This is a genomic window from Nocardia sp. NPDC055165 (assembly GCF_053606985.1).
Genome location: NZ_JBSGSS010000011.1, coordinates 1 through 230,686, shown reverse-complemented (window position 1 = coordinate 230,686; position 230,686 = coordinate 1). Strand labels below are relative to the sequence as shown.

Below are 230,686 nucleotides of genomic sequence, written 5' to 3'. Positions count from 1 at the left end.
AGTTCCTCGACCAGCTCGGCACGGCCCCCGACCTGGTGATCGTCCCGGTCGGCGGCGGCGGCTGCCTCGCCGGCATCGGCACCTACCTGCGCGAACGCGCACCGCACACCGGTCTGCTGGCCGTCGAACCCGCGGGCGCGGCCTCGCTGACCGCTGCACTGGTCGCCGGCGCACCGGTGACGCTGCCCGAGATCGACCCGTTCGTCGACGGCGCCGCCGTGCGCCGCATCGGCGAACTGCCCTACCGGGCGGCGGCGTCGTTCGGCGGCCGGATGGTCTCGCATGCCTCGCTGCCCCTGCTCACCACACCCGGATCCTCCACCGGGACAGCGGCTTTCCGGGTGATGCTGGTCGACGAGGGCGCTATCTGCACCGCGATGCTCGACCTCTACCAGAGCGAAGGCATCATCGCCGAGCCCGCGGGCGCGCTGGCCACCGCGGCCTTGGCCGAGATCGACATCGCGCCCGACAGCACGGTCGTGGTGCTGGTCTCGGGTGGCAACAACGATGTGTCGCGCTACGGCGAGATCATCGAGCGCTCACTGGTGCACCGCGGTCTCAAGCACTACTTCCTGGTCGACTTCCCGCAGGAGCCCGGTGCGCTGCGCCGCTTCCTCGACGATGTCCTCGGCCCCGACGACGACATCACCATGTTCGAGTACGTCAAGCGCAACAACCGGGATACCGGGGCCGCACTGGTCGGCATCGAGCTCGGTGCCACCGACAATCTGGCGTCGCTGATGCACCGTATCGAGGAGTCCCCGATCCAGGCCGAACGCCTGGAACCGGGCTCCCCCGCCTATCGCTACCTGACGTAGGTCCGCCGCGCGGCGGTCACGCCGCCGCGCGGTCCTCGCGGTGTCCGGACGTGCGACTCGCGCGCACGCTCGACACGACCAGCGGCAGTAGCCAGCCCATGGCGAGCTGGTCGTAGGGCAGCAGTATCTGGTCGAGACGGTTGTGGACGTAGGCCACCGAGAGGCCCGACTGCGGGTCGACCCAGCCGAACGAACCGCCGAGCCCGATATGGCCGAAGCCGTGCCGCGCGCCGGGGACGGGCAACGAGTGGTAGCCCAGGTGCCACATCATCGGCAGGTAGAACAGCGCGTGGTCGAGCCGGTAGCTCTGCACCCGGCGGATCGCGGCGTGCGTGCTCTGCTGCAGGTACGGCGTGCCGTCGACGGTGACGCCGTCGGCCAGCGCCGCGTACATCTTCGCCAGTCCGGCGGCCGTCGCGACACCGTTGCCCGCGGGCATCTCGGTGTTCAGGATCGTGGGGTCGTCACCGTCGAGAATGCCGTCGAGGCCGGGCACGAACAGGCAGCGAGCGGCTGCGCCGAGCGGTCCGGGCAGCCGGAATCCGACATTGGCGAGGAAACTGGCGCCGACGGGATGCGCGGCGAAGCTCAGGTGCGCGCCGGCCAGCCGGGCGTATTCGGTCGACGAGTCCGCGGCGGGGCGACCGAGGTGGATGCCGTCGATACCGAGCGGATCGGTGACCTCGGTGCGGATCAGCTCGCTCATACTCCGGCCGGTCACGCCCCTGGCCAGGCCCGCGAGCAGCCAGCCGTAGGTCAGGGCGTGATAGGTGGGGGTGCCGAGCATCCGGTCCGGGGTGGCCAGTGCCAGGCGGTCCTCCATCAGCTCGTGATCGAGGGCTTCCGCGGCGGTGTTGGCGACCGAGGACAGCGACGACAGCCCGGAGCGGTGGGTGAGCACGTCGGCGACGGTGATCGCACCCTTGCCGTGCGCGGCGAAACGCGGCCAGTATTCGGCGACCGGCGCCTGATAGTCGATCAGTCCGCGGTCGGCGAGCCGGTGGATGACGGTGGCGGTGACACCCTTGGTCGCGGAGAACACGATCGCGCCGGTCTCGGCGTTCCATGGTCGGTCACCCGCACTACCGGTCCAGAAATGGGCGAGTGGTTCACCGTGCCGATAGATCGCGAGCGCACCGCCCGCGTCGCGGCGATGGCCGATCAAGGTGGCGAAAGCGCGCACCAGCGGACCGAATCCGGCCGGGGCGTAACCCCCGACACCGGCCGGGAGGGCAGCGCTGTCCTGCCCGTAAGCGTCGTTGCTCATCATCCGACTATACGGCGTTATGCCTATTCGGCAACGCCACGTTTCGGAATGTGGCCGACCCGTAGCCCGGCGTCATCACTCGGTGACCACCGTGCCCGCGCCGTCACCTTCCTCGAGCACGGCGAAACTGTGACCCGAAATCAGTGTTCCCGCACCGCTTTCGGTGGCAGGCGACCAGGCCAGCAGCACCCGACCGTGCACCGGGATCACCACTTCGTCCTCGGCGAGGTTGCACACCACCGAGATTCGGCCACGACGCAGGACGAACCAACGCTGTGCTTCGTCATAGTCGGCCCACACCCGTTCCAGCCATGGATCGGCGAACTCGGGCCGCGACTTGCGCAGGGCGAGCAGGCCGCGATAGCAGGCGAGCAATCGGGCATGCGGTTCGCGACCGACCTCGGTCCAGTCGAGCTTGGAGCGGGTGAAGGTGTCCGGGTCCTGCGGGTCGGGCACCTCGTCGCTGGACCAGCCGTGCTCGGCGAATTCGGCGCGGCGCCCGGTGGCGGTGGCCGCGGCGATGACCGGGTCGGTGTGGGAGGTGAAGAACTGGAACGGGGTGCGCGCGCCCCACTCCTCCCCCATGAACAGCATCGGCGTACTCGCCGAGAGCAGCACCAGCGCCGCCTTCACCGCGAGTTGACCCGGGGTGAGGTAGGCGCTGGGGCGATCACCGGTCGCGCGATTGCCGATCTGATCGTGATTGCAGGTGTAGCCGAACAGCGCGCTGCCGGGGACGAGGTCGCGACGCAGCGGCGCGCCGTGGGTGCGGCCGCGGAAGCTGGAATAGGTCCCGGCGTGGAAGAAGCCGTGGGTGAGTGTCTGCGTGAGGCAGGCCAGTGAGCCGAAATCTGCGTAGTAGCCCTGTCTTTCGCCGGAGACCGCGGTGTGCACGGCGTGGTGCAGGTCGTCGTTCCACTGGCCGGTGAGCCCGTAGCCGCCTGCCGCGCGCGGGGTGATCAGGCGGGGGTCGTTGAGGTCGCTTTCCGCGATCAAGCTGAGCGGTCGGCCCAGATGTGCTGCCAGCGCAGTGGTTTCGACGACGAGCTCGTCGAGCAGGTGTGTGGCGGTGCGGTCGACCAGCGCATGGACGGCATCGATACGCAAGGCGTCGAGGTGGAATTCGCGCAGCCAGCGCAGGGCGTTGTCGATGATGTAGGCGCGGACCGCGTCGGAGCCGGGGCCGTCGAGGTTGAGGCTCTGACCCCAGGTGTTGCGGCCCGCGGTGAGGTAGGGGCCGAAGCGCGGCAGGTAGTTGCCGCACGGGCCGAGGTGGTTGTAGACCACGTCGAGGCAGACCGCGAGACCACGGGCGTGGCAGGCGTCGACGAAGCGTTGCAGGCCGTCGGGGCCGCCGTAGCTTTCCTGTACCGCGTACCACCCGACGCCGTCGTAGCCCCAGTTGTGGGTGCCGTCGAAGGCGTTCACCGGCATGAGTTCGACAGTGGTGACGCCCAGTGTCACGAGATGGTCGAGGTGCTCGATCGCCGCGTCGAAGGTTCCCGCGGGGGTGAAGGTGCCGATGTGGAGTTCGTAGAACACCGAGCCGGCCACCGGTCGGCCGGTCCAGTTCCGGTCGGTCCAGGCCGTCTGATCGAGATCGTGGACTGCGGAGGTTTCGTGCACGCCGTCGGGTTGGCGAGCCGAGCGCGGGTCGGGCAACACCGTCGGGTCGTCGTCGATCAAGAAGCCGTAACGGGCACCCTGACCTGCGTCGACGCGGACCGACCAATTGCCGCCACCGTTTCTGCGCATCGGGTGCTCGACCCCGTCCAGTTGCAGCCGCACCGCCCCCGCCTCCGGCGCCCACACCCGAAACTGCCTCATCGGCCCAGCATCGCATGCCCCGCGCCGGTGTGCTCGATCAACGATTCACCGCGCGTGCGCGGCGACCCCGACCGGTCCCGCGCCGACGCACAGCGACTGCCGCTCGTCGAGGGATCTGATCCGCAGGGTGTCGCCACCTCCGAGCAGCCGGACGTACACGGTGTTCAAGCCCGCGCGCACGTCGGCGATCGTCTCGGTCTCGCCCTCGAAGGACAGCGCGATCCGGCCGTCCCGTTCGGCGTTGTAGTTCACCTGGGCGGTCCAGTCGCGGATCTGCATGGGGCCGTCGAGGGGGAGGTTGGCGCCGGTGGTGCCGTGCACGCGGTACCCGCAGCGGGGTTCGGGACCCTCGACGATGGCACGGTTCCACCAGACCTGCGCGTCGACGACGGCGCCCTCATCGGTGATCATTCGCAGGCGCGGAGTCGAGAGGGCGAAGGTGGTGGGGGTCGCGATCGGGGCGAAGACACGGTCGGTCATGTTCTCGGGGAAGGCCAACGGGTTCAAGACATTCCATGGAACCTCTTGGGGCAGCAGCGGCGCGTCGGCGGCGCCGGGGAGCGCGGCTCGCACGCCGCTCACGTAGGTGCGGGCCGGGCTCGGTTCCCAGGACCTGGTGAAGGTGATCGTCGAGTACACACTGCTCGCGAGGAACACGATGATCGCCGAGATACCCACTGCCTGCCGAGCTCGGCCATCACGACCCACCACGACCGGAGCCGATCCGCTGACGGGGCGCGCACGTGCCGGATCGATGTCAGCCGGAATTCGCCGGTGTGCGGGCTCGTTCGATCCGAATGCAGAACTCGACCGGCGCCGGCGGGGTGCCAGCGTGATCAACGCGAGCGCGACGGTCGCGATGACGGCGAAATCGGCGAAGTAGCGCACCGATTGGAGGAGCAGACCCGCGGTACTCGGGCCGTCACGCAGCAGGACGACGGGCGCGATGGTCAGGACCGCGTATCCGGCGGCGCTCACCCAGATCGCGATGACCCGGCAGCGGGTACGAATCGTCCACGCCGCGAACAGGATCAGCGACAGCCAGCTCAGCGCGACCAGCAAGCTCGGCGAGTCCGCCCACGGGGTGGCGGGTTGCCAGCGTTCCCAGCGCCATGGACCGCCGAACAGCGCGGGTACCAACCCGTCGGACAGCGCGCGGCTCCACAGGGACCCGGGATGTTCGGGAGCCGAGAGCCCCCTCGGACGTTGGATGACGAGCAGAAAACACGCCGACCACGTCAGCAGCACCGCGCCGCCCGCCGTCCACAGCGCGCCCCCACGCCGAGCGGCCGCCTGTACGGATCCGCCCGTCACGTGCGCGGCCAGCACTGCCACCGCGAAAGCCACCGGCAGCACGACCACCGATTTCTCGAAGAACAGCAACGCCACCGCGAACACCGCGGCCCCCGACACCGCATATCGACGCCGCCCGGTTCGCACCAACAGCACCGCGTCCGCGCTCACCCACGCCAGTGCGATCTGCAACGGCAGCGCGTTCACCGCCGCCGACCACCAGGCGAACGCGGGCACCGTCAACGGGACGAACAGGTAGAACGCCAGGGGTCCGAGCAGGCGGGTGCGGACCCCGAGCAGCACGATCAACAGTCGCAGCACCGCCAGCGAAGCGAGCAGTTGCAACCCGGTCAGCACCACGACGGCGGCTGCCCAATTCAACGGCGCCACCTCGGTGACCAGCCAGGTCAGCACGAACGCCAACGGCATCACGTGCCCGTCATGACTGGTGAACAGCAATTCCGTCGAGAACACCGGCTGGCTGCTCACCCGGCCGATCAGCAGGAAATCGTCCCAGTAGAAGAATCCGGACGCGGCCACCCAGCCGCGCAGGACCAGCTGCGCCACGATCAGCGCCGCCGCGACGAGCAGCACCGTCCGCCCGGTGATCCGCCACGGCACCGGCCGCGACGGGTCACGGGAGTGCGGTGGCGAGTCGAGCAGCGGCACGGACGTCACGTCTCTCGACGCTAGCCCGTAGTTCGCGAGGCGGCCATCACGACCCACCACAGAGGAGTCACCGAGGGGCTGTGTCCGCGGACAGTCCAGTTTTGGACTGATCTGTTCAAAATGTGTTACGGTCGTCGGCATGGCCAGACCCAAAGAATTCGACGAGCACCGCGCCGTGGACGCCGCGATGCGGGCGTTCTGGTCCGCCGGTTACGAGGCAACCTCCACCCAGGACCTCTGCGCCGCGACAGGCCTGGGCCGCAGCAGCATCTACAACACTTTCACCAGCAAGCGCGATCTGTTCGATCGAGCTCTGCGCCACTACATGACCACCCAGAACGCCCCCCTCTTCGACATCCTCGACAGCGACGCACCGGCCAGGGAGCGGATCGCCGACATCCTGCGCCGGACCGCCGAGGCGCCCGAAACCGAACCGTCGGGCTGCCTCGTGGTGAACTCGATCGTCGAACTCGCCCCCCACGATGCCGCTGCGCGCGCGCTCCTGGATGCCGATGGCGAACGCCGTCTCGACGCACTCACGGCGACTGTCGAAAGTGGCCAGCGCGCAGGCGAATTCGCCGCCGATCGGGATGCACGCGCCATCGCCCAGTTCCTGACCGCCACCATCAGCGGCATGCGCGTCGCGGCGCGGGGCGGAGCGGATCACGCCACCCTGACCGCGATCGCCGAGACCGCGATGCACTGCCTCTGAGATCCACCTGCCCCCACCGTCTTTCATCATGGCTTGATTTTGAACTGATTGATCCAAAATAGTTCGACGTACGAGAGGTTGTCATGCCGACCGCTGTCTACATCCTGGGCCTGTCCATCTTCGCCCAGGGCACCTCCGAGCTGATGCTGGCCGGACTCCTCCCCGACCTGGCCGCCGACCTGGGAGTCTCCATTCCCCGTGCGGGACTGCTCATCTCGGCCTTCGCGCTCGGCATGCTGGTCGGCGCGCCACTGCTGGCCGTGGTGACGCTGCGCTGGCCACGCCGTGACGCACTGCTGGCCTTCCTCGCGATCTTCGTCGCGGCGCACGTCGTCGGCGCGCTGAGCGGCGACTACTCGGTGATCTTCGCGACCCGGGTGGTGAGCGCCTTCGTCTACGCGGGGTTCTGGGCGCTGGCGGCGGCGACCGCGGTGAGCCTGGTGGCCCCGCAGTTACGCGGACGAGCGATGAGCATCGTCGCGGGTGGACTCACCATCGCCACGATCATCGGGGTGCCCGCGGGCACCGTCATCGGCCAGCATCTGGGCTGGCGCGCGGCTTTCTGGGCGGTCGCCGGGCTGTCCGCACTGACGATGATCGGTGTGTTCACGAAGATTCCCGGCGGTCGACCCGCCAGGGTCGCGGACTTGCGGGGCGAATTGCGGGTGATGGCGAATGTGCGGCTGTGGGTGTCCTACGGCGCCACCGCGCTGTCGACGGGTTCGGCGTTCGTCACCTTCGCCTACCTCGGCGCGATGCTGGCCGACACCACCGGCATCTCGGCGGCGTGGGTCCCGGCGGTGCTGGGTCTGTACGGCGTCGGCGGGTTGATCGGTATCACGATCGGCGGTCGATTCGCCGACGCGCACCCGTTCCGCACGCTGTACGTGGGTGCCGCGGGGATGACGGTGATCGCGGCCGCGATCGCTGTCACCGCGCGCTTCCCCGCCCCGACGATCGTGCTCGTCTTGTTGCTCGGCGCTGTCGGTTTCGCTACGAACCCGGCCCTGAACACCCGCGTTTTCACGCTGGCCGACGGCGCCCCGACACTGGCCGCGGCGACCAACTACTCGGCGTTCAATGTCGGAATCACCGTCGGTCCATGGCTGGGCGGACTGGCCATCGGCGCGGGGCTCGGCTTCGCTTCGGTCGGCTGGATCGGCGCCGGACTCGGGCTGGCCATGCTCGCCACCGTCGGGCTGTCCCATCGGCTGGAACGTGAACCCCGCACGGCCGCTGGCACTTCCGAGCCGCGACTACCAGCGCTCACCCACCCGTAGACCATGAGACGTCGAAACCACCCGCGACAGATACGGGTGGTTTCGACGTCTCGGGCTCAGCCCAGGCAGCCCGGGCCGAGTAGCGCTTTCAGGTCCCCCATCAACGCGGAGGAGGGAGACACTCGCCAGGCGTCGTCGAGTTTGAGCATGGTGGTCTTCTCCCGGGCGCCGACATGACGGATGAAGACATCCGAGGTGCCCTGGTGCCGGGTGAGGACCTTCTTCAGCTCACCGAGCTTGTCGGGCGTGCACATCCGGGTCGTCATCACCACCGCCACCGGCTTGGCCACGCCGATGGCCGAGAGGTCGGGAACGACGAGGTCGTTGGCGATCAGGGAGATGCGGTCGTCACGCACCGAGACGCGGGCCTTCACCAGCACCACGGCGTCTTCGACCACATCCATGCCGTACACCGAGTACGACTGCGGGAAGAACAGCACCTCCACGCCACCGGTGAGGTCTTCCAATTGGGCCGAGGCCCAGGCCAACCCGTTCTTGTTGATCCGGCGGTTCACCGAGGCGAGGATGCCGCCGATGGTCACCTGCGCGCCGTCCTTGACGTCGCCTTCCAGGATCGCCGGGATGGGGGTGTCGACCTGCGCTGCCAGCACGTGCTCGACGCCGTTGAGCGGGTGGCCGGACACGTAGAGGCCCAGCATCTCCCGTTCGAGGGCGAGCTTGTGCTTGGTCTCCCATTCGTCCTCGGGGACTTTGACATTGAAGACCGACGCCATCGAGTCGTCGCCGTCGCCGAGGCCGCCGAACAGGTCGAACTGGCCGATCGCCTCGGCCTTCTTGGTCGACATCACCGCGTCGATCGCGTCGGAGTGGATCAGCAGCAAGCCCTTGCGCGGATGCCCGAGGGAGTCGAATCCGCCTGCCTTGATCAGGGATTCGGTGACCTTCTTGGAGCAGGCGATCGCGTCGATCTTGTTCAGGTAGTCGGAGAAGTCGGTGAACTTCGACTTCTCCTTGCGCGCGGTGATGATCGAGCCGACCACGTTGGTGCCGACGTTGCGGACCGCGCCGAGACCGAACCGGATATCGGTGCCGACGGAGGCGAAGTTCAGCTCCGATTCGTTGACATCGGGCGGCAGCACCGTGATACCCATCTTGCGGCAATCCGACAGGTAGATGGCGGCCTTGTCCTTGTCGTCACCGACGGAGGTGAGCAGACCGGCCATGTACTCGGCCGGGTAGTTGGCCTTGAGGTAGGCCGTCCAGAAGGAGACGAGGCCGTAGCCGGCGGCGTGCGATTTGTTGAACGCGTACCCGGCGAACGGGAGAATCGTGTCCCACAGCGCCTTGATGGCGGGCTCGGAGAAGTCGTTGGCCAGCATGCCGTCACGGAAGCCGGCGTAGGCCTCTTCCAGGACGGACAGCTTCTTCTTACCCATGGCGCGGCGCAGGATATCGGCTTGGCCGAGCGAGTACCCGGCTACCTTCTGCGCGATCTGCATGATCTGTTCCTGATAGACGATCAGGCCGAAGGTGTCGGCCAGGATCTCTTTCAGCGGCTCTTCGAGTTCGGGGTGGATCGGTTTGACTTCTTGCCGGTTGTTCTTGCGGTCGGCGTAGTCGTTGTGGGCGTTCATGCCCATCGGGCCGGGGCGGTACAGCGCGAGGACGGCGACGATATCGCCGAAGCCGGTGGGTTGCATGCGGCGCAGCAGGTCGCGCATGGCGCTGCCGTCGAGCTGGAACACGCCGAGGGTGTCGCCGCGGGCGAGCAGTTCGTAGGTGGCCGGGTCGTCGAGCGGCAGGTTGTCCATGTCGAGATCGATGCCGCGGTTGGCCTTGATGTTCTCCAGGGCGTCACCGATGACGGTGAGGTTGCGCAGGCCGAGGAAGTCCATCTTCAGCAGGCCGATGGCCTCGCACGACGGGTAGTCCCAGCCGGTGATGATCGCGCCGTCCTGGGCGCGCTTCCACACCGGGATCGCGTCGGTGAGCGGCTCCGAGGACATGATGACCGCGCAGGCGTGCACGCCCGCGTTGCGGATCAGGCCTTCCAGGCCTTTCGCGGTCTCGTAGATCTTGGCGATGTCGGGGTTGGAGCCGATCAGTTCGCGGACCTCGGCGGCTTCCTTGTACCGCTCATGGTCAGGATCGGTGATGCCGGAGACCGAAATGTCCTTGGCCATGATCGGCGGCGGCAACGCCTTGGAGATCTGGTCGGCGATGGCGAAACCGGGCTGGCCGAACAGGACTCGCGCGGAGTCCTTGATCGCGGCCTTGGTCTTGATGGTGCCGAAGGTGATCACCTGGGCCACGCGGTCGCTGCCCCACTTCTCGGTGGCGTAGCGGACCATCTCACCGCGGCGGCGATCATCGAAGTCGATATCGATATCGGGCATCGACACGCGCTCGGGATTGAGGAATCGCTCGAACAGCAGACCGTGCGGAATGGGATCGATATTGGTGATACCCATCGCGTAGGCGACCAGCGAACCGGCGGCCGAACCACGACCGGGACCGACCCGGATACCGACCTCGAGCGCGTGCTTGATCAGGTCACCGACGACGAGGAAGTAGGCCGGGAAACCCATCTCGCAGATGACTTTGAGTTCGAAGTCGGCACGGTCGAGGTATTCGCGCGAGGGACCGTCCGGGAAGCGGCGATCGAGACCGTCGAGGACTTCCTTGCGCAACCAGCTGGCCTGGTCGTGGCCTTCGGGCACCGGGAAGATCGGCATCCGGTCGCGGTGTGCCCAGACGTCGTCGTAGGACTGCACGCGCTCGCCGATGAGCTCGGTGTTGTCACACGCGCCGGGGACCTCGGCGTCCCAGATGGCACGCATCTCCGCGGCGGACTTGAGGTAGTAGCCGTCACCGTCGAACTTGAAGCGGGTCGGGTCCGAGAGCGTCTTGCCGGTCTGAATGCACAGCAGCGCTTCGTGGTTGACCGACTGGTCCTTGGTGACGTAGTGGCAGTCGTTGGTGGCGATCGGCGGGATGCCGAGCTGGTTGCTGATGTCGATCAGGCCCTCGCGGACCCGGCGCTCGATGGACAGACCGTGGTCCATCACCTCGAGGAAGAAGTTGTCGGCGCCGAAGATCTCCTGCCACTTCGCGGCGGCTTCGAGCGCTTCGCGGTCGTGGCCCAGACGCAGGCGGGTCTGCACTTCACCCGACGGGCAGCCGGTGGTCGCGATGATGCCCTCGGCGTGCTGGGCGATGATCTCCTCGTCCATGCGCGCCCACTTGCCGAGCTGGCCCTCGATCGAGGCGAGCGAGGACAGCTTGAACAGGTTGCGCAGGCCGGTCGCGTTCTCGGCGACCATCGTCATGTGGGTGTAGGCACCCGAGCCCGAGACGTCGTCGCCCTTCTGACCCGGATCGCCCCACTTCACCCGCTTGGTGTCGAAGCGCGAGCCCGGTGCGATGTAGGCCTCGATGCCGATGATCGGCTTGATGCCCGCCTTCTTGGCCGAGTTGTAGAACTCCGAGGCGCCGTACATGTTGCCGTGGTCGGTCATGCCGACCGCGGTCATGCCCAACCGATCCGCCTCCGCGAACAGCGGCGAGATCTTCGCCGCTCCATCGAGCATCGAGTACTCGGTGTGGTTGTGCAGGTGAACGAACGATCCGGACGGAGCCAAGACGGTCCTTCCTCCCATAGAGTCGGCGGGGGTTGGCCTTGGCATTCTATGCACGGGGGTCCGACAGATTCGGCACGCCACGAACCGCGCCTGGGCGAGGGGCGGCGTGTCGTGGTGAACGTCACCGACGGGCCCTCGATCTCGCGAAGAAGGCGGCCTGATCCGATTCCGGCGCCCACCCCGACATAATCGATCGGTGCACACCGATCGGCCGACTCGATGACCCCCTTCATCGTGGCCGCCGCGGCCCTCGCCCTGCTGGTCGTGGCGTTGCTGGTCTGGCGGCGAACCCAGCGGGTCGTCACCACACCCGCCCAGCGGGCCGTCCACCAAGCACTGCACACCGCGTCGCTGGCCGCCGTGCCGTTGCGGCGCGGGCTGACCGAGGAGTCCGCGAGTGAAGCGGCGCCACACCTGCGGGCGCTCGCCGGTGCCGAGGCGCTGGGTGTGGCCGATGCCGAGGGGACGCTGCTGGCGTGGGACGGTCCGCAGACCGGGATGTTCGCCTCGTTCGCCGAGGCGGCGCGCCGCGCCGTCGCCGATGAGCGGCCCGTGCTGGTCACCGGTGACGAGCACACGTTGATCGCGCAACCGTTGCCGATCGACACGGGGGCGGCGGTCGGTGCGCTCGGCATGGTGACGACCGGGAAGCCGGGGCCCGGCATGCTCGGGGCGGTCGCGGAGGTGGCGCGCTACGCGTGTGGACAGCTGGAACTCGCCGAGCTCGACGCGTCGAGGGCGCGGGTCGACCGGGCGGAATTGCGGGCGCTGCGAGCCCAGATCAGCCCGCATTTCATCTACAACGCGCTCAACACGATCGCCTCGTTCGTCCGCACCGACCCGGATCGGGCTCGCGAACTGATCCTCGAATTCGCCGACTTCACCCGCTATTCCTTCCGCGCCGCAGGCGAATTCACCGTGCTCGCCGACGAACTGCGCAACATCGAGCGATATCTGGCATTGGAACAGGCCCGCTTCGGCGACGCGCTCGACGTGCGGCTGCGCATCGCACCAGAAGTTCTCGGTGTCGTGCTGCCCTTCCTCGCCTTGCAGCCACTCGTCGAGAACGCGGTCCGGCACGGCCTCGCCGGCGGCGGCCGAGGCGGCCAGCTGAGCATCGTCGCCACCGACGCCGGCACCGACTGCCTGATCAGTGTCGAAGACGACGGCATCGGCATGGACCCGGACCTGTTGCGCTCCGGCGCACTCGACGCCGTCGACACCGGCTCCGGCCCCGCCCGCACCGGCGAGGCGGCCCACGTGGGCCTGGCCAACGTGGACGACCGCCTCCGCGCCGCTTTCGGCAACGACTACGGCCTGGTCGTGGAAACCGCACCCGGCGCAGGCACGAAAGTCAGCATGCGGGTCCCGAAGTTTCGCGCCGGTATTCGGGCCTGATCCCGGTCTCATGGCGGCGTTCGGCACCGCCGCCGACCCTGCCGGTTACGATGGATGGGTTGTGACTTGGAACACCGATGAACCCTCGACCGCTCTGCGGGTGCTCGCCGTCGATGATGAGAAACCGGCGCTGGACGAGCTCGTGTATCTGCTGAGCACGCAGGCGGGAGTCGGTGAGATCTATCGGGCCGGTGAAGCGACCGGGGCTTTGCGGTTGTTGCGGGCACATCCGATCGACGCGGTATTTCTCGATATCGATATGCCGGGGCTCACGGGGATGGAATTGGCGGGAATCCTGTCGGAATTCGCTGAGCCGCCCGCGGTGGTGTTCGTGACCGCACACGACGATCACGCGGTGGCAGCCTTCGATCTGGGGGCCGTGGATTACCTGTTGAAGCCCCTGCGAGGTGCTCGATTGGGTGAGGCGGTGCGACGGATCCTGGCGGGGCGTATTTCGGTGCCCGCGACGGTCGTGGCGCAGTCCGCGCATCCGAGCGAGGTGATTCCGGTGGAGCTCGGCGGGGTGACCACCTTGGTGAACCGGGCTGATGTGGCGTGGGTCGAAGCGGATGGGGATTACGCACGGTTGCACACCGGCAGCGGGTCGCATTTGGTGCGAATTCCGCTGTCGGCGCTGGAATCACGGTGGGAGGATGCCGGATTTCTGCGGGTGCATCGGTCCTATCTGGTGGCCTTGCGATTGGTGACCGGGCTGCGGAGCGCGGGCAACGCGACGGTGGTGTGTCTGCGGGCCGAAGGGGCGGCGGGCGCGGTGGAATTGCCGGTGAGTCGTCGCCAGGTGCGCGAACTCAAGCAGCGGCTGGTGCACGGACCTCGACAGAACTGGTCACAGCGGTGACGGGTCCGCAGCGACCGCCGCGGGAACGCGTGGTGCTGGCGCAGCGGCGGGGTGCGCGCCAGGTGCGCACGCGCACGGAGATGGTCGAGCAGACCGACCTCGGCACGGCGCTGATCGGCGGGCTGATCCGGGCGCAGCTGGGCCTGGCATTGCGCCTGGGACTGATGGTGGCGGTCGGGTTCGGCGCGCTGCCGGTGCTGTTGCGCGTCGACGCGATCGCCGAGGCGACAGTGGCCGGCATCCGGCTGCCCTGGCTGATTCTCGGCGTGCTCGCGTTCCCGGCGCTGTACGCGGTGGGGTGGTCGTATGTTCGCCTCGCCCAGCGCAACGAAGACGATTTCCTGGAACTGGCCGGGGACTGACACATGCCGTACGAGCTGTCGACAGCGCCGTATGGGCCTGACCGCGCCCGCGGATCGAAACCGGCACCGTCGGGCGGGCCGAGCTCATGAGCCCCGACAATCCGGCGCTCACGGTCGCCGCACTGCTGCTGGCGGCGCTTGCCACCGTCGGCATCGGGTTTTATGGAGTGCGCCTGTCTCGCACGACTTCGGATTTCCTGGTCGCGTCACGCACGGTGGGTTCGCGATGGAACGCCGCAGCGGTCTCCGGTGAATATCTTTCCGCCGCTTCCTTTCTCGGCGTCGCCGGACTGATCGCCAAATACGGTGCGGACGCCCTGTGGTATCCGGTGGGTTTCACCGCGGGCTATCTGGGCCTGCTGATGTTCGTGGCCGCCCCGCTGCGCCGATCCGGCGCGTACACCGTGCCGGACTTCGCCGAATTCCGGTTGGGATCTATTCGGTTGCGGCGCATGGCCGCCGGTCTCGTGGTGCTGGTCTGCGCGGTGTATCTGATTCCGCAGTTCCAAGGAGCCGGATTGACGCTGCACATTCTGCTCGGCGTACCCGCCTGGGTGGGGGCGGTCGCGGTGGGCGCGATCGTGTCGGCGAATGTGATCGGCGGCGGCATGCGGTCGGTGACCCTGGTGCAGGCATTCCAGTATTGGCTGAAATTGACCGCGGTGGCGGTACCCGCATTGGTGCTCGGAATGCATTTCCTCGCCGACGAACGACCGGTCGCCACCCCGGTGCCACCCACGGTCGACGAGCGCACCACCGTCGACATCTCGACCGATGTCGTCGTGCACCTCGACGTGTCGCAGCAGGTGACGATCACCGGAACACTCGACGGACACCCCACCGCGGGTCCGGTCGTGCTGACACCGGGCAACCACACCCTCGACGAAGGCACCGAACTGATCCTCGCGCCGGGCTCGGCCGTTCCGGTGGTGGCCGGCGCACCGGCCGACGGCGCCGGCTGGGTGGCGCCCGGCGGCGGATTCGGCGGGGAACACCCGCAGTACCAGGTGTTCTCGCTGATCGTGGCGACCTTCCTCGGCACCATGGGATTACCCCACGTGCTCGTCCGCTTCTACACCAATCGCGACGGCCCGTCCGCGCGCCGGACCGCGCTGACGGTGATCGGGCTGGTCGGCGTCTTCTACCTGTTCCCGATCTTGCTCGGCGTCTTCGCCCGCCTCTACGTGCCCCAACTGCTGATCACCGGCGCCTCCGACGCGGCCGTCGTGCTGCTGCCCGGTGCAGTGCTCGGTGGACTCGGTGGACAGCTGCTGGCCGCGCTGGCGGCGGCCGGGGCGATCGCGGCGTTCCTGTCCACCTCGTCGGGGCTGCTGGTCAGCTTGGCGGGGGTGCTCAGTACCGACGTGCTGCGCGGCCGGATCCGGGACTTCCGCCTCGCAGCCCTGGTCGCGGGCCTGGTCCCGCTGACGCTCGCGGTCACCGTGGCGTCCCTGGATCTGTCGCGCACTGTCGCCCTGGCCTTCTCGGTGGCCGCGTCGACGCTGTGCCCGCTGCTCGTGCTCGGCATCTGGTGGCGCGGACTCACCGCGACCGGCGCGGCCGCGGGCATGCTCACCGGCGGGGTCACCGCGGGCGGAGCGACCGTGCTGGCGGTGCTCGGTGGCGTCTCCCCCGACCTGGCGAACGGCTGGCCGGCCGCGATCGTCGACTATCCGGGCGCGGTCAGTGTTCCGCTGGCCTTCGCGGTGACCATCCTGGTGAGCCTCGCCACCACGGGTCAGGATCCCCGGGCGGTGGCGGGGGTGTTCCTGCGCATGCACGCCCCCGAACGGCTCGGGATGAGTGCCGATCGCGACCCCGAAACCGCCACTCATCGGTGATCTCGCACCGACCGTTCGTCGCACCACACCGACCGCTCACCGCACGGGCGGCCACCTTCACCGAGTGACCCACGCCACACCCTCATGCGCCCGCGTCCGGGGACCTACCGTCATCTCCACGCACGACCCCCTTCACGCTAGGACGACCGGCATGACCCAAACCGACACCGAGGCGCCAGATCCGCGCACGCCGAGTGCCGACGAATGGCTCGCGGTACAAGCGAGTCCGCAGTTCCAAGATCTGCGAAACCGGCTGCGCCGCTTCATCTTCCCGATGACCGCGCTGTTCCTGGTGTGGTACCTGAGTTATGTGCTGCTCGGCGCGTACGCGCACGACTTCATGGCCCAGAAGGTCTTCGGCAACATCAACGTGGGCCTGCTGCTCGGACTCGGGCAGTTCGTCTCCACGTTCCTCATCACCGGGCTCTACGTCCGTTTCGCCAACCGTGAACTGGATCCGCGCGCCGCGGCCATCCGCGAAGAACTCGAAGGGGGCCAGGCATCATGAGCGTCACCCTTGCCGCGTCTTCGACGGTGGGCAATCCCATCGCCAACATCGCCATTTTCCTGCTGTTCGTCGCGGTCACCATGGTGGTGGTGATCCGGGCCAGCCGCAACAACGCCAGTGCCGCCGACTATTTCACCGGCGGACGCGGCTTCTCCGGTCCGCAGAACGGCATCGCCATCGCCGGTGACTACCTGTCGGCTGCGAGCTTCCTCGGCATCGCGGGCGCGATCGCCGTCTACGGCTACGACGGGTTCCTGTATTCGATCGGGTTCCTCGTCGCCTGGCTCGTCGCGCTGCTGCTGGTGGCCGAAATGCTGCGCAACACCGGCAAATTCACCATGGCCGACGTCCTCAGCTTCCGGCTGAAGGAAGGCCCGGTGCGCACCGCGGCCGCGCTGACCACCCTCACGGTCTCGCTGTTCTATCTGCTCGCGCAGATGGCGGGCGCCGGCGGCCTGGTGGCGCTGCTGCTCGATATCTCCAGCCGCACCGGGCAATCCATCGTCATCGCGGCCGTCGGTGTGCTGATGATCGTGTATGTGCTGGTCGGTGGCATGAAGGGCACCACCTGGGTGCAGATCATCAAGGCGGTGCTGCTGATCGCGGGCGCCGCGCTGATGACGGTGATGGTGCTGGCGAAGTTCGGCTTCAACTTCTCCGACATCCTCGGTGCCGCACAGGAATCGGTGAGCGAGTCCACCAGCAAGGCGGTCGCCGCCCGCGACGTGCTCGCGCCCGGCGCGCAATACGGCGGCAGCGAGATGTCGAAGCTGAACTTCCTGTCGCTGGGCCTGGCCCTGGTACTCGGCACCGCGGGTCTGCCGCACGTGCTGATGCGCTTCTACACGGTCCCGACCGCGAAAGAGGCTCGGCGCTCGGTGGTGTGGGCGATCGGCCTGATCGGCGCCTTCTACCTGTTCACCCTGGTGCTCGGCTACGGCGCGGCGGCCATCGTGGGCCCGGACAAGATCCTCGCCGCGGCGGGTGGCCAGAACTCGGCGGCGCCGCTGCTGGCGTTCGAACTCGGCGGGGTGATCCTGCTCGGGGTGATCTCGGCGGTCGCGTTCGCGACGATCCTCGCGGTCGTGGCCGGTCTCACCATCACCGCGTCGGCCTCGTTCGCCCACGACATCTACGCCAGCGTGCTCAAGAAGGGCAACGTCGACGAGGTCAAGCAGGTACGGGTCTCGCGGATCACCGCGGTGGTGATCGGTGTCCTCGCGATCGGTCTCGGCATCCTCGCCAACGGCCAGAACATCGCGTTCCTGGTGGCGCTGGCGTTCGCGGTGGCGGCGGCGGCGAACCTGCCGACGATCCTGTACTCGCTGTTCTGGAAGCGCTTCAACACCACCGGTGCGCTGTGGTCGATGTACGGCGGCCTGATCTCGACCATCGTGCTCATCGTGTTCTCGCCCGCGGTGTCGGGCAACAAGACCGCGATGATCAAGGGCGCGGATTTCGACTGGTTCCCGCTGTCCAACCCGGGCATCGTGTCCATTCCGCTGGCCTTCGTGCTCGGCATCCTCGGCACCTACCTGGGTGGCCGCGGTGAGCAGGTCGACCAGGCCAAGGCCGCGGAGATGGAAGTCCGGTCCCTGACCGGCGTCGGTGCGGAGAAGGCGATCTCGCACTGACGCCAACCCTGCCCGTGCCGGTGGTTCGCCCCACCGGCACGGGTTGTACCCCCATGCTTTTCGAAGGAGAGATTCTTGTGACCAGTTACCCGCCCGCCCCGGAGTTCGTCGCGCAGGCCAATGCCGATGCCGCGCTGTACGAGCGGGCGCGCACCGACCGCGACGGTTTCTGGGCCGAGCAGGCCAACCGGCTGCACTGGCACAAGCCCTTCACCGAGGTACTCGACTGGACCGATGCGCCGGTCGCGCGCTGGTTCGGCGACGGCGAGCTCAACGTCGCCTACAACTGCCTCGACCGCCACGTCATCGACGGCCACGGCGACCAGGTCGCCATCCACTGGGAAGGCGAACCCGGCGACTCCCGCGCGATCACCTACGCGGAGTTGCTCGATGAGGTGTGCAGGGCCGCGAACACTTTCACCGCATTAGGACTCGAGGCGGGCGATCGCGTGGCGATCTACATGCCGATGGTGCCCGAGGCGATCGTGACGATGCTGGCGTGCGCACGGCTCGGTCTCACGCATTCGGTGGTGTTCGCCGGGTTCTCCCCCACGGCATTGCGCCAGCGGGTCGACGACGCTGAGGCCAGGTTGATCGTGACCACCGACGGGCAGTGGCGTCGCGGCAAGCCCGCCGCGCTGAAGTACGCCGTCGACGAGGCGCTGGGTTCGGATCCGTCGAGCGTCGAGCATGTGCTGGTGGTGCGCCGGGTCGGCCTCGACGTGCCGTGGACCGAGGTGCGCGATCTGTGGTGGGACGAAACCGTCGCTGTCGCTTCGCCTTCCCACGATGCACAGCCCTTTCCCGCCGAACACCCGCTGTTCATCCTCTACACCTCCGGCACCACCGGAAAACCCAAGGGCATCCTGCACACCACCGGCGGCTACCTCACCCAAACCGCCTACACCCACCACAACGTCTTCGACCACAAAGCGGGACAGGACATCTACTGGTGCACCGCCGACATCGGCTGGGTCACCGGGCACAGCTACATCGTCTACGGTCCCCTCGCCAACCGCGCGACGCAGATCGTGTACGAGGGCACTCCGAACTTCCCTGACGAGAATCGTCATTTCGAGATCATCGAGAAGTACGGCGTCACGATCTATTACACCGCCCCGACATTGATCCGCACGTTCATGAAGTGGGGCCGCGACATCGCCGACGCGCACGACCTGAGCACGCTGCGACTGCTGGGCTCCGTCGGCGAACCGATCAACCCCGAAGCCTGGCGCTGGTACCGGGAAGTCTTCGGCGCCAACGAGACTCCTATCGTCGACACCTGGTGGCAGACCGAGACCGGCGCCATCATGATCGCGCCGCTGCCCGGCGTCACCGACACCAAACCCGGCGCCGCGATGGGCCCGCTGCCGGGGATCTCCGCGAAAGTCGTCGACGACGAGGGCACACCGCTGGGTCCCGACGGGTCCGGTCTGCTCGTCCTGGATCAGCCGTGGCCGTCGATGCTGCGCGGCATCTGGAACGACATGGACCGCTACCGCGAAACCTATTGGCAGCGTTTCGCTTCCGAAGGCTGGTATTTCGCCGGGGACGGGGCCAAGCTCGATACCGACGGTGATCTGTGGATTCTGGGGCGCGTCGACGACGTGATGAATGTGTCCGGTCACCGCATCTCCACCGCCGAGGTGGAATCCGCGCTCGTCGGGCACCCGGCCGTCGCCGAGGCCGCGGTGGTCGGTGCGTCCGACGAGACCACCGGGCAGGGAATCGTCGCCTTCGTCATCCTCACCGGATCGGCGACCACGGCCGACGGGCTCGTGTCGGAGCTGAAGGCGGCGGTGTCGCTCGAGATCAGCCCGATCGCGCGGCCACGCGAAATCCACATCGTGCCGGAACTGCCCAAGACCCGCAGCGGCAAGATCATGCGCAGGCTGCTGCGTGATGTCGCCGAGGGACGCGAGCTCGGCGACACCTCGACACTGGTCGATCCGACGGTGTTCGAGTCGATCGCCACCGCGTGACGACAGGACAACAGCCCGCGCCACCGGTCGGTGGCGCGGGAAGCATCGGCCGGGCCCTGTCACCGTGGACCGGACCCGAACCTGCCGAAAGGACACAGCGTGAGCGCGCCGGATGGACGTAGTCCGCGCGGCACCGGGCATGCTGGGACGGTGGAGATACCTATGTTCCCGCTGGGAGCGGTGCTGCTACCCGGTGAGTCGTTGTCGTTGCAGATCTTCGAGCCGCGGTACGTAGCGCTGATCGAGGACTGCATGGACGGTCGGCGGGAGCCGGAATTCGGTGTCGTGCTGATCGCGCGCGGGCACGAAGTGGGCGGCGGTGAGGTACGCACGGAAGTGGGCACCGTCGCCCGGATCACCGAGGTCATCGAACTGCCCGGCTCGCGATACCGGCTGCGCTGCAAAGGAACCGACCGCATTCGCATCGAGAAATGGCTCGTCGACGCGCCGTATCCCCAGGCGGAAGCCGAGACCTGGCCGGACGACCCCGGCATCGACGACAGCGCGTTGCTGGCGGGTTTGCGGGAACGCGCGGATCGCCTGCACACCCTCACGGCCCAGTTCGCGCGACGCAACGGCATCCGCCGTCCGCCGCCGTCGGCCTCGCTGAACGATCTGTCCGATGATCCGACCACTCGCTCCTACGAGCTCGCGGCTCGCCTGCCGATCGGACCGACCGACCGTCAGTCGGCCCTGTCCGCCCCGAACGCGCACAGCCGGCTCGAGGCCCTGTCCACCTCCGTCGACGACGCGATCGCGATGATGGAGTTCCGGCTGCTGTGACGTCAGCCCGCCGGCGCGAGGGTGATCACGATCTTCGCGCGGGCGTGTTCGGTCTCCATGTACTCGATGGCGGCCGGCGTATCCGCCAGCGGATAGGTCCGGTCGATGGCCGGGCGGAGCAGGCCCGACTCGATCAGTTCGCGAAGCTCGGTCAGCGACTCCGGCGTCTGCTCCGCCAGCGGAGCACGGACGGCCGGTTTCACGAACGGTCGAGCCAGCTGACCGCGCGCGAGCAGGCCGACCGGGCCGAACCAGCTGCCGCCGTCGAAGTTGCCGCCACCGGACAGGACCAGCGTGCCGGTGGGTTCGACCAGGCGGAGCAGTTCCCGCAGCGTCCGCGTTCCGGCCAGGTCGAGGACAGTGTCGTAACGGCCGGTGACGGTGTCGCGGGTGTAGTCGACTACGTGTTCGGCGCCGAGTCTGCGCGCCGCCTCGACATTGCGGGTGCTGCACACCGCGCTGACTCGCGCACCCCGTGCTCGGGCGATCTGGACCGCGAAGGTGCCGACGCCACCGGACGCGCCGATGATCAGCACCCGCTCGCCCTCGCCGACGTGACGCAGGCAGGTCAGGGCGGTGTTGGCGGCCAACGGCACCGCCGCTGATTCCTCGAAACTCAGGTTCGCCGGTTTCCGATCGAGCAACCCCCGCGGCACCGCGACGTATTCCGCGAACGCACCGCTGACCGCCTCCCCGAAGACTTCGTCGCCTACCGCCAGCTCCGTGACACCGTCCCCCACCTCCTCGACCGTCCCCGCGAAATCACCGCCCGGCACCGGATTCGCCGGCCCCCGTCGGCCGAAGACCGACCGGTCCATCCACCGCGCGATCTTCGGATCTCCCCGCATCACATGCCAATCCCGCGCATTCACCGACGCGGCGCGAACCCGGACCAGCACCTCCCCCACCCCCGCCGACGGCCGCCCGATCTCCGCCGTCGCCAACATCGCCGATGACCCGTATACCTGCTGCACGATCGCCCTCACACCGAGAACGCTAGGCGCCCGACCTGCCCACCCGCATCAGGGAATTCCCCGATGTCTCCGGAGATTTCACGCCAGGTGCGGAATTGCCCGCGTGGCACCGAACGCTTCGAAATCTCGAGGAATCGGTCGAACCGCGAGGGGGTGTGGGCCGTTGACAGGGAAGGAGCCGGTGGGCATGGGGCCACGGACCGGCGGCCGCACCAACTGAAGCGGAGAACGACCGATGACCATCAACGATTTCTCGCTGAACCGCCGCACCGTCGTGGTGGGTGTCGGCGTCTTGGCCGCCGCGGCGACGATGACCGCGTGCAGTGCCGACGACAACACCGAGTCGGCGGCCGCCGCGTCACCCGAACCGGGGGCGCCGACGGGTGCGCTGACCAAAGCGGCGGATGTTCCGGTAGGCGGTGGGGTGATCGTCGGTGACACCGTCGTCACCCAGCCGACCGCGGGTAATTTCATCGGGCTGTCGTCGACCTGCACGCACGCTGGATGCAAGGTCGCCACGGTGGCCAGAGGCACGATCAACTGCCCCTGCCACGGCAGCCGATTCGAGCTCGACGGCGCGGTGCGCGGCGGTCCCGCGACCGAGCCGCTGCCCGCCAAACCTGTTCGCGTCGAGGGAGACTCGATCGTTCCCGCTTAGACGCGCGGCACGCCCGCACTGCGGTCTTCGCCGACGGTGCGGGCGTGCCGTTCAGCTCAGCCGGCGGCGTCCATCATTTCGGACATACGCCGTTCCATTTCTTCCGCCGAGACGTCTTCGATGTGGGTGGCCACGGTCCAGCGGTGTCCCCACGGGTCCTCGAAGGCGCCGCTGCGGTCGCCGTAGAACTGGTCGGTCATGGGAGTGATGGCGGTAGCGCCCGCGTCGAGGGCCGCACCGAAGGCAGCGTCGGCGTCGGCGACGTAGACCATCAGGTTCACCGGCGATCCGCCGACGGCCTTCGGGTCGTTGAAGCCGATCTCGGGGACCGGATCGCCCACCATCAGCACCGAATCGCCGACGAGCAGTTCACTGTGGACGATGGTGCCACCGGGGCCGTCCATTTTCATGCGCACAGTGGCGCCGAAGACCGCGGTGTAGAAGTCGATCGCGGCGGCCGCTCCCACGCACGCCAGGCCGGGACAGATCCGCGGATAACCTTCGGGAAAAGGGGAAACATCAGACATCGGATACCTCCGTGTCGAGAGTGATGCTCGGACGACCACCAGCGTATTCCCCTCGCCTGATCGGGAAAAGGGCCTCGCAGTTTCGGCCGTCCGATGAGATCAGGACTAGTAGAACTCGTTTTACTCCTGTAGAACTTGTCTCAGGTTTAGAACCTGTTTCAGTTTTGCTGCCGAAGTCGGAGGGCCGGGACGTGCGCTACGGGGTTGTCTTGTTCACCAGTGACCGGGGCATCGCGCCCGCCGATGCGGCCAAGGCCGCCGAGGACGCCGGATTCGACGCGTTCTACGTCCCCGAGCACACCCATATCCCGGTCGTGCGGGCCGCGGCCCATCCGCAGACCGGCGACTCCTCGCTACCCGACGACCGGTACCTGCGCACGCTCGACCCGTGGGTCGCGCTGGCCACCGCCGCCGCGGTCACCGAGCGGATCACCCTGTCGACAGCGGTCGCGCTGCCCGCCGAACACCACCCGATCACCCTCGCCAAGACCATCGCCTCGCTCGATCACCTGTCCGGTGGACGGGTGGAGCTGGGCGTCGGATTCGGCTGGAACACCGACGAACTCGCCCATCACGGCGTTCCGGCGAACAAGCGGCGCACGGTGTTGCGCGAGAACCTCGACGCGATGCGGGCGCTGTGGTCGCAGGAGGAAGCAGAATTCGCCGGCGACTTCGTGAAGTTCGGCCCGAGCTGGTCCTGGCCGAAGCCGGTACGCGCCGGGGTTCCGGTGTTGCTCGGAGCGGGCGGTACCGAGAAATCGTTCGGATGGCTGGCCGCCAACGCCGACGGTTGGATCACCACCCCGACCGAAGGTGACCTGGGCGCCAAAGTCGATCTCCTGCACCGGGTCTGGAAGGAAGCAGGCCGCGAGGGCACCCCGCGGGTGATCGCGCTGGCCGGTCGTCACAACGCCGAGCAGCTCGCGAGCTGGGCCGACCAAGGCGTCACCGAGGTGGTCTTCGGGCTGCCCGACAAGAGTGCCGACGAGGTCCGTGGCTACCTCGGCCATCTCGGCGGGAAACTCGCCGTATCGGCGTGAACCCGAGCCGGTCTCAGCCGCGGAGTTTGCGCACTTGCGCCGCGGTGAGATCGGCGAGTACACCGGGATCGACGACTTCCGGTGCCGTGACGACAACCTGAACCAGCGTGTTCCCCACTTGGACAAGCGATGTCGCCGACGTGAGGGTGAGCCCCTCACTCGTGGCGGTCAGGGTGAACGCCGAGCCCGCGTCGCCCGCGACCGGCTGCGCGAGCGCGCTGGTTCGATACTCGATCCGCACGCCCGCATCGTCGCCGGAGTAGCTGGTACAACGCCGAGGCTGCGCCTGGAGCGCGTCGAATGCCGGCACCAGCGCCGCGTCGGAGTAGCTGGCGGCGTCGATGTCGATGGTGGCGAAGCTGGGCCCCGCGAACTGCACCGACGCGGCGGCAGCCGACCCCGGCCACTGGTGCGCGATCGGTGAGAGCAGGCGCCCACAATCCGGCGGATCCGTCAGCGCCGCGGGCGGCACCGCGGGCTCGTCGGATTCACCGCGCGACGGTACGACCGCGAAATCACCGGGCAGATCGGTAGCGGCGAGCAGACCGGCCGACAACTGCGCCGCATCGCCGATCACGGCCCCGGTTCCCGGTGCGGCCGTGACGGCGGCGGAGAACGGACCCGATCCCGGCGTGTCCACCGTGTCGTCGGACCCACAGCCCGCAACGCCGACCAACCCGACACACGCTGAAACCACCGCGCCTACGCGCAGCGAATCCGCCCGCATCATTCCGTCCAGGAGACGCGGGTCGACTGTGTCTGCACCAGGGTGCTCACACTGCGCGCGTCTCGGTAGGTCTGCTGTCCACCGATCTCGATGGAACCCGAAACCGGCAGTGGCATACCGAGATCGATGGTGATCGAGCCGACGCCTTCCATGACGTAACCGTCGATGTCGAGCTCACCGGCGTCGTTGGGCAGCTCCCACACGTTGTCGGTGGGCGTCTGATTCACCTGGAGATCGATGGTGAGCCGGTCGCCCTCGCGGCTGGTGAGCGTGGCGGTGGTGATCTGGTCCAGGGTCACCCCGCCGGTGATCTGCTGGTGCACCGTCCATACCGCGCCGACGCCGACGGGCTGGTCCGGGAACGCGATCGACTGGTACACAGCCTGATAGAAGGCCTGTTCGAGCGCGGCCCGCGCGGTGTTCGGGGTGTCCGGCGAGGGCGCCATGCGCAGCTCGGTGATCGCACCGAAGTCGCTCATCCCCAAACCGGCGTGTGAACCGCCGGCAGAGGTGAACGCCTTGTTGAGCGCGGGGTCGGGCGTGGTGACCGCACCGACGGTGAGATCGACGCCGTCGGCGCCCGTGCGCGCGGTCATCGGGATGGTCAGCGCGGCAGGCGAGAAGTCGCGAGCGGGCTGATCGTTGACCTGCTGCTGGATCCGGTAGTCGGTGCGCAGCGTCACCTCCTGCGTGGTGCCCGCGGCATAGCGCGGCCGCAGCAGATCGCGCGGCTCCTCGCCGGGCGAGACCATCGTGGTGACCGCGGCCGAGATCGGCACGGTGACTTCCTTGCCGATACCGAGCGGCTCGGTGCCGTCGACCTCCGCGGCAGGGGCCGAGCGATCGGCGCAGCCGGCGCCGAAGGTCGCGAACCCGAGCACGAGCGCCACCAGTAACACCCCGGGGCGCGCGATGCGGGGTAAGCGAGATCTAGACAACACCGTCACAGCCATCAGGGTACGACCGCTTCCTGAGTAACACCTGGGACTCCTCGGCACCGCGGCGCGGGCCGGATCGCCACTAGGGAATGATGGACGCGTGAGTGAAGACCGGCCAACCGACAACGCTGCTGTCCCCGAGACCGGCGACGACTCAGCCACACCGTCGGCGGCTGCCGTGCCCGAGACGGCCGAGACGGCGAAACCCGCTGGTCGCCGTCGTTTGACGACGTTGCTGATCATCGCCGTCGTGCTGTTCGGGCTCGACCTGCTGACCAAGTGCCTCGCGGTCGCCTTCATCGACCCGGGCGAATCGGTGCCGATCATCGGCGATTTCGCGCGGTTCACCCTGGTCCGCAACCCGGGCGCGGCGTTCTCGATGGCGACCGGCATGACCTGGCTGCTCACGCTGATCGCCGCCGCGGTGGTGATCGGTGTGATCCGGATCGGACGCACCCTGCGATCGCTGTGGTGGGCCATCGGCCTCGGCATGGTCCTGGGTGGCGCGCTGGGCAACCTGGTCGACCGGCTCTTCCGATACCCAGGCCCGCTGCAGGGCCATGTGGTCGACTTCGTCGCCGTCGGCTGGTGGCCGGTCTTCAACGTCGCCGACTCGGCCATCGTGTGCGGGGCGATCCTGCTGGTCGCGCTCACCGTGTTCGGTTTCGAACCGGACGGCACCCGCAGCGGTCGCAAACACACCGAGGAGACCGCATGAGAGAAACCAGGACAATGCCCGTTCCCGACGGACTGGACGGGATGCGGGTGGACGCGGGACTCGCCCGCTTGCTCGGCCTCTCACGGACCGCGGTCGTGGCGCTCACCGAGGACGGCTCGGTGCAGATCGACGGCGTCGCCGCGGGCAAGTCCGACCGGCTGACCGCGGGCGCGTGGCTGGAAGTGATCTTCCCCGAACCCAAGCGCGAGCTCACGGTCGAGGCCACGCCGGTCGACGGGATGAACATTCTCTACGCCGACGACGACATCGTCGCCGTGGACAAGCCGATCGGGGTCGCCGCGCACTCCGGCGTCGGCTGGACCGGTCCGACCGTGGTCGGCGGCCTGGCGGCGATGGGTTACCGCATCTCCACCTCGGGCGCGCACGAACGCCAGGGCATCGTGCACCGGCTCGACGTGGGCACCTCCGGGGTGATGGTGGTGGCACAATCCGAACACGCTTACACGATGCTCAAGCGCGCCTTCAAGGAACGCACGGTCGACAAGCAATACCATGCACTCGTGCAGGGACACCCGGATCCGAGCAGCGGCACCATCGACGCGCCGATCGGGCGTGCGCGGGGCAATGCCTGGAAGTTCGCGGTGACCGGCGACGGCAGGCCCAGCGTCACCCACTACGACACCATCGAGGCGTTCCAGGCCGCCAGCCTGCTCGACGTCCACCTCGAGACCGGCCGCACGCACCAGATCCGGGTGCACTTCTCCGCGGTCCGCCACCCCTGCGCGGGTGACCTCACCTACGGCGCCGACCCGACGCTGGCCAAACGCCTCGGTCTGGAACGGCAGTGGTTGCACGCGCGTCAGCTCGGCTTCCACCATCCCGCCGACGGTCGCTGGCTGGAGATCACCAGCGAGTACCCCGACGATCTGGCGGGCGCCTTGGACGTACTACGCAATGCCTGACGACCCGCGGTCGTCCGAACCGGCGCCGGATACGGCGCCGGACGACCGCGGGAATTCATCGGCAGGGCAGGCGCCGCGGGACGGTGGCCCGGGTTCGACCGCCGAGGATCTCGGGAACATGCCCGCCGAATCGACTGCCGCCGAAGACGATTCAGCCGGCCGGCGGATGTCGCTGCGCAACTCGGTGATCTTCGGGATCGCGGCTGTCGGCGCGGCGATCCTGTTGGTGATCGCCTTCCGCGAGCCGCCGCCCGCGTCGGCGGTGGCCACCGATCGACTGGGGCCCGCGCCCGGCGAGCAGGTCGAGCACTACCTGGTCGACGCGAAGGCTTCCCTCGACGGTGCCGATACCGACCAGCACTGGGCGCTGGTGTCGTTCACCGAATACGTCGCACCCCAACAGCTTCCGGCCACGGTCGACGGCTTGCGGATCTCCGGGGTGATCCAGCACGTGCCGGTCGACCGGGTGCAGACACCGGTGATCACCGTCGCGACGCCGGGCGGTGACGAACCCGCGGTGAAGTCCGGCGAGGCAGCGGCGGGGCTGGTCGCGGCCCAGCAGTTCCGCGACGAGCGCAGCGCCGCGATCGCGCACGTCACCGAGAGCCGCCTGCGTGCGGGCTGCGCGTGCACGGCGGGCCTCGTGGTGCGCGGCACCCTGCCCCAATTACGTGACCTGGCAACACAACCCGGCGTCAGAGCAGTGCAGGCGTTGCCGGCCGACGCTGTCGCGGGACGGTTCGCGGTAAGTCCCCTACTTCCCGGCAGCAGCGACACCGTCGCACCGAGCCCCGACGACGGCCCGGTTCCCACCGAGTAGGTCCGTGCCGCTCGATCGCGCCGAGCCGCTGCGTCTACGGCCGATCATTGCCGCGGCGCGTCTCGGCCATCACCCACAGCTCGCGGGCCCGGTCGACATCTCCGGCCTGGTCATAAGCGGCTGCCATCAATTCCAGCGCATCGACGTCGAGCCGATCGATCTGCCCGATGAGGTCGGCGAACAGATCATCCAATTCGTCGGGGGTCACCGGGTGGTCCCGAGACGGTGCGACAGCGGCAGCAATACCTCCATAACCGGCAAAGGTACTCCAACACCGAATGTTCGTCGGGCACAAGGGTTCTCGAAACCACCCGACCCGCGTCAGCGGCCGGTCACGCCCCCTGCGCGCCCACCGGGGGAAAGAGCTTGCCCGCGCCGCCCGAGCGCCGCGCCTGCACCCACCATGCCAGCTCGACCAGCACGATGCCGATCACACCGCAGACCACCGCCGCCAGCGTCAGGCGCGGGTTGGACGGGTCGAGTTTGAAGAACTCGCGGGTGAACGGGATCGTGAACAGCGCGACATAGGCCAGCACGGCCACCGCGATCAGCACCACCTTCCACCACACATACGGCCGCGCGACCAGCACGAGCACCCACACCGCGATCATGATCAGCGTGATCAACGCGGTGGTGCCCGCCTGCACCTTCTGCGTTTCCGTGGCTTCCGGTCCGGCGTAGGCGATGAGGTAGGCCACGAACGTCGCCACGCCGATCACCACGCCCGAGGGCACGGCCAGACGCATCACCCGGCCGACGAAGCCGGTGCGGGCGCGCTCGTTGTTGGGCGCGAGCGAGAGCACGAACGCGGGGATGCCGATGGTGAACCAGGCCGCGATGGTGACGTGGCGCGGCAGGAACGGATACCCGATGGGGTCGTAGCCGAAGATCTGCGAGCCGACACCGGCCAGCCCGACGAGGAAGGCCAGCAGCACCGAGTACACGGTCTTGGTGAGGAACAGGTTCGAGACGCGTTCGATATTGCCGATCACCCGGCGCCCCTCCCCCACCACGTAGGGCAGGGTCGCGAACTTGTTGTCCAGCAACACGATCTGCGCCACCGCGCGGGTGGCCGGGCTACCGGCGCCCATCGCGACACCGATATCGGCGTCCTTGAGCGCCAGCACGTCGTTGACGCCGTCGCCGGTCATGGCGACGGTGTGCCCGCGCGATTGCAGCGCACCGACCATGGCGCGCTTCTGATCGGGACGCACCCGGCCGAAGGTGGTTTCGTGATCGAGCACGTCGGCGAGCGCGGCCGGATCGTCGGGCAGGGTGCGCGCGTCGACGGCGTGGTCACCGCCGGGCAGGTCGAGCGAGGAGGCGACCGCGCCGACCGATACGGCGTTGTCGCCGGAGATCACCTTGATCGAGACCTGCTGACTCGCGAAGTATTCCAGCGTCGCCTTGGCATCGGGCCGCACCTTCTGTTCGAGCACCACCAGCGCGGCGGGCTCGACCCGGCCTGGCGCGTCCTCGGCGTCGACCGCACGGTCGCTGCGTGCCAGCAGCAGCACGCGCAGCCCCGACGAGCCCAGTTGCTCGGCGTGGGCGGCGTCCTCGGAGTCGGGGTCGAGCAGCACGTCGGCGGCGCCGAGCAGCCAATCACCGTGGTCGCCATAGGAGATACCGCTCCACTTCTTGGCCGAGGAGAACGGCGCGACGGCGGTCTGCGACCAGCCGGGCGAGTCGGGCAGCGCTTCGGCGATGGCCTGGACGCTGGCATTGGGGCGCGGATCGTCGCTCGCCAGCGCGGCCAGCGCGGCCTTCACCTGTGCCTCGTCGAACGCGCCGAGCGGTTCGACCTGCGCCAGGCGCATACCGTTCTCGGTGAGCGTGCCGGTCTTGTCGGCGCACACTACGTCGACCCTGGCCAGGCCCTCGATCGCGGGCAATTCCTGCACCAGGCACTGACGTTTACCCAGGCGGACCACACCGACCGCGAAGGCGATCGACGTCATCAGGACCAGGCCCTCGGGGACCATCGGCACCAACGCCGCGACCATGCCGGTGACGGCCGGGCGCCACGATTCCCCGCTCGAGACCAGCTGGTTGTAGATGCTGAGCAGGCCGGCGGGAATGAGCAGGTAGGTGATGAATTTCAGGATCTTGTCGATGCCCGAACGCAATTCGGAGTGCACCAGCGTGAACTTGCTGGCCTCCTCGGCCAGTTTCGCCGCGTAGGCGTCCTTGCCGACCTTGGTGGCGCGGTAGGCGCCCGAACCCGACACCACGAAACTGCCCGACATCACCGGCGCGCCGACACCCTTGTCGATCGGGTCGGCCTCGCCGGTCAGCAGCGATTCGTCGATCTCGAGCGCGGCGGCCTCCTCGACCTCACCGTCGACCACGATCTGGTCGCCGGGGCCGAGCTCGATCAGATCGTCGAGCACCACGTCGCCGGGGGAGATCTGCTGGGCGACGCCGTCGCGGCGCACCGTCGGCTTGGCCTGGCTGACGATCGCCAGCTCGTCCAGGGTCCGTTTCGCCCTGACCTCCTGGATGATGCCGACCGCGCTGTTGGCCACGATGAGCAGCCCGAACATGCCGTCGATGATCGAGCCCGTCGACAGCACCAGCAGGAACAGCACACCGAGAATGGCATTGATGCGGGTGAACACATTCGCGCGGACGATCTCGCCGACCGACCGGCTCGCCCTGGCGGGGACGTCGTTGGTGCGCCCGTCGCGGCGGCGCTCGTCGACCTGTGCGGCGGTGAGCCCGGCAGCCGCCGGTTCCTGCACGGAAATGGACATGCTCGCCAGATTAGCCGGTCGTAACATGGGATGAATGCAGCGCAGCTCATCCCCGCCCGGTGTCGTTTTCGGGGCGGGGGCCTACCTCATCTGGGGTTCGTTCGCCGCCTTCTTCGGACTGTTGTCGTTCGCCTCGCCCGCCGAGGTGGTGGCGCAGCGGATCGTGTGGACGCTGGTCGTGGTCCTGCTGGTGCTCACGCTGACGGGACGGCTGGGAAACCTGCGCGGCATCGATGCCAGGACCTGGCGCCTGGCGGCCGCGGCCTCGGCGGCCTTGTCGCTGAACTGGGGTGTGTACGTCTTCGGCGTCACCACCGGGCACATCGTCGAATGCGCGCTCGGTTACTTCATCAACCCGCTGGTCACCGTTGCCATCGGCGTGTTGCTGTTCCGGGAGCGGCTCACCAGGGCGCAGTGGGTGGCGTTGGGGCTGGGTGCGCTGGCGGTGGTGGTGCTCACGGTCGACTACGGCAGGCCGCCGGTGATCGCGCTGATCCTGGCCTGCTCGTTCGCCACCTACGGGCTGGTGAAGAAGGTGATCCGGCTCGACGCGCTCCCCGGCATCGCGGCCGAGGGGATTGTCGCCGTGCCGTTCGCGCTGGCTTTTCTGATCGTCTCGATGGCCACCGGCCGCAGTGAGATGACCTCCAGCCCCGCCCATTTCGGTCTCATGCTGGCCACCGGGCCGGTCACGCTGCTGCCGCTGCTGCTGTTCGCCGTCGCGGCCAAGCGGGTCCCGCTCTCGACGATGGGCATTCTGCAATACCTCACCCCCGCCCTGCAGATGGCCTGGGGCGTGGCGGTGATGCACGAACCCATGCCCGTGTCGCGCTGGGCCGGATTCGCCCTGATCTGGACGGCGCTGGCGGTGTTCACCACCGACGCCCTGCTGCGTGCGCGCCGCACCAGGCAGCTCTCGGTGGCCGAGACGGTGGACGCGACCACGCACTAGCCCATTCGGTGTCACACCCGAAGCTCGATTCGGTGTCACACCGGCACGAATCGCCGGAGGACCACAAGCCGACCGGTAGGCTTGCCCATCGAACAATCGGATAGTGGGCACACCCGAGAGGGGTGGATTCTGTGCACGATGCGGGGTACTCGGATCGGGTCGCCGGCGTGCTGGTCGGTACCGCCGCCGGCGACGCGCTGGGGGCAGGTTACGAGTTCACACATCCCGGACCGGACACGGTGATCGACATGATCGGCGGCGGAGTATTCGACTGGGCGCCGGGCGAGTGGACCGACGATACGTCGATGTCCGTCGCCGTGGCGGTCGCCGCTGCCGGCGGCCCGGGCATCGATCTCGACGCGGTCGCGGCCGGGTTCGTCTCCTGGTACGACTCGAAGCCGCCCGACATCGGGAACCAGACGCGAAACGTGTTGTCCGCCAGACCTTCCTCCGCACTGGACATGCAGGCGGTGGCGATGTCGCTCACCGGCCGAACCGGTGGCAACGGCTCGCTGATGCGGACCGCGCCGGTCGCGCTGGCCTATCTCGACGATGCCGCCGAATGCGTCGCGGCGGCGGGCCGGGTCGGGTTGCTCACGCACCACGACGACAACGCTGTCGAGGCGTGCAAGATGTGGACCTACGCGATCCGGCATGCGGTACTGAACGCCGATTTCGACGGCGTTCGCGAATACGTCAGCGGCTCACCCCAGTCCGATTATTGGACCGACCGTCTCGACGAAGCGGAAAAGGGCACGCCCGCCGACTTCCCGAACAACGGCTGGGTCGTGCACGCCCTCCAGACCGCGTGGTGGGCGATCACGACCACCGATCGGTCGACGCCCGAGCACCTTCCGCTCGCCTTGGAGGCGTGCGTCCGGGCCGGAAACGACACCGACACCACCGCGGCCATCGCGGGGGGTCTCCTCGGCGCCCGCTGGGGCGCCTCGGCGGTCCCCGCTCGCTGGCGCGCCATCCTGCACGGCTACCCCGGCCTCACCGGCGCCGACCTGCCCGATCTGGCCCTGCGCATCGCCACCAACTCCCGCTGACGGTGGGCAGCTGATCACCACACCGTGGTGCGGACCGCACTCGGCGGCGCCCCCGGCAGCGTGGTGATCAACCGGCCCACCGCCGTGGCTACCAGGCGGTGATGATCGGACCGGGGGTCCAGGTGCCCCAGCGGTTTTCGGAGTCGACGGTGATCTTCGCGGGGCCGGCGGTGGGGTCGAGGGGAAGGTACTGCTCGAGGGAGCCCCAGTCCCTGTCCCAGTCGTTGTTCAGGTACGTCGGCAGGGTGCGGGCAGTGAAGAGGAGCTGGGTCCAGCCGAGCGGGCCGCCACCGTCGTGGCCCTGCCAGAGGTTGGTGATGGTGGCGCCGTTGCGGTCGGGCAGGATGCGGTATTCGGGGAGCTCGGCGACGCCGTTGTAGGTGGGCATCTGGTTCTGGCACGGGAAGTGCAGCCCCACAGCCCAATCCAGCAGCACCGGCGCCGCACGGCCGACCAGCGCGCTGAGCGTGGTGGTCTGCGGCATGCGCGGCGGGGTGAGAGCGAGCCACTGGTCGGGGCCGAGATCCTTGTCGGCGGCGACCAAGCGGACAACGCTCGTCTCGGACGGCAGCTGATCCATCGGGACGCGCAGATTGCGCCACATCGGCGCCGGGCCGATATCGGTCGGCGCGATCTGGCCGGTCACGGTGACGGTGCCGTCGGCCGCGGCGGTGCCGTATTCGAGGGCCAGTTCCTGGCCGGGGTGGACGATGCCGTCGGCGTCGACCGAGCGGATCCGGCCTGCCACCGACATCGCCAGCAGCGGGCCGCGCGGGCCGTCCGGCAGCCGGAACCAGCCCGTGGTCAGCGCGGCGGGCTCCTGGGCACCGGGGCGGTAGCTGCCCAGAACCGGGGTCGCGGGGTCGAGACCGAAGGGCAGTTGCAGCGAGCCCTGTCGTGATTCCGAGCCCGCCGAGGTGGAGGCGTCGCGCAGCTTGTCGGGGTCGTCGGATACCGAATTTGCTTGGCCGGTGGTCGATTCCACCTCGTCGGAGGTGAGCACCGGCGCGACTCCGCCGGCCCGGAAGCCGGTGGAGTCGGTGCCGTTCATCGTGCTGGTCATGTCGCCGGACAGCGGCGCGAGCATCGAGGCGTTCGGGTCGGTTTCGACGAGCACCTCGTCGGCCATCCCGCACCCGCCGGCGAAGGCCGCGGAGAGGTTGGAGCCGGCCAGGGAGTACGCGGGATACTGGGCGACGGTGGCCTTGGCGAAGGATGCCACCTCGAACAGCACCATCACCGCGGCGGCGACAGCGAGAACGGGTGTCCCCGCGAACCAGCCGACCTCGGCCTTCGGGTTCAGGTTCGGATGGACGTGATACCACGCGGCCGCGGCGAGCGCGAGCAGAGTCAGACCGACGAACACGGTCGAGACGCCGTATCCGGCGACGGTCGGCGGCTTGTCCCACCAGGGGATCCCCCACGAGGAGACGTACCAGTAGCCGTTGGCGCCGACCCAGGTCATGGCGAGGGCGAAGAAGACACCCGCGGCGAACAGCGCGCGATTACGCATCGGCCGCAGGACGTGCGCGCTCACCGCGACCGCCGTCACCGCGGCGACACAGGTGGCCAACCCCGCAAACACGCCGAACTGGTGGGTCCACTTGGTGGGCGAGAACATCATCAGCACCATGGCGGCCAGGGTGATGCCCAGCATGCGCCGAGTGGGGCCGACAGCGATGCCGGGGATACGGCCGCCGCGCCGCAGCATGACGGCAGTGCAGACGATCAAACCGATCAGCATCGCGAAGACACCGAATCGCCTGGTCAGCCAGCCATCAGCATTGAGCTGCAGAAGATATTGATAGCGCAGGAACTCGAAGAACCAGGACTCCCCCGGCCCGATCACGCTGTGCACGGCGAACATCTCCCGCACCCCGGCGAACGTCCGGTCGGCGAAGACGACGGTGAGCACCACCGTGCCCGCGGCCAGAATCGGCAGCAGTTGCGCGAGGTAGCCCACCGACTTCGACCGCGTCACGATCATCGCGGTGACGACACGCGCGCCGGCCACCAGCGCGCCGAGGCAGATCAGGCCCGAGGGTGCGCCGGTGAGGGTGAACGCGGCCACGATCACCGCGACGGCGAACGGCACGAGCCGCCGGGTCGCGATCGCTCGTTCGACCGATACCCAGGTGACCAGAACACCCAGCGCGACAACGAATTCCGCGCGCAGCCCGTTGTTGTAGGGCAGCCAGAAGGCCAGAAAGACGAAGGCCGCGGTCCAGGTGGCGATGCGTTCGCGGCGCACCGCGACGCCGAGGCGGGGCAGCACTTCGCGGCTGATCAACCACCAGGTGAGCACGCCCGCAGCGAGGGCGGGCAGCCGAACCAGCGGGCTGACCGCGGAGATGTGGGTGAGCCAGCCGATGATGTCGACATAAGGGGTGTAGAACGGGCCCTCGTCGACGCTGAACCAGCGGTAGTAGTTGGACATGTTGCCCGAACTGCGCGCACCTCTCGCCATCCCGAGGATGTAGCCGTCATCGGAGGTGTTGGCGCCGATGAAATGCCAGACGAGCAGCACCGCGAACACCAGCCAGTCGACCGGGCGCAGCCGCCACCAGCGTTGCGGCAGGAATCGGCGCGCGGAGCGGCCGTCGAGGGCGTCGAGACGGTGCAGGGCGAACAGTGACACCGCGGTGGCCAACAGGCACAGCACGATGGCGGCCAGTTTGAGCCAGGTCGGCGACGACGTGTAGCGGGCGTCGACGTCGACGCGCACCGCCAGGTCCGCGGGGGCGGCGCCGGTGAGCTCACTGAACACACCCACGACCTGGGGACGCAGGTCGGCGGCCACGGCGGCGCCCGCACCGAGACCTGACGTGGTGACCGTGGATTCCTGCGGAGTGATCGCGATCGTCAGCGCGCAGGAGCGGTCGAGCACGTCGGCGAGCGGGGCCGTCCACACCAGGGTCGAACGCGAGACCACGTCCACCCGGCCGGGGCGTTCGGCGGTATCGGCGACCACCTTCACCACGAAGCCGTACTTCTCCATATCGGCCGATTGCCGCGGCACGGTCGAGACCGCGACACCGCCGGTCGCGGCCAGCGAACTCAGCGCGGCACACGGCACCGTCGCCGAGAGGGCGGCGGGCGCGTAGGCGACGAGCGGCGATTCCACCGCGGCGGGCGACCCCTGCTGGGGCCAGGACACCGTCGCGGCGTCGACCCGCACGGGCAGGAACGGGATCACCGCGGCACTGAGAATGCCGATCAGTCCCGCGACGATCGCGACGACGCGCGCCCACCCCGGGCGATCACGTCGCGCCGGCTCCGACACATCCTTGGGCGGATGCCCCTGCCGCACGATCGTCTCTACCACGGGGCCCGATAGTAGCCGCGCCACCGGCAGCAGGCGAAACACCGTCGCGACTCACACGCGAAAGCCCCGCCCGGAAACATCCGGACGGGGCTCGAGCGTGGCAGATCAGGGGCAGGCGACCGAGGTCTGCCCCAGGTTGGTCATCATGCCGCAGGCCCACGACTTCTGGACCTTCCACTTGCCGTCTTCGGCCACGAACGGCACGTCGACGACATTGGTCTGGCCGTTGACGGTGAAGTTGGCCTTGGCGTTGACGCTGTCACCGAAGGAGGTCACCTCGGTGACCTGCACCTGCACATTGGCGTCCGAGGCGGCCTGGGCCAAGCGGTTCGGCAGCTCGGGGTCGGCCTCGCCGCCCTGCACGAAGTCCAGCTTCTGGTCGTTGGGGACCGCGGGATCCAGCGCGGTGGTGAGCTGCTGGTTGAGCTGTTCCACGGTCGGCACGGGGGGCAGGTCCGTGGCCGCCGAAGCCGAAGCCTTCGCGCTGGTGGTGGCTTTGGCGGCGGGCTTGTCACCCTTGTCGTCGCTGCACGCGCTCAGGCCGAGGGCGGCGACCACGGCCAGTCCGGCGATCGCTACACGTCCGGTCGTACGAAGCTTCAACTGCTCGTCCTTTGCGTTCGAGGTGGGAGTCGTTCCATCGCGGTAGCCGAGGCTACTCTTCACGCGAGACTGGCGAGCGGATCGGCCCGTGTCAGCCCCGTGTCGTCGGCTGGAAAGGTACGCGCCGCACCGGGACCTGTCGAGCTGGTCTCGAATCGCACGGTCACCACGCCGTAGCCCGCGCCCTGCACCCAGCCGTGCCCGAATTCCGGATGATGCACATCCATTCCCGGAAACCACAGTCCCGCAGGCAGATTCGGCTCTTCCGGTGACGGCGGCGGCGGATCCTCGACGGTGCCGAGATCGGCGGGCACCGCCTGATCCAGTTCGGGGAACAGCGATTCCTGGCGCACCAGCGACAATCCCCCGTACCCGACGCCGACGAGCCGGATCGGGCCCAGTTCCGCGGGATCGATCGCCGAACGCTGCGCGGCCGCGGCCAGGGTGGTCAGGTCGGCGGTGGCGTACGGCAGGGTGAAGGACCTGGTCACGATGCCCATATCGGATTTCTTGAGTTTGAGGACCACGGTGCGGGCGGCGCGGCCGTCGCGTTCGAGCCTGCGATGCGCCGACGCGGCCATCGCGGTGACGGCGGCCCGCAGGTCGGCCATCGTGACGATGTCGCGCTCGTAGGTGTTCTCGGCGCTGATCTGCTTGGCCTCGGCGCGTTCGGTGACCGGGCGATCGTCGATCCCGCGCGCGAGCCGGTGCAGGGCGGCGCCCATGCTGCCGCCGAGGGTCGAGACGGCCTCCGATTCCGGCAGCGCGGCGAACGCGCCGACCGTCTCGATGCCGAGGCTGCGCAGCCTCGACTCGGCGACCGGGCCGATCCCCCACAGCTTGCGCACCGGCAGCGAGGCGAGCAGCCCGCCCTGCTCCGAGGGCGAGATGACCCGCATCCCATCGGGTTTGGCGAGACCGGAACCGATCTTGGCGAGCTGTTTCCCGGTCGCCGCGCCGATCGAGGCGGTGAGCCCGGTCTGCGCTCGGACGAGCGCGCGCAGCATCGCGCAGTAGTCCTCCACCTGCGCGACACTCGCTCCGGCCAACTCGGCCGGTTCGGCGAAGGCCTCGTCGAACGACAGCGTCTCCAGCACCGGGACACAGCTGCGCAACGCGTCGAACACCTGCCCGCTCAGCACCGAGTACAGCGCGCCACGCGGCGGGACGACCACCGCCGACACGCCGATCAGCCGCCGGGCCTGGTGCATCGGCATGGCCGAACGCGCGCCGTAGACCCGAGCCTCGTAGCTGGCCCCCGCGACGACGCCACGCTGACTCGCCCCACCCACGAGGACCGGACGGCCACGCAGCGTGGGTCTGGTCAATTGTTCTACCGAGGCGAAGAAAGCGTCCATATCGATATGCAGCACCCAGCGACGGGCGGTGACCGCCGCATCGGGCCTGGCCGGAGCCCCGGCGACAGGAGTGTGAGTGCTCACGAGCGCAATCTACGCCGGGTCACTGACAATTCCTCGAGCCCGTTGCCAGCCGTCGCACACCGATCACACAGCCGAATATGTGATGATCGGGAGATGAAGATCCGCAAGGCTGTCATTCCGGCGGCGGGAATCGGCTCCCGGCTGCTTCCGCTGACCAAGGCGACGCCGAAGGAGATGCTGCCGGTCGGGGACAAACCGGTCATCGAGCACACCGTGCGTGAGTTGGTGGCCTCCGGGATCACCGACATCACCATCGTCGTGAGCAGCGGCAAGTCGTTGATCCAGGATCACTTCCGGCCCAATCCGGCACTGGTCGCGCAGCTGCGCGCCGACGGCAAGTCCGCCTACGCCGACGCCGTGGAGGAGGTCGGCGAGCTCTCCCGCGAGGGCCACATCACCTACCTCGACCAGCACGGCCCGTACGGCAACGGCACGCCGGTGCTCAACGCCGCACGTCATCTGGGCGATGAGCCGATGCTGGTGCTGTGGCCCGACGACGTGTTCGTCGCCGAGGTACCGCGCGCTCAGCAGCTGATCACCGCCTACGAATCCACCGGATGCCCGGTGTTGGCGCTGCTGCCGATGTCGCCGGGTGAATCGCAGCGCTACGGCGTGCCCGTGGTGCGTGAGGACCTCGACGACGGATTGCTGCGCATCTCCGGCCTGATGGAGAAGCCCAAGCCCGAAGACGCGCCGTCGGCCTTCGCCGCGATCGGTGGCTACGTGGTGACGCCGGGCATCATCGACGAGCTGCGCATCCAGACCGAGAACTGGTACACCCACCAGACCGGCGAGGTGTACCTGACCGACGCGATCAACAACTACGCCGCCGAGCACGCGGTGTACGGCCAGGTCATCCAGGGCCGCTGGTACGACACCGGCAACCCGGCCGACTACCTGGTGGCCCAGTTCGCCTCGGCACTGGCCCATCCCGAATACGGCCCGCTGTTGCGTCAGCTGGTGGACGAGAACTAGAACCGGCGAATCGCGAAGATATCGAATTCGCGCAACGGGTGCAGGCCGACCGGGACGCCCCAGTCATGGGCGTCGAGCAGCTGGCCCAGGCCCGCGTAGATGCCGACGTGGGAGCCGTCGCCGTTGAGGATGACGACATCGCCGGGTGCCAGGCCGCCGAAGGTCACCGGAAGGCCGACCTTCGCCTGCTCCCACGTGGTGCGCGGCAAGGTGACGCCGACCTGCCGGAATGCCCATTGCACCAGCGCCGAGCAGTCCCAGGAATGCGGTCCCACGGCGCCCCACTCGTAGGGTTTGCCGAGCTGGGTCATGGCGGCGGTGAGTGCGCCGATGCCGGTGGCGCTGGGCAGCGGAATCATGCCCGAGCCACTGGAACTCCCCGACGAGGAACCTGACGTCCCCGAGCCCGACGAGCTGCCCGGCTGCGACCACACGGGCCCAGCGAGGACGATGGTGGTGGTGACGGTAGCGACGAAGCCGAGGGCCAACCGTCCCAGGAGTTTTCGCTTCATGTGCGCGCCCTTCCTCACGGCCGGGAGCTGAGCTTCCGGCTGGTCGGCTATCGGGCGGCATCGCCTGATCCGGGTGAGCCACCCACTGATCCGGTGTCGCGCCGGGATGTCGCCATCATCGGCGCGGCACCGTTTCCACAGGACAAACGTCACGAGCAGTCACTGTCGCCTCAGCGGTTCCATGCGCATCAGCAGTAACGTCACAATTCTGCACGACTGTGCGGCCACTCGGCGACTTCTGCCGGTCGTGACGGCGTGGCCACGAGGTTGCCGGGCCGACGGTCGGGTCGGAGCCGAGTCGTGGGCATATCCGGTGAGTCGCCCCCGGTCTCGCGTGATCAGCCGATGAGTTTCAGCGCCGCCTCGATGCCGGCGCGCACGGTGTCTGTGTCGCCTACGCCGCCGCTGATGGTGACGCCGTCGCGGGTGAGCAGCAGGGCGCGGGCCGCGTCGCCGGGGGCGGAGTGACCGCCGGCGCGCAGGTGTTCGGCCATGAGTTCACGGAACCAGGTGCGGTAGTCGTCGACGACGCGGCGGACCGGGTGCGCCGGGTCGGTGAATTCGACGGCGGCGTTGAGGAACGGGCAGCCACGGAAGCCGGGGCCGCAGCTGATGTCACGGAGCGCGTCGAAGGTGGTGGCGATCGCGGCGAAGCCTTCGCCCTCGACCGATTCCAGCGCCTCGCGCTGGCGCGCGTATTCACGCTGCAAATAGGCGACTACCAGGTCATCTTTGCTCTTGAAGTGCCGGTAGAACGTGGCCTTGGCGATACCGGCCTCGGCGATGATCCGGTCGATGCCCACCGTGTGGACACCCTCGGCATAGAACAACCGGGTTGCCGTATCGAGCAGACGTTCACGAGCCGCACTCATCGCCTGACCTGTGTCCTTTCCGGGATTCAGCGCTTTCCCTTGACGATACCAGACAGGTCTGTCTACTCTGAGATCACAAGCGAACAGACAAGTCTGTCTAGGAGGACACCATGGCATCCATCTACACCGCAGTAGCCACCTCGGTCGGCCGCGACGGCCGTTCCTACAGCGACGACGGCGTGCTCGATCTGACGCTCGCCCGCCCCAAGGCGATGGGCGGCGACGGCGCGGGCACCAACCCGGAGCAACTCTTCGCGGCGGGCTATTCGGCCTGTTTCGCCAGTGCGCTGCAGTTGGTCTCCAAGCGGATGAAGCTGGACGCCGACGACGCGTCGGTGACCGCCGAAGTCGGCCTGAACCCCCTCGACGGCGGCCGGTTCGGACTCTCGGTCGTGCTGCGGGTGGAACTGCCCGAGCACCTGCACAACGAGCAGGGGCAGCAGCTCATCGAGGCGACCCACCAGGTGTGCCCGTACTCCAACGCCACCCGGGGCAACATCCCGGTGGAACTGGTCGTCGAGTAACCGCATTCACGCGAAAAAGGGCGGGACCAGCTGGTCCCGCCCTTTTTCGCTGTCCCGACGTACTAGACCTTCGCGACCGATACCTTCACGCCGCCCGTGATCTCGGCGGCATCGGCACCGGCGTCACCGAAAGTCAGTGTGGTGGCGAGGATTTCCCCGGCGATCAGGTCCCGGTGGGTCGCGGCCCACTCGGCCCGCTCCGCGGGCACGTCCAGCACCACACTGATCCGGTCGGACACCTCCAGACCCTGCGACTTGCGGGTTTCCTGCAGGTCGCGGATCAGGTCGCGGGCCCAGCCCTCGGCCTCGAGCTCCTCGGTGACCACCGAGTTCAGCACCACCAGGCCGGCATTGCCGGGCAGGGCGGCAGTGAACTCGGGTTCGGCGGCCACCAGACGCTGGGTGTACTCCTCGGGCAGCAGGGTGATCCCGGCGGCGGTGACGACACCGTCGGCGGACTCGCTCCACTCCCCCGCCTTCACGGCCTTGATCACCGTCTGGACCTGCTTGCCGATGCGCGGGCCCGCGGCGCGCGCGTTCACGACCAGCTCGAACCGGCCGTGCGCGGAGACGTCGGTGGTCAGGTCGACCTTCTTGACGTTGACCTCGTCGGCGATCAGCTCGGTGAACGGCGCGAGCCGCTCGGCATCGGCCGCGGCGATGGTGACCTCGGCCAGGGGCAGCCGCACCCGCAGGTTCTGCGCCTTGCGCAGGCTCAGCACCGTCGAGCACACCACCCGCACCTCGTCCATGGCGGCGACGAGTTCGGGATCGTGCGGCAACTCGGTCTCGGTCGGCCAGTCGGTGAGGTGCACTGAACGCTCGCCGGTGAGCCCCCGCCAGATCACCTCGGTGATCAGCGGCAGCAGCGGCGCGGCGAGCCGGGTGACCACTTCCAGCACCGTGTGCAGGGTGTCGACCGCGTCGCGATCCTCGGACCAGAACCGCGAACGCGACCGGCGCACATACCAATTGGTGAGCGCGTCGGCGAACCCACGCAACTCGTCGGCGGCACCGGCGATGTCGTAGGTTTCCAGGGCCTCGGTGACCACGTCGCGGGTGACCGCGAGTTTGGCGAGGATGTAGCGATCGAGCACGTTCGGTGAATCCGTGCGCCACACACCGGGCTTCGAAGCGTAGAGCTGCAGGAAGGTCCACGCGTTCCACAGCGGCCGCATCGCATGGCTCACACCCTCGCGGATGCCACGTTCGGTGACGATGAGATTGCCACCACGCAGGATGGGCGAGCTCATCAGGAACCAGCGCATGGCGTCGGAACCGTCGCGGTCGAAGACCTCGTTGACGTCGGGGTAGTTGCCCTTCGACTTCGACATCTTGAGGCCGTCCTCGCCGAGCACGATGCCGTGCGCGGCCACGGTTTTGAACGACGGCGAGTCGAACAGCGCGGTGGAGAGCACGTGCAGGGTGTAGAACCAGCCGCGCGTCTGCCCGTTGTACTCGACGATGAAATCGCCGGGGAAGTGGCTGTCGAACCACTCCTTGTTCTCGAACGGGTAGTGCACCTGGGCGTAGGGCATCGAGCCCGACTCGAACCAGCAGTCGAGCACCTCGGGGACCCGGCGCATCGTCGAATTCCCGGTCGGGTCATCGGGATTGGGCCGGGTGAGGTCGTCGATGTGCGGGCGGTGCAGGTCGGTGGGGCGCACGCCGAAGTCGGCTTCGAGCTGGTCCAGCGAACCGTAGACGTCCACGCGCGGGTAGGCCGGATCGTCGGAGACCCAGACCGGGATCGGGCTGCCCCAGTAGCGGTTCCGGCTGATGTTCCAGTCGCGCGCACCTTCGAGCCACTTGCCGAACTGTCCGTCGCGGATGTGCTCGGGCACCCAGCTGATCTGCTGGTTCAGCTCCACCATCCGGTCGCGGAACTTGGTGACCGCGACGAACCAGGACGGCACGGCCATATAGATCAGCGGCTGACCGGAGCGCCAGCTGTGCGGGTACGAGTGCTCGATCGTCTCGTGCCGCAACAGCTTTCCGGCGGCCTTGAGATCCTTGATGATCACCGGGTTGGCGTCGAAGACCATCAGACCCTCGTACGGCGGCACCATCGAGGTGAACTTGCCCGCCGGGTCGAGTGGCTGGACGATCTCGATGCCGTTGGCCGTGGCCACGTCCATGTCCTCTTCACCGAAAGCCGGTGCGAGGTGGACGATTCCGGTGCCGGAGTCGGTGGTGACGTAGTCGGCGGTGAGCACGCGGTGCGAGTTCGGGTGGCCGACGAAGAAGTCGAACGGCGGGGCGTAGGACAGGTCGGCCAGCGCCGCGCCGTCGTACTCGCCGAGCACCTCCGGCTCCTCGCCCAGTTCGCGGCTGTAGTGCGACAGACGTTCGGCGGCGAGCAGATAGCGCTTGTCGTCGGCGCCGCGCACGTGCACGTAGCGCACGTCGGGATGCACCGCGATCGCGAGGTTGGACGGGAGGGTCCACGGCGTGGTGGTCCAGATCAGCGCGTTCGCGCCGTCCAGCGCGGCGAAGGGGTGCTCGGCGGGGACGGACAGGCGCATGTCGACGGTGACCGCGGGGTCCTGACGCATCTTGTACGCGTCGTCGAGACGGGTCTCCTGATTCGACAGCGGCGTCTGCTCGTACCAGCTGTAGGGCAGCACGCGGAAGCCCTGGTAGATCAGGCCCTTCTCGTGCAGCGACTTGAACGCCCACATGACCGACTCCATGAAGTCGAGGTCGAGGGTCTTGTAGTCGTTGTCGAAGTCGACCCAGCGGGCCTGACGAGTGACGTAGTCGCGCCACTCACCGGTGTAGCGCAGCACCGACGACTTACAGGCGGCGTTGAACTCGGCCAGCCCCATCTCGTCGATCTGGGCCTTGTCGGTGATGCCGAGCTGCTTCTCGGCTTCGATCTCGGCGGGCAGACCGTGGGTGTCCCAGCCGAAGCGGCGGTCGACCTTCTTGCCGCGCATGGTCTGGAAGCGCGGGATCAGGTCCTTGACGTAGCCGGTCAGCAGGTGCCCGTAGTGCGGCAGACCGTTGGCGAACGGCGGCCCGTCGTAGAAGACGAACTCACCCTCGCCGTCGCGGTTGTCGATGCTGGCGCGGAAGGTGTCGTCGCGGGCCCAGTAGTTGAGCACCTGGGTTTCGAGCTCCGGGAACGTCGCGCCCGACGCCGCGCCGAAATCGACCCGGGGGTATGCGCTACCGGTAGTTGTCTCGTCCGCCATCGCGGATTGCTCCTCGTGCCGCCGCGCCGTGAGCGCGGAATGTGGGCACGGGGACGATGTCGGCGCCGGTGCGCCGTACCGCGGTACCACCCCGTTTGCCTGATCCACTCCCTGCGAAGGGTTCAGGCCTCTCGTTGTGTGAGCTGTGACGGGCTCACCCGTTCGGTTCTACTGAGCGCTGACGCGCCGTTCTTCCGAAGGCTCCCCGGTGATAGCCGGATCAGCGCCATGTGTAGTTCGATTCTAACCGGGTGCGTCCAGTGGATATTCCGCGCCCGCTCAGTTCCGCCGGGCGTGTCGGCCGGGTGAGGCCGGTTCGCTCTCGGGTTTTCGGGTGGCCAGCGCGCTCACGAGCAAACTCGCGGCACCGACTACGCAGATCAGAATGCACCCCCACGCCCACACCACCGAACCGGTGGCGAGCGCTGCGACGAGCAGTCCGAAGCCGATCGCCGCTAGAACAAGCGTCAAGACGAGCATGGTGACTCCCAAGCCAACCGAGCAGCCCGACGATAACTGGGCATTCCCGAATCACGCGACGCGCTGCGTCGCGCGACTCGGGAACCAGTTTACTTGCCGCCCTTGGCGAAGGAAGCCGGAGCCAGACTGTTGGCCGAACCGTTGGTTTCGCCCGCGAACTCGCCGCCGTCGACCGGCACGGCCGACCCACGGTTCTCGAGCTCTTCCAGCTGCGATTCCAGGTAGGACTTCAGGCGCACGCGGTACTCGCGCTCGAAGGTCTTCAGCTGCTCGATGCGGCTTTCCAGCACCGTGCGCTGCTGAGTGATCGTGGCCATGATCTCGGCGTGCTGACGCTCGGCGTCGGCGGTGAGCGCCTCCGCCTTGTCCTTGGCCTGCCGGATCTGGGTGTCGGAGCGGTTCTGCGCGTCGGCCAGCATCGCGTCGGACTTCTGACGCGCGTCGGCGATCATCGCTTCCGAACGGGTGCGGGCGTCGCCGACCAGTCGCTCGGAGTTTGCTCGCGCGTTCGAGAGCAGACCCTCGGCCTCGGTCTTGGCGTCGGTGGTGAGGCGGTCGGCCATCTCCTGTGCCAGGGTGAGCACCTTCGCGGCCTGCATGTTCGCGTCCGGGCCGTTGTTCTGCGCCGGCGCCGCGACGGGCATCGGGGCGGGCGGCGCGACGGGAACCGGCTGCGGAACAGGTTCCGGCGCGGGAGGAGGTGCCTGCTGTACGGGCGCCTTCGCGGCGCTGACCGGGGCGGGACCACGGTTCTTCTTGGCGTCGGCCAGCTCGGTGTCGAGTTCGGCGACCCGCTGACGCAGGTCGGCGTTCTCCTCGATCAGGCGCGAAAGCTCCTGTTCGACGAGATCCAGGAAGGCATCGACCTCGTCCTCGTTGTAGCCGCGCTTACCGATCGGCGGTTTGCTGAACGCGACGTTGTGCACATCGGCAGGAGTCAGCGGCATCGAAGGATCCCTTCACGCGTCTTTTGGAGAACTAGCAAGCGGTCTTCTCGATTCATTGTGTCACACGGAGGTCACGGGCTGACCGAGCCTACCCACGATCGACATCAGGATGAAGACGAGGAAGAGCAGGACCATTATCGAAAGATCGAGACGAATCCCCCCAAGATTCACAGGAGGTATCAACCGCCTCAGCAGTTTCACCGGGGGGTCGGTAACGGTGAAGATCACCTCGAGGACGATCACCACCACACCGGTCGGGCGCCAGTCGCGCGCGAAACTGCGAATGAACTCGACGATCACCCGACTGATGAGCAACAGCCAGAAGATGAAAAGCACGAGGTACAGAACCGCGAACAGGGCCACGGCTTCACTCTGCCGCAAAATCGGCATGGTGCAAAATGGCCGCGCCGCGCAGTGCGCGGGCGGCCATCTCGGTATCCGGTGTGTGTTCTCTATTTCTGGTTGTAGAAGCCGTTTTCGGCGATGCGGCGGCGTTCTTCCGCTGATACGTCGACATCGGCCGGTGAGAGCAGGAACACCTTCGTCGCCACCTTGTCGAACGAACCACGCAGCGCGAAAGCGAGTCCGGCCGCGAAATCGACCAGCCTTTTGGCATCGGCATTGCTCAGGTCGACCAGGTCCATGATGACCGGATTCCCTTCGCGGAACCGTTCACCGATGATCCTGGCCTCGCTGTAATCGCGCGGACGCAGCGTGGTGATCTTGGACAAGGGACCTCCGTCCTCGAAGATCCCAGGACGCCGCGCGGGTGCGGGCTCGGGGCGCAAGCGCTCCTCCAGCCTGCGCTCCTCGGCGTCGGGATCGACCGCGAGCGCACCACGAGTGGAGCCGCGCATACCGGGTGCGACACCGCCTGCCCGGAAGGACCGGCCCGACGACGGCGCCGTTTCGATCCTGGTGGGGCGACGCGGCGTCTCGTAGCGATCGTCGGCGTAGGTGTCGGCGACATAGTCGTCGCGACGCGCCTGATAGGCCGACTTGTACGCCGGCTGCGGGAAGTCGTCGGCCTCGTCCTCGAAACGGTCGGCGCCGTAGCGGTCTTCGGCATAACGGTCGTAGCTGCGCGGACGAACGCGGCCAGCGCGCTCCTCGACGCCGCGAGGGGCATGATCGTCGACGTAGTCGTCTTCGTACTCATCGAGCGGAACCATGCCGAAGTACGCCTTGAACTTATGCAGGGTACTCATCTGGTCGACCTTCCTTCGGCCCCGGTGGCGGCCGGGTGTTGAAGTTCTTGCTCAGCGCCTCTTCAGCCCAATCGTATGTGTCGAATGTGACTGGTGAGGTTTCTTTGCTACGCCGAGGTTATCGGTCGCGCGCCCATCAGGGCGGTTCCGACACGCACGCACGTCGAACCGTGTTCGACCGCAATCTCCAAATCACCCGACATACCTGCAGAAAGTTCGGTGGCTTCGGCGTGTTGCGCGAGCAGCGAAGTGTGCAATGTCGCAAGATTCGCAAACGACACATCACTCGGGGCGTCAAGGGGCGGAATCGCCATCAGACCGGCCAGATGCAGTCCGGGCGCCTTCGCTACCAGGTCGGCCAGGGCGAGCAGATCGGCCGGTGCGACACCCCCGCGTCCGGGATCGGCGTCCAGGCTCACCTGCAGCAGCACTCGCAGCGGCGCGATACGCTCGCCGGCTGCGAGTGCGTCCTGCGCCGCCCGGTCCAGGGCATTTGCCAGACGTTCGCTGTCGACCGAGGCCACGGTGTGCGCCCAGCGCGCGACCGAGCGCGCCTTGTTGCGTTGTAAACGACCGATCATGTGCCATTCGACATCGTCGTAGGCCAGCTGGTCGACCTTCGCCGAGGCTTCCTGCTCGCGCGACTCGCCGAATTCGCGCCGGCCGAGGGCGTACAGGATGGCCACATCGGTGGCGGGGAAGAACTTCGTCACCGGGAGCAGACGGACCGAGCCCGCCGGGCGCCGGGCGGCGTCGACGGCGGCGTCGACGCGCGCGAGCAGCCCGTCGAGGCGGGCCGAGAGCTCCGCGGTGCGGTCCGTCGCGGTTTCGGTCGTCACGCGGCGGGATCCATCCAGATCACGCCGGCGATGCGGCCGGTGGGGGCGCCGCGGCGGTGGCTGAACAGGGTTTTGTCCTCGATGGTGCAGCGGGGGTCTACGGCGATTCCGGCGACACCCGCCTCGGTGAGCTGTCGGCGGATGCCCGCGCGCAGGTCGAGACCGGGAGTCTTGCGAACGGTGGTGGTCGCGCTGCCGGGCAGGTGGGCTTCCACGTCGGCGCGCATCGCGGCGGGGACCTCGTACTGACGACCCGAGGCGGCGGGGCCGAGGAAGGCGCCGATGCGGTCGACGCGGGCACCGACCGACACCATCGCGTCCAGGACGCGCGGCACGATGCCGATCCGGGCGCCGATGCGGCCCGCGTGCACGGCGGCGATGACGCCGGCCTCGTCGTCGGAGAGCAGGATCGGCACGCAGTCGGCGGTGAGCACCACCAGCGCCAGTCCCGGCACGGTCGTGACCAGCGCGTCGGTCACCGGCACCGGTTCGGCGCGCGGCCCGTCGACGATCTCGACAGTGCGCCCGTGGACCTGCTCCATCCACACCAGCCGGTCGGGAGTGAGGCCGATGCCCTCGGCCAGCCGAATCCTGTTACGGCGCACAGCTTCCGGATCGTCACCGACGTGGTCACCCAGGTTGAACGAGTCGTAGGGCGCGGCGGAGAAGCCACCGGCGCGGGTGGTGGTCACCCGGCGAACGGTCACGGTAGGAGGTGCGGAAGTCATGTGTTCGAGCGTAGTGCGGTCACCGGGTCGGGCGGTCATCGCGCGCAGTGACGTCGGTCAAGCCCGAAACGACTGGGCCGACAGGTGCTCGACCTCACCGAACGGACCGGCGCCGTCGACCGCCACGGCGATCACCGCGCGCCCGGTCACCCGGCGGACTCCGCGACGTCGAGCTCACCCAGCTTGCGCGCGATGCCCGCGCGGCCGGCCAGTCCCAGTTTGCGCAACACTCGGCTGAGATGGTCCTCGACGGTGCGGGGGCTGAGGCAGAGGTGCTCGGCGATGGCCTTGTTGGTGTGGCCGTTGGCGGCCAGCTCGGCGACTTCGCGTTCGCGCCGGGTCAGCGCGGCCGGGGGACCGACACGCTGGGCGCCTGCGAGACGACGTTGTTCGGTGGTCACCTCGTCGAGCAGACGGGTGGCACCGGTGGCGAGGAAGACCGCGCGTGCCGAGGCGAATCGACTGGTCGCGCGACCGAAATCACCACATCTGCCCGCGATGACACCGGCGATCAACTCGGCCTGTGCCCGGTTCACCACCATTCCGGCACGCGCGAACGCCGCGACCGCTGCCTCGGCAGCCGCTGCCGCGACGGCCACCTCGCCCGTGGCCGCGGCGTACTCGGCCCGCGCCAGCGCGGCCGCACCCACCTGACTGCCGAGGTCGCCGCCCGGGGTGATCAGCACGGTCGCGACGGAATGCTCGCCGAGGTGGACGGCGTGACTCGTCGCCGCGGCGGCCGCTTCGGCACGAGCGACCAGGTCGGCGGCGGCGGCGAGGTCGCCGGTGGCTATCGCGGCGCGGGCGGCCCGGGACAGGTGTGTCGGCGTGAGCGGGCCGGGTCGGCCGATCTGGGGTGGGGGTGCGCAGGCGGGCAGGTCCAGGGTTCGGCCGACTTCGGTGAGGGTTGTCTCCACCACCTGGCGCCACCAGCGCACGGTGGGACGTGTTAGCGCGGAAACGGTGTACCACTGGGTGGTTACCGCCGCCGGCGGGGCTGTCAGTTGGAGAGTGCGCAGTTTCAGCGCGCCTGCGAAGGAGACCAGGTCGGGATAGCCGAAGGTGGTCGCCGCGTCGGTGGCTTCATCGGCGGCGGCGATGGCGTCGTGGAGACGGCCGAGTTTGGCCAGCGAGTAGGCGCGAACCGTGTGGAGTTCGGCGAGAGCGTAGGTGCGGCCGAAGCGGCGGCTCACCGCGATCGCACGGTCCAGGTGGTGCAGGCCGTCGGCGTCGCGGTCGAGGAAGTAGGCGCACCAGCCGAACGCGGGGGCGGCGTGGACCACTTCACGCAGGACTGTGTCGGTGAGCAGGCCGAACGCTCGACCACAGGGGTCGTAGAGCTGGGCGGCCTCGGCGATGCGCGCGTCGGCCAGGAGACCGAGACAGCGCAGGGCTGTCGCGGCGGCGCGAACGGCCGGGTCGTCGATGGCGTCGGAGTCGAACAACGCGGTGAGGCGGGCCTGGCCTTCGGAGTCCTGGCGATCCTGCATTTCCAGGATCGCGAGTTCCAGTTGCACGGGTCCGTCGCCGGGGCGGCGAGGCAGCGTCGCACCGTGCGCCAGCAGCGTGCGCGCCTGGTCGACGCGACCGAGCATGCGCGCGCAACGGGCTGACAGCAGCAGCGCCTCCAGCTGGTGCCGACCCGCGGTGGCGGCAGCCGGTTCGAGGGTCTCCACCGCCCGCGCGGCCGCGCCGGACAGCAATTGCGCCCGGCCCAGTGCCAGGGCGGCGGCGAGTGGGTCGTCGGTCGCGGGCGCGATCCGCGCGGCGGCCGAAAGCCAGCGGGCGCTCGCCGCCGGGGCGTCGGCGAGCACCTGTGCGGCGGCCAGTCGCAGTTCCGCGCCCGCGATCTCGTCGGCACCGAGGAGTGTGTGCTCGAGATGACGCGCGCGCGAGGGCATCGACGCGCCACGTGCGCGCAGTGCGAGCGCGGCCCTGCGGTGCGCCAGCGCTCGCCAGCCGTGGCCGGACAGCCGGTAGGCGGCCGTGCGAATCAGCGGATGCGCGAACGTCACCGCGCCGTCGCCGATGCTGACCACTCCGCGCCGAACCAGCCCGTCCACCGCCGCGACCACCGCGCCCTCCGCGAGATCGGCTGTCGAGCACAATAATTCGAGGTCAGGGGGAAGTCCACACACCGCGATGGCCTGCGCTACCAGCCGCTCGGTGTCCGGAAGCTGGGCCAGTTCGGCGCGGATCGTCCGGTCCAGCGCCGCGAAATCGTTCGACGCGGGGTCGGGTTCCTCCCCCTGCAATGCCCGATCCAGTTCGCGGTCGGGCAGATCGGCGAGCAGCGTCAGGTACAGCGGGTTGCCCTGGGACGCGGCGAACAATCTGGCCCGCCGACCCGGGTCCTCCCCCGGCAGCAACCCGTCGACATCGGCCTCGGTGAACGGTGGAACCCGCACGTGCACCGTCCGCACCTGCGGCGCGCGCACCGATCGGGCGATCGACGGTGGGCAACCGCCGTCGCGGAAGCAGAGCAGCAGGCGGAATCCTCGCGCGGGGCGGTTCCGGATCAGAAAGGCGAGCAGCCGCACCGATTCCAGGTCTGCCCACTGCGCGTCGTCGACGACGAGCAGGGTCTCGACCGCGCCGAGCGCACGCCGCACGTGGCGAACCAGGTCGGCCGGGTCGCGTGAATCCGGCATCACTCCCGAGGTCTTGGGTGCCGCTGCGGACGCATCACCCGCGCCCTCACCCAGCTGCTCGACGATGTCATCGGCGAGATAGTGCGGCTGCGACTGGGCGTCCTCGGCGCTGGTGACCACCAGGACCCGGCAGCGGGCCGCGCCGACGAACTCGGCGATCAAGCGGGACTTGCCGATTCCGGCCGGTCCGTCGACCAGCAGCAACCAGGGCGCGTCCGGACCGGTGAAAGTCGTGGTCAGCGCGGCGAGTTCGGCGGCACGGCCGACGAATGCGCGTTCGAACATGACACTCCGTACCTCACTGGCGAGATCGGCCGTGGACGGCCGGATCAGAGCATAACGGTGCCACCGCGGCGAAATTACCGTGGTTTCCCGGATGCTCGCCGACGCCGGGTGAGGTTGGGTGATCGGGGCCTACACCGCCGAAGGGTCCGCGGTGAGGTTCTGCAGAAAGAAGGTTCGCATGACGTTCACCGGCAAGGGAATGGTTTCGCGGTTCTCGCTCGCACTGCTGGCGGTCGCGGCACTCGGTGCCGCGAGTTGCTCGGCCGTGGACAAGGTCACCGAGGTCGCCAAGGACGCGAGCAAGTCCGACACCGCCCGCTCGAAGGTCGGTGAGTGCATCAACGTGATCTCGGCGTCGGTGATCGACTCCAAGACCGAGCCGGTCCCGTGCTCGGCCGAGAACGCCGTCTACCAGGTCGTGCAGGTCCACGACAAGAAGGTCGAGTGCCACGAGGACTACACCTCCTACGAGGAGACCTTCGGCAGCGGCGGCACGGTCGCGTTCCTCTGTCTGGCCCCGAACTTCAAGGAGGGCAGCTGCTACAACGAGGGCATGATGACCGGCTACAAGTTCGTGCCGTGCACCGCGTCCGACGCCAGCTTCAAGGTCGTCACCCGCGTCGACGGTCAGGTCGACGAGCAGCTGTGCGGCGAGGATGCCGACCAGGTGCTCGTGGTCAATGATCCGAAGATCACTTACTGCCTCGGCAGCGCCAAGGGCTGATCCCCGCCCAGCACGCGAAAGCGCCCGAACTCGACAGGAGTTCGGGCGCTTTTCGTGTCTGCGAATGCTTATCGACGCATGAAGTCCGGGACGTTGATCTCGTCGTCGTCGTCGCCTTCGCGCACTTCCGGGTTGTTGACCTGGTTCATCGCGCGCTCGGTGACCCGCTGACGCTCCGACTCCCGGTACCGCTCGGTATCGCGGTAGTTCGGCGCGGCGGCCCGGCCACCGGACACCCCGGCCGTGGCGGGCTCGGTGGGACGCGACGGCGCCTCCGACGGACGTCCCTGGCCGATCTCGCCCGCGCGGCCGGAACCGATCGGGTTCACCCCGGTCCGGCTGGTCGTGACCGCGCTGGGCTCCGAACTCCGCCGAGACGGGCCGCCACCGTCGAATCCCGCGGCGATGACGGTGACTCGCACCTCGTCGCCGAGCGAATCGTCGATGACCGTACCGAAGATGATGTTGGCCTCGATGTGGGCCGCCTCCTGCACCAGCGAGGCCGCCTCGTTGATCTCGAACAGCCCGAGGTCGGAACCGCCCGCGATCGAGAGCAGCACGCCGTGCGCGCCGTCCATGGAGGCTTCGAGCAGCGGCGAGTTGATCGCCGTCTCGGCCGCCTTCACCGAACGACCCTCGCCCCGCGCCGAGCCGATGCCCATGAGTGCCGATCCGGCACCCGACATCACGCTCTTGACGTCGGCGAAGTCGACGTTGATCAGGCCCGGGGTGGTGATCAGGTCGGTAATACCCTGAACACCGTTGAGTAGCACCTCATCCGCGGAGCGGAAGGCGTCCATCAGACTCACCGCGGCGTCGCCCAGCTGCAGCAGCCGGTCGTTCGGAATGACGATAAGGGTGTCGCACGACTCGCGAAGCAGGTTGATCCCCACCTCGGCCTGGTTCCCGCGCCGTTTTCCTTCGAAGGAGAACGGCCGGGTGACGACCCCTATAGTCAGGGCGCCCAACTTGCGGGCGATGCTGGCGACGACGGGGGCGCCACCGGTACCGGTGCCACCACCCTCGCCCGCCGTGACGAAGACCATGTCGGCGCCCTTGAGCACCTCTTCGATCTCGTCCTTGTGGTCCTCTGCGGCCTTGCGGCCGACTTCCGGATCGGCTCCGGCACCGAGGCCTCGGGTGAGCTCACGACCGACATCGAGTTTGACGTCGGCATCGCTCATCAGCAGGGCTTGCGCGTCGGTATTGACCGCGATGAACTCGACTCCCTTGAGTCCCTGTTCGATCATTCGGTTGACGGCGTTCACGCCGCCGCCGCCGATACCGACGACCTTGATCACTGCAAGGTAGTTGTGCGGGGGCGTCATGGGCTCTCGCCTTCCTTCGATCTTAAACCCTCAACCTCAACCATAGGGTTGGCGTTATGTCAAGTATCCGACTGCTGCGGAACGCTATTCGCAGCCACTGCGATCCCGGCGCAGGCGCGCCGAGATGAGAGCCAGAATCTTGTGCCACAAAGAATGTCGCTCACTTTACCGTGACCAGATTCGGACTCGAAACGTCGAACACGGTCCCCTCACGGGTCAGTAGTGGCAACACGACAGCAGCTTTGCGCTCACCGTCGCCCGTGCCGCCCCACACTACCTTCCTGCCATCGCGAAGGCTCAGCGAGACGTCCGAAATCGACCGTGCGACAACCTCGCCCACCTGCACCGACAAGGCGGGTGGCAGGGTGACCAGCACATCCACCGCGGCCCTGGCCGCCGCGGGCCCGGTGAACGAGCCCTCGGTGAGCAGTTTCGGGACTCCGATGGGTGGTTCGGGCTCGATCGCGAATTCGACGCTCTCGGCGTCGACCAGATGGGCGCCGTCCGGCGCGTCGAAGTACACCACCGGAGTTCGCTCCACGACGGTGACCAGCACTGTCGAGGGGAATTTACGCTGCACCCGGACCGAACGTACCTTCGGGATCGCGGCGACGCGCTGGGCGATCGCGGTGGTATCGATCCGTAACATCGAACGCCCGTCCGGAATTTCGAGCCGACCACGCACGTCGGCCTCCGGTACCGCCGACAGCCCGTCGACGCGCACCGTGCGCACCGACAACGCCGGTGTGAACCAGGCCAGCACCACCAGCAGGCTCACCACGACCACCCCGACCACCGTCCAGAGACGGTAGCCGTGCCACCCGCGCGCGGCGGGCATCGGCAATCTCACCGGCCGCCCTGCTGCGGCCTGGCCCGCAGGCCGTCGAGGATCTGGCTGCCTAGCATCGTCACATCGCCCGCGCCCATGGTGATCACGACGTCACCGTCGCCCGCCAGCGCGGCGACTTGCTTGCCGACCTTGGACATATCCGGCTGGTAGTGCACGGGTGTGGTCACCGACTGGGCGACCAGCGCGCCGTTGACGCCGGGCAACGGGTCTTCCCTCGCGCCGTAGACGTCGAGAACGACCACCTCGTCGGCCAGGCTCAACGCGGTGCCGAACTCCGTGGCGAAAGTGGCGGTGCGGCTGTACAGATGCGGCTGGAACACCACGATCACCCGGCCACGCTGCAGGCGAGCGCCGTCCCGCGCTTCCTGGGCGACCAGTTGCGCGGCGGCCTCCAGCACCGCCCGGACCTCGGTGGGGTGATGGGCGTAATCGTCGAAGACGCGCACCCCGTTCTCCCGGCCGGTGAACTGGAACCGGCGATGCACGCCGCCGAATCCCTCCAGACCCTGCACGATCTCGTCGATGTCGGCGCCGGTGGCACGGGCGGCGAGCAGCGCGGCCAGCGCGTTGAGGGCCATGTGCCTGCCGGGCACCGACAGGCGCAACGACCGCGGGATGGTCTCGCCGTCGAGCTGGAACTCCACGATGCCGCCGACATCGCGCGGCTGCCAGTCGAGCAGCCGCGCGCCGACGGGCACGGGCGCGTCATCGAGATCGCCCGATCCGTAACCGAGGACCTCGATCCCGCGTTCGGCCATGCGCGGTGCGACGCGCTGGGCCAAGGCGAGCGAACCGGGATCGTCGAGACACACCACCAGCAGGCCGCCGGGGGCCAGCCGATCGGCGAAGTCGTCAAAGACCTGGATGTAGGCCTCGTCGGTGCCGAAGTAGTCCAGATGGTCGGATTCGATATTGGTGACCACCGCGACGCCCGGGTCGTATTGCAGCAGTGAGCCGTCGGACTCGTCGGCCTCGGCGACGAAGATGTCACCGCTGCCGTGGTGGGCGTTGGTGCCCGCCTCGTTGAGCTCACCACCGACCGCGAACGACGGGTCGGCGCCGCAGTGCTGCAACGTGACGATCAGCATCGAGGTGGTCGAGGTCTTGCCGTGGGTGCCCGAGACCAGCAGGGTCCTGTGCCCGCGCATCAGCGCGGCGAGCACGGTAGGGCGCATCAGCACGGGGATGTCGCGCCGATTCGCCTCGACCAGTTCGGGGTTGGTCTTCGGAATGGCGGCGTAGGTGGTGACCACGACCGTCGGGCCGCCGGGCAGCAGGTCGAGCGCGTCGGCGGCGTGCCCGATGCGCACCTCGGCGCCACGGGCCCGCAGCGACAGCACGCCACGGCTCTCGCGGGCATCGGAGCCGGACACCTTGCCACCGCGCGAGAGCAGGATGCGCGCGATACCGGACATGCCCGCACCGCCGATGCCGACCATGTGCACGCGTTCGAGTTCGGGTGGCAGGGCCGCGCCCGCGGACTCCCCGATCTGCTGGTCCGGCTCGCTCATCGGGCGACCTCGGTGACGATCCTGGCCACCGTGTCGGCAGCGTCGCGATGGCCTGCGCCTGCGGCGGCGCGGCTCATCTGCGCGAGTCGAGCGGGGTCGAGCAGCAGCGGAATCACCTCATCGATCACGTATTTCGGGGTCAGCTCGGCGTCGGCCACAATTGTGCCACCACCTTGCGCGACCACTGGTCGGGCGTTGAATTCCTGTTCACCGTTGCCGTGCGGCAGCGGCACGTAGAAGGCGGGCAGGCCGACGGCCGACACCTCGGCCACGGTCATCGCACCGGATCGGCACACCACCGCGTCGGCGGCGGCGTAGGCCAGGTCCATCCGCGACAGGTAGGGCACCGCCACATAGGGGGCGGGCGCGTCGGCGGTGCTCACCTCGACGCTGTTCTTGGGGCCGTGCGCGTGCAGCACCGAGACGCCCGCGGCCGCGAGTTGCGGTGCGGCGCCGGAGACGGCCTCGTTGAGGCTGCGCGCGCCCTGCGAACCACCGAACACCAGCAGCACCGGCCCCTCGGCGGGCAGGCCGAAGTGCGCGCGAGCTTCGGCGCGCAACGCGGCACGGTCGAGTCCGGTGATGGACGCACGCACCGGAATGCCGACGACCTGCGCGCCCGCCAGCCCCGAATCCGGAACAGCGGCGAGAACTTTCGCGGCGAGTTTCGCGCCGACCTTGTTGGCGACGCCGGCCTTCGCGTTGGCCTCGTGCACGATCACCGGTACCTTGCGCTTGCGACCGAACAGCCCGCCGCGCGCGGCGAGATACGCGGGCAGCGCGACGTAGCCGCCGAACCCGATGATCACGTCGGCCTGCACGTCGTCGATCACCGCCCTGGTGGCCTTGACCGAGGCGAGTACCCGGCCGGGCAGCCGCAGCAGGTCGGCGGAGGGCTTGCGCGGCAACGGCACCGGCGGGATCAGCTCCAGGGGGTACCCGCGTTCGGGCACCAGTTTCGTCTCGAGTCCACGCTCGGTACCCAAGGCGGTCACCCGGATCGAGTCGTCGAGTCTGCGCAGCGCGTCGGCGACAGCCAGCGCGGGTTCGATGTGGCCTGCGGTTCCTCCGCCTGCGACGATCACCGACAACCCGGATCGCGGGTTACTCACCTGGATCTACCTCGTTCTCTCTGTATCGAATTCGATCTCGCGAAAGCCGGCGTGGTCATGCTCCGCCACCTCCGCCGGTCCGCCGTTTCACCGGGCGGTGTGGCATCGGGTAGGTCGGCTCCCACGCTCTTGTCGACCGTAGCGAACTCGTGCCGCGGCTTTCCGGCACCCGTCGCCTGCGGTCGGCGGGCGGCTGGCGGCGAGGGGCCTGACGTGGTCGTTCGGTTCGGGCGCGCGGCGCCACTTTGCGCGGCGCCGGCGGGGTGTACAGCTCGGGCACCGGTAGTCGGAGCAGCCTGCTGAGCCTGCCGTCCTGGCCTGCCTTCAACGCCGACACCGCTTCGGGTTCGTGCCGGGCGGCGCTGGCGATGATGCCGAACATGAACAGCGTGATCGCCAGCGACGAACCACCGGCCGAGACGAGCGGCAACTGCAATCCGGTCACCGGCAGCAGCCCGACGACATAGCCGATGTTGATCAGTGCCTGCGCGGTGATCCAGGTGGTGGCGGTAGCGGTGAGCAGGCGCAGGAACGGGTCGACCGAGCGCAGTGCGATGCGGATACCCGCGTAGACGAACAGGGCGAGCAGCGCCAAGACCAGCATGCAGCCCAGGAAGCCGAGTTCCTCGCCGATGATGGCGAAGATGAAGTCGTTGTGCGAGTTGGGCAGGTAGCTCCACTTCGCGCGGCTCTGCCCGAGGCCGCGGCCCCAGATACCGCCGTCGGCGAGGGAATACTTGGCTTGACGCGCCTGGTAGTTGACCCCCTGCGGATCGTCACCGGGATTGAAGAACGCACGCACACGGTCGGAGCGGTACCCGGCCGACAGTGCCAGCACGGAAGCGGCGACCAGACCGGTCACCATGATCCCGACGAACAGTCGCGCCGGCAGCCCGCCGAACCACAGCAGCGCCATCAGCACGATGCCGAGGGCGATGGTGGTCGACAGGTTCGGCTCGAGCACCACCAGCAGGCACACCAGCAGACCCGCGGGCACCAGCGGCACCAGGATGTCCTTGAGCTGGGCGCCTCGGCGCGAGGCGAGCAGGTGCGCACCCCACACGATCAGGGTCACCTTGACGACTTCGGAGGGCTGGATCGACAGCGGGCCGATGTCGAACCAGCGGCGCGCGCCGCCGTGGATCGCGCCGATGCCCGGGATGAGCACCAGCACCAACGCGAGCACCGAGATGCTGAAGATCGGGAACGACCACTGGCGCAAGAACCGCAGCGGCAACCGCAACGCCACATAGAAGGCGATGGCACCGAGCCCGGCGAACATGGCCTGCTGGATGAACAACGCGTAGGCCGAACCACCACCGGCGTAGGCCTCGACGCTCGACGCCGACAGCACCATGACCAGACCCAGCACGGTGAGCAGGGTCGCGATGGTGACGATCAGATGGAACGACGCGAGCGGCCGGGCCAACCACGCACCGAAGCGCTCCCCCGCCCAATTCGGCTGCCCCGAACTCTTGCGGCGAGTACTCGCGCCCGCCTGACCCTTACCGACCCGGCTGTCGTCCACGCTGCCCCGGCTCTTAACCACGCTGCCCCCTCTTGGGCGGTGACTGCTCGGCCGGGCGCGCCTTCGTCACAGCGCCCGCCCGATGTCACCATCTTCCAGTGCCGTCACCGCATCCACGAAACAGCGTCCGCGATGGGTGTAGTCGTCGTACATGTCGAGGGAAGCGGCCGCGGGCGCGAGCAGGACAGTGTCTCCGGCGCGAGCCAGACCCGCCGCGGCGCGCACCGCGCGGCCCATGACCGCCTCGGCTCGCTGCGATCTCGACGACTCCATGTCTGCATCGTCTCCCGCATCCAGCTCGATGACCGGGACTTCGGGTGCGTGTCGCGTCATCGCGGCGGCGATCACCGGCGCGTCGGCCCCGAACAGCACCGCGCCGACCAGCCGGTCACCGATCTCTTCGATCAGATCGTCGACACTTGCGCCCTTGAGCAGACCGCCCGCCACCCAGACCACCTGCGGGTGCGCCATGATCGCGGCGCGCGCGGCGTGCGGGTTGGTGGCCTTGGAGTCGTCGATGAACTCCACACCGCCGAGTTCGCGCACGAACGCGGTGCGATGCGGGCCCACCTTGTGTTCGGCGAGGCCTTCCTTGACGAACTGCGGGGCCACGTCGATGGCCCGGGTCAGCGCGGACGCGGCCAGCGCGTCGGCGATGCCCGCGGGTCCCGGCGGGCTGATGTCGCTGGTCTCGGCGAGGATCGCGGCCTTGGTGAAGGCGCGGTCGAGGAGTTTGCCGTCGACCACACCCAGCTCACCGTCGGCGGGGACACCGATCCGGAAGCCGACGGTGCGCCGCGCCTTGGCCTTGCGGGCCAGTGCGCCCGCGACCGGGTCGTCGAGGCCGACGACACCGACGCGACCGGTCAGCGCGCGGGCCTTCGCCGCGGCGTAGGCATCGAGACCGCCGTGCCAGTCCAGGTGATCCTCGGCGACATTGAGCACGACGCCTGCCTCGGGTCGCACCGACGGCGCCCAGTGCAGCTGGAACGAGGACAGCTCGACGGCGAGAACCTGCGGGCCGGGGTTGCGGCGCAGTGCGTCCAGGATCGGCAGGCCGATATTGCCGCAGGCCACGCTGGAGATGCCGGCGGCGCGCAGGATCGAATGCGTCATCTGGGTGGTGGTGGTCTTGCCGTTGGTGCCGGTGATCACCAGCCATTTGCGGACCGGCCCGTAGATGCGGGCCTGATCGACCCACCAGGCGAATTCGACGTCGCCCCAGACGGGCACGCCCTCGGTGACCGCCGAGACCAGCACCGGCGAATCCGGTCGCCAGCCCGGGCTGGTGATCACGAGCGCGAACCGGCTCAGGTCGGCGCTTTCGAGTTCGACGCTGGTGGCGATCTCGAGGCCGAGTTCGGCGGCCTCGGCGAGCGCCTTCGCGCCGTTGTCGGTGACCACGGGGTGGGCGCCGATATCGCGCAGCGGTTCGATCAGCGAGCGCCCGGAGACGCCCCAACCGGCGACGAGAACGTCGCGGCCACGCAGGAATTCGAGCATCGGGCCCGGGGAACGCAGGGCGCGGGGCGAGTGTTCGACCATGTCTCTACTCACCCGACCTGTGACAGATATTCGCTGTAGAACAGGCCGAGGCCCACTGCGGCGGAGATGCCCGCCAAAATCCAGAACCGGATGATCACCGTGGTTTCGGCCCACTTACTCAACTCGAAGTGATGGTGGAACGGCGCCATCTTGAACAACCGATTGCGCGTGGTGCGGTACACCGCCACCTGCAGCATGACCGATGCCGCCTCGGCGACGAACAGCGCGCCGATCACGGCCATCAGCAGCTCGGTGCGGGTGGTGATCGACAGACCGGCGATCAGGCCGCCGAGGGCCAGCGAACCGGTGTCGCCCATGAAGATTCGCGCGGGCGCGGCGTTCCACCACAGGAATCCGATACACGCGGCGGCCGCGGCGGCGCAGACCAAGGCCAGGTCAAGCGGGTCGCGCACGTTGTAGCACCCGGCTTCGGGACTGGTGGAGCAGGAGTTGCGGTACTGCCAGAAGGTGATGATCACGTACGCGCCGAGCAGCAGGCTCATCGAACCGGCCGCGAGACCGTCGAGGCCGTCGGTCAGGTTGACCGCGTTGGACCAGGCCACGACCAGGAACAGCACCCAGACGACAAAGATGATCGCGCCCATCGACACCGTGTTCCAGTCGCGCACGTACGACAGGTGCTTGCTGGCGGGGCTGAGCCCGTCGGTGCTGCGGAACTGCAGGGCCAGCACCGCGAAGATGACCGCCGCGGCGGTCTGCCCGATGTACTTGCCCGCGGCCGAGAGCCCGAGGTTGCGCTGCTTGCGCAGCTTGATGAAGTCGTCGAGGAAACCGACGACGCCGAGCGCGGTGGTGAGCCCGAGCACGAGCAGACCCGACGCCGTCGGACCCTCCGCGTCGTAGCCGATGCCGATCAGGTGCGAGCCGAGATAGCCCGCCCACATACCGATCAGGATCGCGACACCGCCCATGGTCGGGGTGCCGCGCTTGGCCTGGTGACTGGCCGGGCCGTCGACCCGGATCTCCTGGCCGAAGCCCTGTCTGGCGAACACCCGAACCAGCAACGGCGTCAGCAGGATCGACACCGCCAGTGCGATCCCCGCCGCGAACAGAATTTGCCTCATCGAGCTGTATTACCTTCCGCTGCCCCGGTCAGGTGCTCGGCGACGGCCCACAGGCCCACCGCCTTCGACGCCTTGACCAGTACCACATCGCCTGCGGCGATCTCGTCGTCGAGCAGCGCGATCGCCGCGTCGATATCGGGAACGAGGATCGATTCCTCGCCCCATGAGCCTTCCATCACCGCTCCCTGGTGCATGCCGTGGGAGGGTCGTCCGGTGCCGACCACGATCAACCGGTCGACGTCGAGGCGCACGGCCAGGCGTCCGATCGCGTCGTGTTCGATCACCGAGGTGTCGCCGAGTTCGCCCATTTCGCCGAGCACGGCCCAGCTGCGCCGGGGCTCGTCAGCCGATTTCGCCAGAGTGACCAGCGCTTTGAGCGCCGCGCGCACCGAGTCGGGGTTGGCGTTGTAGGAGTCGTTGATGACAGTGACGCCCGCGGGGGTGGTCGTCACGTCCATCCGGCGGACCGAGGCCGCGGTGGCGCCGGACAGCGCCTGGGCGACGGTCGCCAGGTCGGCGCCGCATTCGAGGGCGACGGCCGCGGCGGCCAGGGCGTTGCCGACCTGGTGTTCGCCGTGCACAGCGAGTCGCACCGGGATCGATTCGCCGCCCACGTGCAGGGTGAAGTGGGCGCGGGCCTGGTCGTCGGTGATCACGTCGGTGGCGCGGATGTCCGCGTCGCCGGACAGGCCGACCTTCACCACGCGTGCCTTGGTGCGCGACGCCATGGCCGAGACATTGGGGTCGTCGGCGTTGAGCACCGCCAGCCCCTCGGCGGGCAGCGCCTCGACGAGCTCGCCCTTGGCTTGCGCGATCGCCTCGCGGCTCCCGAATTCGCCGAGGTGGGCGGTGCCGACATTGAGCACGACACCGATCCGCGGCGGTGCGATACGGGCCGCGGCGGCGATGTGGCCGACACCCCGAGCCGACAGTTCGAGCGCGAGAAACTTGGTGTCCAGACCGGCGCGCAGGGCCGTCCACGGGTGGCCGAGTTCGCTGTTGAACGAGCCCGGCGGGGCGATGACCGGACCCAGCGGCGCCAGCACGGCGGCCAGCAGATCCTTGGTCGAGGTCTTGCCGGAGGACCCGGTGACGCCGACAACGGTGAGACCGGTGCGCTCGGCCAGCTTCTCGGTGCTGACCCGCGCCAGCTCGGCCAGCGCGGCCAGCACGGCCGCGCCGGAGCCGACGCTGTCATCGTGGCTGAGCGCCACCGACGTCCCCGGAACTGCGCCGAGCTCGGGTGCCACGACAATGGCGGGCACGCCGACCGGGCGGGCAGCCAGTACCGCGACCGCCCCGGCGGCGACCGCCTTCGCGGCGTAGTCGTGTCCGTCGGAGTTGGCGCCGGGTAGGGCGAGGAACAGATCGCCGGAACCGATTCGGCGCGAATCGAATTCGACCGAACCGGTCACCAGTGCCTGGGGGTCGGGTACGTCGTGCAGCTCGCCGCCGACGACGTCCGCGATCTCCCGCAGTGTCATCTCGATCATGAAACTGTCAAGTCCTCCGAGTCCGTGTGCGGACTGTGTCGTATCCGCAGAGCATCCAGCGCCGCCGCGACCACCTCGCGGTCGTCGAAGGGATGCTTGACGCCCTTGATCTCCTGGCCCGCCTCGTGGCCCTTGCCCGCGACGAGCACCACATCGCCCGCACGCGCCCAGGCGATGGCCGCGGCGATGGCCGCCGCGCGGTCACCGATCTCGCGGATCTCGCCGCGTTCGGTGGCCGGGAGTTCGTGCGCGCCGGCCACCACGGCGGACCTGATGGCCGCCGGGTCCTCGGTGCGTGGGTTGTCGTCGGTGACGATCACCAGGTCGGCGCGGGCTGCCGCGGCGCCCATGAGCGGGCGTTTGGCCACGTCACGGTCGCCACCGGCGCCGAGCACGACAGCCAGCCGACCCGTACCCGCTTCGACGAGGTGGCCGCGCAGAGTGGTGACCACCGACTCGATGGCGGCGGGCTTGTGCGCGTAGTCGACGACGGCGAGGAAGTCCTGGCCGCGCTCGACGCGCTGCATCCGGCCCGGCACGTCCACGACGGCCAGCGCCGGAGCCGCGATCGCCGGATCGACGCCTGCCGCAGCGCAAGTGGCGACGGCCAGCAGCGCGTTGGCGACGTTGTAGCGCCCGGGCAGGCGCAGGCGCACCGCCAGTTCGCCGTCGGGTCCGGCGGCGGTGAATTCCTGCTCGCCACCGGTGGTCTTGATGTCGCCGCTGACCTGCCAGGTCGCCGCGCCGGTGGTCGACACGGTGACCGGTTCGACCAGATCACCGGCCAGGCGGGTGCCCCATTCGTCGTCGACGCAGATCACCGCGGTGCGCGCGGCAACCGGCGAATCCGCGTCGAACAGCCGACGTTTCGCGGCGAAGTAGTCCTCGAAGTCCTTGTGAAAGTCGAGATGGTCCTGCGACAGGTTGGTGAACGCGCCGACCGCGAACCGCACGCCGTCGACCCGGCCCAGCGCGAGGGCGTGGCTCGACACCTCCATCACGACCGCGTCGACACCCTGCTCGACCATCGCGGCGAACATCGCGTGCAGCTGCGGCGCCTCGGGTGTGGTGAGCGCACTCGGCACCCGCTGCCCGCCGATCCGCGTTTCGATGGTGCCGATCAGCCCGGTGGACAGTCCGGCCGCGGCCAGACCGGCTTCCACCAGATACGAGGTGGTGGTCTTACCCGAGGTGCCGGTGATGCCGACGATGCGCAGCCGATCGCTGGGGTGGCCGTAGATCTCGGCGGAGAGTTCGCCGAGTACCGCGCGGGGCTGCTCGCGCACCAGCACGGGCACCGCGACGTCACCGATCAGCTCGGCGCCCGCGGCATCGGTGAACACGGCGACCGCGCCGTTCGCGATCGCGTCGGCGGCGAATCGGGCGCCGTGCGAGTTCGCGCCGGGCAGCGCGGCGAACAGGTCTCCGGCGCGCACCGCGTTGGATCGTTGCTCGATGCCGGTGACCGTCACCTCGGCGGACACCGGGGCAACCGACGTGGCCCCGGTGAGGTCCGCCACGGCCTGCAGCGACGTCGACAGCGGAGTGGTTGGCCGGAGCGCGTGCGGGCTGGACTGCGCGGGCACAAGGCTCCTCTCTGAGAGTGATCGAGCGCGTGGGCGAGACGAGCAGTCAGGTTACCGACGCGCGGTGTCGGTCGGACAACGCGGGTTGAGTTAATTGGTGTTCTCGGCCCGCCCGCCTCCGGACTGAGTGGACGGTGCGACGAAGGGGCCGAGAACTACGGCACCAGCCGTTATGACACCGCCTCCAGCACCAGTCGCTTGGCCTCCGGGGAGGGCGGCACCCGGTCGCGCTGCAACGCCCAGGAGGCGATGCTGTGGAACAGCGGTGCGGCCGAGCCGCCCCCGGTGCCGTCGGAGCTGCGCACGGGCGCGTCGAGCATCATGCCGATCACGTAGCGGGGGTTGTCGGCGGGCGCCATCCCGGCGAACGTGCTGTAGAACGACGAAGTCGAGTAGCAGCGGCACGCGGGGTCGACCTTCTGCGCGGTGCCGGTCTTGCCCGCCACCTGGTACCCCTCGATCGAGGCGGGTGCGCCGGTGCCCATCTGAACACCCATCGGGTCTTTCTGCACGGTCGCCTGGAACAGCTCACGCAGGGTGTGCGCGGTCTGCGGGCTGACCACACGCACGCCGTCGGGCTGCAACTCCTCGGTGCGGGTGCCGTCGGGGGCGACCTTGGCCTTGACGATGCGCGGCGGGATCCGCAGGCCGTCGTTGGCGATGGCCTGGTACATGGCCGTCATCTGCAGGGTCGTCATCGAGAGTCCCTGACCGATGGGCAGATTCGCGAAGGAACCGCCGGACCACTGGTCGCGAGCGGGTACCTGGCCGCCGCTCTCGCCGGGCAGGCCGACGCCGGTGCGCTGGCCGAGCCCGAAGCGGGTGACCATGTCGGCGAAGCGGTCCTCGCCCACGCGCTGGGCGAGCATGAGAGTGCCGACGTTGGAAGACTTTCCGAAGATGCCGGTGGTCGTATAGGGCGCGACATCGTGCTGCCACGCGTCGTTCACCGTGACGCCCGACATCCGGATCGAGCCCGGCACCTGCAGTACTTCGTCGGGGGTGGTCACGCCGTATTCGATGGCGGCCGCCGCGGTGATGATCTTGTTCACCGAGCCGGGTTCGAAGGGCTCGGAGACCGAGGGGTTGCCCATCTTGCCCGAGGCCCAATGGTTCGGGCCCAGTGCGGGATTGAAGGTACCGTCGTTGGCCATCGCGAGCACCTGGCCGGTCTTGGCGTCGAGCACCACCGCCGAGGCGGAGGACGCGCCGGAAACCTGTTTGGCCTGCTGCACCTGCTGCTGCACGTAGTACTGCAGGTCCGCGTCCAGGGTCAGCTCGACGCCGTACCCGTTCACCGCCGGCTGCAGATCCCGGTAGCTGCCGGGGATCACCGCGCCGTCGGAACCCTGGTCGTAGGTGCGCGAACCGTCAGTACCCGAGAGCACCGAATCCAGTGCCGATTCCAGACCCATCTGACCGTGCCGGTCGCCGCCGATCGCGCCGACGACATTGGACGCCAGCGAACCACCCGGGTACTCGCGCAGGTCCTGCCGTTCGGCGCCGACCTCCGGGAACTTGGCGGTGATCTCGGCAGCCACGCGCGGATCGACGTTCTTGGCCAGATAGTGGAACTTCTTGTCGCTCTTGAGTTTGTCGAGCAGTTCCTGCTCGGTGGGCGCCCCGAGCTTGTCGTGGATGAACTTCGCGATGTCCTTGAGCCGCTGTTCGGGGTCCGGCGCGCTGGGCTTCAGCTTCTTGGCTTCGACCATTTTCTCGCGCTCGGTCACCGGCTGGAAGGTCAGAGCTTTCACGGTGAGGGTGAAGGCGAGCTGGTTGCCGTGCCGGTCGGTGATGGGGCCGCGCACGGCCGCTTCGGTGGCTTTGATGGTGCGCTGCGAGGCCGCCTGCGCCGACAGCGCGGGAGCGGCGAGACTCTGAATGTAGAGCAGCTGCAACGCGACCACGGCCAACGAGGCCAGCAGGGTGACCCGGCCGACGCCGAGGCGCAGGCGGATCGGCCGGTCCGGCGAGAGCGAGCCTGCGCGGCGGGCCCTCGACGAGACCGGCCCGCGTCGCTGCTGCGACGCGGGCCCGCTCTGCTTCATCGAGGACCATCCTGCGATTCGACGACCTGCGGCTGTTCACTCGGCGGTCCGGCCGAGGGGGCTCGTAGTGCGGGGGCCGGAGCCACCGCACCCGGTAACGGCGCACCGGCCGGAATCGGCGGGTCGGCCACGACATCCGGAGCGAGCGCAGGCGTGTCGGCCGAGACCAGCGGTGCACCCTGACCCGCGACGTCGATGCGATCGGGCACCGTCGCCGGGGCGAGCGGGGCCGGGGCAGCGCCGTCCACCGGAGCGGGGACTTCACCGTTCGCCGCCGGTGCCTGACCGTTCGCCGGAGCGGGGACGGCTGCTTCGACCGGGGCTGGAGCGACCGGAGCGACCGCGGGCTGCGGCGCGTTCACGGTGGGGGCCGTCGGCGCGGGCGGAGACGCGAGCACGTTCGCCGGCACACTGCTGGGCGCGGCACCGGCGGGCGCGCTCGGACTCGCGGTGGCCGCACCCGGCTGCACCGGCACGACCCGCTCGCCCTGCGCCTGGGCGTGTCCCGGCGCCGGGGTGTTCGGGGCCGTGGTCGGCGGACCGTTCAGCGGCGGCACCGGTGCACCCTGCGCGGGCGTCGGATTACCGATCACGGTGACCTCGCCGTCGGCGCCGATCACCAGCCGGGCCGGATCCTTCGCGGGGATCATGCCGAGCTCACGTGCGCGAGCGGCCAATTCGGGCGCGGAGTCGGCGGCGGCGACCTCGCGCTGCAGCGCGGCCCGCTCGTCGTCGAGCTTGCGGTTGACCGCCCTGGCGTCACCGAGCTGATAGCTGTCCTCGGCGGCGCGGGTGGTGAGCAACAGGGTCAGGGCGAGGCCGCAGCCGAGCAGTCCGATGATCGCGGTGACGAACGGGATCCGCCCCGCCATCGTCGAGGCCCGTTCGGGCAGCTCGATGCCGTCGAGCAGCTGTTCCCTGGTGCGCTTGCGGGCGTAGGCCCGCTCTGCCGCACCGGACTTCACTCGTTCGGCCGCCGCTACGCGCCGGGCCGTCTTGCTCGGCACCGCGACTGTCGTCCGCACGCTCATCGTGTCCCCTCCTGTGTCCTCCCTGACCTCTCCGCGATTCGTTCGGCCGCGCGCATCCGCACCGGCGCGGATCGCGGATTGACCTCGATCTCGGACTCGGTCGCTTTTTCCGCTCCACGGGTCAGCATCCGGAATTCCGGTCCCATGCCGGGCAGTTCGACCGGCAGGTCCATCGGCGACCGGGACACGATCCGTGGCGCGAGTTCGTGTTTGACCAGCCGGTCTTCGAGCGACTGGTACGACATGACGCAGATCCGTCCGCCCACACGCAGTGAATCCAGTGCCGCGGGCAGGGCCGCCCGCAGCGAGTCGAGCTCGCCGTTGACCTCCACCCGCAGCGCCTGGAACGAGCGCTTGGCCGGATGTCCGCCGGTGCGGCGCGCCGCGGCCGGAATGGTCGCGTAGAGCACCTCGACGAGTTCGGCGCTGGTGGTGAACGGCTTGACCGCCCGCCTGCGCAGCACCTCCGAGGCGATCTTGCCCGCGAACCGTTCGTCGCCATAGGTTTTCAGCACCCTGGCCAGGTCGCCGTGACTGTAGGTGTTGAGCACGTCGGCCGCGGTGATCCCGGTGGTCGGGTCCATGCGCATGTCCAGCGGTGCGTCGACGGAGTACGCGAAGCCGCGTTCGGCCTCGTCGAGCTGCATCGAGGACACGCCCAAATCCATGAGAATGGCTGAGACGGAACCGGTTTCGTCGAGCCCCGCTTCGGCCAGGGCCGCGGGGATGCCGTCGTAGCGGGTGTGCACCAGCGTGATCCGGTCGGCGTAGGGCGCCAGGCGCTCGCCCGCCATCCGCAACGCGGTGGTGTCGCGGTCGAGACCGACCAGACGCGCCTGCGGGTAGGTACGCAGGAAATGCTCGGCGTGCCCGCCCAATCCGAGGGTCGCGTCGATGTAGACGGCGCCCGGTTCGCTCAGCGCGGGGCCGAGCAGATCGTCGGCGCGCTCGAGCAGAACCGGCACATGACGGGGGTTCTCGGCGTCATGGTTCACCTCGACCTCCCGGGATACTGCCTCGCGTCGCAGACGGATCGCCGTGCCACACAGTGCTTTTCGAATGAGTGCTTGTCGAACGAGTTGATGCGAATGCTTCGAGGTCTCTGACCGGGGCAAGGCACCTGGCGTCGGGGAAGTACGTCAGGGTCCACGCCCGGGCAGAGGCCTCGCAGCACTCGCGTGCTCCGGGTCAGAAGATTCCGCCCAGCGACTCGTCTCCGGCTTGCGCGTAGTCCTCCTCGTGTTCCTCGAGGTAGGTCTCCCACGCCTGCTTATCCCATATTTCGAGGAAGTCGACCGAACCGATCACCACGCAATCCCGCGAGAGGTTCGCATAGCGCCGATGGTCCGGCGACAGCGTGATCCGGCCCTGTGCATCCGGACGTTGCTCGTCGGTGCCCGCCGCCAGCGCTCGAACGAAAGCCCTTGCCTGCGGGTTACTTCGGGACGCCGACGCGGCTCGCCGCGCGAGCGCGGTGAACTCGTCTTTCGGATACACGGCCAGGCTGTGGTCTTGGCCTTTCGTGACCATCAACCCTCCCGCCAGATCGTCTCGAAATTTCGCAGGCAACGTCAGCCGCCCTTTGTCGTCCAATCGGGGGGTGTAGGTACCGAGGAACATCTCGGCCACCTCCCTACTGGATTCACCTCGCCGTACGGCCTCTCCTGTAGTGCGCGACCCACATTACCCCACTTTCCCCCACTTTCAATCGAAACCCTGAGTGATCCTGCTCCCCGCCAAGACAATTCCGCAGGTCATCCCAGCTATCACTGAGATTCGCGGTTATCCCGTGTTCGGGCAACCCGCGCGGGTCGGCAACCCCTCGTTCCGACAACGTTCAGCAAACATCGCAGGTGCGACATCGGTCGAGTGGCCGGGCGGGGGAAGGGTGGGGAGCGGTGGGGAAGGTGGGGGAACCGCCCTGGCCTCGCGTTCTGACAGTCACCGCACCCATGGACGCACGAAAGCGGCGCCACACCCGTGCTGGATGTGGCGCCGCCAACGTTGTCGGCTAGGTCTGAGCTATTCCTGCTCGAACCGTCGCCGGAATCGGTCTTCCATTCGCTCGGAGAAGCCGCCGGACTTGCGCTGGCGACCACCGCGGGCCGGGTGCCCCGTGGTCGGGCCGCTGCCCGCCGCGGGAGGCTCGGTCGCGTCCGGTCGGGCGGCGCGACGCGAGTTGCCGATCATCAACAGGACACCAGCGCCGAACATGGCGATGAATCCGACGAGACTGATGATCGGGAAACCGCCCGGCTTGAACGGGGCGGCGATGCCGGCGACGAGCAGAAAGAGGCCGACGGCGAACAACGCCGCAGCTTGGAGTCTGCGTCGACTCGACGTGGAGCGAAGACGTCCGCCGCGGACGGACGAGGCGAACTTCGGATCCTCAGCATAGAGAGCGCTCTCGATCTGTTCGAGCATGCGCTGCTCGTGCTCGGAGAGTGGCACGGTACCTCCCCCGGCACTAGGCGTGGCTGGTCGCCTCCGGGTAGGCGACGGGTAGCCGACCTTGGCGGCTATCTGCTCCCCATGATACGAGTTCGATCGGTGGCGTACCACCTACTCGGTCATAACTAAGCGGTCATGTCGCGGCCACGACTCGGCTGCGGGAGGCTCTTAGCCGCGGCTACCAGCGCATCGTCGACGTCGTAGAGGAATGCGCCCACCCGTGAGCAGAACTCGTCAGCTTGTGTGTCGGTGATCGCTCGGTCCAATCCGGCCTCCAGGGCGGCCCGTAATTGCGAGTGCGCCTCGAAGTAGTCGGCCCACATCACGAACTCCGGGCTGGCGCGTCTCAGTAACACCCAGGCGCTACGCGAGCGTGCCCGCGGCGCGCGATCGGCGCCGGTGAGGGCGATCATCGAGCCCGCGCCGCGCAGCGCGGCCAGGTACGCGGTGCGGAACCGTTCCCCCGGTTCGTGCTCCCAGGCGGAATCGGTGAGCAGCGCATCGGCCTGGCGTAGTAGTCCGCCGGCTCGCCCGTCGTGGCCCGCGTGCGCTCGACCATCGTTGTGACCAGCCATCTGCTGCCCCTTTCGCCCCTCGCACTGATCGAACTAACATTCGAACGTTTGAATTGAGATTGAATATAGGGACACCCACCGACAACTTTCCGCGTCCGCGCGCCATCGACGAGAGCCATGACAGCCGTCAAGCCGAATCACACCCCCGCACCCGTCATCGTCGACCTCAGCGTCGCCGCCCTGCGCGCACGCCTGCACGACGCCCTGTCGGTCTATGTCGCCGCCATGGAATACCCCCGTGGCACCGAGCATCACCGCGCCCCGATGTGGACCGAACACACCACCAGGGCCGGCTGGCGGGCGGTGGCCGCGGTGCTGCCCGACGATGCGGGCGGCGTCGACCTGCGCACCGCGCCGATCCTGGCGATCGCCTACGGGTACAGCGGTGCGCCGCGGCAGTGGTGGCACCAGCAGGTACAGACCGGTATGCGGCGCTGCGGATGGCCCGACACCGCCGCCCGTGACCTGCTCGCCGACTATTTCGAACTCACCGAGCTGCACGTCCACCCGGCGGCGCAGGGCCGCGGGATCGGCGCGCGCCTGCTCGAGCGGTTGCTGGCCGACCGCGCCGAGGCCGCGGTGCTGCTGTCGACGCCGGAAGTCCCGGAGGAGGCGAACCGGGCCTGGAAGTTGTACCGGCGGGCCGGATTCACCGATGTGATCCGCAATTTCGTGTTCGCGGGCGATACCCGGCCGTTCGCCATTCTCGGCCGCAGGCTGCCGATGCCGCCCACGCACCCATGACGACGGTGGTGGTCGGATCCGGTCACAACGCGCTGGTCGCGGCCTGTTATCTGGCCCGGGCCGGGCACCGGGTGCAGGTGCTCGAGCGCGACGAGGTGCCCGGTGGCGCGGTATCGACGGTGGCGCGATTCCCCGGCCATCTCGTTGATCGTGGATCTTCGGCGCACATCATGATCCGGCACACCGGGATCATCGAGGAGCTCGAGCTCGAACGGTTCGGGTTGCGTTATCTCGACTGTGATCCATGGGGCTTCACACCGTCCGACGGTGCGCGCCCGCCGATCGTGTTCCACCGTGATCTCGACGAGACGTGCGCCTCGATCGCGGCCGCCTGCGGTGTCAAGGACGCTGACGCATATCGCCGCTTCGTCGAGGTGTGGGGCGAGCGCAGCGCACGGGTGATGCGGTCGTTCGGCGGGCCGCCGACGCCGGGCAGGCTCGTTCGCTCGTTCTGGGGGCTGGACGCGCGGGCCGGCGGATCGGCGTTGTCGCGGGAGTTCTTGCAGTCCGGTGACGCGCTACTGGACTTCTGGTTCGACGACGAACGGCTCAAGGCGTCGCTCGCGTGGTTCGGCGCGCAGTCGGGTCCGCCGATGTCGGAGCCGGGAACGGCGCCGATGGCCGGGTTCGCCGCGCTCATGCACACAGTGCCGCCCGGGCGTGCGGTGGGTGGGAGTGGGGCGCTCAGCGCGGCGTTGATCGCGCGCCTGCGGGCCGACGGTGGCGAGCTGCACACCGGCGACGCCGTCACCTCGCTGCGCCGATCCGGCAGCGGGTGGCAGGTGGCGACCGAATCGGGCCGGACACTGCACGCCGGCACGGTGATCGCGGGTTCCCATATCCTGTCGACACTCGACCTGTTGCGCGCGGGCGATTTCGACGCCCAGGTCCTCGACGACTGGCAGCGCCGCATCCGGGTCGGCCCCGGCATCGGCATGGTCGTGCGCCTGGCCACCGACCGGCTACCCGAATACCCCGGCGCCTCCCCCGCCGAATCCGCCCGTGGTCTGCAGTTTCTCGTCTCCGACCGCCGGCAGCTGCGACTGGCTCACGGCGCCGCCACGGCCGGTTCGCTGCCGCCACGCCCAGTGGTGCTGGCGATGAGTTTCAGCGCGCTCGACCCGTCCATCGCGCCCGCGGGCGAACATCAGCTGTCGCTGTGGGCGCAGTGGCATCCCTACGAGCTCGCCGACGGCGGCAACTGGGCAGCACACGCCGAGCACGAAGCGGACCGGATCATCGCCGAGGTCGACCGGTACGCCCCGGGTTTCACCTCGTCGGTACTCCGGCGATTCGTGCAGACGCCGGTCGATCTCGAGCGGGAGATGGGTCTGCGCGGCGGCAACGTCATGCACGTGGAGATGTCACTCGATCAGATGATGCTGTGGCGGCCGCTGCCCGAGCTGTCGGGCCAGCGCGTCCCCGGCGCTCCCGGCCTGTATCTGACCGGCGCATCCACCCATCCCGGCGGCGGAGTCTCCGGAGCCAGCGGGCGCAGCGCGGCCCGGCTGGTCCTCGGCGACGGGCGCAAGCGCCGGTTCACGCCGCTGCGCAAGCGATGAAGGCCTGCCCGCCACACCGCCGGAGTCGGCCGCACGGCAGCACCGGCCCGACAGTTCGGCGGCATCGATGACCGGCACGATTCTCGACACAGGTCGTCGTACTCTCGCCGCGATCCTCGCCTGGTTACGCGCCGACCCACGCCGCGCGATGCCGGCCGTGACCGCGCTGGCGCTGGTGCTCGCGCAGATCACGTACCCGTTGAGCGCGGGGGTGGCGCGCGACCGGATCACCGTCGCGGTCGTGGTGCTGTCCGCCTCGACCGCCCTGCTGCACGCGGCGACCACTCGTGGATTGCGGTGGGCCGCCGGGTTCTTCGTCGTCGTGTCCGGGCTGGGGCTCACCGCCGAAATCGGCGGCACCGCGACCGGATTCCCGTTCGGCGGCTACGCCTATGCCGTCGATCGGCTCGGGCCCGCGTTCGCCGATGTCCCGTTGGCGGTGCCGTTGGCGTGGACCGGCGGGCTGTACCCGATCTGGATCGTCGCGGGCATGCTCGTGTCCCGCGGGCACCCCCCGAGCGCCTCGATCACGCGCCGCCCGGGTCGGTCCGGATCCGTGCGTGCGCGGGCACACAGCGCGTCGGACGCTCGACTGCTCAGCGGGTCGAATGCCGGGCGCGTGGGGCTGTTCGTCCTCGGCGCGGTCGGCTGGGATCTGTTCCTCGATCCGCAGATGGTGGCCGACGGCCAATGGACCTGGGCGGTCACCGACACGGGCCTGCCCGGCATCCCCGAGATCCCGTACACCAACTACCTGGGCTGGGCGCTCGTCGCCGTGGTCATGGCAGTGATTCTCACCCTGCTCGATCATTTCCTGCCGCCGCCGCGCGACCCGTCGGTGGCGGTCCCGGTCGCGGTGTTCGGGTGGACCTGGCTCGGCTCAGCTCTCGCGCACGCGGTGTTCCTCGGCCTTCCCGCGTCGGCGATCTGGGGTTTCCTCGGTCTCGGTGTGCTCGGAATCCCGTTGTTTCTGCGTGCGCGGGCCGCGCGACGCGCGTTCTGAGCGGGCAGGCCCCGCCGCGACACACCCCGATTCGGGGCGAAAATGCCTGATCGGCGCGGGTGGGTGGTGAACGCTGGGCCCGTCGTGTGGGCTCTCGGGCCTGAGCCTGGCACGATGTCAACCGTGCAGCCGAGTCCCGTCGCCGACATGCCCGCTCCTTCGCCGCGTCGTTCCGTGCCCGCGCGGCGCGTCGCGGCCGTTGCCGTCCTGCTGGCATTGCTCGTGCCCGCGCTCGCCGGGTGCCTGCGTGTGCAGGTGTCGATGGGGGTGTCGTCGAACGATCGCGTGTCGGGGCGGATCGTCGCCGCGGTGGTGCCGACGGGGCCTGAAGACAAGGGGCCGCAGCTGAAGGCGCCGGAGCAGCTGGCGGCGAAGGTGCGGGTGGAGAACTACAACCAGGACGGGTACATGGGTACCCAGGTGTTCTTCGACGATCTGTCCTTCGGCGAGGTCGGCCAGCTCGGTGGCCTGTCGGATCAGACCCAGGGCATGTTCACGCTCGAATTCCAGCGCAGCGGCGATCTGGTGAGTCTCACCGGGCGGGTCGACCTGGAATCGGTGCCGCCGCACGGCTCGGACGTGCAGTTCTCCGTGGCGTTCCCGGCCCGCGTCGCCAAGACCAACGGCACCCGTGAGACCACCGACAGTGAGAACACGGTGTCGTGGAAGCTGCCCGCGGGCGAGGTGTCGACCCTGCGTGCCGAGGTGAAGTACGCCGACCCCAACACCCGCTCGTTCGCGGGCTGGGCGGGCATCGTCGGCGGCATCACCCTCGCGGTGGCCGCGCTGATCGCGGGCCTGGCGTTCCGCGACCGCAACCCCGGCCCGCCGAACGCACCGCGTGGCGGTTTCTCCCCCTCGGAGATGTGGCGCGAAATCTCCAGTCGCAGACTGGGCCGCTGACATGAGCGCGGCTGCCCGCTACCTGACCTGGGCGGGCACCGGTCTGGCCGCGCTCGGCGCGGCCACCGCCGCCTACAACCTGGTCACCTTGCGCACCCTGCCGCGCGGGGTCGCGGGCGTGATCGAACCGGTCACGGTGTGCGTCCCCGCCCGCGACGAGTCGCAGCGCCTGCCCGCGCTGATCGCCGACCTTCGCGCGCAGGTCGGCGTCCCCCGCCTGAGCGTGCTGATTCTCGACGACGCGTCCACCGACGGCACCTACGAAGCCGCACTCGACGCGATCGCCGACGACGAGCGCTTCACCGTCCTGCGCTCGGCCGCCCACCCCGCCCCCGGGTGGACCGGCAAGGCCGCCGCGTGCGCGCGCCTGGCCGCCCGCACCGACGCGGCCGCCCTGGTCTTCATCGACGCGGACGTCCGCCTGGCCCCCCATGCGATCGCCGCCGCGGTGACCGAATTGCGCAGGCGCGGAGCAGGTCTGGTCTCGGCCTGGCCGAGACAGGACGCCGGTTCGACCGCCGAGCGCCTCATCCAGCCCCTGCTGGCCTGGTCGTGGGCCTCGACCCTGCCCGTCGGCCCCGCCAATCACAGCCTGCGCCCGTCCACCGTCGTAGCGTGCGGCCAGTTCCTCGCCGTCGACGCCGCGGCCTACCGCGCCGGCGGCGGCCACGCGGCCGTAGCAGCCAGCGCCACCGAGGACCTGGACCTGGCCCGCGCCATCCGCCGAGCAGGCCATCGCACCGCCCTGGTGACCGCGGGCCCCGCCGCGAGCACCCGAATGTATACCGGCACCACCGAACTCACCGACGGCTACACCCGCTGGCTGTGGTCGGCCTACGGCGGCCGCCGTGACACCGGCGCAGCCATCGGAATCCTCGCCGCCCTCGCCTATTGGATTCCCCCACTGGCCGCGATCTTCGGCCGCACCCGAACCCGCCGAGCAGGCCTACTCGGCTACCTGGCCGCCGTCACAAGCCGTCTGACCGCCCGCACCATCGAAACCCGCCGCCCCCCAACGGCCCTCGACCTCACCTCAGCCCTGGCCCACCCCCTCTCGGTAGCCCACTACCTCGTTCTCTGGACCCGCTCCCACCACCGCCACCGCACCGGCCGCCTCCGCTGGAAACAGCGACCTTTGGTGACGCCCGACGACGCCGTTACCCGCCTGGCATGACCACCGCCTCCGTCGCCACTCCGGCGGTTGACGACTGTTCGATGTCCAGATCCAGGTCTGCCCAGGCGATTTCGACCTTGACCAGGTCGATTTGCGGTGACAAGGTCCTGACCACGTAGCCCGATTCGCTCGGTGACGTACCTGCCGTCCGAAGTGAGACGCTGTTGCTCGATGGAGGACACCGGTCCGTCGTCGTCGACCATGCGGACGATCCAGTACTGGGCGATGCCGAGCCTGACGCCGACCCGCGAGTTTCAGGCGACCTCGGTAATGCCGATGGTGGGAAAGAAGAAGCAAGACCTGCCCGCATTGTCGGTGGTGCCGAAGACGGCGGCCAGGACGGTACCGCGGCCGGTGTCTACGGGGACAGCGCGAACGCCGCCGACGGGGATGGCAGCGAAGAGGAAGTCCCGGATGGCGGTTTCGGCGAGGGGACGCAGTTCGGCGGGAACCTCGGGCGGGACCATGGCGCGAACGATGTCGGCGATCGAGCCCATCGAAGCCATGCCGCCGCGACCGGTGCTGATATTGAGCCAGGCCACCTGCATACCGGAGGTTTTCGTCGCAGCGGTGTCGGGGGCGAGGCCGTAGGGCAGGAAGGTGAACAGGGTCTGGCCGGACTTCACGGCCGACAGGTCGATGCCCGGGATCGGGAGGGTGTTCGCCGGCCACGGCCCAGGGACCGCGCCCGCGACAGCCGGCACGAGACCCGCGCCGTCACCGGTGCAGTTCGCGGCGACCGTGGGGTACAGGAACGGCTGGATACCCAGGGATTTCAGCGTCTCGACGACGGTTTGGTAGGCGCCGAGCAGATCACCCGGGCCCGCCGATGGCCGAACAGCCGGCGCATCCCGGGTGACAGCGGGCGTCACCGGTGCGGCCGGTTCGGCGGCGGCCAGTGGCGCGGCCAGCAGTAGCGCGGCGGCGCAGGCCGTCAGCGAGGTCAGTGTGGTGGAACGACGTGCAACGATCACGGCGAAACTCCTCATCGACGCAGAGAAGGCCGACGCTACCGCGTGCGGTGGGTGAATCCGGACAGGTGAAGTCACCGGCCGTTCGGCGCGTCGCAATCTCGCAGCGAACCCGCCGCCGCGGCCCGGTGTCCGCCCCCTTCTCGGCACCGGACCCAACGACGCGTCCGCAGGATCCCTACGCCCGGACGCGTTCGCCCAGACCCCTGCGCACGCGCCCGCGCGCGAATCACCTACCGCGCCGAACCGGGGCAATTATGCCGGTGCCCACGATCGGTTCCAACCTCTGCGCTCACGTTGATTTCTATCGTTGCGCGCACTAGTGCATATGCCACATGCTGATTCAGCTCGGGCCACGACGGCCGGGCACAACCATCCAGAGCGACCGAGAGACCTGGCTCTACGACGTCGCAGCAACCCGCCCGTTTCGGGGTGTGGGTGCTTCTGCCGGGTTCGATGGAGGAGATTTTCTGCTGTCCACCTGTCCGGCCTGAGCGCCGCCAGATCGCGAACCCGTTGCTGGCCGGGTGGAGGTCACTGTGCCTCGTTCCACTGTTTTCCGAAGGATTCCCATGACCGCGTCTGCCGTATCCGGCGCCGAGACCGCGCCCGCACCGCCCGGCGACGCTCTCCCCGCCGACAAGGCGCCCGTCGACGACCTGCCCCGGATCGCCGGGTCGTGGCACCCGTGGCGCTGGGCCGTCGCGGCGATCGCCCTACTGCTGGTGGCCCAGTTCGCGCACGGCCTGATCACCAATCCGGGTTGGGACTGGGGCACTTTCGCCCAGTACTTCACCGCGAAGTCGGTCCTGGCCGCACTCCGGGTGACCATCGAGCTCACCCTGTGGGGCACCGCCCTCGGTTTCGCGATCGGCACGCTGCTGGCGATCGGGCGGGTGTCGAACAATCCCGTGCTGCGGGTGATCGCCTGGACCTATATCTGGGCTTTCCGTTCGATCCCGCTGATCGTGCAGCTGCTGTTCTGGTTCAACATCGCCTACCTGTATCCCCGCCTGTCCGTGGGCATTCCGTTCGGCCCCGGCTTCTACGAGTTCGATGTCAATGGTGTGATCAGCGGTTTCACCGCGGCGGTGATCGGGCTGGCCCTGCATCAGGCGGCGTATTCGGCCGAACTGATCCGGGCGGGTCTGCTCGCCGTCGACGACGGTCAGCTCGAAGCGGCGGCGGCGCTGGGGATTCCACGCTGGCGCCAGTTCCGCACGATCGTGTTGCCGCAGGCGATGCGCTCGATTCTGCCGAACGCGGCCAATGAGGTGATCAGCCTGTTCAAGGGCACCTCGATCGTGTCGGTGATGGCGATCGCCGAGCTGTTCTACCAGGTGCAGGTGATCTTCGGCCGAAACGGCCGGGTGGTGCCGCTGCTGATGGTGGCGACCGTCTGGTACATCGTGCTCACCACGGCGCTGTCGATCCTGCAGTACTACATCGAACGGCACTACGCCAAGGGCGCGCAGCGTGAGCTGCCGCCGACACCGTGGCAGCGGGTCCGCGCCAAGGTCACCGAGATCGCCGCCGGTGCGGCCGCACCCCGAGGAGCAACCCGATGACCGCAGCGGTGCTGGCGCGCGGAATCCGCAAGTCCTACAGCGGCACCGAGGTACTGCGTGGCGTGGATCTGGCCGTACGCGCCGGTGAGGTGGTCGCGCTGATCGGGCCGTCCGGCTCCGGCAAGTCCACACTGCTGCGGGTGCTCAACCATCTGGAAGCGCAGGACGCGGGCACCGTACACATCGACGGTGAGCTGATCGGCTACCGCCAACGCGGCAATACCCTGCGTTCGCTGCCCGACCACGCGGTGCGCGCCCAGCGCAGCCGCATCGGCTTCGTGTTCCAGCAGTTCAATCTGTTCCCGCATCTCACGGTGCTCGACAACGTGGTGCTCGCCCCGGTCTCGGCGCAGCGCCGTCCGCGCGGCGAGGTGATCGCCGAGGCGACACAGCTCTTGGAACGGGTGGGCCTGGCCGATTTCGTCGACGCCTACCCCCGGCGTCTGTCCGGTGGTCAGCAGCAGCGCGTGGCCATCGCACGGGCCCTGGCCTTGAAACCACGGCTGATCCTGTTCGACGAACCCACCTCCGCACTCGACCCGGAGCTGGTCGGCGAGGTCCTCGCGGTGATCCGCGATCTCGCGCACAGCGGCACCGCGCTGGTGATCGTCACCCACGAGATCGGTTTCGCCCGCGAGGTCGCCGACACGGTCGTGTTCCTCGACGAGGGCGTGATCGTCGAGCAGGGCGAGGCCGCCAGCGTTCTCGATCACCCCGAACACCCGCGTACGCAGGCGTTCCTGTCCCGCGTCCGCTGAACATCCCTTCCCACGAACAGGTTTCGACACTGATGAAGCTCTCCACTCTGATCGGCATCGTCGCGGCGGCCACGCTGTTGACGGCAGGCTGCACCGCCGAGCCCGAGGCCGCCGACACCGTGCAGGCCGGTGCGATCACCTACGACCTGTCTCCCGCCCAGGAGGGCAGGGTGCGCGCCGCCAAGGTCGACGCGATCGCCGCCGAGGTGCCCAAGGCCATCCGCGACCGCGGCACGCTGGTGGTGACCGGTCCCGCCGGTTCCGTGCCGCCGCTGCGGTTCTACGCCACCGACGACCGGACCGTCATCGGCTCCGAGGTCGACTTCGCCACCCTGGTGGCCGACATCCTGGGCCTGAAGCTCGACATCCAGGTGGCCGACTGGTCGCAGAACTTCGTGCGGGTGGATTCCGGTGAGGTGGACGCGTTCATCTCGAACGTGACCGTCACCGAGGAGCGCAAGGAGAAGTACGACTTCGCCACCTACCGCACCGACACCGTCGCCCTCGAGGTCCCGAAGGACAGCACGCTGACCTACACCGACCGCAAGAGCCTGGCGGGCAAGCGGATCGGGATCGGCGCGGGCACCAATCAGGAACAGCTGCTGGTGAGCTGGAACGAGAAGAATGTCGCCGAGGGCCTGCCCCCGGTCGACATCGCCTACTACCAGCAGAGCACCGACTACTACCTCGCGCTGGCCTCCAAGCGCATCGACGGCTACATCGGCCCGAACCCCGCGGCCGTCTATCACTCCGCCACCAGCGACGGCAAGATCATCGCCACCTTCTCCGGCGCGGGTGAGCAGCTGCAGGGCGAGATCGCGGCGCTCACCAAGAAGGACAACGGCCTGATCGGCCCGATCCACAAGGCGCTGCAGCACGCGATCGCCGACGGCAGCTACCAGAAGATCCTCGATCGCTGGGGCCTGAATTCGGAGAAGGTCACCGAGTCGCGGATCAACCCGCCCGGTCTGCCGAAGAAGCCCGCCGCATGAAGTTCCTACTGATGACGCTGATCACGCGGGTGCCCGATCCGGTCACCGGCGTGGTCCCGACGACGCGCGATCGCCTGCACGAGGTGGTCGAACAGGCCAGGCGCGCCGAGGAACTCGGCTACGACGGGTTCGCGGTCGGTGAGCGGCACGAGGATCCGTTCCTGTCGGCCGCTCCCCCGGTGGTGTTGAGCCATATCGCGGCCCTCACCTCGCGAATCAGCCTGTTCACCGCGGTCACCACCTTGAGCCTGCTCGATCCGGTGCGCGCGTTCGAGGACTATTCCACCCTCGACAACCTGTCCGAGGGCCGGCTCGAGCTGATCATCGGCAAGGGCAACGGCGCGGCGCAGGCGCAGCTCTATCACGTCACCACCGAGGATCAGTGGGAGCGCAATCGGGAAGGGTACGAGCTGTTCCGGGCGCTGTGGGACAGCGAGGAAGTGACGTGGTCGGGACAGTTCCGACCCTCGCTCGCCGCCGCCAAGGCGTTGCCCCGGCCGCTGCAGCCGCGGGTGCGGATCTGGCACGGGAGTGCGACGAGCCTGGAGTCGGTGGAACTGGCCGCGCGCCACGGTGATCCGGTGTTCTCGGCGAACGTCACCAATCCGATCGAGCCGTACGCCGCGCTGATCCGCCACTATCGCGAGCGGTGGGCGCACTACGGTCACGACCCAGCCGATGCGCTGGTCGGCGCGGGCACCGCGGGCTTCCATGTGGCGCGGACCTCGCAGGAGGCCGTCGCGGTGTTCCGCCCGCTGTTCGAGGCGCGGACCTCGCTGCAGCGCAAGGTCGGCAATCCGGTCGTGTTCGAGACCGTCGAAGACTTCGTCACCCGCTCGTCGGCGCTGGTCGGCAGCCCGGAGCAGGTGATCGACAAGGTCGGCCGCTATCACGAACAGTTCGGGCACGAGGTGATCCACCTGTCCGCCGAACGTGACGGCCGCACCGAATCCGAGTACCTGGGCAGTCTCGAACTGTTCCAGGCCGAGGTGGCGCCCGAGCTGCGCCGCCGCATTCCGAGTCGTCCCCTGGCCGCTGGCCGCCAATTCTCTGGAGTTGTCTCGTGATCCGTCCTCGTCATCGCATCGCCGCCGCCGTCGGCGCACTGGCCGCCGTCACCACGGTGGTCGCCTGTGGCAGCGACACCGCAGGCTCCGGTGCTCAAGCCGGTCCGCCGCAGCCGGGCGGCACGTTGCGCTACGGGCTGTCCGGCGCTCCGACCTGCTCGGATCCGGCGCAGTCGGGCACCAACCAGACCATCTATGTGGCCCGCCAGATCGTCGACTCGCTGACCGATCAGGACCCGAAGACCGGCGCGATCACGCCGTGGCTGGCCAAGAGCTGGGAGGTCAGTCCCGACGCCAAGGTGTTCACCTTCAAGTTGGCCGATGGGGTCACTTTCAGCGACGGCACCGCGCTCACCGCTGATTCGGTGCGCGATACGTTCGACGCGATCGTGAAGCTCGGTGCCGCGAAGGCACAGCTGGGAGCGAGCTACCTCACCAGCTATGTCGGCACGACGGCGGTCGACAAGCTCACCGCCCGCGTGGAGTTCAGCCAGCCGAACGCCCAGTTCCTGCAGGCGTCCTCGACTCCGCAGCTCGGCATCCTGGCCACCTCCACCAATGCCAAACCGGCCGAGGCCAGGTGCGCTGGTGACAACATCGGCAGTGGCCCGTTCACCTACGCCGCGTACAAGCAGGACACCTCGGTGACCCTGGCCAAACGCGCGGGCTACAACTGGGGCTCCGCTGTTTTCGGCCACCAGGGCGAGGCGTACCTGGATCGGATCGAGTTCACCGTGGTACCCGAGTCGGGTGTGCGCACCGGCAGCCTGGCCTCCGGTCAGCTGGACGCGGTCAGCGACGCACTGCCCCAGGACGCACCGCAGATCGAGGCCACCGGCGGGCGGATCCTGTCGACATCCAACCCCGGTACTCCGTTCGGCTTGCAGCTCAACGTGACTCGCGGCCCGCTGCGTGATCCGGCGGTCCGGCAGGCACTGCTTCCTGCGATCGACCGCAAGCAGCTCGTCGAGACCGTGCTCGGTCCGCAGTTCAAACCGGCGACCTCGAGCCTGGCATCAGCGACCCCGGCGTACCTGGATCAGTCGGCACGGCTCGCCTACGATCCGGCCAAGGCCAAGTCGATCCTGGATCAGGCGGGCTGGACGCTCGGTGCGGACGGTGTGCGGGCCAAGAACGGCGAGCGACTCAGCTTCGCGGTGACGTTCAGCCAGGTATTCGCGGGCAACCAGGCGATTCTGGAGCTGGTGCAGCAGCAACTGCGCCAGATCGGCGTGGAGCTGAAGCTCGATCTCGTCTCCACCCCGGAGGCCATCGCGAGGCAGAACACGAAAGACGTCGACGCCGGTTACGGCAACTCCACCCGCGCCGACGGCGATATCCTGCGCACGTCGTTCGGGCTCGCCGGGCGCAATATCAACGCACGCGGCCCGATCCCCGAGCTCGACACAACTCTCGACCGGCAGCTCGCCACGAACGATCCGGCCGCCAGGGCGGAACTGCTCGCGACAGCGCAGCGGCAGGTGCTCGACAACGGGCTCTACGTCCCGACGATCGAGCTGTCCCAGGCGATCGGAGCGGCCGCGCACACCCAGGATCTGAAATTCGAGGCCTCAGCGCGACTGCAGTTCTTCGACACCTGGTTGAGCGGGCACTGAGATGAGCGAGGTGGTCGGGAGTCCGCGGCGCGACGGCGCGGGTAGCGAGATCCGGCGCGCGGACGGCCGGGCGGACTTCGCACGCTACGTGGGTTCTCGTTTGCTACAGGCGATCTGGGTGTTGTGGGCGGCATTCACGATCTCCTTCGTGGTGCTGTACCTGCTGCCCGCGGATCCGGTCTCGATGGCGGCCGACAGCGCGGGCACCGGTGCGCCGGTGGACCAGGCGGCGATCGCCGAGTTGCAGGCTCGCTACGGGCTGGACAAGCCGCTGTGGGACCAGTACGTGACCGCACTCGGCAATGCCGTCACCGGTGATCTGGGGCGCTCCATCAACACCGGTCAGCCGGTGACCGAAGCCCTCGGCGACGTTCTACCGGCCACGCTCGGACTGGCTTCTCTCGCACTGCTTTTCGCGATCGTCGGCGGGACGATCCTCGCGTTCGCCGCCACCTACACACGGCGGCCGTGGCTTCGCAATACCTTGAGTGCGCTACCGCCGCTGGGCGTTTCGGTGCCGACCTTCTGGACCGGTCTGCTCCTGTTGCAGCTGTTCTCCTTCCGGCTGCACTGGTTTCCCGCCTTCGGCGGGACCGGGCTGCGCGGGACGCTACTGCCCGCGCTGACGCTGGCGCTACCGATCGGGGCGGTGCTGGCCCAGGTTCTCGCTGCCGGGCTGGAACAGACCTGGCGTCAGCCGTTCACCGATGTGGCGCTGGCCAAGGGCGCGTCGCGCTGGTGGGTGCAGCGTCGTCATATCGCCCGGTTGGCCAGCGTGCCCGCGTTCACCATCGCGGGGGTGCTGGTCGGCACGATGCTGGCCGGGTCGGTGGTGGTGGAGTCGGTGTTCGCCCGCGCGGGCGTCGGCCGGCTCACCCAGACCTCCGTGCTCAACCAGGACATCCCCGTGGTCCAGGGCGTGGTGCTGCTCTCGGCGCTGATCTTCGTCGGCGTGAATCTGGCGGTCGACCTGCTCTATCCGCTGCTCGATCCGCGCATCACCGGGACACGTCGCGCTCGTGGCGTGCCGGTCGCGGGCACCCCCGCCGACGCCGTGTCCGTCGCTGGGAAATCCGGCGAATCGGATGGCTCGAACACCGACACCGAACGGAGTGAACGTGGTTGACATCCTCGTGCGCCGACCGGCGCCGACCGCACGGCCCGAATCGGTGACCGATCACGGCGTCGCGCGCGTGCACCGAGTGGCCCGAACTGCCCGATGGGCCCGCGCACACCTGGGCCTGGTGGTGTCGGGCGTGGTGCTGGCCGTCGCGGTCGGCTGGGCGGTGGCGCCCTCGGTGTTCGCCTCCGGCGATCCGCTGATCGGCGTGCCCGCGGACAAGTTCCAGGCCCCCAGCGCGGCGCACTGGTTCGGCACCGACAATCTCGGACGCGACCTGTACACGCGGATGGTGCACGGTGCGGGGCTCTCGCTCACCGCCACGCTCACCGCGGTCGGGATCGCGTTGGTGGTCGGGTCGGTACTCGGGCTGCTGTCGGGCGCCGCGGGCGGCATCGTCGACACCGCGATCATGCGGGTCGTCGATGTGCTGCTGTCCATCCCGTCGCTGCTGCTCGCGCTGGCCCTGGTCACCGCGCTCGGCTTCGGCACCCGCAATGTGGCTGTCGCCGTGGGTGTCTCGCTGATCGCGAACTTCGCCAGGGTGATGCGCTCGGAGGTGCTGCGGGTGCGGCACGCGCCGTATGTCGAGGCCGCGCACGCGTCCGGCGTGCGCTGGTACGCGGTGCTCGTTCGGCACGTGCTGCCCAATGCGTTCCAGCCGGTGCTGGCCTTGGCCGCGGTCGAATTCGGTATGGCGGTGCTGGCCGTGTCCTCGCTGAGCTTCCTCGGCTACGGCACCAAACCGCCCACCCCCGAATGGGGTTCGCTGATCTCGGAGGGCCGCAACTTCCTCGCCTCCGCCTGGTGGCTGACGACGCTGCCGGGCCTGGTCATCATCGCCGTGGTGTTGTCGGCTCAGCGTGTGGGTCGATTCGTGGGAAGGACCGAAACACGATGAGCGACAAGACGAACGGAACGCACCCGACGCGGAGTTCGGCCACGCCGGACCAGCCGTTGCTACAGGTGGAAGATCTGCACATCGAATATCGGACCGGCGCGGGGTCGGTGTCCGCGCTGCGCGGCGTGTCGATCGAGGTGGCGCGCGGAGAGGTCGTCGCCCTCGTCGGCGAGTCGGGGTCGGGCAAATCGACATTGGCGCACGCGGTGATCGGGCTGCTCGGGGATTCGGCGGGAATCGTGGCGGGCAAGGTCGAGTTCGCCGGTGAGCGGATCGACCCGGACGACGAGAAGGCCCTGCGGCGGCTGCGCGGGGCGCGGGTGGGATTCGTGCCGCAGGATCCGGGTCTGTCGCTCAATCCGGTGTTGCGGGTGGGCGATCAGGTGGCCGAGGCGCTGCTGGTGCATCGGCTGGCCGACCGGCGCGGGGCGGCGCTCCAGGCCCTCGACCTGCTGGAAGAGGTCGGGCTGGATCGCCCGCAGTTGCGGGCGCGGCAGTATCCGCACGAGCTGTCCGGCGGGCAGCGTCAGCGCGTGCTGATCGCGATCGCGCTGGCGTGCGGGCCGGAACTGATCATCGCGGACGAGCCGACGAGCGCCCTCGACGCGACGGTGGCGCGGCAGGTGCTGGATCGGCTGGCCGAGCGGATCGCGGCCCGCGGGACGGCCGTCCTGCTGATCACCCACGACCTGGCCGTTGCCGCGGAACGGGCCGATCGACTGGTGGTGCTCGAGCAGGGCAAGGTCGTCGAATCCGGCACTACCGCACAGGTTCTGCACCACCCGGCACAGCCGTACACGCAGCGCCTGCTCGCCGCGTCCCCCGCGCTGTCGCCCACCGAATTCCGGCCCCCGCGACCCCGAGCGGAAAAACCGTTGCTGTCGGTTCACGCCCTGCACAAGCGCTTCCACGCGGGAGCGGGCTCCATCACCGCCGTCGACGATGTGCAGTTCAGTCTCGATCGTGGGGAAACACTCGCGCTGGTCGGCGAATCCGGTTCGGGCAAGTCGACGACGGCGCGCATCGCTCTGCGACTCACCGACGCCGACAGCGGGACGGTCACCTTCGACGGCCACGACCTCACCAGCGCCCGCCGAAACCGCCTGCGCACGCTGCGCCGACGGTTCCAGGTGGTGTACCAGAACCCGTACTCCTCGCTGGATCCGCGCTGGGAGGTCGCCGACATCATCGCCGAACCCCTGCGCGCCTATGGGATCGGCGACCGGACGAAACGAGTCGCCGAGCTGCTCGAACAGGTCGCGCTACCGGCGGATTTCACGAAACGCAGGCCCGCGGAACTGTCGGGCGGGCAACGACAGCGCGTGGCGATCGCCCGCGCGCTGGCCCTGCACCCCGACCTGCTGGTGCTCGACGAACCGGTCTCCGCGCTCGACGCCTCGGTGCAGGCGCAGATCCTCGACCTGCTCGACACCCTCCAGCGCGAACTCGCCCTCGGCTACCTGTTCATCTCCCACGACCTGGCCGTGGTGCGCCGGATCAGCGACCGGGTCGCGGTGATGCGCCACGGTCGCGTCGTCGAAACCGGGCCCACCGCAACCCTGTTCACCGATCCGCGGCACCCGTACACGAGGGAGCTGCTCGCGGCGATTCCCGCGCCGGGCACCCGGATCGATCCCCTCGACGGAAAGGACCTCACCCGATGAGCCAGCCCAGACTGTTCCTCGGCATCGAAACGGTAGGCACCGGAACGCATCCCGCGTCCTGGCGGCGCACCGATTCCGGCGCCGAAGACCTGTTCACCGCCGGCTACTGGACCGCCGTGATCTCCTCGGCCGAGCAGCTCGGGTTCGACGCCGTCTTCCTGCCCGACGCGTTCGGCATCCAGTCCGGTGGCGCGGCCGTGACCCGTGGCAGGCTCGACGCCGTCGCGATCGCCGCCCGCACCGCCCCACTGACCAGCCGAATCGGCTTGATCCCGCAGGTACCGGTCACCCACACCGAACCGTTCCACGCGTCCAAGGCCGTGACCGCGCTCGACTTCGCGAGCCTGGGCCGCGCGGGGTGGGAGGTGACCGTGTCCACCACCGAGGTCGAGGCGAAGGCCTTCGGGCGCAAGCAGGTGCAAGATCCGAAGTCGCTGTGGCACGAGGCCGACGAGGCGATCGAGGTTGTGACCCGGTTGTGGGACAGCTGGGAGGACGGCGCCGAGATCCGCGACGTACCCACCGGCCGGTTCATCGACCGTGACCGCCTGCACTACATCGACTTCGCCGGCGACAACTTCTCGGTCAAGGGCCCGTCGATCACCCCGCGCTCGCCGCAGGGCCAACCCGTCATCACGGTCCGCGCCGACACCCCCGAGTCGACCGAGGTCGCCGTCCGCCGAGCCGACATCATCCGCGTCAGCGCCCCCGATCTCGCGACCGCCGCCGCGCATCGCGCGGCCTTGCGCGCGGCGATCGCCGCGCAGGGCCGCGATCCCGGCACCGTGCAGATCCTGCTGGATCTTCCTGTGCACCTGGCAGATTCGGCAGACGCCGCACTCGCCGAGGTGCGCGAGCTCGATCGCTGGGCGGCGGACCACCCGCCGCTCGGATTCCACCACGTCGGTACCGCCGCCGCGCTCGACGATCTCCTCACGGAGATCACGCACGCCGACGCCGTCGACGGCGTGGTCCTGCGACCGCTGGCCCTGCACGCCTCGCTGGCCGAGCTCACCACCCATCGATCCGCGCTCGCGCCGACCACCACCACCGCGACCCTGCGTGAGCGCCTCGGTCTCCCCCGTCCACTCAGCCGATACGCCACGACAGGAGCAGCGCGGTGACCTCGAAACCACGCAAGCAAGTCCACCTCGCCGCGCACTTCCCCGGCGTCAACAACACCACCGTCTGGGCCGATCCGGCCTCGAAATCGCAGGTCGATTTCGTGTCCTTCGAGCATCTGGCGCGCACCGCCGAACGCGGCCTGTTCGACTTCTTCTTCCTGGCCGAGGGATTGCGGCTGCGCGAGCATCGCGGGCAGATCCACGACCTGGATGTGGTCGGCAGGCCGGATACCTTCACCGTGCTCAACGCGGTGGCGGCGGTGACCGAGCGGCTCGGGCTGGCGGGCACCATCAACAGCACCTACAACGAACCCTTCGAGGTCGCCAAGCAGTTCGCCTCGCTCGATCACCTCTCCGGCGGCCGGGCCGCGTGGAATGTGGTCACCTCCTCGGACGCGTTCACCGGCGAGAACTTCCGGCGCGGTGGTTACCTCGAACACGGTGAGCGGTATCGGCGGGCCGAACAGGTGGTCGCCGCGACCAGGGCACTGTGGGACAGCTGGCCCACCGACTCGCTGGTGATCGATCGCGAGCGGGGGATCTTCGCCCGCGACATTCCCGACACCGCGTTCCGCAGTTCACAGTTCGACTTCGCGGCACCGTTCGTCGTCCCGCCGAGCCCGCAGGGGCATCCGGTGCTGTTGCAGGCGGGCGATTCCGACGAAGGCCGCGAGTTCGGCGCGAAGACCGCCGACGCGATCTTCACCGGGCACGGCACCCTGGAGGCGGGCCAGAAGTTCTACGCCGACGTCAAGGGCCGGCTGGCGAAATACGGTCGCGCACACGGCGATCTGCTGGTGCTGCCCGCGGCCACGTTCGTCCTCGGCGACACCACCGACGAGGCGCACGAACGGGCCCGCGACATCCGCTACCAGCAGGTGAGCCCGCAGACCGCGATCGCCTTCCTCGAACAGGTCTGGGGCCGTGACCTTTCCGGATACGACCCCGACGGCCCGCTGCCCGATGTCGAGCCCGACGCCGCCGCGGAGATCACCCGGGGCCGGGTCCGGCACACGAAAGATCCACTGGCCGTGGCGAAGGCGTGGCGTGAACAGGCCGAGGCGGGCGACCTCAGCATCCGCGAACTCATCATCGAGGTCACCGCCCGCCAGCAGTTCATCGGCACACCCGCCCAGGTCGCCGAGCAGATCGACCAGTACGTGCAGTCCGACGCGTCCGACGGTTTCATCCTCGTCCCGCACCTGACACCCGGCGGGCTCGACGAATTCGTCGACACCGTGGTCCCCGAACTGCAGGAACGCGGCAGCTTCCGCACTGAATACACCGGCACTACCTTGCGCGACCATCTCGGTCTGCGTCACCCCCACCACCACACCGTCGCCGAAGGAGCACGCGCGTCATGACGATCACCGTCGAGAACCCGACCCCCACCACGACATTCGCCGACGACTGGGCGCGCTGGCATCACGCCCGCGAAGACGGCCTGCGCGATCCCCTCGGCTGGCTCAGCCTGGCGGGGTTGCACTGGCTCACCGACAGCCCGGCCCGCCTGGACGGCGTCCCCGGCACCTGGTGGGTCACCGACGACAAGGTGTTCATCACCGCGCAGCCCGCCGACCGGCTCGATGTCGACGGCGAGCGGATCGGCGGCGTGCAGATCGTGACGCCCGCGGAGGGCGCCCCGGGGGTGAGCGTGCTCAACGAGGAGAGGGTCCTCGAGGTGATCCGGCGCTCCGGACAGTACGCGGTGCGGGTGCACGATCCGGCCACGCCGACACTGACCGCGTTCACGGGGGTCGCGGCCTACCCGGCCGACCCGCGCTGGGTGGTGACCGGGCGTTTCACCGCGTTCGGGGAAGCACGCACCGTCACCACCGGCGCCGTGGTCGACGGGCTCGAGCACCACCACAGCGCCGCGGGAATCATCGAGTTCCGCATCGGCGACAGCCACGAGGCGCTGCTCGCCTTCGGCACCCCCGACGACCTGAAGGTGCTGTTCACCGACGCCACCAGCGGCGTCACCACCTACCCGGCCGCCCGCTCGCTCGCCCTCGGCGCGGTCGAGGCCGACGGCACCGTCACCCTCGACTTCAACCGGGCGGTGAACCTGCCGTGCGCGTTCACCGACTTCGCCACCTGCCCTGTCGCCCCCCGTGAGAACCGGCTGCGCGTGGCGATCGAAGCGGGAGAACAGGATCCGAAGCTATGAGCGTGCCGCTGTCGATTCTCGATCTGTCACCGATCAGCGAAGGGTCCAGTGCCGCACAGGCACTGCGCAATACCGTCGACCTCGCCCGGCAGGCCGAGCAGTGGGGGTATCGCCGATACTGGCTGGCCGAACACCATTTCGTGTCGGTGGCGAGTTCGTCGTCGCTGACGCTGCTCGGGTTGGTCGCCGCGGCGACCTCGCGTATCCGGGTGGGGACCGGCGCGGTGCAGGTGGGCCATCACACCTCCGCCTCGATCGTGGAGGCCTTCGGCACCGTCGACGCGCTGTACCCGGGACGACTCGATCTGGGTCTGGGCCGGTCGGGGCATCGGCGCAGCCAGTTCGGCGCCGCGGCCACGACCACCAAGGGCGGGCACCCGATAGTGGACACGGTCACCGGCCGGACCGAGGTGCGTGACGGTGTGGTGGTGCCGCCACCGTTCGATCCACGCCGGGTCACCGACCGCACGAAGTTCCTGGCCTCGGCCGAGGCGCTGCAGCAGCCCGGCGCGGAGTCGTTGGACTTCGCCGACCAGGTGGCCGAGGTGCAGGCGCTCCTCGACGGCCGCTACTTCACCCCGGGTGGTGTCGAGCTGCACGCCGTTCCCGGCGAGGGCATCGACACCGAGCTGTGGCTGTTCGGCAGTTCGGCGGGCGAAAGCGCCGAGCTGGCGGGCAAGTCGGGATTGCCGTTCGCGGCCGCCTACCACGTCGCGCCGGGGTCCGCGCTGGACGCGGTCGAGGCGTATCGGGCGGCGTTCCGGCCGTCGGCGCAGCTGGCCGAACCGCACGTGATCGTCTCGGCGGACGTGGTCACCGCGGCCGACGACGACACCGCCCGCCACCTCGCGAGCACGTATGGACATTGGGTGCACAGCATCCGCAGCGGCGGCGCGGCCGAATACCCCGATCCCGCAACAGCGTCCCCGCTCACTCCGGATCAACTCCGCCTCGTCGACGACCGCCTGGCCTCGCAGATCGTCGGCTCGCCCACCACCGTGGTCGAGCGGCTCGAGGCCCTCCAAAGGGTTACCGGCGCAGACGAACTGCTCATCACCACCATCACCCACGACCACGCCGACCGGCTCGAATCACACCGCCTGCTGGCCGACGCGTGGGGATTGCGAGCCGCCCGCGCGGCTTGACCGGCCTACCTCCCTCGGGCGCCCCGCAACGTCGACTCGACTACGGGGCGCCCTTCGGCTGTCCGGGGTCCATCGCCGTGCGCAATCGCTCGAGCAACCGCTCGAACTGCGCGAGCTGGGCAGGCTCGTATTCGGCGAGGATCGCGTCCTGCTCGGCGTTGATCGGGTGGAAGAACTCGTCGGCCAGCTGTCGAGCGTTCGCGCTGCACCGCAACGTCACGACCCGGCGATCGGTGTGCTCGCGGCTGCGGGTGATGTATCCCGCCTGCTCCAGCCGGTTGAGCAGGGTGGTCATCGCCCCCGAGGTCAGGGTGATCCGTTTGCTCAGCAGCGCGGGAGACAGCGGTTCTTCGGCGTGTTCGGCGGCCGCGATCTCCATCAGCGCGAAGGCGTCGGTGGAGTGCACGCCGAGCGTTTCCGCGAATCGGCGGCCCAGTTCGGTGAAGCTCGCGCCGTAGTCGATGAGCCCCGCGGCGAGCCGCTGCCGCCGCATCGCGACATCGCCGGATGTCTGCTCCACCATCTCGTCCTCTCGTCGATCACCGATTGACAACTTACCGGCCCGCCATTTACCTTCATCGTAAAGTAACTTTATGACGGAGGTATAGTGCGGACAGAAACCGAGACTCCACCGCTGCGCTTGTGGCTGGGGCTGATCGCCGTCTCACTCGGCGTCGCGTTGATCGTGGTCGACCTGACGATCGTGAACGTGATCCTCGCGCCGATCGTCGAGGACTTGGCGATCACCTCGATTCAGGCGCAATGGATCCAGGAGTCGTACGCGATCGTTTTCGCCGCGCTCCTCCTGGTCGCCGGTCGACTCAGCGATCTCTACGGCGCACGCAGGCTGTTCCTGATCGGGTTGGTCGTCTTCGGCGCCACCAGCCTGCTCGCCGCGCTCGCGCCCAGTGGCGGCCTGCTCATCGCGGCCCGCTTCCTGCAGGGCGTCGGCGGGGCGATGATCCTGCCGACCTCGCTGGCTCTGGTGAACGCGGCATTCACCGGAAAGGCTCGCGGACAGGCCTTCGCGATCTGGGGATCCACGATCGGCGCGGCCGCGGCGCTCGGCCCGCTGCTCGGCGGCTGGCTGGCCGGCTTCTCCTGGCGGTGGGCTTTCGGCATCAACATCCCCGCGGTCGCGCTGATCATGGTGGCCGTGCTGGTCTACCTCCCCGCCGCACCGAAGAACGCCGGTCGCGTCGATTGGCTCGGGGCGGCCCAGTCCGCGCTCGGCCTCGGCCTGCTCGCCTTCGCCATGATCGAGGGTCGGCATTATGGCTGGCTGTTCGCGACCGAGCCGCTGAGCATCGGCGGGTTCGCTTGGCGCAGTGGGCCTTCACCGGTTCTCGTCGCGTTCACAGGCGCCGCACTCGTCGTCGGGCTCTTCTGGCACAGGCAGGCGCGACTCGAACGCACCGACGGGGAACCGCTGGTCGACGTGCGGCTGTTCTCGATCGATTCGTTCCGCAGGGGCAATGTGGTGACACTGATCGTCGGCGTCGGCGAGTTCGGCATCATCGCGGTCCTGCCGCTGTGGATGCAATTCGCCCTCGACTACACCGCGCTGCAGGCCGGACTCGCCCTGATGCCGCTCGCGATCGGCAGTTTCGTCGCCAGCGGCGCGAGTTTCTCGTTGACGGCCTCGATCTCGGCCTTGGGCCAGGTCAGGATCGGCTTGCTGCTGGAAGCGGCCGGACTGGCGCTGCTCGGATTGTTCGCCGCGGCGGACAGCAGCTGGTGGTCGATCGCGCTCGCGCTGTTCGTCTACGGCATCGGCGTCGGCTTCGCGACCGCCCAGGTCACCAATATCGTGCTCGCCGACGTGCCGGGCGAGAGCGCGGGACAGGGCTCGGGAATTCAAAGCGCGGCACGGGAACTCGGCTCAGCATTGGGCATCGCCGTCCTCACCACCATCTACTTCAGTACCGTCGGCACCGGCCTGCGCGACCGCCTGACCGACGCGGGCCTGCCCGAACCCGAAGTGCGGCAACTGGAGTCGACCGTCACCGACAGCGCCGGTTCGGTGATCGGAGCGTTCGCCGAAAACCCGAACACACTGCCCATCGCGGAAGCGGCGCGCGCGGCCATGGCCGCGGGCATCGAGGTGGCGAGCTACCTGTGCGCCGGCCTGCTCGTGCTCGCCTTGGCCACTACGGCATTCGTCACACCCGAACGACACGAGTAGCACCGGTCCACCGGGGGCCCGGACTCGTTCCGCGGCCCCCACGCTGCCCGGTCGTCAAGCCCGCATCAATCACACTCCCCCTTTCTATACGTAGGCGTATATCAGCGGTATTCTCGACGTATACGCCGCCGTACACATGGAGGTCCCCGCTATGCGACTACCCGAATCGGCCCACACCGACCAGCCTTGGCGCATCCACGAGATCGCCCCCGACTTCGACGTCGAGGACATCTGGCAGTTCCGCACCCCCGGCGCGGGCCCCGACGACTTCCCCGCCCTACTCGCCGCCCTCCAGGCCGAACGCGCCTCCGAGTCCACCGGCATCAGCGGCCTGCTGTTCAAGATCCGCTGGAAGCTGGGCGAACTGTTCGGCTGGGACCGCGAAGACGCGGGCACCGGCACCCGCGTCCCGTCTCTGCGCGAGCGCCTGCCCGCCGACCTGCGCGACACCGACATCCCCGCCGAAGACGGCCCACTCACCGCCCTCTACGTCCTCGACAACGAATACGCCGCCGAAATCGCCAACGGCACGATGCACGGCATCATGCACCTGGGCTGGGTCCCCGACACCACCGGCTACCACCTACAAATGGCGGTCCTGGTGAAGCCCAACGGTCGATTCGGCCGCCTCTACATGGCCCTGATCAAGCCCTTCCGCTACGGCATCGTCTACCCGGCGATGACCCGCAGCTGGGAACGCACCTGGAACGACCTCGCCGTGACGCGGTAAGCGCTGTTCCTACGCGCTGAGCGGGGCGGCGGATACTCCGTAGCCGAGGTTGGTGAGGACTTCGCTGGTGGCCTTGGCGAAGTTCAAGGTGATGAAGTGGAGGCAGGGGGCGCCTTCTTCGGTGAGGCGCTGGGCCATTTCGGTGGCGATCTGGATGCCTTCGGCGCGGACGGCGGCGCGGTCCTCCTCCGGGCCGGTACCTGCCGCGCGGGTGAGGCGGGCTACCACGTCGGCGGGGACGGGGCGGCCGCTGAGTTCTTCGGCGCGGGCGACCGTGCGCAGGGAGGTGATGGGCATCAGCTCGGGGATGATCGGCTTGGCGCCCTCGATGGGGTCCATGGCGATCACGCGATCACGCAGACGCAGATAGTGCTCGACGTCGAAGAACATCTGGGTGATCGAATACTCCGCTCCCGCACGGAGTTTCGCCGCCAGGTGGTGGGTGTCGTGGTCGAGGTCGGGCGAGCGGTGGTGGCCCTGGGGGAACGAGGCGACGCCGACGTGGAAGTCGCCGAGATCGCGCACGATGCGGACCAGTTCCTCCGCGTATTCGACCCCGCCGGGGTGCTTGGCCCATTCACCCAGCGGGTCACCGGGCGGGTCACCACGCAGAACCAGGACATTGCAGATGCCGGAGTCGGCGTAGGACCCGATCAGGGAGCGCAGTTCGGCGATGCTGTGCCCGACCGCGGTGAGGTGGGCGACCGGGAGCAGGGTGGTTTCCTGCGCGAGCGCACCGGTGATGCGCACGGTGCGGTCGCGGGTGGAACCGCCCGCGCCGTAGGTCATCGACACGAAGGCGGGATGCATGCGTTCGAACTCGCGGACCGCGCGCCACAACCGAGCCTCGCCCGCTTCGTCTCGCGGAGGGTTGAACTCCACGGAGAACGGCACGCCGTTGCCCGAATGGGTGCGCAGACTCTGCACCACCGAGGGGGTGTTCGAGACGATCGACGGCCGCTGGGCGGGTCGATCTGGGGTCGAACTTCCCCGTCCATTGTCGAAATCCACCGGCTCAGTCTAGTGGGACGCGATGGCGCCCCGGCACCGACTGGGAAACCGGGCGCCGAACACCGGACAATGCGTCAAGGCCGATGAACGTGCCCGCGGACGGTAGCACCGCGGAAACCCGGATGTGGGCTGCGTCGCAGCGGCCCTGTGCGCCGAGAGCGCGCCCGGTCCGCCCGCGTATCGTTCGGGACAACGCTGGTGACCGCACCACCGAGTGCCCAACCGGTCCCGCTGTTCGCCCACTTCGCCCCTGGAGGCCGCCCTGTCCGCCGGAATCGGTACCCCGCTATCCCGGTCCGCCGCCGACGCTCTGACCTCGGTCGACCTCGTCGCGCTGACCCCGGGCACGCCGGCCTTCGTCGCCGCTGTCGAACAGGTGCTGACCAGCTTCTTCGCCACCCGGCGTGAGATCGTCGAGCCGCTGGGGCCCGTCTTCCTCGACGCCGTCGAGGCGCTCGGACAGTTCGTGGTTCGGGGCGGCAAGCGGACGCGACCGGGATTCGCGTGGACCGGCTGGCTGGGCGCCGGTGGCGATCCCGCCGGGCCGGATGCCGCCGCGGTACTCACCGCCTGTTCGGCACTGGAATTGGTGCAGGCGTGCGCGCTCGTGCACGACGACATCATCGACTCCTCGCGCACTCGGCGCGGGTTCCCGACCGTGCACATCGAGTTCGAGGATCGGCACGCGGCGGCGGGCTGGCCCGGCGACGGCGCCGCCTACGGCTCGGCGGTCGCGATTCTGATCGGCGATCTCGCGCTGGCCTGGGCGGACGATCTGGTGCACGAGGCCGGTTTGAGCCCACGGGCGCTGGCCCGGTTCGCACCGGTGTGGGCCCGGATGCGGACCGAGGTGCTCGGTGGGCAACTCCTCGACATCAACGGCGAGGCGGGCGGCGACGAGTCGGTCGAGGCCGCATTGCGGATCAACCGGTACAAAACCGCCGCGTACACGATCGAACGGCCGTTGCATCTGGGCGCGGCGCTGGCGGGTGCCGACGAGGCGCTGGTGGACGCGCTGCGGATCTACGGAACCGACGTGGGGATCGCGTTCCAGCTGCGTGACGACCTGCTCGGCGTGTTCGGCGACCCGGCGGTGACCGGAAAGCCGTCGGGCGACGACCTGCGGGAGGGCAAGCGGACTGTGTTGATCGCGGAGGCGCTGCGCCGGGCCGATCCGGCCGCCGCCGCCCTGATCCGGACCGGCCTCGGCACGGACCTCGACGATGCCGCCGTCGACCGGCTGCGCACAGTGCTCACCGACCTGGGTGCGGTCGACGAGGTGGAGCGCCGGATCACCGAGCTCACCGACACCGGGCTCGCCGCGATCGCGACCAGTTCCGCGACGCCGGAGGCCAAGCAGTTGCTCCACGCCATGGCACTGGCTGCCACTCGCCGCGCGGCCTGATAGGAAAAGTGTTGTGGGACAAGCGAATCATGTCGTCGTAGTCGGGGCCGGGCTGGCAGGTCTGGCGGCCGCGCTGCACCTGCGGGGCGCGGGTCGCGAGGTGACGGTGCTGGAACGGGCCGATCATCCGGGCGGCCGGGTGGGCCGATACCGATTCGACGACTACGAGATCGACAGCGGCGCAACGGTACTCACCTTGCCGGAGGTCATCGACGACGCGCTGGCCGCCGTCGGGCACACCAGGCAGAGCGTCGGCCTGCGCATCCACCGCCTCGCTCCCGCCTATCACGCACGCTTCGCCGACGGCAGCGACATCCGCGTCTTCGACGACGCCGACCAGATGGCCGCCGAGATCGAAAGTGCTTGCGGGCCTGCTGAAGCGCGCAACTACCGCCGACTGCGCGACTGGCTCGGCCGCGTCTACGACGCCGAGTTCGACGAGTTCATGAACGCCGATTTCGATTCGCCGCTCGACATGGTGCGCACACCGCGCTCCAGGGCCGCGCTCACCGCACTCGCCAAGCTCGGCGGCTTCGGAAAACTCGGGCCGCGCGTACGGTCCTTTCTGGGCGACGAACGACTGACCAGGCTGTTCACCTTCCAGGCGCTGTACGCGGGCATGTCGCCGGATGACGCGCTCGCCGTCTACGGCGCGATCCCGAACATGGACACCTGCCTGGGTGTCTACTTCCCCGAAGGCGGAATGCGCGCGATCACGGCGGCGCTCGCCGAGGCGTTCACGGCCGCGGGTGGTCAGCTCGTACTGAATGCCGAGGTCGACGGCATCGACTATCGCCCCGGACGGACACCGAACGGACAGGGACAGAAGGGCGCGGCCCGTGGCCGACGCGCCGAAGCCGTGCACACCGCCGACGGGCGCACCTACCCCTGCGACGCGGTGGTCCTCACCGCCGACATCGCGTCACTGCCGACATTCGGCCTGCGCCACCGTCGCGGCCTGCGCGCCTCACCGTCGGCCGTCGTCGCCCACGGCACCATCGCGGCCGAGATCGCCGCACGCTGGCCCGTGCAGGCCCATCACACCATCGAGTTCGGCGCCGCCTGGGCACAGACCTTCGCCGAGATCGCCGCGCGCAAGGGTCGCGGCCGGCTCATGAGCGATCCGTCGCTGCTGCTCACCCGGCCCGCGCTCACCGACGCCGACCAGTTCGTCGACCGGGCTACCGGGCGCTTCGAACCGCTGTCGGTGCTCGCGCCGTGCCCCAACCTGACCGCCGCCCCGCTCGACTGGGACCGGCTCGCCCCCGCCTACCTGCGCGAGTTGCTCGCGGAACTGGAGCGGCGCGGCTACACCGGCATCGCCGAACATTTCCGAGTCGACCACCTCGACACGCCCGCCACCTGGGCCGCCCAGGGCATGATCGCGGGCACACCGTTCTCCCTCGCCCACGTATTCCGGCAAACCGGGCCCTTCCGGCCACGCAATCTGCCAAGGGGCGTGGACAACGTCGTTCTCGCAGGTTGCGGCACCACTCCGGGGGTGGGTGTGCCCACCACACTGCTGTCCGGCAAGCTGGCGGCGGCACGAATCACCGGCAGCCGGGCACACGCCGGTACCGACCACCGGGTTAGTGTTCCAACTTGAAGCCGTAAACTGACGGCCGACTTATCAGCTCGCGGTTGCGACCGCCGACCATCCGGGGGGACCGACCGAACATGCCGCCCTCCGAGACGACCGTAGGCACCATGGACAACACGCGCACCCTCGAGCGCCAGCGTCACCTACCCGCCGGGAGCGACCCGGGCGTCCGGACCTGGCTGCGCACCGCAGGCGAGTTCGCCAGGAGCCCCGAGGGCCACGCTGCTCTGATGGGTTTCTTCGGCGCCATGATGATCACCTTCGGTGGCTTCGGCGCGGGGGCTGTTCGCAAGCGCGATCCGCTGCTCGAAGCGCTGCACCTGTCGTGGCTGCGATTCGGCCACGGATACGTGCTGTCGACGATCGTGATCTGGATCGGCGTGCTGCTGATGATCACGGCGTGGGTCCGGCTGGGTCGCACCACCATCGGCAAGGGCGAATCGACGGTCACGCTCAACGAGTTGCGGGCGATCGTCGGTATCTGGATCACGCCCCTGCTGTTCGCGGCGCCGATGTTCAGCCGTGACTCCTACTCCTACCTCGCCCAGGGTGCCCTGTTGCGTGACGGTTTCGACCCCTATCAGGTGGGTCCCGTCGCCAATCCCGGCGTGCTGCTGGACAACGTGAGCCCGGTCTGGACCACCACCACCGCACCGTACGGCCCCGTCTTCTTGTTGATGGGCCGTGCGATCACCTCGCTCACCGGCGAGAACGTCATCGCCGGGACCATCGCGCTGCGCGTCGTCATGCTGCCCGGACTGGCGCTGATGATGTGGGCGGTGCCGTATCTGACCAAGCATCTGGGCGGAAAGCCGACGGTCGCGCTGTGGCTGGCCGTGCTCAACCCGCTGGTGCTGGTGCACCTGATCGGTGGCGTGCACAACGAGATGCTGATGGTCGGGCTGATGTGCGCGGGCGTCGCGCTCGTGCTCGAACGCCATCATGTGGCCGGCATCGTGGTGGTCGCCATCGGCGTGGCGATCAAGGCGACGGCAGGCGTGGCGCTTCCGTTCCTGGTGTGGATCTGGATTCTGCACGAGAAGGAACGGCGAGCCGCCGAGCGGCGAGCCGCGGTGGATTCCGACGCCGCACTCGCCGAGGAACAGAAACACCCCGACGCTGCAAGACCGTCCGCGGACATGCCGCACCCGCTGTTCGTCTTCGCCAAGATCGCCGGTATCGGCGTCGGCGTGTTCGCGCTGGTGTTCGGCGCGGCGTCGGTGATCGCGGGAGTCGGCTTCGGCTGGGTCACCGCGTTGCAGGGCTCGAACAAGATCATCAATTGGCTGTCGCTGCCGACGATTCTCGCGCACATGGTCACCTGGGTGACCCCGCTCGATTTCAACTCCGTACTGGACGTGACCCGCCTGCTGTGCCAGATCGCCATGGTCGCGCTGCTCGTCGCGACCTGGTGGCGGTTCCGGCACAGTGAGCGCGAGGCCGTGATGGGCATCATCATCGCGTTCGTCGCGATCGTGCTGCTCTCCCCCGCCGCACTGCCCTGGTACTACTCGTGGCCGCTCGCGCTGGCCGCCGGGTTCGCGATGTCGACCCGCACGTTGATGTGGCTGGTCGGGATCTGCACGTGGCTGATGCTGGTGTTCCAGCCCGACGGGTCGATCGGCCTCTACAACTTCTGGCATGTCGCGCTGGCGACCTTCGCCGCCGTGGTCGCGGCGGTGTCGCTGCGCACCGTCGATCCGCTGCATCTGCGTTCGGCCGGTTCGAAGGCCGTTGCCACGGAATCGGCGCCGCCAGTTCGAGCATGAGCCCTCGCGCGCAGAGGCTTCGACGCGACACCGTGAACGTGCCCGGAGATGCCCGACCGCTGACCAGCGAGCTGGATGCGGCCTACGCGAGTTGCCGGCGGATCGCCGCCGAGCACGGGCGCACCTACTACCTGGCCACCACACTGCTCTCACCGGAACGTCGGCGAGCGGTACACGCGCTGTACGCCTTCGCCAGGATGGTCGACGACATCGTTGACCATGCCGACAACCCCGCGCGCGTCCTCGACCCCCGCGACGGCGCCCGGTACAGCCTCGCCCCGACCCACCTCGTCGCCGGCGGACGCGCCCCTGCGCGGCTCACCACCACCCAGCGGCACGTGCCGAGTGAACCCGCGCAGGTCGTCGACGTCTCCCCCGCCCAGCACCTCGACCTCGTCGAGAAACACCTGCGACTGGCCCTCGAACACGGCGACATCGACAGCACCGACCCGCGCCGCCGCCAGATCATCACCGCGGCCGCGGACACCATCAGCCGCTACGACATCGCGCACACCCACCTCTGGACATTCCTCGACGCCATGCGCATGGACGTCCCCGGTACGGCCACCCACCGCACCCGCTACGCCACGATGAGCGAGCTCCGCGAGTACATGCGCGGGTCCGCCGCCGCCATCGGCCTGCAGCTACTGCCGGTCCTGGGCACCGTCGTCCCCGTCGCCGAGGCCGAACCGGCCGCCGCTGCCCTCGGCGAGGCCTTCCAGCTCACCAATTTCCTGCGCGATGTCGCCGAAGACCTCGACCGCGACCGCGTCTACCTGCCCACCGACGAGCTGACGGCGTTCGGCGTAGACGAAGCCCACCTGCGCGACTGCCGTCATCGGGGCCACACCGACACACCGCTGCGGCGTGCGCTGGCCCACCTGATCGCCGTCAACCGCGACATCTACCGGCAAGCCGTCCCCGGCATCGCCCTGCTCGCCCCCCGCGTACGCCCGGCGATCACCACCGCCGCCATCCTCTACGCCGAAATCCTCGACCGCATCGAAGCGGCCGACTACCAGGTCTTCACCACCCGGGCCACGGTCCCCCGCCGTCGCCGGATCCTGGTCGCCGCCAAGGGTTTCACCGGCGGCTAGTTACCGCGGTTCGCTCGCGACGGCCGCTGCCCGCGGCCGCGCGCGATCCTGCGGTGTGACGATCAGAAGGGTTCAGCGTGCGCGCGGCGAACTACCTCGCGGGCCAATTGCCCGTGCAGAGCGTCCACCGGGCGCCCGGGCAGGGAAGGATCGTCGGTGTAGAGCCAGCCGAGGATGTCCTCGTCGGTGTACTTGGCGTCGCGCATGACGGTGATCACGCCGGGAAGCATGCGGACGATCTCGTCCTCGGAATCGAAGAAGCGGGACGGAATGCCCACGACGCCGTGCCGGCGGATCGCGAGGATCTGGTGGTCACGCAGCAATTGGTGCACCGAGGTGACCGGGACGCCGAGTATATCGGCCGCCTCGGGAAGCGAGACGATGGTTTCGGTGTCGGGCAGCACGTCGTCGCTGCAGGGGAAGGCACTCACTCCCACAACGGTAGTACGTGTCAGCACGCACGCATCGTCTGGCATGCCCACACCACCCGGTTACCATCGTGGTGGCCGCACACGGCGGCCGGTTGAATGCCGGAGGACATCACTTGATCGGCCAGATGCTGGAAGGGCGCTATCGCATCGATGCGCCGATCGCTCGCGGCGGGATGTCGATGGTCTTCCGCGGGACCGACACCCGGCTCGATCGCCCCGTCGCGATCAAGGTGATGGACCCGAAGTTCGCCGCTGACCCGCAGTTCCTCAGCCGTTTCGAGTTCGAGGCGCGGGCGGTGGCCAAGCTCAAGCATCCGTCGCTGGTCGCCGTGTACGACCAGGGCGTCGATGGCGAATACCCGTTCCTGATCATGGAACTGGTCGAGGGCGGCACGCTGCGCGAGCTGCTGCGCGAACGCGGGCCGATGCCGCCGCACGCCGTGCGCGCCGTGGCCGAGCCGGTGCTGCGCGCGATCGGCACCGCCCACGACGCAGGCCTGGTGCACCGCGATGTGAAGCCGGAGAACGTGCTGATCTCCGACGCGGGCGAGGTGAAGATCGCCGACTTCGGCCTGGTCCGCGCCGTGGCCGCGGCCAACACCACCTCCGCGAGCGTGATCCTCGGCACGGCCGCCTACCTGTCCCCCGAGCAGGTCACCACCGGCACCGCCGATGCCCGCAGCGACGTGTACTCCTTCGGCGTCCTGATCTTCGAACTGCTCACCGGGCGGGTGCCGTTCACCGGCGACAACTCGCTGTCGGTGGCGTATCAGCGGGTCGAGAACGATGTGCCCGCCCCGAGCAACCTCATCGGTGGCGTACCGCCCGAATTCGACGCGTTGGTCGCCAAGGCCACCTCCCGCGACCCCGCGCAGCGCTTCGCCGACGCCAACGAGATGGCGGCGAAACTGCAGACGATCGCGATGGAACTGAATCTGCCGCCCTACCGGGTGCCCGCACCGCGCGATTCGGCCGAACATCTCAGCGAGAGCTATCAGACCGGCGCCGCGCATCATCCCGGCGAGCGCCCGGCAACCCCGCCGCCGATGGCCGCGCACCATTCCCCCGCGCCCGAACCGCACCACACCCGGGTGGTCACCGCACCGCGCCCACGCCCGGAGGAGTACGCCCCCGCACCGGCGGCGAGCGCGTTCGGTGGTGGCGACGATCATTCGCGCCGAACAGGTTTGGTGTGGGTGGGCATCGTCACCGCGCTGACCCTGCTGGTCGGTATCGGCGGCTGGTGGCTCGGCGTCGGTCGCTACACCGCAGTGCCGCCGATCGCGGGCATGGACTCCGAGCGGGCCGTCGCGGTCCTGCAGGAAGCCGGTTTCGAGACGGAGTTGCGGCAGAAGGCCTCCGACACGGTGCCGGTGGGCGGGGTCGTCGGCTCCGAGCCGTCGGCCGGGTCGCGGGTGACCAAGAGTTCCACGGTCGCGGTGCTGATCTCCAACGGCAAACCGCGGGTGCCCGATATCAAGCCCGGCGACCAGCTCGCCGCCACCAACCAGGCGATCCGCGATGCCGGTTTGCAGCCGATCGACAGCGGCGAGGCGGCCAGTACCGCGCCGAAGGGTTCGCTGGCCAAGGTGGAGCCGGCGCCCGGCACGATCCTGCCGATGGGCGCGCAGGTGAAGGTGTACCGCAGCAAGGGTTCTCAGCCTGTGAACGTGCCCGATGTCAAGGGAAAATCCGCCGAACAGGCCGCCCAGGCCCTGACCGCTGCCGGGCTGCGGGTCGCCGAGACGCGCACCCAGTTCGCCGACGATGTCGAGGGCGGCAAGGCAATCGGCACAGATCCAGCCGTGGGAACCACGCTGCAGTCCGGGGACTCCGTGCACCTCATCGTGTCGAACTCGGTGAAGATTCCGTCGGTCATCGGCAATACCGTGGCCGAAGCGCGCAACCGGCTGCAGCAGCTCGGATTGCGGGTCGAAGTGAAGCAGATGGTCGAGAACGAGAAAGGGCACGTCGTCGGGCAGGTGCCGGGATTCGGCGGGTTCGTGATGGCAGGCAGCACCGTTACCCTGACGGCGCTGCCGATCTGACAAACCGGCAGCGCCGCACCTACGGGGAGGATCAGTCCGGCACCCAGTAGCGGAGCCGGAACGACCAGCCGTCGCCGGTGTCGTAACACTCGCCCGCCGAGAACTCCTGCAGACCGTTGTTCGCGGCCTGGTCGTAGGTCGCCTGCCGTAGGTCGTTACACGCTGCAGGAGTTGGCATCGGGCCCGCCACCTCATTGCGCCACCAGGCGTTCGCGGTGCCCACGCTGCCGACCGACACCGCGATGCCGAGCAAGGCCACGGCTGTGAATCTACGGAACATTTTCTCCCCCTTCATAGTTGAACTCCCCCCGTCAGCGTAGCCTCAGCGCAGCATCTCCGCGACCAAGAACGACAGTTCCAGCGACTGCTGGGTGTTCAGGCGGGGGTCGCAGGCCGTTTCGTAGCGGCCGCCCAGGTCGAGATCGGAGATGTCCTGGGCGCCGCCGAGGCACTCGGTGACGTTCTCGCCGGTCAGCTCGATGTGCAGGCCGCCGGGGTGGGTGCCGAGGGCGTGGTGCACCTCGAAGAAGCCCTGGACCTCGTCGACGATGCGGTCGAAGTGGCGGGTCTTGAAACCGGTGGACGACTCGTGGGTGTTGCCGTGCATGGGGTCGCACTGCCAGATGACCTGGTGGCCGGTGGCCTGCACCTTCTCGATGATCGGGGGCAGCACATCGCGCACTTTGCCGTTGCCCATGCGGGCGACCAGGGTGAGCCGGCCGGGCTCGTTGTTCGGGTCGAGCCGCTCGACGTATTCCACGGCCAGTTCCGGCGTGGTGGTGGGCCCGATCTTGAGCCCGATCGGGTTCGCGAGAAGTTCGGCCAGCGCGATGTGGGCGCCGTCGAGCTGACGGGTGCGCTCGCCGATCCACAGGAAGTGCGCGGACAGGTCGTAGAGCAGCGGTTCGCCGGTCTCGGACTCGCTCAGCCGCAGCATCGCGCGCTCGTAGTCGAGGACGAGCGCCTCGTGCGAGGCGTAGATACGCGCGGTCTTCAGGCTCGGGTCGTTGACCTGACAGGCGGCCATGAAGCGCAGACCGCGGTCGATCTCCTCGGCGAGGGTCTCGTAGCGCGCGCCCGCGGGCGACTGGGCGACGAAGTCACGGTTCCAGTCGTGCAGGCGGTGCAGGTCGGCGGTGCCCGCGCTGGTCAGGGCGCGAACCAGGTTCATCGCGGCGCTGGCGTTGGCGTAGGCACGGACCAGACGCGACGGGTCGTGACGACGCAGGGCCTCGTCGGCGACGAGCGAGTTCACCATGTCGCCGCGGTAGGACTTCAGGCCCAGCGCGTCGGTGTCGGACGAACGCGGCTTGGCGTACTGGCCCGCGATCCGTGCCACCTTCACCACCGGCATACTCGCGCCGTAGGTGAGTACCACGGCCATCTGCAGCAGCGTGCGGATATTGCCGCGGATGTGGGGCTCGGTGTTGTCGGCGAAGGTCTCCGCGCAGTCACCGCCCTGCATGAGGAACGCCTCACCGCGCGCGACAGCGGCCAGCTGCGCCTTGAGGTCCTCCACCTCGGCGGGCAGGCAGATCGGTGGCACGCTCTCCAGCACGGTGCGCATGGTGGCGGCCTCGTCGGCGTCCCAGGACGGCTGCTGCAGAGCGGGCCGGGCCAGCGCGGCATCGAGGCGACCACGCAGCTCTTCGGGCAGCGGCGGCAGTTCCGGCAAACGGTCAATGGGTACGTCGACGGTCCAGGTCACCAGATCAGAATACGACCCGCGCGTCCGAGCGACTATCCGGCGTACCCGCGAAGCCACCGCCGACCCGTGCGAAGCACGCACAAGACGCCCACATAGGGTTTCGTCGACCCGTCGTGGGGTCCATCGCCCGTCGCGCCGGAGCCCCACGAGCAACCCACCGGCACGAAGAGGCGATCTCCCTGCGATATTTCTACGATTCGGAATTCATCGAGGATGGGGTGACGATCGACCTGATCTCGATCGGCGTCGTCTGTGAGGACGGGCGCGAGTACTACGCGGTCTCCACCGAATTCGATGCGAAGCGGGCCGGGCCGTGGGTGCGCAAGCATGTGCTGCCGAAGCTGCCTGCCGCCGGGTCGCCGCTGTATCGCACCAGGGAACAGATCCGCGACGACCTGTTCAAGTTCTTCCTGCCGCGCCCGAGCGTGCAGCCGGAGCTGTGGGCGTGGGTGTCCGCCTACGACCATGTGGCGCTGTGCCAGCTGTGGGGTGACATGACGGCGCTGCCCAAGGGCATGCCCCGCTACACCAACGAGCTGCGCCAGCACTGGGCCGCGCACGGCAGCCCCGACCTGCCGCCGATCCCGGAGGACGCGCACGACGCACTCGCCGACGCCCGCCACAACCTGGCCAAGTTCGAGGCCATCGAGACATACCGGCGCACCCCGCGCCTCTAGGACACAGCGCCGGTCCGGCACAACGAAGGCCCCGAGTCGAATTCGACTCGGGGCCTTCGTTGTTCGCGATGTTCGATCAGTGACCGAACGGCTCGCTGTTGTTCGCGATCGCCTGCTGCTCGGCGAGAACCGTGAGCATCCGGTGCTCCTCGTTCTCCTCGATCTCGGCCCAGGACTCGCCCTCGGCCTTGGGATCGGCCTTGAGGAAGCTACCGGTGCCGGGCTTGCCCGCCGAACCGAGCTTGTTCATCTTCTTGGGCACCGGGGCGCCCTGGTATTCCAGCGGGATGGCGTGGCCGTGTGCGTCGACCCCGCCCAGCGGCTGGTGCACCTCGATGTACTCGCCGTGCGGCAGACGCTTGATCACACCGGTCTCGATACCGTGCTCGAGCACCGCCCGGTCACTGCGCTGCAGACCGATGCAGAACCGGTAGGTCACGAAGTACGCGATCGGCGGCAGCAGCAACACGCCGATACGACCGATCCAGGTGGTCGCGTTCAGCGAGATGTCGAACTTCAGCGCGATGATGTCGTTGACACACGAGAGCGTGAGCACCACGTAGAACGCGATCGCCATGGCACCGATTGCGGTACGCACCGGCACGTCGCGCGGACGCTGGAGCAGGTTGTGATGCGCCGAGTGGTCGTTGGTGAGGCGCTTCTCGATCCACGGGTAGGCGATCAGCAGCGTGAACACCAGGCCCATGATCAGCGCGACCCAGACCACGGCCGGGACCGTGTAGCGACCGAGGTAGAGCTCCCACGGCGGCATCAGACGCGCCAAACCGTCGGTCCACATCATGTAGAAGTCGGGCTGTGAACCCGCCGAGACCTGAGAGGGGTTGTACGGGCCCAGGTTCCAGATCGGGTTGATCTGCAGGACACCGCCCATGATGCCGACGATGCCGAGGGTGAACGCGAAGAACGCACCCTGGTCGGCGGCGAACACCGGGATAATGCGCGCGCCGACGACGTTGTGCTCGGTGCGGGCCGGTCCGGGGAACTGGGTGTGCTTCTGGTACCAGACCAGCGCGACGTGCGCGCCGATCAACGCCAGGATGATGCCGGGCAGCAGCAGCACGTGCGCGATGTAGAGGCGCGGGATGATGATGTCGCCGGGGAAGTCGCCGCCGAACATCAGCCAGTGCATCCAGGTACCGATGACCGGCAGGCTCATGGTGATACCGCCGAACGCGGCACGCAGGCCGGTGCCCGAGAGCAGATCGTCGGGCAGCGAGTAGCCGAAGAAGCCCTCGAACATCGCCAGGATCAGCAGCAGCGAGCCGATCACCCAGTTCGCCTCACGCGGCTTGCGGAACGCGCCGGTGAAGAAGATGCGGAACAGGTGGATGATGATCGACGCCGCGAACAGCAGGGCCGCCCAGTGGTGGATCTGCCGGACGAACAGACCGCCGCGCACCTCGAAGGAGATGTTCAGCGCGGTCTCGTAGGCCCGCGACATGCCGACGCCGCGCAGCGGCTGGTAGGCGCCGTCGTAGACCACGTGGGTCATCGACGGGTCGAAGAACAGCGTCAGGTACACACCCGACAGCAGCAGGATGATGAACGCGTAGAGCGCGATCTCACCCAGCAGGAACGACCAGTGGGTCGGGAAGACCTTGTTGATCGAACGCTTCATGAACGCGGCGGCGCGGTACCGCTCGTCCATCTCATTTGCCTGATTGGCCACAACGCTCATGAACGACGCTCCCAGAAGGCCGGGCCGAGCGGCTCGATGAAGTCGCCCGCGGCGACCAAATAGCCCTCGGAGTTGACGGTGATCGGCAGCTGAGGCAGTGCGCGGGCGGCAGGGCCGAAGACCGGCTTTGCCCACTCGGTCGCGAGGAACTGCGACTGGTGGCAGGGGCACAGGATCCGGTTGGTCTGCTGCTCGAACAGCGAGGTGGGGCAGCCGAGGTGGGTGCAGATCTTCGAGTAGGCGAAGTAGTCGCCGAAGTTGAAGCTCTCCTGGCCCTTGCGCTTGATCGCCTTCTCGGCGTCTTCGGTGCGCAACCGGATCATCATGACCGCGTTACGGATACCGCGCAGCGACTCGAGCGTGGCGTGCTCATCGCCGCGCCACTTCTCTTTCCACGGGAACACGGTTTCCATCGAGCCGGCGTCCAGGTCTTCGGGACGCACCAGCACGATGTCGCCGGGGCGACCGGTGTCGCGGCGGATGTAGACGGTCTCGCCCGGGTAGTCCGGGGTCCAGCCCGAGACCCACAGCGGCGACTTGTCGCCCTTGGCCCACGGGTTCTTCACCATGCCGCCGACGAACACCAGCAGTGCGCCGATACCGAGCACACCGACACCGGCGCCCGCGGTACCGAGCATCATCTTGCGACGACCGAGGGTGGAGGTGTCGAGCGCGTCCTGCAGCTCGGCCGCCAGGGTGCGCCGCTCGACCTCGTCCGAGGGGCCGTCGTGGCGCTGCTGGATCGAGATCTCGGCGGGGATGAACCGCTTGCGGATCAGCACCACGGCGACACCGATGACCAGCACCGAGATGCCGAAGGTCAGGCCGACGAGCGGGGTGAACAGCGAGTAGGCGCTGTGGCCCTCGTCGCCGTAGCCCTTCCACTCCCACGGCCAGAACAGGAAGACACCGATGAGCGCGGCGGCGGCGAGGCCGGAGATGGCGAACCAGAACGTGACCGCACGTTCGGCGCGCTTCTCGGCCTTGGTGCCCGGCACCGGCCACCGCTCGTTGCGGTAGACGACATCGACGTCGTCGCGATTGGTGCCGAGCTCGACCAGCTCGTCACGCGACATCGCGTCCAGTTCGTCTTCGGTGGGTTCGCGACCCATGTCGCTGTGCTCCTGTCCACTCATGGCTGCATCCAATTCGTCATGCTCGGGCACGCTGCGTGGTTACGCTGCGCTGCCGCCTCCGCGCACTGACCGATCATGACCGCGATCCGATCCACATCGCGGCGCCGACCACGGCGGTGATGCCGATGACCCAGATCGCCAAACCTTCGGTCGCCGGACCGAACCCGCCGAGATCCCAGCCGCCGGGCGACTTCTCCTCGGCGGAGTTCTTGACGTAGGCGACGATGTCGCGCTTCTCCTCCGACGTCAGCTGCCGGTCGGAGAACTTGGGCATGTTCTGCGGGCCGGTGACCATCGCCTGGTAGATCTGCTGCTCAGTGGCCTCGGCCAGCGGCGGCGCGAACTTGCCGCCGGAGAGCGCGCCACCGCGACCGGTGAAGTTGTGGCAGGAGGCGCAGTTCATGCGGAACAGCTCCGAGCCACGGGCGATGTCGTCGCCGCGCAGCGACTCCTGGGCGATCTCACCGTTGGCGTCGCGGATCACCGAGGGGCCACCGCCGTTGGCGGCGACGTAGGCGCCGAGCGCGTCGGTCTGGTGCGCGTCGAACTTCTCCGGCTTGCGCAGCGCCTGGGCACCGTTGGCGGCCATCGGCATGCGGCCGGAGGAGACCTGGAAGTAGACCGCGGCCTCGCCGACGCCGATCAGGCTCGGACCACGGTCGGCGACACCCTGCAGGTTCGCGCCGTGGCACGTGATGCAGGAGGTGTCGTAGAGCTGCTTGCCCTCGCGGATGAGCGCGGACTGGTCCTCGTGCGCGGTCGCGACCTGCGCCTGCGGGGTGAGCGCGGTCGCCAGGAAGCCGGCTCCGACCAAGCCGATCATCAGCGCGAGAGCACCCGCGATACGACGACGGGCGCGGCGCTGCTTACGCGCCTTGGCGGCCTGTGCGTCCTGCCCGGCGCCGGGGCCGGGGCCGGCGGGCTCTGGGGCCGACGGGGGAGATGAACTCATCTGTGTCCCTTTGGAGTAGACGGAACCGACTTGTGCAAATGCTGTGCGCGCCGCGCGCTATCGGACGAAGTAGATCGTGGCGAACAGCCCGATCCAGACGATGTCGACGAAGTGCCAGTAGTACGACACCACGATCGCGGCGGTGGCCTGGGCGGGGGTGAACTTGCTCAGCGTGGTGCGGACGAGCAGGAACACGAACGCGATCAGACCGCCGATCACGTGCAGACCGTGGAAGCCGGTGGTGATGTAGAAAACCGAGCCGTACGAGCTGCCGGCGATCGAAGTTCCCTCCTCCACCAGGTGGTAGTACTCGTAGCCCTGCCCGGCGACGAAGAACGCGCCCATCAGCAGGGTGATGCTGTACCAGCGACGAAGGCCGAACACGTCGCCCTTCTCCGCCGCGAACACACCCATCTGGCAGGTGAACGAGGACGCGATCAGCACGGCCGTCACCGGAATCGCGAGCTTCATGTTCAGCTCGGTCGGCTCCGGGGGCCAGTTCCCGTGCGCCTGCGCGCGAGCAACGAAGTACATGGCGAACAGTCCGGCGAAGAACATCAGCTCGCTCGACAGCCAGATGATGGTTCCGACGCTGACCATGTTGGGCCGGTTCAGCGAATGCACACGCTGAGTAATGGCCGATCCTGGGGTGCCTACTGCGGTCGTCACGGGGTAAGTATGACTCTTCGTAGTACGACACATGTACCCGGGTACGAAAGTTTGTGGCGCCAGTCGGAAAACCCACGCACAGAGGGGGTCTACGACTTCCGTCGGCGTGTTGGCGACGACCGCGCGACAACTCATTGTGACAGCGTTGGATGTGGATAGGCTGAGACGAGGAGGCGGCGATGGTCGTGGTGCGGATGTGGCGGCGGCTGTTCGGTGGGTCGGCGCGGGAGTTGGACCCGGGGCGCGACGATCTTGTGGTGGTCGCGTCGAGTTTCGACGATGTCGAGGCTTGTTCGACCGCGCTGGATCGGGCGAGCGAGCTGGATCGGGAGGCCGATGCGGTGTTGCGCCACCATCTGCGGCTGCCCGCCGGGCAGATCGAGGCCGCGTGCGAGATCGCCGGGTATGACGGATACGAACGCGCCGAGCCCGCCGCGCCGGCCGAGGACCTGGTCCCGATCATCCTGCAGCGGGTGCAACGGCTCGATCCGCTGACCTGCTCGCAGGAACGCTCGCGGATGGCCGGGCTCGCCCAGCGCCACGACGGCGTCGCCGACGGCTGGGACGCGCTGCAACCCCCGCGCACCGCCCCGTAAACTTTGCCCGACGGCGCAAAAGACCTTGCGCCACCTCCGCGCGCCCGATCTACAGTGGCGCAACGGTGTCGTCGAAGGAGAAGCAGAGCAGATGAGCGTGCGCAGCTGGGCCCAGGTGCTCGGAACCCTCGCCGACGGTGGCGACCTGGCCGCGGACGACACCACCTGGGTGATCGACGAGATCTTCACCGACAACGCCACCGCCGCCCAGATCGCGGCGTTCGGCGTCGCCATGAAGATCAAGGGCCCCACGCCGACCGAACTGGCGGGCATGGTGGCCGGGATGCTCGGGCACGCCCGGCTGGTTCACGTCGACGGCGACGCGGTCGATGTCGTCGGCACCGGCGGCGATCGTTCGGGGTCGGTGAACATCTCGACCATGTCCGCGGTGGTCGTGGCCGCGGCCGGGGTCCCCGTGGTCAAGCACGGGAACCGGGCGGCGTCGTCGAAGTCCGGTGGTGCCGATGTGCTCGAAGCGCTGGGTGTGAAGCTCGCGCTCGGACCCGGGTCGGTGGCGCGATCGGTGCGCGAGGCGGGGATCGGGTTCTGTTTCGCGCCGCTGTTCCACTCCGGGCTGCGTTTCGCCGGGGCGGCGCGCAAGGAGATCGGCATTCCGACCGTGTTCAACGTGTTGGGCCCGCTGACCAATCCGGCCCAGCCGCGCGCCGGGCTGATCGGGTGCGCGTTCGCCGATCTCGCGCCCGTGATCGCCGGGGTGTTCGAGGCGCGTGGGTCGAGTGCGCTGGTCGTGCGTGGGCGTGACGGGCTCGACGAGATCACCACTTCGGATCTGACCGACGTGTGGGTGGTCAGTGGTGGGCGGATCCGTCGAACGCTGATCGATCCGACGCGGCTCGGCATCGCGAGGGTGGACCTGGACGACCTGCGTGGCGGGGATGCCGAGGTCAACGCCCAGGTCGCGCGCGATGTCTTCGCGGGGACGGCCGGACCTGTCCGTGACGCGGTGCTGTTGAACTCGGCCGCGGCGATCGTGGCTTACGACCTCTCGCGCGGGGTCGGCGATGTCGATCTCGACCTGGACGCGGCGCTGACCGACGGGCTCGAGCGCGCCGCCGCCGCGGTGGACAGCGGGGCGGCGGCGAAGCTGCTGCAGAGCTGGGCCGAACTCACCAGGACGCTCGACGAGAACTGACCCCGAAGGCTCACTCCCCCAGCGAGAATCCGGCTTCCACGTCGGCGCTGGAATAGGACTTGAACGCGATGTGGGTGGTGGTGCGGACCACGCCGTCCACCTTGTCGATGCCCGCGGTGACCACTTCGGCGATGCGCGCGTGGTCGCGCACGCGCACGATCGCGATCAGGTCCACGTCACCGGCGCAGGAGTACACCTCGGCGACTCCTTCGGTGTCGGCGAGGGCCTGCGCGGTCTCGGGGATGCGAGAGTTCTGCGCCTGGATCATCACGATCGCGGTAATCATGGGATCACTCTAGAACTTCGGGCCGCTCGGTGGCCGCTTTGAACCGACGCATCAGGTCATAGCTCTTCACCCCGGGCGCCGCTTCCACCGAACTGGACACATCCACGCCATAGGGACGGTGCCGGGCGATCACATCGGCGACGTTGTCGGGGTCCAGGCCGCCCGCCAGCACCACCCGGCCCGGTTGCGCGCGAACCCAGTCGGGGAATTCCTCGAACACACCGGAGCCCGCGCTGGCGTCGTAGAAGAAGTATTCGCTGGTCTGACCCGGTTCCGGCGGGTTCGAGGAGCAGAAGGCCAGGTTCGGCAGGTCGGTCCACTCATAGAGCTGCACGACGTCGAACGCGTCCGCTACCTCGGCGACCTCGCGCGCCTCGAGGGCGACGGCGAAGGTGGTGATGCGACCACGCGCGTAGCCGGCGAGCGCGCGTGCCTGTTCGGGGGTGCGGTAGCGCTTGCTCTTCGTCGTCACCATGACGCCGATCGCGGAGTACCCGAGCTCGATCGCCCAGTCGATCTGTTCCTCGGTGGTCAGACCGCACACCTTCACGAACATTCGCCGCTGCTCCTTCTCCTCGGGCCCCGCCACCGTGCGCGGAGTCGTCGTCCATGATCCAGGACGGGTTGTTCTCGCCTGCCTCGGCCGCCCCGGTGTGGCTCGTCAGCGTTCGGCCAGATACTCCTCCTGTTCGCTCCTGGTGGTCGCGGCCGTGCGCGCGAGCTGCGCCCAGCCCACCCAGCGCGCCGCACCGTGCAGCGGTTCGTGGTACCCGTCGCTGGTCCGCACGATCCGCGCGCCGGGTTTGGCAAGCCAGCGAGCGATGACGCCGACTTCCTCCGGTGGAGCTCCGCGCAGGGGTGGGATGCGGTCGCCGAGGTCGACGACCGCACCGTCGAGGGAGAACGCCACTTCCGGCGCATTCACCCGATCGGACTCAGCTGCCGAACGCTGGGTCCCGCTACCCGGCGACGCGATGCCCAGGTCGGGGATCACTGTTTCGGCGGCGGCGACGATCTGATCGACAACGGCCATCGGTGGGGTGCCGCGCGCAGCGGTGCCCGCGGCGGCGAGGCGGCCGTAGCGGATGACAGAGAATTCCCAGCCGCCCGCACCGTCGGGGAGAGCGATGATCAGTTCCGCGAGGCGAGCGAGGGCGGCGAGACGCTGGGTGCGGTGCAGTTTCGTGACCACGGTGGCGGTGCGGTCGCGCAAGCGCGCCGCTGCCTCGAAATGCTCTGCGGTGGAATATGTTTCGATTCGATCGATCATCGCGCGGAGCAGGGTGTCGGCGCGGCCGGTGAACAGGTCGCGGACCGCGTCGACGGCCGGAGCGTAGCTCGTGGCGTCGTGGTCACCGTCGTGGCGTGCGGCGGGACAGCCGCCGACCACCGCGGGCGGGCAGGTGTGTTTCGCCGTGCGGGTGAGGCGGGTGGCGCAGGTTCGGATTCCGGCGAATTCGGCGATCGTGGACGCCACGTCGACGGCGTCGGTCCGGGAATTGAACGGCCCCACCGCGGTCCGGGTCGGGGTGCGCACCGCGGTCAACCGGGGGAACGCCTCCTCGCTCAGGGTGAGCCACCACCCACGCTTGGGGAATTTCGAGCGGCGGTTGTACGGCGGCGCGTGCGCGGCGAGCAACCGCAGCTCGCGCACCCCGGCTTCGAGGCCGTGCGCGCACACCACATGGTCGACCCGAATCGCCAGTGCCACCATCTCTTTCATCCGGCCGCGGGTCTCCGAACCGGTGAAGTAGTTGCGGACGCGACGGCGCAGATTCACCGCAGTCCCTATATAGAGGACTTCGTCCGACGGTCCGCGGAAGAGATAGACGCCGGGCGCGGCAGGCAGATCGGTCGCGAAAGTGCGCTTGGCGCGCTGGGTTCCGGTGACGCCGGGCAGGTAGTCGAGCAGCTCGGTCAGGCTGTGTACGCCCTGATTGCCGACCCGGCCGATCAACGCGTGCAGCACGTCGACGGTGGCGCGGGCGTCGTCGAGCGCGCGGTGCGTCGGTGTCGTCGACGCACCGAGGAGCTGTGCCAGCACCCCGAGTCGTGCCGACGGGGCCTCGTCACGCGTGAGCACCCGCCGCGCCAGCTTCACGGTGCACAACACCTGCGGATTGGGCCACGCGATGTCCTGACGCGCCGCGGCCGCTTTGAGAAACGCGGTGTCGAACCGCGCGTTGTGCGCCACCAGCACTGCCCCGGCGGCGAACTCGAAGAACCCCGGCAGCACCCCCTCGATCCGCGGCGCCTCGTACACCATCGCCGTGGTGATCCCGGTGATCTGCACGATGGCGGGCGGAATCGCGTACCCCGGATTCACCAGGGTCGCGAACTCCCCCAGCACCTCACCGCCGCGCACCTTCACCGCCCCGATCTCGGTGATCGCGTCCCGATCAGCGCTGGTCCCGGTCGTTTCGAGGTCGACGACGACGAAAGTGGTGGCATACAGCGGGGTATCGAGCTCGTCGAAGGCCAACTGCCGGGCGGCAGCCGGGAGCGGAACGGGATCGGGCACGGCGAGCAGCGTAGGACGGGGGTCCGACAAGCTCGGCCCGAACTCGATGACCGCCCAGCCGCTCGGGCGCACCTCCTCCGAGCGCATCGAGTCGGCCATGGCCAGTAGATGTCGGAGAGAACCACCCGGCGACCCGTCCCGCGACCCGGCACAACCCGGGGCCGTGATCTTCGGAGCCGACAATTCGGCGCGAGACTTTCGTTCTGATGCGAACAAAATGCCCAAGATCAAACTGATTTGTGACCGGGCTCACATTATTATCGAATTCACATGAGTTCATCAGATTTCAATGGGTAATCGGCCTTACCGCTCTGCGCGCGCCGCAGCTTACGGCGCGCCGCCCGTGAGGCGGACCGTCCGACACGCAGGCAAACCGCACTCCGAGCGTGTACGACCTGCGGATTTACCGATTCTGGGTACCGAAATCGCCGCGCGAACCCTATTGGCGACGCGCCGGTAGCACCCGGAAATCTCGATCGCCGCGACCTGGCGTTATCGTTTCGTGATCGGGTGTGACTCAGCTCGCACACATTCTTCGGTGATATCAGCCGAAACCCCCCTTGGACCGATGTCCGACTTTACAAACCCCCGTGATGTCTTCGTAACCTTTTTGAGACCTCACGGAGTCCCGCCGATCGGAAACGGTCAGCGAGACGAAGCCCGCCGCGTCAAACGGACACGGCGTCGTGGGGCAGATTGGAAGTTCCGCATCATGGCGAACAACACCGTCAAGCGTCAGGCGCAGCGTGCCGTTGCCGTCGGAGCCGTCGGCGCTGCCACCATCGGCGCGTTCCTCCTGCCGGCCGCCCCGGCATCGGCCACCCCGGTGACCGTGCCCGGCATCGGCACTTTCGAGGTTCCGAACGAGATTCCGCTGCCCCAGGGCGTCCCCGGCATCGAGATCCCGGCCGCGCCGCAGGTTTTCACCGCACCGCGCGCCACCGCCGCCGACATCGCCCTCGATGCCGCGCTGAGCAAGATCGGCTCGCCCTACGTCTACGGCGCCGCGGGCCCGAACGCCTTCGACTGCTCGGGTCTGGTCCAGTGGGCCTACGCCCAGGCCGGCATGGACATTCCGCGCACCAGCGACGCCCAGCTGGGCGCCGGCACCCCGGTCTCCATCGATGCCCTGCAGCCCGGCGACATGGTGTCGTTCTACGGCGGCGGCCACTCCGGCCTGTACGCCGGTGACGGCAATGTCGTGCACGCCTCCACCGCGGGCACCCCCGTTCAGATCGCGTCGCTGTCGTCGATGCCGTTCGCGGGTGCTCGACGCTTCTGATCGAATGCCGCGTGATGCGCAGTTCGCGGGGAAGTGCGCACCGTCACGGCACTGATCGTCCGGGTACGTGCGCCGTCCACTGGGTTGGACGGCGCACGTACCTTTACTGGACACGACTGCATACAGTTCCGTAACCTGATCGAGACCTTCTCGGCTGACGAGGAGATCGCGCTCAGGTAGTGCGCTGTATCGGCGGACAACGAGAGAACGGGGCACGGGCCACTGTGACTGCACACCACCGGAATTCGCACGCCACGCGTGGTTTCGCCGGAGCCCTTTCCGCCGCGATCCTGGTGTGCGCGATCTACACCGCCGGCCCCTCCGGTGCCGACCCCGTGGCCATGCCGACCACCGCGACCGACGCGATCTCGCGCATGGTCGACCTCTCTCGCCAGTCCGAGCAGCTCAACCAGCTCGCACTCACCGCGCAAGGCGATCTCGACGCCAAGCTCGCGCTGCAACGCGAAGCCGACGACAAGGTCGCCGCCACCTCCGCGGTCGTCGAGGCCGCCCGCGCCGAAGTGCGCAGGTTCCAGCCGATGATCGACCGCACCGCCGTGGCCGCCTATACCGGCGTACGCACCAACAGCATGTTCGCCGTGCTGTCGAGCGGTTCACCGCAGCAGTTGCTGGACAAGATGTCGACGCTGGACGTGCTCGCCCAGCAGACCACCGACACGGTCCGCCAGTTCAAGCAGGCCGCCGACGCCGCCACCGCGGCCGACGCCGTCGCCCGCACCGCCGCCGAGGCGGCGCACGCCGCGACCACCGCCGCCGACGCGGTGCGCGCCGATGTCGAACGCAAACGCCAGGACCTCGCCGCCTCGACCACCTCGGTGGTCGAGGCGTGGAGCCAGCTCTCGGCGCGCGACAAGTCGACGCTGGCCGGTTCACCGTTCCCCCCTGGCTTCGACCGTGATTCGCTGCTCGCGGGCCTGGTCCCCGGCAGCGGCACCAGCGCGCTGGCCGCCGCCCTCACCCGCGTCGGCGATCCGTATGTCTGGGGCGCCACCGGGCCCGATCAGTTCGACTGCTCCGGTCTCGTGCAGTGGGCGTTCAAGCAGGTCGGCAAGAACGTGCCGCGCACCAGTTCCCAGCAGGCGGGCTACGGCACGCCGGTGTCCAAGGACGAACTGCTGCCCGGCGACGTGATCCTGTTCTATCCCGACATCACCCACGTCGGCATCTACGCGGGCAACGGAATGATGGTGCACGCCTCCACGTTCGGCGTGCCGGTCGCTGTCGCGCCGATCAACACCACCCCGTACCACTCGGCCCGGCGATACTGAGCAGGACCGGTGACCGATCCGTCCCCCCGCTCGGGCCTGCGTTCGTGGTTCTCGTCGAACGGCCGCCTGGAATTCTGCATCACGCTCGCCTCGGTCACACTGCTGACCGGGGCGTGCGTGGCACTGATCCTGGTGCCGCGCAACGCGGGTCCGTTGCAGCTGGCCACCGACGAGGCCGAAGTCCTCGACACCTCCGAGGGCATCGACAATCCGCGCTTGAGTCCGGTGCGCCGCGAGCTGCAACCCTATGGCCCGATCCTGGTGCGTGAAGTCGCCGACGGTTCCGCGGCCCCGGCGCTGCTGGTGGCCCACCCCAGCCATCGCGCCGATCTCGATGTCCTCGAACAACAGCTGGGCCGGGCCATTTCGGATGTGAGCGCGGTGTGGGGCACCGAGTGGAATCGCGCGCCCGTGGTGGTCGTGGCGAGCACTCCCGCCGAATTCACCGCGCTGACCAGGTCCGCGGGCGCCACCGGCGCCGACGTGGCCGCCGTGTCGCTCACCGGGTCCTACACCCCGGGCACCCAGCCCACCGACCAGCGCATCGTGTTCAACCCCGACGCCCGCAGGCGGGTCGGCAACGAGGGCATGGCCACGCTGCTGCGCCACGAACTCACCCACCTCGCCACCCGAGCCGACACCACCGACGGCGCACCACTGTGGATGCTGGAGGGCTTCGCGGAGTACGTCGCTCAGCGCGATCAGCAGACCACCTTCTCCCAGATCGCGCCCACGCTGACCACCCGGTTGCGCGGCGGCGCCCTGCCCACCGAACTCGTCGCCGATACCGATTTCACCGGTGTCGACGCGGCCTACGCCTACGAAAGCGCGTGGAGCACCTGCGCCTTCCTCGCCGACCGCTACGGCACCACCGCCCTCACCACCTTGTACAAGCGCCTGGCCACCGGCCCGCAATCCCCCGCGGCCCAGGATGCGGCGTTCACCGCCGTGCTCGGGGCCTCGCGCGCCGAGTTGCTGGACGGGTGGCGGGCCTGGTTACGCGGCCGCGCCGCATGACGGGCGCAGACGCGGGTACGCCCGACCACGTCCGCCCACCCGTCAGCCGACCGATTAGGTTGTTCTCTTATGGCCCGAACTCTGCTGGTTACCAACGATTTCCCGCCTCGGCCGGGCGGAATCCAGTCGTATCTGCAGGCGCTGTCGAATCAGCTGCCGCCCGAGGACCTGGTGGTATACGCCCCGCGCTGGCGCGGTGACAGCCACGAGAAGTTCGACGCCGCACAGAAGTTCCAGGTGGTGCGTCATCCGACGACACTGATGTTGCCGACCCCCGCGGTCATCAAGCGGGCGAGTGCGCTGCTGCGCGAACACGGCTGCGACACCGTGTGGTTCGGCGCGGCCGCTCCCCTGGCGGCGATGGCGCCGATGCTGCGGCGCGCGGGAGCGGAGCGCATCCTGGCCAGTACCCACGGTCACGAGGTCGGCTGGTCGATGCTGCCCGGTTCGCGCCAGGTGCTGCGGTCGATCGGCGAGCACACCGATGTGGTGACCTACGTCAGCAAGTACACCCGCGGCCGTTTCGCCTCGGCCTTCGGTCCGCGCGCGGCCCTCGAACATCTGCCGCCGGGCGTCGACCCCACCGAGTTCCGGCCCGACCCGGCCGCCCGGGAGGAGCTGCGCGCCCGCTACGGCCTCGGCGAGCGCCCGACGGTGCTGTGCCTGTCGCGGCTGGTCCCGCGCAAGGGTCAGGACATGCTGATCGTGGCGATGAGCGAGATCCGCGAGCGCGTCGACGGCGCGGTGCTGGTGATCGCCGGCGGTGGACCGTACGAGACGCGCCTGCGCGCGCTGGCCGAGGCGCTCGGCGTGCAGGACAGTGTGGTGTTCACCGGGCGGGTGCCCTCCGGCGAGCTGGCCGCCCATCACACGATCGCCGATGTGTTCGCGATGCCGTGCCGCACACGCGGGGCGGGCCTGGACGTCGAGGGGCTCGGGATCGTCTTCCTCGAGGCGTCGGCGACCGGGGTCCCGGTCGTGGCGGGTGACTCCGGCGGCGCCCCCGAGACGGTGCGCGAGGGCGAGACCGGCATCGTGGTGCACGGCCGGTCGGTCCCGCAGATCAGCGATGCCATCGTCGAGCTGCTCACCGACCGGGACAAGGCGGCCGAGATGGGCGCCGCGGGCCGGGCCTGGGTGGAGCGGAACTGGCATTGGGACCGTCAGGGCGCCCGGTTGCGGGAACTGCTGCGGTGACACCTTGGCCGGGCCCGATGTGGCGTCCACTACGCTCAGCCGGGTGAGCAGTATCCAGGTCGCAGATCAGACCTTCCTCGCCGCACCCGGCACCGCGATCGCCGAGGTGCTCAGCGCCGCGAACAACTGGCGCCGCTGGTGGCCCGACCTGCGCCTCGATGTGCGCGAGGATCGCGGCGACAAAGGCATCCGCTGGACGGTGGCAGGCGCGCTGACCGGCACCATGGAGGTATGGCTCGAGGCCGTCCCCGAGGGCGCCATCCTGCACTACTTCCTGCACGCCGAGCCCACCACGGCCGCGTCGAAGCCGCCGCGCGCGCTCGCCGCGGCCAATCGAGCCCGCCGGGTCGCGGGCCGCAACATGGCCTTCGAACTCAAAGCACGACTAGAAGCCGGTCGTCCCGCGGGCGTCGCGCCCGCGATCCCCGCCGCCCCCTGACAGGCATCGTTCCCAGACAGAAATGAGGGCTTGGCTGCCATGGCCGACCGGACTCAGAGATCGATTCTCATCGACGCACCGTCGCAGCAGGTGATGGCCGTTATCGCGGATCTGGAGTCCTATCCGGAGTGGGTGGCCGCCGCGAAGTCGGTCGAAGTCGTCGATCGCGATGCCGAAGGGCGTGCGGCCACCGCACGGTTCGTGCTCGACGCCGGCGTCGTCAAGGACACCTACGTGCTGTCCTACACCTGGCGCGCCGACGGCAAAGCGGTGAGCTGGCGGCTGCTCGAAGGTGACCTGCAGAAGGCCCAGGACGGCAGCTACGAACTCCGGGACCGGCCGGGGGGTGGCACCGAGGTGGTCTACGAACTCACCGTCGACCTGAACATCCCGATGATCGGCATGTTCAAACGTAAAGCCGAGAAGGTCATCACCGACACCGCGCTCAACGAGCTCAAGAAGCGGGTCGAAGGCTGAGCGCCCCGGGCGGTACCCGCGTCGAACTGTTCGTCGGCAAGGGTGGTGTCGGGAAGACGACGCTGGCCTGCGCGACGAGCATGACCTATGCCCGCTCGGGTCAGCGTGTGCTGATCGCCTCGCTGGATCAGGCCCATTCGCTCGGTGACGCGCTCGGTTTCCGTTTCCCGCACGATCCGGGCACCGTCGCCGGGGTGGCCCGGGTGGCGCCCGGCATCGAGGTGATCGAGATCGATTCCCTCGCCCTGCTCGAGGACCGTTTCCGCGATGTGGTGGCGATGCTCGCCACAGGCGGCGGCCACGATCACGGCTTCGACCTCGCCGCGCTGGACCCGGCCGAGCTGACCGGGCTGCCCGGTGTGCAGGAACTGCTGATGCTGGTCGAGATCGCCCAGTACGCCGAGGAGAACGACTGGGACGTCATCGTCGTCGATTGCCCGCCCTCGGCCGACATGCTGCGCATCGTCACCGCCCCCGACACCATGCTCAACTATCTCGAACGCCTCTGGCCCCGGCATGCGCGCACGATGAGCGCGATCGGACTGGATCTCCGCAAGGCGGTGCTCGCGGCCGCGGTCGAACGGGTCGTGGTCGCGGTGACCCAGGTCCGCGATCTCCTCGCCGACCGCACCCGCACCAGCGCCCGCCTGATCACCGGGCCCGAACAGGTCGCCGTCGCCGAGGCGCGGCGGGTGCGTTCGGCGGCCGCGTTGCTGGGCCTGCGGATGGACGCGGTGGTGGTGAACAAGGTGCTGGCCCCGGTGCCACCGCCCGGCGACAACGCCCACCCGGCCGTGCACTGGTATCTGAACCGCCGCGCCGAGCAACTCGAGGTGGTGGCCCGGCTACACGAGCAACTCACCGATGTCCCGATCCTGATCGCCCAGCACGCCGGCGCCGAACCGGTGGGGGTGAATTCGCTGGCGGCCTTCTCGCATTCGGTCGACACGCTGCCCGCCCAACACGCTCAGGGCGCGGATTCGGGCGAACCGATGGTTCGATGGGAGTCCGGCTCCGGTGTCGACTCCGTATACGCGATGCGGATGCGGCTGCCGGTAGTCGATCCCGGCACCTTGCGGCTGGGCCGAGTGGAGGACGATCTGATCGTGGGAGCCGACGGGGTACGCACACGCGTACGCCTCGCGCCGGTGCTGCGACGCTGCACAGTGGCGGGCGCCGAACTCGACACCGGTCACCTCGTGGTCCGCTTCCGGCCCGATCCGCGGGTGTGGCCCGCCGATCCGAACTACACGAAGGCCACCGCAGATGAGCACTGACTCCCAGTCCGAGCGCCACGGCCACGACGGCTTCGCCGAGTTCACCGAGGAGCTGCGCCTACTCTCCGAAGTTCTCCTCGCCCGGGTCGAACCCGTGCTACGCCGCACCGCCGCCGACGGTCGGGCCGACCTGGGCGGTTGCGCCTGGTGCCCGGTCTGCGCGGCCGCGGCCCTGCTGCGCGGCGACCACCACGACGTCGTCGCGGCCCTCGCCGACCACGGCACCTCCATGGTGACGGTCCTGCGCGAAGCCCTCGCGGGCATTCCCGTCGAACCGGTCCTCCCGCCGGAATGGGCCGAGCACGCTGCGGGACACCCGAATTCGGCCGACGACCATGCCACCGCACACGAGCCCACAGGTCAGCCCCCACGCCCCAGCGGTGCCACGGGTCTGCAGGATCCGGGTTCCAGCCCGCGCTCGCGAGCCCCGCGCCCGGACCAGTCCAGCGCCCCTCGCCCGCGCCGGGTCGACGAGTACAACGCGCCGCGGACCACGCGCACACCACACATCACCCCCGAACCCGACCGCGCCGACGCGACCGCGCCGGACGCTGCCGCATTCGCCACCACCGCGCCGCCGACGGCCGCCGACCCGAACCAGCGCCCCAGGCCCACCGCCGAGGATCGGTCGGCCGCCGCCCGCGCGCCGCGCTCGCAATATGTCGACATTCCGGTGACGATCCGGGGATGACCAGCAGGATCGACCCTCAACACCTGCTCACCGTCGGCATCGATGTGGGTGGCACCAACATTCGTGCCTCGGTGGTCGACGTCGACGGCGAGGTGCTCGACACTGTGCAGGCGCCGACCCCGCATTCGGCGCGCGCCCTCGAGGACGCGATCGACCGCTCGGTGCGCGAGCTGGCCCGCCGGCATCCGATCGCGGCGGTGGGGCTGGCCGTCGCCGGTTTCATCTCGACCGATCAATCGACGGTCCTGTTCGCCCCGCACCTGCCGTGGCAGAACGCCCCGGTCGCCCAACGGCTCACCGCGCGGCTGGGCCTGCCGGTGATCCTCGAACACGACGCGAACGCCGCGGGCTGGGCCGAGTACCGCTTCGGCGCGGCGGCGGGCGGGCAGACGGTGGTGCTCGTCGCGATCGGCACCGGCATCGGCGCCGCGCTGCTCATCGACGGTCAGCTCTATCGCGGCAGCCACGGCATCGCCCCCGAACTCGGCCATCTCCAGGTCGTGCCCGAGGGCCGTGCCTGTCCCTGCGGCAAACACGGTTGCTGGGAGCGCTACTGCAGCGGAACGGCGCTGGCCGACACCGCCATCGAAATGCTCGCCACCGACCCTGTGCGTTCGGTGCTGGCGCGCGATGTGCTGCGCGACCCCGGCTCGCTCACCGGCCGCCGGGTCGCGGGCGCCGCACAGGACGGCGATCCGCTCGCGGTCCGGGTGATGGCCGACTTCGCGCGGTGGCTCGGACTCGGCCTCGCCTTCGTCAGCGATCTGTTCGATCCCGACCTCGTGGTGATCGCGGGTGGGGTGAGCAGTTCGGCGCCGCTGTTCCTCGACGAGGCTCGCGAACACTACGCGAGCGCGGTCACCGGAGCCGGGCATCGACCGCTGGCGCGTCTGCGTACCACGCAGCTCGGGGAGGCCGCGGGCATGATCGGCGCCGCGGAATTGGCCAGGGCGGCGGTCGATGCGCCGGTGGCCGGTCGCGCGGCGAGATAAGGGTCACAGCCATGTGCTCCAGCTACCAGCTCGGGTTGGTTGTGACCTGCGACCAGCGGTAAAGTCGTTGTCCGAAGCCGCACACCACGATCCCGGTCCGAAGAAAGGACGCCATGTTCTATTGGCTGCTCAAGTACGTCTTCCCGGGACCGTTCATGCATCTGTACAACCGGCCCGTTGTCGAGGGCCTCGAGAACGTCCCGGCCGATGGACCGGCGATCATGGCGGGTAACCATCTGTCGTTCTCCGACTGGCTGTTCGCACCGCTGCTGAGCCCGCGGCGGATCAACTACCTCGCCAAGGCGGAATACTTCACCACCCCTGGCTTCAAGGGGCGCCTGCAGAAGTTCTTCTTCAGCGGCACCGGCCAGTACCCGATCGATCGCAGTGGCGCCTCGGCTGCCGACGACGCACTCATCGCCGCCACCAAACTCCTCGACGAAGGTCGCCTCGTCGGCCTGTACCCCGAGGGCACCCGCTCCCCCGACGGCCGCCTCTACAAGGGCAAGACCGGCATGGCGCGCCTCGCGCTGGAGACCGGCGTCCCGGTGATCCCGGTCGCGGTGATCGGCACCGACAAGGTGAGCCCGCCCGGACCGTTCAAGTGGCGTCGCCAGAAGGTCACGCTGAAGTTCGGTGCGCCTCTTGATTTCTCGCGCTACGAGGGCATGAGCGGTAACCGCTTCGTCGAACGCGCTGTCACCGACGAGGTGATGTACGAGCTGATGCGGCTCACCGGCCAGGAATATGTCGACGTGTACGCGCACAGCCTCAAGAAGGGCGTCGCGCCCACCGACAACCAGATCGACGCCACCCGCATCCCCGAGACCAAGGCCGGCTGAGCCGAACCCTGGTGCGCCACACGATGAACCGGCGTACGTCGTCGTTGCCCGGATCGTTTCTCCGCGCACGCGTCCGCCGTTGCCCGGACACCTTCGCGCCCGATTGGTAACCTTTGCCAGGCACGGGCGGGCGGCCACCACAGGTGGCGGGCGTCGGGACAGCGAGGTAGACGATGGCCGGAGGCGAATCCGACGAGGGTCGCGTCATGCCGTTCGCCCGGCGGACGACCCCGCGTGACGGCAATCCGCCCACCGGCCGGGTAGTGCGCAGCGCGCGCTTGGCCGCGGTACCGGTGGCCTACGCGGGCCGCCGCATCGCGGGCTTCGGCAAACGCGCCGCGGGTCGCGACCCCGCCGCCGTCGACCGCGACATCCGCGTTCGCACCGCCGAACACCTCTTCCAGGTACTCGGCGAGCTCAAGGGCTGTGTCGCGAAACTGGGCCAGCTCCTCGGCCTGCTCGAACTCGGCCTGGCCCCCGACCTGGCCGAACCGTATCGCCAAGCCCTTGCCCGACTGCACGATTCGGCGCCCGCCATGCTCCCGGGCGCGGTCCACGCCGAGCTCGCCACCCATCTCGGCCCGGACTGGCGCTCGCTGTTCCTCGAATTCGACGACCGCGCCTCCGCCGCCGCCTCGGTCGGCCAGGTCCATCGGGCCCGCTGGCACGACGGCACGCAGGTCGCGGTCAAGGTCATGTACCCCGGCTCCCGCCGCGCGGTGCTGGCCGACCTGCAAGCTCTGCGACGCGCCACACCGTTGTTCACCGCACTGCTGCCCGGCGCCGACACCCGCCCGGTGGTGGAGGCGCTGTGCAACGAGATCCGCGACGAACTCGACTACGCCCGCGAGGCCGTCAACCAGCGCGCCTTCGCCACCGCCTTCGCCGACGACCCCGATGTCGTGGTGAGCCGGGTGATCGCCCAGCACGGTGACGTACTGGTCACCGAATGGCTCGACGGTGTTCCCCTGTCCCGGTTGATCATTCGCGGCAATGCGAACGAACTCGACCGGCTCGGCGTGCTGATCATGCGTTTCCTGTTCTCCGCTCCCGCCCGCGCCGCCCTCGTCTACGGCGACCCGCACCCCGGTAATTTCCTTCGCATGCCCGACGGCCGGCTCGGCGTGGTCGACTTCGGCGCCTGCACACCGTGGCCCGGCACCTTCCTCGACGTCGCGAGCGACGTCGGCGCCGCCGTCATCGCCGACTCCCCCGCCGACCTCGAGGCCGCCATGCGCCGCCACGGCTTCGTCGCTCCCGACCGCGACCTCGACATCGCCACCGTCGCCGCCCGCCTGCAACCGGTCCGCGAAGCCCTCCTCGCCCCCACCTACCCGCTCTCGGCCGACTGGCTCCGCGAACAGGTCCGCCTCGCCACCGACCTGCGCCTGACGAACATCCTGCGCCAGCTCACCATGCCCCCCGCCCACACCCCGATCCTGCGCTCCTTCCTCGGCGGTCTGGCAGTCCTGTGCCAACTCCACACCGCCGTCCCCCTCCGCGCCGAATGCACCCGCTGGTACCCCGAAACCGCCGCCGCCGCGGGGCTGTAGACGCCTCACCCGAGTTCGGTCTGCCGTACGGCATCGTTCATGTTCCGTTGCCTTGCTAACGACCGGGTGTTCCGACCGGTGGCGCACCGTGACGTTCATGGCTGTTTCGGATTTCGCGATGTCTCGGCGCACGCTGCTGCGCGCAACCGCCCTCGGTGTGGTGACCGCTCCCGCCCTGGTGGCCTGCGGTGACGACGGGCCCGCACTGGTGCGAGCCAGGCCTTCGCTCACGCACGGGGTGGCGGTCGGGGATCCGCGTAGTGATGGCGCCCTGATCTGGGCTCGCTCGGATACGCCCGCGACGCTGGTGGTGGAGACGTCGGCGAGCGAGAAGTTCACCGACGTCAAGCGATTCACGGGGCCGCTGCTCACCCCGGCTACCGACGGCACCGGACGGGTGCGGGTGAACGGTCTGCCCGCCGGGCAACTCGTGCACTACCGGGTACGCCTCGACGGGGAGGGCGGCGCCAGCTCGGAGACGCTCACCGGCGTGTTCCGCACGGCGCCGACCGCGCCCGCCGACATCTCGCTGCTGTGGTCCGGTGACGTCGCCGGCCAGGGTTTCGGGATCAACCCGGACCTCGGCGGCATGAAGGTGTTCTCCGCCATGGCCGCTCGCGACCCGCACCTGTTCCTGCATTCCGGCGACTGCATCTACGCCGACAACGCGCTGAAGGAATCGGTGACGCTGCCCGACGGCCGGATCTGGCGCAACATCACCGCCGAAGCGAAAAACGCCCCCGCGGAAACCCTCGACCAGTTCCGCGGCAACTACGCCTACAACCTCACCGACGACAACTACCGCCGGTTCAACGCCGCCGTCGCCCAGATCGTCCAGTGGGACGACCACGAGACCACCAACAACTGGTCCCCCGGCGGCACGGTCGCCGCCGACAAGGGCTACACCGAGCGCAGCATGGACACCCTCGCTACGCGTTCGTGGCAGGCCTTCCACGAGTGGATGCCGTTGGAGCCCAAGGAAGCTGTCGACGGCCGCCTCTACCGCAAGATCTCCTACGGCCCGCTGCTGGACGTGTTCGTCCTGGACATGCGCGCTTACAAGGACGCCAACACCGCCAATACCGCGGCCCAGGGCCAGATCCTCGGCGCCGCCCAGATCGCCTGGCTCACCGAGGGGTTGAAGAACTCCAAGGCCACCTGGAAGATCGTCGCCGCCGACCTGCCGCTGGGTGTGGTCGTCCCCGACGGCAAGACCGCCTTCGAAGGCCCCGCCAACGCCGCCCCCGGCGCACCGTCGGGCCGCGAGACCGAGATCGCCCAGGTGCTCTCGGCGATCAAGGCGAACAAGGTCGGCGATGTCGTCTGGCTCACCGCGGATGTCCACTACACCGCCGCGCACCACTACTCCCCCGCCCGCGCCGCCTTCACCGATTTCGACGAGTTCTGGGAGTTCGTCTCGGGCCCGCTCAACGCGGGCGCGTTCGGCCCCAACCCTCTCGATCCCACCTTCGGGCCCGAGGCGGTCTATGTCCACGCGCCGCCCACCGCGAACACCTCCCCGATGGATCCGGAGTACCAGCACTTCGGCGAGGTGAAAATCGACGGCCGCACCGGAGAAATGACCGTCAACTTGTGCGACGCGACCGGAAAAGTCCTGTTCACCAAGCAACTCGCGCCCACGCGGAAATAGGTGCGAAGTACCCTGCGCAAGAACCGCGCACCTATGGTTAGCTATGCGGTCATGGGCACGCCGCATACCGTCATCTCCGAAGAATATCTCCCCACCGATACGGCGGATGTCGTTCGCACTGTGCGTGATTCGCGCGGTCGGTCGGAACGGTTGACGGTGCGCGGCGGTGAACAGACCGAAGAGTCCTATGGCCTGACCGATCAGCGCGGGGCGCTCTCGCTGCGCAAGATGAACTCGGTGCTCGACATCAACCTGGGCCGGCGCACCGTGCGCGTGCAGGCGGGCGCGAAGCTGTCCGAGATCGACCGCAGGCTCGGCGCGCACGGTCTCGGCCTGCCGGTGGTCGGCGATCATCGCGACATCACCGCGGGCGGCTTCGCCTCCGTCGGCGGGGTGAGCACCGCCTCACACCGCTACGGCATGTTCATCGACCAGATCGTCGACCTCGAGTACGTCGACCCCGACGGCCGGATCGGCACCTGCGGGCGCGGCCACCACACCGAGCGGTTCCACCGCATCCTCGGCGCGGGCGGTCGCGCGGGCATCATCACCGCCCTCACCCTGGACGTGGTCGAGGTCGACAAAGACCACACCATGCTCACCACCGACGCCGACCGGTTCCTCGACTTCGACTCCTTCGTCGAGCACGCGACCAACGAGATCACCAACCCCGGCAGCGCGGCGCTGCAGGTCGGTCGCTGGGTCGACACCGCCCCGCTGAAGGTGGCGCGCCCGGTCGGCACCGGCCAGGTGACCCTCGGCGCCGTCCGTTTCGGTCAGTGGTCGAGCCTGTACCCCACCGCCCCCACGCGCGGCCTGCGGGCCCGGCGTGAGGTCGGCACGCGGACCCGGAAGTCGCTGGGCGCCATCGCTTCCGCCGCGGGCGGCCGCGCGGGCATGCCGGTCCGCAACGCGGCGGCGGGCGCGCTGATGTTCGCGCCGAAGGTCCTCACCATGCGCGACGCCGAGTACCTGGCCGACACCGTCATCAACTCCTCCGAGCGCGGCCCCGCCTACCGCGTCGGTGTGTTCGCCCCGCTGGCCAACTACGGTTCGGTCTTCTACGGCCTGCACGATCTGTTCTCGGCGCACCGCGAGCGCTCTGGCTGCTTCACTGTCATCTCCGCGATGACCTACGGCGTGCGCTCGGAGTACCTGCGCGCCGAAGCCGCCGCCCGCGGCCTCACGCCCGCCGACTACGGCCTGATCACCTTCACCTGCCGTCTGCGTCCCTCGGCCCTGCCCTCGGAGCAGCTGCGCGAGATCGTCTCGGGCATCGACGACATCTGCCGCTCGGAGCAGGGCCTGCGCTACAGCGTCTGAGGACGGGTTCGGCGTTTCGCCCGGCTGCGCGTATGCGCGCACTGTGTTACACGCCGAACCCGCTGGTCACGTCGGGTCCGACGGCGGCTATCTGACTATCAGTCATATCCATCTCCCAGTGGATGGGATAGTCGGCTCTACGGATCACGCGGAGAAAGTGTGATGTCGGTTACGCATTTCGATCGTTCGTCGAATGCGGGCCCCATCCTCGAAAGGACCTCTGATGGTCGCTCCCACTCCGACACCCGCCGTGGACCGCTGGACCCCACGCCTGATCTTCTCGCTCGCCTCGATCGTGCTCCTGCTGGAGATGCTCGCGGTGAGCTACATGATGATCTCGACGGCGCTACCGTCGATCGCCGCGCACTACCAGACCACCCAGGGCGCCTGGCTGCTGACGTCGTTCCTGCTGGTCGGCGCCGTCACCGCGCCGCTGATCGGCAAGCTGGCGGACATGTACGGCAAGCGCAAAGCCCTGCTCGGGTGCGTGACCGTGGCAGCGGCGGGATCGCTGCTGTCGGCGATCGCGGGCAGCTACGCCGTCCTGATCGCGGGCCGTGCGCTGACCGGCCTGCTCATCCCCTGCCTGTTCCTGAGCTACTCGCTGATCCGGGACGTGTTCCCGGCGAAGACGATCGCGCTGGCGGTGAGCATCGCGACCAGCGGCATGGGGTTGATCGCGATTCCCGCGCCGTTCCTCACCGGGTGGCTGATCGACAACCACGGATTCCGCAGCATCTTCTGGTTCTTCGTCATCGGTCTCGCCGTGCTGGGCGCGCTGATCTTCTTCACGACGGCCGAGTCGTCGGTGCGGCTGCGCTCACGGATCGACCCGCTCGGAGCGATTCTGCTCGGCGGCGGCATCGCCGGCATCCTCATCGCGGTCAGCTTCGGACCGACCTGGGGCTGGCGTGACAGTACGACCATGGCGTACCTCTTCGGTGGCGTGGTGCTGCTGCTGGCCTGGCTGGCGAGCGCGCGAATGATCCGGGAACCGCTGATCGACCTCGATGTGCTCGGCCGCCGTTCGGTGCTGCTCACCACGATCGGCGCCGGACTCTGCTACGGCGCCAGCGGGCTGTTCACCATCCTGCTGCCGATGATGGCCATGACGCCCGCCGTGTTCGGGCTCGACTACGGATTCGGCGTCACCGCGGAGGGTTTCGCGATCTTCCAGGCGCCGGTGGGGCTGATGGTGGTGGTCGGCGGCGTGCTCGTGGGCGTGCTCGTCGGCCGCCGCGACGTCCGCCCCCGCATCCTGATGACCTGCGGCATGCTGCTGATGGCCGTCGGATTCGTGCTGACCGCCGCCGTGCACGACAGCAAGCCCCTGCTGATCGTCTTCGCGGGCATCTTCGGCACGGGCATGGGTATGGCCTACGCCGCGATTCCGAATCTGCTGATCGAGGCCGTGCCGCCGCAGTTGCAGGCAGGCACCGCGAGCATCGTCGGCGTCTCGCAGAGCGTGTTCCCCGCCGTCCTGCCGGTTATCGCGTTCACGATCATGAACAACTCCTACATCGCGCCGATCCCGCCGGAGATGACGCAGGGCGCGGTGTTCTACCTGGACCGCGGCTTCACGATCGCCTTCCTGATCGGTGGCGCGACCGCGCTCGTCGGTGCGGTGGTCGCAGCGGCGCTGCCCCGCCGGATCGTGCAGCTGTCCGCTCCGCGCACGGTGGAAGGACCGGAGGAAGGACTGGTGCTCGCGCACTGAGGCATTCGATGCCCAGAGCCGGTCGTGCGCTCACACGACCGGCTCTGTCGTTCTCGGGACACACCCTCCGACAACGAAAACGGTCGCCGCGACTCCCTCGGCTCGAGGGCGTCGCGACGACCGTTTCCTGGTGGATCAGTGCTTCTCGGCACCCAGGTAGTACTCGAAGACCAGGCCGGCGGCGGCGGCGAGCACGAGCACCACGCCGAGGCCGATCAGCCAGAACTGGAAGAACGCCAGGCCCAGCGCGGTCACCGAACCGGCACCCGCGAGCAGGATGGGCCAGAAGCTACCGGGCGAGAAGAAGCCCAGGTCACCGGCGCCGTCGACGATCTCGGCCTCTTCGTAGTCCTCGGGCCGCAGGTCGATGCGACGCGCGACGAACCGGAAGTAGGTGCCGATGATCAGCGACAGGCCCGCGGTCAGCACGATCGCGGTGGTGCCTGCCCACTCGACGCCGGTGCGCGACTGGGCGGTGAAGAAGCCGTAGACGATGCCCACCAGGATGAAGAACGCCGTGAGCAGTTCGAAGATCCGCGCTTCGATCCTCATATCAGAATCCTCACTTGCTCTCGTTCACCGAAGCGCTCTTGGCATCACGCTTGGTGTTGAAGGGGTACGTGGAGGTGGCCACCGGCGACTCGCCGATCGATGCCAGCGCCTCACCGTTGGTCTTGCCCTCGATGCGCGCCTGCATGTACTTGGCGTACTTCTCCGGCGAGACCGCGCGGACCTCGAAGTTCATCATCGAGTGGTAGGTGCCGCACATCTCGGCGCAGCGGCCGACGAACGCGCCTTCCTTCTCGATCTCGGAGATCTGGAAGACATTGTCGGAATGGTTTTCCTTCGGGTTCGGCATCACGTCGCGCTTGAACATGAACTCCGGCACCCAGAAGGCGTGGATCACGTCGGCGGCGGCGAGCTGGAACTCGATGCGCTTACCGGTCGGCAGCACCAGGACCGGAATCTCTTCGCTGGAGCCGAAGGTCTCGACCTTGTCGTAGTGCAGGTACGAGAGGATGTCGTTGGCCGGCTTGCCGTGCAGGGGGCCCGGCTGCGGGTGACCCTTGTCGTTCTTCAGCTCACGGTATTCGGCGAGCTGCTCTTCGTTCAGCAGCTCCTTCTCCGTGTCGATGCCGTTCCAGGTGAGACCGCCGACGTTGTTGATGTTGCGGTAGCCGAACTTCCAGTTCCACTGGAAGGCGGTCACGTCGACGGTGACATCCGGGTTGTCGGTCTTCTCGTGCACATAGTTCTGCACGACCACGGTGAAGTAGAACAGCACCGCGATGATCACGAACGGGATCGCCGTGTAGGTCAGCTCCAGCGACACGTTGTAGCCGGTCTGGCGCGGGAACTCCGGGGAGTTCTTGCGCTTGCGGTGGAAGATGACCGTCCAGAAGGTCAGACCCCAGACCAGCACGCCCATGGCGAGCGCGGCCAGCACCGACCAGGTCCACAGCTCGCGCATCCGGGTGGCCTGCGGGGTGATACCCGACGGCCAGCCGAACCGGAGCCAAACATTGTCGATCGAGCAGCCCGAGACGAGCATCGCGGTGATCCCCAAGGACACCGCCAGCCCGGCCCGCCGAAGGATCCGGCCCTGCCGACCCTTCTCGGGTCGTGCCCCGATCTCTTCGCTCGCCTTGTGCGCCACGCTCACGCCTTCCTGGTCGCCACACATTCCGACACATTGCGTCGTCCGGGCGGCGATTCGCCCGTTCCGACACCTCTTCAAAGCAGTTTCAGGCCTCTCGAAGTATTGCCGCTGTGACGCCTGCACACCTGAGAAGGACCTGAGTACTACGCAGCGTAGACCAAAGCGGGCACTGTCTTGTCGCGGGGTCACTTTCGACACTCCGCCGTGACCGCGCCGAACATCGCGACCTGCGGTTTGGCCCTCGTCTGGTGGCTGCGCACCCCGCGGGAGCGGGCGAGCGCGGCGTGTCGGGCAGGCGTGCGGCATACTCGGACACAGCGTTTCGGCCCGTTGTGGCCACCCATCATCGAACGAGAGAAGGTTGGGCGACACCGTGTGCGGACTGCTCGGATTCCTGACAGCTGATTCCGCGACGACCGCGGTGGTCGATCAGGTGTACGACGCGCTGCACTGCCAGCGGCATCGTGGCCCGGACGAGAAGGGCACCTGGCACGACGATCACATGATCTTCGGGTTCAATCGCCTGTCCATCATCGATATCGAGCACTCGCACCAGCCGCTGCGCTGGGGCCCCGCGGACAACCCGCAGCGCTATGCGATGACCTTCAACGGCGAGATCTACAACTACCTCGAGCTGCGTGAGCAGCTGGCCGCCGAGCACGGCGCCGCGTTCCCCGATGGCAAGATCTTCGCCACCGACGGTGACGGCGAGGCCATCGTGGCCGCCTTCCACTTCTGGGGTCCCGAGGCGGTGCGCAAGCTGCGCGGCATGTTCGCCTTCGCGATATGGGACACCGAGACCTCGGAGCTGTTCCTCGCGCGCGATCCGTTCGGCATCAAGCCGCTGTTCATCGCGACCGGCCCCGGCGGCACCGCCTTCGCCAGCGAGAAGAAGAGCCTGCTCGAACTGCTGAGCCCGCTGGAACTGTCCGACGAGCTGGACCCGCGCGCGCTCGAGCACTACACGGTGCTGCAGTACGTGCCAGAGCCCGAGTCGCTGCACCGCAACATCCGTCGCCTCGAGTCCGGCAACTACGCCACGGTGAAGGTCGGCCAGGAACCGATTGTCACCCGCTATTTCCGCCCCGACTTCCGGGTCCGCCCGTTCGTGGCGGGGTCGGAGAAGGCCCGCTACGCCGAGATCGCCGCGGCGCTGGAGGACTCGGTCGCCAAGCACATGCGCGCCGATGTGACCGTCGGTTCGTTCCTGTCGGGCGGCATCGACTCCACCGCCATCGCCGCGCTGGCCATGCGCCACAACCCGAAGCTGATCACCTTCACCACCGGGTTCGAGCGCGAGGGCTACTCCGAGGTCGACGTGGCCGCCGAGAGCGCCGAGCTGATCGGCGCCCGCCACATCGTCAAGGTGGTCTCCCCCGCCGAATTCGCCGCCGCGATCCCCGAGATCGTCTGGTACCTCGACGATCCGGTCGCCGACCCGGCCCTGGTGCCGCTGTACTTCGTGGCCAAGGAAGCCCGCAAGCACGTCAAGGTGGTGCTCTCCGGCGAGGGCGCCGACGAACTGTTCGGCGGCTACACGATCTACCGGGAACCGTTGTCGCTCAAGCCCTTCGAATATCTGCCCGCCGGTGCGCGCAAGTTGCTCGGCAAGCTCGGTGACAAGATCCCCGACGGCAAGCGCGGCAAGTCGCTGCTGCAGCGCGGCTCACTCAGCCTCGAAGACCGCTACTACGGCAACGCCCGCAGCTTCAACGACGCCCAGCTACGCGCGGTCCTGCGCGACTTCCGCCCCGAGTGGACCCACCAGAACGTCACCGCGCCGATCTACGCCCAGTCCGCGGGCTGGGACCCGGTCGCGCGCATGCAGCACCTGGACCTGTTCACCTGGCTGCGCGGCGACATCCTGGTCAAGGCCGACAAGATGACCATGGCCAACTCCCTCGAACTGCGCGTGCCGTTCCTGGACAACGAGGTCATGCGCGTCGCCGAGGGCATCCCGTTCGATCAGAAGATCACCAAGGAAACCTCGAAGTACGCGCTGCGCCAGGCCCTGGACGGCATCGTCCCCGACCACGTCCTCCACCGCGCCAAGCTCGGCTTCCCGGTCCCGCTGCGCCACTGGCTGCGCGGCACCGAACTCTACGACTGGGCCGAAACCCAGATCGCCGAGTCCCAGACCGACCACCTGCTGCACAAGCCTGCCGTCCTCCAGATGCTCCGCGACCACAAAGCGGGCATCTCCGACCACAGCCGCCGCCTCTGGACCGTCCTGGTCTTCATGGTCTGGCACGGCATCTTCGTCGAGGACCGCATCAAGCCCGAAATCCAGGAACCGGTCTACCCGGTCTCGCTGTAGGACCAGCACCTCGCGTTACGTGGCGACGCGGCATAACAATGTTTCCGGTCAGAGGCGACGGTCGCGAAAGAACAGCTCGATCGCTGCAGCGTTCTCGGCGGCCGATGCCCCACCGCTCAGTTTGAGCGACCGGTCGCCGTCCGTCATCACGATCTCGTGGTGACGGCTTCGCTGTACCCATTCACGGACCGCAAGGGCCAGTTGCTTCGCGACCGCCGGGCCACCCAGTGCCACGACCAGTCCGATTATCAGCCCGATATCGGCTTTAGCACCAGGCGGCACCGGCGCGTAAATCGGATCGACCGACGCCCGCAGCTGTGCGGGGAGCGACCCCAGAAAATTTCTGCAGTCCTTCGCCCGTCGCTCGATACTTCCACCGGCCACCGTTATCTCTACAACTCCCACGATGCCGACTGTAGCGGTCGCTGCGATGCCCTGCCCGACGTATCGTTGATCCGACTCGAACAAGGAGGGCTGCGCCGTGCGATACGCCATCATGGTGGGTACCGAGGATTATCCGCACGCTCGAAATCTGGATCGCCTACTCGCTCCCGCAAATGATGTCGAGCAATTCGGCACATTACTGTCGGATCCCCGGATCGGAGGCTTTCAAGTTACACCGCTTGTCAATCGCCCGCTCCGGGAAGTCAGCACTGCAATCGAGGACCGACTACTTTCCGCCACGGAGCACGACACGATCCTCATCTATATCTCGGGGCACGGAATACTGACCGAGGACGAAATGCTGCATTTTCCGATGACGGATATCGAAGCCGACTTCTACCGAAGCGGCGCACTATCGGCACAGGTACTGAAAACTCAAGTCGATCTGAGCCGCGCGAAATCGGTGATCGTGCTCCTGGATTGCTGCTACTCGGGCGCGTACTTCTCCACCAAAGCAGAGGGCGGTTTCAACCTGGATTCCGCACTCGTTGCCGGCGGGGAAGGACGGGTGGTGATCACCGCGACGACCGGGACGCACGCCTTCGAACCACTCGCAGGCGGAAATACCGAGATTGTCTCGTATTTCACCCAAGCTCTTATCGCCGGACTGTCGACCGGTGACGCCGATCGGGGCGGTGACGGATTAGTCGACACAGCCGAACTGTATCAGTTCGTCCATGAATGGCTTTTGCTCAATGCTCCGGGACAGAAACCGGTACACCGCGACGAGTCGGTCGGCAAGATCGTCATCGCGCGCAACGCACGAGGATTCGGCGTCCACCCCGAACTTCCGCCACAGATCCAGCGCGGACTGCAGAGCGACGATCACAAAACCAGAGCGGCCGTCCTCGGCTACCTACAGCGGCTCGCCGAAGCACCCGGCCCTGAGCAGTATCTCGCACAGGAATCGCTGACCTACCTGCGTAAATCGGCAGACCATAACGACCAGATCATGGACATATCTGTCAGCACTCGCCAGGCCCCCACCTGGGTGCTGCGGCAGATGGTGATCGACAGGCACAACGATCTGAATGTGCGAATTGCGGCACTGTTCGAATTGTCCACCAAAAGCACGACCAACAATGCCGCGCGGCACGACTTGATTTCGCTGGGCCGGAACGGGTCACTCGAAATCCTGCTCCGAATTCGCATCGCGGCCGAACTGGGCCGCGTTGTCGGCGAAAGTTATGCCGTCGGCGTCTTGGACGAGATGGTTGGACCGACGATGGGAAAGTTCGCTTGGGATCGATTGCGGATACTGCTTGCTGATGTCTATTCATCAAATATGCGTTGGACGCGCGGGTGGGATGTCTCCGACCTGTTCGCCGACCCCGAACTACTCTGGGGCTTGGTGATGGCAGTCATGATGGCCGTTATTGGAATCTCGTACGATCACCGAATAAAGGCAGTGAAACAACTGATCGATATGCATCGCCAGGATGATATCGGCGTAAAAGTCGCCATCGGAATGCTACGCGACCAGAGCCTGGACACCGACTTCCGGAGCAGAATTCAGCGCGAATTCGGATTGGCTTGATCACGGCGGCGGTAGCAGCTGAAATACCCGATCCTCGCGAGCCATCAGCGATGTGAGCTGATGGCCGACCGGCGCGATCAATTGGGAATCGGGCGAGCCGCGTCCGATCGAATCGGCGCCGAGCTTGTTCTGCATGGTGGAAACAATGGTCCACAGAATGGTAGCTACCGGACCTTGTTTCTCGATCTTCCCGACATTGAGTCCCTCATCGACCACCAAGACAACACCACCGACTATAAATTGGGCCGTCGCGGCGATCCGCACAGCCGAGGCCCACGGAGTCGGCAAAGTCACCTCGGCCATTACCAGGTAACCGATCATTCCTGCCGTCATCAGATAAATTGCTACCCAACGCAGCGGGTGGGCATCTCTGATCAGGACGAGAGCGGGTATCAGCGACGCTGCGATAGATGTCAGTGTCAACAACCCGATGGCAACAGACAACAGCCACTGAGGTTCCCAATGCCATACCCACTCGGTGAGGATCACCGCGGCTGCCACGAACATCAGCAACGCGATAGCCGCCATCGCGGTGCGGAATTCACGCCACAGGTCGATCAGCCCCTCGGGCATTACCGGATCTCCCTTTTCTCATTCGATCTCGCTGGTGTACGCAGTGTTCGGGGCCGCCCCGTGAACTCACCCACCGGGAAATACGCCGATGATCAATCCAGCGGTGGCCGCGCCGAGCACGAGAAGCGTGAGGGTGGCCGCGACCAGGCTGTGTGCCCGTGCCGCTACGCGGCCGACCCGGAACCCGCGAGGCGCGCCGAGCTCACGGCGGCTGGTATCTCGCACCTCGGGGTTCACCGCATCACGGGCGATGCCCGACGTGCCGAGACCACTGACCCACTGCAAGGGCTCGGCCAAGTCTTTCGGCGTCATATCGAATCCGGATCGATAGAACCGGACCGCGCCGACGTGCTGCTCCAGGGCGCGGACGCTGTCACCCCATTCCGCGGTCTCGAGCCACGTGCGCACAGCCAGCTGAGACGGCGGCCCATCGGCGCCACTGCCCAGGTCCCGACCGATCGCCGAGCCGACGAGTGCGTCCGCTTTACTCACCACTACGGCGACCCGCCGGATCCGCCGGAGTTTCCCCCGCGCACGCAGCGTGGCCAACAATCGTCCGACCACCGCATCCGCGGCGACACTGATCGCAATGACGCCTCCACCCAGCGCTGAGTGCACCCTCGCACGCTGCTCGTCGTCGAGTGATTGCACCACGGTGTCCAGAGCCATCGGATCGACGACAACGACCAATCCGGTGGCGTGGTCCAGATAGGTTTGAGAATCGCTGCGATCCCCTGACGTGTACCACTCCCCGGCAGGGTCGTAGAGGTAGAGAATCCGATCTCCACGTCCGCCGGTGGAAACATCCACCATCAGTCCGTCCGGCAGCCTGTCCGGCAGCGTCTTGTGCAGCCGCGCGCCGCCCTGGATCAGTTCGACCCCGGTCTGGAACTGCACGTGCTGGTCTGACATCGCGAACGTCATCGCATGCTCACCAAGTTTGGTGTCGAGTGCCATCAGCGACAGGTGGACAAACGTGCTCTTACCTGCCGCGATTCCACCGACAATCGGAATGTTCACGACTGGAACCCGCCCGATCCGGGCTGGTAGATCACGAACACAATGCGGACACACTGCCGCAAGTCCGTGTCGACCACGCAAGATCGTCGTAGGCAGCGGCATGCCACATCGACAATCGTGACTGAACACCCCGAGCCGGTTCGGACTGAGCCGCCGGTGCATCTGCTGACACGCGGGACACCGATACGCGGGCAACATGATCCGTCGATAGCACCCAGCGTGCGGGCACAATTGCCGCACGCCACGCCACAGCGCGGTGATCCGTTCTATACCTGCCAATCCCAGTCCGATCGCGCCCCACACTGCAGTCGCCACCACCGCACAAACGAAGGTTATCGAGGCCACCGTCGCCAGAGCCAGCACAGGTCCGATCGCCAGCCCGACCGATACTGCAAACGCCGTCGGCAGTACGACCATGACTCCCCCCGAGTGGGCCTTGGCCCATTGGAAGAGCCGATTCACCAGGGCCGCATACACCGAGCACGTCCGGGTGAACACCCGCCACGTATCCCGATGGAACTGCCCTGCCAAGTAGGCCTGGTGCGCTGGATCAGGAGCATCGGCGACATCGGGGTCCGGTATGCCGGGCTGTTCGACGAACTGAAGCGTGCGATCGCTGAACACCGCCCACGCAGCAATTCCGTAGTGATACAGCGTCAGCGCCGTGGCCAGCGCCGTGACCACCGCTGCCACCACCGGCACTGCCATCACCTGCAGTACGAAAAACCCAACGACCAAGCCGACGGCAAGCAGAGCGAAGACCAGGGCAAAGCCGTCGCCGTCATTCACGACCGGACCTTCCCTTCCATGCAGCGAACTTCGCGCCGATGCCGGACGAATCCGGACCGCTGATGAACTCGAGGAGTTCCCTTTCCAGGCTCGGGTCGCGCCGCCGCAGTTCTGCGAGAACCACACGTCGTTCGGCTTTTCCCCGTACCCGGACACGCAGGATCTGCTCGAGCTCGGCACTGCGGAACTTGAGCCTGCGGACCTGAAGGACCAGCTCGACGACGTCCGCTGGGGGCCGTGGGTGATCATCGCCGTCGATCCAGCGGCCGACCAGCTGTACATGCCACGCAGGAGCAAGATCGAGCAGTTCCGCCTGCACCTCGGGTACGTAGTCGACGAATGCCCGTGCCAGCAGCCAGACCCCCTGGGCGATCAGCTGTTCGGAGCTGCGCCGCCTGGCTTGATAGGCCGCACGGAGGTGGTCGACTGGACTGCGGTTGGCACCGACAGCTTTGAGCACACCGTCGACATCGATGATGAACCTCGAGTGGTCTTCGAAGCTGGTCAACATGCGGGTCGGCCGCGGCTGGTCCTCAGCGATCTTGGTGAGGACAATGGCCCCTAGTTCAGCACGAGATCGCCATTGTGTGTCGGTGTCGTGGATAGTGCGGTCCAGCACCGCCGCGATCTCGGTGCCGAACACCACGGTGCACCCGAACACGGCGACAAGATCGGCGCACCATCTGGGATCGGCGACGCGACCTCGCCACAATCGGCTGATCAGGCGGGCGAGTTCCCCGTCGACCAGGGTCCCCGCTTCGCGCCTGGCGGCGAGTTCTGCCAGGAATTCGGTTCCGACATAGGGTGCTTCACGAGAACGCCGAGCCTGCAGATAGAGCCCAACCACCTCGGGAACCCGCACGCCACCGACCGACAACCGCGTGCACAGGTCATCGGTCAATGCGTGATCGCGCACTTGCCAGTCGGCGGCGGCGATCGCCCTGCACGCGCCGTCGATCAGCGCCGGCCGAACAGTGGCTGGACACCGGTCGATCGACCCGACGATCGCCGTCGGATCGGCGTGAGCGGCACGACGAGCAGCGGCGACGATCGCTTGATATTCGCCCGAGATACCCGCGTCCGCACTGGTGGTGAGCACCTCGACCAGATCGGTGAAACTCGCGGTGCGCCGGATCTCATTGTCGACGGCTTGCCGGACGCCCGATTCGAGTCGGGGTCGACGCTCCACATCGGCCGCCGTGTAGAGCCGGAGCGCGACCTGCAGACGCACCGTCGACATCGCCGCATCCAGCGCCGTCCACGCGGAATCGGGCAACAGCGGTCCGGCCCGATGCAAACAACCCGCCAGGATCTCCAGCTCCGAGGGGTCGAGCACTACGCCATGAGCGAAGGAACATACCGCGCCGGCGGCATCGATCTCACCGACCACTTCGGCAGTCTCGACGACCTCGTCGAGCCGATCGAAATCGCCGACGCGCCAAGCATCAACCACGATCTGGACGTAGCGCCGGTACTCATCCGCGGTAGTCGGGCCGGGCTTGTCGAGATGGAACACCATCCCGCGCGGCCGCGTGGACTCCCACACCGCAGGGGTCGTACCCACCAATCGCTGATGTGCGATGACCGGCTCGCCGGAGTAGGTGGTGAAGCTCAGCTCGGTGACGACCGAAGTGGGCAGCGAATAGCTCAGGGCGGCGATGTACCGAGCGACGTCGTCACTGTCGTTCGCGGTCAGCACGATCGACTCGCCACCCGCGCCCTCGTGCTGGCAGATCGCTCCCAGGAGAGCACCCAGCAGGCGATAGCCGCTGTCGCCCCTACTGGCAAGAAACTGCTGTACCCGAACAGGATCGAGCACGCCACCGGATTCGACGACGTCCAATGATGCGAGCTCCGACTGCGCCGCGACGCGGGTCGGCCAGGTCGGGGAGCCCCACAGCTCAATCGGGCGTAAGCCCTCCAGCTCCTGCTCGGTGGCGATCAGTCCGTGGCTGAGGTAGTTGCCGTACCGGCCGGAGTAGTCACGTCCGAGATAGCACGACTGGGCGATCACAAAATTCGCGCCGGCTCGGGCATAGGTCAGCGAGACCGGGAACCGAGCCAACTCATAGTCGGCAGGTTGGGTCGGCGCGTCCAGCGGCGGCCGATACGACATGTACGGCGCCAGGATCTGCTGTTCGTCGACTCCGGCGTCCGGACTCGACGCGACGTACTGGAAGCCCGCGTAGCCGGACATCCCCTGCGCCACCGATGAATACTGCAGCTGTTTGACCATGTCCGACTCACCCCTTGATCGACGCGACCATGCCGAATTCGTGCAGCAACCACAGCATCGGGTCCTCCGCGCGATGTGGCTGAATCCCGGCCGCGTGCACTGTGGCGTCATCGGGGACGTTGCCCAGTGCCGACAGACCGAACAGGTTGTAGCGACGGTAGTTGTGTTCCAGGAAACGATCGAGTCCGTCGGCGCCCCGCTGTTCGAGCAGACTTCGGATCTCCTCGTGAACCGCGATGCGATCGGCGCGGTTGTGTCGGCCACTCGACGCGGGGCGGGGCCGCATCAGCACCGAGTTTCCCGGCAACTGCGCCCGCAGCGAATCCACCTTGGTTAGTGCAACAGCCATCGGGATAGCCAGGCGCGCACCAGCTTTTGCACCTGCACGGGCGCGCAGGTGGTCGGTGACCCGCCGGATCACGTCGGTCTCGGCCGAGGTCGACGCCGCGTCCGGATCCACCAGGTAGATCATGGCGTCGGCGGCCGCGAGGTAGTCGGCCAGCGTTCGGCCGACCTGTGACTCGGTCGCGAAATCCTCGCCCGCGTTGTCGAACAACACCAGCGTCATGGCCGGGTGCTTGCCCCTGGTCGGGTTACCTTTGCCCCGCGTGAGTTTGTAGATCAGCGGCCGGTTCATCGTCGTCGTCGCCGAACGTGTGGCGGGTAGGAGCTGGTTGTCACTGTAGAGCGCGCGCCGGAAGTCGTTCTCGTAGCGTTCGGCCGTCACATCGTCGCAGTTGGTCAGTGACAGATCGAACTCGCCGCCGATACGGTTCTTCAACTCGTGGACGAGCACTGCGATGTAGGTGCTCTTGCCTGCACCTTTCGCACCTACCATCGCGACGATCCGGCTGTCCGCGGCCAGATAGGCCTCGGGAAGTTGGCTGTGGCAATTCGGGCACAGCCGGTGCGTCGATTCCAGTGCGCACGTAGGGCATTCGGCCAAGGAGCGTCTACCGTCCGCCGAGAACACCGGACCGAGCGACTCACGTTTGCCGTGGGAGAAAGCAGCCAACGTCTCGTCCACTGTGCCCGCACACCCTCGCTGACCGAAAGATTGTCCACGGCAACGAAATTGAATTGCGCGCCGAGCTGTCTTCACAAAGCAGTAGGGGCAGGTGACGGTATCGCGCCGAGCGAGCCATTGCATGGATCATCCCTTTCGCATCTGGTCGTGCGGCGGATCGTCGAGTTCGATGTCGGTACCGGTCGCGAAGCCACGCAACCAGTAGGGCTTGGCCTGGCGCGGCACCGGCAGTACCAGTCGGGCGGGAGCGCCCGGCGAGATCGGCTGATCGCGGAGCTCGCCGAGGATGGTGCACTGCTGCACGTCAAGCGGCATCACCCGGCCGGAACGGAGCCCTAGACTGAACGAATTCAGTCGGGTCGGCGCATCAGCGGTGAGCTCCACGATAAGTTCTCGCCGCCAGGGAGGTCCCTGGATATCGACCCGATAGCAGATCCGAATGCGCCGGGCAATGGTGCGGACTGTCGCGATGCCACGCCGTATGCCGTCACCGTGACGGACGACGGGGATCACCCGCACCTCGGTCGGGTGCGCGCGATCAACTCGCAATCTCAGTCCGCCACCTGCCTGATACTGCGCGAAAGTGGCCGATCGCCGATGTGTCCGGCCTGCGTTGTCCCACTCCACATCCAGCACCTCGAGTTCGCGAGGCCACGCCATACTTACTACGACCTCGTCACCAGCGGCAGTTGCGGTCACATCCCCGAGATCGGCGGTCGGTACGAAGTCAGCGGTCGCGCCAACGATTCCGGTGCCACCGACCACCGTCACCGCCAGAAACATCGCGGCCTTGATCGGGCGGTCGATAACCAGTCCCCCACGCCGGACGGTGCCCGAAACCCGCTCGGCCGCGGCCCTCAGCTCGTTCAAGGAGAGTCGATGACCGACCGGCCAGCGCGCGGATGTGGCGGCACCGAGTCGGAATATCTGCACATGGCCGCCCGGCGCGTCGTCATAAGACAGTACGAGTGTTCCACCCTCCTCACTCAAGTCGAGTCGTCGTACCGGTTCGGGGGTGCGTACTGGCGTGCCGGTGTGGGCTGTGCCCGGGGTTTCGACCTCGCGTCCCTCGGTATCGAGGTAGACGCCGGTGACGCGGTACTGATAGCTGCGCCCGTTGACCACCGTCTTGTCGAGGAAACCGGTTCGCGTGCAGTCGATATCGACCCAGCGCTGACTGTCGTGCCGGCCGGTCTCCCGGCGACGAACTCGCACAGCGGCCATCGCGACCACCGGTTCCCATCGGCCTTCGACCACCGCATCGGCGAACTCGAGCTGGACCGCGCCAGGTTCGACGCGCACCGTCAGCGGGCCCGCGATCGTGAGCGCCGATTCGGTGTCACCTCGGCACGCGATCACCCCGTAGTACACCGCCTGGTTGACCGGCGGTGCCGAATCGACCACGGCGGTCTTTTCGGTGGTGCGGATGTGCCCGTCATGATCTTCCGCGTGCTCAGGTGGCCGGCCACTCTGCCGAACCAAGCGGTAGCTGATCTCGCCCGCAGTCGACCGGGTCTTCTCCCAGTGCACCGTGACCGCCGCCCCATCGGCCAGGACCCGGACCGAGCCGACCGCCGCGGGTCGCAGACGCGACCGAAGGCCCGCCAACTCCGGATGGTCGGGCACGGCGGCGACGATCGCTTCGATTTCTCGCCACTCCTGGTCGCCGTCGACAGACTGGGTCGTCGCACGCAGCTGCGTACACCGCCGATCGGCCTCATTCACTCTTGCCCGGACCTGTTCGGCCAATTCAGCGGCGTCGCTGGGCAGAGTGGCCAGTTGCACGAACTGCCATGCCGCGTAGACCTCGTCTGAGTCGACCAGGTCGTGCAGTCGCAAGTACTCAGCGCTCGCGCCGACCGCGGAGTCCTCGTTGAGGATCGCGAACACCAGTCGGCGTGCGTCGCCCACCGCCAGTCGAAGTTCGTCGGTCGCAAACCCCAGTAGTCCGCTGGGGGTGGTTCCGAGACGTCTGCGCGCACGCAACAAATCGGCCACTTCGTAACGCACCAGGTCGAGCAGTCCGCTCGGACCCTTCTTCGCGGCTTCCGCGCACGCCGCGTGGATAGCCACGGCATGGTCCTGACTGCTGTCGCGTGGGCGGTGTTCCCAATATTGTTTCGAGGTAGCGATCGCCGACGCCCCCAGGGTGACCCCAGCCGGAGCGCCCAACGCGAACTTGTCCAGGACCGACAAGCCGGTGCAGGGTCCGGTGCGAACCAAGAAGTCGAGCAGGTGCCGATGCCCAAGCGCGTCGATGCTCTGCCGATACTGCCGGAATCGGGGCACCGGCGGGTCGGTGAGCAGACGGTCGGGATCGGCGATCCGCACGTCCCCGAGGCGGCTGATCGCCGTCGAGACCTCCGCTTCGGTCAGCCCGTACGAGCCGCCCAACCGCAGGGCCGCCTGCTTGCTCACCAAGGCCGTCGCGCCCGCCAACTCTCGGATCTCGGCGGTGAATCGTGCAGTGCGCTCCTCGGTCTGGTGCCGTTCCCCGCTGATGGACCGTCGGATCTGTGAGTCATCGCCGCGCGCGGCCCGTTCGAAGGCCTCGTGCAGGTTCGCATGCTCGGCCGACATCCTGTCGATGAGCACCAGCAGCTTGGTCTTCTTGCGCAGCCGCGGCCACGACTTGCGCACCACCGCCGCCTGCGCCGCAAGTTCTGGGCCACGTAGGCCCTCGATCTGATAGCGCTCCTGAATACCGGGGAGGGAATCAGCGCCGCGATTCACCACGTCGGTGAGGAAAGCGACGTAGCGGGCTTCGTCGAATGTCATCAGAAGCTACCGTTGCGCCCTGGCCTCGACCCTCTCGGCGCCTGAGCTCACCGCTCCCACGCGCACTCCACACTGAGCTCCAACCGCTCACCGGTCTCTTGTTCGATCGCGGCGATCTCGAGCAATCCGCTGGTGGAGAGCGCGAAGCTCACCTCGATCGGCCACCCGGCACGTTTGCCCGCAGGAATCGGGATGTGCCCGTCAGCGATCTGGGTATTGTTCTCGAGCTCGTCGGACTCACGAATGCCAGCCTGTTCGAATACCACGACGTGAATGCCGCGCTGGTCGTCTTCGAGCGTGCCGAACTCCTCGGTGACCGACGCGGGCAGCGGATCGTTGCTGTGGATCATGTGCGAAACGCTGCTGAGTCGCGTAGACGGATCGGTCACCTTGATCCCGAATCCGCGCGAGGCTACCGTGCGTATCGATCGCTTCGCGATCGATACCTCCTGTGCTGCCGACAAACCTGCGTCCAGCGCCAGCCTTTTGGCCGTGCTCTTGTCACCGGCTCGCAGCGCATTGCGGTAGGTCTCCTCGAACGCGTAGCGCGCCGCACCCTTGGCCACCGCGAGGTCGGGGTCATGTAGGCGCGCGGTGATGCCGAACTCTTCCTGAATTCGTGCCGCGACAGCGGGCATTTTTGTCGAGCCGCCCACCAGCAGGATTTCATCGACCTGCCCCACGCCCCGTTCCTTTGCCAAATCCAGTGTGCGACGGGCGATTTCGACGGTGCGATCCAGGAGATCGGCTGTCAGCTCGGTAAAATCGGTCCGGGTCAAAGTGATGTCGGCGCGGTGCACATCGTGGGTGAAACGCTTGAGCACCTCCGAACCCGCCGTAAGTTTCCGTTTGACGTCCTCGGCGAGCTGATAGAGCGACTGCTCGGTCTCCGGGTCTTCGAGCGGGTCGCCGGCGTCCGGGTGCTGGCGGCCGAACACTTCGACGAAATGCTCCACCAGCCGCTGATCCCAATCGATGCCACCGAGGCTGTGATCGCCATCGGTACAGACCACGGTGATGTCGCCGTCGCGCAGCGAGATGACCGTGGTGTCGAAGGTGCCGCCGCCGAGATCGTAGACCAGAATATCGATATCGCGATCGGCGTTGATCACGCCGTAGTCGATCGCGGCTGCTACTGGCTCACTGACGATGTCGATCACGTTCAGTCCGGCGAGCTCGCCGGCGCGCTTGGTCGCAAGTCGTTCGCCCGCCCCGAAATACGCGGGAACAGTGATGACGACATCCTCGACCGGCCCGCCGGTGAAGATTCGCGCTTCCTCGGCGAGCTTCTCCAAGACAAACCGCGATACTTCGTGCGGCGCGAAGCGCTGCCCGTGGATTTCGGCGGTCTCGTACTCCCGGCCGATCTCACGCTTGATCCGGCTCACGACCTGCCCTGGACGCAATGCGGCCATATCCTTGGCAGCCGAGCCCACCACGGTCCGGTCCGCCGCCTCGAAATAGACCACCGACGGAAGCGTCGGCAATTCCTCGGTAGTGAGGGGCACGATGGTCGGCCTGCCGACCTCATCGAGGTAAGAGATGCAGGAGTAGGTGGTTCCCAGGTCGATTCCGAACACGGTCATCGGGGAGCATCCTCACTGGTGGTCTGGGCGGGTTCGGTGTCAGAACAACGGGCGAGTTCGATATCGGCCCGGCGGACCACGCGATCGCCCTTGGTGAATCCATTGGTGAGACAGGCGAAAACTGTGCCGTCGAGCGCTGGATCACCGACCGCACAGTCACGCCGACGCCGGTGCCGGACAGGGTCGAAGGTCTCACCGGATTCAGGTGTGAACGGGACAAGACCCAGCCGCTCGAGCGCTTCGGAGACGTCCTCGGCGAACGCATCGAAAAGATGGGACGCAGCGAGTGCTGTCCCCGCACCCGTCGACCATTGCTCCGCTTCACGGCGCAAATCCGTATAGAGCGCGAACAGGGAGTTGCGCACCGGCTCGAGAACAACATCCCATTCGCCGCGCCGCAGCATCTGGTTGTCTTCGTGTAGTCGATCAATGATCCGCTCCCTGGCCGCAGCACGCTCATGCTCACTGGCCACAACCTCGGCCAGTTCTCGCAGTGCCGAAGCGATGTCCCCGGTTGACATCTCCGTTGTCGGCCGCGTCCCCTCGCCGACAACACCCGCGTCGTCGCGCGAAAGCCGATTCAATGATTTGTCCGTTATCACTGCTCCCCCAACGCATCTCGGTGATCAACCGTGCTATGCACGGGCGACAGTAGCACCGGAATCCGCTCCTGGCATGTCGACCTCCGAAATCCCTACTGCCGCAGATCAGGCGAGCACAGTCTTGCCGTCCGAGCACACCGTGCACGCATGCCTACCGATGTCGCCATCCCGGCCGGCAACGGATCCTGTTAGACAAGATGCGTTTCGACGACTTCTCGGTTCGCCGCGCGCCCCCTCGACCGGCGAGCCGGGTCACGTCAGCGTCAGAGCTCCAGCCCTTGGTGAGCCATGAGGACGGCGGCGAGAATACCTGCGCAGACACCGGTCGGAAGACACAGAAAACGCCCCCTGGTCCGAAGATCCAGAGGGCGCTCGTGTTCCGCAGGTCAGAGCAGGAAGGCCAGTTCGTCGGCGGCATCCGAGCCGTAGGCCTTGGTGAGGCGCTCGAGGGCGTCGTCGGTGTTGAGGGTCCACTCCTGGGTGCCGGTGGTCTCCAGGATCAGGACGGCGATCAGGGAGCCGAGCTGGGCGGCGCGTTCCAGGGTCAGGCCGGCGCGGTGGGCGGTGAGGAAACCGGCGCGGAAACCGTCGCCGACGCCGGTCGGGTCGACCTTGGCCACCTCGGGCACCACACCGACGCGGATCTCGGTGCCGTCGGCGTCGACGACGAGCACACCTTCGGAGCCCAGCGTGGTGACCCGGATGCCGACCTTGGCGGTGATGTCGGCTTCGCTGAGGCCGGTCTTCTGCTGCAGCAGGGCCCACTCGTACTTGTTGGTGAACAGGTAGGCGGCGCCGTCGACCAGTTCGGTTGCCTGCTCGCCGTCGAGACGGGCCAGCTGCTGGGACGGGTCGGCGGCATAGGCGATGCCCTGCGCCTTGGCCTGGCGGGTGTGCGCGACCATCGCGTCGGGGTCGTTCGCCCCGACCAGCACCAGGTCGACATCGTGCGCGGCGGCGATCGCGGCGATATCGATATCGCGCGCCTCGCTCATCGCCCCCGGGTAGAACGACGCGATCTGCGCCATCGTCTCGTCGGTGGTGCATACGAACCGGGCGGTGTGCGATGTCGCGGACACGTGCACGGCCGAGCAGTCGACGCCGCTGGCCTCCAGCCACTGGCGGTACTCGGCGAAGTCGGCGCCGACGGCACCGACGAGCACCGGACGCTGCTTCAGCAGGCCCATCGCGTAGGCGATGTTGCCCGCCACTCCGCCGCGGCGGATCTGCAGATCGTCGACGAGGAAGCTCAAGGACACATGATCGAGTTGATCGGCGAGCAGCGCATCGGCGAACCGGCCGGGGAAGCGCATGAGGTGGTCGGTGGCGATGGATGCGGACACGGCAACAGACACGAGGCAGGGCCCCTTCGACGCTAGACGAGGAAAACAGAAAGTCCGGGATCACCCGATCCCGGACTTCAACGTTAGCAAGCGCTACCGCCTGTGGTTCACCTGTTCGCTACCTCGCCACGCAACCACAATGATCCCGGGCGCGCCCTCGAAGGCGAGGTTACGGCGCCGCTAACCCGCGGCGCCGAACATCAGTTGAACGAATCGCCGCAGGCGCAGGAACCGGTGGCGTTCGGGTTGTCGATGGTGAAGCCCTGCTTCTCGATGGTGTCGACGAAGTCGATCGAGGCGCCGTCGATGTACGGGGCGCTCATGCGATCGACGGCCAGCTTCACGCCGGAGAACTCCACGACGATGTCACCGTCGAGGATGCGATCGTCGAAGAACAGCTGGTAACGCAGACCGGCACAGCCACCGGGCTGCACGGCGATCCGCAGGGCCAGATCGTCGCGGCCCTCCTGGTCGAGCAGCGCCTTCGCCTTGATGGCGGCAGCGTCGGTCAACGTCGCACCGTGGGTCTCGGTGGCGGTCTCGTTCTGCACAGTCATGGACACTCCTAGTTCGACTCAGCCCGTCAACGGACCTCAGGTGCACAGCGCACGACTGTCTTCAACGCTGTCGCAGCAACTGCTATTCCTATTTTGCCACCCTCGGCGCAGCCAGTGGACGCCACCTGGGTGCTTGTGCCCACAGTACGCCCTGTGACGGCGTGATCTGCGTCGCAGCCCGGCCGCGGATGAGACCGGGCCCACCGCTGAACGGACCGCATTTCCCGATGGTCGGCATCATCGAATAGCCTGGTGAACGTGAAATTGTTTCGTCGCGACGAGTCCAGCACCATCGACGAGTCCGTCGACCCGTCGGTGTCCGACTCCGAACAGGCCGCCGCCACGGCGTCGACCACTCCCGGTAAGGGCAGGCCGACGCCGAAAAGGCGTGAGGCAGAGGGCAAGCGGCGCGGTCCGATCGCGCCCGCCCCGCTGACCGCCAAGGAAGCCCGCGCGCGCCGCAAGGCTGTCAAGGGCACCAAACAGGACCGCAAGGCCGCCGCCGCCGACCGTCGCGCCGCCGTGCAGGACCGCCGCGCCCGCATGCTCGCCGGCGAGGACAAGTATCTGCTGCCCCGCGATCAGGGCCCGGTCCGCGCGTATGTGCGCGACCTGGTGGACGCCCGCCGTAACCTCGTCGGCCTGTTCATGCCGATGGCGCTGGTGCTGATCCTGTCGATGTTCGTCGCCCCCGGCCTGCAGACCATCGTCACCCTGGCCATGCTGGTGATGATGGTCTTCATGATCATCGAGGGCTTCGTCCTGGGCAAGATCGTGAGCAACCGGGTGATCGAACGGTTCCCCGACACCACCGACACCGGCTTCAAGCTCGGCTGGTACGCCTTCGTCCGCGCCTCGCAGATCCGCAAGATGCGCGCTCCGAAGCCGCGGGTCGGCCCCGGCGACGCCGTCTGAGTTCGACCGGACTTGCGAATGCCGTCTCATCCCTGCGGATGGGGCGGCATTCGTCTTTTCAGTGATGGCTCGGGCGAATGTAGTCGGCGTAGCCCGCGATGGCTTTGAGCTCGGTGTCCATGCGCTGAGCGTCGCGGTCGACGATCCCGGTGGAGCCGGCGGTGCCGCGACCGATCAGTACGGCGAGTCCGATAACGGCGGTGAGGACGATCAGAAAAGTAAGCATGGCAGTAATTTTGCGCTCGATGATTTTCAGCCGAAAGTGGCTGTTCTGTCATTGTGCGTAAAGATTCAGCCAGCTACGATGAGGCATGCTCTCGAAGGTTGCCGTGGTGCTCAGCGACCGGCTCGCGATGTTCGAATTCGGTGTCGTCTGTGAGGTTTTCGGCCTCGACCGCACGGCCGACGGCCTGCCCGGCTTCGACTTCCGGGTCTGCGGCGCCGACCCGGGCACGCCACTGCGTTCCACCACCCCCGGCATCGCCGTCACCCCGGAATTCGGCCTCGACCAACTCGCGAAGGCCGACTTGGTCGCCATCCCGGCCTCCCCGATCGACCAGTACGACGACCGGGTACTCGAGGCGGTGCGCGGGGCGGCCGACGCGGGCGCGACCGTCCTCACCGTCTGCTCGGGCGCCTTCCTGGCCGGCGCGGCCGGCCTGCTCGACGGCCGCAAGTGCACCACCCACTGGCGGTATGTCGACAGACTCGCCGCGATGTTCCCCGAGGCGACCGTCGACCCCGACGTCCTGTTCGTCGACGAAGGCAACCTGATCACCAGCGCGGGCACCGCCGCGGGTATCGACGCCTGCCTGCACCTGGTCCGCCGCGAGATCGGTACCGCCGCCGCCAACGGCATCGCGCGGCGCATGGTCGTGCCGCCGCAGCGCGACGGCGGCCAGCGCCAGTTCATCGAGCAGCCGGTCCCCGAGTGCAGTTCGATCGGCCTGTCCACCACCCTGGCCTGGCTCACCGAGAACCTCGCCCACCCACACACCGTCGACGAGCTCGCGGCCCGCTCCAGCATGTCCACCCGCACCTTCGCCCGCCGCTTCGCCGCCGAAACCGGCACCACCCCGGTCAAATGGCTCACCACTCAGCGCGTCCTGTTCGCCAAGCACCTGCTCGAAACCACCGACATGGCCCTGGAACGGATCGCCGACGAGTCCGGCTTCGGCTCCGGCGCCCTGTTGCGCCACCACTTCCAGCGCCAGGTCGGCATCGCCCCCACCGAATACCGCCGCCGCTTCGGCGCGGCAGGCTGAACAACCGTCCGTTATTGTGCGTGGAATACCGATCCGGACGCTTTTCCGCAAAAAGGCGACTAACTCCACAGTGCACGAATGAAATGAGTCGGCTACGCTGATACTGACCGGTGAAATCCCGACCGCCCGTAGCAGTGTGGTCGTCAGCGCGGCATTTCGATGCCCAGGACGGTAGGGTATTCGAGCCATGCGTAGCAGCGAACTCAAGGAAACCGACGCCGAGCTCGCCCCGAATTTCCCCGAGCCTCGCCTCATCGCCGTGGAACGGTCATGGCGCATTCTTATCGCGGCGGGTTCGGATGCTGTCGGATCGCTCGACAGCGAACTCCCCCGATATGGCCACCAGGTTGCCACCGTCGATACCGGAAGAATGGCACTGAAGCTGTTCGGCCGTGCCGATCTGGTGCTGCTCGATCCCGATCTCCCCGATTTCGACGGATTCGAGGTATGCCGTTCCATCCGTGCGCGCCATACGGTTCCGATCATCGTTGTCACCGATCGCGATTCCGAATTGGACTGCGTACTCGGCCTGCGCTCCGGCGCCGACGACTATGTCACCCGACCGTTCGGCATCAGGGAACTGGTCGCCCGCATCGACTCGCTCATGCGGCGGGTCAGCCCACAGACCGAGAACGGCGCGTCCCCCTCCGGATGCGGCGCACTGCGCGTCGACGAGTGGGCCCGCGAGGCCACCCTGCGCGGACGCCCGCTCGCACTCACCAGAAAAGAGTTCGACCTGCTGCTGATGCTGTCACGCCGCCCGGGAATCGTGGTGGCGCGCAAGCAGATCCTGGGCGAGATCTGGGACGGTTCCTGGTCGCAACACACGGTGGACACGCACGTCAGCAGCCTGCGGGCGAAGCTGGGCGCCAGCAATTGGATCGTCGCCGTTCGCGGAATCGGCTTCAAGCTGATGCCGCGCGACTGAGGGGCAACGACGAAGCCGCCGACTCCGAGGAGTCGGCGGCTTCGCTGTCTCAGCTACCGACCGCGACCACGTTCAGGTTCTCGTCGAACGCGAATCCGGGCGGCGCCTCGCCGGTGCGCAGCACCTTGATGAACTTCATCCGAGCGATCCGCCACCCCGCGGCGGTGCGCGCGACATCAGCGTCGAGGTAGCCCCAGACCAGCAGCGGCGCCTCGCCCGGCACCACGTGCTTGTGGGTCGCGGTGAGATTGAGCCGCACCGCGGCGGTGTCGCCGTCGATATCGGCATGACAATCGGTGGTGGTGTGATGGGTCGGACCGAACAGGTTGACCACATAGGTCATATGCGCGGCGATTCCCTCGATACCGCGATAATCCTCGGGCGGCAATTCGAGAAGTACATCGTCGGTGAAAATGGCTTGCGCCCACGCGTCGTCCATCGATTTGCGATCTTCGAAAAAGAAGAAGGTATCGAAGAGTGCCGCGATCTCACGATGGTCGCGCAATTCACGGACTTCCGCGCGAAGCGATTCGAGCTCAGCACGGAGAATGGTCTCGTTCATCATTTATCCCTGAGATTCCTCGCTACCGATGGTAGCGGTTCGATTTTCCGATTTCGACTTGTCGAAACGGCCGGTGATGCGGAAGCCGTCGCGAATATTGAGTGACATGAGCACGATATTTGTAGCACCGGCGACGAGTTCGAGCGCTTGCACGCCGTAGAACAACGGCCCGAACTCGTCGCGGCCCGCGAGGACGGAAAGGGTGATCGCCGAGGGGATCAGCACGAGCAACCCGTTACCCGCGATGAACGGCATCCGGCGCTTCTTCGCGAGGATCGGGGGCATCGTGGAGTCCCCGGCCAGCCGGAAGCCGGTGCCGCCGGTGGCGGCGAGGGCGAGCACCAGGATCGGCAACGCCCACGGGATGGTCTGCTTCACCGCGATGATCGCGTCCTTGGAACCGCTGAGCTCACTCACCACAGTCGAGGTCCAGAAGGTGAGAACGGTGAGCAATCCGATCGTGCCCGCGACGGGATGGATGCGGGAGAGCATGGTTTACCTCTCTTCGATGGTCATGTGGACCGATCGGCCTCGAGGTTGCCGATCGCCTGTCGAACCATGCGGATGAAGTCGTCACCGCGGACCTCGGGGAACCCCGCGGTCGCGATGTCGTTCACCTCCCCGGCCGCGGCGATCAGCGCGGTGCGCAGTCGTCGGGACCGGTCGGTGAGGTAGATCAGCGCTCGCCGGCCGTCCTGCGGGTCGGCGGTGCGCTGGATGAGGCCGTCGCGCTCCATCCGCTTGAGCGTGTGGGCCATCGTCGACTGGTCGATCCGGACCTTCTCGCAGAGTTGCAGCTGCGAGATCCCCTCCTCCTCGTACAGCGCGAGCAGTTGTGCGAACTGCCCGGGCACCACACCGTGCCCGGCGATTCGGTCGCGCAGTGCCTGTTCCATGAGCCGCGCCAGATGGTTGATCACGTACCCCAGGGAGTTGCTCCGATCCATCGGTAGCGTCTCGAGCGGTTCCATACCCACCTTCCATCGTCGTTGATCTGCGGCTCCCCTCAGATTACATGGCAAGCCATGTAATTGCGACCGGTAGCGGACACCCGGTCGACGCAGAGCCGGCGCGTGATGCTAGGGCCGACGCACACCGTCGGCAACCGGGCGGAGCGAAACCTGAACCAGCCCGGATGAATTGGACGAACTCCACAGGCTGGGGCGCCCGGCGCGCGCAGCTCCTGAAGATTTCCGGAGGTTCCGTTCACCATATGGTGATCTCCGTTACGCACGATTAGTGAAGCGTCCCAACGACTTTCAGGAGGCATCGTGCGAAAAGTGCTGATCGCCAACCGCGGTGAGATCGCCGTCAGAATCGCACGAGCCTGCCGTGACGCGGGCATCACCGCGGTGGCGGTGTACGCCGATCCCGACCGCGACGCACTGCATGTGCGCACCGCCGACGAAGCCTACGCACTGGGCGGCGACACGGCGCAGTCCAGTTATCTCGATGTCGAGGCGGTACTCGCCGCAGCGCGAGCCGCGGGTGCCGACGCGGTCCATCCCGGCTACGGCTTCCTGTCGGAGAACGCGGATTTCGCCGCCGCGGTCCTGGCGGCGGGACTGATCTGGATCGGCCCGCCGCCCTCGGTGATCCGCGATCTCGGCGACAAGGTCACCGCCCGCACGATCGCGGTCGCGGCGGGCGCGCCGATCGTGGCGGGTACCCCGGGCCCGGTATCGGATCCGGACGAGGTCGTGGCGTTCGCCCGGGCCCACGGCTTGCCGGTCGCCATCAAGGCGGCATACGGCGGCGGCGGTCGCGGGCTCAAGGTGGCGCGCACCCTCGCCGAGATTCCGGAGTGCTTCGCCTCGGCGGTCCGCGAGGCGACGGCCGCGTTCGGTCGAGGCGAATGCTTCGTGGAACGCTATCTGGATTCCCCGCGGCACGTGGAGACGCAGTGCCTCGCCGACACGGCAGGCACCGTGGTCGTGGTCTCGACCAGGGATTGTTCGCTGCAGCGCCGTCATCAGAAGCTCGTGGAGGAGGCGCCGGCGCCGTTCCTCACGCCCGCGCAGCACAGCGCGCTGGTCGAATCCTCCAAGGCCATCCTGCGTGCCGCGGGCTACGTGGGTGCGGGCACCTGTGAGTTCCTGATCGGCGCCGACGGCACGCTGTCCTTTCTCGAGGTCAACACCCGGCTCCAGGTGGAACACCCGGTCTCGGAGGAGGTCACGGGCATCGACCTGGTCCGCGAGCAACTGCGCATCGCCGCGGGCGGACTCCTCGACTATCCCGATCCCCCGACGCGTGGGCACTCGATCGAGTTCCGCGTCAATTGCGAGGACGCCGGGCGCAACTTCGCGCCGATGCCCGGCACGATCACCGGCTACCGGACCCCGAGCGGTCCGGGCGTGCGGGTCGACTCCGGGGTCGAGGCGGGCACCGAGATCGGCGCGAACTGGGATTCACTGCTGGCCAAGCTCATCGTCACCGGCGAGAACCGGACCCAGGCACTGCAACGGGCGGCGCGCGCGCTCAGCGAGTTCGCGATCGACGGCATCGCGACCGTGCTGCCGCTGCACCGCGCGGTGGTCGCCGACCCCGCCTTCACCGACGCGCCGTTCCGCGTACACACCCGCTGGATCGAGACCGAGTTCGACAACACCATCGAGCCCTACCCCGATACCGCCGCACCGCCCGGTGCCACGGCGCCGCGCGAGACCGTGGTGCTCGAAGTGCGCGGTAAACGAGTGGAGGTGACCCTGCCCGCGCGCGGCACCAAACCGGCCTCCCGACCCTCGCCTCGCCCCCTGCGCGTGAGCGCCGCCGCTACCCCCAGCGGCGACTCACTGACCGCCCCGATGGCCGGAACTCTGGTGAAACTCGCTGCCGCCGAAGGTGATTCGGTGGCATCCGGGCAGCTCATCGCGGTGATCGAGGCGATGAAGATGGAACAACCGGTCACCGCCCACAAGGCGGGCATCGTCGTCGGCCTGATCACCGACATCGGCACCAGTATCGGCAGCGGCGCCGTGCTGTGCCGGATCCAGAACTGAACCGCAGAGGAGCCGACACCGGATGCATACGACAGTCACGGTCGCCAGGACGACCACTATCGCGGCCCGCGCACGCGTGGCGGGCAGGTTCGCCGAGCACGATGCCACGGCGGCCCCGACGGACGCGAAAATCGTTCGCCGCCAACTGTTCCACTACCACGACGATCTGCTCATCCACATCGTCGACAGCGACACACCGCTGCCCGGCGAGCCCGAGGGCCCCGACCTCGGCGCCGATATCGCGCCCTTTGACACCACCGTGCTCGCCGAGCGCTACTACCACTGGCTGCCCGGCCCGGTGGACCCCGCCATGTTCAGCACCCTCGTCGTCAATCGCCTTGTCCCCGAACGCCGCCCGCAGGTCGCGCAGCTGTTCGCCGATTTCGACACCACCGACGTCCCCCACCGGATGGGCACCCGGCGCAGGCAGCTCTTCGCCCTCGGCGGCGTCTATTTCCACCTGCAGGACTTCGAGACCCCCGACGGCGGTGCGGTGATCGCCCAGGCGTGGAAGCAAGCCGACCCGCGCTTCATCCAGATCTGCGACGACCTCGACCCCTTGATCGACAAGTACGACTCGTCGACCTGGCGCAAGCCGGCCGACGCGGTCGCACACCGCTTCTACCACTGGGAGGCACAGTGAACACCCGGCGCGTCGTCATCACCGGAATGGAGGTGATCGCCCCCGGCGGAGTCGGCACCAAGCAGTTCTGGGAACTGCTCACCGCCGGCCGCACCGCCACCCGGCGGATCAGCTTCTTCGATCCCGAGCAGTTCCGGTCCAAGGTCGCGGCCGAGGTCGACTTCGACCCCGAACTGCACGGCCTCACTCCCCACGAGATCCAGCGACTCGACCGCGCGGCGCAGTTCGCCGTCGTCGGCGCGCGCAGCGCGGTGGCCGACAGCGGGCTCGAGTTCGACACCATCGACCCGTACTCGATCGGGGTGGCACTGGGCAGCGCGGTCGGCGCGACGATGCGCCTGGAGCAGGACTACCGCGTGATCAGCAATGGCGGACGCCTGGAACTGGTCGACCAGAAGTACGCCGACCAGCACCTCTACCACCATCTGTCGCCCGGCTCGTTCGCCGCCGAGGTGGCCTTCGCGGTCGGCGCGCAAGGGCCGGCGACCGTAGTGTCCTCGGGCTGCACGTCCGGTCTCGACTCGGTCGGGTACGCCGCCCAGCTCATCGCCGAGGGCTCGGTGGACATCATGGTCACCGGCGCCTCGGACGCGCCGATCTCGCCGATCACGATGGCCTGCTTCGACGCGATCAAGGCGACCACCCCGCGCCACGACTCCCCCGAAACCGCCTCCCGGCCGTTCGATGCCTCCCGCACCGGCTTCGTCCTGGGTGAGGGCGCGGCCCTGTTCGTCCTCGAGGAACTGTCGGCGGCCCGGCGGCGCGGTGCGCACATCTACGCCGAGATCGCCGGCTACGCCACCCGCGCGAACGCCTATCACATGACCGGGTTGCGCCCCGACGGCGTCGAGATGGCCGAGGCCATCCGGGTGGCGCTGCACGAGGCCCGGCTGCCCGGCGACTCGATCGACTACATCAACGCGCACGGCTCGGGCACCAAGCAGAACGACCGTCACGAAACCGCCGCGTTCAAGCGCAGTTTGGGTTCACACGCCTATGACACCCCGGTGAGCTCGATCAAGTCGATGGTCGGGCATTCGCTCGGCGCGATCGGCTCGATCGAGATCGCGGCCTCGGTCCTGGCGATCGGCGCCGACGTGGTGCCGCCGACGGCGAACCTGCACACCGCCGACCCCGAATGCGACCTCGACTACGTGCCGCTCACCGCCCGTGAGCACCGCACCGACACCGTACTCACGGTGGGCAGCGGCTTCGGCGGCTTCCAGAGCGCGATGGTCCTCACCACGGCGAAGGGAGTCGCGGCATGACCGCGGTACTCGACGACACCCGCGCGGTGGTCACCGGCATCGGCATCACCGCGCCGAACGGCCTCGGTACTCAGCCCTATTGGGATGCGGTGCGCGGGGGCCGCAGTGGCATTGGCCGACTCACCCGCTTCGATCCGGCGGGCTACCCAGCCACGCTGGCCGGTGAGATCGACAACTTCGATCCCCAGCAATACCTGCCCAATCGCCTTCTGCCTCAGACAGATCAGGTGACCCGCCTCGCTCTCGTCGCGGCCGAATGGGCACTGGCCGATGCCGGCATCGACACCGGCGAGCTCGACGACTTCGACATGGGCGTGCTCACCGCCTCGTCCTCGGGCGGTTTCGAGTTCGCGCAGAAGGAGCTCGGGAATCTCTGGAGCCGGGGTAGCCGTTTCGTCAGCGCCTATCAGTCCTTCGCCTGGTTCTACGCGGTCAACAGCGGCCAGATCTCCATTCGTCACGGTATGAAAGGGCCCAGCGGTGTCCTGGTCAGCGACCAGGCAGGCGGCCTCGACGCGATCGCCCATGCGCGCAGGCAGATTCGCCGAGGCACCGCGCTGATGGTGTCGGGCGCGATGGACGCCACGCTGTGCCCGTGGGGCTGGGCGGCACTGTGGACGAGCGGCCGGTTGCACGCGGGCGCCGATCCCGATGCCGCCTACCTGCCGTTCGACGCGCGGGCCGCGGGCCATGTCCCGGGTGAGGGCGGCGCGATCCTGATCCTCGAGTCGGCGGCGGCGGCCACCGCCCGGGGAGCGCGCAGCTACGGCGAGATCGCCGGATACGCCGCGACGTTCGATCCCGCGCCCGGAACCGGTCGCGAACCGGCCCTGCGCGCGGCGATCGAACGGGCGCTCGCCGATGCCGGACTCGCGCCGAGCGATATCGACGTGGTGTTCGCCGACGCCGCGGGTCTGCCCGAGCACGATCAGATCGAGTCCGACGCCATCACCGCGGTCTTCGGTCACCGCGGCGTCCCCGTCACCGCTCCGAAAACCATGACGGGACGGCTGTATTCGGGAGCGGGCCCCCTCGATGTCGCCACCGCGCTGCTCGCCATGTCGACCGGCGAGATCCCACCGACGATCAACGTCACCCCGAACGCCGACTCGCCACTGGACCTGGTGGTCGGTGGGGTGCGGCACGCGACGGTGCGTGCCGCACTCGTCCTGGCACGCGGCTACGGCGGATTCAACTCCGCCATGGTCGTGTCCGCACCCGAAGGAAGGGAAATCTCATGACATTCACCCTCGACGACCTGACCCGGATCCTCCTCGAAGGCTCCGGCGAACCCGAGAACGTCGACCTGGAGTCCGACATCCTCGACCTCACCTTCGACGATCTCGGCTACGACTCCCTCGCGATGCTCGAGACCGCCAGCCGCGTCGAACGCGAATTCGGGGTGACCCTCGACGACTCGACCGTGATCGAAGCGACCACACCGCGCACCTTTCTCGACGCGGTGAACGCCCTTCTCCCCGTTCGCACCCCCTAGAAGGAGTCATCATGTCGAAAATGCACGCAGTGGTCACCGGTGCCACCAGCGGTATCGGGCTGGCCGTGGCCCGGCTGCTCGCCGGCAACGGGCACACCGTCTACCTCGGCGCGCGCACCGCGGAGAACGTCGCCACCACCGTCAAGGAGTTCACCGAAGCCGGCCTCGAGGTGGACGGCAGCGCCGTCGACGTGCGTTCGGGTGAGTCGGTGCACGAGTTCATCGAAGCCGCCACCGCCCGGTTCGGCCCGGTGGACGTGCTGGTCAACAACGCGGGTATCAGCGGCGGCGGCGTCACCGCGGACCTGGTGGACGAGATCTGGGACAACGTCATCGACACCAACCTCAACAGCGTCTTCCGGATGACGCGCGAGGTGCTCAACACCGGCGGGATGCGCCACCGCAGCCGCGGCCGGATCATCAACATCGCCTCGACCGCGGGCAAGCAGGGCGTGGTCCTCGGCGCACCGTACTCGGCGTCCAAGCACGGTGTCGTCGGGTTCACCAAGGCGCTCGGCAACGAGCTCGCGCCGACCGGCATCACCGTCAACGCCGTCTGCCCCGGCTATGTGGAAACGCCGATGGCGCAGCAGGTTCGGCGCAACTACGCGAGCCTGCAGCAGAGCACCGAGGACGCGGTGATGGCGAAGTTCACCGCCAAGATCCCGCTCGGCCGCTACTGCACTCCGGAGGAAGTGGCGGGCCTGGTCGGCTATCTCGCCTCCGACACCGCCGCGTCCATCACCGCCCAGGCGATGAATGTCTGTGGCGGACTCGGGAATTACTGAAAGGGGATCGACCATGTCCGCATCCGTATCCGTCACCACCACCGGCCATGCCGAGCATTCGATCGAGATCACCGCGCCCGCGGCGACCGTCTACCGGCTGCTCGCGGAGGTGGAGAACTGGCCACAGTTGTTCCCGCCCACCATCTTCGCCGACTACCTCGACAACGACGACCGCGAGCAGCGCATCCGGATCTGGGCCACCGCGGGCGAGAGCGTCAAGCATTGGGTGTCGCGCCGGGTACTCGATCCGGAGCAACGCCGCATCGAGTTCCGCCAGGAGGTCAGCAGCGCTCCGATCGCCGCGATGGGCGGCACCTGGATCATCGAGGCGCTCTCGGTGAACCGGAGCAACGTACGCCTGCTACACGACTACCAGGCCACCGAGGAAGACCAGCTGAGCTGGATCGACCAGGTGGTCGACCGCAATTCGACCACCGAGCTCGCCGCGCTGAAGCGCAATATCGAACTCGGCGACGCGGGCACCGACGCGACGTTCTCCTTCGAGGACACCGTCGAGGTGGCGGGCACGGCCGCCGATGTGTTCGGGTTCATCAGCCAAGCGCAGCTGTGGCCGGAGCGGCTGCCGCATGTGGCGGGGGTCGAGCTCATCGAACCGGGTCCCGGCATCCAGTCACTGGCGATGGACACGGTGGCGATGGACGGTTCCCAGCACCGCACCATGTCGTATCGCATCGTGTTCCCGGACACCATGATCGCCTACAAGCAGCTGACCATGCCCGCGCTGATGACGCTGCACACCGGGTACTGGACCGTGCGGCCGTCCGAGGGCGGGGTGGCGGTGTCGTCGCAGCACAGCGTGGTGATCAACACCGACAACATCACCACGGTCCTCGGTCCCGACGCCGATGTGGCGACCGCGAGGGAGTACGTGCAGCGGGCGCTGAGCACCAACAGCATGGCCACCCTGGCCCATGCCAAGAAGTTCGCCGAGGAACGGTCATGAGCTCCGCGGAGGCGAGCGCGGCGCTCCTGTCCCCGGGCGTGCACCGGATCACCCTGGACGCGGCGGGAATTCCGATGTCCGGCCTGCTCAGTACGCCCGCCTTGGCCCTGCCTCGTGCCACCATCGTCGCCCTGCACGGGGCAGGGATGTCCGCCGCGTACTTCCACGGCCGCGCCCACCCGGACGTGTCGCTGCTCAGCACCGCCACCCGGCTGGGCTACGCGGTGCTGGCACTGGACCGTCCGGGCTACGGTGCCTCGGTCGACGCCCTGCCGGACGGTCAGTCGCTGACCGACCAGGCCGAGACCGTGCGTGCCGCGCTCGCCGACTTCACCGCCGACAACGAGGTCGGCGCCGGGATGTTCCTGCTCGGGCACTCCTTCGGCGGCAAGCTCGCCCTCACCATGGCGACCGAGAGCGAGTTCTGCGGCGTCGACGTCTCGGGCTGCGGGCACCTCTACAGCGAGGACACCGAAACCAAGATGTGGCAACGCAATTGGGGCGATCTCCAGTTGTATCCGCCCGGCACCTTCGCCCGGTCGGGCGCGGCGGTGGACTCGACGCCGATCCTGGAACTGGTCGACGCCGCCGCCTGGCCGCAGACCTTCGCCGAACTGGCCGATCGCATCCGGATTCCGGTGCGGTTCAGCTTCGCCGAGCAGGAGAAGTGGTGGCGCACCGACGATGCCGCGCTCGCCGACCTGTCCGCCCTGCTCGCCTCGGCGCCCCGCCGCGGCTTGACCCGCGTCCCGCAGGCGGGCCACAACATCAGCCTGGGCTGGGCGGCCAGGGCCTATCACACGAGTGCGCTGGCCTTTTTCGAAACCTGCCTGCTCGACCCCATCGCGGCCTGAGCGAGAGGACACCGCTGTGACCGAGGAATACACGCTGCCGTTCACCTCCGACGGTGACCTCGACCGGATCGACGAACTGCGCCTGCGTAAGGAACTGGCTGAGCTCGGCCCCGATCCGGCCGCGACCGAGCGCCAGCACGCCAAGGGCAAACTGACCGCCCGCGAACGGATCTCGCTGCTGCTCGATCCGGACTCGTTCACCGAACTCGAACCGTTGCGCAGGCATCGGGCCACCGGGTTCGGCCTCGAGCACAGCAGGCCCTACACCGACGGCGTGGTGGCCGGCTGGGGCACCGTCGACGGACGCACCACCTTCGTCTACGCCCACGACTTCCGGATCTTCGGCGGTGCGCTGGGCGAGGCGCACGCCGAGAAGATCCACAAGGTCATGGATTTGGCGATCACCGCGGGGGCGCCGCTGGTGTCGCTGAACGACGGTGCGGGCGCCCGGATCCAGGAGGGTGTCGCCGCCTTGGCCGGCTACGGGGGCATCTTCCGGCGCAATACCGCAGCCTCGGGGGTGATTCCCCAGATCAGCGTCATGCTGGGGCCCTGTGCGGGCGGGGCCGCCTACTCCCCCGCCCTGACCGATTTCGTCCTGATGGTGCGCGGCACCTCGCAGATGTTCATCACCGGGCCCGAGGTGGTCACCGCCGTCACGGGCGAATCGGTGACCCTCGACGGATTGGGCGGCGCCGACATCCACGCCGAGCGCTCCGGTGTCGCGCACTTCGTCCACGACGACGAGGCGACCTGCCTCGCCGATGTGCGCTACCTGCTCTCCTTTCTGCCACAGAACAACCGGGAACTGCCGCCGGTGGTGCCCACCGACGACCCGGTCGATCGGCCATGCCCCGCGCTCGGCGATCTCGTCCCCGACACCGGGACCACGCCCTACGACATCCGCGCGGTGATCGCCGAAATCGTCGACGACGGCGCGTATCTGGAGATCCAGGAACGCTGGGCCGCCAATATCGTCATCGCGCTGGCCCGGATGAACGGTCAGACAGTCGGTTTCGTCGCCAACCAACCACAGTGCCTGGCGGGCACTCTCGATATCAGCGCCAGCGAGAAGGCCGCACGCTTCGTCCAGATGTGCGATGCGATGAACATCCCGCTGGTCACCCTGCTCGATGTGCCGGGGTTCCTGCCCGGGGTCGGCCAGGAACACAGCGGCATCATCCGGCACGGCGCGAAGCTGCTGTACGCCTACTGCAACGCGACCGTGCCGCGGATCTCGATCGTGCTGCGCAAGGCCTACGGCGGCGCCTACATCGTCATGGACTCGCGCAGTGTCGGTGCCGATCTGGCGCTGGCCTGGCCGACCAACGAGATCGCGGTGATGGGCGCACAGGGCGCCGCGAACGTGGTCTTCCGCAAACAGATCGTCGCCGCCGGCGACCCCGACGCGGCCAGGACCGAGCTCGTTGCCCGGTACGCCCGCGAGTTGATGCATCCCTACTACGCCGCCGAGCGCGGCCTGGTCGACGACGTCATCGACCCGGCCGACACCCGTTCGATCCTCATCAGATCACTGAACATGCTGCGCGCCAAGCATTCCGAGCCGCCGGTGCGCAAGCACGGCAACCCACCCCAGTAGGAGGACCACATGTCCGATTCCCCAGCGCTGGTCGATTCCCGAATCGATCCGAGCGAAGAGATGATCGCCGCCGTCGCCGCGGTGTTGCTGACCTATGACGAGCAGGCCGAAGAGCTGTCGCCGCCCCAGGCGGTGTTGCCCTACACCCGGTTTCGCGATCCGCGCGGCTGGCGCTAGCCCATGCCCCGACCCGACGATCTGATCGGCACCTGGCAACTCGCGTCGTTCCACGACACCGATCCCACGGGCACGCCGACGCCCGGCCCACTCGGCGCCGAGCCCGCCGGGTTCCTCACCTACACCGCGTCCGGCCACCTCTCGGTCGCGATGATGCGCACCGCCCCCGGCGAACCCGCGTTCATGGGATACGCGGGCCGCTGGCGCGTCGACGACGGCGTCCTGCGCCATCACATCCTCGTCTGCTCACGCACCGACTGGGTCGGCGAGGAACAAGTCCGCATCGCCGAGCTGACCGACGGTCTGCTCACCATCCGCACCACCCCCGACAACGGCCGCGTCGTGCAGTGGCGCAGGGCCGAAGCAGCACAGGAGAAGCATGCGATTCGAAGGTAAGACCGCTCTGATCACCGGATCGAGCGAGGGCATCGGCTACGCGATCGCGGCGGCGCTGGTCGCCGAGGGCGCGAAGGTGGTACTCACCGGGCGCCGCGAGAAGGAACTGGCCGAGGCGGCGGACACCCTGGGCGCGGCCTGGATCAGCGGCGACATCGCCGATCCGGACACCGCGCACCACGCCGTCGACCACGCGGTCGAGCAGTTCGGCGGCCTCGACCTCCTGGTGTGCAATGCCGGAATCCTCATTCCCGGTGCGATTTTCGCCCAGCCGATGGCGGAAGTGAACCGGATCATCGACGTCAACCTGCGCGGCACCATCGCCACCGTCGCCGCGGCGGTGCCCGCGCTGGCCAAGCAGACCGGTTCCTCGATCGCGGTCATCTCCTCCGCCATCGGCCGCAAGCCGGGACCGGGCACCGGCATCTACGGCGCTACCAAGGCAGCCCTGCAATACCTGGTGCCGACGTGGGCAAGCGAACTCGGCCCCAGGGGAATTCGAGTCAACGGCGTCTGTGCCGGCATCACCGAGACCCCGGGCTTCCGCGCGGGCGCCGAGGCGATCGCGGGACTGGAGGAAGGCGTCGTCGCCACGAACGTGATCAAACGCATCGCCACCGCCGACGAGGTCGCGGCGCCGGTACTGACCCTGCTCGATTCCGCGGGCGCCGGTTTCGTCACCGGCTCGATCTGGGACATCGACGGCGGCTACGGACTCGGAGCACACCATGGCTGACCATGACGTGATCGTCGTCGGGGCGGGGCACAACGGCCTCACCGCCGCCGCCTACCTCGCCAAGGCGGGCCTGGATGTCGTCGTCCTGGAGGCCAAGTCGGAGATCGGCGGTGGCGTCGTCAGCGAGGCGGTGACCCTGCCCGGTCACCAGCACGACCTGCACGCCGCCGCACACATCTTCATCCACGGCAATCCGATGATCCTCGACGACGAACTGGGCCTGCTCGCCGAGCACGGGCTGAGCTATGTCTATCCCGACCCCAGCATGTCGGTGGTGTTCCCCGACGACGACTTCATCGCCTTCTATCACGACGTGCACAAGACGGCCGAGACGATCGCGCGGATCTCCCCCGTCGACGCCGAGAACTACCTGCGTTTCTACGAGTTCGCGAGCCCGCTGCTCGACCAGCTGCTGCCCGCGATGTTCCGCCCGCCGGCCCCGCTCGGCGCGCTGTTCGCGCAGCTGGAACAGTCCGAGATCGGTCAGGAGACGATGCGGGTGCTCATGATGAGCTACCTCGACGTCTGCCACGAATGGTTCGTGCACCCGAAAGTCAAAGCGGCCCTGTGCCGTTGGGTGTCGGAGCTGCTGATCTCGCCGGACGAGGGCGGCACCGGCGCCTTCCTGCTGCTGATGGTGCCGTTCATCCATCGCTACGGCATGGGTTTCGCGGTGGGCGGCTCGCAGTCACTGTCCGACGCGCTCGCCGCCGCGCTGCGCGGCTACGGCGGCACCATCCACACCGGCGCGAAGGTCGAGCGGTTCCGGTTCGACGGCGACCGGGTCACCGGGGTGCGCTGCGCCGACGGCACCGAGTTCAGCGCGCGTCGCGCTGTCCTGGCCGACCTCAATATCAAGCAGCTGCCCGCGATGGTGGAGCACCGGTTCGGCGCCGAGTGGGAGCGCAAGGTCGATCGGATCAAGTCCGCCGGTTTCCGCCTGGTCGCCGGGCATCTCGTCCTGAGCGAGGCGCCCGAGTTCCGTGCCGGGCCGGAGGTCACCGAAGCCGGTTTCCAGGAGGTCGCCCTCGATCTGCCCGACCTGCTGCGTACCTTCGACCAGCTCAAATACGGCGAACCGGTGCACACCATCCCGACGGTCTCGACCGCCACCCGCTGGGACCCCAGCAGGGCTCCCATCCCGCATCACACGCTCTACCTGCTCGGTTACGCCCCGATGGAGCTGGCCGAGGGCGATTGGGACAGCCGCAAGGAGGAGATCTTCGATCAGGTCTTCGCCACCTTCGCGCAGATGACCACGAATATCGGCCCCGATCAGGTGCTGTCGCGGGTGGTGCACAGCCCGTTGGACATGGAGCGCTACAACGACGCCTGGGTGGACGGCGATCCCGGCCACTTCGGCTGCCAGCTGTTCCAGTTCATGGGTATGCGACCGCTGCCGAACATGGGCTACCGGCTGCCCGCCGAGGGCTTCTATCTCGTCGGGCCGTCCACTCATCCCGGTCAGGGTGTCACCGGTGGCGCGAGAGCCGCCGCGCTGGCGGTCCTCGCCGACCTGGGGATGGGCGCCTGATGAACATCGAACCCGGCCCCGCCGAAGTCCAGGAAGCGATCACCGAGCTCCTGCGCACCGAGGAGCTCGCCGCATTGGCCACCATCGACGAGCAGGGCGCGCCGTCGACCTCGGCCATGCACATCGCCGCCGACGGTCTCGTCGCCTACATGCACACCTTCCAATTCAATCGCAAACACGGTCAGATGCAACAGAATCCGAATGTCAGCTACGTGGTGAGCCATATTCCACCCGGCGGTTTCGCGGGTCGCCACGCCATTCATTCGGTGCAGATCCAGGGTCGCGCCACGCTGGTCACCGATCCCGCCGAGATCCAGCGTGCCGTCACCCTGAGCTTCGAGCAGTTCCCGTGGCTCGCCGATATCTCGCTCTACGACAATGTCAAACTCCCCGACGAAGGCCAACAGGTGTTCTATCGCATCGAACCGACCCGCGGACTGTGGGCCGATCACCGGGTCCGCCAGCTCTGGCGGGTGTTCCTGGAATTCAGCTACGACGGCCGCACCGTCACCGGTTGCCGCCCTTACCATTCGGCGCGCCGAACCGGGTGAGTTCAGGCTGTGAGGTCGCACAGTCTGCTTGACTCGGCCTATCGGAAACTGATCAGCTGGCTGATGTGTTCAACGTTGGGTGGGGAAGATCTCGTCGGCTGAGCCGAGCTCTCACGATCGTCGCGACGGCCGTGGTCGTGTCGTTCATCGGCACCTCCGCGGCCGTTGCCGCGCCGCCGGTGATACGTACGCCCGCAGGCGGTTTCGCGGATTTGATCGTGCCGTCGAGCATGGGCCCGATCAAGGTCCAGGTGCAATGGGCGGCGCGCGGCGGCAGCTCGGCGCTGTACCTGCTCGACGGTCTGCGCGCCCCCGACGACCACAGCCAATGGACCACCGACACCGATGCCCTGCGCCAATTCGCCGGCGACAACGTTACTTTGGTGTTCCCGGTCGGCGGCCACTCCAGCTTCTACACCGACTGGTACCGGCCCAGCAGCACCAACGGCCAGAAGACGACCTACCGGTGGGAAACGTTCCTCACCCGTGAACTACCCGATTTCCTTGCCAGATATGGGGTCTCGCGTACCAACAACGCCATCGTCGGCGCGTCCATGGGCGGCAACGCCGCACTCACCCTCGCCGCCCACCATCGTGATCAGTTCCGCTTCGCCGGTTCGTTCTCCGGCTTCGTCAACCCGACCTACCCGATGTGGAACCAGGCCATGCGCGTCGCCATGCTCGACGAGGGCAATTTCAATGTCGACGACATGTGGGGCCCGGCCGGCGACCCCGCGTGGGCCCGCAACGACGCCACCGCCCAGGTCGAGCGGCTGCGCGGCCTGCCCCTCTATGTGACCACCGGCAACGGCATCCCCGGCGCCGCCGATGTCCCCTACGGCCTCGGCAACACCCTCAACGCGATGAGCCTCGAGGCGATGACGGTGGTCGCCGCGGGCATCTTCCGCGACCGGGCCACCGCCCTCGGGGTCTCCGCCCGTGTCGACATCGTCAACGGCACCCACAACTGGCCGTACTGGCAACAGGCCCTCACCACCGCTCGCCCGATGATCTTGGACGCGCTGTCGGCCTGACGCCGAAGCCGCGCCGTGGCCGATTGCTACCGTGCTGACATGTCAGACAGGTCCCCCTCGGCCCGCGTCCTCGTGCTCGGCGGCGCCCGCTCCGGAAAATCCGCCTTCGCCGAGGCCGTGCTGACCGACGCACCCTCGGTTCGCTATTTGGCCACCGCCGTGGTCGATCCCGCCGATCACGACTTCGCCGACCGGATCGCCGTCCACCGTGACCGCCGCCCCGAACACTGGACGACCGTCGAGAACACCGAGCCCGCAACGGTTCTCGCCACCGCGGCGCCCGCGACCCTGCTCGACGACATCGGCACCTGGCTCACCGCCCGCCTCGACGCCCGCGACGCCTGGGACGCACCGCGCGGCACCGTCACCCCCGACTGCGACACGCTCGTCGAGGCTGTCGCGGCCTACCGGGAACGGCTGGTGATCGTATCGCCCGAGGTGGGCCTGGGCGTGATCCCCGCGACCCGCTCGGGGCGGCTGTTCCGCGACGAGATCGGCGCGCTGAACCAGCGTCTCGCGCGGGCGTGCGACGAGGCGTACCTCATCGTCGCCGGGCTGCCGCTTCGATTGAAATGAACCGGGTCGGTCGCCGCCGTGCACCGTGATCCGGGCAAGATGAGCGTCGAACACCCGTACCACCTCCGAAAGGCTTGCCAGTGACGCACGGATTCGACCCGGTCGCGGCCCCGGACGCGCAGGTACGCGCGGCGGCTGAGCAGCGCCAGACGCAGCTCACCAAACCGGCCGGATCACTGGGACGGCTCGAGGAACTCGGCAACTGGGTCGCCGCGTGCCAGGGCGTATGCCCACCCCAGCAGTTCGAACGCGCCAGGGTCGTGCTGTTCGCGGGCGACCACGGCGTGGCGAAGCACGGTGTCTCGGCGTATCCGAGCGAGGTCACCGCGCAGATGGTGGCCAATTTCCTGGCGGGCGGCGCGGCCGTGAACGCGCTGGCCGCCGTGGCGGGCGCGACCGTGCGGGTCGTCGACATCGCCGTCGACGGTGACACCGAACCCTCGGTGGCCCAGCACAAGGTGCGTCGCTCGAGCGGCTCCATCGATCGCGAGGACGCGCTCACCGACGCCGAGGTCACCGCCGCACTGGCCGCGGGTCGCGCGATCGCCGACGAGGAAATCGACGCGGGCGCCGACCTGCTCATCGCCGGTGACATGGGCATCGGCAACACCACCCCCGCCACCGTCCTCATCGCCGTCCTCACCGGCACCGAACCCGTCGCCGCGGTCGGCCGCGGCACCGGCGTCGACGACCGGGGCTGGATCCGCAAGGTCGCCGCCATCCGCGACGGCATGCGCCGTGCCCGCCCGGTCGCCACCGACCCCGTCGACCTGCTCCGCGTCGCGGCGGGCGCCGACTTCGCCGCCATGACCGGTTTCCTCGCCCAGGCGGCCGTCCGTCGCACGCCCGTGCTGCTCGACGGCGTCGTGGTCACCGCCGCGGCCCTGGTCGCCGAGGACCTCGCCGCGGGCGCGAAAGCCTGGTGGCTGCCGGCCCACCGCTCCACCGAACCGGCTCACGACCTGGCCTTGAAGCACCTGCGCCTGACCCCGCTGATCGACCTCGAGATGCGCCTCGGCGAAGGCTCCGGGGCCCTGACCGCCCTCCCGATCCTGCGGGCCGCGGTCGCCACCCTCGCCGAGATGTCGACCTTCGCCGACGCGGGCGTCAGCACCTCGGCCGAGGAATCGGACACCGTCGACCTGGCCAAGTGAACGCGCTCCGGCTCGCGGTTTCCTGGCTGACCATCGTCCCGATCACCGGCCCGGCCGTGGTCGACCGGCGCACAGCGGGCCACGCGATCTCGCTCGCCCCGCTGATCGGGCTCGCTCTGGGAGCGTTCGCGGCGGGCGCCCTCTGGTTACTGGTCAACGCGGGCCTGACCGCCCTGCTCGCCGGTCTCCTCGTCGTCGGCCTGCTCGCCCTGCTCACCCGGGGCATGCACCTCGACGGCCTGGCCGACACCGTCGACGGGCTCGGCAGCTATGGCCCGCCCCAGCGCGCCCGCGAAATCATGAAGTCCGGCGGTGCGGGCCCGTTCGGCGTGGCCGCGCTCATCTTCGCCGTCGCCGTCCAAGCGGTGGCTTTTGCGACGCTGGCCGATCAGCACCGCTGGCTCGCGCTCGTCCTCGCCGTCACCGTGAGCCGGGTCGCCGTCGTGCCTGCGTGCCGCACCGGCATCCGCGCCGCCCCCGACGCCGGTTTCGGCGCGTTGGTCGCGGGCACGCAGCCGCGCGCCGTCGTGCTGATCTGGACCGCGATCGCCGTCGGCATCGCGGTGTGGGCGGTGCCAGACAACCTCTGGCTCGGCCCCGTTGTCGTGATCGCCGCCCTCGCGGCGACCGTTGTGGTCACCCGGCACTGTGTCCGCCGTTTCGAGGGCCTGTCCGGCGATATTCTCGGCGCAGTAGTGGAGATCACGGTTTCGATTGCCGCAGTGGGCTTCTCGCTGGCGTTATAGCGAAACGCTCAGTTACCGCAAACTCGTACTGGTCACAAGTCCAGGATATCGGCGATTGTGTGCTCCCACAGACCGTCCGGTCAACGGTACTCGGGTGCATCGCCAGCACACCGGTGGCAATACAGTGGAGCGCATGTCATCCGAGCGCCTCTACTTCCGCCAGCTGCTGTCCGGCCGGGATTACGCCGTCGGCGATCCGATCGCCACGCAGATGCGCAATTTCGCGTATCTGATCGGCGACCGGGAGACCGGCGAGACCCTCCTGGTCGACCCCGCCTACCAAGCGGCCGACCTGGTCGACGTCGCGGAGGCCGACGGCATGCGCGTATCCGGCGTGCTCGCCACCCACCATCATCCCGACCACGTCGGCGGCACCATGCTCGGTTTCACCCTCGGCGGCGTGGCCGAACTGCTCGAGAAGACCAGCGTCCCGGTCCATGTCAACAAGCTCGAACTGGACTGGGTCGCCCAGACCACCGGCATCGCCCCCAGCGAACTGACCGGCCACGACCACGGCGACAAGGTGAAGGTCGGCGCCTTCGAGATCGAGTTACTCCACACGCCCGGTCACACCCCGGGCAGCCAGTGCTTCCTGTTCGACGGCCGCCTCATCTCCGGCGACACCCTGTTCATCGACGGCTGCGGCCGCACCGACTTCCCCGGCGGCGACACCGACGAGATGTTCCGCAGCCTGCGCCAACTCGCCGCTCTCGAAGGCAACCCCGTCGTCTACCCCGGCCACTGGTACTCCGAAGCCCCCAGCGCCGCGCTGTCCTCCGTCCGCGAGTCCAACTACGTCCTGCGTCCGAAGTCCCTCGGCGAGTGGCAGGCGTTGATGCCGGGCTGAACGAACAGCAGAAGAGCGGGCCCCTACGCCAGGGACCCGCTCTCGAATGCTGTTGTGACGCTTACAGAGTCCGCATCCACCCGTGGGTGTCGGCGAAGGTTCCGCGCTGGATTCCGGTCAACGTGTCGCGCAGCGCCATCGTCACCTCACCGGGTTCACCACCGCCGATGGCGAACTCACCCTCACCGGACTTCACCCAGCCGACCGGCGTGATCACCGCCGCCGTTCCGCAGGCGAACACCTCACTGATCTCCCCGGATTCGGCGCCCTTGCGCCATTCCTCCACCGAGATCTTGCGCTCCTCCACCGGGTAGCCGGAGTCGGCGGCCAGGGTGAGCAGCGAGTCGCGGGTGATACCGGGCAGCAGCGAACCCGACAGCTCGGGGGTCACCAGCCGCGCCTCCGAGCCGGTGCCGAACACGAAGAACAGGTTGTTGGTGCCCATCTCCTCGACATAGCGACGCTCGCAGGCGTCCAGCCAGACCACCTGGTCACAGCCCTCGTCGGTGGCCTGCGCCTGCGCGAGCAGCGACGAGGCGTAGTTGCCCGCCACCTTCGCCTCACCGGTGCCGCCGGGAGCCGCGCGCACGTACTCGGTCGACAGCCACACCCGCACCGGCTTCACACCGCGCGGGAAGTAGGCCCCGGCAGGCGAGGCCAGCAGCAGGTACTTGTAGGCCGACGCGGGCTTCACGCCCAGGCCCGCCTCGGTGGAGAACATGAACGGCCGCAGGTACAGCGAGTCCTCGCCACCGGCCGCGGGCACCCAGTCGGCGTCGACGTCGAGGAGCTGGCGCACGGACTCGATGAACAGTTCCTCGGGCAGTTCCGCCATCGCCATGCGCGCGGCCGAGCGGCGGAACCGCGCGGCGTTGGCATCGATGCGGAAGGTCGCGATCTCGCCGCCGGGCTGGCGGTAGGCCTTGAGCCCTTCGAAGATCGCCTGGCCGTAGTGGAACACCATGGTCGCCGGGTCCATCGAGAGCGGGCCGTACGGTTCGACGCGCGCGTTGCCCCACCGGCCGTCGGCGTAGTCGATCGACACCATGTGATCGGTGAAGAATCGTCCGAAACCGGGGGCCGCCAGTACCTCGTCCCGCCGCTGCGCCGGGGTGGGCGCGGGATGCGGGATACGGGTGAACTGTGCGGCGACTGTCATGGTGGGAATCCTATCCGGGCCGATTCGGTGCTGTCTCGCCCCCACTACCGGGGAGTTACTTGGTCTTGGTGTCGACGAAGGGCGGCTTGACGACCGCGGCGCGCAGCTTGCGTCCGCGCACGTCGACCTCCACCTCGTCGCCGGGTTCGAGCTTCGCGTCGGTGTCGAGCAGCGCCAGCGCGATGCCGACCTTGAGCGACGGTGAGAACGTCCCCGAGGTGGTCTCGCCGACCGGCTCGCCGTCGCGGAGCACGGTCTGGCCCTGGCGCAGCACGCCGCGATCCAGTGCCTTCAGTCCCATCAGCGTACGGCGCGGGCCGTCGGCCTTCTCCTGCTCGAGCGCGGCCTTGCCCCAGAATTCCGGCTTCTTCCAGCCCACGGCCCAGCCGGTGCGGGCCTGGTTCGGGGTGATGTCGAGGGACAGTTCGTGTCCGTGCAGTGGGTAGCCCATCTCGGTGCGCAGGGTGTCGCGCGCGCCGAGTCCGGCCGCCTGGCCGCCCTCGGCCTCGACCTGCGCGATCAGCGCACGGAACAGCGGCTCCGCGTCGGCCCACGTCGGCAGCAGCTCGTAGCCGTGCTCGCCGGTGTAGCCGGTCCGGCACACGCGCACGGGGCGGCCCTGCCACTCGGCGTCGGCGTAGGCCATGTACTCCATCTCGGTGGGCAGTCCGAGTGCGGTGAGCACCTCGGTGGCCTTGGGCCCCTGCACCGCGAACACCGCGTAGTCGCGATGCTGGTCGGTGACGGTGATGCCCTCGGGAGCGACCTTGCGCAACTCGGCCACCACCGCCGCGGTGTTGGCCGCGTTCGGCACCAGGAACACCTCGTCGTCGCTGACGTAGTAGGCGATCAGGTCGTCGATCACGCCGCCGTCCTCGGCACAGCACAGGGTGTACTGCGCCTTGCCCGGCTGGATCCGGCCCAGGTCGTTGGTCAGCGCCGAGTTCACGAAAGCCGCAGCTCCCCGACCCGCGACCGTCGCCTTACCGAGGTGGCTCACGTCGAAGAGCCCGACCGTGGTGCGCACCGCCGTGTGCTCGCCGACCGTGCCCGCGTACTGCACGGGCATCTCCCACCCACCGAACGGCGCGAAGGTGGCGCCGAGTTCGACATGAACAGCGTGAATGGGGCCCTCGAGCAGCGCGGTGTCGGTCATGGGCAGAGTTTATCGGGCGGCGCGCCTACCGCTTCCTGCCCCCGTAATTGCGGGGATCCGACCGGTTTCGCGCGTCGCCCGCCGGTGCGAGGATCGCGGGCATGAACCTCCGTCGGAGCGGCGTCTCCGGCTCGACCGGACCGATCGACCTCGGCTGCCTCAGCCAGGCGAACAGCGCGTCCCGCCACCGAGGGGTGCACGGGTGACGCTGTCCGCGTCGAAAGATCGTGACGCCCAACGGCGGTAGTGTTCTGGGTGTGAGTGAGTTGCCCCGAGCACGCTTCGGCCATGTCGCCCGGATGGACGACACGATGAGCCGGGCGGTGTCCCGTATTCCGGAATCGTCGGTCGATCGCGGCATGCTGCGGTTGACCCGGTCTGCCAACACCGGCGGTCTATGGCTGGCCGTGGCGGCGGCGCTCGCGGTGAAGCCGGGTCCCCCGCGACGGGCGGCGTTGCGCGGCGTCATCGCACTGGGTGGCAGCAGCTTCGTCGTCAACCTCGTGCTCAAGACGCTGATCCCGCGGCGGCGGCCGCCGGCCGAACTGATGCCGCTGGGCCGCAGGCTGGTCGCCGCGCCGGTGTCGTCGTCCTTCCCGTCCGGCCACAGCGCCAATGCCGCCGCCTTCGCCACGGCCGTCGCCCTGGAGAGCCCGCGCGCCGCGCTCGCCGTCGCGCCGGTGGCCGCCGCCGTCGCCTACTCGCGCATCCACACCGGCGCGCACTGGCCGTCCGACGTGCTGGTCGGCGCCGGCGTCGGCACCGCTGTCGCTCTCACCACCCGCCGCTGGTGGCCGATTCGCGAATCCGACGAGGCCGACGCGCACGTCGTGCACGACGCGCCGATCCTCGCCGACGGCAAAGGTCTGCTGCTGCTGGTGAATCCCCGCTCCGGCGACTCCTCCTACGACCCCACGGCGGACATCGCCGAAGCCCTGCCCGCCGCGACCCTGGTACGCACCGAACCCGGCCGTGACGCCGTCGAGGTGTTGCAGGAAGCGGTCGACACCGCTCTCGCGACCGACAGCGACACCGCGGATCGCGCGGCGAGCGACCGCACCTCGGTCCTCGCGGTCGGCGCCGCGGGCGGAGACGGAACCATCGCCGCGGCGGCAGCCGTCGCGGTCCGCAACAACCTGCCCCTGGTCGTCATCCCCGCCGGCACCCTGAACCACTTCGCCCGCGACCTCGGCGTCTACGACCTGCGCGAGGTGGCCGATGCCACCGGCACCGGCGAAGCCGTCGAAGTCGACATCGCCGCAGTCGAACTCGACACCACCGACGGCCCCTACACCCACCATTGGATCAACACCGCGAGCATCGGCGCCTACCCCGAGCTGGTCCGCCTGCGCGAGAAGTGGGAAGACCGCTGGGGCAAGTGGCCCGCCTTCGCCGCCGCCCTCGTCGTCACGCTGCGCCGCGCGGAACCGATCCACATCCGGCTCGACGACCGCTGGCACGACATGTGGTTCCTGTTCATCGGCAACGGCCCCTACCACCCGCACGGCGCTGTGCCCGCTTTCCGCTCCCGCCTGGACGAGGGCCTGCTCGACGTCCGCTGGCTCCGCGCCGATGTGCGGTTCTCCCGTACCCGCGCCGTCATCGCCCTGATGCTCGCCGCCATCGGGCACAGCCGCGTCTACGGCGAACGTCAGATGCACGAACTCACCGTCACCTCGAGAACCCCCGTCGCCGTCGCCGCGGATGGCGAAGTAGTGGGTATCGCAACCACTTTCCGTTTCTCGGTGGCGGGCCGGATCCCGGCCTACCGCCGTAACGAGGACAACCCCCGCTGGGAAAACCGCCCACGACCCCACCACCGCCGCCCCCTGGCCTGGCTCACCGACCGCCGGCGCTGACTTCCTCACAAACCCGTCTCGTCTCGATCACCATCGCCCACAACAGCCTTGCGCCCCCGGCCGTGGGTACCGAGGATGGGTAGATGAGCTCGCCGGACGGGGGACGTCCGATCACCGCAACCGAAGCCGCCCGCCGCTGGGACCCGTGGACCCCGAGCGTGGTCGCCGCCCGCCTCGCCAGCTGCCCGGCCCCCTGGGCCGTCGCGGGCGGCTGGGCCCTCGACCTCTTCGCGGGCGCGATCTCCCGCGCCCACGACGACATCGAAATCACCGTTCCCCGAACGGATTTCCCCCAGATCGCCGCCGCCTTCCCCGAATACGAATGGGACGTCGTCGGCAGCGGCGAACTCTGGCCCTATGCCCTGGCCGCGTCCAACCCCGAACTCCATCAAACCTGGCTGCGCGACCCCTTCACCGGCGCCTTCCATCTCGACGTCTTCCGTGAACCGCACGACGGCGACACCTGGATCTGCCGCCGCGACCCCACGATCACTCTCTCCTACACCGAACTCATCCGCACCACGGCCAACGGCATCCCCTATCTCGTTCCCGAGGTCGTGCTGCTGTTCAAGGCGAAAGCCAACCGCCCCAAAGACCACGCCGATTTCCTCCGCGTCCTCCCCCTTCTCCCCGAGTACCGGCTCACCCGGCTGAATTCCTGGCTGACCCAGCTCTACCCGGATCACCCATGGCTGACCGAGATCTGCGCGCCCGCCGTCGTCCCCACCACTGCGGAATAGCGACAAACAGGCGGCGCGGAACCAACCGCGACCGGGCGATACCGCCGATCCGGAATCGAACGGTCGCCGAATTCATTCGGCCATCCGGCACCACTCTCGTCGATAGTCGGCCCAATCCTGCGGCGTGGCAGCGAAATCCACGTACAAGGCCACACCGAAGTTCGCGCGGCCGACGTCGGTGTCGGTCAGGCCGAGACGAATCCCCCGTACCGCGGCGGCAACGGTCTCGGCAGTACCGTGATGGCCCGGGTCGTCGGCCCAGAAGGCGGGTGCTCCCATCAACAGATCGACTCCGTCCGGTGTCACCTCGGCGGCGAGTCCGGTCTGCTGCGCCACATACCCGCTGTAGAGAGCCCGGGTAGGCATCGCCGTGTCATAGGACATCACCGCCACCTGATCGGAGCGACGGGCGACCTCGGCGAAATAGGCTTGGCTCCACCATTTTCCGTGATCGGCGACAGCCGAACCCACCGAATGCAATCCGGGCAGCGGATCGATCACCGGCGCCGAGACCGACAGCTGGACGTGCGCCCCCGAGGTCACGACCCGAGTCGCGTCGAGCAGCGCGAGAAATCCCGGCGACCCGGACCGAACGGGTTCGAGGTCGTAATGCACTCCGTCGAACCCGTAAGCCAGCACTCGCCGCGCCGATGCCACCACCCGCTCGCGCGAGGCCGCCGATTCCACATCCAGGCCGTCGAATTCGGGCTGCACGATGTCGCCGAGCCACGACTGCACCCGAATTCCCGGTAATCGCGCGTGCACCGCGTCGACGAACCATTGCGCCCGCGGTGCGAGATCGTCGCGCAGACTCCCGTCGTGTTCCAACGGTCCCGTATGGACGTACAGATCCCGAACTCCGGTACCTGCCAGCAACTTCCCGAGTCCGTCGATATCGGCGTCGGTCTTGCGCCCGTCCACCCAGGCATGACCGAGCCAGACCGCGTCTCTGCCTCGCGTCCGCGCCTGTTCGGACTGTTCGCCGATGTTGTGCACCAGCAGGGCGGCTACCACCCCCGCCACCGGCAGCGTCACCACAAGAACCAGCGCGAGCGCGATCACCGCACCCCGCGCCCACCACGACAGCGCCCGCCATTTCCCCCGCATCACTCCCCCTTGTCCGAGTCCCCCGATGCTACCGACAGGTACCGACAAGCAAATTTACGACAAATCACCCACCCGTGAAACACTGTTCGCCGCTGAATAATTGAATGGAGCACCATGAAGTACGTCGTCACCCTCGGTTCCGCCGTCATCGCCGCCTTCGCGTTCGCGATCGCCACGCCGGCCGTCGCAACAGCACAGCCCTCGAACTGCCACGCCTCCTACACCCCGTGCCTGCCCATCGTCAGCGATGTGGACTGCGAAGGCGGTAGCGGCAACGGCCCCGTCTACACCGGCCGCGTCACGGTGATCGGCCCCGACGACTACGGCCTCGACCGCGACGGAGACGGCATCGGCTGCGAGTGAACAGCACGAGGGGCGTGCGATGAACGACATCGCACGCCCCTCGGGATCAACCTCTCAGCGGTTGCCTTCAGGGCCCCAGCCCTGGTCATTGGGCTTGCCCAGATCGGGACCATCCGGATGCTCGGGACCGCCGTATCCCGGCCCGCCCGTGCCCGGACCACCGGTGCCAGGACCGCCGTAACCCGGTCCGCCCGTGCCAGGACCCCCGTAACCCGGTCCGCCTGTACCCGGACCACCGGTGCCGGGACCGCCCGCAGGCCCGCCGTAACCCGGTCCACCTTCTGGACCGCCGTAACCGGGACCGCCGTAACCCTGTCCGCCTTCCGGACCGCCGTACCCCGGCTGCCCGCCGAATCCCCCTGCGGGCCCGCCGTATTGCTGCGGGTATCCCGGCTCCGGGGTCTTCGCCGCGCCGGCGACCGGCCCACCGGTGACAAGCCGGTAGGCGTAGGTCGAGGCGATGATCGTCAACGGGATCGTGACGAGCAGGCCGAGGCCGCACAGCAGCGCACCGACGATGTTGATACCGAACAGCGCCAGCGCCAGCAGCAGCAGCGTTCCCGCGTTGCTCGAGATCGCCGAGAAACTCGACTTGATCGCGGTGACACCGTCCTGGTCACGGTCGATCACGAACTGCATCGTCCACCAGGTGAAGAACGCGACGACCAGGCCCGGCAACACACACAGCAGCAGGCCGATGCCGGTCGCCAGACCGACCAGCAGGCCGGCGATGATCACCGCACCCACATTGGTGAACTGGAAGAACGACCCGAATCCGGGCTTGTTGCCATCGGTTTCGTGCAGCGAGCCACGCACGAATGCCGCCGAGATCAGATATCCGATCACCGTGCTCACGATGGTGCCGAGGATCTGCCAGAGCCCGAACCCGAAACTGACACCGCCGTCATAATCGGTGTCGCCGGAGTTTCCGAGCCCGAACAGGAAGCTGATCACCGCCTGGATCAGGAATGCGACGACCACCATCCCGATCCACACGAGCGCGTTGTCTTTGAATTTCGTCCACCCGTACCCGATGGCGTCACCGACACTGAGCGTCGGTCCCGCCGGAGGATAACCGGGTTGCTGCTGTCCATATGTCATCCGAATCGCTTCCCCTCATCGTTCGAGACGGTCGCTGCCGCTCATATGAGTACTCCGATCCGACGTCACGGTCACGCCGACACAGCCGATCATGACATATGGAAAACGCTACTTGCCGGTGTTCTCGCGCTTCGGGAGTTTCCAGCCGGGACGAGGAAAATGGCAGGTGTAGCCGTCGGGGTAGCGAATCAGGTAGTCCTGGTGCTCGGGCTCGGCGTCCCAGAACGTGCTCGCCGGGGTCACCTCGGTGACGACCTTGCCCGGCCACAGGCCCGAGGCGTCGACATCGGCGATGGTATCGACGGCGATGCGGCGCTGATCGTCGTCGAGATAGAAGATCGCGGAACGGTAACTGTCGCCGAGATCGTTGCCCTGGCGATCCTTGGTGGTCGGATCGTGGATCTGGAACAGGAACTCGAGCAACGCGCGGTAGTCGGTCTGCGCCGGGTCGTATTCGATCTCGACGGCCTCGGCGTGGCCCGGGTGATTGCGGTAGGTGGGATTGTCGTTGGTGCCGCCGGTGTAGCCGACCCTGGTGGCCAGTACGCCGGGCTGCCGGCGGATCAGATCCTGCATGCCCCAGAAGCATCCACCGGCCAGAATCGCCTTACGAGTGTCGCTCACACATCCTCCTTCATGAGGGCTCAACGGTCGCACAAAACGGCCACAACCGCCTCTATGGAACACCGGTTTCAGCGCCGGAATTCCCGTCAGTATTGTTGCCGCCCGAGCGTTACCTCAGCAATGTCCACGTGCACTTTCAGGTCAGGCCAGGAAGTAGGAGGAAGACGGCGCGATGCCACGATTTGTCATTTCCCAGTGTTTGGCGATCGGATTGGCGGCAACAGCTCTGATGGGGACGGCGGCGACCGCCACGGGGGCTCACCCCGGCGCCGACGACTCGATCGCGCAGGACGCGGCGCCCTGCGAGGAACTACGACAGGCACGGCAGAACGGCCAGGGAGTCCGCGGGGCGAGCCCGGCGGCCGCGGGCCAGATCGACGCGGTGCTGATCACCGCGAAGAACCGCATGCCGATCGCGGGCGGCAAGATCGTCCTCACCGGCATCGACGCCTGTGGCGACAATATTCACCGGCACATGTCCACCGGGGCCAACGGGCAGGTGAGTTTCCGCGGACTACAGCCCGGGCGCTACCGGCTCACCGCCTACCGCAACGATTCGGCGACGCAGTCGGTCACCCGCGCCGATGTCGACCTGTCGACTCCGTCGCTCAAAACGATCCAGTTCACCGCCGACTGATCGAGGAGGCCGGGCCGGGCGCTGTCACCGCCCGGCCCGAAACCTGTTGACCCCCAGCGCGGTCGCGTGTCCCGTGATAGAAATCACCCCAGAGTGAAAAGGGGTGGTTTCCGCATGGAACCGACAGCCGAACAGCGGGCCGCGCTGGGCATGATCTGCGATACATTTCTCCCTGGCGACGGGCGCGGACTACCCGCCGCGACCGATATCGGCGCGGTCGACACGATCTTCCGCATCCTCGGGCGCAATCCTCGCGAGGCCGAACAGAAGCAGCTGGCAACGCTGTTGGGACTGTGGGATTCTCGCCTCTTCGGCCTGTTCACCGGCCGCGGCCCGCGCCGGTTCTCCACGCTCTCGCAGGAGCAGCGCGAGGCAGCCCTGCTGCGCCTGGCCGACTCCGGCCTCGCCCCCGCCCGGGCGATCTTCCAGGCGCTCAAGCAGGCTTCCCTGCTCGCCTACAACGTGAGTCCCGGGCCCACCGGAACGAATCCGCTGTGGGCGGAGATCGGCTATCCGGCGCCGGCCGGTCGGCTAGAGACCGCCCCGAAGCCGCCGCTGTCACCGCTGCGATTCACCGAATCCACCGCGCTCGAATGCGATGTGGTGGTGGTCGGCTCCGGCGCCGGTGGCGGTGCCGCCGCGGCGGTGCTGGCCGAAGCAGGCCTCGACGTGATCGTGCTCGAACGCGGAAACTATTACGACGACCAGGATTTCGGCGACGGCGAACTCGACGCGCTGACCAGCCTGTACGCACCGGGACCCGCCGCATCGGCGGAAGGCCAGATCACCCTCGTCGCGGGGACCTGCCTCGGCGGCGGCACCGTGGTCAACTGGAGCACCTCGCTGCCGACGCCCGACACCGTCCGTACCGAATGGGCCGAGACCGGCGTGCCGCAGTTCGCCGAGGACGAGTTCGGTGATGCGCTGGCCGCTGTACAGAAACGGATCAGCGTCACCGACAGCAAGTCCCCGCTTTCGGCGCGCGACGGCATTCTCGAGCGCGGTGCGCGCGCGCTCGGCTGGGAGGTGGACACCCTGCCGCGCAATGTCAGCGATGCCTGTGACGCCGGAATCGAGTGTGGGCGTTGTGGCTATGGCTGCCGCCTCGGCGCCAAGCAGTCGGCGACCAAGACCTGGCTCGCCGATGCGGCCGAGCACGGTGCGCGCCTGGTGGTCGACGCCGACGTCCGCGCGATCACCGTGACAGCGGGTCGGGCCGAATCGGTTTCGGCGGTCACCGCCTCCGGCGTCGAGATCACGGTGCGCGCCAAGGCGGTCGTGGTCGCCGCGGGCGCGATCCAGACACCGGCGCTGCTGCGACGATCCGGTCTGCGCAACAAGAACATCGGCCGGTATCTGCGCCTGCACCCGGCCGCGGCGGTCTTCGGCGTCTTCGACGACGACGTCCGCCCGTGGGAAGGAGCGTTGCAGGCCCGCATCAGCAGGCACCACGCGAACCTCGACGGCAACGGCTACGGCGTGATCTACGAGACCGGCCCGGTCCATCCCGGTCTGGCCACCGGTTTCATGAGCTGGCGTGGCGCGGCGCAACATCGGGCCACCATGCTCGATTTCGCGCGCACGAACTCCATCGGCATCATCACCCGTGACCGCGACCCCGGCACCGTCTCGATCGACAAGTCCGGCGAACCGGTGGTGAAATACCAGTTGTCCGACTACGACGCGGCGCACTTGCACACCGGCATCGTCGGCGCCGCCTCCATCCTGGAAGCCGCGGGCGCGCAACGGATCTTCTCCGGTCATCAGGCGGGCATCTCCTTCGAACCGGGCACCCGCGGTTCGCTCGCCGAATTCGACGCCGCGGCGAAGAAGGCGGGCTACGGCCCCGGCCGCTGCTCGATGGGCGCGCTGCACATCATGGGCTCGGCCAGGATGGGCGGTACGCCGGAACTCTCGGCGACCGACCCGGACGGTGCCACCTGGGATGTGCCGAACATCGTGGTGGCCGACGGGTCGAGCTTCCCCACCGCCCCCGGTGTGAACCCGATGGTCACCATCGAGGCGATCGGCTACATGAACGCGAAACGGCTCGCGGCCCGGCTGGGCTAGTGGTGTCGATGTGCAGTGGACACGTAGTGTGGTCGGTACACATGTGGTGATCCACCGCGCGGCCGGGCCGGCGCGAATTCGCGGAAAGGGCTGAGATGGACAAGGCGACGCAGTTGGTCGAGTTCGAGACCATGCTTCTCGCGCGCCACAGCCTGAGATCGCGCCGCGGGCCGGACGCCATGGACCGCAGCGCATATATCTTGCTGAGCAGGCTGCGGATGGGTGGGTTGATGTCCATCGGCCAGCTCAGTGACGCACTGGGCTTGGATGCCTCGACTCTCAATCGGCAGACCGCCGCCATGATGCGGACCGGCGCGATCGAGCGGATGCCGGATCCCGAGGGAGGGATGGCGCGGAAGTTTCGGGTCACATCCAAGGGTGCGCGCCGGTTGAACGCCGAACGAGCCCTGATCGTCGACGCTCTGGATTCGATCCTCGAGGACTGGCCGGCCGAGGATATCGCCGCCTTCGTCGGCTACCTGCGACGATTCAACACCGATATCGAACGCCGGTCAGGGGAGTACTGGCCACGGCCGATCACGGCCCTGCCCGCGGATCACTAGCGGAACTGCGACCTACCTCACGACTTCTCGATCGACTTCGCGCGCTCAATAATGTGTACTATACACATCTGATGCAATATGCATATCTTGTGCTCTGTACATAAATTGCGTGTTTGTCGATAGGAGCGGTACGTGGGAATCTCGGAAAAGACGACGCGACCCGGGGTGGTCGTCGGCGTCCTCGCCTTCGGCGGCACCGTCGCCGCGATTACGCAGACGGCGGTGGTGCCGATCATCGGCCAACTCCCGCAACTGCTCCATACCAGCGCCGCCAACGCCTCCTGGGTGATCACGGTGACGCTGCTCGTCGGCGCGGTGTTCACCCCGGTCGCAGGCAAGCTCGGTGACCTCTACGGAAAACACCGCATGCTGCTGGTCTCCGGTGGATTTCTGATCGTGGGCGCCGCGATCGCCGCCATGTCCTCCTCGCTGGTACCCATGCTGATCGGACGCGGGATCCAGGGCATGGGGGTCGGTTTGATTCCGTTGGGAATCAGCCTGATGCGCGATGTGCTTCCCGCGGAGCGGCTGGGTTCCTCGATCGCGCTCATGAGCGCGTCGCTCGGGGTCGGTGGCGCGTTGGGTCTGCCGGTGTCGGCCGCGGTCGCGCAGTATGCGAGCTGGCGGGTCCTGTTCTGGGCCGCGGCCGCGCTGAGCGTCCTGATCGTGGTGCTCATCGCAACCCTCGTTCCGGCCGAGGCCAAGCGCGGTGACGCGGGTGGGCGGTTCGATTTCGTCGGCGCGGCGGGGCTCGGCGCGGGACTGGTATTCCTGCTCCTGCCGGTGTCGAAGGGTGCCGGGTGGGGCTGGACCAGTGCCACCACGCTCGGGCTGTTCGCCGCCTCGGCGGTGACCCTGGCCGCGTGGGGATGGTGGGAATTGCGGACTTCCGACCCGCTCGTCGATCTGCGCACCACGGCCCGGCCGCAGGTGCTGCTGACCAACGCCGCCTCCGTCCTGGTCGGCTTCGCCATGTACGGCCAGGCACTGATCGTGCCGCAGTTGATGCAGTTGCCCGCGGCCACCGGTCACGGCATGGGACAAACCATGCTCGGCATGGGTCTGTGGATGGCGCCGGGTGGCTTGATGATGATGTTGTTGTCACCGGCGGGCGCGAAACTGTCGGCCGCACGCGGACCCAAGGTCACCCTCGCGGTCGGGGCGCTGATCATCGCGGTCGGCTATGGCTCCTCGGCCGTGCTGATGGGTTCGACCTGGGGTCTGATGACGATGGTCTGCATCACCAATATCGGTGTCGGCCTTGCCTACGGCGCCATGCCCGCCCTGATCATGGGCGCGGTGCCGCTGTCGGAAACCGCCTCCGCCAACAGCATCAATACGCTGATGCGCTCGCTCGGTACGTCGGTGTCGGCCGCCGTTGTCGGTGTGGTGCTGGCCAATATGACAACCGACTTCGCCGGGCACGCCGTGCCGTCGGAGGCGGGGTTCCATGTCGGCCTGCTGATCGGCGCCGCTGTCGCGCTCGTGGCGGCCGGAACAGCGATGACCATTCCGCGCCGACCGGCCGAGCCCGCCGATCTCGATTCCGAACTCGCGACACTGTCGACGCGGCCGGTATCGGTGGCGAAAGCCTGACGAGCCGGCCTAGGACCGTTTGATCCCGGCGAGCACCGCCCGTAGGACGTCCAGGTCCGGGGCGGTGCTCATCTGGTTTCGTGGCGCCCTGGCATGGAGCCTGCCCTCGTCGATCAGGTCGCCGATGAGCAGCTTCGTCGAGGTCAGGGGTAGGTGCAGGTGGGCGGAGACCTCCGCGACCGACAGTGGCGTGCGGCACAACTCGACGATCGCGTCGTATTCGGGCGCGAGCAGACGTGAGCGGGCACCCGAGCGCGCGTCGACGAGCAGGGTGGTGAGCTCGAGGTCGGGGCGCTGCGCCTTGGCGCGCCCGCCGGTGACGGCGTAGAGGCGCACCAACGGACCAGCCTCGTCCTCGTACCAGTGTTCGCGCTCGTCGCTCATGGTCGCGGCGAGACAGCGGGGAACTGGCCGGAGATCGCCGACTCGGGATCGGACGCCTCGGCCAGCGCCGACGGGATCAGCACCACGACCCGCACGCCTCCGTAGACCGACTCCGACAGCCGCACCGAGATGCCGTGCCTGCCCGCCAGCGTGGCCACAACGAACAGCCCGAGCCGCGAGGTTCCGGCCAGCATGCCCACGCTGAACGCGGGCGGGTCGGCCAGCATCGCGTTACGTTCGGCCACATCGCTTTCCGACATGCCCAGACCCTGGTCGACGATCTCCACCGCGACCCCACGACCGACCACGATCCCCGACACCGCCACCTGGGTCTCGGGTGGGGAGAAGGCGGTCGCGTTGTCCATCAGCTCGGCGAGCAGGTGGATCACGTCCGCGACGGCGTGCCCCGAGACGCGCACATCCGGCATCTGCTTGGCCGCGATCCTGGTGTAGTCCAGGCTTTCCGCGATCGCGCCGCGCACCAGCTCGAACAGCGGGACCGGTTTGCGCCACCGACGGCCCGGCTGTTCGCCGCCGAGGATGATGAGGTTCTCGGCGTTTCGCCGGGCACGGGTGGCCAGATGGTCGAGCTGGAACAGCAGATCGAGCTGATCGGCGTTGCTCTCGTCGCGCTCGGCGCGGTCGAGCAGTGCGAGCTGGCGGTGAACCACCACCTGGCTGCGGTGCGCGATATCGAGGAAGACCGTGCTGATCCCCGCCTTCGTCTGCGCCTCGGCGACGGCGGCCGACATCGCGGCCACGTGAGCGCGGTTGAACGCCGCGGCCACCTGGCCGAGCTCGTCGGTACCGAAGTCCAGGCTCGAACCCTCCGCCGCGGTCTCGACGGTCTCCCCCGTCGCGACCCGGCGCATCACCTCCGGCAGCCGCTCGTCGGCGAGTTCGAGGGTGTCGTGGCGCAATCGGTGCATCCGCGCGATGAACCGATTCGCCATCACCAGCGCGACGAGGAAGGCGGCCACCGCGGCGAGCGCGATCAGCGCACCGCCGAGCAGCGCGCTGCCGGTGTCGCGTTCGCCCTGCTCTCTGGCGATGACGTGGGCGTCCCCGCTCTGGTCTTCCCACAGTTTCTGCAAGGCCAGGCCCACGTGTTTCGACGCGTCCTGCCAGTCGGCCAGACCGATCGGGAGCCCGGCCTCCCCGTCGCGTACGGATATCGGTCCGCGCAACAGGATGGCGTCCTGCATCGCGATGACCTGCTGCCACTGCGGGCCTGCGGTGATCTCCGAGAGCTGCGCCAGGCGGCGGCCTTTCAGCACCGTCGCGGAATAGGCTGCCTCGCCGCGGAATTCGCCGATCCGACGGCCGAAGTCGACCAGCTGGGCAGCGCTCATCTCGCCGGTGGTCACTGCGACGGAACCGAGAGAGTCCGCTTGTGACAGCGCTTCGGCCGCACGCAATTGTTCTACGGCGTAGCCCAATTCGATGCCGACCTTCGCCTCGGGCGCGACCCGGGCCGCCAGCATCGACGCGGCGATGATCGTGCCGATCACCCCGGTGTAGAACCCGAAAACCTCATCGGAGGAAATCCGCAGGAATTCCACGCCGGTGCGCACGGTCGGCACCATGGAGAACAGCTCGTTGTATCCCTCGATGTCCTCGCGCGAACCCTCGGGATTCAGCGCGCGAGCCGCGTCGCCTTTCGCGATCACCGCCGCGAGCGCCTCGTCAGAACGCTGTTTGGCGGTGGCCAGCGCGGGCGCCGACGACACGTCACCGGCCAGCCGCAGCAGCGACAGCCTGCGCTCTTCCTGGAATGCCGACACCATGAGAATCGCGGGCCCGGTGGTACTGCTCGCCAATTCGGCCCAGTCGGTGGAATCCCTGGCCGAATTCACCAGATAGACAGCTCCGCCACCACCGACCACCAACAGCATGACACTGGAGATGAGCACCATCGACAACAACCGGATACGCACACTGACCCGGCCACGAACACCGGTACGCCTGATCTTCAAATCTGAAATCTTTCCGCTCCCCGGAACGCCCGGGCGCCCCGCTGCGTACCGGTGCCGCCAATGGGCCACCCACCACGCGTGTCTCGCCGTGAGACTAACCGACGGCCCGACCGTCTGCGCGAAGTCGCGAATTGTCGAAAAACACGGTGTATCAGGCTAACTCACAGCATCTGAACGCCAGGTGCGGTTTACAGCGCCGCCGCTCGCACCCGATGGCTCGACAGATGACTCAGCACCGCTTGATTCGCCTCCCAGCCGTCGGGGAACTTCACCGGCACCCCGAGGTGGACCGGGTCGGCGGAGGGGTGGGCGTCGAGGAGTTCGGGGATGCCCGCGCGGCCCACGAGGATGCAGGCGTGGCGGTGCCGGGACGCCAGCACACACAGCCGGCCCGCCTCCAGGTGGAAGGCGCTGGCGTCGCGGCGGCCCGAGAGCGGGTGCAGCACCAGGGTGACGTCGTATTCGCGACCCTGGAGCCGGTTGGCGGTATCGACAGTGACGGGTTCGGCACAGGTACCGCGCAGGGCGGTGCGGATGGCGTCGGCCTGGTCGCGGTGCGCGGTGCCGATCGCGACCCGCTCGGTGGTCACCGGGCGGCTGCCGGATTCGGAGTGGGCGGTAGCGCCGCGTTCGATCAGCCGGGCCGCGATCGCGGCGAGTGCGGCGACGGCGTCGCGGTCGGTGCGCAGGGTGTGCCGGGCAGGCAATTCGTACCAGCCCCATCCGGATTCGGCCGCCTCCTCCAGCACCGCGTCGACCGGCCCACCCAGACCGCGGGTCGTGAAGTCCAGGCGCCGGTCCCCGAGTCCGGTGCCGGACTGGAATTCGGTGAAGGGGTAGAACGCCTTCGACACCACCGGTGCGGCAGTGGCGGGCAGCCGCCAGGACACCGGCAGCCGGTGGGTGGGAATGTGATCGTTGTTGGCCAGCATCACGCTGACCGCGCTCATCGTCGGATCCCAGGTGAGACCGGCCCAGCGCGCGGTTTCGACGGTCGCGAACGGGTCGAGCTGTCCCGGGTCGCCGACGAACAGCCCGCGATCGAACCGATTCGCGATGCGCAACAACATGTCCGAGCGCATCTGGTACGCCTCGTCGATGATCGCGTGCGACCAGCTGCCCTCGGTGATGGTGGCCCACTTGGCCGCGGTGCCGATGACGATGGTGCGGTCGGCGAGGTCTCCGGGTTGCTTGGCGACCCGGACATTGCCGTGCCGATCCACCCGATCGCTCACGACGTAGGCCGCGCTGGACAGCCGCCCGATCCGCAGTGCGGGGTCGGCGGCGGCCAACCGGTCGATGAGGTCGTCGACCTGCTCGTTGGTCTGGGCGACGATCATCCGTTGGTCGCCGTCCTCGGCGAGCTGGCGAGCCGCGCGCACGACCAGCGTCGACTTGCCCGCCCCCGGCGGGGAGTCGACGACGATCGCGCGATGGCTCTCGTCGCGCAGGTCGGTGAGAATTCCGGCGACGGCCTCGTCCGGTGTGGTCACTGGAGTTCGTCCCCCTGCTCGTCGGTCGGCGGGGTCCATTCCGGCGGCGGGCCCCCGTGGGTCCACGGCGTCTCCTCGCGCGCGGGCAGATTCAGCATCCCGTTGAACGGTGCCGGTTTGAAGCGGGCGAAACCGAGGTCGTCGCCTTCCTCCGGAACGCTGCCCGGCTCGGCGACGAGTTTGCGCCCCATTCCGCCGGACAGTTCGAGAACGATCGTGTCACCGTCGATCTCGACGACGAGCCCCGACTGTTTCGGCCGCTCGACACAGGTCAGTTCCTCCCCGGCCACGGCGATGAAGGGGTCGGTGGTGCGAATATGGATGTGCGGGCGCAGTTTCGGACGCGATCCCGAACGATCGAGACGCTCCGGCTCACTGTGGGTGACGGTGCCGCGGAAAGCCGCTCCGCTGACACGGTGCTCGAGCATGCGCAGCGGATCATCGAAAGCACACTGCCCCTGCAGGGCTTCCAGCGCCCGTTCCCGCTCCAGCAGTCTGCGCACCGCGGGAACGGCGGAATCGCGGCGGGCCTGCGGAATACCCTCCGCGACATCGGCGGCGAAGCGGGAGAACGCACCGCGATCATCGGTCCACCGGTTCTCGACGCTGGCGCCTTCGGGCAGTGCGCTCAGCAGCTCGATCGAACGCCACATCAGCTGCCAGGTGGGTTCGAGCTGGCCACGCAGCGAGCGCTCGAGCCGTTCGGCCGCGACAGATCTGGCGGAGTCGTCGAGTGCGGCGTTGTAGGCGGCGATCAGCGGCGCGAGTTCCTCGTTGTCGAATCCGGGATCGGTGGCCGGACCCGCGGGCGGCGACAGCAGCGGGTCCTCGGCCAGGGCAGCCGCTTCCGCGCCGGTCGACCCGGGCGGCGGATCGATCCAGCCGAGCAGGGCCGCGAGATTGCCGTCTTCGAGGCTGGATTGGCCCGACGCCCAATGCGACGACAGCGCCGTCGTCATCGCGGGCAACACCGCCGAACCGGGATGTTCGGCGCGATCACCGAACCAGGTGAGCCAGCGTCCGAGCAGCGGAATCGACTCCGGCACCGGGTTGTCCCCGTCGATCCGGTGAAATCGCACCGAACGCCCCAGCAGCTTCAGAAAATTCACGCCGCCGGGGTTCGGTGTCCACATCTGGGGCGCGTCGAGACACCGCGTGTAGGTCTCACCTGCCTTGCTGGTGAGCTCCTCGGTTTCGACGAGAAACGTCGAAAGATAGGGCAGCACAACATCAGCCAGTTGCTCGATGAACCGCAACCGCAGCACGCGGTCGCGCGGCTGCGGCACCGTCAGCACGTTCTGGTCGCCGGCCGAGGTGCCGATCATGATCGCCACCGGTGCCGCCGCCTCCCCCGCCAACCGCAACGGCACCGCGACCAGCGGCCGCTCGGCGAGGTGGATGTGACGCACCGCCGCGGTCGCCTGCGCGCGGCCTGCCCGCACGGCCTCGGCCTTGGCCAGGGCCGCCAGGACGCTCATCCGGCGATCTCCCACCGCAGCCGATGGGCGGTCCGCAGCATGGCCGTGATGTCGGCGTGCTCGGGGCCGGGTTCCAGCGTCCCGTCGGCCAGGCCCAGGACCGTGTGGATGTTCTCGATGCCACCGACCACATCGCACACCCCGCGGCCCAGCGCGTCCACCGAACCGCAGGTGCGGGCCTCGTCGCGGCAGGCGAACGCGAGCTCGCAGCTCGACATGCACTCGGGCGCGTAGCGGGCCGGGATGGCGGCGATCGTCTTCTCGAGGTTCTCCCCCGGCGCGAAGGTGGCCTCGGGTGGCAGCAGGTCGAGCAGGTCGGGAATCGCGGTGAGCCTGGTCAATTGGCGCGAGACCGTGGCGAGTTGCTTGCGCAGATCGACGAGTTCGGCGGTCGGCCGATTCGAGAAGTCCTTCGCGCAGACCAGAATCACATTGTGCGACACGATCTCCGGTGACTCACCGATCTCGGCCATCAACTCACGCAAGGCGATCACGTACACGGCGGACTGCCGCGCGGCGGCCGCCACCTGCGCCGGATCCGCCTGCCCGTCGATCACCGGGAAAGCCTTGACCTCCACCACATGGAACTTGCCGTCCAACTGCACGGCCACCACATCGGGTTCCAGATAGGCCGTCGCACCGGCGATATCGAGCCGCAGCATGGGGTGGTCGAACAGGGTGCCGTCGCCCGCCGCGATCGCGCTCTTCAGCAATTGCCTGGTGCGTTGGTACCGCACCGCGTTGCCGGTGTTCTCCCCCACCGAATTCAGGTCGTGGTAGGCGACTTCGGGAATCGTGAGTCCGAGTTTGTCACGCAACAGGGCGAGCAGTTCCGCGCAACCGTTCGCCTTCACCATCGCCTCGAAAGCGTTGCCGCGCGTAATGGCGAACTGGGACTGACCGAATTGTGGCGGGAACCCCAGCGATTGGGCGATCACAGTCTTGTCCACCGCGGCCGCGTCGAGCAGGGCGCGGCGGGCACATCCGGGATTGGCCGTCAGCGCGGCGATGGTACGGGCATTGTGTCTGGTCGCGGGGGCTTCGCCGCGCAACTCGTCCAACTGTGCTGCGAGAGTGCTCATTTCACCTCGATTCGTCGCCGATCGGCTACGCCGAGCCGAACACCGAATAGTTGTGCGGCCGGATCCGCCAGCTGATCCGCCGCCCGACACGCGGCCGAATTGCGCTGCCTCGCGTCCTCGTCCTCGTGCACCGCGAGCTCACGCCGCGCGGCCTCGATCACCTTCACCGGGTCGAGCGAATCCGGGGCGGTGGAGATGCCAGGAATCGACACGGCGAGCCGCCACAGTACGCGCAAACCCGACGTTTCCCCCGCAGGCTGCGCCGAAAGATGTTCGGCCAAGCGAATAGCCGACACCAGCAGCCCGACCCGGGGACTCAACGGGCCGACCATCCGCCGTTCCAGTGGCCACGAACTCACCGCCATCAGACCGCGCGCGGGGGCGAGCAGATCGGTGGTGAGGGCCGCGCACAGGTAGTACGGCCGGGCGTACGGCGCCGACCGGAAGGAACGCTCCTCGTCACGGCGCAGGCTCGTCAGCCGGGCGGGCAGCAGCTCGCCGGAGAAGAACGCGTCATGGGTGGCGAGCACCAATTTCGGCGACGACGGCACCGACAGCAAGGTCAACGCGCGATGCACATGTTCGCGCACCGGCACCCCCGGCGCCTCCGACGCCTCTTCCGGCATCGAACCGAGAACCGCCGCGTCCCAGGCCAACTCGGCCCGGCGCAGTTCGGCGCGCAATTGCCGCGCCCCGGCCCGATCCCCACCGGCGGCCGCCCGTCGCACCTCGGCCCGCAAACCGGAGATGCGCACCTCCAGCTCCTCGGCCGAGTCCGTCACGAGTCGGAGCGTATCCACAGCTACCAGTATTGTCCAGTAATTCCCAGTATTTCCGGGACAGCCGAACCGACGTGCCGCACACCCGCCCACCCGGACTCGTGATGCGAGCACCGATAGCGACCGAATAACCTGGGGCAATGACAGCTGTTGCAGATCGTTCACTCGGACCGGAATTGGCGCGCACCGAAACCATCGCCGCGGACACCGACGTGCTGGTGATCGGGTTGACGTCCTCGGAGAACGGACCGGCCATCGTGCCCGCCGACCTGTTCGGCGACGTGCTCACCGCCGAGGTTCGCGCGGAACTGCTGGACGCTCTCGGCTCGGTCGGCGCCAAGGGCAAGCCCGAGGAACTCACCCGGGTGCCCGCGCCCGCCGCACTGGCCGACGTCACCAGTGTGCTCGCCGTCGGACTCGGCGCGGCCGACAAGGTCGACGCCGAACAGGTACGCCGCAGCGCCGGTGTGGCCGGGCGCGCGCTCAGCGGCACCGAACTCGTCGCCACCACCCTGTCCGGCATCGATCTCGGTGCGGCGGCCGAAGGGTTCTACCTCGGCGCGTACACCTTCTCGTCGTTCAAGTCCAAGAGCGCGCCCAAGCCGGACGAGCGCCCGGTGGTCCGGCTCGAATTGCTGGTGCCCGGACCGGAATTCGGCACGCTCGAGCTACTGCGCGCACAGCTGGTCGCCGAAGCGATTGCCACCGCACGCGATTTCGTCAACACTCCGCCGAGCGCGCTCTACCCCGCCGAGTTCGCCGAGCGGGCCCGGATCCTCGCCGTCGGGGCCGGCCTCGAGGTCGAGGTGCTCGACGAGAACGCGCTCGCCGCGGCAGGCTACGGCGGCATCATCGGCGTCGGCCAGGGTTCCTCGCGTCCGCCGCGCCTGATCCGGATCACCTACGCGGGCGGCCCGAAGAAGATCGCGCTCGTCGGTAAGGGCATCACCTTCGACACCGGCGGCATCTCGATCAAGCCCGCCGCCAACATGGAGAACATGACCTCCGACATGGCGGGCGCCGCGGCGGTCATCGCCACCGTGCTACTGGCCGCGCGGCTCGGCCTGCCGGTCACCGTGACCGCGACCGTCCCGATGGCGGAGAACATGCCCTCGGCTACCGCGCAGCGCCCCGGCGACGTGCTCACCCAGTACGGCGGCACCACCGTCGAGGTCATCAACACCGACGCCGAGGGCCGTCTCATCCTGGCCGACGCGATCGTGCGCGCGATCGAGGACGAGCCCGACTACCTGATCGATGTCGCCACCCTCACCGGTGCGCAGATGGTCGCGCTCGGCACGCGCACCCCGGGCGTGATGGGCACCGACGAGTTCCGCGACCGCGTCGCCGCGATCTCGCGCTCGGTCGGCGAGAACGGCTGGGCGATGCCGCTTCCCGCGGAGCTGCGCGCCGACCTCAACTCCAAGGTCGCCGACCTGGCCAATGTCGCGCCGCACCGCTGGGGCGGAATGCTCTCGGCCGCACTGTTCCTCAAGGACTTCGTGCCCGAGGGCGTGCAGTGGGCCCACCTGGACGTCGCGGGTCCGGCCTACAACACGGGCGGCCCGTTCGGCTACATCGGCAAGGGCGGTACCGGCGTCCCGGTGCGCACGCTCATCACCGTGATCGAGGAGATCGGCGCGGAGTAGTCACTCCCCCAACTCGGCTTCGCGAGCCCGCCGCTCCTCGATGCGGCGGCGGGCATCGAAGTCGCGCATGCGTTGCGGGTAGCCGGTGCGGTTCACGTCGTAGACGGGGACCTTCAACGCGCCGGCCAACCGCCGCGCGCCCTTCTCGCCGACGATGCGACGGGTCCACTCACCGTCCGCGGCCACCAGCACTGCTGTGACATCAGTCACAGTAGTTTTGGGTTCGACGAAAGCTTCGACGCCGCGCCGCGTCCGCGCCCAGTCCGCCAAGGCGCTCACTTCCGACGCGGTCTCGCGAGCGCCTGACCTGCTCGCACCGCGCCCACCACGGAAACGATCCAGCAAACCCATCCGGCTCGACCTCCTACATTCCGGCGGAATTCTGCTCACCGCCGTACATTCCATGGTGCCAGCTTCGCCCGGATCGCCGCCCTGCGCTACACCCGCGACGGACGAGTGCAAGGATGGTTGCCGGAACAAGAACCAACGTTTCCCGGGTGCTCCGCCGAGACCGGTGGGGTGGACGAAAGCCGCGACCCGCGACGGATGTCCGCCGGGTACACACTCAGAGGAGTCAGAGGACATGGCCTTCTCCGTCCAGATGCCAGCCCTTGGTGAGAGCGTCACCGAGGGCACGGTGACCAGGTGGCTGAAGCAGGAAGGAGACACGGTCGAGGTCGACGAACCGCTGCTCGAAGTCTCCACCGACAAGGTCGACACCGAGATCCCGTCGCCGACCGCGGGCGTGCTCTCCAAGATCGTCGCCCAGGAAGACGACATCGTCGAGGTCGGCGGTGAGCTCGGCGTGATCAGCGATGCCGGCGAGACCCCCGCCACCGCTCCTGAGCCTGCTGCCGCACCCGCCGCGCCTGAGCCGGCCCCCGAACCCGCGCCCGCGCCCGCCGCGCAGGCACCTGCCGCCGAGGCCCCCGCCCCGGCCGCCGCGCCTGCCGCGTCCGCTGCTTCCGGCACGCCCGTGAAGATGCCCGAACTGGGCGAGTCGGTCACCGAAGGCACTGTGACCCGCTGGCTCAAGGCCGTGGGTGACACCGTCGCCGTCGACGAGCCGCTGCTCGAGGTGTCCACCGACAAGGTCGACACCGAGATCCCGTCGCCGGTCGCGGGCACGCTGCTCGAGATCACGGCGCAGGAAGACGACGTCATCGATGTGGGTGGTCAGCTGGGTGTGATCGGTAGCGGCCAGCCCGCGGCCGCCGCGCCCGCACCGGCTCCCGCCCCGGCACCTGAGCCCGCCCCGGCGGCTGAACCTGCCCCGGCACCCGCGCCTGCGCCCGCCGCCGCGGCCCCGGCACCCGCGCCGAAGCCCGCTCCGGCACCGGCTCCCAAGCCCGCTCCGGCACCCGCGCCTGCCGCGGCCGCTCCTGCCCCGGCGTCGTCCAACGGCAGCACCCCGTACGTGACCCCGCTGGTCCGCAAGCTGGCCGACGAGAACAACGTCGACCTGTCGACCCTCACCGGTTCCGGTGTCGGCGGCCGCATCCGCAAGCAGGACGTGCTCGCCGCCGCCGAGGCCAAGAACGCGCCCGCCGCCGCTCCGGCTCCGGCCGCTGCCGCCGCACCCGCGCCCGCGGCCAAGCAGTCCGCCGCCCCGAAGCTGGCCGCCCTCGTCGGCACCACGCAGAAGGCCAGCCGGATCCGCCAGATCACCGCGACCAAGACACTCGAATCGCTGCAGAGCACCGCGCAGCTGACCCAGGTCCACGAGGCCGACGTCACCAAGATCGCGCATCTGCGTCAGCTCGCCAAGGCCTCGTTCAAGGCGCGCGAGGGCGTCAACCTGACGTACCTGCCGTTCTTCGCGAAGGCCGTCGTCGAGGCGCTCGGTGTGCACCCGAACGTGAACGCGTCCTACAACGCGGACACCAAGGAGATCACCTACCACGCGTCGGTGCACCTGGGGATCGCGGTCGACACCGAGCAGGGTCTGCTCTCGCCGGTCATCCACAACGCCAGCGACCTGTCGCTGGCCGGCTTGGCCCGCGCGATCGCCGACATCGCCAACCGCGCGCGCACCGGTGGGCTCAAGCCCGACGAGCTGTCCGGTGGCACCTTCACGATCACCAACATCGGTAGCGAGGGCGCGCTCTTCGACACCCCGATCCTGGTCCCGCCGCAGGCGGCCATGCTGGGCACCGGCGCGATCGTGAAGCGCCCGGTGGTGGTGACCGACGAGGCCGGTGGCGAGTCCATCGGCGTGCGCTCGATGGTGTACCTGCCGCTCACCTACGATCACCGTCTCATCGACGGTGCCGACGCGGGCCGGTTCGTCTCCACCATCAAGCACCGGCTGGAAGATTCGGCGTTCGAGGCCGATCTCGGCCTGTAGTCGAGGAATTCATGAAGGTGGTCATCGCCGGTTCGTCCGGCCTGATCGGGACGGCGCTCGTCGCGGCACTGCGCCGCGACGGGCACCAGGTCTCCCGCCTGGTGCGGCGCACTCCCGCCGCACCGGACGAATTCGCGTGGGATCCCGCGCGCGCCCAGCTCGACGAGCGGGCGTTGCGCGGGGCCGACGCGGTCGTGAACCTGTGCGGTGCCGGCATCGCCGACCGTCGCTGGGACGGCGGCTACAAGCAGTTGCTGCGTGACAGCCGCATCACTCCCACCGATGTCCTGGCCACCGCGGTGGCCGCCACCGGTGTGCCGACGCTGGTCAACGCCAGCGGCTCGCACTACTACGGCGGCGGGACCGGTGACGCGATCGTCGACGAGACTTCGCCCGCCGGTACGGATTTCCTGGCCACCCTGTGCCGGGACTGGGAAGCCGCCACCGAACCGGCCGCCGAAGCGGGCGCGCGCATCGTGCTGCTGCGCAGTGCCGTGGTGCTGGCCCGCAACGGCGGCATGCTCGGCAAGTTGCACCCGCTGTACTGGGCCGGTCTGGGCGGACGCCTCGGCAGCGGCCGCCAGTACCTCCCGTGGATCTCCCTCGACGACGAGGTCGGCGCGATCGTCTTCGCGCTCACTCACCCCGAGCTCTCCGGCCCGATCAATGTCGCAGGCCCCGCCCCCGTCACCAACGCGGAATTCAACCGCGCCTTCGGCCGCGCACTACGCCGGCCGACCCCGTTCATCGTCCCCGGTTTCGCCCTGCAAGCCCTGGTCGGCGAGCTGGCCGACTCGATCCTGCACGGCCCACGCGCCATCCCCGCGGTGCTGGAAGAGGCCGGGTACACCTACCAGCACCCGACCATCGGCGCCGCGCTGGCCGTCGCTGTCGGCAGAGGGTGAGCCGATGCTGATCCGCGACGCCGACAAGGCCGACCTCCCCGCCGTCCTCGCCATCCACAACACCAACATCGCCGAGTCGACCGCGATCTGGGACACCGACGAAGTGGACCTGGACGACCGCCTCACCTGGTTCGCCACCCGTACCGATGCCGCCATGCCGATCCTGATCGCCGAAATCGACGGCGAGGTGGCCGGCTACGCCTCCTACGGCCAGTGGCGTCCCAAGTCCGGCTACCGCTTCACCGTCGAGAACTCGGTCTACGTCGACAGCGGTTTCCAGCGCCGCGGCGTAGCCACCACCCTGCTCACCGAATTGATCGCGCGCGCCATCGATTCCGGTCGCGTGCACGCCATGATCGCCGCCATCGAGTCCACCAACAGCGCGTCGATAGTCCTGCACGAACGCTTCGGTTTCCACACCGTCGGTGAACTCCCCGAGGTCGGCTACAAATTCGGCCGCTGGATGGACCTGACTCTGATGCAGCGCAACTTCCCGGTCGAACCCTGAGACCCTCTTTGGCCGCACCGGACCCCCGGCGTAACGTCAGAACGGTGAACGACACGCGCCCCACCGCGTCCGCTCGATTCGATACGACCCCGATCGTGGTCGAGGATCTCGGACTCATCGACTATCACGCCGCCTGGGAACTGCAACGGCAGACCGCCGATCAGCGCGCCGCAGGCGAAGGTTCCGACCGGCTGTTCGTGCTCGAGCACCCGTCGGTCTACACCGCGGGCCGCCGCACCGAGACCGAGGATCTGCCGATCGACGGCAGCCCGGTGGTGCAGGTCGACCGCGGCGGCAAGATCACCTGGCACGGGCCCGGCCAGCTGGTCGGCTATCCGATCATCCGCCTCGCCGAGCCCGTCGATGTCGTCCACTACGTCCGGCGCCTGGAAGAGGCCCTGATCCAGGTCGTGTCCGGGCTCGGCATCACCTGCGGCCGCATCGACGGCCGCTCCGGGGTGTGGCTGCCCGCCAACGAACTGCTCGCCGAGCGCAAGATCGCCGCGATCGGGGTGCGCGTGCAGCGCGGTGTCGCCCTGCACGGCATCTCCCTGAACTGCAATTCCGCCCTCGACGGCTTCCAGGCGATCGTGCCCTGCGGCATCAAGGACGCCGGCGTCACCACGCTGACCCGCGAACTCGGCCGCGAAGTCACCGTCGCCGAGCTCAAGCCCCTCGTGGCCGCCGCGATTGTTGCCGCGCTCGACGGTGAAATTCCCGTTCAGCCCCATGACATTGATCGCACCACCGCCCCGGCGAACGCACAGGCCCCGAGCGTAGAGTCGGTCCGGTGACTTCCGTCGACGCCTCTGCCCCCGCCGGACGCAAGCTGCTGCGCATCGAAGCGCGCAACGCGGAGACACCGATCGAACGCAAACCCAAGTGGATTCGCACCCGCGCCACCATGGGCCCCGAATACACCGAGCTCAAGAGCCTGGTGAAGTCCGAGGGCCTGCACACCGTCTGCGAAGAAGCGGGCTGCCCCAACATCTTCGAATGCTGGGAAGACCGCGAGGCCACCTTCCTCATCGGCGGTGAGCAGTGCACCCGCCGCTGCGATTTCTGCCAGATCGACACCGGCAAGCCCGCCGCCCTCGACCGCGACGAGCCCCGCCGCGTCGCCGAGAGCGTCCAGTCGATGGGCCTGCGCTACTCCACCATCACCGGCGTCGCCCGCGACGACCTCGACGACGGCGGCGCGTGGCTCTACGCCGAGACCGTGCGTGCCATCAAGGCGAGCAACCCGGCTACCGGCGTCGAACTCCTCATCCCCGACTTCAACGCCGACCCGGCCCAGCTCGCTGAGGTCTTCTCCTCGCGCCCCGAGGTCCTCGCGCACAACCTGGAAACGGTGCCGCGCATCTTCAAGCGCATCCGCCCCGCCTTCCGCTACGAGCGCTCCCTCGCCGTGATCACCGCCGCCCGCGAGGCGGGTCTGGTCACCAAGTCCAATCTCATCCTCGGCATGGGCGAAACCCCCGAAGAGGTCACCGAGGCGATGCGCGACCTGCACGAAGCGGGTTGCGACATCCTCACCATCACCCAGTACCTGCGTCCGAGCCCCCGCCACCACCCGGTCGACCGCTGGGTGAAGCCGGAGGAATTCGTCGAGCATTCCAAGGTCGCCGAAGAACTCGGCTTCGCCGGTGTGATGGCCGGCCCGCTGGTGCGCTCCTCGTACCGGGCAGGCCGTCTCTACGCCCAGGCGATGGCCCACCACGGCCGCGAGATCCCCGAAGCGATGGCCCACCTCGCCAAGGAAGGCACTGCCTCCCAGGAAGCCAGCTCGGTCCTGGCCCGCTTCGGCAGCTGACCTAGACTAAGGGTCCCCTCACCCCCTCGGAAGGACCCATGTCGAAGTTCGAGAACGTCTCCGTCAGCAAGAAGGCCAACGTCTACTTCGACGGCAAGTGCGTCAGCTACAGCCTCGAGTTGCCCGATGGCGCCTCGGTGTCGGTCGGCGTGATCCAGCCGTCGTCGCTCACCTTCTCCACCAATGCTCCGGAGATCATGGAGCTGGTCGCGGGTGAGGCCAACGTGACCTTGGCCGGTACGACCGAGCCCATCACCTACCGTGCGGGCGAGTCGTTCAAGGTCCCCGGCGACAGCTCGTTCGACATCGAGGTCGTCGACACCCTGCACTACGTCTGCTACTACGGCTGACGAACCGGAGCCGGGGCGACCAGATCGGTCGCCCCGGTTCGCCGGATCTACTTCACCAGGAACTCGTCCTTGTACAGCCGGTTGGGCCGCGGGGCCGTGGCCTCGCTCAATTCCACCTGAAAGTCACTCTCGCGCTTGGTCCTCGGTCGGTAGCTGCCACCGAAGGTGACCATCACCGACCCACCGACACCGGTCGTCCCGCGAGCCGACGTCGTTTCCCGGCCGGCGTTGAACACCGTCGCCACATCGCGGCCGTCGTTGCCGACCGCGATCTTGCCGTCATGGAAGAACTGCACGAACGTCCCGTTGTCCGCGCCGACGGTGGCAGCCACCGTGTGACCCTTCTCAGGGTCGAGCTCGAACTCCGCGTCACACTGCTGGCGCCGATCCACGGGGCCGGGCTCACCGAGGGTGCGCCCGATGCCGAGCAGCACGGTCTCGCCGAGGGCGTTGTGCCGCACGCGAGCTTCTTCGGTCCACAAATGGGTGGTCGACCAGACCTTCACGCGCCCGTCATCGAAAAGCGACACCCGGTCGTCGGTGCCGTTGCTGATCAGATATTTCGCACTGTTGGGGGCCATACCTTCCATCTTCCTCGCTTTCGCGCGCCGAAATCACCCGTTCGGGCGAGTAGATCGCCCGTAACGCTCTGCGCGCCAGGTCAGAAGCTTTTGTGCGGTACGCCGACGGTGAGACCGCCGTCCACTACGAACTCCGCGCCGGTCGAATACGAGGACTCGTCGGAGGCCAGATACGCCACCAGCGCCGACACCTCATCCGGCTCGGCCGCCCGCGCGAGCGGAATCTGCAGGAAGTCCGCCGGAATCCCCTCGGTCATCGGCGTGGAAATCAGGCCCGGATGCACCGAGTTCACCCGAATTCCCTGCGGCGCGAGCTCCAGCGCCGCCGACTTGGTGAGCCCACGCACCGCGAACTTCGTCGCCGTGTACCCGTGCAGACCAGGACTCCCCCGCATCCCCTCGACCGAGGAGATGTTCACGATCGACCCGCCACCGGCTTCCTTCATCGCCGGAACGGCCGCCTGCATCCCGAGGAACGTCCCGGTCAGATTGATATCGATGATCCGCTGCCACTCGTCCAACGCGAAGTCCACCAGCAGATTCCCATTGACGATCCCCGCATTGTTCACCAGCACATGCAGCCCACCGAACTCCTCGACCGCGGCAGCCACGATCCCCACCCACTGCTCCGGCTCACGAACATCGAGATGCCGATAGGCCACCGCGTCCCCGAGTTCCTTTGCCACCGTGGCGCCTTCGTCATCGAGCACGTCCCCGATCACCACCGAGGCCCCCTCGGCGACGAACCGCCGAGCATGCGCCGCCCCCATCCCGCGCGCACCACCACTGATCACCGCAACCTTGCCGGCCAACCGTCCCATATCCGCATACTCCTTCGTAGAAACCGAACCTCCTCACACCGTAGGAGGACAGCCCACCCGACGGACAGTATTGCTAGAACGCGTTCCAATTTCGCTTCCTGCGCGGACGATCCCGGCGAGCGCCACGACCGGAAACAGAAACAGCCAGAGGTTGGGAATCCACCACATCAGGCTGCACTCGCCCCGAATCACGTAGAAGTTCAGCGCCATCAGCCCTGCGGCGGAGGTCAGCGACAACGACACGATGATCAGCGGGATCGAGTAGGCCGAGCGCCTGCCGAGCGCGAGCCCGGCCAGCCCCAACCCGATCGCCGCGGCATCGAGTCCGAGAAACGACCAGTTCCACTGCTGGAGAAACTCATCCGACCCGACACTGATCAGCCCCAGCGCGGTGACGACCCAGTAGGCGAGGAAGCCCAGGTCGGTCACCAACATCACTCGCTTCACCACTCGCAGTTTTTGCATAACCACGGTTACATAATACCGGGTATGTAAATTCTCGTGTCAATGCCGAAAATCGTCGATCACGAAGAGCGTCGCCGCGCGATCAGCGCTGCGGCGTGCCAGGTCATCGCCACCAAAGGCTTGGCGCACACCACCGTCCGCGACATCGCGGCCGAGGCCGGATGCACCACCGGCATGGTCGTGCACTACTTCGCGGACAAACGCGCTGTGCTGCGAGCGGCGCTCGGCGCGGCATCCACCGCTGTCGCAGACCGTGTGACCCGCATGGCCCCCGAGTCCGCCGATCTGTACGAGCTACTGAGCCAGTGCCTGCCGATGGACCGAACCCGTCGCGTCGAATGGCAGGTGTGGATCGCCTTCTGGGACTGGGCCGCCCACGACCCCGAGCTCGCCGGCGAACAACGCGCGCGTTACCGAGCCTGGCGCGAGGCACTCGAACTGGTCCTGACCTCCGTCGGCTACCGGCCGGGCCCCGACCTCGGCAACGCGGCCGAGTCCCTCACGATCCTCATCGACGGTATCGGCATCCAGGCAGTCTTCGACCCTGAACGATTCCCCCCGAAACGTCAGCTGGAACTCCTGCGAAACCAGGCCGAACCGATTCTGGCCGAGCTCGCGACGGAATCCTGAATTCGCGCGATCAGCAGGCGATGTTGGTCGCGCCCGACGACTCGAACGAAATGTGCACGTGGTCATAGTGGTTCTGCGTCGGGCTGCCGCGATCCTCCATGTAGGACCAGCCGTTGCCATCGTTGTATCGCTGCTGCCAGATCACGTAGGTGACACCGAAGCGCGCCTTGTTGGCCAGCACGAAGTCGGCGATGGTATTGCCCAGGGCAAGGTTGCCCGTCATCACGTCGAGTGCTTGCCCCGCGCCATGGTCACCGTCATAGCGACCGTGCGCACCACCGATGTCGGAGACCCCGAACATCTTCTGCAGCAGGTTACCGACCTGCGCCACATGCGGCAGAGTCCCGTTGAACTCCGTCCCGCACAACACCTTCACCTTCAGTGCCGACAACGCCGCCATCTCGTCATCCGCCCGAACGATCGGCCCCGGCTGCGGCGCATCGTGCGTCGGCGCGGCGGCGATCGGGTCGAGCTCGATGGCCGACGTCGACAGCGGTTCGACCGAAGCCACCGCCTCGACCTGCGCACCCGGCCGCATCACCATCATCAACATGCCGGGAACAGTCGCCGCGAGACTGCATACGGCCAGCGGCAGCCGACTCTTGGGAGCCGACGGTTTGCGATGCGAAGCAGTCACGTTGTCTATCACCAGTCATTGTCGAGAGCAGGTCACCGTAAGATTACGAAATGGTCGCGGAAAAGTCACGCCCAGATACGCACCAACAGTTGGACCAGCATCTATCACCCAGCGCGATCCCGCAATCCTTTCGCCGCGTGTCGTTACAAAGACGGCCTGTCGCGATGATCGGCGCAGTGGTTTCGCACCTCTCCGGGACCAACCCGTCAAGGATCGGCATCGCGAGGTCCTCCGCGATCCCGCGTCTGCGTGGAAACCCTTCGATCCCACCATCTGGGAGCCGGATTCTGTAGTCGGGTCGAACTGCCGACGCGCGCTATCGGCTTGTTCGCCGGGCAGCGGTCCAGCGCACTCGGACTGCATCCGTCCACCCACCGGCTGCCGGACATACCACCTCTGACGAGCACCGCACCGAATGTCGGTGCCCCTTGCTACTTTTCGTGCATTCGATCTCCACGAGCTCAGCGAGGACGCATGACCGCCGAAACCACCTATCTCGAACTGTCCGACGACGCGGGCTCCTCGCACAAGTTCTACGAGGTAGTCGTCACCGGAACGAACGTCAACATCCGCTACGGACGCATCGGCGAGCAAGGTCAGTCCAAAGCGAGCTCCTTCGCCACCGAGGATAAGGCGAAGTCGGCCGCGCAGAAAAAGATCGGCGAGAAGGTTCGCAAGGGCTACGCCCCCGCCGTCATGGGCGCGCGCGAACGCCGCACCGTCACCCGCCGCAGCATCACCAGCCAGCGCTCCACCGCGAAGTCGGCCCCCGTGCTGTGGCGTTTCGATTCCGGCGCCGCCGCCTTCGGCATCTTCGTCGACGAGCAGCGCTGCTGGGTCGGCAACGAGGACGGCGAGGTCTTCACCCTCTCCCCCGCCGGCGTCGTCACCAACAGCTACAGACTGCCCGACGCGGTCAAATGCATCGTCGCCGACGACTTCTGGATCTACGCGGGCTGCGACGACGGCCGCGTCTACGACCTGTCCGGCAAAGTCCCCCGCGCCGCCTACGACGTCTCCGCCGACGACGTCTACTGGCTCGACATCCACGACGGCATCCTCGCCGCCTCCGACTCCGCGGGCGGCCTGACCGTCATCGACCACGAAGAGGAATCCCTCTGGTCGGCCCGCAGCAAGGGCAACTCCGGCTGGATGGTCCGCGTCGACCCCACCGGCGTCTACCACGGCCACAGCGCCGGCGTCACCAAGTACCACCTGGAAACCGGTCGCTCCCAGTGGAATTCGTCCACCCGCGGCGCGGTCCTGTTCGGCTGGCAGGAATCCGACACCGTCTACGCGGGCACCTCCCACAACCAGGTCGAGGAAATCACCAAGCAGGGCACCGCCACCCGCACCTACCAGTGCGACGCCGCCGTCTTCTCCTGCGCCGCCTCCCCCGACGGCCGCTATGTCTTCGCCGGCGACTCCCACTCCTCGGTCTACTGCTTCGACGCAACCGGCACCCGCCTGTGGAAACTCGCCACCGGCTGCGGCTCCGCCTACTCCATGCAGTACCACGACGAGAAGCTCTACCTGGTCACCACCTCCGGCGCCCTGTCCTGCCTAGACGTCAGCGAATCCGCCATCCGCGACGCCGACCAGGGCGTCCTCCCCACCACCCGCTCGGTGAAAGCCCCCGAATTCTCCGCCGTAGCCCCCAGCACCACCCTCGAACTCACCACCGACGTCGGCACGGGCGTCATCGTCGAATGCCTCCAACACGGCGACTCCCTCCGCGTCCACGTCATCTCCCCCGGCTACGACCCCGGCTGGAACGTCCAATTCCCCCGCGACATCCGCCTAGCCGGCGCCCGCTACGTCGTCGACGCCGTCTCAGAATCCGCCCGCGGCGGTTTCTACCGAGTCCGCGGCGACATCCGCCGCCTGGGCTGAGTCCCCCAGCGGCCCAACCCCGACAGGTCACCACCCATCCCATCGACTAGCCGACGACGGTGACCTGGACTCCGATCACCGCATCGGAACACACGCCCGACGTCGCAGCCTCACCGCCAGCCACGAACGACTACCGTCCGCCAGTCACGAGATGACGGCCGTGGCCGGCGGCGGGCTGTGTAGTCGGACCGGTCAGCTATTACGCCGAGTGCCGATGCCGCAGGTTGTGTCCGGTCTCGTGTCGCGTGTCTCAGTCTTCGTCCGGGCTCAATGCCGCCAGAGTGACGAAGATCGGCACCCCCGGTTCCGCCGTGATCCCCCGCCCGCGCAGAAACGCATCGATCATCCCCCACACCAATTCGTGCACCCTGCTGACGAATTCTGCGGAATCCGGTTTCGCGTCACTCAGCCACAGATCGGTCAGCACGATCATCACACCGACGATCGCCCGCGCCAGATATTCGATTCCCTCGGCATCCAGGGGAATCGAGTCCGCCACCGCCCGAGCCCTTTCCGCGAAGCGACCCGCCACCGCACTGGCGAGGTCGTACTGGCCTGTCGCGCCCTCACGATTCGCACTAGTCTGCGTCAGGAAACGGAAAACATTGGGGTGGGCCAGAATTCCGACGGCATAGTCAGAGAGCGCGCGATCGATAGCGACGCTGGGCGGCTGCAACAGCAGGGTCAGATCGGTTCCCGTCGCGGCGAACGCGGAGTCGGCGAATCGAGCACCGATGGCCGCATAGAGGTCACCTTTGTCGGTGAACTGCCGATACAGCCGCGGCTTCGTGATCCCGGCCTCGACCGCGAAAGCATCCATACTCGGATGAGGCCCGTCTCGATCGAGCACCCGAATCGCGGCGTCGACGATGACATCCCGGCTCACCGGCGGAGGTCGTCGACTGGCGCGGGTCACGGTCGAGAACGATACACGTACCAGCAGTACGATCGGGTTTTTCCACACAACACAGGTGAACTGCTCTTTACAGAACGCACCGCGTACCGGCAGTATCGTTGTCCGTACCGGCAGTACGAACTTCCGGACATCGCATCGAAGGAGACAGTCCGTGTCGGATGCCCTGCGCCAACTCACCGCAACACTCGGCGCCCCACCGCCACCCGACTTCGCCACCCTCACCCCCGACGAGCTGGCCCTCCTCGACACCTACGTCCGCGCCGCCCTCGACCACCGCAAGGCCGCCCTCGACGGCGCCCTCGACTCCGGCATGCGCCTCATCCCCCGCCTGGCCCGCCCCGCCGTGAAGAAGGTGCTCGGACTATGACCGCGACCCACCACACCACCGTCGAACTCACCAAACTGGCCCGCGTCCTCAACCGCGACCCCGCCGACCTGGCCTTCATCGCCACCCTCCCACCCGCGGCCCTCCGCGAATTCCGCGACCAGATCACCGATCTCACCGCCCGCCGCGAAGCCCGCCGCATGCAGCGAGTCGGCGCCGCCGCCAAACTGGTCCCCGCCCCCATCGCCGCCAAGATCACCGAAGCCGCCTTCGGCCCCGTCCTCGCCGCCGCACTCGCCGGCTCCGTCGACCCATCCCGCGCCGTAGCCATCGCCAGCGCCCTCTCCCCCAGTTTCCTGGCCGACGCCACCCTCACCCTCGACCCCCGCCGAGCGGTCGAACTGATCGCCCAGGTACCCGGCCCGATGGCCGCAGCCGTCGCCAGCGAATTGATCAGCCGCGGCGACTACCTGACAATGGGCAACCTCGCAGGCTCAGTCCCCGACTCGGTCCTCCGCGCAGCCCTCCCCCACGCCTCCGACCTCGACATCCTCCAGGTCGGCTACTACCTCGAGGAAACCTCAGCAGCCGACCGCCTCCTCACCATCGTCACCGACCGAGTCCCCGGCGTCATCCGCGCAACCCACGACGCAGGCGAATGGCCCAAAGCAATCACCCTGCTAGCCCTCCTCGGCCCCACCGAACGCTCAAAACTGGCAGATGTCGTAGCCGCCCAAGACGACGAAGTCATCGACGGCCTGATCGCCGCAGTAGAAGAAGTCGACGCCTGGGACACCCTCCTCCCCGTAGCAGCAGGCATGTCCCCGCAACCCCTACAACGCCTGGCCCAACGCCCAGCCATGCAAAACCCCACCCTCCTCACCAAAATCGCCAACCTAGCCCTGACCCAAAACCTCTGGCTCTCCCTGCTCCCCCTAGCCACCCACCTCTCCCCCACCCAACTCCACACCGTCGCCGCCCGAGTAGCCACCGAACCCGACGACTCCCTGACCACCCTCATAGAGCAAGCCCACGCCGAAAGTCATTGGCCCACCCTCCTGCCAGTAGCCCTCGCCCTCTCCGACCCGGACCGCAAACGCCTGGCTTCCCTCCCGGTAATGCACCGCCCCGCCTACCTCACCGCCGCCATCGAAGCCACCGCCACCCACAACCTCTGGCCCGAAGCCCTCCCCCTCCTCAACGACCTCCCCATCACCACGCACGACACGCTCGCGACCACCATAAACACCCTCACCGACAACGAATTCCGAGCCGCGGTCCAAGCTGCCCCCACAGCCGATTGCGCCACAACCCTGATACAAATCCTTCTCCGCCAGGACCTCGCCGCTCGATCCCGCTCCCTCACCCTCCTCAACGAAGCCGACAACCTGGAAACCCTTGTAGGCACCATCACCACGCAAGTTCCCGCCATCTGGCAAGGCTTGTCCGGCATCCGCACAGAAATCCCCGAACAACTTCGCAACCTGCTCGTCGCACAAGCAACTCGATGCGGTCAACCAGAACTCGCGGACAAGCTGACGGCCAGCTGATCGTCCAGAGACCTATCAGCATCCTTGCGACGAATAAGTCGTGATGGATGGCTGTGCGGGATATGTATTGCGGGACAGCATGTTCCGAATCGAGCAGAGCCGGAGAGCATGGGGTTGAGCGATAGCCTGGTCATCGCGGTCGGGCAATCAGGGTTGTCGGCGTGGGAAAAGGAGTCGGATAGGGAACATGCTCGCCCGGACCCGGCAGCCCGGACCTACGCAGCCGTTGTGTCGCGGCAGTAGTCTCCTCCGCGCCGGTGATGGTCAGCTGTGTGCGTGCCGCATCAATCGCGGACTCGATGGCCGAAGTGCACCAAGATCAACGACGAGGGGCTGCCCGCCATTGATCCGCGCTACCTGCTGGAATTTCTACTGAGTCGAGCCACCACAGCACGAATCGGACAACCGCTTCGGCCCACATCGCACCGACCATCAGCGCTGCAGCCTGGCCGACCTCGCCGTGCCTATCCCTTCGCTGGTAGAACAACAGTCGATCGTCACCACGTTGGTCGACCGGGAATCGCGCATCGAGTCCCTGCGGGCGGCGCTCCACTCGAAGGAGAACGCTCGGTACATGCTCGCGGACGGGCTACTCGGTAGCGAACTCGCGATGGACGAAGGCAGCAACCGAGCGACGGGTCCGACAAGGATTGAGTCAGCTTCCGCTACCCGGCGCCTTGCCCCACAACAACTTTCGCGTTTTCAGGAGCGTCTGCCACCAAGTTGATGTGGGCATTGACAAGTACCGACCGAGTAGCTGGACGACCAATCGTCCGATCCGGAGGGTCAGCCATCGTGGACCGGCTCCGGGTTGTCGACTGGCTCCTTTCGACTCCTCGCCGAGCCAGATTCACTGTCGCCGAGGCGAATAGGATCCGAGCCACTCGGCGCAGCGCCCTGGTCCATCTGTCAGGATGTGAGTACGGGCACGTGCAGTAGGGGTCGATGCTCGTTGCAGGATTTCTGCAAGTTCGGGATCACGGGCCGATGGCCGTCAGGAGGGATGAGATTGACCAGCGCACACGGCGAAGTCACCATGCCGACCCAGGTTCGCCAGGTCGATCGGGCACTCCGGGATATCTATATCGACTCCGCGCTATTGGATATCAGCGATCTCGACGGTCGGCCACCCTCGGAGGTCGAACCGCGCGCGCTGTCACGCGCGCTCACCGCCCAGGCCGTCAGGGTCGTCACCGGATTCAGTCACCACGAGGCCGCCCTCACAGTGATCGACGGGGCGTCCGACCAGGGCATCGACGCGATCGCGGTGGTCGATGGCACGGACCCGCACATTTACCTCGTCCAGGCGAAATGGAGCAAGGCAGGTAAAGCACACAGCGATCGTTCGGCGGTCATGGAGTTGCTGGCGGGGTTGCGGCTGATCGACGATGGCGACTTCGAGCCGTTCAACCCCCGCGGCCGCGCACTCGCCGCACACGCCCACGCTGAGATGAACCGGCGGCCGGTTCCTGTTACTCAAGTCATTGTGCTGATGCGGGCCGACGAGGTAACAGCCGGCTTTACCGACGCGTTGGTCAATGGAGAGAAAGAGTTCAATCGACACGGCAACGTCCTCGACCATCGGATCATCCTTGCCCGCGAGGTGTGGGAGTCGATCCGAAACGATCTGACACCGCCGCCGGTGAATCTGGACGTGGAGCTGTTCCCGTGGTTCGAGATCGGATCGCCGCATCCGTCCTTCCATGGCGTGGTGAACGCCGCAGATATCGCTCGCTGGGTCGAAACCGGATCAGACCTCTTCAGCGCTAACATTCGAAATCCTCTCGGTCGGACACCCATCAACAATGAGTTGATCACGACATTGACTGAGGAGCCCGCAAACTTCTGGTACTTCAACAACGGCGTCACGGTGCTCTGCGAGGAAGTCGAACGAACCGCACACAACATGCGATCACCGCATAATCGGCCACTGTCACTGATGCTGCGTGGAGCAAGCGTCGTCAACGGCGCGCAAACCGTGAAGTCGATTGCAGAAGCTGTTCGCCACGACGATGCGGCCGGAGAGGCGCAGGTCAGCGTGCGCATCATCGTTACCGGCGCGGCGAAAGATTTCGCCAAGCGAACAACGCAGGCGACCAACCGTCAGAACCGGGTCGAGGCACGCGACTTCATCGCTCTAGAGCCCCTGCACGCGGCAATCATGGAGGAGATGCGCGCCGAACTCGGACTCGAATACAGCGTGCGGCGGGGTGAACTCGAGCCGCCTGCGGACGCGGGCTGTTCAGTGGTGGAGGCAGCGTGCGCGCTGGCATGCGCTCACCCTGACAGTCAATACGCGGCGCGAATCGCGACGACGTTGGATGTGTTGTGGGAGCGCGGTTCTCAGGGCATTCACGATGTACTGTTCCGTCCGCGGCCCAGCGTCTACCAGTTGTGGAACGCGGTACTGATCCTGCGCGCCGTGCAGCGCACCTTGCATCAATTGCGAAGTCGTTTTGCGCGCCGTGGGGTGGTTCTGATGGATCACGGTATGTATCTGCTGACCCATCTCGTGTTCCGGAAACTCGACGCGGACGGATTCGATGAGGCCGATCCCGATCTGGCATGGTCCGCTCAGGCGATCGGACGAGTTCCAGACCTGGTGAAGCAGCTGGTTCCACAAGTGGCGACGACAATTGACGAGCGTTTCGGGGACCGTGCGCGCCTGCAGGCGGTGTGCTCGGACATCGACCGATGCAGAGAGATTGCTGAGTACGTTTTGTCCGGCGACACACCGTTCTCGGATGCGAAGGCACGTCAGTACCGCAGGAGCACCGCACCACGACCCCGCCGCCGCCCAAACGCCGTGACAGTGTTGATAGACAAGGGGATTCTGGCCGAGGGCACTGTACTCGTCCTGTCAGACAACTTCCCGGTGGAGACAGCGGCATTGGCGAGCTGGCTGGCTGCGGATCCCAAGCGCACACGGGCAACGTGGGTCGCGCACCGGCAGCGCCCCGTCCTGTGGGCGGCCGACGGCAACCAATACTCCCCGTCTGGTCTTATCGCGCACATGTGGGAGCTCGCCGAATGGACGGGTCGACCGGTCGCCAACCAAGGCACGACCCGGTGGATGACACAAAGCGGAGAAACCTTGGCGGATCTGGCTGGGCGGGTTCTCGACCAACTCGAGGATTCCACGGAAGACGCCGAGTAGTGACCTTTCCAACCACGCCTTACCGCCGGCGTTGGATGATTGCAGCAATCGCAGGTACTCGGTGATCCGATTTCGTCGACGTGGGAGGTCGAATGGAGTCCAGGTTTCGGCAGATGCGGCACCCTGAGCATCGAGCTGCCACCAAGGCGTTGGCACGCGAACCCCATGTCAACGAACTCAACAGCTATGTGGGTGAGCTCAGAAATCGGTATACGGAGCGGTTCGTTCCGCTTGTATCCCCTGAGTTCGGTGGAGTTCAGGCACGACTGATGTTATTGACGCTATCGCCCGGACGCCAGACTCGCGACGATGTCGCGCAAGGCTCTGGATTCCTGTCGGCCGACAACACCGACGTGGCGGCGGAGCGGATCTCAGCCGCGCTCGAATTTTCCGGAATCGACCGCCGCGACTGCGTCCCGTGGAATATATACCCCTGGTATGTCGGAAATTTCCGGAGTCACTCCGGTACCGAACAAGCGAGAATGCTCAGGGAAGGAGCAGATCTTTTGATTCAGGTGATCGCTCGGTTGCCCCGCCTGCGGTCAATCTTCATATTCGGCGACTTACCCCGACAAGCATGGGGCCACTTCGCGCAGCAGTACCCGCGAACCAATCGGATGCTACATAGGACCCACCATCGCAGTACCGGACCGGCTGGCTACATCGGTTCGCGGGAACAACAAGCGGTGTGGCAGCAACAGCTGCTCGACAAGATGGTTCGGGCGAAGAAGTCATTGGACCAGCGGTGAGCGATTTTCATCCTGCGTGGCCCGAGCACTGCTGTCCATCGAGTCCCTGCTGGTACGACGCTTCCTGGTCGGCCGCTCCACCTCCTCGAAGCCGAGGGAGTCCGATTCTCCCCAGACGGCCGCCCTGATTCGACCCAGCGCCTCAGCCCCGCCGAGCTGAAGCAGCTGCAGTCCAACCAAGTGCCGGTGTGAAGCGCCGCTCGAGACCGGAACAGTCACACTCGCCTCTCCTCAGAGCTCATCGAGCAACGCCGAAACCTGTGCGGACAATGGATTATCCGGGCCACGCAATACCAGCAGATCATCGCGCAGCGGCTGGAGTATCCGGCGCGCGTCGGCGGACGCACCGGCATCGAAGTACAGCTCACCGAGCGACAGCCGCATTTCCAGGGCAGCCTCGCTACAGTCGCCGCCCGCGGCGACGATATCGCTCAGCAGCTGGTTCATGACCGCGAAACCGCCGTCGATATCGCCGATCTGCATGCGACAACTCGCAGCCATCGAACGCATCTCCCACGCCGACTCGCTGAACCGGCCTTCCGTGCGCCGGTAGGCCTCGGCGAGCGATTCCAATTCTGTTCGAGCCCGGCGGTATTCGCCACCGAGAACCCACGCGCCGACCACCTTTCGGCGGAGCTCGAGCACATCGACGTGGTCGGCACCCCGAGCGTCGGCGGCACTGTTGATGACCGCTACCAAGGCATCCGCGGCCTGCGCGAAGCGGTCGGCCTCGACCAGTTCCTCGTATCGATGCAGGGCGGTGTCGATCGCAGTGCGCAGGTGCAGTGGTGTCAGCGGCGCGGTGATTTGCACGGGAGCGGCGGACAGTTGGGTCGGCTCGACCTGCGAGGTTTCCAGTGGGGCGTTGGGGCGGCGGAAGATCCGAGTGGGGTCGGGCAGTCCCGGGAGATACAGCTCACCGGGTGGGATCGGGGCTCCCGGCGCGGGCAGGAATGGCAGCAGGCGTTCATAGACCGCGTAGGCATCGGCAGGGCGGTCGCGCGGATCCTTGGCCACCAGGGCCAGCACCAGTCGCTCGAGGTCTATGGGAACATCGCCGCGGAATTCACGCAGGCCCAACGGAGCTACCTCGATGTGCATACGTTGCACCTCGTAGGGCGAATCGTGCTCGAAAAGTGGTTTTCCAACCACCATTTCATGCATAAGGCATCCCAGCGAGTACAGATCGGAGCGGGGCGTCACCGGGTGGTCGTGAATACGTTCCGGCGACATATAGCGCAGCGTGCCGATCTGCTGACCGGTTCGAGTGATCTTGGCCGCGCTCTGATCCAGAATGGCGGCGATCCCGAAGTCGATCACCTTCACCGAGCCGTCGCGGGTGAGGAGCACGTTGTCGGGTTTGAGGTCTCGGTGCACGACCGGTAAGGCATGCGCGTGCGAGAGCACGGTGGCGATCTGCGCCGTGACCGCCGCGACCCACGACAGTGGCAGCTGGGCATCGGGGTCGAGGTAGTCGCGCAGGGTGACACCATCGATCAATTCCATGACCAGGTAGACATTTTCGAACGAGGCATCGAGCACCGCGTCGTACACCTGCGGCACTCCGTGGTGCCTGATGCGGGCGGTGACCCGAGCTTCGCGGCGAAATCGCTCGGTGAACTCCTTGGCGAGTTCGCCGGTTTCCACCTGGTCCACCCGGATCCGTTTGATCGCGACCGGCCGGTCAAGCACGATGTCGTAGCCCCGCCACACCGCGCCCATGCCGCCCGAGCTGATCAGCGCGGTCAGCTCGTAGCGTTTGTCGATCAGTTCCCGCATCTAGTCCCCTGCTGCGTTATCGCGGCTCATGCCGCCCCTGTGTCACCATGTTGCCTTCTGATCATCCGCCACGCAGCCCGACCGAGTTGCCGATCGAGGGTCGCCTTGAATTTCGGGTCCGATTTGCTGAAGTACCGCTTACCGAGGTCCACCTGGGTGGCGTAGTTGTCGATCATCTTGTTCTCGAAGACTTCCTCGAACTTGCCTTGGAAGTCTTCTTCGTTGCTGTTGGCGAGGGCCGCGAGCTGCAGGTCGGGGTCGTCGAGCGCCTGCTGGAACGGTGCAGCGACGTCGGCCTCGGTGAATTCGGTGCCGAATCGCTCGTTGAACTGCGAAATCAGTTCCGAGAGCAGCGACTTCTCCGGTTCCTGCGCACCACCGGTGCCATCGCCGAATCCGGGCAGCACCACCGCGCCGTCGGCGCTGAGACTCAGGTCGAGTTCGCCGGTCTTCTGCAGTTTCAGGTAGCTGAGATCAACCTCGCCGACATCAACGCCACCGTCGGACCGCCGGGGCAGCACATTGAGCAAGTGCTTGCCGTAGAGGTGGAGCAGTTCGAGGTCGATGTCGCGGTAGGGCACGATCTGGGCGAGGAACCCGTACTTGCGGACGTAGTCCTTGAGGTCGGATCGGAAGGCTTCCGCCTGGTCCACGTCGTCTTCGTCGTCGCTGTGTAGGAGTTCGGCGAAGCGGTTCACTGCGGGAGCCAGGTGCACATACAGCTCGGCGTGCAGCTTCTGCCATTTCGCCTGCGAACCGGCCGCCTGCTGTTCAGCCTGCAAATAGGCGTCGGCGAAGGCGCGCATCTCGGCCTGCAGCAGGATCGGCGGGACCAGTACCTTGTCCTGCGCGAGGTAGAGCAGGTTCGGGTCGGTCGGCATCGACTCGGCCTGTTCGTAATACGGCCGGAACGAATTCTGGATGTCCTCACCGTCGTTGACGAAGTCGAGGACCACCAGGTCGTCCTGCGTCTTGCGTTCCTGGGTGCGGTTGAGCCGCGAGAGCGTCTGCACCGCCGCGATGCCCTTGAGTGACTTGTTCACATACATGGTTGTGAGCAGCGGCTGATCGAACCCGGTCTGATATTTCTCGGCGACCACCAAGATTCGGTATTCCTGCTGGCCTTTGCCACCGGAGCGGGTGGCGATGTCGTCGGCGCGGGTGTAGCCGAAGGCCTTGGGCAGCTGGGATTCGGAGAGCCCGCCGTTCTCCTTCGATTCACTCGTCTCCTCCCCTTCGAAGTCGAGCGGGCCCGAGAAGGCAACGAGCACGCCGAGATCCGGGTACTGCTGGCCGTAGCCGGTGAGGTCGAGATGGTCGCGGATGGCGCGGGTCATCGCGACAGCGCTCTTACGAGAGTCGGTGACCACCATGGCTTTCGCGCGACCCCCGAGCCGACCGCGGGTGTGGGCGATGAAATGTTCGACAACCACCTGTGCCTGCTGGTGCACCGTCGACGGGTGGGTGACGGCGAACCGCGCCAGCAGCGATTTCGCCTTCGCTTCGGGCACCTCGCGGTCGTCGGGGTTGTCGTTGACCAGACGGTAGAAAGTCTTGTAGGTGGTGTAGTTGCGCAGCGGGTCGAGGATGAAGCCTTCCTCGATGGCCTGGCGCATCGAATAGGTGTGGAACGGTTGATATTTGTCGCCAACCAACGTGCCGAATGCCTCGAGTGTCTTGGCTTTCGGTGTCGCGGTGAACGCGAAGTAGGAGAGGTTGCCCGCCTGGCTGCGGTCCTCGGCTTTGCGCCGCAACCGTTCGTCCACCGTCAGTTCGACAGAGCCCGAGTCTTCGTCGTCAGCGTCGAGCCCGAAGTCGCGCAGCGCGGCCCGCACCGCCGTCGCCGCATCACCGGACTGTGAGGAGTGCGCCTCGTCCACGATGATCGCGAACCGCCCGCCCAGCAGTTCGGTCGGTGTGCGCTTCAGGTAGTCCAGCAGCGCGGGGAAGGTATGCAAGGTGACCGTGATGATCTTCCCGGATTCCTGCGAGAGAGCTTTCGCGAGCTGCCCCGATTTGGCGCCCAGCTTCTCGTCGATCTTCACCACCAGACCGTGCACCCGTTCGAACCCGCCCACGGTTTCGCTGAGCTGGCTGTCCAAGTTGCGGCGGTCCGTGATCACGATGATCTTGTCGAATACCGGTGTTCCCGGCTGCAATCCGGCCGCGTGCGCCGCCGGATCGAGCTGGGCGGCGTCAGTCGGTGTGTGCAGATCGGTGAGACGGTGTGCGAGCCAGCCGATGGTGTTCGACTTCCCGGAGCCGGCCGAGGCCATCACTAGATAGTTATGTCCCGCACCATGTTTCGCGGCATGTGTGGTGAGCTTCTTGACCACATCCCACTGGTGATAGCGCGGAAAGATCGTCGAACGGGTCGACTTGCCCGACGGGCCGGACGAGGACTGGGTATGCACGAACCGTTCCAGCAGGTCCAGCCAGTTGTCCGGATGCCAGATCTGTTCCCACAGATACGCTGTCGCGTGCTTGCCGTCCACCGGACTCGGATTACCCGCCCCACCCGGCTGTCCCGGCCCCTCCGATCCGGTATTCAACGGCAGGAACCGGGTGTTCTTGCCCTTCAACTGGGTGGTGACGAATGCCAGCAGCGGGTCGACCGCAAAGTTCGCGATCACCCGCTGCCGGAAGATCAGCTCGCTCGGATCCCGTTCCTCGCGATACTGCCTCTTCGCATCCTCGACGGTTTGACCGGTGAGGGGGTTCTTCAACTCGGCGGTGGCGACGGGGATTCCGTTGAGCAGTAAGGCCAGATCGAGACGGTTGCCCTTGTCTGCCAGCTTGGTGGCATACGGGAGCTCCCGCACCACCGTCAGCCGGTTCGCCCGGTAGCTGTCGAGAGCGTCGTCGGAGGTGACGAGGTTTGGCTTGAAATACGCCACCCGGATGCGGACGCCGTGATCCTTCACGCCCGACCGCAGAACCTCGATCAGACCCTTCGAGTTCAACTGCTGATCCAGCATTCGGGTGAAACCACGCTGGGCTTCATCGGCGTCGCCGCCGTAGTAGAGGACGAGGTCATCCCACTCCGGCTGCTGGGTCGCGGCGATGAAGGTGAACAGCTCCCCCATATCCAAGCCCACGTCCGCGCGATACTCGTGCGGATTGCCCGTACGCCAACCATTGGCGAGCATGGAGGCGACGATGGCGTCGCCGAAGACGAGTTCGCTGTGGACTGGACTCATTGGTTATGCCCCTAGATGATGTTTCGGCCACTGGCGGTGGAGACGTCGAACTGGCCGGTTACTGCGGCGGTGATGAGTGCTTGGCGACGTTCCGATAGAAGGGCCATCTGACGGCCCGTTGCGTCGGCCAGAGTATCGATTTGCGAATTCGATGCTCGGATGCTCGATACGATCGCTTGCTGCGTCTCAATCGACGGCAGTGGAATCCTCAGCATCTGCAGATCTGGCACATATATCGTCTTGTGAGTAGAGCCCATAGCGAGCCGATTCAGCAGATCGGACCGCATTGCACGAAGGCACCACAACAAGTAATACGGCTCAAGCCTCGGCCCACAAGTCCAGGTCACAATGTCCTGACTTGTAGCCATAGCAGTTCCTATCACTGCCGAGTACCCAGCCGATGCTGCCGTTCGGCACAAAACAACGGTTCTCGCTGGATGTACGGCGGCCGCCGAATTGGCCAACCCAAGCTCGCTGATCTTCTCGCGGGTGGTGGACAACGTCTCCAGTCGGTCGTCGCGCATCTGATGGACTTCGCCAGTCGTCACCCACGGGATTGTGCAGTCAACCCACCAATCTGGACGATTCCGGCTGGGTGTATGACCACTGCCCATCCTAGCTACAAGTCCCAGACGAATTTCATCCCATCCCTCACCCACAACAGTCAGCCACGGAAGCGAAGATGGACGTGTGATTGATTGATCCGCACCGGACACAGCGTCGATAACCGCGCTACGTCGACGCTCTGCCAACCGATTGCGAAGGTTATTAGATGCCTGACCAAGCTGATCGAGCCTAGATGTTTCGGCGTCAAGGAAGTCGGCGATGCGGCGCTGCTCCTCCAGCGGAGGCAATGGGGTTCGAAGCTGCTCGATGTCTGGCATGTAGATCGTCTTGTGAGTGGACCCCATCGCGACGCGCTTTAGATCAGGCGCCATACCCCTGAGAACGTGAAGGAGAAATCGGGAGTCCAGCCGAGAATCACATGTCCATGTTGCGAAATCCTGACTGGTCGCCATCGCAGAACCCATTATCGCCGAAAACCCAACCGATGCTGTTCGCGACAAGATTACAGTGCCAGCCGGATGCAACGTCGCAGATGAGTTTGCCATCCCAACCTTGCTGATCTTTTCTTTGGTTGTCGAGATTACGTCCACGCCGCCACCCCTGAGCTGCCAGACATCCGCGAGGGTGACCCAAGGAACCGTGCAGTCTTCCCAATACTCCGGAACCTTGCGGCTCGGCGTGTGCCCGGAGCCTAACCGTGCAACAAGTCGGATCGGCACGGTTGGCCAACGGGCGGCCATCAGCCACGGCGCGATGTTGCCGCCGCTCAACGAGTCACCCCCTCGAGAAGCGTCTTAATCTCCGATTCCAGCGTACGCAATTCAGCGTCGATCACCGCCAATGGCCGCGGAGGTTCGTACACATAAAAGTGCCGCGTGAATGGGATCTCATAGCCAACCTTGGTCTTGCTGTGGTCGATCCACGCATGTGGAACATGTGGAAGAACTTCGCGTGCGAGGTACTCCTCGACATCTTCCTTCAGCGGAACGTTTTCATAGTCGCGCAGCTCCGGGTCAGGTTCGGGTTCGCCTTTGATCATTTGAACTTCCCCATGCGCGTCGCGGATTCCAACGGCATCACGGAGGACCTTGGCGAATGGCGCGCCGGAGGGCCATGGTTCGCCGGCTCCGACCACTGCGTCTTTCAGCGTGTTGATAGTTTCGGTTTTGGTCTTCCATCCGGTCCCGGCCAACGGTTGCAACAGCTTCCGGAAGGCTGCGGTATCGGAGTAGAGCTTTCCGATCGGACCGGAGTTCTCCAGCTTGTCGAGCGCTTCCTCCGTGAGCTCGAACCGCAACGTGAGAGGGCGTTCGACGGTGATCCGCCGGTACCCGAAGTCACTATTGTCGAACACCTTCACTTTACCGTGCTGCGCGTGCTCCGGATCGGCTGCCGCATCGATGGCGTCGCGGTACAGCACCGTGATGTCCTCGATCTGCGAATCTGACACTCGTTTACGCTTGTCGCCGAGTGACTTTCGCATCTTCTCCGAGTACTCCCGCGCGTCCAGTAGCACCACCTTGCCCTGGTTCGCGGGGGCCTTACGATTGGTGAGGATCCAGAAATATGTCGAGATACCGGTGTTGTAGAACAGCTGATCCGGTAGCGCGACAACCGCTTCCAGCCAATCGTTCTCGATGATCCACTTGCGAATATTGGATTCACCGGACTCAGCGGCGCCCGTGAACAACGGTGAGCCGTTGAAGACGATGGCGACCCGACTACCGCCAGCCGAGGCCGGGTTCATCTTGCTCAACATGTGCTGCAGGAACAACAGCGAGCCGTCGTTGATGCGGGGGAGCCCGGCGGCGAACCGGCCAGCCTCACCGAGACTCTTGTGCTCCCACTCGACAGCCTCCTTCACCTTCTTCCATTCCACACCGAACGGCGGGTTGGCGAGAAGGTAGTGGGCCTTGAGGTGCTGGTGGCCGTCATCGCTGAACGAGTTGCCGAAAGCGATATTGCCAGGGTTCTGACCCTTGATCATCAGGTCGGATCGGCAGATCGCCCAAGATTCGGGGTTGAGTTCCTGGCCGTAGACCTCCACGCGCGCTTGCGGATTCAGCGCGGTGATGTGTTCTTCAGCGGCGCTGAGCATGCCGCCGGTGCCGCAGGCGGGGTCGAGGACGCGGCGGGTGACGCCGGGCATCTTGATCAGTTCGGCGTCGGGCGCGATGAGCAGGTTCACCATCAGCTCGATTACCTCGCGCGGGGTGAAGTGCTCGCCGGCGGTCTCGTTGGACTGCTCCGAGAAGCGGCGGATGAGCTCTTCGAAGATGTAGCCCATGTTGTGGTTGGAGACCACCTCGGGACGCAAGTCGAGGTCGGCGAACTTGCCGATCACCTTGTAAAGCAGGTCAGCGCTGTCGAGCTTGCGGATCTGCTGGGCGAATTCGTACTTCTCCAGCACCTCGGCGGCGTTCGGGGAAAAGCCGCCGATGTAGGTGAGCAGGTTCTTGGCGACGTGGTTGGGGTCGCCGAGGACCTTCTTCAGGCTCAGGTCGGTGGCGTTGTAGAACGCGGTGCCCGAGGCGCGGCGCAGGAACGGGTCGACGTCCACATCGCCGCCACTCATCTGCTGGGCGACGGCATGCACCTTCTCGCGGGTCGGTTCGAGCACACATTCCAACCGGCGCATCACGGTGAACGGCAGGATCACCTTGCCGTAGTCGGACTGTTTGTAATCGCCGCGCAGCAGGTCTGCGACCGACCACGCGTGGTTGGCCAGTTCGGAGTGCTTGTTGGTGTTCACTTCCTGCCTCTCTGCGGCTTCGGCTCCTCGGAGCCCGGGGTGTTCGGTGGTTCCAGTGCGCCGGCTGTGAGACCGGTGCCGAGCAGACCCGCCAATTCGGTGACCGAGTCGGCGGCGCGGCGGGCGGTGACCCGCAGGTCGTGCAGGTGACGGAAGGCAGCGCCGTAACGCTGCTGCTGCGCCAATGGGAGCAACGGTATGCGAATACGGGTCGGGTCGTTGCGGATCGTGGTGCCCATGGTGGCGTGCGAGTTCTCGGGGCTGCCGACGAACCCGGCGAGGAACCAGGGATCGAGGCGGGCCGGCTCGGTGCGCAACACCATGAGCTGGGGACCGACGACGGCGCCCACATCGGACTTTCCCGCCACCCTGGCGCGCACTGATTCCGATCGGCTTCCGGCGATCCGCGGAACCAGCACATCGTCGAGTTCTATGAGCTGGGTGGACAGTCTCGACTGCTCCCCCAGCACACCCGTCGGCTCGGTACCGGTCACCACATCACGCGCCTCCAGGACGGGACGCCCTGCATCCTCACCGGTGGATCGCTCTTCGGGCAGCGGCTGCGCTTGTAGTCGGCGTAGCGCGCCGCCTGCGGCCAGGTCGGCGAGGGTGGCGGTGCGCCACGTGGTGCTATCGATCCGCTGCCAGTCGCCGAGTTGACTTGTCACAGAGACCAACTCGTCTACGCGCTCGGCCAGTTGGACCTGCGCCAGCCGGGCCGTGTCGGCGAGACCGGCGGCGTCAAGGGCGGCCCGCACATACCTGGCGGGCGTGAGGTCGACCTCGTCGTCGAGCAGATCCATCACCCGCACCGGCGTCGCCGCATCATCGATCACCGCCGAGCCGGGCACGCCCTCCTCGAAGCCACGCCACGCATCGACGACGGCATTAGTGAGCAGCTCCCAGTCGATCCGGCCGCGTTCCACGCCCGCGAGCAGGGAACAGTCTGCGAGCCACACCTCGTCCGGTACTGGCAGTGCGGGGTCAGGGCGTCGCAGCACCCACAATTGCAAACCGATATGCATAGGCTGGGCCGCGCCGGGCGGCAAGGCGATCACCGAACGCAACGCCCCCGCCCGCAGCAGAGCCGCCCGGATACGCCGACCGGAGGTCCGCATCGCCATCGCGGGCGGCAGCAGCAACACCGCGACGCCGCCGGGACGCAGATGCGCCAGGGAGTGCTGCACCCAGGCAAGCTCGGATTCGCTGCGCGGCGGCGGTCCGTACTCCCAGCGGGGATCGAGCGCGAGGTCTTCGGAACCCCAATCACGTTGCCCGTAGGGTGGATTGGTGAGGACCGCGTCGACCTGAAGGCCAGCGAAGCCGTCGTCGAACAGACTGTCACCGGTATGCACCGTCACCTCGGCCGCTGGGGCCAGTAGCCCGACCAGGACAGCCGTGCGCTCGGCTTGTACCGGCAATACGTCCTGCCCGTAGTACGCATGCGCGCCGGTGCCAACAGCTTCGGCCAGCAGCGTTCCTCCACCGCAGGCGGGGTCGAGAATCGACTCGGGTGTCACTCCAGCCGCCAGCACCAGCTCGACCATCAGCCGGGCAATCGGTATCGGCGTCGAATACACCCCGGTTGTCGGCCCCTCCTCCAGCCCACGCTCGGACAGCACGTCGAGCACCGCCCGCGGACCGGAATCCATGGCCAGCGCCCTGATCGCCGCGCCGACTGCGGCTGGCATATCCGCGAGTTCTACTGCGGCGCTCTCTGTCTCGAGAAGCTCCGGCAGCGACACGATCAATCTCGGCACCTGTCCGGGAAGTACGTGCGTCCGCAGCAACGTCCGCAATCGCGCCGATGGCGTTTCCGCCGCCTCGACCCCGTGCGCGTCGAGCCACCGCTGGACTTCGGTCAGGTCGAACAGTGGCCGCGACTCACTGCCACCCGACGCGGCCGGGAAGTTCGCATGCCTGCGTCGCCAGTTGCTCACGGTCGCGCGGGTGACACCGGCCAACCGGGAGATCTCCGCGGCGGTCACCAGCGGTGTGGTCTCCGACATAAGCCTCCTCCATCCCACATGTACACACTACGTGTTCCTACAGCTTTGCCTAGAGGCAAGCGGAAGTCAATCGCAAACTAATGATTGACAATGCTTTCACTGTCTCGTAGTGTTTCGCTCAGGCCGATCGGCCGCACCTGTCCACGAATCACTGTGGGCGACAGGGGTTATCACGCATCGGATGCACGGCGACCGGCAACGCCACGTCGCAGCGCTCGGGAAGGGGAGACATGGCTAGCCATCGAAAGCATCGCGGTCACCGCCGTCCGCACCGCACTACCCGTGAACTCACGGTGCGCAGCGGCGCCGACCTCCGGCGCCGACACGCCGGAATACCTACCACTCGGTGCGCCGGCGGAAAACGGCGATATTTCAATCGCGGCGATGCGGAGCTCGTGCTGGCCAACCTCGGCCCACAGCGCCGGGAGAAGCGGTCCTACGAGTGCCCCGGATGCCACGGCTGGCACCTGACCAGTCAGACCCTGGACGAATACCGCACGAGCCAGCTCGAACCGCGCCCCACCAGCCTCCGATTCACCGATATTCCGGCGTCAGGGCGGGTGCCGAACCCTGCCGAGCTCGCCGCGCGATCGCCGGCGCGGCGGGGCACTGCGGTCGTGCCACCACGTCCGGCGGGCCGGACCTACTCAGACCACGGCAAACGTCTCCGTTCCCGGGCCCACGCGGTCGTCCGGTGGGCGCTACGGGCGCTGCGCAGTCGATAACCATCCCATTCCCTCGCGGCGGACCGAGCCCCGCCTGCCCACCCCAAAAGGAAATCGAGTGACTGACAACCTCTCCTTCGCGGCCTTCGACGTCGAGACCGCAAACCCCAAACACGGCAGCATCTGCGCAATCGGCGTCGCCGTCGTTCACAAAGGCGTTCGGGTAGCGACACATTCGTGGTTGTGCCGCCCACCTGCGACGGTCGGCGAGTTCGCGCCCCGCAACATGGGAATCCACAAGATCACCCCGAGCACAGTGGCCGGGGAACCCACCTTCGCGCAGCGACTGCCTGAACTTCTGGACACGATCGGCGACCTACCGGTGGTAGCGCACAACGCAGTCTTCGACATGGGAAACCTCACCCGCGCTTGTGAATTCAGTGGCGTCATGTTGCCGGGATGGCAGTACGGGTGCACCTACGCCTGGTCGAAGCGACAGCTGCTGCTCGGTGGCCACAAGCTCAATCAGGTCGCTGCGGCGCTCGGGATCACCCTCGACAACCACCACGACGCCCGTGCCGACGCGGCCGCCGCCGCCGACATCGCGATCGCGCTGGCACGAATGGCTGGTGTACGTGATCTCGCGGATCTGGCGCGGTTCAACGGAACCCGACTGACTCACCTCAGTGGAGTACGGCGATGAACGATCCGATCGACACGCCGAATGGCCTCCCCGGAAACCCGCCTGCGGTCCATCCTCCGACCACCCTGGCGGCAAATCATTATTTAGCCCGTCACCCGGCCCCGGCCGCCAACTCACCCGCTCGACCGCACCCGGTGCCGCCGCGATCCGCTCCACCGATACCCAACTATCACGCTGCGCCACAACCTGTTCCGCATGGATACGGGATGCCGCCCGGCTACCCGATGCCGATCATCTCCATCACCCAGAACAACGGGATCGGCGCGGGCCCGATCGTCGTCCGGCGCGGGGTCAATCACGGTCTGCATCTGGTCCTGACACTTGTCACGTGCGGACTGTGGCTGCCGATTTGGATCATCGTCGCCATCCTTGACGCGATGAAACGACCGTGAGCACCCCGTTCGCCTGAGCATGTTCTCGACGTCCAATCGCCCTCCCAGAGGGCGGCATACACATCGAAGAGAAGGTAGAAGTCTTGATGAACTGCCAATCCGCACAGTGGAATTCGACAGGTCTGTTGGCAAGGCTCGTTCGTGGACTGGGATTCAGCGCCGTGACCATGGTCGCTGTCACCGGGTGCGGTGTAGGCCAAGGCACCGACACGGCGACTCCTATTGCCACATCATCAGTTCGGGTGACAACTGGTGCTCCATCGGTCACGCCCATCCGGGTGGTGCCGACTACGACCGCAGTCGCGGCCGCGCCGACGACGGCCGTTGTTCCGGTCGCGCCGCCTACTACCGTCGCTGCTCCTACCGTCCTCATGCCCGCGGTGGTGTGCATGAATCTGCAGGAGGCGCAGAACCGGATTCAAGCGGCCGGCGTCTTCTTCTCCCGTTCAACCGACGCGACCGGGAAAGGACGAGCCCAAGTGCTGGACCGCAATTGGGTCGTGGTGGCACAGAACCCGGCGCCGGGCGTCCCGATCGGCGAGGGACAGGCCGTGCTGTCGGTGGTGAAGTACGGCGAATCCAACCAATGCTGACCCGGGCGATTCCCACCGCGGGGACCGTTCCTGCACGGATCGTCCGGTGGCTGGAACCAGACGGCGACTGACGACTGCCGCGCCCCCATCAATCCGAACCACAGGGAGAAACCGTGCACGGCTTCGCAATCGTCGATAGGCAACCGGTCGCCGACGTCACCGCCATCTGGCAGACCACCCGCACCGAAAACCTCGTTCGCCACACTAATGCGGTGGTCATCGAGCACAACGACCCTGAATACAACACGAAGGTCCAGTCGCTCACAGCGAATCGGTGCGTAGTCATCACTCAGGGCTCCGAACTCCCACCCAAGCTGGTGCACGCACAGCACATCGACTTCCTCGACGACTTCCTCGACCGAATCACTGCTCATCAAGGCCGCATCCTCGAGGCGATCACGAACTATTCACGGCGAGAAAAGACGAAACTGATGTGTCCGCAATTTGCGCCGGTCGCAGCACTCGCCGCACCCGAGGCCGACGAACCTCGATTCCGTGCGCTGGCGGTCGCCAACTATGTCTGTGCGATGTGGACGGCATGGCTATCGGCCGAGGAACAACGTGTCCGCCGAACGGTGTCGCCGAAGACCGGCAACTCACCTTGGATCATGACGCCAGACCTCAGCAGCCGAACCATCGCAGAATTTCCGACCGGTTTCGCCGAGGGCATGAAGCCCAACTCCCGGTAGACCTGCGGTGAGATCCGTAAATTCGTCAGCTCGCGATAGGCATGCTCCAAGCCTCACCGATGGTGGGGACTCCACTCATTCGACCAGGGGATCGTCCATGCAGCAATCGCCATCCGCCACCACTACTTCCGATGTTTCAACAGGTCGGCTCATCGACCTTGTCACAGCGGCCGTGACCGTCGACACGACGTTGCCGACGGCAGTTGCCGAGACGATACTGGCAGCCTTCCCCGAGAGCGCTACCCCCACGACGTCCGACGCGGGTGGGGCGTTGGCAGGGATGTTCGTCCGCTCGATCACGGTCAACGGGTTCCGAGGGATCGGACGTGAGACCCGTCTACCCGTACAACCTTCGCTCGGTTTGACGCTCGTGGTCGGCCGAAACGGTTGCGGCAAGTCCAGTTTCGCCGAGGCCGCAGAGTTCGCGCTCACTGGCGACAACCAGCGGTGGGCGAACAGGTCCAAGATCTGGAAGGACGGTTGGCGAAACCTGCACGAGGGCACGACACCACGAATCGCTGTCGAACTGCAGACCGAGTGCCCTGACAACCCGTTGACGATCACTGGAAGCTGGGGTGCGAGCACAGCTCTCGACGCAGGAGAGTGGACTGCGAAACGCAAGTCGGGTGAGGCCGGCCCACTGGATCGTTCGCAACTCGCCCAGCCGCTCGAGCTGTACCGACCCTTCCTGTCCTACAGCGAGCTGGGTTCCCTCATCGACGGGACACCGAGCGGAATGTATGACGCGCTACACAGCTTGCTCGGCCTCGATGACCTGACGACCGCGCTGGCATCGCTGCAGCGCAAGCGCCTCGACCTGGACAAGGCACTCAAGGACGTCAAGCGCGGCAAGGACTCACTGATCTCGGAACTCGCGATCGTCGAAGACGATCGGGCACGAGTGGTCGAAAAACAGCTGCAGGCACGCATTGTCGATGTCGACGCCATTTCCCGGACGGTGGTCGGTTCCGGCGAGGCGTCCGGAACCGGATCAGCCCTGTCGGCGGTGACAGCCGTCGAGCTACCGACGGAAGAGGTCGTCTCCGAAGCCCTTGCACAACTCACGACCGCGACCAGTCGCCTCCTCGGAGCCGCAACCTCGGACGCCGAGTCGAGTGCCAAGTTGCTGAAGCTCTTGACGCTGGCGTCGGAATTCACGGATGGCGCCGACTGCCGATGCCCGGTGTGCGGCGAAGGTGAACTCAACGAACGGTGGCGAGGCAATGCTCGACAGACCGTCGCCGAGATCCGGACCCGCACAACAGAGCTCGCCGAGGCGGAACGACAGCACAGCACGGCATCGGCCGCCGTTCGCCAGCTGATCAGACCGCTCCCCGCGATCCTGTCGAACTGCCCGATCGAGTCGGGTAACGCCGTCAACGCGTGGCGGCAATGGGCCGAGCTCGCTACCGCCGAACATGCAGCGCTGCCCGCCCAGCTGCGAGACCGACATCGGCGGGTTCACGAGGCATTTGCCGATCTGAAGACCCGTGCTCACACCGAACTGGCTCGGCTCGACGACGTGTGGTCACCCCTTGCCCGACAGGTCGCCACCTGGGCCGACAGCGCTAGTGCGTGCGTCGGCGCGGCCGACGAACTGAAGACGGTCAAGACCGCGGAGATTTGGCTCAAGAACGCGGCTGTAGCCCTACGCGACGAGCGGATGCGACCGCTGACCGAACTGTCGCAGCGGGTCTGGACGACACTGCGGCAGCAGAGCAATGTCGAGCTCGGCGGTGTCGTACTGGAAGGCACGGCACAAACTCGACGGGTCAGCCTCGACGTGACAGTCGACGGTGTCGCCGGAGCGGCTCTCGGGGTCATGAGCCAGGGCGAGCTGCACTCGCTCGGACTCTCGTTGTTTCTCCCCCGAGCCACAGCTGAACAGAGTCCATTCCGATTCCTGATGATCGACGACCCCGTCCAGTCGATGGACCCGACGAAGGTCGATGGGTTGGCTCGAGTGATCGCCGACGTCGCTCGCACGAGGCAAGTGATCGTATTCACCCACGACCTGCGGCTTCCAGAAGCAGTGCGGCGCTTGCAGATTCCTGCGACGGTCCTCGACGTTCAGCGCCGGGAACGATCTGTAGTCGAAGTCCGGGTTTCAATCGACCCGGTCCGCCGCTACATCGACGACGCCCGCGCTCTGAGCCTCACCCGTAATCTTCCGCGCGAAGAAGCCGACGAGATGATCGCGCTCTGCTGCCGACTCGCGATCGAATCCGCCGCCACCACCCAGGTCAGGAGAGTCCTCGGCGAGCACGGGTTCCGGCAATCCGACATCACCGAACAGCTCGACAAAGCCGAACGCACCGTGCAGAAACTGGCACTGGCCGTGTTCTACGACCGGACCAGGGAATCCGACATTCTCGCCCACCTCGACCGCGAGCTCGCCCCCTGGGCCTCAACCGTTGTCCGGATGTGCAACAGCGGTGCCCATGGCAGCACCCGTGACGAACTCGGCGACCTGATCAACCGCGCGGAAAGGATCGCCAAGTGGCTCAACCGTTGAGCTCCGTCAACTCGCGTCTTCGGACCGCAGACAACCTCATCACGGACGCAGGATCCGATATCGGTGGGATGTGGCCCCGAGCCAGCGCCTGGATGTTGCGAATCGCCATGGAGCAGGCGATTCGGGAATTGTGGCGAGCCGTTTCACCGAAGATGGAGCGAGTGACAGTGCGAGCGCAACTTCTCGTGCTACCCAAGTACATCGGTGAGGAAGCGGCCGGCGAAGCGCGACTGCTGTGGTCAGAGCTGTCGACGACGGCACACCACAACGACTATCAGCTCGCTCCGGCCGTCGAGGAACTGCGGCGCTGGCAGGAAGCCGCCGAACGAGTTGCCAATGCAATCGACGCCGCGATCAGCGCAAGAAACGCTGGCGCGACACCACCGAGCGGCTGACGCGCGAATCCGGTAGTACTGAATCCAGTTCCAAAACCCTTCACAAGAATAAATCTGACGACAGAACAATCTCGCAATCGAGCATTATCGATTTGCAATCATGCGGGACTTCAGATTAACTTCCCACACACAGTCCGGCACCAGCTCTCCACCTTCGTCTTTTGCGGTTGCCACAATGTCAGCGCCAGCTTCTGTCAGGTAGTGAATTTCATCGCGGAAGTTCAGATCCGTACGCCTCACCAAGCCGCCGCGCGGCGCGATCACAGAATGTAGATCGTCGAAGTATATTTTCTCTGGCATATCGGCTACCAATGCCGCAACCGGAATGGGGATCGAAGTCCCCCACTCTAGGCGGTGCACTGACAACTTTATCCCGAAGGATACCCACCCCTCTTCCTTATCGGGATTGAAATCTATTTGAACCAACCCGTAGTCGCGTCGCATCCAAGCACGTTTTTTTTCGACTTCCTCATAAAATTCAGAATCGCCCATTATCTGGTCGACACTTCTTACACTCGCCCCATTGCGGAGCCCGAACAGAGAATCGGAAATCGCTACTTCTGCAATGAATTCATGAAACCCTATCAGCATCGACCTCGCGCTCCTCTTCGTTTGCACACGTCGCACTCTCGACGAATATCCAGAAATATCCGATGCATCATTCTATACGCTCGAGCGCCTTGATGAGGAAGTTCATCTCTGCCGCCTTGTTCTTTGCGTTTCCCCAATTATGCGCGTTCATCTCGGTCATTGCCGCCCGTGATTTATCAATCAGGTCCGCTCGAAGATCGGCATTAGAGTATATCTCGGATACGACGCGGCGTAGCTGAGCATCATTCGGCGTACCGTTCGACATTCGCAAGCCTTCTACACCGATCGACCCGTCATGATGGGCAAACACACGTACTTCCTTGCCACCAATGTGCACATGCGCCCCCTTCGTCGCCCAGTCCGCGCTCATCGATGAGACCCTGACAGGGCAGGGCGTTAGCCCAAGAGGGTCGGCCCATGTCGTGGGGTTATCTGGATAAATGTTGGGGTTGGGCGACGGCGTAAGACCCAGAATGTCTTGAGTGAGGTAGCGGCCGGTTTCCGGGTCATAGTAGCGATGGAGGTTGTAGTGGAGTCCGGTTTCCGGGTCGTATTGTTGACCCTGGAAGCGATGCGGGGTGTCGGGGCCGGTCCAGACCGTTTGCCCCCAGAGCGTTGCGGTCGCCGTTGAGCCTACTTCTCCGGTTGCTGGATCAGCGAGGTGACTCGGACTGCCTTCTAGATTGGTGACGATCGCCCAGAATCTGTCGTCGACAGATTGAGTCAGGGGGATGTGGGTTGTGGGATGGTTGGTCCAGGTGTGGGTACGCGCGCCGGCGTGGTTTGAGGTCGATTGTTCGGTGAGATGGACCCCGTCCCAGGCGAATTTGGTATAAGTGTTGCTGGCGTGGTGTTGCTTGCTGATTCGGCGACCGAATGCGTCGTAGGTGTAGTACCAGGTGGTGTTGTCCGGGGTGGTTGCTTCGACAAGTTGGTCGAAGGCGTTGTACCGGTAGTGCCAGATAGCTGGCTTACGGGAAATCCGGGTCTTTTCTTTGCGGACAAGGCGACCAGCCGTGTCGTAGAAGTAGCGGGCACGTCCGGTGCGGACGAGGAGGTTGTTGCGGTACTCCGCACGCTGGTCTGTGGAAGGCACGTCCATTTGGTAACCGGCGGCGATGGGATCGGGTGGTACCGGTGATGCCGGAACCGCGACAGTGGTGAGATTCGACAAGGCGTCGTAGGTGTATTCCTCGGAGGTCCCGGCGCCCGGGCTCGCAATGCGGGTGATGCGACCGATCACATCCAGGGTGTAGTCGCGCCGTCGGCTCGATGCGGGCGTGGTAGTGGTATGGCTCGTAACGCACCCATCCGGACGCCAGGTGTAATCGTCGCGCTCGAGCAATTGGGTGGGTGAGCTGGTCCGCGGATCGAGCTGGACGAGTTCGCGGCTGAGGGTATAGCCGGCGGGACTGTAGGTATTGTGTTGGCCGATCCCCGCACTGCGCCAGCTATTCTGACGCCCCATCGCATCGTGGGTGAAGTCGAATCGGTGCCCGCGTGAGGTTAGGGCGGCGACTTGTCCTGTCGGCGTGTGTTCGTACGTGGTTGTCGCGCCACTGGGAGTCGTGTATCCAATTCGGCGACCGTGACGATCGTAGTCATAGGCAATGGTTTGGCTGTCGACACGTTGGGCGAGCATGCGCCCTGCCGCGGTGTGTTCGAAAGTGACAGAGTGGATGGTGCTGTTGTGGTTGCCGTTTCGAGCAGTCGCGAGCCGGCCGGTCGGGGTATAGGTGTTGGTAATCCATTCACTGGTGTCGGTGCTGACGCCAGTGAATCGGCCGAGGACATCGTAGGTGAGGCGGCGTTGAACACCCGCAGGTGTCGTGATGATGGCAGGTCGATTGAGCAGGTCGAACTGGGTCTGGGTGACCGATCCGTTGTAGTCGGTTTCAGTGCGGACGTTGCCCGCCAGATCGTATTCGTAGGTCCAGGTGTCGCCAAGCGGGTTGGTGACCGAGGTGAGTCTGCCTTCGGTGTCGTGGGAGTAGGCGGTGATAGCGCCGTCGGGCGCTTCGCGGGTACTGACCAGGTCAAAGGTGCCGTAGGCGTAGCGGGTGAGCGCACCGATCTGGTTGGTGTGGGTAAGTAGGTTCGCTTCGCCGTCATAGGTCCACGACTGCGTCGTGCCATCGGTGTCTGTGTGGGAGAGCAGCTTTCCCTCGGCGGAATAGCAGTGCGTGCTGATACCACCGATCGGGTCGGTAATGATGGTGGGCTGACCGAACATGTCGCGCTCGACAACCGTGACCGCGTTGCCGGGTTCGGTGATCCGGATCGGCAGGCCAGCGGCGTCGATGTCGATATGGGTTGTGGCGCCCGTCGACATCGTGATCGAAGCCGGAGCACCGCACTGATGGTGGGTGTACGTGGTGGTCACACCGTCGGCGTCGGAGATGCTGGTGAGGTTGCCGTCGTCGTCATATGTCCGGGTAATCGTCGTGCCGTCGACATCGCTCACAATGGCCGGACGGCGCGGTGCGGCGTAGCTGATCGAAATCACTTCCCGGTCTGGGCGGCGGAGCAGGACCAGATCGCCATCGAGGTTGTAGAGATAGGTGGTGATGTTGGCGTAAGCGTCGACATAGCGGACCGGCTGGCGGTACTCGTTGTAGTCGGTGACCGAGGACGCGCCACGCGGATCGATCAGGTTCCGAAGACACAGGTCTTCGTCGAACTCAAAGGTTGTAGTGGCGCCAAGCGAGTTGGTGTGGTGTGTGCGGACCCGCCGGAATTCGGGAAGGACTTCGTATGCGAAGGTCGCGGATAGGATTCCGTCGGACCCGACCTGCTTCACGACCCGTCCGGTCCGGTCGTAGGTGTTGTGCAATTCCGTACCGCGGGAGTCACGCCATGACAGCATCCGCGCGTCGCTGTCATACCGGTAGTGCGTGGCGGCGCCGACGCCGTTGATGACCGTGGTGAGATTGCCTGTTGTGTAGATGAATTCACGAACTCGGGTTGTTGCGGGAGCACCGTCTGGATCTGCTCCTACGACGGCTAGACCAGTGACGCGAGCGCCTTCGGTGGTGATTTCGACACGGTAGCCACCGGAATGGGTGATATGGGTAGGCGTGCCCTCGGGGCTGTAGTGGAATCGGATGTGATTGTGGTGGCGGTCGGTAATCTCAGTGATCGCGTAGCCGTCGCCTTCAGTGCCGAACCCCGACAGTGCAGGGTCCGGGATGAAACCCCAAGTAAGTTCGCGGTCCGAGTCGTGAACAAGATAGCCGCCAGTTTCGGTGCGCGTTATGGTCGCGCGGATTCCGTTGTGCACCGGGCGGACCGGGACGTCGGGAACGGTGTGGGGGAACTGCCACACCTCGCCGTCGGGTCCGACGAATCGGACTCCGACTTGGTCGACGGTCACCCGCATGTCAAGCGTGGCCGCCCACGACGGCCCGAACCAGCGACCGAACCGATACGACGAGCGATGGCGACGGGTGAGTACCAACGCCAACACGCCGGGGAGTTCGACATCGGTTGCAGGAAGGAGGAACTCGCCGGTCGCGACGTCGACCGGGTCACCACAGTCGGTGGTTTGCTTCGCGGTCTTGTTCAGGTCCGGCTTCTCGGAGCCGGACTGGTC

203 protein-coding genes and 1 riboswitch (1 of these 204 cut by a window edge) are annotated in these 230,686 nt (G+C 67.6%); of the genes, 112 read left to right on the top strand and 91 right to left on the bottom strand.

All coding sequences use genetic code 11. The annotated features are described in order from the left end of the window. Window positions 1-818, top strand: partial view of a threonine ammonia-lyase IlvA gene (gene ilvA / locus ACWFRF_RS23490; protein WP_378992653.1) — the 3' portion only. Its footprint begins 535 nt before the window's first position; the window shows 818 of its 1,353 coding nt (coding positions 536-1,353); the start codon falls outside the window, past its left edge; it ends in the stop codon at window positions 816-818. A 16-nt stretch (window positions 819-834) separates the two neighbouring features. Here the strand turns inward: ilvA and ACWFRF_RS23485 are convergent, their stop codons facing one another. The 3 genes from ACWFRF_RS23485 to ACWFRF_RS23475 all read right to left on the bottom strand — a co-directional run bounded on the left by ACWFRF_RS23485 (window position 835) and on the right by ACWFRF_RS23475 (window position 5,883). After that, a complete protein-coding gene (locus ACWFRF_RS23485) occupies window positions 835-2,085 on the bottom strand; it encodes a serine hydrolase domain-containing protein (protein WP_452452248.1) in 1,251 nt (416 codons plus the stop codon). A gap of 75 nt (window positions 2,086-2,160) precedes the next feature. Then, window positions 2,161-3,912, bottom strand: coding sequence for a malto-oligosyltrehalose trehalohydrolase (gene treZ, locus ACWFRF_RS23480; RefSeq protein ID WP_452452246.1), 1,752 nt, complete (start codon window positions 3,910-3,912; stop codon window positions 2,161-2,163). A 45-nt stretch (window positions 3,913-3,957) separates the two neighbouring features. After that, window positions 3,958-5,883: a hypothetical protein gene (locus ACWFRF_RS23475; RefSeq protein WP_452452244.1), complete on the bottom strand. Its 1,926-nt coding sequence runs from the start codon at window positions 5,881-5,883 to the stop codon at window positions 3,958-3,960. A gap of 130 nt (window positions 5,884-6,013) precedes the next feature. Here ACWFRF_RS23475 and ACWFRF_RS23470 point away from each other — a divergent pair, with 130 nt between their 5' ends. Together ACWFRF_RS23470 and ACWFRF_RS23465 are read left to right on the top strand one after the other, a co-directional pair. After that, window positions 6,014-6,586 carry a TetR/AcrR family transcriptional regulator gene (locus tag ACWFRF_RS23470; RefSeq protein ID WP_452452242.1) on the top strand — a complete coding sequence of 191 codons (573 nt, stop codon included), beginning with the start codon at window positions 6,014-6,016 and terminating at the stop codon, window positions 6,584-6,586. 83 nt (window positions 6,587-6,669) lie between these two features. Next, a complete protein-coding gene (locus ACWFRF_RS23465; protein WP_378992647.1) occupies window positions 6,670-7,866 on the top strand; it encodes a Cmx/CmrA family chloramphenicol efflux MFS transporter in 1,197 nt (398 codons plus the stop codon). 56 nt (window positions 7,867-7,922) lie between these two features. Here the strand turns inward: ACWFRF_RS23465 and dnaE are convergent, their stop codons facing one another. Next, window positions 7,923-11,486, bottom strand: a complete 3,564-nt coding sequence (dnaE, locus tag ACWFRF_RS23460) for a DNA polymerase III subunit alpha (protein WP_452452240.1) — start codon at window positions 11,484-11,486, stop codon at window positions 7,923-7,925. Window positions 11,487-11,687: 201 nt separating this feature from the next. On the opposite strand from dnaE, the gene ACWFRF_RS23455 reads away from it, so the two are divergent. From ACWFRF_RS23455 to ACWFRF_RS23420, 8 genes are all read left to right on the top strand, one after another. Beyond that, window positions 11,688-12,866 (top strand): sensor histidine kinase, encoded by a 1,179-nt coding sequence (locus ACWFRF_RS23455; protein WP_378992643.1) that lies wholly within the window; start codon window positions 11,688-11,690, stop codon window positions 12,864-12,866. A 61-nt stretch (window positions 12,867-12,927) separates the two neighbouring features. Beyond that, the gene (locus ACWFRF_RS23450; RefSeq protein WP_378992641.1) at window positions 12,928-13,725 is read left to right on the top strand and encodes a LytR/AlgR family response regulator transcription factor; all 798 of its coding nucleotides are present in this window, start codon (window positions 12,928-12,930) and stop codon (window positions 13,723-13,725) included. Then, on the top strand, window positions 13,722-14,087 hold the full coding sequence (locus ACWFRF_RS23445) for a hypothetical protein (RefSeq protein ID WP_378992638.1): 366 nt from the start codon (window positions 13,722-13,724) through the stop codon (window positions 14,085-14,087). The genes ACWFRF_RS23450 and ACWFRF_RS23445 overlap by 4 nt, the downstream gene beginning before the upstream one ends. Window positions 14,088-14,173: 86 nt before the next feature. Further along, window positions 14,174-15,928, top strand: a complete 1,755-nt coding sequence (locus ACWFRF_RS23440) for a sodium/solute symporter (protein ID WP_378992636.1) — start codon at window positions 14,174-14,176, stop codon at window positions 15,926-15,928. Between the two features lie 151 nt (window positions 15,929-16,079). Beyond that, window positions 16,080-16,436 (top strand): DUF485 domain-containing protein, encoded by a 357-nt coding sequence (locus ACWFRF_RS23435; RefSeq protein ID WP_379312527.1) that lies wholly within the window; start codon window positions 16,080-16,082, stop codon window positions 16,434-16,436. After that, on the top strand, window positions 16,433-18,070 hold the full coding sequence (locus ACWFRF_RS23430; RefSeq protein ID WP_452452237.1) for a solute symporter family protein: 1,638 nt from the start codon (window positions 16,433-16,435) through the stop codon (window positions 18,068-18,070). Before ACWFRF_RS23435 ends, ACWFRF_RS23430 begins: the two co-directional genes overlap by 4 nt. 77 nt (window positions 18,071-18,147) lie before the next feature. Further along, window positions 18,148-20,052 (top strand): acetate--CoA ligase, encoded by a 1,905-nt coding sequence (gene acs, locus ACWFRF_RS23425; protein WP_452452236.1) that lies wholly within the window; start codon window positions 18,148-18,150, stop codon window positions 20,050-20,052. A gap of 162 nt (window positions 20,053-20,214) precedes the next feature. Further along, complete coding sequence (locus tag ACWFRF_RS23420) at window positions 20,215-20,835, top strand: LON peptidase substrate-binding domain-containing protein (protein ID WP_387447595.1); 621 nt, start codon at window positions 20,215-20,217, stop codon at window positions 20,833-20,835. Between the two features lie 2 nt (window positions 20,836-20,837). Here ACWFRF_RS23420 and ACWFRF_RS23415 read toward each other — a convergent pair whose 3' ends face one another. Further along, entirely contained in the window at window positions 20,838-21,821 is a 984-nt protein-coding gene (locus tag ACWFRF_RS23415) for an NAD(P)-dependent alcohol dehydrogenase (RefSeq protein ID WP_452452234.1), read from the bottom strand. Window positions 21,822-22,044: 223 nt separating this feature from the next. Between ACWFRF_RS23415 and ACWFRF_RS23410 the strand changes: the two genes are divergently transcribed. Then, the gene (locus ACWFRF_RS23410) at window positions 22,045-22,467 is read left to right on the top strand and encodes a QcrA and Rieske domain-containing protein (RefSeq protein WP_452452232.1); all 423 of its coding nucleotides are present in this window, start codon (window positions 22,045-22,047) and stop codon (window positions 22,465-22,467) included. Window positions 22,468-22,523: 56 nt separating this feature from the next. On the opposite strand, the gene ACWFRF_RS23405 is transcribed toward ACWFRF_RS23410, so the two are convergent. Further along, window positions 22,524-22,994, bottom strand: coding sequence for a VOC family protein (locus ACWFRF_RS23405; protein WP_378992624.1), 471 nt, complete (start codon window positions 22,992-22,994; stop codon window positions 22,524-22,526). Window positions 22,995-23,185: 191 nt separating this feature from the next. On the opposite strand from ACWFRF_RS23405, the gene ACWFRF_RS23400 reads away from it, so the two are divergent. Beyond that, a complete protein-coding gene (locus ACWFRF_RS23400; protein WP_378992623.1) occupies window positions 23,186-24,034 on the top strand; it encodes a TIGR03619 family F420-dependent LLM class oxidoreductase in 849 nt (282 codons plus the stop codon). Between the two features lie 13 nt (window positions 24,035-24,047). Here ACWFRF_RS23400 and ACWFRF_RS23395 read toward each other — a convergent pair whose 3' ends face one another. Beyond that, entirely contained in the window at window positions 24,048-24,764 is a 717-nt protein-coding gene (locus ACWFRF_RS23395) for a hypothetical protein (RefSeq protein ID WP_452452230.1), read from the bottom strand. Further along, window positions 24,761-25,714 (bottom strand): hypothetical protein, encoded by a 954-nt coding sequence (locus tag ACWFRF_RS23390; RefSeq protein WP_452452228.1) that lies wholly within the window; start codon window positions 25,712-25,714, stop codon window positions 24,761-24,763. Before ACWFRF_RS23390 ends, ACWFRF_RS23395 begins: the two co-directional genes overlap by 4 nt. An 85-nt stretch (window positions 25,715-25,799) precedes the next feature. On the opposite strand from ACWFRF_RS23390, the gene lspA reads away from it, so the two are divergent. From lspA to ACWFRF_RS23375, 3 genes are all read left to right on the top strand, one after another. Then, window positions 25,800-26,417 carry a signal peptidase II gene (lspA, locus tag ACWFRF_RS23385; protein WP_378636736.1) on the top strand — a complete coding sequence of 206 codons (618 nt, stop codon included), beginning with the start codon at window positions 25,800-25,802 and terminating at the stop codon, window positions 26,415-26,417. Continuing rightward, the gene (locus ACWFRF_RS23380) at window positions 26,414-27,340 is read left to right on the top strand and encodes an RluA family pseudouridine synthase (RefSeq protein ID WP_266299589.1); all 927 of its coding nucleotides are present in this window, start codon (window positions 26,414-26,416) and stop codon (window positions 27,338-27,340) included. Before lspA ends, ACWFRF_RS23380 begins: the two co-directional genes overlap by 4 nt. Before the next feature lie 118 nt (window positions 27,341-27,458). Then, the gene (locus ACWFRF_RS23375; RefSeq protein ID WP_452452225.1) at window positions 27,459-28,160 is read left to right on the top strand and encodes a hypothetical protein; all 702 of its coding nucleotides are present in this window, start codon (window positions 27,459-27,461) and stop codon (window positions 28,158-28,160) included. 34 nt (window positions 28,161-28,194) lie between these two features. On the opposite strand, the gene ACWFRF_RS23370 is transcribed toward ACWFRF_RS23375, so the two are convergent. Next, a complete protein-coding gene (locus ACWFRF_RS23370) occupies window positions 28,195-28,368 on the bottom strand; it encodes a hypothetical protein (protein WP_452452224.1) in 174 nt (57 codons plus the stop codon). Between the two features lie 124 nt (window positions 28,369-28,492). Beyond that, window positions 28,493-30,916 (bottom strand): cation-translocating P-type ATPase, encoded by a 2,424-nt coding sequence (locus ACWFRF_RS23365; RefSeq protein WP_452452222.1) that lies wholly within the window; start codon window positions 30,914-30,916, stop codon window positions 28,493-28,495. Between the two features lie 34 nt (window positions 30,917-30,950). On the opposite strand from ACWFRF_RS23365, the gene rarD reads away from it, so the two are divergent. Continuing rightward, on the top strand, window positions 30,951-31,868 hold the full coding sequence (gene rarD, locus ACWFRF_RS23360; protein ID WP_452452220.1) for an EamA family transporter RarD: 918 nt from the start codon (window positions 30,951-30,953) through the stop codon (window positions 31,866-31,868). 122 nt (window positions 31,869-31,990) lie between these two features. After that, on the top strand, window positions 31,991-32,920 hold the full coding sequence (locus tag ACWFRF_RS23355) for an ADP-ribosylglycohydrolase family protein (RefSeq protein WP_452452218.1): 930 nt from the start codon (window positions 31,991-31,993) through the stop codon (window positions 32,918-32,920). Window positions 32,921-33,008: 88 nt separating this feature from the next. Here the strand turns inward: ACWFRF_RS23355 and ACWFRF_RS23350 are convergent, their stop codons facing one another. The 3 genes from ACWFRF_RS23350 to ACWFRF_RS23340 form a co-directional block, all read right to left on the bottom strand. Beyond that, window positions 33,009-36,245, bottom strand: a complete 3,237-nt coding sequence (locus ACWFRF_RS23350; RefSeq protein ID WP_452452216.1) for an arabinosyltransferase domain-containing protein — start codon at window positions 36,243-36,245, stop codon at window positions 33,009-33,011. A gap of 105 nt (window positions 36,246-36,350) precedes the next feature. Further along, on the bottom strand, window positions 36,351-36,848 hold the full coding sequence (locus ACWFRF_RS23345) for a hypothetical protein (protein ID WP_378992608.1): 498 nt from the start codon (window positions 36,846-36,848) through the stop codon (window positions 36,351-36,353). 59 nt (window positions 36,849-36,907) lie between these two features. Continuing rightward, on the bottom strand, window positions 36,908-38,206 hold the full coding sequence (locus tag ACWFRF_RS23340; RefSeq protein ID WP_452452272.1) for a DNA polymerase IV: 1,299 nt from the start codon (window positions 38,204-38,206) through the stop codon (window positions 36,908-36,910). A gap of 177 nt (window positions 38,207-38,383) precedes the next feature. Between ACWFRF_RS23340 and ACWFRF_RS23335 the strand changes: the two genes are divergently transcribed. Beyond that, window positions 38,384-39,265: a UTP--glucose-1-phosphate uridylyltransferase gene (locus ACWFRF_RS23335; protein ID WP_056816413.1), complete on the top strand. Its 882-nt coding sequence runs from the start codon at window positions 38,384-38,386 to the stop codon at window positions 39,263-39,265. On the opposite strand, the gene ACWFRF_RS23330 is transcribed toward ACWFRF_RS23335, so the two are convergent. Together ACWFRF_RS23330 and ACWFRF_RS23325 are read right to left on the bottom strand one after the other, a co-directional pair. Next, window positions 39,262-39,777, bottom strand: a complete 516-nt coding sequence (locus ACWFRF_RS23330; RefSeq protein WP_379312912.1) for an NlpC/P60 family protein — start codon at window positions 39,775-39,777, stop codon at window positions 39,262-39,264. The two genes, ACWFRF_RS23335 and ACWFRF_RS23330, sit on opposite strands and share 4 nt — an antisense overlap. A gap of 338 nt (window positions 39,778-40,115) precedes the next feature. After that, window positions 40,116-40,649 carry a TetR/AcrR family transcriptional regulator gene (locus ACWFRF_RS23325; protein WP_378992604.1) on the bottom strand — a complete coding sequence of 178 codons (534 nt, stop codon included), beginning with the start codon at window positions 40,647-40,649 and terminating at the stop codon, window positions 40,116-40,118. Window positions 40,650-40,759: 110 nt separating this feature from the next. Here ACWFRF_RS23325 and ACWFRF_RS23320 point away from each other — a divergent pair, with 110 nt between their 5' ends. Next, on the top strand, window positions 40,760-41,173 hold the full coding sequence (locus tag ACWFRF_RS23320; protein ID WP_378992602.1) for an organic hydroperoxide resistance protein: 414 nt from the start codon (window positions 40,760-40,762) through the stop codon (window positions 41,171-41,173). Window positions 41,174-41,235: 62 nt separating this feature from the next. Here the strand turns inward: ACWFRF_RS23320 and ileS are convergent, their stop codons facing one another. From ileS to ACWFRF_RS23280, 8 genes are all read right to left on the bottom strand, one after another. After that, window positions 41,236-44,370 (bottom strand): isoleucine--tRNA ligase, encoded by a 3,135-nt coding sequence (gene ileS / locus ACWFRF_RS23315; RefSeq protein ID WP_452452212.1) that lies wholly within the window; start codon window positions 44,368-44,370, stop codon window positions 41,236-41,238. Between the two features lie 279 nt (window positions 44,371-44,649). After that, window positions 44,650-44,850 (bottom strand): hypothetical protein, encoded by a 201-nt coding sequence (locus tag ACWFRF_RS23310; RefSeq protein WP_378636709.1) that lies wholly within the window; start codon window positions 44,848-44,850, stop codon window positions 44,650-44,652. An 89-nt stretch (window positions 44,851-44,939) separates the two neighbouring features. Then, window positions 44,940-45,797 (bottom strand): DivIVA-like cell division protein Wag31, encoded by an 858-nt coding sequence (gene wag31 / locus ACWFRF_RS23305; protein ID WP_378992599.1) that lies wholly within the window; start codon window positions 45,795-45,797, stop codon window positions 44,940-44,942. A gap of 60 nt (window positions 45,798-45,857) precedes the next feature. Beyond that, entirely contained in the window at window positions 45,858-46,160 is a 303-nt protein-coding gene (locus ACWFRF_RS23300; RefSeq protein ID WP_056816435.1) for a YggT family protein, read from the bottom strand. Window positions 46,161-46,249: 89 nt separating this feature from the next. Further along, on the bottom strand, window positions 46,250-47,005 hold the full coding sequence (locus ACWFRF_RS23295) for a cell division protein SepF (RefSeq protein WP_378636706.1): 756 nt from the start codon (window positions 47,003-47,005) through the stop codon (window positions 46,250-46,252). A 107-nt stretch (window positions 47,006-47,112) separates the two neighbouring features. Then, window positions 47,113-47,844 carry a YggS family pyridoxal phosphate-dependent enzyme gene (locus ACWFRF_RS23290; protein ID WP_379315101.1) on the bottom strand — a complete coding sequence of 244 codons (732 nt, stop codon included), beginning with the start codon at window positions 47,842-47,844 and terminating at the stop codon, window positions 47,113-47,115. Continuing rightward, the gene (pgeF, locus tag ACWFRF_RS23285; RefSeq protein ID WP_378992596.1) at window positions 47,841-48,572 is read right to left on the bottom strand and encodes a peptidoglycan editing factor PgeF; all 732 of its coding nucleotides are present in this window, start codon (window positions 48,570-48,572) and stop codon (window positions 47,841-47,843) included. The genes ACWFRF_RS23290 and pgeF overlap by 4 nt, the downstream gene beginning before the upstream one ends. Window positions 48,573-48,718: 146 nt before the next feature. Beyond that, the gene (locus ACWFRF_RS23280) at window positions 48,719-51,508 is read right to left on the bottom strand and encodes an AAA family ATPase (protein WP_452452209.1); all 2,790 of its coding nucleotides are present in this window, start codon (window positions 51,506-51,508) and stop codon (window positions 48,719-48,721) included. A gap of 178 nt (window positions 51,509-51,686) precedes the next feature. Here ACWFRF_RS23280 and ACWFRF_RS23275 point away from each other — a divergent pair, with 178 nt between their 5' ends. Further along, on the top strand, window positions 51,687-52,232 hold the full coding sequence (locus tag ACWFRF_RS23275; protein WP_378636696.1) for an LppU/SCO3897 family protein: 546 nt from the start codon (window positions 51,687-51,689) through the stop codon (window positions 52,230-52,232). Window positions 52,233-52,300: 68 nt separating this feature from the next. Here the strand turns inward: ACWFRF_RS23275 and ftsZ are convergent, their stop codons facing one another. The 15 genes from ftsZ to ACWFRF_RS23200 all read right to left on the bottom strand — a co-directional run bounded on the left by ftsZ (window position 52,301) and on the right by ACWFRF_RS23200 (window position 70,375). Next, window positions 52,301-53,560, bottom strand: a complete 1,260-nt coding sequence (gene ftsZ / locus ACWFRF_RS23270; protein WP_378992594.1) for a cell division protein FtsZ — start codon at window positions 53,558-53,560, stop codon at window positions 52,301-52,303. A 160-nt stretch (window positions 53,561-53,720) separates the two neighbouring features. Beyond that, window positions 53,721-54,398, bottom strand: a complete 678-nt coding sequence (locus tag ACWFRF_RS23265; RefSeq protein WP_378636838.1) for a cell division protein FtsQ/DivIB — start codon at window positions 54,396-54,398, stop codon at window positions 53,721-53,723. An 8-nt stretch (window positions 54,399-54,406) separates the two neighbouring features. Next, window positions 54,407-55,921, bottom strand: coding sequence for a UDP-N-acetylmuramate--L-alanine ligase (gene murC, locus ACWFRF_RS23260; protein ID WP_452452206.1), 1,515 nt, complete (start codon window positions 55,919-55,921; stop codon window positions 54,407-54,409). Next, a complete protein-coding gene (murG, locus tag ACWFRF_RS23255) occupies window positions 55,918-57,033 on the bottom strand; it encodes an undecaprenyldiphospho-muramoylpentapeptide beta-N-acetylglucosaminyltransferase (RefSeq protein WP_387447608.1) in 1,116 nt (371 codons plus the stop codon). The genes murC and murG overlap by 4 nt, the downstream gene beginning before the upstream one ends. 55 nt (window positions 57,034-57,088) lie before the next feature. Beyond that, window positions 57,089-58,582, bottom strand: a complete 1,494-nt coding sequence (gene ftsW, locus ACWFRF_RS23250) for a putative lipid II flippase FtsW (RefSeq protein WP_452452204.1) — start codon at window positions 58,580-58,582, stop codon at window positions 57,089-57,091. Window positions 58,583-58,627: 45 nt separating this feature from the next. Continuing rightward, window positions 58,628-60,064 (bottom strand): UDP-N-acetylmuramoyl-L-alanine--D-glutamate ligase, encoded by a 1,437-nt coding sequence (murD, locus tag ACWFRF_RS23245; RefSeq protein WP_378636836.1) that lies wholly within the window; start codon window positions 60,062-60,064, stop codon window positions 58,628-58,630. Between the two features lie 50 nt (window positions 60,065-60,114). Then, window positions 60,115-61,191, bottom strand: coding sequence for a phospho-N-acetylmuramoyl-pentapeptide-transferase (mraY, locus tag ACWFRF_RS23240; RefSeq protein WP_101463569.1), 1,077 nt, complete (start codon window positions 61,189-61,191; stop codon window positions 60,115-60,117). Beyond that, window positions 61,188-62,684 carry a UDP-N-acetylmuramoyl-tripeptide--D-alanyl-D-alanine ligase gene (locus tag ACWFRF_RS23235; RefSeq protein WP_378992589.1) on the bottom strand — a complete coding sequence of 499 codons (1,497 nt, stop codon included), beginning with the start codon at window positions 62,682-62,684 and terminating at the stop codon, window positions 61,188-61,190. The genes mraY and ACWFRF_RS23235 overlap by 4 nt, the downstream gene beginning before the upstream one ends. Next, complete coding sequence (locus ACWFRF_RS23230) at window positions 62,681-64,270, bottom strand: UDP-N-acetylmuramoyl-L-alanyl-D-glutamate--2,6-diaminopimelate ligase (RefSeq protein WP_452452201.1); 1,590 nt, start codon at window positions 64,268-64,270, stop codon at window positions 62,681-62,683. The genes ACWFRF_RS23235 and ACWFRF_RS23230 overlap by 4 nt, the downstream gene beginning before the upstream one ends. A 170-nt stretch (window positions 64,271-64,440) precedes the next feature. Next, a complete protein-coding gene (locus tag ACWFRF_RS23225; RefSeq protein ID WP_378992587.1) occupies window positions 64,441-66,318 on the bottom strand; it encodes a peptidoglycan D,D-transpeptidase FtsI family protein in 1,878 nt (625 codons plus the stop codon). Next, window positions 66,315-67,349, bottom strand: coding sequence for a hypothetical protein (locus ACWFRF_RS23220; protein WP_452452199.1), 1,035 nt, complete (start codon window positions 67,347-67,349; stop codon window positions 66,315-66,317). Before ACWFRF_RS23220 ends, ACWFRF_RS23225 begins: the two co-directional genes overlap by 4 nt. After that, on the bottom strand, window positions 67,346-68,344 hold the full coding sequence (gene rsmH / locus ACWFRF_RS23215) for a 16S rRNA (cytosine(1402)-N(4))-methyltransferase RsmH (RefSeq protein WP_378921492.1): 999 nt from the start codon (window positions 68,342-68,344) through the stop codon (window positions 67,346-67,348). The genes ACWFRF_RS23220 and rsmH overlap by 4 nt, the downstream gene beginning before the upstream one ends. A 193-nt stretch (window positions 68,345-68,537) precedes the next feature. Beyond that, complete coding sequence (gene mraZ, locus ACWFRF_RS23210) at window positions 68,538-68,969, bottom strand: division/cell wall cluster transcriptional repressor MraZ (RefSeq protein WP_056816815.1); 432 nt, start codon at window positions 68,967-68,969, stop codon at window positions 68,538-68,540. Window positions 68,970-69,371: 402 nt separating this feature from the next. Beyond that, on the bottom strand, window positions 69,372-69,800 hold the full coding sequence (locus ACWFRF_RS23205) for a DUF3040 domain-containing protein (RefSeq protein WP_378636672.1): 429 nt from the start codon (window positions 69,798-69,800) through the stop codon (window positions 69,372-69,374). A gap of 125 nt (window positions 69,801-69,925) precedes the next feature. After that, a complete protein-coding gene (locus tag ACWFRF_RS23200) occupies window positions 69,926-70,375 on the bottom strand; it encodes an SAV_6107 family HEPN domain-containing protein (RefSeq protein ID WP_378636670.1) in 450 nt (149 codons plus the stop codon). 117 nt (window positions 70,376-70,492) lie between these two features. Here ACWFRF_RS23200 and ACWFRF_RS23195 point away from each other — a divergent pair, with 117 nt between their 5' ends. From ACWFRF_RS23195 to ACWFRF_RS23175, 5 genes are all read left to right on the top strand, one after another. Further along, entirely contained in the window at window positions 70,493-71,119 is a 627-nt protein-coding gene (locus ACWFRF_RS23195) for a GNAT family N-acetyltransferase (RefSeq protein ID WP_378992583.1), read from the top strand. After that, window positions 71,116-72,681 (top strand): phytoene desaturase family protein, encoded by a 1,566-nt coding sequence (locus tag ACWFRF_RS23190; protein WP_452452197.1) that lies wholly within the window; start codon window positions 71,116-71,118, stop codon window positions 72,679-72,681. Before ACWFRF_RS23195 ends, ACWFRF_RS23190 begins: the two co-directional genes overlap by 4 nt. A 67-nt stretch (window positions 72,682-72,748) precedes the next feature. Continuing rightward, window positions 72,749-73,684, top strand: a complete 936-nt coding sequence (locus ACWFRF_RS23185; RefSeq protein ID WP_452452195.1) for a carotenoid biosynthesis protein — start codon at window positions 72,749-72,751, stop codon at window positions 73,682-73,684. Between the two features lie 147 nt (window positions 73,685-73,831). Then, window positions 73,832-74,587: an LppM family (lipo)protein gene (locus tag ACWFRF_RS23180; protein WP_378992682.1), complete on the top strand. Its 756-nt coding sequence runs from the start codon at window positions 73,832-73,834 to the stop codon at window positions 74,585-74,587. Between the two features lies 1 nt (window position 74,588). After that, window positions 74,589-75,761, top strand: coding sequence for a glycosyltransferase family 2 protein (locus ACWFRF_RS23175; RefSeq protein WP_452452193.1), 1,173 nt, complete (start codon window positions 74,589-74,591; stop codon window positions 75,759-75,761). A gap of 254 nt (window positions 75,762-76,015) precedes the next feature. Here ACWFRF_RS23175 and ACWFRF_RS23170 read toward each other — a convergent pair whose 3' ends face one another. Next, window positions 76,016-76,735 (bottom strand): hypothetical protein, encoded by a 720-nt coding sequence (locus tag ACWFRF_RS23170; protein ID WP_379312186.1) that lies wholly within the window; start codon window positions 76,733-76,735, stop codon window positions 76,016-76,018. A 366-nt stretch (window positions 76,736-77,101) separates the two neighbouring features. After that, window positions 77,102-77,195, top strand: a riboswitch (SAM riboswitch). Between the two features lie 109 nt (window positions 77,196-77,304). Between ACWFRF_RS23170 and ACWFRF_RS23165 the strand changes: the two genes are divergently transcribed. Genes ACWFRF_RS23165 through ACWFRF_RS23110 form a run of 12 tightly spaced genes read left to right on the top strand, consistent with a single transcriptional unit; the run spans window position 77,305 to window position 90,857 of the window. Continuing rightward, a complete protein-coding gene (locus ACWFRF_RS23165) occupies window positions 77,305-78,300 on the top strand; it encodes an amino acid ABC transporter permease (RefSeq protein ID WP_379312187.1) in 996 nt (331 codons plus the stop codon). Continuing rightward, entirely contained in the window at window positions 78,297-79,058 is a 762-nt protein-coding gene (locus tag ACWFRF_RS23160) for an amino acid ABC transporter ATP-binding protein (RefSeq protein WP_452452191.1), read from the top strand. Before ACWFRF_RS23165 ends, ACWFRF_RS23160 begins: the two co-directional genes overlap by 4 nt. 32 nt (window positions 79,059-79,090) lie before the next feature. Continuing rightward, on the top strand, window positions 79,091-80,050 hold the full coding sequence (locus ACWFRF_RS23155) for an ABC transporter substrate-binding protein (protein WP_378992572.1): 960 nt from the start codon (window positions 79,091-79,093) through the stop codon (window positions 80,048-80,050). After that, complete coding sequence (locus tag ACWFRF_RS23150; protein ID WP_452452188.1) at window positions 80,047-81,117, top strand: LLM class flavin-dependent oxidoreductase; 1,071 nt, start codon at window positions 80,047-80,049, stop codon at window positions 81,115-81,117. The genes ACWFRF_RS23155 and ACWFRF_RS23150 overlap by 4 nt, the downstream gene beginning before the upstream one ends. After that, the gene (locus ACWFRF_RS23145; RefSeq protein WP_379312190.1) at window positions 81,114-82,733 is read left to right on the top strand and encodes an ABC transporter substrate-binding protein; all 1,620 of its coding nucleotides are present in this window, start codon (window positions 81,114-81,116) and stop codon (window positions 82,731-82,733) included. The genes ACWFRF_RS23150 and ACWFRF_RS23145 overlap by 4 nt, the downstream gene beginning before the upstream one ends. A gap of 1 nt (window position 82,734) precedes the next feature. Further along, window positions 82,735-83,859 carry an ABC transporter permease gene (locus tag ACWFRF_RS23140; RefSeq protein ID WP_378992568.1) on the top strand — a complete coding sequence of 375 codons (1,125 nt, stop codon included), beginning with the start codon at window positions 82,735-82,737 and terminating at the stop codon, window positions 83,857-83,859. Continuing rightward, a complete protein-coding gene (locus tag ACWFRF_RS23135; protein WP_378992566.1) occupies window positions 83,819-84,754 on the top strand; it encodes an ABC transporter permease in 936 nt (311 codons plus the stop codon). The genes ACWFRF_RS23140 and ACWFRF_RS23135 overlap by 41 nt, the downstream gene beginning before the upstream one ends. Beyond that, on the top strand, window positions 84,751-86,418 hold the full coding sequence (locus ACWFRF_RS23130) for a dipeptide ABC transporter ATP-binding protein (protein WP_452452185.1): 1,668 nt from the start codon (window positions 84,751-84,753) through the stop codon (window positions 86,416-86,418). The genes ACWFRF_RS23135 and ACWFRF_RS23130 overlap by 4 nt, the downstream gene beginning before the upstream one ends. Then, on the top strand, window positions 86,415-87,542 hold the full coding sequence (locus ACWFRF_RS23125; RefSeq protein ID WP_452452183.1) for an LLM class flavin-dependent oxidoreductase: 1,128 nt from the start codon (window positions 86,415-86,417) through the stop codon (window positions 87,540-87,542). Before ACWFRF_RS23130 ends, ACWFRF_RS23125 begins: the two co-directional genes overlap by 4 nt. Further along, complete coding sequence (locus ACWFRF_RS23120; protein WP_378660444.1) at window positions 87,539-88,906, top strand: NtaA/DmoA family FMN-dependent monooxygenase; 1,368 nt, start codon at window positions 87,539-87,541, stop codon at window positions 88,904-88,906. The genes ACWFRF_RS23125 and ACWFRF_RS23120 overlap by 4 nt, the downstream gene beginning before the upstream one ends. Then, complete coding sequence (locus ACWFRF_RS23115; RefSeq protein ID WP_452452181.1) at window positions 88,903-89,712, top strand: DUF1684 domain-containing protein; 810 nt, start codon at window positions 88,903-88,905, stop codon at window positions 89,710-89,712. Before ACWFRF_RS23120 ends, ACWFRF_RS23115 begins: the two co-directional genes overlap by 4 nt. After that, window positions 89,709-90,857, top strand: a complete 1,149-nt coding sequence (locus tag ACWFRF_RS23110; protein WP_379315306.1) for an LLM class flavin-dependent oxidoreductase — start codon at window positions 89,709-89,711, stop codon at window positions 90,855-90,857. The genes ACWFRF_RS23115 and ACWFRF_RS23110 overlap by 4 nt, the downstream gene beginning before the upstream one ends. A 40-nt stretch (window positions 90,858-90,897) precedes the next feature. On the opposite strand, the gene ACWFRF_RS23105 is transcribed toward ACWFRF_RS23110, so the two are convergent. After that, window positions 90,898-91,380 carry a MarR family winged helix-turn-helix transcriptional regulator gene (locus ACWFRF_RS23105; RefSeq protein WP_378992558.1) on the bottom strand — a complete coding sequence of 161 codons (483 nt, stop codon included), beginning with the start codon at window positions 91,378-91,380 and terminating at the stop codon, window positions 90,898-90,900. 84 nt (window positions 91,381-91,464) lie between these two features. Here ACWFRF_RS23105 and ACWFRF_RS23100 point away from each other — a divergent pair, with 84 nt between their 5' ends. Together ACWFRF_RS23100 and ACWFRF_RS23095 are read left to right on the top strand one after the other, a co-directional pair. After that, the gene (locus tag ACWFRF_RS23100; protein ID WP_452452179.1) at window positions 91,465-93,042 is read left to right on the top strand and encodes a DHA2 family efflux MFS transporter permease subunit; all 1,578 of its coding nucleotides are present in this window, start codon (window positions 91,465-91,467) and stop codon (window positions 93,040-93,042) included. A gap of 151 nt (window positions 93,043-93,193) precedes the next feature. Continuing rightward, complete coding sequence (locus ACWFRF_RS23095) at window positions 93,194-93,772, top strand: DUF2867 domain-containing protein (protein WP_379312812.1); 579 nt, start codon at window positions 93,194-93,196, stop codon at window positions 93,770-93,772. 9 nt (window positions 93,773-93,781) lie between these two features. Here ACWFRF_RS23095 and ACWFRF_RS23090 read toward each other — a convergent pair whose 3' ends face one another. Further along, complete coding sequence (locus ACWFRF_RS23090; protein WP_378636616.1) at window positions 93,782-94,783, bottom strand: methylenetetrahydrofolate reductase; 1,002 nt, start codon at window positions 94,781-94,783, stop codon at window positions 93,782-93,784. Between the two features lie 250 nt (window positions 94,784-95,033). Here ACWFRF_RS23090 and ACWFRF_RS23085 point away from each other — a divergent pair, with 250 nt between their 5' ends. The 4 genes from ACWFRF_RS23085 to ACWFRF_RS23070 all read left to right on the top strand — a co-directional run bounded on the left by ACWFRF_RS23085 (window position 95,034) and on the right by ACWFRF_RS23070 (window position 100,654). Continuing rightward, on the top strand, window positions 95,034-96,188 hold the full coding sequence (locus ACWFRF_RS23085; RefSeq protein WP_379312817.1) for a polyprenyl synthetase family protein: 1,155 nt from the start codon (window positions 95,034-95,036) through the stop codon (window positions 96,186-96,188). A 13-nt stretch (window positions 96,189-96,201) separates the two neighbouring features. Further along, a complete protein-coding gene (crtI, locus tag ACWFRF_RS23080; protein ID WP_452452176.1) occupies window positions 96,202-97,794 on the top strand; it encodes a phytoene desaturase family protein in 1,593 nt (530 codons plus the stop codon). A 101-nt stretch (window positions 97,795-97,895) separates the two neighbouring features. Then, window positions 97,896-99,557 carry an alpha-(1->6)-mannopyranosyltransferase A gene (locus tag ACWFRF_RS23075; RefSeq protein WP_378660424.1) on the top strand — a complete coding sequence of 554 codons (1,662 nt, stop codon included), beginning with the start codon at window positions 97,896-97,898 and terminating at the stop codon, window positions 99,555-99,557. 32 nt (window positions 99,558-99,589) lie between these two features. Further along, complete coding sequence (locus tag ACWFRF_RS23070) at window positions 99,590-100,654, top strand: phytoene/squalene synthase family protein (RefSeq protein ID WP_452452174.1); 1,065 nt, start codon at window positions 99,590-99,592, stop codon at window positions 100,652-100,654. 62 nt (window positions 100,655-100,716) lie between these two features. On the opposite strand, the gene ACWFRF_RS23065 is transcribed toward ACWFRF_RS23070, so the two are convergent. Further along, a complete protein-coding gene (locus ACWFRF_RS23065; RefSeq protein ID WP_379312815.1) occupies window positions 100,717-101,085 on the bottom strand; it encodes an Rv2175c family DNA-binding protein in 369 nt (122 codons plus the stop codon). 125 nt (window positions 101,086-101,210) lie between these two features. On the opposite strand from ACWFRF_RS23065, the gene pknB reads away from it, so the two are divergent. Then, window positions 101,211-103,133, top strand: a complete 1,923-nt coding sequence (gene pknB, locus ACWFRF_RS23060; RefSeq protein WP_452452269.1) for a Stk1 family PASTA domain-containing Ser/Thr kinase — start codon at window positions 101,211-101,213, stop codon at window positions 103,131-103,133. Window positions 103,134-103,164: 31 nt separating this feature from the next. Here the strand turns inward: pknB and ACWFRF_RS23055 are convergent, their stop codons facing one another. Further along, complete coding sequence (locus tag ACWFRF_RS23055; protein WP_379312816.1) at window positions 103,165-103,413, bottom strand: hypothetical protein; 249 nt, start codon at window positions 103,411-103,413, stop codon at window positions 103,165-103,167. A gap of 42 nt (window positions 103,414-103,455) precedes the next feature. Further along, entirely contained in the window at window positions 103,456-104,841 is a 1,386-nt protein-coding gene (locus ACWFRF_RS23050) for a class II 3-deoxy-7-phosphoheptulonate synthase (RefSeq protein ID WP_378636602.1), read from the bottom strand. Between the two features lie 179 nt (window positions 104,842-105,020). On the opposite strand from ACWFRF_RS23050, the gene ACWFRF_RS23045 reads away from it, so the two are divergent. Then, entirely contained in the window at window positions 105,021-105,518 is a 498-nt protein-coding gene (locus tag ACWFRF_RS23045) for a polyadenylate-specific 3'-exoribonuclease AS (protein ID WP_452452267.1), read from the top strand. 76 nt (window positions 105,519-105,594) lie between these two features. On the opposite strand, the gene qcrB is transcribed toward ACWFRF_RS23045, so the two are convergent. From qcrB to ctaE, 4 genes are all read right to left on the bottom strand, one after another. After that, complete coding sequence (qcrB, locus tag ACWFRF_RS23040) at window positions 105,595-107,217, bottom strand: cytochrome bc1 complex cytochrome b subunit (protein WP_378992549.1); 1,623 nt, start codon at window positions 107,215-107,217, stop codon at window positions 105,595-105,597. After that, window positions 107,214-108,353: a cytochrome bc1 complex Rieske iron-sulfur subunit gene (gene qcrA, locus ACWFRF_RS23035; RefSeq protein WP_378992547.1), complete on the bottom strand. Its 1,140-nt coding sequence runs from the start codon at window positions 108,351-108,353 to the stop codon at window positions 107,214-107,216. Before qcrA ends, qcrB begins: the two co-directional genes overlap by 4 nt. 73 nt (window positions 108,354-108,426) lie before the next feature. Then, window positions 108,427-109,305 (bottom strand): cytochrome bc1 complex diheme cytochrome c subunit, encoded by an 879-nt coding sequence (gene qcrC / locus ACWFRF_RS23030; protein ID WP_452452171.1) that lies wholly within the window; start codon window positions 109,303-109,305, stop codon window positions 108,427-108,429. A 57-nt stretch (window positions 109,306-109,362) separates the two neighbouring features. Beyond that, window positions 109,363-109,974: an aa3-type cytochrome oxidase subunit III gene (gene ctaE / locus ACWFRF_RS23025; protein ID WP_378712418.1), complete on the bottom strand. Its 612-nt coding sequence runs from the start codon at window positions 109,972-109,974 to the stop codon at window positions 109,363-109,365. A 179-nt stretch (window positions 109,975-110,153) separates the two neighbouring features. Here ctaE and ACWFRF_RS23020 point away from each other — a divergent pair, with 179 nt between their 5' ends. Next, window positions 110,154-110,570: a hypothetical protein gene (locus ACWFRF_RS23020; RefSeq protein ID WP_449970862.1), complete on the top strand. Its 417-nt coding sequence runs from the start codon at window positions 110,154-110,156 to the stop codon at window positions 110,568-110,570. Window positions 110,571-110,661: 91 nt separating this feature from the next. After that, window positions 110,662-111,723, top strand: a complete 1,062-nt coding sequence (gene trpD / locus ACWFRF_RS23015; protein ID WP_378992544.1) for an anthranilate phosphoribosyltransferase — start codon at window positions 110,662-110,664, stop codon at window positions 111,721-111,723. 10 nt (window positions 111,724-111,733) lie between these two features. Here trpD and ACWFRF_RS23010 read toward each other — a convergent pair whose 3' ends face one another. From ACWFRF_RS23010 to ACWFRF_RS23000, 3 genes are all read right to left on the bottom strand, one after another. Then, window positions 111,734-112,009 (bottom strand): Lrp/AsnC family transcriptional regulator, encoded by a 276-nt coding sequence (locus tag ACWFRF_RS23010; RefSeq protein WP_101463603.1) that lies wholly within the window; start codon window positions 112,007-112,009, stop codon window positions 111,734-111,736. A gap of 4 nt (window positions 112,010-112,013) precedes the next feature. Next, a complete protein-coding gene (gene trpF, locus ACWFRF_RS23005) occupies window positions 112,014-112,565 on the bottom strand; it encodes a phosphoribosylanthranilate isomerase (RefSeq protein ID WP_387447633.1) in 552 nt (183 codons plus the stop codon). Between the two features lie 105 nt (window positions 112,566-112,670). Beyond that, window positions 112,671-114,530 (bottom strand): DEDD exonuclease domain-containing protein, encoded by a 1,860-nt coding sequence (locus ACWFRF_RS23000; RefSeq protein WP_452452266.1) that lies wholly within the window; start codon window positions 114,528-114,530, stop codon window positions 112,671-112,673. A 712-nt stretch (window positions 114,531-115,242) separates the two neighbouring features. On the opposite strand from ACWFRF_RS23000, the gene ACWFRF_RS22995 reads away from it, so the two are divergent. From ACWFRF_RS22995 to ACWFRF_RS22930, 14 genes are all read left to right on the top strand, one after another. Then, complete coding sequence (locus ACWFRF_RS22995; protein ID WP_378636581.1) at window positions 115,243-115,812, top strand: C40 family peptidase; 570 nt, start codon at window positions 115,243-115,245, stop codon at window positions 115,810-115,812. 224 nt (window positions 115,813-116,036) lie between these two features. After that, window positions 116,037-117,101 (top strand): NlpC/P60 family protein, encoded by a 1,065-nt coding sequence (locus ACWFRF_RS22990; RefSeq protein WP_378992541.1) that lies wholly within the window; start codon window positions 116,037-116,039, stop codon window positions 117,099-117,101. Between the two features lie 9 nt (window positions 117,102-117,110). Next, window positions 117,111-118,118, top strand: a complete 1,008-nt coding sequence (locus ACWFRF_RS22985) for a peptidase MA family metallohydrolase (RefSeq protein ID WP_452452167.1) — start codon at window positions 117,111-117,113, stop codon at window positions 118,116-118,118. Window positions 118,119-118,187: 69 nt separating this feature from the next. Next, window positions 118,188-119,315 carry a glycosyltransferase family 4 protein gene (locus ACWFRF_RS22980; RefSeq protein ID WP_378992538.1) on the top strand — a complete coding sequence of 376 codons (1,128 nt, stop codon included), beginning with the start codon at window positions 118,188-118,190 and terminating at the stop codon, window positions 119,313-119,315. A gap of 43 nt (window positions 119,316-119,358) precedes the next feature. Next, window positions 119,359-119,754, top strand: coding sequence for a polyketide cyclase / dehydrase and lipid transport (locus ACWFRF_RS22975; RefSeq protein ID WP_378992536.1), 396 nt, complete (start codon window positions 119,359-119,361; stop codon window positions 119,752-119,754). A 39-nt stretch (window positions 119,755-119,793) separates the two neighbouring features. Continuing rightward, the gene (locus tag ACWFRF_RS22970; protein ID WP_378992534.1) at window positions 119,794-120,231 is read left to right on the top strand and encodes an SRPBCC family protein; all 438 of its coding nucleotides are present in this window, start codon (window positions 119,794-119,796) and stop codon (window positions 120,229-120,231) included. Continuing rightward, on the top strand, window positions 120,228-121,508 hold the full coding sequence (locus tag ACWFRF_RS22965; protein ID WP_378992677.1) for an ArsA family ATPase: 1,281 nt from the start codon (window positions 120,228-120,230) through the stop codon (window positions 121,506-121,508). The genes ACWFRF_RS22970 and ACWFRF_RS22965 overlap by 4 nt, the downstream gene beginning before the upstream one ends. Further along, on the top strand, window positions 121,498-122,199 hold the full coding sequence (locus tag ACWFRF_RS22960) for a hypothetical protein (RefSeq protein ID WP_387447635.1): 702 nt from the start codon (window positions 121,498-121,500) through the stop codon (window positions 122,197-122,199). Before ACWFRF_RS22965 ends, ACWFRF_RS22960 begins: the two co-directional genes overlap by 11 nt. Continuing rightward, window positions 122,196-123,191 (top strand): ROK family protein, encoded by a 996-nt coding sequence (locus ACWFRF_RS22955; RefSeq protein ID WP_378636564.1) that lies wholly within the window; start codon window positions 122,196-122,198, stop codon window positions 123,189-123,191. Before ACWFRF_RS22960 ends, ACWFRF_RS22955 begins: the two co-directional genes overlap by 4 nt. 113 nt (window positions 123,192-123,304) lie before the next feature. Continuing rightward, window positions 123,305-124,033 carry a lysophospholipid acyltransferase family protein gene (locus ACWFRF_RS22950; RefSeq protein ID WP_378992532.1) on the top strand — a complete coding sequence of 243 codons (729 nt, stop codon included), beginning with the start codon at window positions 123,305-123,307 and terminating at the stop codon, window positions 124,031-124,033. Between the two features lie 173 nt (window positions 124,034-124,206). Then, the gene (locus ACWFRF_RS22945) at window positions 124,207-125,586 is read left to right on the top strand and encodes an ABC1 kinase family protein (RefSeq protein WP_379313483.1); all 1,380 of its coding nucleotides are present in this window, start codon (window positions 124,207-124,209) and stop codon (window positions 125,584-125,586) included. A gap of 97 nt (window positions 125,587-125,683) precedes the next feature. After that, window positions 125,684-127,237, top strand: a complete 1,554-nt coding sequence (locus tag ACWFRF_RS22940; RefSeq protein ID WP_452452163.1) for an alkaline phosphatase D family protein — start codon at window positions 125,684-125,686, stop codon at window positions 127,235-127,237. A gap of 51 nt (window positions 127,238-127,288) precedes the next feature. Beyond that, window positions 127,289-128,560, top strand: coding sequence for an FAD-binding oxidoreductase (locus ACWFRF_RS22935; RefSeq protein WP_378660387.1), 1,272 nt, complete (start codon window positions 127,289-127,291; stop codon window positions 128,558-128,560). 223 nt (window positions 128,561-128,783) lie between these two features. Next, entirely contained in the window at window positions 128,784-130,277 is a 1,494-nt protein-coding gene (locus ACWFRF_RS22930; RefSeq protein ID WP_452452161.1) for an MFS transporter, read from the top strand. Window positions 130,278-130,412: 135 nt separating this feature from the next. Here ACWFRF_RS22930 and ACWFRF_RS22925 read toward each other — a convergent pair whose 3' ends face one another. Next, complete coding sequence (locus ACWFRF_RS22925) at window positions 130,413-130,829, bottom strand: cytochrome c oxidase subunit 4 (protein WP_379226533.1); 417 nt, start codon at window positions 130,827-130,829, stop codon at window positions 130,413-130,415. 10 nt (window positions 130,830-130,839) lie between these two features. Continuing rightward, entirely contained in the window at window positions 130,840-131,829 is a 990-nt protein-coding gene (gene ctaC / locus ACWFRF_RS22920; protein ID WP_452452264.1) for an aa3-type cytochrome oxidase subunit II, read from the bottom strand. A 481-nt stretch (window positions 131,830-132,310) separates the two neighbouring features. On the opposite strand from ctaC, the gene asnB reads away from it, so the two are divergent. Beyond that, window positions 132,311-134,254 (top strand): asparagine synthase (glutamine-hydrolyzing), encoded by a 1,944-nt coding sequence (gene asnB / locus ACWFRF_RS22915; RefSeq protein ID WP_452452263.1) that lies wholly within the window; start codon window positions 132,311-132,313, stop codon window positions 134,252-134,254. Window positions 134,255-134,302: 48 nt separating this feature from the next. Here asnB and ACWFRF_RS22910 read toward each other — a convergent pair whose 3' ends face one another. Then, the gene (locus ACWFRF_RS22910) at window positions 134,303-134,659 is read right to left on the bottom strand and encodes a hypothetical protein (protein WP_378636549.1); all 357 of its coding nucleotides are present in this window, start codon (window positions 134,657-134,659) and stop codon (window positions 134,303-134,305) included. Between the two features lie 76 nt (window positions 134,660-134,735). Here ACWFRF_RS22910 and ACWFRF_RS22905 point away from each other — a divergent pair, with 76 nt between their 5' ends. Then, window positions 134,736-136,235, top strand: coding sequence for a caspase family protein (locus ACWFRF_RS22905; protein ID WP_452452159.1), 1,500 nt, complete (start codon window positions 134,736-134,738; stop codon window positions 136,233-136,235). Here ACWFRF_RS22905 and ACWFRF_RS22900 read toward each other — a convergent pair whose 3' ends face one another. The 9 genes from ACWFRF_RS22900 to ACWFRF_RS22860 all read right to left on the bottom strand — a co-directional run bounded on the left by ACWFRF_RS22900 (window position 136,236) and on the right by ACWFRF_RS22860 (window position 148,746). After that, window positions 136,236-136,808: a hypothetical protein gene (locus tag ACWFRF_RS22900; RefSeq protein ID WP_452452157.1), complete on the bottom strand. Its 573-nt coding sequence runs from the start codon at window positions 136,806-136,808 to the stop codon at window positions 136,236-136,238. It lies immediately after the preceding gene. A 66-nt stretch (window positions 136,809-136,874) separates the two neighbouring features. After that, window positions 136,875-138,617: a TRAFAC clade GTPase domain-containing protein gene (locus ACWFRF_RS22895; RefSeq protein ID WP_452452155.1), complete on the bottom strand. Its 1,743-nt coding sequence runs from the start codon at window positions 138,615-138,617 to the stop codon at window positions 136,875-136,877. Then, complete coding sequence (locus ACWFRF_RS22890) at window positions 138,610-140,853, bottom strand: GAP1-N2 domain-containing protein (RefSeq protein ID WP_452452153.1); 2,244 nt, start codon at window positions 140,851-140,853, stop codon at window positions 138,610-138,612. The genes ACWFRF_RS22895 and ACWFRF_RS22890 overlap by 8 nt, the downstream gene beginning before the upstream one ends. A 7-nt stretch (window positions 140,854-140,860) precedes the next feature. Beyond that, window positions 140,861-141,880 (bottom strand): TRAFAC clade GTPase domain-containing protein, encoded by a 1,020-nt coding sequence (locus tag ACWFRF_RS22885; protein WP_452452151.1) that lies wholly within the window; start codon window positions 141,878-141,880, stop codon window positions 140,861-140,863. Window positions 141,881-142,006: 126 nt separating this feature from the next. After that, window positions 142,007-144,658 (bottom strand): hypothetical protein, encoded by a 2,652-nt coding sequence (locus tag ACWFRF_RS22880; protein WP_452452149.1) that lies wholly within the window; start codon window positions 144,656-144,658, stop codon window positions 142,007-142,009. Between the two features lie 47 nt (window positions 144,659-144,705). Continuing rightward, window positions 144,706-146,238, bottom strand: coding sequence for an Hsp70 family protein (locus ACWFRF_RS22875; protein WP_452452147.1), 1,533 nt, complete (start codon window positions 146,236-146,238; stop codon window positions 144,706-144,708). A gap of 2 nt (window positions 146,239-146,240) precedes the next feature. Next, the gene (grpE, locus tag ACWFRF_RS22870; protein ID WP_452452145.1) at window positions 146,241-146,765 is read right to left on the bottom strand and encodes a nucleotide exchange factor GrpE; all 525 of its coding nucleotides are present in this window, start codon (window positions 146,763-146,765) and stop codon (window positions 146,241-146,243) included. A gap of 467 nt (window positions 146,766-147,232) precedes the next feature. Beyond that, window positions 147,233-148,159, bottom strand: a complete 927-nt coding sequence (locus ACWFRF_RS22865; protein WP_387447687.1) for a carbohydrate kinase family protein — start codon at window positions 148,157-148,159, stop codon at window positions 147,233-147,235. Window positions 148,160-148,389: 230 nt separating this feature from the next. After that, a complete protein-coding gene (locus tag ACWFRF_RS22860) occupies window positions 148,390-148,746 on the bottom strand; it encodes a HesB/IscA family protein (RefSeq protein ID WP_067459056.1) in 357 nt (118 codons plus the stop codon). A gap of 315 nt (window positions 148,747-149,061) precedes the next feature. Between ACWFRF_RS22860 and ACWFRF_RS22855 the strand changes: the two genes are divergently transcribed. After that, window positions 149,062-149,661 carry a DUF3043 domain-containing protein gene (locus ACWFRF_RS22855; RefSeq protein ID WP_378636811.1) on the top strand — a complete coding sequence of 200 codons (600 nt, stop codon included), beginning with the start codon at window positions 149,062-149,064 and terminating at the stop codon, window positions 149,659-149,661. 58 nt (window positions 149,662-149,719) lie between these two features. On the opposite strand, the gene ACWFRF_RS22850 is transcribed toward ACWFRF_RS22855, so the two are convergent. Further along, entirely contained in the window at window positions 149,720-149,887 is a 168-nt protein-coding gene (locus ACWFRF_RS22850) for a hypothetical protein (RefSeq protein ID WP_378992528.1), read from the bottom strand. Window positions 149,888-149,972: 85 nt separating this feature from the next. Between ACWFRF_RS22850 and ACWFRF_RS22845 the strand changes: the two genes are divergently transcribed. Continuing rightward, complete coding sequence (locus ACWFRF_RS22845; RefSeq protein ID WP_449970833.1) at window positions 149,973-150,926, top strand: helix-turn-helix domain-containing protein; 954 nt, start codon at window positions 149,973-149,975, stop codon at window positions 150,924-150,926. A 187-nt stretch (window positions 150,927-151,113) separates the two neighbouring features. Continuing rightward, a complete protein-coding gene (locus ACWFRF_RS22840; RefSeq protein ID WP_452452142.1) occupies window positions 151,114-151,854 on the top strand; it encodes a response regulator transcription factor in 741 nt (246 codons plus the stop codon). Between the two features lie 49 nt (window positions 151,855-151,903). On the opposite strand, the gene ACWFRF_RS22835 is transcribed toward ACWFRF_RS22840, so the two are convergent. From ACWFRF_RS22835 to ACWFRF_RS22825, 3 genes are read right to left on the bottom strand one after another with little or no spacing between them, the layout of a single operon-like run. Then, on the bottom strand, window positions 151,904-152,416 hold the full coding sequence (locus ACWFRF_RS22835) for a nuclear transport factor 2 family protein (protein WP_378992522.1): 513 nt from the start codon (window positions 152,414-152,416) through the stop codon (window positions 151,904-151,906). 3 nt (window positions 152,417-152,419) lie between these two features. Next, the gene (locus ACWFRF_RS22830; RefSeq protein ID WP_452452140.1) at window positions 152,420-152,908 is read right to left on the bottom strand and encodes a hypothetical protein; all 489 of its coding nucleotides are present in this window, start codon (window positions 152,906-152,908) and stop codon (window positions 152,420-152,422) included. 20 nt (window positions 152,909-152,928) lie between these two features. Then, window positions 152,929-153,387, bottom strand: a complete 459-nt coding sequence (locus ACWFRF_RS22825) for a MarR family winged helix-turn-helix transcriptional regulator (protein WP_378992519.1) — start codon at window positions 153,385-153,387, stop codon at window positions 152,929-152,931. Window positions 153,388-153,687: 300 nt separating this feature from the next. Here ACWFRF_RS22825 and ACWFRF_RS22820 point away from each other — a divergent pair, with 300 nt between their 5' ends. The 19 genes from ACWFRF_RS22820 to ACWFRF_RS22730 all read left to right on the top strand — a co-directional run bounded on the left by ACWFRF_RS22820 (window position 153,688) and on the right by ACWFRF_RS22730 (window position 170,781). After that, complete coding sequence (locus ACWFRF_RS22820; RefSeq protein WP_449970827.1) at window positions 153,688-155,418, top strand: ATP-binding protein; 1,731 nt, start codon at window positions 153,688-153,690, stop codon at window positions 155,416-155,418. 22 nt (window positions 155,419-155,440) lie between these two features. Next, window positions 155,441-156,061: a TcmI family type II polyketide cyclase gene (locus ACWFRF_RS22815; RefSeq protein WP_378992517.1), complete on the top strand. Its 621-nt coding sequence runs from the start codon at window positions 155,441-155,443 to the stop codon at window positions 156,059-156,061. Continuing rightward, the gene (locus ACWFRF_RS22810) at window positions 156,058-157,329 is read left to right on the top strand and encodes a beta-ketoacyl-[acyl-carrier-protein] synthase family protein (protein ID WP_387447639.1); all 1,272 of its coding nucleotides are present in this window, start codon (window positions 156,058-156,060) and stop codon (window positions 157,327-157,329) included. Before ACWFRF_RS22815 ends, ACWFRF_RS22810 begins: the two co-directional genes overlap by 4 nt. Next, window positions 157,326-158,570 (top strand): ketosynthase chain-length factor, encoded by a 1,245-nt coding sequence (locus ACWFRF_RS22805; RefSeq protein ID WP_452452137.1) that lies wholly within the window; start codon window positions 157,326-157,328, stop codon window positions 158,568-158,570. The genes ACWFRF_RS22810 and ACWFRF_RS22805 overlap by 4 nt, the downstream gene beginning before the upstream one ends. Continuing rightward, window positions 158,567-158,824 carry an acyl carrier protein gene (locus ACWFRF_RS22800; RefSeq protein WP_378992514.1) on the top strand — a complete coding sequence of 86 codons (258 nt, stop codon included), beginning with the start codon at window positions 158,567-158,569 and terminating at the stop codon, window positions 158,822-158,824. The genes ACWFRF_RS22805 and ACWFRF_RS22800 overlap by 4 nt, the downstream gene beginning before the upstream one ends. Before the next feature lie 11 nt (window positions 158,825-158,835). Beyond that, on the top strand, window positions 158,836-159,612 hold the full coding sequence (gene fabG / locus ACWFRF_RS22795; protein WP_378992513.1) for a 3-oxoacyl-ACP reductase FabG: 777 nt from the start codon (window positions 158,836-158,838) through the stop codon (window positions 159,610-159,612). 13 nt (window positions 159,613-159,625) lie between these two features. Continuing rightward, window positions 159,626-160,576, top strand: a complete 951-nt coding sequence (locus ACWFRF_RS22790) for an aromatase/cyclase (RefSeq protein ID WP_452452134.1) — start codon at window positions 159,626-159,628, stop codon at window positions 160,574-160,576. Then, window positions 160,573-161,430: an alpha/beta hydrolase gene (locus ACWFRF_RS22785; protein WP_378992511.1), complete on the top strand. Its 858-nt coding sequence runs from the start codon at window positions 160,573-160,575 to the stop codon at window positions 161,428-161,430. Before ACWFRF_RS22790 ends, ACWFRF_RS22785 begins: the two co-directional genes overlap by 4 nt. Window positions 161,431-161,446: 16 nt before the next feature. Continuing rightward, window positions 161,447-163,030 (top strand): acyl-CoA carboxylase subunit beta, encoded by a 1,584-nt coding sequence (locus tag ACWFRF_RS22780; RefSeq protein ID WP_452452132.1) that lies wholly within the window; start codon window positions 161,447-161,449, stop codon window positions 163,028-163,030. Between the two features lie 9 nt (window positions 163,031-163,039). Then, window positions 163,040-163,207, top strand: coding sequence for a hypothetical protein (locus ACWFRF_RS22775; protein WP_379312633.1), 168 nt, complete (start codon window positions 163,040-163,042; stop codon window positions 163,205-163,207). A gap of 3 nt (window positions 163,208-163,210) precedes the next feature. After that, on the top strand, window positions 163,211-163,603 hold the full coding sequence (locus ACWFRF_RS22770) for a lipocalin-like domain-containing protein (protein ID WP_379312632.1): 393 nt from the start codon (window positions 163,211-163,213) through the stop codon (window positions 163,601-163,603). After that, window positions 163,587-164,339, top strand: a complete 753-nt coding sequence (locus tag ACWFRF_RS22765) for an SDR family NAD(P)-dependent oxidoreductase (protein WP_379312630.1) — start codon at window positions 163,587-163,589, stop codon at window positions 164,337-164,339. The genes ACWFRF_RS22770 and ACWFRF_RS22765 overlap by 17 nt, the downstream gene beginning before the upstream one ends. Then, the gene (locus ACWFRF_RS22760) at window positions 164,332-165,873 is read left to right on the top strand and encodes a phytoene desaturase family protein (RefSeq protein ID WP_379312629.1); all 1,542 of its coding nucleotides are present in this window, start codon (window positions 164,332-164,334) and stop codon (window positions 165,871-165,873) included. The genes ACWFRF_RS22765 and ACWFRF_RS22760 overlap by 8 nt, the downstream gene beginning before the upstream one ends. After that, window positions 165,873-166,424: a pyridoxamine 5'-phosphate oxidase family protein gene (locus ACWFRF_RS22755; protein WP_452452129.1), complete on the top strand. Its 552-nt coding sequence runs from the start codon at window positions 165,873-165,875 to the stop codon at window positions 166,422-166,424. Before ACWFRF_RS22760 ends, ACWFRF_RS22755 begins: the two co-directional genes overlap by 1 nt. 65 nt (window positions 166,425-166,489) lie before the next feature. After that, window positions 166,490-167,458, top strand: coding sequence for an alpha/beta hydrolase (locus tag ACWFRF_RS22750; protein ID WP_379312626.1), 969 nt, complete (start codon window positions 166,490-166,492; stop codon window positions 167,456-167,458). A 39-nt stretch (window positions 167,459-167,497) separates the two neighbouring features. Further along, entirely contained in the window at window positions 167,498-168,034 is a 537-nt protein-coding gene (locus ACWFRF_RS22745; protein WP_452452127.1) for a bifunctional adenosylcobinamide kinase/adenosylcobinamide-phosphate guanylyltransferase, read from the top strand. A gap of 80 nt (window positions 168,035-168,114) precedes the next feature. Further along, window positions 168,115-169,188 carry a nicotinate-nucleotide--dimethylbenzimidazole phosphoribosyltransferase gene (cobT, locus tag ACWFRF_RS22740; RefSeq protein WP_452452125.1) on the top strand — a complete coding sequence of 358 codons (1,074 nt, stop codon included), beginning with the start codon at window positions 168,115-168,117 and terminating at the stop codon, window positions 169,186-169,188. Further along, window positions 169,185-169,934: an adenosylcobinamide-GDP ribazoletransferase gene (locus ACWFRF_RS22735; RefSeq protein WP_378992498.1), complete on the top strand. Its 750-nt coding sequence runs from the start codon at window positions 169,185-169,187 to the stop codon at window positions 169,932-169,934. The genes cobT and ACWFRF_RS22735 overlap by 4 nt, the downstream gene beginning before the upstream one ends. A gap of 133 nt (window positions 169,935-170,067) precedes the next feature. Next, window positions 170,068-170,781 carry an MBL fold metallo-hydrolase gene (locus ACWFRF_RS22730; protein ID WP_452452123.1) on the top strand — a complete coding sequence of 238 codons (714 nt, stop codon included), beginning with the start codon at window positions 170,068-170,070 and terminating at the stop codon, window positions 170,779-170,781. A gap of 61 nt (window positions 170,782-170,842) precedes the next feature. Here ACWFRF_RS22730 and ACWFRF_RS22725 read toward each other — a convergent pair whose 3' ends face one another. Both ACWFRF_RS22725 and gcvT read right to left on the bottom strand, forming a co-directional pair. Further along, window positions 170,843-171,940 (bottom strand): branched-chain amino acid aminotransferase, encoded by a 1,098-nt coding sequence (locus ACWFRF_RS22725; RefSeq protein WP_378992497.1) that lies wholly within the window; start codon window positions 171,938-171,940, stop codon window positions 170,843-170,845. A gap of 55 nt (window positions 171,941-171,995) precedes the next feature. Continuing rightward, window positions 171,996-173,096, bottom strand: a complete 1,101-nt coding sequence (gcvT, locus tag ACWFRF_RS22720; RefSeq protein ID WP_378992496.1) for a glycine cleavage system aminomethyltransferase GcvT — start codon at window positions 173,094-173,096, stop codon at window positions 171,996-171,998. Between the two features lie 257 nt (window positions 173,097-173,353). Here gcvT and ACWFRF_RS22715 point away from each other — a divergent pair, with 257 nt between their 5' ends. Next, window positions 173,354-174,955 (top strand): bifunctional phosphatase PAP2/diacylglycerol kinase family protein, encoded by a 1,602-nt coding sequence (locus tag ACWFRF_RS22715; protein WP_387447646.1) that lies wholly within the window; start codon window positions 173,354-173,356, stop codon window positions 174,953-174,955. Window positions 174,956-175,038: 83 nt separating this feature from the next. Beyond that, window positions 175,039-175,695 carry a nucleotidyltransferase domain-containing protein gene (locus tag ACWFRF_RS22710; RefSeq protein WP_452452120.1) on the top strand — a complete coding sequence of 219 codons (657 nt, stop codon included), beginning with the start codon at window positions 175,039-175,041 and terminating at the stop codon, window positions 175,693-175,695. A gap of 72 nt (window positions 175,696-175,767) precedes the next feature. Here the strand turns inward: ACWFRF_RS22710 and ACWFRF_RS22705 are convergent, their stop codons facing one another. After that, on the bottom strand, window positions 175,768-176,802 hold the full coding sequence (locus ACWFRF_RS22705) for a hypothetical protein (RefSeq protein WP_452452117.1): 1,035 nt from the start codon (window positions 176,800-176,802) through the stop codon (window positions 175,768-175,770). 114 nt (window positions 176,803-176,916) lie between these two features. On the opposite strand from ACWFRF_RS22705, the gene ACWFRF_RS22700 reads away from it, so the two are divergent. Next, a complete protein-coding gene (locus ACWFRF_RS22700) occupies window positions 176,917-177,165 on the top strand; it encodes a hypothetical protein (RefSeq protein WP_452452115.1) in 249 nt (82 codons plus the stop codon). A 54-nt stretch (window positions 177,166-177,219) separates the two neighbouring features. Here ACWFRF_RS22700 and ACWFRF_RS22695 read toward each other — a convergent pair whose 3' ends face one another. Then, window positions 177,220-178,266, bottom strand: coding sequence for a hypothetical protein (locus ACWFRF_RS22695; protein WP_452452113.1), 1,047 nt, complete (start codon window positions 178,264-178,266; stop codon window positions 177,220-177,222). 108 nt (window positions 178,267-178,374) lie between these two features. Then, window positions 178,375-178,890 (bottom strand): peptide-methionine (S)-S-oxide reductase MsrA, encoded by a 516-nt coding sequence (gene msrA / locus ACWFRF_RS22690; RefSeq protein ID WP_452452111.1) that lies wholly within the window; start codon window positions 178,888-178,890, stop codon window positions 178,375-178,377. 172 nt (window positions 178,891-179,062) lie between these two features. Between msrA and ACWFRF_RS22685 the strand changes: the two genes are divergently transcribed. The 4 genes from ACWFRF_RS22685 (at window position 179,063) to ACWFRF_RS22670 (ending at window position 183,756) form a co-directional block, all read left to right on the top strand. Continuing rightward, window positions 179,063-179,527, top strand: a complete 465-nt coding sequence (locus ACWFRF_RS22685; protein WP_378992486.1) for a carboxypeptidase-like regulatory domain-containing protein — start codon at window positions 179,063-179,065, stop codon at window positions 179,525-179,527. 114 nt (window positions 179,528-179,641) lie between these two features. Then, on the top strand, window positions 179,642-181,597 hold the full coding sequence (locus ACWFRF_RS22680; RefSeq protein WP_452452109.1) for a GMC family oxidoreductase: 1,956 nt from the start codon (window positions 179,642-179,644) through the stop codon (window positions 181,595-181,597). A 95-nt stretch (window positions 181,598-181,692) separates the two neighbouring features. Beyond that, complete coding sequence (locus ACWFRF_RS22675) at window positions 181,693-182,160, top strand: MarR family winged helix-turn-helix transcriptional regulator (protein ID WP_452452107.1); 468 nt, start codon at window positions 181,693-181,695, stop codon at window positions 182,158-182,160. 132 nt (window positions 182,161-182,292) lie between these two features. Further along, the gene (locus tag ACWFRF_RS22670; RefSeq protein ID WP_452452105.1) at window positions 182,293-183,756 is read left to right on the top strand and encodes an MFS transporter; all 1,464 of its coding nucleotides are present in this window, start codon (window positions 182,293-182,295) and stop codon (window positions 183,754-183,756) included. Between the two features lie 9 nt (window positions 183,757-183,765). Here ACWFRF_RS22670 and ACWFRF_RS22665 read toward each other — a convergent pair whose 3' ends face one another. From ACWFRF_RS22665 to ACWFRF_RS22640, 6 genes are all read right to left on the bottom strand, one after another. Beyond that, a complete protein-coding gene (locus ACWFRF_RS22665) occupies window positions 183,766-184,140 on the bottom strand; it encodes a DUF742 domain-containing protein (protein ID WP_379312956.1) in 375 nt (124 codons plus the stop codon). Continuing rightward, entirely contained in the window at window positions 184,137-186,116 is a 1,980-nt protein-coding gene (locus ACWFRF_RS22660; RefSeq protein ID WP_452452103.1) for a sensor histidine kinase, read from the bottom strand. The genes ACWFRF_RS22665 and ACWFRF_RS22660 overlap by 4 nt, the downstream gene beginning before the upstream one ends. 188 nt (window positions 186,117-186,304) lie before the next feature. Further along, window positions 186,305-187,609, bottom strand: coding sequence for an AAA domain-containing protein (locus ACWFRF_RS22655; RefSeq protein WP_387447654.1), 1,305 nt, complete (start codon window positions 187,607-187,609; stop codon window positions 186,305-186,307). Continuing rightward, window positions 187,606-189,087, bottom strand: coding sequence for a hypothetical protein (locus tag ACWFRF_RS22650; RefSeq protein WP_452452101.1), 1,482 nt, complete (start codon window positions 189,085-189,087; stop codon window positions 187,606-187,608). Before ACWFRF_RS22650 ends, ACWFRF_RS22655 begins: the two co-directional genes overlap by 4 nt. Continuing rightward, window positions 189,084-190,169 (bottom strand): hypothetical protein, encoded by a 1,086-nt coding sequence (locus tag ACWFRF_RS22645; protein WP_379312959.1) that lies wholly within the window; start codon window positions 190,167-190,169, stop codon window positions 189,084-189,086. The genes ACWFRF_RS22650 and ACWFRF_RS22645 overlap by 4 nt, the downstream gene beginning before the upstream one ends. Then, window positions 190,166-190,951, bottom strand: coding sequence for a hypothetical protein (locus ACWFRF_RS22640; protein ID WP_452452099.1), 786 nt, complete (start codon window positions 190,949-190,951; stop codon window positions 190,166-190,168). The genes ACWFRF_RS22645 and ACWFRF_RS22640 overlap by 4 nt, the downstream gene beginning before the upstream one ends. Before the next feature lie 137 nt (window positions 190,952-191,088). Here ACWFRF_RS22640 and ACWFRF_RS22635 point away from each other — a divergent pair, with 137 nt between their 5' ends. Then, on the top strand, window positions 191,089-192,597 hold the full coding sequence (locus ACWFRF_RS22635; protein ID WP_378992469.1) for a leucyl aminopeptidase: 1,509 nt from the start codon (window positions 191,089-191,091) through the stop codon (window positions 192,595-192,597). On the opposite strand, the gene ACWFRF_RS22630 is transcribed toward ACWFRF_RS22635, so the two are convergent. After that, complete coding sequence (locus ACWFRF_RS22630) at window positions 192,598-192,948, bottom strand: oxidoreductase (protein WP_452452098.1); 351 nt, start codon at window positions 192,946-192,948, stop codon at window positions 192,598-192,600. 232 nt (window positions 192,949-193,180) lie between these two features. Here ACWFRF_RS22630 and sucB point away from each other — a divergent pair, with 232 nt between their 5' ends. The 6 genes from sucB to ppnP are packed head-to-tail and all read left to right on the top strand — an operon-like array spanning window position 193,181 to window position 198,520. Further along, a complete protein-coding gene (gene sucB / locus ACWFRF_RS22625; RefSeq protein WP_452452096.1) occupies window positions 193,181-194,944 on the top strand; it encodes a 2-oxoglutarate dehydrogenase, E2 component, dihydrolipoamide succinyltransferase in 1,764 nt (587 codons plus the stop codon). An 11-nt stretch (window positions 194,945-194,955) separates the two neighbouring features. Next, window positions 194,956-195,849, top strand: a complete 894-nt coding sequence (locus ACWFRF_RS22620) for a TIGR01777 family oxidoreductase (protein ID WP_452452094.1) — start codon at window positions 194,956-194,958, stop codon at window positions 195,847-195,849. Between the two features lie 4 nt (window positions 195,850-195,853). Further along, entirely contained in the window at window positions 195,854-196,357 is a 504-nt protein-coding gene (locus ACWFRF_RS22615) for an N-acetyltransferase family protein (RefSeq protein ID WP_452452092.1), read from the top strand. A gap of 44 nt (window positions 196,358-196,401) precedes the next feature. Next, window positions 196,402-197,151 (top strand): lipoyl(octanoyl) transferase LipB, encoded by a 750-nt coding sequence (lipB, locus tag ACWFRF_RS22610; protein ID WP_452452090.1) that lies wholly within the window; start codon window positions 196,402-196,404, stop codon window positions 197,149-197,151. Next, the gene (lipA, locus tag ACWFRF_RS22605) at window positions 197,148-198,170 is read left to right on the top strand and encodes a lipoyl synthase (RefSeq protein ID WP_358127197.1); all 1,023 of its coding nucleotides are present in this window, start codon (window positions 197,148-197,150) and stop codon (window positions 198,168-198,170) included. Before lipB ends, lipA begins: the two co-directional genes overlap by 4 nt. A gap of 38 nt (window positions 198,171-198,208) precedes the next feature. Next, a complete protein-coding gene (ppnP, locus tag ACWFRF_RS22600; RefSeq protein WP_379318659.1) occupies window positions 198,209-198,520 on the top strand; it encodes a pyrimidine/purine nucleoside phosphorylase in 312 nt (103 codons plus the stop codon). 47 nt (window positions 198,521-198,567) lie between these two features. Here ppnP and ACWFRF_RS22595 read toward each other — a convergent pair whose 3' ends face one another. The 3 genes from ACWFRF_RS22595 to ACWFRF_RS22585 form a co-directional block, all read right to left on the bottom strand. Beyond that, window positions 198,568-199,101: a hypothetical protein gene (locus ACWFRF_RS22595; RefSeq protein WP_378992460.1), complete on the bottom strand. Its 534-nt coding sequence runs from the start codon at window positions 199,099-199,101 to the stop codon at window positions 198,568-198,570. A gap of 80 nt (window positions 199,102-199,181) precedes the next feature. Beyond that, window positions 199,182-199,922 (bottom strand): glucose 1-dehydrogenase, encoded by a 741-nt coding sequence (locus tag ACWFRF_RS22590; protein WP_452452087.1) that lies wholly within the window; start codon window positions 199,920-199,922, stop codon window positions 199,182-199,184. Window positions 199,923-199,955: 33 nt separating this feature from the next. Beyond that, window positions 199,956-200,369, bottom strand: coding sequence for a DUF5360 family protein (locus ACWFRF_RS22585; protein ID WP_449970766.1), 414 nt, complete (start codon window positions 200,367-200,369; stop codon window positions 199,956-199,958). Between the two features lie 60 nt (window positions 200,370-200,429). Between ACWFRF_RS22585 and ACWFRF_RS22580 the strand changes: the two genes are divergently transcribed. Then, a complete protein-coding gene (locus ACWFRF_RS22580; RefSeq protein WP_452452085.1) occupies window positions 200,430-201,017 on the top strand; it encodes a TetR/AcrR family transcriptional regulator in 588 nt (195 codons plus the stop codon). A 10-nt stretch (window positions 201,018-201,027) separates the two neighbouring features. Here the strand turns inward: ACWFRF_RS22580 and ACWFRF_RS22575 are convergent, their stop codons facing one another. Next, window positions 201,028-201,654, bottom strand: coding sequence for a hypothetical protein (locus ACWFRF_RS22575; protein ID WP_379315913.1), 627 nt, complete (start codon window positions 201,652-201,654; stop codon window positions 201,028-201,030). Window positions 201,655-202,128: 474 nt separating this feature from the next. On the opposite strand from ACWFRF_RS22575, the gene ACWFRF_RS22570 reads away from it, so the two are divergent. Then, on the top strand, window positions 202,129-203,547 hold the full coding sequence (locus ACWFRF_RS22570) for a WGR domain-containing protein (RefSeq protein ID WP_378992456.1): 1,419 nt from the start codon (window positions 202,129-202,131) through the stop codon (window positions 203,545-203,547). 250 nt (window positions 203,548-203,797) lie between these two features. Here the strand turns inward: ACWFRF_RS22570 and ACWFRF_RS22565 are convergent, their stop codons facing one another. Further along, entirely contained in the window at window positions 203,798-204,640 is an 843-nt protein-coding gene (locus ACWFRF_RS22565) for a TetR/AcrR family transcriptional regulator (protein WP_452452083.1), read from the bottom strand. Here ACWFRF_RS22565 and ACWFRF_RS22560 point away from each other — a divergent pair. From ACWFRF_RS22560 to ACWFRF_RS22545, 4 genes are all read left to right on the top strand, one after another. After that, on the top strand, window positions 204,615-204,830 hold the full coding sequence (locus ACWFRF_RS22560) for a hypothetical protein (RefSeq protein WP_452452081.1): 216 nt from the start codon (window positions 204,615-204,617) through the stop codon (window positions 204,828-204,830). The two genes, ACWFRF_RS22565 and ACWFRF_RS22560, sit on opposite strands and share 26 nt — an antisense overlap. Next, the gene (locus ACWFRF_RS22555) at window positions 204,827-206,338 is read left to right on the top strand and encodes a hypothetical protein (protein ID WP_452452079.1); all 1,512 of its coding nucleotides are present in this window, start codon (window positions 204,827-204,829) and stop codon (window positions 206,336-206,338) included. Before ACWFRF_RS22560 ends, ACWFRF_RS22555 begins: the two co-directional genes overlap by 4 nt. Before the next feature lie 1,003 nt (window positions 206,339-207,341). Then, complete coding sequence (locus ACWFRF_RS22550; protein WP_452452077.1) at window positions 207,342-209,495, top strand: AIPR family protein; 2,154 nt, start codon at window positions 207,342-207,344, stop codon at window positions 209,493-209,495. A 113-nt stretch (window positions 209,496-209,608) separates the two neighbouring features. Next, window positions 209,609-210,244 carry a uracil-DNA glycosylase family protein gene (locus ACWFRF_RS22545; RefSeq protein ID WP_379313860.1) on the top strand — a complete coding sequence of 212 codons (636 nt, stop codon included), beginning with the start codon at window positions 209,609-209,611 and terminating at the stop codon, window positions 210,242-210,244. 231 nt (window positions 210,245-210,475) lie between these two features. Here the strand turns inward: ACWFRF_RS22545 and ACWFRF_RS22540 are convergent, their stop codons facing one another. Genes ACWFRF_RS22540 through ACWFRF_RS22520 form a run of 5 tightly spaced genes read right to left on the bottom strand, consistent with a single transcriptional unit; the run spans window position 210,476 to window position 220,551 of the window. Beyond that, the gene (locus ACWFRF_RS22540) at window positions 210,476-212,023 is read right to left on the bottom strand and encodes a serine/threonine-protein kinase (RefSeq protein WP_379313859.1); all 1,548 of its coding nucleotides are present in this window, start codon (window positions 212,021-212,023) and stop codon (window positions 210,476-210,478) included. 26 nt (window positions 212,024-212,049) lie between these two features. Further along, window positions 212,050-215,223, bottom strand: coding sequence for a type I restriction endonuclease subunit R (locus ACWFRF_RS22535; RefSeq protein WP_452452074.1), 3,174 nt, complete (start codon window positions 215,221-215,223; stop codon window positions 212,050-212,052). An 11-nt stretch (window positions 215,224-215,234) separates the two neighbouring features. Beyond that, on the bottom strand, window positions 215,235-216,560 hold the full coding sequence (locus tag ACWFRF_RS22530) for a restriction endonuclease subunit S (protein WP_452452073.1): 1,326 nt from the start codon (window positions 216,558-216,560) through the stop codon (window positions 215,235-215,237). Next, window positions 216,557-218,542: a type I restriction-modification system subunit M gene (locus tag ACWFRF_RS22525; protein ID WP_379313766.1), complete on the bottom strand. Its 1,986-nt coding sequence runs from the start codon at window positions 218,540-218,542 to the stop codon at window positions 216,557-216,559. The genes ACWFRF_RS22530 and ACWFRF_RS22525 overlap by 4 nt, the downstream gene beginning before the upstream one ends. Next, on the bottom strand, window positions 218,539-220,551 hold the full coding sequence (locus ACWFRF_RS22520) for an N-6 DNA methylase (protein ID WP_452452070.1): 2,013 nt from the start codon (window positions 220,549-220,551) through the stop codon (window positions 218,539-218,541). Before ACWFRF_RS22520 ends, ACWFRF_RS22525 begins: the two co-directional genes overlap by 4 nt. A 783-nt stretch (window positions 220,552-221,334) precedes the next feature. Between ACWFRF_RS22520 and ACWFRF_RS22515 the strand changes: the two genes are divergently transcribed. The 6 genes from ACWFRF_RS22515 (at window position 221,335) to ACWFRF_RS22490 (ending at window position 226,503) form a co-directional block, all read left to right on the top strand. Beyond that, on the top strand, window positions 221,335-221,919 hold the full coding sequence (locus ACWFRF_RS22515) for an exonuclease domain-containing protein (RefSeq protein ID WP_452452068.1): 585 nt from the start codon (window positions 221,335-221,337) through the stop codon (window positions 221,917-221,919). Further along, window positions 221,916-222,311, top strand: a complete 396-nt coding sequence (locus ACWFRF_RS22510) for a hypothetical protein (protein ID WP_379313770.1) — start codon at window positions 221,916-221,918, stop codon at window positions 222,309-222,311. Before ACWFRF_RS22515 ends, ACWFRF_RS22510 begins: the two co-directional genes overlap by 4 nt. A 389-nt stretch (window positions 222,312-222,700) precedes the next feature. Then, entirely contained in the window at window positions 222,701-222,904 is a 204-nt protein-coding gene (locus ACWFRF_RS22505; RefSeq protein WP_379313771.1) for a PASTA domain-containing protein, read from the top strand. Window positions 222,905-223,017: 113 nt separating this feature from the next. Next, window positions 223,018-223,593: a hypothetical protein gene (locus ACWFRF_RS22500; RefSeq protein WP_452452066.1), complete on the top strand. Its 576-nt coding sequence runs from the start codon at window positions 223,018-223,020 to the stop codon at window positions 223,591-223,593. A gap of 97 nt (window positions 223,594-223,690) precedes the next feature. After that, on the top strand, window positions 223,691-226,108 hold the full coding sequence (locus tag ACWFRF_RS22495; RefSeq protein ID WP_452452064.1) for an AAA family ATPase: 2,418 nt from the start codon (window positions 223,691-223,693) through the stop codon (window positions 226,106-226,108). Window positions 226,109-226,200: 92 nt separating this feature from the next. Further along, a complete protein-coding gene (locus ACWFRF_RS22490) occupies window positions 226,201-226,503 on the top strand; it encodes a hypothetical protein (RefSeq protein WP_379318186.1) in 303 nt (100 codons plus the stop codon). Window positions 226,504-226,587: 84 nt separating this feature from the next. Here ACWFRF_RS22490 and ACWFRF_RS22485 read toward each other — a convergent pair whose 3' ends face one another. Beyond that, window positions 226,588-227,094 carry a hypothetical protein gene (locus ACWFRF_RS22485; protein WP_452452062.1) on the bottom strand — a complete coding sequence of 169 codons (507 nt, stop codon included), beginning with the start codon at window positions 227,092-227,094 and terminating at the stop codon, window positions 226,588-226,590. A gap of 67 nt (window positions 227,095-227,161) precedes the next feature. Then, a partial coding sequence (locus tag ACWFRF_RS22480) for a DUF6531 domain-containing protein (RefSeq protein ID WP_452452061.1) occupies window positions 227,162-230,686 on the bottom strand: 3,525 nt, incomplete at its 5' end.

Coding starts and splice junctions, on each gene's coding strand:
- gcvT (WP_378992496.1), bottom strand. CDS start 173,096: ATGACCGACACCGCGCTGCTCGAGGGCCCCATTCACGCTGTTCATGTC.
- ppnP (WP_379318659.1), top strand. CDS start 198,209: ATGTCGAAGTTCGAGAACGTCTCCGTCAGCAAGAAGGCCAACGTCTAC.
- ACWFRF_RS22520 (WP_452452070.1), bottom strand. CDS start 220,551: ATGTCGGAGACCACACCGCTGGTGACCGCCGCGGAGATCTCCCGGTTG.
- ACWFRF_RS22645 (WP_379312959.1), bottom strand. CDS start 190,169: ATGAGCACTCTCGCAGCACAGTTGGACGAGTTGCGCGGCGAAGCCCCC.
- ACWFRF_RS23340 (WP_452452272.1), bottom strand. CDS start 38,206: ATGGACGCTTTCTTCGCCTCGGTAGAACAATTGACCAGACCCACGCTG.
- ACWFRF_RS23325 (WP_378992604.1), bottom strand. CDS start 40,649: ATGAGTGCGGCTCGTGAACGTCTGCTCGATACGGCAACCCGGTTGTTC.
- ACWFRF_RS23375 (WP_452452225.1), top strand. CDS start 27,459: ATGCCCGCCGAATCGACTGCCGCCGAAGACGATTCAGCCGGCCGGCGG.
- ACWFRF_RS22755 (WP_452452129.1), top strand. CDS start 165,873: ATGAACATCGAACCCGGCCCCGCCGAAGTCCAGGAAGCGATCACCGAG.
- ACWFRF_RS23130 (WP_452452185.1), top strand. CDS start 84,751: ATGAGCGACAAGACGAACGGAACGCACCCGACGCGGAGTTCGGCCACG.
- ACWFRF_RS22635 (WP_378992469.1), top strand. CDS start 191,089: ATGACAGCTGTTGCAGATCGTTCACTCGGACCGGAATTGGCGCGCACC.
- grpE (WP_452452145.1), bottom strand. CDS start 146,765: ATGTCAACCGGGGACATCGCTTCGGCACTGCGAGAACTGGCCGAGGTT.
- ACWFRF_RS22790 (WP_452452134.1), top strand. CDS start 159,626: ATGTCCGCATCCGTATCCGTCACCACCACCGGCCATGCCGAGCATTCG.
- ACWFRF_RS23105 (WP_378992558.1), bottom strand. CDS start 91,380: ATGGTGGAGCAGACATCCGGCGATGTCGCGATGCGGCGGCAGCGGCTC.
- ACWFRF_RS22945 (WP_379313483.1), top strand. CDS start 124,207: ATGGCCGGAGGCGAATCCGACGAGGGTCGCGTCATGCCGTTCGCCCGG.
- fabG (WP_378992513.1), top strand. CDS start 158,836: ATGTCGAAAATGCACGCAGTGGTCACCGGTGCCACCAGCGGTATCGGG.
- ACWFRF_RS23140 (WP_378992568.1), top strand. CDS start 82,735: ATGAGCGAGGTGGTCGGGAGTCCGCGGCGCGACGGCGCGGGTAGCGAG.
- ACWFRF_RS23440 (WP_378992636.1), top strand. CDS start 14,174: ATGAGCCCCGACAATCCGGCGCTCACGGTCGCCGCACTGCTGCTGGCG.
- ACWFRF_RS22940 (WP_452452163.1), top strand. CDS start 125,684: ATGGCTGTTTCGGATTTCGCGATGTCTCGGCGCACGCTGCTGCGCGCA.
- qcrA (WP_378992547.1), bottom strand. CDS start 108,353: ATGAGTGGACAGGAGCACAGCGACATGGGTCGCGAACCCACCGAAGAC.
- ACWFRF_RS22685 (WP_378992486.1), top strand. CDS start 179,063: ATGCCACGATTTGTCATTTCCCAGTGTTTGGCGATCGGATTGGCGGCA.
- qcrC (WP_452452171.1), bottom strand. CDS start 109,305: ATGAGTTCATCTCCCCCGTCGGCCCCAGAGCCCGCCGGCCCCGGCCCC.
- ACWFRF_RS22630 (WP_452452098.1), bottom strand. CDS start 192,948: ATGGGTTTGCTGGATCGTTTCCGTGGTGGGCGCGGTGCGAGCAGGTCA.
- ACWFRF_RS22800 (WP_378992514.1), top strand. CDS start 158,567: ATGACATTCACCCTCGACGACCTGACCCGGATCCTCCTCGAAGGCTCC.
- ACWFRF_RS23310 (WP_378636709.1), bottom strand. CDS start 44,850: ATGCTCGTCTTGACGCTTGTTCTAGCGGCGATCGGCTTCGGACTGCTC.
- ACWFRF_RS23485 (WP_452452248.1), bottom strand. CDS start 2,085: ATGAGCAACGACGCTTACGGGCAGGACAGCGCTGCCCTCCCGGCCGGT.
- ACWFRF_RS22580 (WP_452452085.1), top strand. CDS start 200,430: ATGCCGAAAATCGTCGATCACGAAGAGCGTCGCCGCGCGATCAGCGCT.
- ACWFRF_RS22935 (WP_378660387.1), top strand. CDS start 127,289: ATGGGCACGCCGCATACCGTCATCTCCGAAGAATATCTCCCCACCGAT.
- mraY (WP_101463569.1), bottom strand. CDS start 61,191: ATGAGGCAAATTCTGTTCGCGGCGGGGATCGCACTGGCGGTGTCGATC.
- trpF (WP_387447633.1), bottom strand. CDS start 112,565: ATGTTCGTGAAGGTGTGCGGTCTGACCACCGAGGAACAGATCGACTGG.
- ACWFRF_RS22960 (WP_387447635.1), top strand. CDS start 121,498: ATGAGCACTGACTCCCAGTCCGAGCGCCACGGCCACGACGGCTTCGCC.
- ACWFRF_RS22850 (WP_378992528.1), bottom strand. CDS start 149,887: ATGCTTACTTTTCTGATCGTCCTCACCGCCGTTATCGGACTCGCCGTA.
- ACWFRF_RS23125 (WP_452452183.1), top strand. CDS start 86,415: ATGAGCCAGCCCAGACTGTTCCTCGGCATCGAAACGGTAGGCACCGGA.
- ACWFRF_RS23180 (WP_378992682.1), top strand. CDS start 73,832: ATGCCCGCTCCTTCGCCGCGTCGTTCCGTGCCCGCGCGGCGCGTCGCG.
- treZ (WP_452452246.1), bottom strand. CDS start 3,912: ATGAGGCAGTTTCGGGTGTGGGCGCCGGAGGCGGGGGCGGTGCGGCTG.
- ACWFRF_RS22495 (WP_452452064.1), top strand. CDS start 223,691: ATGCAGCAATCGCCATCCGCCACCACTACTTCCGATGTTTCAACAGGT.
- ACWFRF_RS22665 (WP_379312956.1), bottom strand. CDS start 184,140: ATGAGCGACGAGCGCGAACACTGGTACGAGGACGAGGCTGGTCCGTTG.
- ACWFRF_RS23320 (WP_378992602.1), top strand. CDS start 40,760: ATGGCATCCATCTACACCGCAGTAGCCACCTCGGTCGGCCGCGACGGC.
- ACWFRF_RS22505 (WP_379313771.1), top strand. CDS start 222,701: ATGAATCTGCAGGAGGCGCAGAACCGGATTCAAGCGGCCGGCGTCTTC.
- ACWFRF_RS23235 (WP_378992589.1), bottom strand. CDS start 62,684: ATGATCGAGATGACACTGCGGGAGATCGCGGACGTCGTCGGCGGCGAG.
- ACWFRF_RS23115 (WP_452452181.1), top strand. CDS start 88,903: ATGACGATCACCGTCGAGAACCCGACCCCCACCACGACATTCGCCGAC.
- ACWFRF_RS22555 (WP_452452079.1), top strand. CDS start 204,827: ATGACCGCGACCCACCACACCACCGTCGAACTCACCAAACTGGCCCGC.
- ACWFRF_RS23265 (WP_378636838.1), bottom strand. CDS start 54,398: ATGCCCGCCGCGCGCGGGTGGCACGGCTACCGTCTCTGGACGGTGGTC.
- pknB (WP_452452269.1), top strand. CDS start 101,211: ATGCTGGAAGGGCGCTATCGCATCGATGCGCCGATCGCTCGCGGCGGG.
- mraZ (WP_056816815.1), bottom strand. CDS start 68,969: ATGTTCCTCGGTACCTACACCCCCCGATTGGACGACAAAGGGCGGCTG.
- ACWFRF_RS23225 (WP_378992587.1), bottom strand. CDS start 66,318: ATGAAGCAGAGCGGGCCCGCGTCGCAGCAGCGACGCGGGCCGGTCTCG.
- ACWFRF_RS22900 (WP_452452157.1), bottom strand. CDS start 136,808: ATGCCCGAGGGGCTGATCGACCTGTGGCGTGAATTCCGCACCGCGATG.
- ACWFRF_RS22890 (WP_452452153.1), bottom strand. CDS start 140,853: ATGGTCAAACAGCTGCAGTATTCATCGGTGGCGCAGGGGATGTCCGGC.
- ACWFRF_RS23405 (WP_378992624.1), bottom strand. CDS start 22,994: ATGTCTGATGTTTCCCCTTTTCCCGAAGGTTATCCGCGGATCTGTCCC.
- ACWFRF_RS23435 (WP_379312527.1), top strand. CDS start 16,080: ATGACCCAAACCGACACCGAGGCGCCAGATCCGCGCACGCCGAGTGCC.
- ACWFRF_RS22825 (WP_378992519.1), bottom strand. CDS start 153,387: ATGGAACCGCTCGAGACGCTACCGATGGATCGGAGCAACTCCCTGGGG.
- ACWFRF_RS22865 (WP_387447687.1), bottom strand. CDS start 148,159: ATGCGCTTCCCCGGCCGGTTCGCCGATGCGCTGCTCGCCGATCAACTC.
- ACWFRF_RS22830 (WP_452452140.1), bottom strand. CDS start 152,908: ATGCTCTCCCGCATCCATCCCGTCGCGGGCACGATCGGATTGCTCACC.
- ACWFRF_RS23455 (WP_378992643.1), top strand. CDS start 11,688: ATGACCCCCTTCATCGTGGCCGCCGCGGCCCTCGCCCTGCTGGTCGTG.
- ACWFRF_RS22510 (WP_379313770.1), top strand. CDS start 221,916: ATGAACGATCCGATCGACACGCCGAATGGCCTCCCCGGAAACCCGCCT.
- ACWFRF_RS22590 (WP_452452087.1), bottom strand. CDS start 199,922: ATGGGACGGTTGGCCGGCAAGGTTGCGGTGATCAGTGGTGGTGCGCGC.
- trpD (WP_378992544.1), top strand. CDS start 110,662: ATGAGCGTGCGCAGCTGGGCCCAGGTGCTCGGAACCCTCGCCGACGGT.
- ACWFRF_RS23330 (WP_379312912.1), bottom strand. CDS start 39,777: ATGAAGCGAAAACTCCTGGGACGGTTGGCCCTCGGCTTCGTCGCTACC.
- ACWFRF_RS22695 (WP_452452113.1), bottom strand. CDS start 178,266: ATGACATATGGACAGCAGCAACCCGGTTATCCTCCGGCGGGACCGACG.
- ACWFRF_RS22805 (WP_452452137.1), top strand. CDS start 157,326: ATGACCGCGGTACTCGACGACACCCGCGCGGTGGTCACCGGCATCGGC.
- ACWFRF_RS22815 (WP_378992517.1), top strand. CDS start 155,441: ATGCATACGACAGTCACGGTCGCCAGGACGACCACTATCGCGGCCCGC.
- ACWFRF_RS23195 (WP_378992583.1), top strand. CDS start 70,493: ATGACAGCCGTCAAGCCGAATCACACCCCCGCACCCGTCATCGTCGAC.
- ACWFRF_RS22845 (WP_449970833.1), top strand. CDS start 149,973: ATGCTCTCGAAGGTTGCCGTGGTGCTCAGCGACCGGCTCGCGATGTTC.
- rarD (WP_452452220.1), top strand. CDS start 30,951: ATGCAGCGCAGCTCATCCCCGCCCGGTGTCGTTTTCGGGGCGGGGGCC.
- ACWFRF_RS23220 (WP_452452199.1), bottom strand. CDS start 67,349: ATGAGCGTGCGGACGACAGTCGCGGTGCCGAGCAAGACGGCCCGGCGC.
- ACWFRF_RS23095 (WP_379312812.1), top strand. CDS start 93,194: ATGCGACTACCCGAATCGGCCCACACCGACCAGCCTTGGCGCATCCAC.
- ACWFRF_RS23335 (WP_056816413.1), top strand. CDS start 38,384: ATGAAGATCCGCAAGGCTGTCATTCCGGCGGCGGGAATCGGCTCCCGG.
- ACWFRF_RS23280 (WP_452452209.1), bottom strand. CDS start 51,508: ATGTTCGAACGCGCATTCGTCGGCCGTGCCGCCGAACTCGCCGCGCTG.
- ctaC (WP_452452264.1), bottom strand. CDS start 131,829: ATGCTCGTCTCGGGCTGCTCGATCGACAATGTTTGGCTCCGGTTCGGC.
- ACWFRF_RS22760 (WP_379312629.1), top strand. CDS start 164,332: ATGGCTGACCATGACGTGATCGTCGTCGGGGCGGGGCACAACGGCCTC.
- ACWFRF_RS22620 (WP_452452094.1), top strand. CDS start 194,956: ATGAAGGTGGTCATCGCCGGTTCGTCCGGCCTGATCGGGACGGCGCTC.
- ACWFRF_RS22540 (WP_379313859.1), bottom strand. CDS start 212,023: ATGCGGGAACTGATCGACAAACGCTACGAGCTGACCGCGCTGATCAGC.
- ACWFRF_RS22950 (WP_378992532.1), top strand. CDS start 123,305: ATGTTCTATTGGCTGCTCAAGTACGTCTTCCCGGGACCGTTCATGCAT.
- ACWFRF_RS22925 (WP_379226533.1), bottom strand. CDS start 130,829: ATGAGGATCGAAGCGCGGATCTTCGAACTGCTCACGGCGTTCTTCATC.
- ACWFRF_RS23160 (WP_452452191.1), top strand. CDS start 78,297: ATGACCGCAGCGGTGCTGGCGCGCGGAATCCGCAAGTCCTACAGCGGC.
- ACWFRF_RS23390 (WP_452452228.1), bottom strand. CDS start 25,714: ATGGCTGTGACGGTGTTGTCTAGATCTCGCTTACCCCGCATCGCGCGC.
- ACWFRF_RS22550 (WP_452452077.1), top strand. CDS start 207,342: ATGAGATTGACCAGCGCACACGGCGAAGTCACCATGCCGACCCAGGTT.
- ACWFRF_RS23175 (WP_452452193.1), top strand. CDS start 74,589: ATGAGCGCGGCTGCCCGCTACCTGACCTGGGCGGGCACCGGTCTGGCC.
- ACWFRF_RS23055 (WP_379312816.1), bottom strand. CDS start 103,413: ATGTTCCGTAGATTCACAGCCGTGGCCTTGCTCGGCATCGCGGTGTCG.
- ACWFRF_RS22705 (WP_452452117.1), bottom strand. CDS start 176,802: ATGCGGGGGAAATGGCGGGCGCTGTCGTGGTGGGCGCGGGGTGCGGTG.
- ACWFRF_RS23420 (WP_387447595.1), top strand. CDS start 20,215: ATGTTCCCGCTGGGAGCGGTGCTGCTACCCGGTGAGTCGTTGTCGTTG.
- ACWFRF_RS22650 (WP_452452101.1), bottom strand. CDS start 189,087: ATGAGCGTCCTGGCGGCCCTGGCCAAGGCCGAGGCCGTGCGGGCAGGC.
- ACWFRF_RS23395 (WP_452452230.1), bottom strand. CDS start 24,764: ATGATGCGGGCGGATTCGCTGCGCGTAGGCGCGGTGGTTTCAGCGTGT.
- ACWFRF_RS22545 (WP_379313860.1), top strand. CDS start 209,609: ATGCGGCACCCTGAGCATCGAGCTGCCACCAAGGCGTTGGCACGCGAA.
- wag31 (WP_378992599.1), bottom strand. CDS start 45,797: ATGCCGCTGACTCCTGCCGATGTGCACAACGTCGCGTTCAGCAAACCG.
- sucB (WP_452452096.1), top strand. CDS start 193,181: ATGGCCTTCTCCGTCCAGATGCCAGCCCTTGGTGAGAGCGTCACCGAG.
- ACWFRF_RS23190 (WP_452452197.1), top strand. CDS start 71,116: ATGACGACGGTGGTGGTCGGATCCGGTCACAACGCGCTGGTCGCGGCC.
- ACWFRF_RS22775 (WP_379312633.1), top strand. CDS start 163,040: ATGTCCGATTCCCCAGCGCTGGTCGATTCCCGAATCGATCCGAGCGAA.
- dnaE (WP_452452240.1), bottom strand. CDS start 11,486: ATGGGAGGAAGGACCGTCTTGGCTCCGTCCGGATCGTTCGTTCACCTG.
- ACWFRF_RS22930 (WP_452452161.1), top strand. CDS start 128,784: ATGGTCGCTCCCACTCCGACACCCGCCGTGGACCGCTGGACCCCACGC.
- qcrB (WP_378992549.1), bottom strand. CDS start 107,217: ATGAGCGTTGTGGCCAATCAGGCAAATGAGATGGACGAGCGGTACCGC.
- ACWFRF_RS22880 (WP_452452149.1), bottom strand. CDS start 144,658: ATGACATTCGACGAAGCCCGCTACGTCGCTTTCCTCACCGACGTGGTG.
- ACWFRF_RS22955 (WP_378636564.1), top strand. CDS start 122,196: ATGACCAGCAGGATCGACCCTCAACACCTGCTCACCGTCGGCATCGAT.
- ACWFRF_RS22680 (WP_452452109.1), top strand. CDS start 179,642: ATGGAACCGACAGCCGAACAGCGGGCCGCGCTGGGCATGATCTGCGAT.
- ftsZ (WP_378992594.1), bottom strand. CDS start 53,560: ATGACGCCCCCGCACAACTACCTTGCAGTGATCAAGGTCGTCGGTATC.
- ACWFRF_RS23380 (WP_266299589.1), top strand. CDS start 26,414: ATGAGAGAAACCAGGACAATGCCCGTTCCCGACGGACTGGACGGGATG.
- ACWFRF_RS22700 (WP_452452115.1), top strand. CDS start 176,917: ATGAAGTACGTCGTCACCCTCGGTTCCGCCGTCATCGCCGCCTTCGCG.
- ACWFRF_RS23020 (WP_449970862.1), top strand. CDS start 110,154: ATGGTCGTGGTGCGGATGTGGCGGCGGCTGTTCGGTGGGTCGGCGCGG.
- ACWFRF_RS22490 (WP_379318186.1), top strand. CDS start 226,201: ATGTTGCGAATCGCCATGGAGCAGGCGATTCGGGAATTGTGGCGAGCC.
- ACWFRF_RS22725 (WP_378992497.1), bottom strand. CDS start 171,940: ATGACAGTCGCCGCACAGTTCACCCGTATCCCGCATCCCGCGCCCACC.
- ACWFRF_RS22595 (WP_378992460.1), bottom strand. CDS start 199,101: ATGGCCCCCAACAGTGCGAAATATCTGATCAGCAACGGCACCGACGAC.
- ACWFRF_RS22785 (WP_378992511.1), top strand. CDS start 160,573: ATGAGCTCCGCGGAGGCGAGCGCGGCGCTCCTGTCCCCGGGCGTGCAC.
- ACWFRF_RS22570 (WP_378992456.1), top strand. CDS start 202,129: ATGACCGCCGAAACCACCTATCTCGAACTGTCCGACGACGCGGGCTCC.
- ACWFRF_RS23185 (WP_452452195.1), top strand. CDS start 72,749: ATGACCGGCACGATTCTCGACACAGGTCGTCGTACTCTCGCCGCGATC.
- ACWFRF_RS22710 (WP_452452120.1), top strand. CDS start 175,039: ATGAGCTCGCCGGACGGGGGACGTCCGATCACCGCAACCGAAGCCGCC.
- ACWFRF_RS23410 (WP_452452232.1), top strand. CDS start 22,045: ATGACCATCAACGATTTCTCGCTGAACCGCCGCACCGTCGTGGTGGGT.
- ACWFRF_RS23110 (WP_379315306.1), top strand. CDS start 89,709: ATGAGCGTGCCGCTGTCGATTCTCGATCTGTCACCGATCAGCGAAGGG.
- ACWFRF_RS23295 (WP_378636706.1), bottom strand. CDS start 47,005: ATGAGTACCCTGCATAAGTTCAAGGCGTACTTCGGCATGGTTCCGCTC.
- ACWFRF_RS23135 (WP_378992566.1), top strand. CDS start 83,819: ATGGCTCGAACACCGACACCGAACGGAGTGAACGTGGTTGACATCCTC.
- ACWFRF_RS22770 (WP_379312632.1), top strand. CDS start 163,211: ATGCCCCGACCCGACGATCTGATCGGCACCTGGCAACTCGCGTCGTTC.
- ACWFRF_RS22860 (WP_067459056.1), bottom strand. CDS start 148,746: ATGACTGTGCAGAACGAGACCGCCACCGAGACCCACGGTGCGACGTTG.
- murD (WP_378636836.1), bottom strand. CDS start 60,064: ATGCTCGAATTCCTGCGTGGCCGCGACGTTCTCGTCGCCGGTTGGGGC.
- ACWFRF_RS22535 (WP_452452074.1), bottom strand. CDS start 215,223: ATGAGTCCAGTCCACAGCGAACTCGTCTTCGGCGACGCCATCGTCGCC.
- ACWFRF_RS23150 (WP_452452188.1), top strand. CDS start 80,047: ATGAAGTTCCTACTGATGACGCTGATCACGCGGGTGCCCGATCCGGTC.
- ACWFRF_RS22835 (WP_378992522.1), bottom strand. CDS start 152,416: ATGAACGAGACCATTCTCCGTGCTGAGCTCGAATCGCTTCGCGCGGAA.
- ileS (WP_452452212.1), bottom strand. CDS start 44,370: ATGGCGGACGAGACAACTACCGGTAGCGCATACCCCCGGGTCGATTTC.
- ACWFRF_RS22615 (WP_452452092.1), top strand. CDS start 195,854: ATGCTGATCCGCGACGCCGACAAGGCCGACCTCCCCGCCGTCCTCGCC.
- ACWFRF_RS23010 (WP_101463603.1), bottom strand. CDS start 112,009: ATGATTACCGCGATCGTGATGATCCAGGCGCAGAACTCTCGCATCCCC.
- ACWFRF_RS22970 (WP_378992534.1), top strand. CDS start 119,794: ATGGCCGACCGGACTCAGAGATCGATTCTCATCGACGCACCGTCGCAG.
- ACWFRF_RS22840 (WP_452452142.1), top strand. CDS start 151,114: ATGCGTAGCAGCGAACTCAAGGAAACCGACGCCGAGCTCGCCCCGAAT.
- pgeF (WP_378992596.1), bottom strand. CDS start 48,572: ATGACTTCCGCACCTCCTACCGTGACCGTTCGCCGGGTGACCACCACC.
- ACWFRF_RS22980 (WP_378992538.1), top strand. CDS start 118,188: ATGGCCCGAACTCTGCTGGTTACCAACGATTTCCCGCCTCGGCCGGGC.
- ACWFRF_RS22995 (WP_378636581.1), top strand. CDS start 115,243: ATGGCGAACAACACCGTCAAGCGTCAGGCGCAGCGTGCCGTTGCCGTC.
- ACWFRF_RS23155 (WP_378992572.1), top strand. CDS start 79,091: ATGAAGCTCTCCACTCTGATCGGCATCGTCGCGGCGGCCACGCTGTTG.
- ACWFRF_RS23275 (WP_378636696.1), top strand. CDS start 51,687: ATGACGTTCACCGGCAAGGGAATGGTTTCGCGGTTCTCGCTCGCACTG.
- ACWFRF_RS22675 (WP_452452107.1), top strand. CDS start 181,693: ATGGACAAGGCGACGCAGTTGGTCGAGTTCGAGACCATGCTTCTCGCG.
- ACWFRF_RS23470 (WP_452452242.1), top strand. CDS start 6,014: ATGGCCAGACCCAAAGAATTCGACGAGCACCGCGCCGTGGACGCCGCG.
- ACWFRF_RS23200 (WP_378636670.1), bottom strand. CDS start 70,375: ATGGCTGGTCACAACGATGGTCGAGCGCACGCGGGCCACGACGGGCGA.
- murC (WP_452452206.1), bottom strand. CDS start 55,921: ATGAGCGAGCCGGACCAGCAGATCGGGGAGTCCGCGGGCGCGGCCCTG.
- ACWFRF_RS23165 (WP_379312187.1), top strand. CDS start 77,305: ATGACCGCGTCTGCCGTATCCGGCGCCGAGACCGCGCCCGCACCGCCC.
- ACWFRF_RS23465 (WP_378992647.1), top strand. CDS start 6,670: ATGCCGACCGCTGTCTACATCCTGGGCCTGTCCATCTTCGCCCAGGGC.
- ACWFRF_RS22485 (WP_452452062.1), bottom strand. CDS start 227,094: ATGCTGATAGGGTTTCATGAATTCATTGCAGAAGTAGCGATTTCCGAT.
- ACWFRF_RS23075 (WP_378660424.1), top strand. CDS start 97,896: ATGGACAACACGCGCACCCTCGAGCGCCAGCGTCACCTACCCGCCGGG.
- ACWFRF_RS22765 (WP_379312630.1), top strand. CDS start 163,587: ATGCGATTCGAAGGTAAGACCGCTCTGATCACCGGATCGAGCGAGGGC.
- ACWFRF_RS23365 (WP_452452222.1), bottom strand. CDS start 30,916: ATGTCCATTTCCGTGCAGGAACCGGCGGCTGCCGGGCTCACCGCCGCA.
- ACWFRF_RS22745 (WP_452452127.1), top strand. CDS start 167,498: ATGTCAGACAGGTCCCCCTCGGCCCGCGTCCTCGTGCTCGGCGGCGCC.
- ACWFRF_RS23430 (WP_452452237.1), top strand. CDS start 16,433: ATGAGCGTCACCCTTGCCGCGTCTTCGACGGTGGGCAATCCCATCGCC.
- ACWFRF_RS22730 (WP_452452123.1), top strand. CDS start 170,068: ATGTCATCCGAGCGCCTCTACTTCCGCCAGCTGCTGTCCGGCCGGGAT.